Here is a 230,686-nt window from a genome sequence, read left to right as displayed (position 1 = left end):
CATCTGGTTGACGATATTTCCGGAATCCTGCGCAGGCGGATAATACAGGGCGCCGGTATTCTGGAGATTCTTCAAATATTGAAACACCTTGACGCCCACGCCATTGTCCATGAAACCAAGGGATGTATTGTCATCATTGAAAAATTGGCCTTCCGCCTGCGAAATAAGAGCGATCGGATACCAGGTGTCGTAGGGCATCGTCAGACCGTAGCGCTTATACTCGCCGTTCTCTTTGACGACCAGCGCATTGGCCGTCTTCTTCATTTCCTCCCAAGTTGCGGGAATGGGCAGCCCCAGCTCGTCGAGCAGCGTTTTGTTGACATGCAGAATGGGGGTCGAACGGTTAAAGGGCAGCGACACAAGCTTGTCGTTGAACACGGAATGTCCCATCAAGCCCGGCGTGAAGTCGTCGGCGCTCATATTCGACTTATCCAGGTAAGGGGTCAGATCCTCCAGCACATCCGAATCCGCGAAGAGCTCCACATAGGCACGCTCAAGCATGCTTACATCCGGAGCGGTATCGGCAGAAACCGCCTGCTGCAGTTTGGTAACGGTTTCATCATAACCCCCCTGAAAGGTACCGACCACTTCGATATTGTCATGGCTTGCGTTGAAGCGCTGAATCAATGAATCCAAATACTCGCCGTTCTTGCCGCCTACCGAATGCCAGAACTGCACGGTGGTCTTCTCCCCTGAAGCGGAATCATCGGGAACAGTCGCATTTGCCGCTGGCGCATTGGAATTCCCCGTGTCCGAGCCTGCTGCTTGATTCTCCGGATTCCCGCCGCTGCAAGCTGCCAGCAGGCTGGCAAATAAGGCAATGATGAGTGCAAGGCTTGCTGCTCTATTGCGCATTGCTAATCTCCTCCGTCATAAATGTTTTGGAAAAACGGATATCGAAACCGGCTATTTGATCCCCGAATAAACAAACGCTTTCACAATCTGTCTCGAGCAGACCAGATAAACAAGCAGGATGGGGACAACCAGCACGACGTTGCCGGCCATAATGATATGCCAGTTGCTGATGCCCTCGGTTTCCCGGAGCATTGAAATGCCGATGGTCAGCGGCCTGACAGCGGACGAATCCGTCATGACCAGCGGCCAGAAGTAATCGTTCCAATGGCTGACGAAGCTGAACAGCGCAACCGTCGCAAGCGCCGGCAATGACATCGGTGTCATAATGTTCCATATGATTCTGTACTCACTGGCATTATCCAGTCTTGCCGCTTCGATGATTTCCTCGGGAATCTGCATGAAGTATTGGCGCAGCAGGAAAATGCCAAAGGCGTTGGACATGAACGGTATGATTTGCGGCAGCAATGTCTTGATGATCCCCCAATCCGCCAGCATCAGATAGACGGGAATGAAGGTCACCTGGCCCGGGATCATGAAGGCCAGCAGCACCATGCCGAACAGCACATTTTTTCCTCTGAATCTGTATTTGGCGAAAGCGTATGCAGCCGGAATCATCACAAGCAGCTGCAGCACGATGACCGACGCCGTAATCACGAGCGAATTCCGCGCATAGGTCAGGAACGGCCCGGCCTGCATCGCCTCGACGAAATTGCCCCACTGCGGCGACGCCGGAATCCAGGTGGGCGGAAACGAAAGCGTTTCCCGAAATGTCTGGAGCGAGGTCGAAATCATCCACAGGAACGGGAAAATAAAAACCGCCAGCACGGCCGCCTTCAGCAGCGCGTTCAATGACATCCGCAAATGTCTGAATTCAAGCCTCAAGGCTTTGAACCCCCTTTCCCGAACTTGTCGGCTGTTTCATTGGTAATGGACCTTCCTGGACAGCAGCCGGAAATACAGCAGCGTCAGCAGGGCGATGATGGCCATCAGCACGACTCCCGTGGCGGACGCATAGCCGATATTCGTGGTCCTGAAGCCGTAAATATAGTAGACCAGCGTATTGGTGGCATCATTGGGGCCCCCGCCGGTCATGATCTTGACGGTGTCGAATACTTTGAAGGAACCGATCGTCATAATAATCAGTACGAAAAAGAGCTGAGGCGAAATAAGCGGCAATGTAATTCGGAAGAATACCTGGAGCTTGCCGGCGTTATCCAGCCTGGCCGCTTCGAAGAGCGGGGTTGGAATGCTTTGCAGCGCCGCCACCATGATCAGCGTGTAGTAGCCGATGCCCTGCCATACCGACACGATGATGACGGACAGCATCGCTGTCCGGGAGCTCTGCAGCCACGGGGAGGCCGGCAGCCCGACCCCCTTCAGCACGTAATTGAGAAAGCCCAGATTCGGCTCCATCAGCCAGAGCCACACGAGCGATACCGATACAATGGAAATAATATGCGGAGTGAAGATGCCGGCCTGCACGACGGCATTCAGCCGGCCTTTCTTGCCGATCCATACGGCGATAAGCAGCGAAATCGCCATCGTCAGAACAACGACTCCTGCCGTGTACACCGCCGTATTGCCCAGCGCCTTGTAGAAATCTCCGCGTGTGAAAATCTGGTCATAATTGTCGAAGCCGATAAATTTGCTCTTCGCTTTGTTCATCAGATTGTATTTGAAGAAGCTCAAATATATCAGATAAATGACGGGATACATGACGAACAGACAGATGCCCGCCATGGCCGGACCGATCATGACATAGGGACGCAGCCCTTCCCATACCCGTCTTCGACTCTTTCCGATACCCTCTCCTCTTTCCTGCCGCTGTTTCATTCTATCGGCAATCCCGATGGGCGCCATTCACTTACCTCCTTCAATCAATAGGTGCCAGCCTTATCCCATAATGTGCCTGCCGTTAAACCGAATACACCGTCATGCCGAAATCCCGAAAAGGCTTGAGCTCCTCCTCCGAGGCTTCCGTCCCGGTAATGAGCGTATGAATGGCGCTGTTCGGAGCTACGGTATGAAGGGACAGCTTGCCGATTTTGCTGTCGTCCGTAACGACGATAATTTCCCGGGCCGCCTTGATCATGCCCTGCTTGGCGGGCACAAGCTGCGCTTCCGGATGCATAAGCCCATGAACGGGATGAATGGCGGGAATTCCGATGAAAGCCTTCTCGACATGAAGCGATTCAAGCACATGATCGGTAAACATGCCGTTGAGCATGTAGCTTGACGGATACAGCTCTCCTCCGGTCAATATTACCTTGACGCCGGAGGCATCACGCAGCTCGGCGGCGATATTGATATCGTTCGTCACGACAATAATATTGGAGCGGTGAATCAGATTGCGGGCAATATGAAGCGTTGTCGTACCCGAATCGATAATAATATGTTCTCCATCCTCGACAAGCCCTGCCGCCATCTGGCCAATCCGCATCTTCTGCTCCAGCTGCTTGGACGAGCGTTCGCTGAACGGCGGCTCGTCATGCGTCCACTGCTCGGCGATCACGCCGCCATGCGTCCGTTTCAGCAGACCTTCCTGTTCGATCTCCATCAGGTCGCGCCTGATTGTCGCCTCATGGACATTGAACTGCTGCGCCAGCCCGGCAACCGTCGCAATCCGGCATTGTCTCACATGTTCCACTATTCGCATTTTTCGCTCTGCTGCTAACATATACATCCTCCACACCTGTTCATATTTACTCATATCTATTGTATGATTTTTGTATTTGTTTGCAAGTGTGCGCGTTTTGCTGATGCAAGCCGGGAACGATCCTGCAGCATGGAGATACATAGTAAGGCGGATATCGTTAAGGAAAATGAGGTCGTATCATACAGAAGACCTTCCTTGTGGGCAAACTGACCGGCTCGCACCGAGAAAGGACGGGCGGTTATCACCACCAGCCTCATGCTCGAAAATGTTCATTTACCAGCGGAAGTCGAGCAGAACCTTTGTCCAGCTCCGATGAGCATCGGCTTCTTTCATGACACTATCGAAATCGCCTGCGGAAGCGATAACAGAGTGCTTCTCCGGCAGCAGTCTGCCGAGCGTGCGTTGACAATCCTGATCCTTCATCGCCGCCAGCACAGGATGGAAATCAGCTCTCGAGCTTCTGCTGCTTCCTCTCATCGTAATTCCTTTCTCCAGCACATCCCTTGTGTTGATCGGCACCCGGTCTTCCGTCACGCCCATCAGGATCAGCTGCCCGCCCGGCCTCAATATATCGATGGCCTGATTGATTGCGCTTTCGGAAAACCGGCCGCCGGTGCATTCGACTGCGATATCGAAGGAGGGATCGGAAGAGAAATCATAATCCTGAACCAGACTTACCGTTGCAAAATCGAACTGGGCGAGCTTCTCTGGAATCGCCCCGAATACGAGCAGGCGGTCGCGGCCAACGCCATATACATGCCGCAGCACGGCTGCAGCCAGATAGCCGACCGGCCCGTCTCCGAAGACGGCGATCCTTGCGTTTGCCAGCCTATCCGCCACAGGGGAAAGCGCCTGATAGGAAACCGAGCACAGCTCGGCGAGGACGGCGATCTCGTCCGGCACCTCGTCCGGCACGGGAATCACGCATGGGGCGGGCATCACCAGCCGGTTTTGGGCCATTCCGTCCATGCCGCTTCCCAGAAACCGGCCGCGGTGGCAATAGTTCTCCCCGCTGCCAGTGCGGCATGCCGGGCAGCATTGCTCCGGCGGAATGCCGTCCGACAGATAGCCGGGAATATTCGGAACTACCACTACTCTCTGACCGGGCTTCAGCCCGGGCGCACCGCTGGCAACGATTGTGCCAATGCCTTCATGAATGAGCGCCATCGGCAGCTTGCGCTCCAAAGCCTCCGGTCTTCTGTTCCCGCTGTAATAGCGCAAATCGGCGTGGCAAATGCTGCCCATCGACGGCTCGACCACGACCTGCCGGTCGGAAACCTCGTGCTCAATCGTCGCTTCGATGATTTGATGCGGCTTGATCAGCCTGTAAGCCTTGGATTTAACCTTCGTTATGCTGTCACTTGGTTGAATCAATCTCTAACCCTCCGCTCGTTATTGCGTTTTTATGATCATAAATGTTCATTCGTGCACATGGAGATAATACCGCCAATATGGGCAATCGTCAATACTTTTCTGAGTAAATATGTTTATTTATATTTATATGCGCTCATATAAGGTGGGTTTTTAATTCCATAATGTTTATATATGCTCGTTTAGGTCGATCGATTAAACCTTAGAAGTAACTTATAAATGCTATAAGGATCAAAAAAACCGGACCGGCAGCCGGACTCTTTCGGGGCGGTCCATTCCGCCTCCGGTCCAGTCCTACTGCCTATCCGGCTCTACTGCCCTCCCCATTCAGAGGCGGGCGAATATTTCCTGCCCCGATCGCTACAGCGCTTCCTCGTTCTTCTCCTCTGCCGTATTTTTAGCGCGGTTAAATACTCGTATCTCCAGATAACTTCCGAATTTTGCGATCAGCGCCGAAATAAAGACCGTAAAAATGACCATGCCGTAAAATCCGGCGCCGATGCCGATCCCCACACCCCCGACAAACAGTATCATCGACGCCGAGGTCAGCCCGCTAATCTTGAGGCCATTCTTCAGTATGACGCCTGCGCCGAGAAAACCGAGTCCCGATACGATCTGCGCGGTCAGTCGCATCGGGTCCATCATTGTTCCGTCGCTGCCGGTGCTCAATTTTTCGACGCTGTATATGGAAATCAAGGTAATGAGCGTACTCGCCACGCAGACGTACATATAGGTTTTCAATCCGGCGGGCTTGCTCTTCGATTCGCGGTCCCAACCGATCAGGAATCCGAGAATAGCGCTCAGAGATACCCGCACATACATTTCATAATAGTCTTTCATATGCATCTTGGCGTCCATCAAAAGGCCATCCAGCATATGACCACCTCCTTTTTTATAGTATTTGGACAAAAAAGGCCGTCCGCCAAACAGCGGAACGGCCCATATATCCAAAAAACCAGAAAGTATAAAATTTGGCCTTGCCTTTTCTGATATTTCTGAGGGAAGAAACTTGCCGCGCAGCCAAAGGACGGCGACAGCCGTTTCTTCTTGGCCGCGAGGGTCTGCGGCAAGAGCTGGTGGATAATCTCGAAAGTTTTTTATGGATGAGTGCCGTACATCAAATGCTTGCCGGAACTGAAATCAAAAAATTCGTTTTATTATTTCTTCGATCGGCCCAGTCCCAATAATGAGCTCCAGTACGGCCAACAGCGCCAAATGGGCGGGGTAGAAGCTTCTCCACAGCCATTTTGGCATGCGCCGCCGCTCCATCTGCCTGAATATCTCGGGCCAGTAGGCGATAAACACCGTCGAGAAGATGCTGAAGAGCTCCAGCACCCAGCTCTTGAGAATAATAAACAGGATGTTCAGGCCAAAATGGCCGATCACCATAAAATGGCTTGTCGTATAGGTGTAAATGAGCACCAGCAGCAGCCCGTAAGCGCCATAATCGAAGTTGAGCGCCTCCATGACGACGGCCGCTGCGATTGCGGCGGGAATCCAGATGCTTTTCCTCCAGTTCTCGATTCCGTACAGCACGACGAGGCAGACAAGCAGCGTTCCTGCCGCATTCACCCCAACGGTACCGAGAGCAAAGGTGAAGGGCAGCTGGGAAATTAACGCAATCCAGAACAGACGCCGCATATACAGCTTCATATTGCTCGTCCGCCTGTATCCCAGTACAATGCAGTAGGCGTAAATAGGGAACGCGATCCGGCCAATCACCCGCAGAATGGTCAGATCCTTGAAGAAGGTTACGCCAAGATGGTCGATGAGCATCGTCACCATGGCAATCAGCTGCATATGCTTTCCTCTTTTCCTTGTAATTGTGCCGATCGGCTCCATTCCTCTATATAATGCCATAATGCCGCATATGTCCGCTACTTTCAAGGACAGGCTGGGCTGGCCCGCTTCCAGCACCTCTGCCCCGTCCCGCCGGCACAGTGACATAAAAAAATCCCGCCATCGCTTATTGTTTATAAGCGAAAGACGGGATTGCCGTGCTGCCGGCTGTCAGGATTGCTGCGATTTCGCTTCCATCCTGCCGGATAGCAGGACGCTGCCCTCGTAAAGTACGATCATCGGCACGTAAACGAGCAGCATCGATACGGCATCGGGCGGTGTGATAACGCCTGCGACGACAACAAGCACGAAATACGCGTAACGGCGAAACTTGCGGAGCATGCGCGGCTTTAACAGCCGCAGCTTCGTCAGAAACAGCACAACGATGGGCAGCTCGAACATGAGCGCTATCGGAATCGTGATGTTGAACAGGAAGGAGAAATACTGCATAATGCCGTAAGTTTCGGTCAACTCGAGCCGATGCGCGACACTAGAAGTGAACATAATCGCCATTCTGAAGACGATAAAGTAACCGAAGGCGAGACCCGCCAGAAACAGCAGCAGTGCGGCGGGAATAAACATAAACGAGACCTTCCGCTCCTCCTCCATGAGCCCAGGCTTCAGAAACAGCCACAGCTGGTACATGGAGAACGGGAGCGATACGACGGCTCCGCTGATGAATCCGACATTCAAGTACAAGCGCAGCGCATCACCCGGCGAAAAAATGTTCCAGGCCAGCCGGTCTGCAGGCGGCATGCTCTTCATCCATTCGATCAGCGTCTGCGCCGCAATCAGCCCTGCCGCCACGCTGACAAGAAGCGCGGCCAGCGCGAATACGATTCTTCTGCGCAAGTCGGTCAAATGCCCGACAAGCGTCATCTCACCTTTACGTTCCCGGGCTCCCTGCCTGCCCGGAGAAATTCCGATCATGAATTGCGCGGCTCGGCCGCCTTGCTCCCCGCCTCATCCAAAGGCAGCTCCTTATCCGGTTCTCTGGAAGCCGACAGCGCTCCGGTTGTAGCGTCTTTGAATTCGCGGAACATTTTTCCGAAGCCCCGTCCAAGCTCAGGCAGTTTATTCGGCCCGAACAACAGAAGAGCCACCAAAGCGATTAAAATAATATGCCACGGCGACAGCATACCCATGATTTATCCCTCCCGCTATGTTTTTTGCGAAGTCATTATCATAGAGAATCATAGAAACGAATTCTTGTAGAAGATAGTCGCTTTCCGGCTGCCGGCTGCTCCCGACGCGAAGCCGAAGCTTAGACGGCCTGTGCTCTCGTCGTTCGGATTCGTCAAGCGAATGGCCATGCCTTCCGGCTCCCGATAGGCCAGCGACACACCGGCCTGGGTATGGAAACGGTCCACCTGTGTGCCCGTATTGAGATCGACGGTGGTCAAATACGTATTGCCCGGCGACGGGTTCGAGGTGCTATAGGCGGTTCCATCCAGGAGGTACAAATATTTGCCGTATACGCAATAGCCTTGAAACACGCCCAATGTCGCGGGCTGATAGACGCTCGCGATTGCGGTACGGCCGCCGGCTTTGAAAGCCTGCAAATTGTATACGTCAAAACGGGGGTTGGTCGTCGCGTCCCGGTAGCGGACAATCAGATTGCCATGGTAATTATCGATATTGCAGGTGTAGCTGTAGTTGCCCGTGCCCGGCACCGTGTATTTGGTCAGAGAGGGATTGGTATTATAGAGCGTCGTTCCATTGGCAAACGGGAACCGGCATATTTTCGAGCCCCAGCTGTCCGCCCCATCGATGACGCCATCCGTCTCTGTCCACAGATAGGCCGAAGTGCCGGACGGCTCCACGCCGATCGATACGCCGTGGCCGAATCCCTTCAGTGCCATCTGGCCGAGAAGCGAGCCCGTCATGCTCAGCTTCGTCACGGTCAGATCGCCCGAGGACGAGGGCGAGCCGTACGTAATCTGCACCGTATAAATGGCATTGTTGATGCTGTCGAAACCGAAGGACTGCATGACCGTTGCGCTGCCAAGCGACACCTCGCGGAACATTTCGCCGCCCGAGCCGCTCAGCGAGAAGCGGGGACTGTCCGGAAGAGCCGCGGCAGCCGCTCTGCTTCTGCCGCCGCCAAGCGCGATGCCCGGGAACATTGCCGCTGCGGCGATCCCTCCGCTCAGCATCAGAAATTTCCGCCTGCTGAAGCTTTTGTCCGATAGTGAAGCCGACTCCTGCTCCGCCGAAATGTTTGCGTTTTCATCCCTGGCTCTTTCTTTCTTCTCCTTGCCGGTCTCCATCATGATTACACCTCCGATATGAATGTTTGTTCGCCTTACATCGTCAGTTTATTGAAAATCACGGCAGCGGAATAGAGTAAAAAAACCGATATCGGCGGTAAAATATCAACTTTTTCGCTTAACTGCCAAATTATGATAGAGCGATGTCGAATGAGCGTTTGCCCGAATGGACAGACGCAAGCAGCGCGCCGCGAATATCAGGGTATTATTTTGACAATACCAGCCAATCGTCAACTTGTTGCGATATATCCGTTGCGCCTGCCGGCAGGACATTTATAATGAACGGATAACGGGAAGGCGGAGCACGCAGACGCGGAGCTTGCAGGAATCGCCTGGCCTGCAGGTAATTCCTTCCCGTATTGGGGCGGACGCTGCCTCATATTCGAGAAAATCAAACGGGGAGAGGAACGGTGCAATGTACAATCTGTTGATAGTCGACGACGAGCCGAGAATCGTAAGCGGCCTCTACGAACAATTTCTGGATTGGAAACCGGAAGAGCTGAACGTATACCGCGCTTATTCGCCCCTCGAGGCGCTGGCGATCCTGACTGGCTCCAAGATGGATATCGTCCTGACCGACATTCATATGCCCGGGATGAGCGGGATCGAGCTCCAGCAGAAAATTCACGAGCGCTGGCCGCGCTGCAAAGTCATTTTTCTGACGGGCTACAGCGATTTCGATTATATCCAGTCGGCCATGCGAAACGGCGGAATGGACTATATTCTGAAGGTTGAGGGCGACGAGCCGATACTTGCCGCCGTCGGCAGGGCGATTGAACGGCTGAGGGATGAGCGGGTGTCCGACAATCTGCTGCAGAGGGCAAGAGAGCAAATGCAGGCGGCAGGACCGATGCTGCGCAAGGAATATATATCCGGGCTGCTGCAGGGGGAGCTGAGTGCCAAGACCGTCGACCGCGACCGCTTCGAGGAGCTGCAGATTCCGCTGTCGGCAGCGGAAAATGTATTGCTGGCGGTAGGCCGGATCGACCAGTGGCCGGACGATCTGCGTCCTTCGGATAAATCGCTGCTTATGTACGCTGTTCAAAATATTTCCGGAGAATACATGAACACGCTCCGGCTGCTTTCGATCCCGGCCAATCCCTCCCGCCTCGTATGGCTCATTCAGCCTGCAGCGGGAGACGACGGATCCGGGAGTGTTGCGGAAGTCACCGAGTGGGAGGCTTGCGCCGCCTTTGTTCATGGTACGATGTCCGATATTCAGGATGCGTGCCGGACGACGCTGAAGCTGCCGCTATCGATTGCCATTAGCTCGGTCTGCTGTCCGTGGTCCACCGCGGCTGCCCAATATATGCGGCTGGAGCAGCTGCTTCAGCGGGGGTTCGGTCAGGATACGGAGATGCTGCTGTCCGACGCGGTGCCGGCTACCTCTTCCCTGTCCCCCGAGTCGGCCTGTTTCACAAAGCAGGATATCGCCCTTCGGCTGAAGGCGGTCAAGCAGCTGGAAACCCTGCTGCTGGGCGGTCAGAAGGATGAATTTTTCGCTTTGTACGAGGACACTGCGGAAACCGCCCGGACGCTGCAGAAATTTACTGAGTTCCAGCCGTTCCTGGTCGAGCTTGAGTATGCCTTTGCTTCCCTTTTTCTGTCTTACATGAACCAGTGGGGGCTGCTGGAGACGGTAACGGCGTCCAGGGAGGCGGGAACGCTGCTTCACAGGGGGGCATTCGTATCGTGGGCGGAGACCGAGGAGTATTACCGGGAACTCTCCTGCCGGTTATTTGCCTTGAGGACGGGCGAGCAGCAGGACCGGACGCAGAAGATTTTGACGATGGTGAATCTATATATCGAGCAGCATCTCGCCGAGGACCTGTCGCTCGACAGGCTGGCCAACCATGTCTACCTGCATCCGACCTACCTGTCGCGCCTGTACAGGCAAATGACGGGTACCCGGCTGTCCGACCGGATCAAAGAGCTGAGACTGAATAAAGCCAAGGAGCTGCTGGCCGCTCCCCGGCTGAAAATTCATGAAGTATCGGCCAGCGTCGGATTCGAGTCAGCCCATTATTTCACCAAGGTGTTCAAGAAGGAGCTGCATATGACGCCGCAGGAATACAGGGACCGCTGCTGCACGGAACAGAATTAGCTGTGCCGTGTACGGCCCATCCTATCAGGCGTGAAAGGATTTCCAGAACTCGCCTTCCGTGTCGATGATATCCCTGATCTGCGCAAAAGGAATCGTAAAGGTCGGGAACCCCGCGACGTATGGAGCGATCTCATAGGGCTCGAAATATAAATGGAGTGCATCATCAGTCACATAAAACGGCTGGTCCGGCCGTATGCCGGTATAGCTATCCGGGAATACGTACGAATATTGCGGATCCTCCCTGATTTGTTTGCCGACTATATCGCTTAGTACCTTCACATAGTCGCTGCCTGGCTTAAACAGGTCCTTTAGCGCATACATACGGCCATTGGTCAAATTCAGGATCGCATATGTTTTGGTCGGCATGCCGTGGGCGGCGCCGAATGGAAAATTATATCCATTCAGCGCAAGCTGCAGCAGCTTCTGTTTGTAAAACGCGACCTCGAAATCGCCGGAGTACGAATAATCGAGCTTTTTGCTGGCGGGAACCGGCTTGACCTGGGACATTTCCTTCAGCTTGGCGTTAACGGTCCGCTGCGCGGCTTGATTCGCCATCCCTTCAACTTGGGGGTAATAGACGAGATAATCCGCATTTGGCTTATATTTCTCCTCTTTCACAAGGTAAGGAGGCTGGAGCGGGATAACCTTATTTTGCTGCCAGACGACGCGTCCGGCACGGGTCAAATAAGACAGCCGCTGATCGACGAATGCCTTGATCAGGCCATTCTCCTCCAGTGTAAGCGTGCCGCTGCCCTCCACGCGCGGATAACCCGGCGCAGGCTTGCCGCTGCGATCGATAAAGTACGTTTGCTTCGCGTCGTAAACCGAGGCAAGTCCGTCCTTGAAATTGGAAACGTCATTATACAGGAAGTCCGACAGCCGTTGGCCGTTCCAGTCGGCGATGGCGTAGACCGAGCCGACGAAGGGCTGCTCGGGGTCGACCGCCCGGCCGAGCGCCAGCCGCTCATCCCCCAGATCCCGGATGTCGTTGTACTCAGGCTTGACAATGAAGGCTCCCTGCTTGTCGATGACACCGTAGCTCGATTTGTAATCCTCGGCCGTATTGACAATGGCCCGGCCGTCACGGAACGCAAATGCCGACGAATAGGACGGCTCGATCACGAAAGTCCCGCGCTCGTCGATATAACCGTACTTGCCGGCGGATTCCCGTTGGAAGGCGAGCAGTCCGTCGCCAAGCGGTCCCACATAAGCATACGGATAGGTGGCGAGTCTGCTTCCGTCCGGCCCAATGAGCGCATATTCATTGTCCTTGATTTTTACAACTGCCTTACCAGCGGCAAAATCGTTCGCTTCCTCGAACTGTGCCGGAATCGCTTCGTTCCCCCGGGAATCCAGATAGCCGTAAAGACTGATGCTGCCATCGGCATCGCCGCTGCCGCCTTCTGTGACATAGAAGACCGCTCTTCCGTCCTGCATGTCCGCGATAAACGGGTACGCCCGCTTTGTCAGCACCGTTCCTGTCTCGTCGATCAGCCTGAACCCCTGGCTGTCGATTGCAGCCGCCCGCTCTTCCGAGAACGGGCTGATCGAATCATAAACAGGCTTCACCACGTAATTCGCTGATGTGTCGATAACGCCGTAGCTCCCATTCTCGCTGACGATTGCGAGGCCATTCTGCTGAAAATCCCGCGCATCGTCGTACAGGGGGAGAATCGCCATCCTGCCGCTGCTGTCAATATAGCCCCATTTCGTCCCGCCCACCGTTTTGAGCGATGCGGGGAACAATCCTGCCGCCCGCGGCATGTTCATCAGCTCCAGCATCTGCCTGATGTTCCGCTCAAGCGCAAGCAGCGCCTCGCGGGAAGGATAGGGCCGGGTGAAGCCGAGCGCCCTTCGGACCGACACCAGCGCCTCCTGCGGCATGCCGGCGCGGTACTGCGCATCGGCAAGGTAATACCAGTAGAACGGGTAATCCGGATGCTGCCGCGTCATCCGCTCATAGTAGCGGACGACCCCCGGGAAATAATAAAAATATACATCCGGCGCGGGCACGAACTTCCCGCTGTCCCACCTCAGCACCTCGACGCGGTATGCCTCCCCCGTGTCGTGGATCCAGAGCGCGATTTCCGCTTTGCCGTCACGCCCGTCAAGGCCCGGCATATCCATCACTTCCAGATAGCTGTAGGCCATATCGGCGGGAGCCGCATCCTTCAGCCCTTCCCGCGTCCACTCGTAGACCGACAGCTTCGACCAGATCGAGCCGATCTGCCAGCCGACGATCAGATTGTTCAGGCCCGGTCTCATGACGGGCGCCGCCGTCAGCAGCGTCACGCCGTAGCCCTGCCCTTTCACATTCGCGGCAATCTCCCACATGCGGTCCCGGTATTTCAGCACAAGCAGGTAAAGCTCCCCATTCAGACGGTAAACAGCTGCGATTTCCGGTACCCGATCCCCGGTTAAATCGGCGGCATATACCGCCGCATGCGCAGCAGGCCCGTTGGTCATCATCAGTTGCGCTCCCGCCGGTAAATGGGCCATGGCGATCTGCGTCAGCATCGGTTCGTTAACGGCCATGTCAGCATCCTCCCCTATTCCCGCATTCTTCGCCTAATGGTATGCAGTCTGCCGCAAGATATGCTTGCTTGCGGAGGAAACATGGTCAAATCCTTTTCGTTTCTGCGGCTGCTTGTAATCCCCCTCTTCTAATGAAGCTGAAAAAACGTATCCCCGCACCGGATTCGAATCCGGTGCGGGGATACGTGAAATCTCTTTCTACATTAAAAAATGGAATCGTTTGTCACTGCTTCTGAAACAAACGATTGATGATCACGGCTGCCTGCGCTCTTGTGGAAGGCTCCTTCGGAGCGAATCTTCCGCCGCCCATCCCTTCAATAATCCCGGATTGCTGCATGGCGTCTACAGCCTCTGCCGCATAAGCCGATATCTTGGACCGGTCGGCAAATGCAGCAGCCGCCGCTGAGCCGTGTAATTCGATTTGCTGCAATTCGGCTATTTTATAAACCATTACCGCCATATCCTGCCGCGAAACAGGGTCATTCACGCCAAAGCTGCCGTCTGTCCTGCCCTTGACGATCCCGAGCTTCTGCGCCGACGTGACTGAATCGGAGTACCAGTGCTTCTCCTTCACGTCCCGGAATGTGGACGGCTCGCCTGGCGCAGCAAGATCGAATGCGTTCATCAGCATGGTGATGAATTCCGCTCTTGTAACTGCCGCCCCCGGGTTGAAGTTTCCATTCCCGTCTCCGTTAATGATTCCTCTTGCCGCCAAAGTCTCAATAGCGTCGATTGCCCATTCGCTTTTCTTGAGGTCTCCGAATGAGATATCCGCATATCCGAGGGCGTATTTACTGAAATGCTCCGCTTTAAATTCAACACTGCCGGCTGCCGGATTATATTTGCCGTTTTTGATGATGGTCAAATCGCCCTCATCATTGATGTAATACACGATGATCTTGTTGGGATTTTCCCCGGTCATCAGCTTGTAGGCAATAGCAATCTGCATCTCGTTCCCGTTAAATCCGGTTATAGGCTGCCCGTCCAGGGTCAAGCTGAAATCGTAGACCGCATGGTCGCCAATCCGCTCTTGTGCCGCTGCAGGAAGACTGTCTTTGCCGACCTTGGCAACCGTGAGCTGCAGGCTCGAACCCGCCGTCCCTTCTTTGCCGGCAAACAGGCTGGTCAAGAAGGATAGAGTTGTGAACCCCATATCGACTTTAATCGTATCGATGGCATCATCTCCAGCCGCGAGTATGGGCTGATACGGGATATCCACCTTCACTTCCCTGGTATTATCCAAAGCGGCGATCTCGATGGTGAGCGTCTGGACAGAGGAGTCCAGCATTGCAGCCTCCATGTCCGCCGCTCTCAATTGTATGACCGCATCACCGTTCGCATCGATGACAGGCTGTACCTTGATCATTCCTATACCGACCGAATAGGCCGGCGCTGCCCATGGTGAGGGGAAACCGGATGGCTCCTGACCCCCGCTGACATCGTCGTTATTACCGTTATTGTCACCGTCACCGTCATTGTCATCATTGCCGTTGTTATCGTCACTGGCCTTTGCCGGTGTGCCGGTTATTGGAATACCGGCAGAGCTATTTCCAGTCAGATCGACCGTACTGATCTTAAACGAGTAGCCGGTGCCGTTCGTCAGACCGGAAATAACGGCATGTTCCGCTCCTTTGGCGGCATACACGGCATCAATGACGGTCCCGTCCACCGATTCTATTCTAATCTTCTCCAAATCGCTGTCGCCCGGATCCGTCCAGGATAACGCGAGCTGCCCGTCGCCTTCGGCGACAGCGGCGCCTGTTACCTCTCCCGGAGGCGTCGTATCCGGCAGATCTCCGGTTTTGACAAGGGTTATGTTATCCAGATAACCCCAATAATCCGCGCTGGCCGATGCCGTAAAAGCAACGGTCACCGTTCCGTCCGTCACGCGGATGCCCGGAATGCTGAAGCCGCGCCAGATATTATGCCAATCGGATCCGGCCTGGCCCTGATTGATAATGTTCGCTGAAGCGCGGCCGGATGGCGTTTCGGCACTGAGCTTCAATTCGGCAACGCCGGGATCGTTCGCCGCTCTGCCGGCATCGTCGATCACCATATTGCTTTTTCCTGCAGAATGCGCCGTCAAGGTATAAAACCCGTTTGGCAGCCCATTTACCTTCTGCGACAGCATAAAAGCATACGCGTCCTTCGACCAGTAATCGAAGTAGCCGGTTCCGGCATAAACCTTGCCGGCCCCTGTCTCGCGGATCGCGTCAAATACGCTGGAGTCTTGGGCGGAGCCTGCAGCGGCTCCCGTTAACGTCCACGCGCCGAACTGGCCTTCCCGTTCAAATCCGCCATCCGGTATCAAGCCTTCCGCGCTGCCGTCCGTCTTCAAACTGAATGTGCTTGCCGGACTGTTCGTATAACCGGGCTTGGATGCCATCGCTTTCAATACCGTGTTGGCGGCAATCGCAACCGGCCCCGTATAAACAAGCGTCGTACTGGTGTTGCTGGCATAACCAGGCTCGCTTCCGTCCGTCGTATAGTAGATCACGGCACCTTCCGTCCCGCTGGACAGCTTAACCTTCGAAGGAACAGGCAATGCCGCCTCCGCCGGGAGCGCCGCATCCCCGATAGAAGCCGTTACCGGCTGCGCCTGTGTCTGTGCATCCGTACTGGTCGGCAGGCCGAAATAAAAATCGTCGACATCTCCCCATGCTCCCGCAGCTCCATTGAGATTCACGCCGACCGTGACATGTCCGGAGGTAACCGGAACCTGCAGACTGTATGGTTTGAAATTGTTCCAGCCTGCCGGCACAGCGTCGATCTTCATCATCGCCGAAGGATCGCTTGCATCATATCCCACAGCGTACAGATAGGGAACCGCCGCGTCGCTCAGAGCATCCCCGTCCACCCATGCGGAGAAGGTATAGGTAGCATTAGCGACATTAAGGGTTTGCGACACCGTGGCGTCGTTAAAAGCGGAATCACTCCAGTAATGGATCGCATTGGTGCCGGAACGGGGCGTCGAGCCTGCTCCTTGAGGCGCTCCGATGGAAGGACTGGATACCGTCCAACCGGCGGACCCGCTCTCAAGTCCCGGATTCGTCAGCAGATTCGGCGGCTGCGCAGAATGCACCGTAATCACGGCCGAGGCTGCCTGCGTCTCGGAGCCTACCGTTCCATAAGCCGTGTAGACACCGGGTTCCGCCGTATTGACTGCTGATGTGTCCCATGCCGATACCGCAGCGGGTTTGTAGCGACCATCGCTGTACTGCCCCTGTACGGAAGAAGGCAAGCTCAGAACCCCGCCTGCCTCCATGGTTCCGTAATACGGGTCCGCAGCGATAAATACCGGCGCGGGGGCGGCAGCTGTCCCCCGAACGAGATTGAATACATCGATGGATGGCAGCGCTTTTCCCGTGTAATCGAACAATGCCTGATTTTCCCATCCGCTGCCCTGTCCGGCAATCCAGCCCGTGTCATTGCCCGGAAGCCAGTCTGCTCCCCAGTAGAACAGACCCAGCCCCTGATTGCCTGGCACATTTGCCAAATTGTTGATGACATCGCGGATGGCTGCCGCCTGACCCTGCGGCGTAGGGGTGTAGCCTGCCGTATAGGCGCTGCTTCGATCAAAGTTATTGATCGTCTCGTCTCCCGGCTCAAGCGTCCAGGCATAAGCCGTCTCCGCCACGATGACCGGTTTGCCGTACCGGCTAGCCAACGTATTCATAATAACAGCATTTTGCTCCGTCGTTCCGTGCCAGAACGGATAATCGGAGATGCCGATCAGGTCAAAATCGACCGCTGTACCGCCGGTCGTCCAGGTGTCCAGATTCCAGGTAAACGTGCCTGTGCTGCCGCTGGAATTCCCAGCGATGTGGATCATGATTTGAATGTCCGGATCAACCGCTCTCACCGCTGCGGATGCTTTCTGGAGAAAAGGCGCCGCTTTCTCTGCGGAATCGCCATCCGGCCAGAGCAGCCCTCCGTTGATCTCGTTGCCGATCTGTACCATTTCCGGGAGAACGCCTTCCGCTTCCATCGCGGTCAGCACATCGTATGTGTAGCGGTACACATCCTCCTGCAGCACGGTCCCGCTGTGATTGGCCCAGGCCTTTGGCTTATTTTGCTTGCCGGGATCAGCCCAGAAGTCGCTGTAATGAAAATCCAGCAAAAGCTTGATCCCGAGCGCCTTTGCCTGTTTGGCCGTGGCAATATCCCGGGCCAGATCATTGTTCCCGCCGCCGATCGGCTGACCGAACGCATCAGTCGGATCGTTCCAGATCCGCAGTCGGATATAGTTGACGCCATGCTTCTTCAGCACCTGCATGGCGCTCATTTCCGTACCATCGGTATCGTAAAACTTCCGGCCTGCTTTTTCAAGCTCATAGAGCTCGGAGACATCCGCCCCCATGATAAAATCGCTTCGCTGTCCGTTCTGCAGTCCCGGGACCGGATCCACCGAGACGGCGCCTGAAGCTGGCTGTGCCGCGAAGCCCGTCATCGTTCCCACCGGATAACAAGACAGAATAATGAAGAAGACGAGCCATTTTGCCGCCAGGGAACGATAAGACATCCTGCTTTTCATATACATTTTTCAGCTCCCGTCAGATTATTATTTATTCACTTTTCACTCATTCGCTAAGTGCGTTCATGGAGGAGAGCGCTGCTTCGTTTCAATACACGGGAAGCATACACAGGAAGCGTAAGCTTCATTAACACGGGCTCTCCCGTCTCAGCATCGGTATAGGCCTGATCCAATTCCAGCGTCCGCTCCTCTCCCGAGAAATTAAGCAGAAACACAAAATCATGCTCCCCGTCGGAACGAAGCTGTGCCGATACGCCTCCAGGCAGCTCGATATCCATCGCGCGTCTTACGCCTGCATCCGATACCAGCTTTCCATATAACCCGTCATAGAACGCCGGATCATTAACGCGCGCCGCCAGATAGTAAGCCTTGCCTTTGCCCGGTGCATTAACCGTTAATGCTGGCCGTCCGGCATAGAAATCTTCCTTATACTGGCCAAGAATATCTGCGCCTTCGGAATGGATCAGCTCGCAGATTTCATGAACTTCGAAGGAACCGGCCAATCCGAGTGCGTTCCCGGGCGTCATGACGATGCCATTGCGGTCGTGATCATGCAGTCCTTCAACCTCCTCCGCCCAGATGCCGAGCGTCTTGCGCAGCGGACCGGGAAAGCCGTTCAGGTGGCACAGGTCATTCTCGTTCACAATGCCGGACCAGTAAGTGACGAGCAGCGTGCCGCCATCCAGAACGAAACGCTCCAGCAGCTCCCCCGTCTCCTCGCGGAGCAGATAGGCCATAGGCAGGACAAGCAGTTTATAAGCGGAGAAATTATCACCAGAGCCGATAATGTCCACCGGAATGCCTTGTCGCCACAAAGCCCGATAGTGCTGCATCACCGTCTCTTCATAATGAATGCCCTGATTTCGCGGCCCCTGGGCATCGTTGACCGCCCAGCGGTTATCCCAGTCGAACAGGATGGCCGCTTCCGCCGGAACATCCGTGCCGATCAATTCCGATAAATGCGACAGCGATTCTCCCAGCGATGCAACGTCCTGGAACACGCGGGTATGCTCATGCCCGACATGATCCACGACCGCGCCGTGAAATTTTTCACTGGAGCCCCGGCTTTTGCGCCATTGAAAGTATTGAACCGTGTCCGCGCCGTGCGCAACAGCCTGCAGCGAAGACAGTCTGTGCATCCCGGGCCGCTTCAGCTTGCTGACTGGCTGCCAGTTCGTCTGGCTCGGCGTGCTTTCCATCAGCATGAACGGTTTTTGCTTCAAGGAACGGAATAAATCGTGATTGAAGGCAAACCATGAAGCAACATTGTCCTCTGCGGGCGACTCATGCCATGTCGGATATGCATCCCACGATATGACGTCCACAGCTTTGGCAAACTCGCGGTAATCCAGCCCGTCGAACAAATCCATCATGTTTGCCGTACAGGGCAGATCGGGATTGACCGCTTTCAGCGGATTGATTTCATGCAGGTAGAAATCGATTGTCTGATCGCTGACGAACCTTCGCCAATCGAGATTCTGCCCGTGCACCATGGTCTCGCCATGCGGTGCGGGCGATTCGATCTGCTGCCAGGATGTATACGTATGGCTCCAGAAGGTCGTCCACCACGCCTGGTTCAGCGCTTCGAGAGAGCCATACTTCCGCTTCAGCCAATTCCGGAAAGCATCCTGGCAATAATCGCAGTGGCATTCGCCGCCGTACTCATTGGAGATATGCCAGCCAATAACCGCCGGATGTGCCGAATACCGCTCCGCCAGCCTGGCATTCATGATGCTCACCTTCTCGCGGAAAACCGGTGACGTGTAACAATGGTTGTGCCGGCGCCCATGCAGATTTCTCCGGCGGTCCGCTCCGACGCGAAGCACCTCCGGATACTTCTCCGACATCCAGGCCGGCCTGGCGCCGCTTGGCGTCGCCAGCCAGGCGAATATGCCGTTATCGGCGAAAGCATCCAGCACGTTATCCAGCCAATCGAACCGGAATGTCCCCTCCTCCGGCTCCAGCATAGACCAGGAAAAAATGCCTACCGCCATGACATTGCATCGGGCCAGCTTCATTAGACGAATATCCTGCTCCAGAACATTCGGATCGTGCAGCCATTGGTCCGGGTTATAATCCGCGCCGTGCATGAAGACCGGCAGCTTGCTGCTGATCGGTGGAAATTTCTTGTTCATCCTGTTTCATCTCCCAAGTTCTAGAAGTCTGGTGAATGACAGGCGGAGCAGGCGGAAATAGTCTGGAGAAGCGTAAGCGTTCGCCTTTGTACCCCGAATTTACCAGGTAAAGGTGACAATGCTTCCCACTGTGTTGATTGTGGGCAGCATTGCACCAAAGGTATCAAAAATAAAAAAATTCAGGGGTACAACAGCGATCGGAAGACGTTTCCGCATGCGAAGCCAGATTTTTTCACCAGACTTCTATATTAGTCGTCAAAAAGAAGGAGAGGTCGGTTCCCACCTGCCTCTCCGTCTGCTTGCAAATATGATTACTGCTGCCCGGCAAGGAACGCGTCAATTTGACTTTGCAGCTCCTGCCGGATCTTGTCGATACCGGCTGCTTGCAGCTGCTTGATCAGGTCTGCCTGGCCTTTATCCAGATCCTTGATCAATCCGTATTCCAGCGGAATCGAGTAACGGAGCATAACGTTGCCTACGTTGGCCACTTCATTCTTCACCTTGGCATTATCGAACACGAAGGTCTCCAGCGGAAAGTGATACACTTTATCCTTCCAGCTGTTGGCGATATCCGTTGCTGCCTGAGGAAAGGTTGCACTTGTGCGGTTTAACGGCGAATTCCAGCCCCAGTTGGAGAAATTCGTATAATTGGCCGCATTCGGACCGGGCTGGAACTTGTCGTCGCCTACCGGATCGTAATGCTTGCCGGTAATGCCGTACATCGTCAGATCATGAATTTCCTTATCGTTCTGAAGGAGGTCGATCAGCATCAGAGCGCGCTCCGCGTTCTTGGATGTGGCATGGACAGCCATCCCGTTCTGAGTCGAGATCGAGCCGATTTTCTTCTTATCCGGCGTCAAATCGGCAATAGCTACCTTTACTCCCTGCTCGTCCTGGCCCGCTTCCTCCACGTTGGCAGCCACTGTGCCCAGATTCTGCGCATAGGACGCCGTCTTGCCTGCTTTCATATCCTGCCATACGTCATTCTTGTTGCTGACCACATTCTTCGACCAGGCCTGATTATCGGCCAAATCTTTATAGTACGTCAGAAGCTGCTTGAATTCCGGCGTATCGTATACATTGAATACCTGGCCTTTGGCGTCGTCCAGTTTATAAGCCAGCGGGATGTCGTAGTTGACCAGGTTCCAATCATTCTGCTGCTCCAGCAAAATTTGGTCGAGCTCATGCCATTTCCAGCCGTCAGCCGGTTTGGCGCCATAAGCGTTGATGCCCTTCTCATTAGCTGCAATCGCTTTCAAATAAGCGGCAAATGCCTCCGGGCTGTTCACCGGTTCGAGGTTATATTTCTGGCGAAGATCGTCGCGTATGAGAACGACCTTGTCGGTCACTTCCTCGTTATTGTTTGGCACCATGTAAAGCTTGCCGTTTACTTTCGCCTGATCCCAGGAAACCTTGGGCATCGCTTCCCATGTTTTCGGCGCATACTTGGAAAGCATGTCATCCGTCAATTCCAGGAAACCGCCTTTTAATGCCTGATCGTTGTAGAACGCCCAGTTTGCGGTAAAGGCAATGTCGAAATCCTCGCGTGCCGCAAATTTTAGCGGGTACTTCTGCTGCCAGTCTGCCCAGTCCAGAAACTCGGCTTCGACCGTTGCGTTGATCCTGGTCTTCAGCAGCGTATTGAGCTGGCCAAATACCTCGTCATAATCCGCTGGCTTGGCCCCGATGAGAAGCAGCTTCAGCTTGACCTCGGAGGTTGTATCCGGCTGCCCGTCAGCTGCATTGGCTTGACCCGCAGCATCCCCGGCTGCGCTGTTTTCCGTGGCGTTTTCCTTATTGTTTTCCGCACCGCTTTGTTCCGTATTGCCTGTATTGCCTGTATTCGCTGTTTTCTGGTTGTCGCCTCCGCATGCGCTTAACACCACCGCCATTACAAGCATAACGGCGAGCAGAAGCATGACATGTTGTCCCTTTCGTTTCACGATTGAAGTCCCCCTTATTCATTATTCATATATTGATAACCAGGTTTCCCTGAGGTCATCCTTTAACGGAGCCGACTGTAAGCCCTTGCACAAAATAACGCTGGATAAACGGATAGGCAAGTATAATGGGCCCTGTTGCCACAATGGTCATCGCCATCTTCAGGCTCTCCGTCGGCAGATTGATATTGATGGCAGCGCCGGATTCGAGCATGGCTCTGCGCATTCCGTCCATGTTTCCGAGCATCCGGTATAAATAGTACTGGAGCGGCATCAGGTCGGAATTGGAGATAAACAGAAGCGCGTTGTACCAATCGTTCCAGTAACCAAGCGCGATGAAAAGACCGATAGTGGCCAAAGCCGGCTTGGAGAGCGGAACGATGAGGCGCATGAAAATGAGGAAATCTCCCGCTCCATCGATTTTCGCGGATTCCGTGATGGCCTCCGGTATGCTGCTCATGAAGCTTTTCATGACAATGATATAAAAAACGTTAAGCAGCATCGGCAGAATGAGAACGATCAGCGTATCCTTCAACTGCAGGTAATTCACAATCATCAGATACCACGGAACGAGACCGCCGCTGAACAACGTTGTAAAGAAGAAGAAGAACGAGAATTGGGAACGCCACTTGAAATCCTTGCGGGAGAGCACATAGGACGTCATGGCGGTCAGGAACAAGCCAAGCAGCGTTCCAACCGCAGTAACAACGAGAGTTACACCATACGCCTTGAGCATTTCTGCCGGATACCGGAATAATATGCCGTATGCCTCAGTAGAAAAATCGCTGGGGAAAAACGAGTATCCGTTTTCAATAATTTTGCTTTCTTCGGTAAGTGACGAAGCAATGACCATGATAAATGGCAGAATGCAGAGCACCGCCAGCACAGCGAGCACAGAATAGCCGATGATCGAAAGAAGCATGCGGTCCGTACGCATGCCGCGCCTGACTCCTGCCGCAGGCTTCGGCTTCATGTTGTTCAGTAGGGTAGAACTCATCGCCTGACCTCCTTTATTTAGAATAGCGCGCGGTCTCCATCGTATTTGCGGACCGCATAGTTGGCCAGCATAATGGTCCCGAACCCGAGAACGGACTGATAAAACCCGGCGGCTGCCGACATGCCGATTTCATTCGAGGTTGTGAGCGACCGGAACACGAAGGTATCGATCACATCCGTCGAGGAGAACAGCAATCCGTTATTGCCGACCATGTTGTAGAACATTCCGAAGTCTCCGCGGAAAATATTCCCGATGGCCAGAAGCACGAGAATAATCAGAGTCGGATACAGGTTGGGAACGGTTATTTTCACGATTCGTTGAAAGATATTGGCGCCATCGATTTCCGCAGCTTCATACATTTCGGTATCGATGCTGGTGATGGCGGCCAAATACATCACGGATCCATATCCAAGCGTTTTCCAGGCGGATACGGCGACCAGAATTACCGGCCAGTAGGCGGAAGTGTTGTAAATGTCGACCGGCTCCATCCCGAGCCCCTTCAGCAGAACATTCACCGTGCCGACATCAAAGTTGAACAGGTTGTAGGCGATAGCTCCCACCACCACCCAGGAGATGAAGTAAGGCAGGAACAATGCGGTTTGCATCAGCTTCCGAAACCACTTGCCAACAGCCTCGAAGAGCAGGATGGCGGCGCATATTTGCAGGACATTGTTCACGAGAATGAATGCGATGTTGTAAAGCGCCGTGTTTCTCGTGACCCGCCAAGCATCGCCGGAATCGAAGAAGAATTTGAAATTATCGAGTCCATTCCACGGGCTTCCGAAGATACCGCCGTCGTAGTTGAATTGTTTGAAGGCAAGGACGATTCCCGCCATTGGCACGTAGGCGAACAGTATAAAGAACAATACAGCCGGCAACAGCATCAACAGCAGTGTCCTGTACTTGATGACATCGCCCCAGAAGGTCTGTCGGTTCATTCTTAATTCTCCTCTCGTTGTCTCTACTCTGTTCATTATAAAGGGACTGCGCCCGATGCAGGATTCAGCGGAGCAACTAAAGCTAATACAAAATCCACGATTGCATGGAATCTTATAATTCGACGTATAGTCATAAAAAATAGCCCGAATCCGCCAAAGACCCGAGCCACATCAAGCCAGTCCGTTATATCTTGTGTTTCTTCCGGTATTCTCCGGGAGTCATGCCCATGGATTGCTTGAACTGCCTGTTGAAGTAAATGATGTTCTTGTACCCCACCCGTTCCGCAATCTCGTAAATCTTGAGCGTCGGATCGGATAACAGCTCGCACACGCGGTTCGTCCGGCGTTCATTCAGATAATCGCTGAAATGGACGCCTGCCTCCAGCTTAAACAGATGTCCCAGGTAATTGGGCGTAAAATCAAAGTGTGCCGCCACCTCTTTCAGCGTAACCTTCTGCTCCAGCTTATCCTCGGCATACCGCATAATCTCGTCGATCAATTTCCGTTTTTGTCTTTGCTTCTTCACATACAGCAGCTCGGACAATTCGAAGAAGCGTCGCCGCAGCCAGGACAGAATATCATGGACCGTTTCGGATTGAAAAAGGATATCCGGCTGATGCGATTCCCATTTGAGGAGCTCGTACAGATTTTCGTTCATTTGCTGCATTTCGGCATGGAGCTTGGAGGTAATGCGGATGATCAGATCATAAACGTCGTTCTTGTCGGCGAATTGTTTCCCCCTGCTGAACAGGTTCAGCAGACAGTCATCGATGGCAACCAAATCGTAAATCATAATCGCCTGAAGCATCCGCTCGATCGTCTCATCCATACGCGAAGCCGGCTTGCCGTTGAATTCGGAAACCGTCACATCCCGGATCAGCCTGTTTTTGCCCAGAAGCCATTTGGCGCTCAGCGCAGCCTGGGCCTGCCTGTAGGATTCGTGCAGCTGCTCCTCGTCGTACGCATATGCGCCGACACCAATGGTTATCGTTACATCTGCAGCCTGACGGATGGTTTGCAGCAGCTCTCCGAGGTAGGTGAGAAATCGGTCCTCCTGACCGACAGCGAGCAGGACGAAACGGGTATTGTGGGAAACAATAAATAGGCCGAGCGCCTGCTCGCGGACCATATCCCGGATCAGACTGATTACCTGACCTGTCAGAAGACGCCTGTTCTCTTCCCCCATATCGCGCGTCTTCCTCTCCAGATCGTCGATTTCGATCAGGGCGACGGCAGATCCGGCCTTCAGCAGCGGACTTAAGACGCCCCGGATATGCGTCTGCGCCTGACCCGGGGCGAGATCGTTGAACCAACGCAGCAGCAGCTCTTCATTGACGAGTGAAAGCGTCTCCGTAAAAGAGCGGTTCCAATTCTGTTCCTGCTCCACCTTCTCGCATAGAGAAAGGAGCATCTCGTAAAGCTCTTTATCCTTCACGGGCTTTAGCAAATAACCCGAAACATTCATCGCTATCGCTTCCTTGGCGTAGCCGAAATCCTCATGACCGCTGATAAACACAATCTTGACCTGCGGATTGATCGCCTTGGCCTGCCTGGCAAATTCGATGCCCGACATAATCGGCATCCGGATATCCGAAAGAATGATATCCACCTGCTCCTGCTTCATCAATTTCAAGGCGCTGAAGCCATTATTGGCCGTACCTGCCACGTTCAGGTCCAATCCGCTGCCGAGCACTCTGCGCCGCAGCCACTCCAGATCAACCGATTCATCGTCTACCAACAAGATGTTTAGACCCATAAGCCAGATTCCTCCTGCTGCTCTCGCAAAGATTTAACAGAAACGGATATACGATATTCCATTTATCATACCTTACCGCGCCGCAGTGCGAACACTGCGTTTAGCAATGATATACTATACAAAATCACGGCTGGGCTGCCATGGCCGCCTCCTGCTCCGCTTCTTCGTCCATCACGATATGGGTCGGAATCAAAATGCGGACCGTCGTACCGGCCCCGTAGATGCTGGCCATCTGGATGCCATAGCCGCTGCCGTACCGCAGTTTGATCCGCTCGTTCACATTCTTGATGCCATAGCCGCCGGCCTGGCTTGGACCCATCAGCAGCCGCCGGAGCTGGGCCGGTTTGATGCCGATCCCGTTATCGATTATCTTCAATTCGAATTGCTCGCCAAGCCTTCTGCCTGTGATCCGGATCGCAATCGTATCCCCGAACCAAGCGTGCTTGAATATATTTTCCACGAATGGCTGTAAAATCAATTTGACAACCGGCACATCCCCAATAGCCGGATCTATATCAAAGTATACGTTAAAGGCGTTGGCATATTTGACTCTCTGAATATCCAGATAGGTGCTCACCTGCTCGATTTCATCGCGAAGCGGAATATAGACTTTCCCTTGATTCAGCGTAAGCCGGTAAAATCGGGAGAGGCCCTGGACCATATCCGTGACTTTCCCGACCTCTCCCAAATTAGCCAGGCTGCTGATGGTCGACAAGGTGTTATACAGGAAATGGGGATTAATCTGGGCCTGCAGCGCCTCAAGCTCCGCCTGCTTCTTCTGGATCCCTTGTTCATACACGCTGTGTATGAGTGTCTGGATATTGGTTCCCATAATATTAAAGGCATCGGCGATTTGAACGAATTCATCATTTCCGGAGAAGCGGATCCGCTTCTGAAAGTTCCCTTCCTGAAAGGAGCGTACGAGTGTAACGATCCGCGACATCTTGCGTCCTGACAGCAGGGCGACAAGCAGACCGATACAAGCCATTGCCAGGAAGCTGATCGCGCATACCGCAAAAATAATTTTCTGCATCCTGCCCGCATCTTTGGTCAAATAAGAGGATGGAACCAGTGTTTCGATGACGTAATCCGATTCCGGAATGCTCTCATGCAGCGTAAGAAACGATCCGTCGTTCTCGTGCTCGCCGGCGCTTCCCTGCTGGTATATATTGCCGCCCGATGGCTCGTCGATAAGCCGCAGCGTAATCCCTTGATTAACGGGGAAGGCCGTGAAATTGCCAAGCAGATCATCCAGCGAAACCGTAATCCGGACATAGCCGATCACCGTATTATAATCGTTGTAGGACACCAGCCGGCGGATATGGGAGATATTGCCCAGCTGCCTGTCCGTATCGATTTGAAGCCAGATATTGTCCCTTCCGGAATCCTTGAAGGTGTGATACCATTCACTGTCCTTGATATCGTCGAACGAGAGGATATAATAATCGCTGTCCTTGATGGGATCGGCCAGGTTGTCTCCTGAAACGATATTCAGATCGCTGTTCAGCGTGTACAGCATCAGGCGGATATGATTGCCGAATAATTGCAAAGGGGCTGTTATCTGGGGAACGATTTCATCCAGCATCGTGAGATAGATCTCAAGCGGCTCGCCCTTCTTCTGGAGCGCGCGCTGGAACGAGAGGCTTCCGAAGAGGGTGTCCGACATCCGCTGGATTTCGTCCATCTGATATCTGATGTTGTTCCTCGCCTGCTCCATGCCGGTCCGGATATTGGATTCCGCCATTTCCGTCCGTGACTGAATCAGCATGGAATACGAGATGTAACCGACAAGCACGTCCGTCAACAGAACGAGCAGAAGATAGGGAATCATAGTCTTGTAGGTGAACGGCATGTATCTTTTCATCAGGCATCCCCAAATTCCCATACAAGTAAAAAGGGGCAACCCGGAGTTGTCCCTTTCGTATGATTTAATCAACCAAATACAATTTTAATTTAACATAGAGAAAATTGTCTGTAAATCGTTTTCATTTCACCCTCATAATCCTGTACATCCTGACCATTCGTCCTGCTGCATGTATAACGCCAAACATGGATGCAAGCATCAGCAAAATGAAAAAACTTGGCATAACCAGGAAAATCCGCTCCACATTCAGCACCCGTCCCCCAGCGATGAAAAACAGTATTTTCGGCAAGCAGATGAACACTCCAAGCGGAACCAGGCGCAATAGGATATAAACCCAAGTTAACCATTTGGCGCGTTTTGTATATCTTTCCTCCCATTTTTTCAATCGAAAGAAGCTGTGAATTCCCAAACCAAGGGTCACGACCGTGAGCAGGCCAATCAGAATTTCAAGGTTCTGCCCGGAGAAGAAGGTTTCCTTGGGCTGCTGCCCGCCCAGAATATCGGATAACCCCGCTGTGAAGGAAGAATAATTAACAAGCATGTTGAGACCGCTATTGAATAAGACTACGATTCCATATCCGCTTTCGGGCATAAGCACTTGATCCGCATAGTAAGTCCATAATAACCCATTGTGATCGATTTTTGAGCCATCCTCGCTCCATCCCATTCCGTATGTACTGTCCGTTCCGGCCGGAGCGGAATGCATGGTTTCGATCCCTTCACTGCTGAGAAGCCGGATCCCTTCATACTTGCCCCCGTTAAGCTGCAGGATGAGCCAATGCGCCATATCCTCCACCGTAGAAATATTCCCCGCCGCCCCCTCTACAAACCAATCGGGTTCTTTCTTCACAACCGGTTTGCCATATAAGAAGATATGCCCGCTTGAGAACTGTCCGGCGGCCTCAGAGAACTGACTGGTGCCGGCGGAGTCGGCCGTATGATCCATTTGAAGAGGTTGGAAGATATGCTTCTGCAAATATCCGGAAAAGCTCTCGCGACTCGCCACCTCGACGATCCGGGCTAATATCTGGTAGTTGGGATTATGATAATGAAATTGCTGTCCGGGATTGCTCGCGAGCTTGACGTTTTTGAATCGGGCGATCGATTCTTCCAGAGTGCCCGGCTGCTTGCGGAATGCCATTTCGGGAAAAACGGAGTCGGCCAGTCCGCTTGTTTGATTCAACAGCTGGCGCACGGTAATTTCCGGTCCGCGAGGATCATCCACCTTGAATGAAGGGATATAGTCCGTAATGGGTGCATCCAGGCTGACTTTCCCTGCTTCCACCAGCTGCATCACGGCTAATGCGGTTACCGACTTGCTTAAAGAAGCAATGGCAAACGGGGTGTTGACTGTAACCGGCTTCCCATTCCCTGATTGTCCAAATCCCTTGGAATAGACAATCTGGTCATCGTGGACGATCGCCACAGCAAGTCCCGGAATATTGTTTTTATCCATCTGAGACTGAATAAAGCGATCTATCCGTGCTGTCTCGATATTCGTTTCGGCATATGCCGAACCAGGCTGGAAACCAAATCCTCCCAGTATGGCGATCATGGCGATCACTTTCATAAAAGCCGCAAGTCCCAGTTTGTTTATCATTGTCTCTGCGTACCTCCTTTATGTAATACCTTCATTATCAGAGGCAATCCATAAGAAATGATAAAGCGAAACTTAAGAAAGGCTTAAGCTGTTATTTAGCTGTTCTTCTACAGGTATATATCAAGAAAAAAACCTCCCGTTGGGAGGCTCAATGATCACGATTTGTTTGTTAATGCCTTCTTCACGACCTCGGCCAGACGATCCAGGTTTTCTTCATTCGCTTGGACAACAATATGTTTTAACTTGTTCAGCTCCTCCGCCGTCTCAAACCGCTGATTGAAGGTTATTCTTGTTTTGCCGTTCAGGCTCTCGAAATCTGCGATTATCTGAAACCTGGGAGCGATATGGCGCAAAATAATGCGTTCGGGGCTGCTGATCTCTAAAAAGATGCATTCATTGGGGTAGTTTTTTCCATCCGGGCCATGCATGATAAATTTCCAATAACCACCCGGCCGGAGATCGAATTCCTGAAATGTATTCGTAAAGCCTTTAGGGCCCCACCACTCAGCCAGAAGCTCCGGCGTGGTCCAGGCGCTGAAAACATTTTCGCGCGGTGCATCGATGATGCGCGTATGCACCGATTCGTTTGTGCCTGCGTCCTTTTCTGCGCTTGCGCTATTATGAATATCTGACATGTTTGAACTCCTCCGCTTCCATATTTATAATCGTTCCGGAATCCCCTACTCGCTTCGGAGCACGTCGCCAAGCTTGTCCAGTAAGTCATGCGTGCCCTGCTCCCGCTGAGCCGGTGAATCATGGCCATCCAGATAAACGCCTTGCTCGGTATAAATCAGCCGTGTGCCGGAACCGGCAGGTTCCACTTCGACAGTGACCACGGAGACTGATATTCTGGTCTCGTTCTGATCCAGAGAATAGGTATAGACAATTCGCTGCCCCGTTACGATTTCCTGATAACAGGCATCGTAGCTATAAACCGGACCGCCGGGCGGCCCTCCACGAGTGCTTTCCCGTCCTCCTACCCGAAAATCAAACTCGGCGGCGCTTTGAAACCACTGCGCTTTCGCCTCGGCATCTGCCCATGCGGCAAATACCCGCTCCGGCACAGCATCGTAAGTACGTTCAATAACGAAAGTCTCATGCTTGGCAGATCGTTCGTTCATCCGTTTATCCTCCTTTATTCGCGCTGACTATTGAGCGGTACCCTTACTATAAAACATGACGCTGCGTAAGGTGCAAGTGTTAATTGAAAGATATAAGCTACATTGTCTTTGATGTCTCCGTATGCACGATTATAAAGGATATTTATATCATGGACAATTTTGTCCACAGCATCGCTTACCACCAATTGCAGCGATGCGCTACTGGTCGGCATTTGGCCGTGCCGGAGAATATAGGTCGGAAGATCTTAATCAATAAATTTAACTATGCCGAAATTGCCGCTTCACCCCGAAAGCTTTCTAAATGTATCATAACGATTCATTTTCTTGAAAGCAGGCCATTTTCCCTTCTGATACCGCAGAATACAATTATAGTGAGAACATACAATTGCGTTTGGAGGAAAATGTCATGCAGTTGACCTACCGGCAAAAATTGCAGTTGATCGAGTGCGGCTACACTGTCATTCCCGGCGTTGTACCGAAAATAATGATTACGGAAGCAATGAAATCGATTAATCATTCCATCGGCAAGGGAATTCCGGCCAATCACACCGGAGCGAATTACTGCAGGGAGCTCGAGAAGCATCCCGCCATCACGGACTTGTATAATAAAAGTCCAGCCAGAACCTTGATTGACTCCCTTGTGGGACAAACCAATTATCCCCCGCTTCAAAGCGCGCAGATCGCCCTTCGCTTCCCCGATTATCAGGATCCGCCAAATCCGTACGCTGGTGCCCACCTTGACGGCATGCTGAAGCTGCGTGAAGGTATAGTAGAAAACTTCACCGCACTCGTCGGAATTATGCTGAGCGACCAACCGGAAATCAATATGGGTAATTTTGTTGTATATCCTGGCACTCACCGTGACTATGAGCAATATTTCCGGGAAAAAGGACCGGAGGTCCTGTTGACAGAGGAGTCCTTCAGCAAGACAGCCCGTTCCCAGAATTTGAAGCTGCCGGATCCCGTTCAAATAACGGGAAAGGCCGGCGATCTTGTCATTTCTCACTATCAATTGGTTCATGCCGGAGGAATCAATACCTCTCACCTGATCCGGTATTCGTGCTATTACCGGATCCTGCATACCGGTATCCGGGAAGACTGGCGCACGCCGCTCACGAACATGTGGATGCATTGGCCCGGACTGCAGGATGTACTGGTGAACCATCAGGAATCTAACTGATGGAATCGCACGCAAAAGCGTAAATATATGATGATAATCTCCATATTAGCTGCCTAAAAGTGAACGGACTCCCAGGAAACCTGGAATATAGAGGCCAAAAAGAGGCTCCCCGTTAGTCACAGTTGGTGACTTATGGAGAGCCTTCTTTTATGCTCAATGCAGGCTGATCGGCCGCTACTCTTTTACAGAGCCAAGGGTCATCCCCTTCACAAAGTACTTCTGCAGGAATGGATACGCCACAAGTACGGGGAGCGCTCCAATAAAAATCTGGGTAGCCCGCAGCGAGCGCTCCGATAATCTTTTGACTTCTGTCGGATCAATACCGATTCTGGTATAATCCAGGCTTTTCACGAGCGATTGGATCATGGTGGCCAGAGGTTGAATATCCGCTTCCATATAGATCATGCCGTCAAACCAGGAATTCCAGTGACTCACGATGGAAAATAGCGAAAGCGTCGCAATGGATGGCATGGAAATGGGCAAATAAACGGTAAACAATATCCGGGCGTGGCTTGCGCCGTCAATCTGCGCCGCTTCGTCCAATTCCTTCGGGATCCCCCGGAAGAAATTCATCATCAGCACAACGTTAAAAACCGCAACTGCCCCCGGCAGAACCAGTGCCCAGATCGTATTGCGCAGTCCTGTTTCATTTACAATAATATAAGTGGGGATCAAGCCCCCGTTGAACAAAATGGTGATGACAAAATACCACGCATAGACGGTTCTTCCTTTGAAAAAGCTGCCCTCTTTAGACATGGGATATGCCGCCAGAAGACATAGCAGCATGCTGAGCCCCGTTCCGAGAACCGTTCTATATACGCTGATCTGCAGAGCATGCAAAAAACTCGGACTGCCGAATGTTCTCTCGTAGGAATCCAAATTGAATCCGATCGGCCAGAACGTAACCAGATTCGCGGTCGCCGCCGCATTCGAGCTTAGCGAAACAGCAAACACATGCACTAACGGCATGACGCAGACCAAGGAGAGAATCGATAGAAATACAATATTGAAGCCGTTGAATATCCGGTATAGAGGATCTTTACTGTACACGCTGCTTCCCTCCTTTAAAAGATGCGGTAATTGGCATATTTGGTGGCCATACGGTACGTTACCGCAATCAGAATAAAGGAAACGACGGATTTGAACAGTCCCACCGCTGTCGCAAGACTGAACGCTCCCTGCTGCAATCCGACCGCGTATACATACGTATCGATGATTTCTCCCTTATCCGCAACCAGAGGATTAATCATGTTAAATACCTGGTCAAAGCCTGCGTTCATGATGTTTCCGAGTGACAATGTCGCAATGATTATTCCCACAGGCATGATCGAAGGCAGTGTAACGTGAACGGTTTGCTTCCATCGGCTCGCACCGTCGATTTCCGCCGCTTCATAAAGCGAAGGATTGACGCCCGCAAGTGCGGCCAGATAAATTATGGTGCCGAATCCGAACTCCTTCCAGACATCGCTGAAAATCATGGTAAAGCGGAACCAGTCGCCATCTCCGAGGAAAAACACGGCTGGCAGTCCGATGCCGGACATGAACTGATTGATGAGCCCGGATTGGGAAAGCATATCGGTCAGTATTCCGGCTAGAATGACCCATGACATAAAGTGAGGAAGATACACCAGCGACTGAATGGTTCTTTTGAAGAACATAATCTTGACTTCATTTAATAGCAAGGCAAACACCAGCGGCGTAATCCAGCCTAAAATCATTTTACCGATGGCGATAAATAGTGTATTCCAAATAATCGTAATGATTTCTTCATTGGCGAACATGCTTTGAAAGTGCTCCAATCCCACCCAATCCGAATGAAAGAAGCCTGTATACGCCTTGTAATCCTGAAAGGCAATTATAATTCCGCCCATCGGTATATAGCTGTACACAAAAAGCAGAATGACCGAGGGCAGCAGGAACAAATGAAGCTGCCAGGTGCGCGTCCAATTCATTCGCTGCGAAAGGGTTTGTCTTGCCGGGCTTTTCATCGTTGCAGGTACAACAGGCTCACTCATTGCGATCCGCTCCATCTTCGATTATCATTGTCCGCACGTAATTCGCCGGAATGCGGGCGGATTGGGACAGAAGCGCCCCACCCGCCGCATTCAAAGATCCGCAGCCTTGATTCATTTACGGCTGGTACCACTCATTTACCTCTTCCGTAATTTTATCTCCGCCCTGCGCCTTCCAGTCTTCCACGAATTCGTCGAATGCATTTGCGTCCGCTTTATTGTAAATAATTTTCAAAAACGTCTCTAATTCCATTTTTTTGAGCAGCGTCCACTTCTCACCCATCGTTTCCGTCGGAGCGCCGATGAATTGGTTTCGCCGGGCGATATTCGGCTGAGACAGAGCGGCTGTAAAGCCGTCCACCACCAATTTGCCCGTTCCGGCAGCCAATTTTTTCTCGTAGACGCTTTCGATCTGGCCTTTTGCCACACGTTCATAAATGCTCGGTCCTTGAATCATACCCGGCGGCGTATTCCCGGAACCCAACAATTGATAATTTCCGATCTCCGTAGTTGGTTTATCCGGAAAATCCCACTGCGGCTTCCCGTCGACCATAATGTAATCGTAGCCCTCGGCATAGCCATTGGCGAACGGGCTGTTCGGATCCTCCAGTTGAACTCCCAGGCTGATATCCCAATAATGGAACGCAGCATCCATATATTCAAACCCTTTGCGGAATACGTAGGTGCCATAAGAAAGAGCGGAACCAGTGCGCCCGATCGTTCCATCGACGCCCGAAGGCAGCGGATACGGTTTCACTACCGCGCCAGGCACATTCACTTCCGTATCGGATAGCGGCCAGCCTCCCATCCATCCAGGGCCGAAGAGCATACCGGCTTCACCTGATGTAAATAGAGAAGCAGCCTTCTGCTCGTCATGCGCTCCGAATTCCGGATGAATGTAGCCGCTTGCATAAAAGTCTTTTAATTTCAGCAGACCCTCTTTTACAGTCGGTTGAACGGCGCCGTAACGCAGTTTTCCGTCTTCCCCTTTATCCCAGATATAGGGCTGGGTCTGACCGAACATGAAGTGCACGTCCCCCATATAACCGGCGAGACCGTTCTTACCTGAGAAAGCCAGTGGCGTTTTGTCCGGATATTTCTGCTTGAACGCTGCGAGAGTCGCCTCCACTTCTTCCAGAGTCGTCGGCGCTTTCATGCCTACAGCATCCAGCCAGTCCTGCCGGACCCACATAATCGGGTCGCCGACGATGCCGTCGGAAATTTGCGGCAGGCCCCATTTCTTGCCGTCTTTTTCTACATAACGCCAAACCTCGGGGTTTTTCTCATAGGATTCTCTCATGCGGTCCGTAGCATATTTTTCATATGCCTCGTCAATCGGCTCCAGCCGTCCGGCATCGATCAACTCGTTCATCAATACCGTATCCGAAATATAAAGCACGTCGGGCAATTCTTCGCCGCTTGCAAGCGCCAGGCGGATCTTAGTCGCCAGGGCGTCATTCTGGTCCGTTAATAACCACTTGTATTTAAGCGTAACGCCCATATTGTCTCTCAACCAACGACTCATCGGATTATCCTCCGGCGTATCGCCTGGAAGGAGTGTATCGCTTTCGCGTAATGCTTGTGCCGATGTAATCGTCACCGGTGCTTCGTATTTTTTAAACATGTACGATTCCGTCCCGGTAGAATTCCCTTCAGCTGCGCCCTCGCCCTCAGAATTCCCCGTTGTCGTGTCGGCCCCGGATTGGGCAGGAGTCTCGCCGGTATTGATATCTTCTGCCTTGTTGTCCCCGCCGGTGCATCCTGCAAGCAACACGATGACCATTGTAAACATCATTGTTAATGACAACCACTTGCGAAAATCACTCATGCAAATCCTCCTTTTTTTTGAAATGGTGTACACATAAATTATGGAACAGTCCGTGGAGGAATAAAATGATGGGATGTTCAGAAAGATGAACGGCAATTCAGGAGATGATTTACGTTAGTCGGGCCGGCAGCGATAATTTTTGGGTGTAATGCCGTAATACTTTTTAAATTCCCTGATGAAATGCTGAACGCTTTGATAGCCGACTTTTTTGGTAATCTCGTAAATTTTCATATGACTTTCTTCCAATAATAGACGGGCCTTCTCCATTCGCTCCGCCAAGATAAAGTCGCTTATATTGATCCCCGTCGCTTCCTTGTATATTTTTGATAAGTAGCCCGGATGAAAGTAAACATGATCCGCAATTGCGGCAAGCGTAACATTATCTGCCAAGTGTTCTTTAATATACGAATGGATGCCCTCGATTATTTTGATATGGGATGCGGACTGCTCGGTCGGTTGAATATGTTCCTTCAACAGGGAATAGATCAGCATCGACCATTCCTTTAAATGCTGCAGGCTGCGGAACAGGGCCGCACGTCCGGAAATGTTATGATTGCCCGTAATTTCCTCCAGCATCACGCCATTCTTGTGCGCCAGATGGACGAATCCGCCGATGATGTGAAAATAAGCTTCCGTTAAATGGGTGCGGGAGCATGGCCATTTTGTATCTATCTCCTTGAAAATAGATTCCAGTTTGTCGCCCACTCCGCTCATATGATTGGATTCTATGAGCTGCATGAGCGTGGGGGGCTGAATGACCGTTTTTAATGAATCCAGCTTCTGGGGGAGTGGCGAATCTGCAGAACTGGAGCAGCTTCCGTTGTCCGCCTTACCCTCTATCGGCCCGCCCGGAAACCCGGATTTCAGCAGCGGTAGATTCTGCCGGATCCATCTGTTTTCCTTCATCGAAACACTCGATTCTTCCAGTTGCCCGGTAATTTTTCCGATAACTCTGCAAATTTCTTCATCCCGGACCGGCTTGATCAAATAGTCGACCGCCCTTAGCTCAACTGCTTTCCTGGCGTATTCGAACTGGGCATAGCCCGTAAGCAGAATACATTGAAGATGCGGCAGCAGCCGCTGCGCCCGTTCGATTAATTCCAGCCCGGACATTCCGGGCATGCGGATATCCGTCATCAGAATGTGAATCTGCGTTGTCTTAATGATTTCGAAGGCCTCTACAGCGGAATAAGCCTTATGAATGCTGAGAATGTTCATGGCCTCCCAGTGTATAGTGGCGCACATACTATCGACAATATGTTTGTGATCATCGACGATTAGTATCGTATACATCCACTCTCACCTTCCTTCTCCTTAATCTGGCAGCTTGGTTGGGTCCAGGACAATTGTACCTTCAGGCCTCCCAGAGAAGATGCGCCGATCTGCAGCCTGGATCCCTCGCCGAAATAATGAGATAGACGCTGCTGCACATTCCACATTCCCGTGCTCGTTCCCTGCTTCTCCGGCTGTATGACAGAATCGTTTAACCATGCAATTCCTTCTTCGTCAAGACCAACGCCGTCATCCTCCACGGTTATGATGTATTTGCCGTGAAGCCCGATTCCTGTGATCAGGATCGTCCCTTCTCCAAGCTTGGGTTCCAGACCGTGAACAATCGCATTTTCCACAATCGGCTGAATGAGCAATCTCGGTATTATTAATTCGTTCATGGAAGGTTGCAGATGAATATCGTATACAAACTTAGTTAACTGCAGGTTCATAATGTCAAGGTAAATGACAACGAACGCGATTTCCTCTCTGACACTGGTCACCAATTGTTCGTTATGGGTTACATACTTGTAATAATCCGCCAGACTGTGGCCCATCTCGACTACTGTTTCGGTTTTTTTAAGCTTAGCCATACTCACAATAAACGCGAAGCAGTTGTATAAAAAATGAGGATTGATCTGGGACTGAAGCTGCTTCATCATTGCTTCCCTGGATCGGATCTCCGCTACGTACACCTTCTCAATCAGACGCTGAATTTCAGACGCCATCCCGTTAAAGCTTTGAAACAACAGGCGAAAATCACTATTTGTTTCAATTGGCAAACGGGTGGAATATTTCCCGCTCTTGAATTGCTGAACGCCGTTTGTGAGCAGCCTGACGGGAACCTGAATGTGAAAATATAATAATAAAGCGGCTAATATACCCACCAGCATCAGAATCGCAACGGTGGAATAGAACAGATTCCTGCTCGTTGTTAAAGGTTCAATAATTTCCGCAAGCGGAATATAATCGATCAGAGTCCAGTCCATACGCGTGGATGCCATCATGTAAACGCGATATTTTTTACCTTCTACTTCCTGCACCACCGGTTCATTCGCAGGCGTGGCATTGTCTAACCTGCTCATGATTTCTTTGGTCACGTTCCGGTTTGAAGAGCTGTTAAGGACATACTGCTCGGGAGAATGATAGTAGAATGGATCATTGATGCCCTCGGTTTTAAACGTGTCCAGCAGCGCGGAGATATTCTCAAGAAACAAATTGATTTCAATTAAATATGGACTTGAAAATGCCTCATGCAATGAAGTATTGGGTTTTAAAAAAATACGGGTCAAAGAGCCTTTCTCGGCGCCGTTCACGGAAATTTTTTGATACGTCCATCCGTTGGCAAGCCTTTTTCCTATCTCATGCTCATCATACTTGACAACCGGTGAATACGAGGAAACGACCGTGCGGGAAGGAGGGAAATAGATGGTAATCCTGCTGTTCCACTTATTGGCGACCGCTCCGCTGAACAGTCCCAGCTTCTCTTCGATCGTTTTGAGGACGACATACCGGTCGTACCCGCTATCGGCGGGATAGCGGGTTGCGAAATAGATCATATCAGGATCATTCATGAGGAGGATGGAAAAAAAAGAAGCCTGGTCGACCGTGCTATCCAGCTGGTTCAGGTAATATGACAGCCTGTTTTTGTTGACAAGATCAATTTGTTCGCCGACGACGTTCGAGCTTTCCTGCTGCGAAAATGTATAAATCACAATAATCGGCAGCATCAGGACTAGAATGAAAAGGATCGCTTTCGTAATGAGATTCATCTTCTATATCGTGCCTCCAACCTATGCAAATAGCGCATGAAACGGCCCCCTGCCCCAGTCGTTCATGCGCTTTTTATATAGTAGAGCTTTACGTGCTTGCCCGTGTCCAGGATCAAGCAGGGAAGCGGTTTCAATGAGCTGTCTACCAGCCTGCGACCGCACCGTCGGAACGGGGATCGCATCCGCCGGCAAACACGCCCCCGGGCAGGCGCTGGATTATGTTGCCCCTGCCGAAGCCGCCGTTCAGTGGAAGTCCAACGGACAACTGATGTCCTTTTTCAAGCAGGGCGCTCACTGTTTCAGGCGGAAGCGCGCCTTCCATGTGAAAGGTTCGCTCGCTCATCCACTGCCAACGGCTGGCGTCGAGCGCCTGCTGCGGGTCCATGCCGAAATCAACCATATTCATCACCGTCTGAACATGTCCCTGCGGCTGCATAAAACCGCCAACGACGCCGAACGTTGCCAGCGGCTCGCCTCCCCGCGAAATGAATCCTGGAATGATGGTATGGAAGGTCCGTTTGCCAGGCCGCAGACAGTTGTCATGCGCCGGGTCCAGCGAGAAGTTATGGCCCCGGTTCTGCAGACTGATGCCCGTTCCGGGAATGACTACGCCAGATCCGAAGCCAATGTAATTGCTTTGGATGAGAGACACCATGCTGCCTTCCCTGTCCGCTGTGCAAAGATAAACCGTTCCACCTTTCGGCGGGCGGCCCGGGGAGGGCAGGAGCGCCTTATCGCCAATCAGCTTCCGCCGCTCGTCTGCATAAGCGTCGGAGAGCAGGTCGCTGACGTTGACCTTCATATCACGCGGATCCGTGATAAAGGCCTTGCCATCGGTATAAGCCAATTTGATGGCTTCGAACTGCTTGTGCAGCGTATCCACGGTATACGGCCGATCAAATTCGAAGCCTTTCAGCAGGTTGAGCGCCATTAACGCGACAAGCCCTTGGCCGTTGGGCGGAATCTCCCATACCTCGCAGCCGCGGTAAGAGACGGATATCGGTTCGACCCATTCCGGCGCATAAGCCTCCAAATCGCATTTGTGCAAATATCCGCCATGCTCCTTCATGAACCGGTCGATCCGGTCCGCATAGTCGCCTTGATAAAAGGACTTTGCGCCGGTTTCCGCAATACTGCGCAGAGTGGTTCCCATGTCTCGGTAGCGAAACAAGCTGCCGGCTCCGGGCGTCTCCCCCCCGATCGTAAACGTGTCAAACCAGGTCTGCACTTCGGGAATGCCGATTCTGCCGTACATTGCCGCAGCTTGCCGCCATGAAGCTGCCGTTAATGGAGAAACCGGAAAGCCGTTCTCGGCATAGGCGATTGCAGGTGCCATGCTCTCGGCAAGCGGCAAACGGCCGAATCTCCCCGAGAGCTCGGCCCATGCCGCAGGCGCTCCGGGGACCGTTACCGGAACGACACCGAAAGCAGGCATCGTATCGTGGCCCTTGTTCGTCAGCTCTTCAAGTGAAATGGCCGCCGGTGCGGGCCCGCTGGAGTTGAGACCATGAAGCTTGCCGCCGGTCCACAGGAGCGCAAAGGTATCGCTTCCGATACCATTATTGTTCGGTTCCACCGCCACAAGCGCGGTTGCCGCCGCAACCGCCGCATCCACCGCATTGCCGCCTTTCTTCAGCATCTCCAATCCCGCCTGCGCCGCAAGCGGGTTCGAGGTGGACACCATGCCTTCCGCTGCGTACATCGTACTGCGCCTTGACGGAAAATCGTATGGGGCATTTCGAGCTGTCACGTTAATCTCCCCTTTGTTCAAGGTAATCTACCCTTTAATGGAACCAATTAACAACCCTTTAGTGAAGAAACGCTGCAGCATCGGATAGACCAGCGCAATCGGCAGCACGGTAATTACCGTCACGGCCATCTTCAGCGTCTGAGGCGTCACCTGATTGGCGAATTCGTTCTGCATTTGCTGGTCGCTGCCCGATTGCGCCGAAACCGTCAGGTAAAGCAGGTACTGAAGGGTATGGTTTTCAGGCGACATGGCGTTATAGATCTCCGTATCGATAAACGAATTCCACTGCTGCACGGCTGCGAACAGGGTAACCGCCGCCATGACCGGCGCACATACCGGGAATATGATCCGCCAATACAGGTACAGATCGTTGGCCCCATCGATTAGAGCCGATTCCTCCAGTTCCACGGGCAGGCTTTCGATATAGGTTTTAATAAGAATCATATAGAAAATGACAACCGCTTCGGGAAGGATATATACCCAAAAGCTGCCGGTCAATTTCAGCGTTTGGGCCAAAATATACATCGGAATAAGTCCGCTGCTGAAATACATGGTAAGTACAAAAAACTTGCGGAAAAACCTCACGCCTACAAGGTCCTGACGGGTCAACGCATAAGCGACCATGGAGGTTACGGCAACCATTACAAGCGGACCGATAACCGTTCGCAAGGCGGAAACCAGGATGCCATGCAGCATATCGGGATTCTCCAGTGCCGCGCGGTACGAGTCGGCTGAGAAGCCCGCCGGCCAAAACAGCAGCCCTTCGGGAAGCCGGGAGGGCGTACTGAGCGAATAGCTGACAATATACAGAAAAGGGTAAAACATGATAAAAATAAGGGCGAGCATGAAGAGATAATTGGCCGCATCGAACAGGAGGCTGCTTTGCCATCGTTTCATGTTCATCCTCCTTTACATGATGGATTTGCCGGTCGTCTTTCTGGAAAGTATGTTGACACCCATGACAATGAGAATGCTGACCAATGTCTTGATGATGCCAACCGCTGTCGCGTAAGAATAGTTCGTTAACTGCAGGCCGTTTTTATAAATATACATATCCAGAACCTCCATCTTCGACCAGTTCGTCGGATTCGTAAATAAGAAGTAGAACTCGAAATTGGAATTCAGAATCCATCCGCTGTTAATGATGAGCAGAACGATCAGTGTGGGCAGCAGGTTGGGAATGGTAATATGCATGATTTTTTGAAACCGGGTCGCTCCGTCCATATCAGCGGCCTCGTATTGATCCGCATCAATCGACGCAATGGCTGCGATAAATATGACGCCGTTATAGCCGAGCGTCTTCCACAGCATGATGCCGATTGCCAGCAGCCAGGCATAGTGCGGGCTCCCAAGCAGATCCAGACCTTCATTCAACACGCCGAGATTCACAAGGCTAAGATTGACGGCTCCGGTCGAGACGGCGAACAGCGAGTGCATGATGGCGTACACGATCACCCATGAGACAAAAAAAGGAAAGAATGACAGGGTCTGAACGAGCCGTGAAAACCATCCCGACCGGATCTCGTTGATAAGAACCGCAAACAGAAAGGCGGCAATCAGATTTACCAGCAGCATGGATATATTCATCGCAAGCGTATTGCGCAGCAAATAGATATAATCGCTGCTCTGCATCAGAAATGACTTGAACTGATAGAATCCCGTCCATTCCGCATTCCACAAATTGAGACCGACCCGGTAATCTTTGAACGCCATAATCCATCCTGCAAGCGTGAGGTAACTGAATGTGAAGACGACGATCAGGCCGGGGATCAGCATTAGAAAAAGGTACTTCTGCCGTCGAAGCTTTATGACCAGCCGGCGCGAAGAAGCGTATTGCGTTCCTGATTCGAGCAAAGTCGCTTTGGCCATTGGCCCCTCCTTAATAGGTTCGACGGGTACCGGATTCGATACCCGCTGTCACCGTTATTCACTTTTACGTTACTGCTTGTACTTCTCCAGCTCCTTCATGCCGTCCGTGTACATCTGATTGTAAGAGTCGATAACCTCTTTCGGATTCAGTTTTTCATAGGCGGCTTTAATATTTTCAAGCATCTTATCGAATTCCGCATCGCTTTCGGTCATGATTAGCTGCGCCGTATTCTTAACCCGCTGATCGATCATTTTCTGCTCGGTCGCGCCAAGCGGGGTCGTAGGATCGATAACGATGCTTGGCGCCAGGCCGATCTTCACTTCCTTGCCGTTCTCGAACCACCAATCCTTCGACGTTTTCCAGCCCATCGCCCTGTAGGCGTCCATAACGCCCTTCGGCAGCAGGTCATCTTTGACCGACTGGATGCTCAGCAGGGAGAAATGCTGGCCATCGGTCGGCGACCCGGCGTTGACCAATCCCAGCAAGGGCAGCATGCCGATACCTTGCTTGGCCGTATAAAGCGGGTCCTCCCTGACGCCTTCTCTGAATGCTTCCGTCGGTACCCGTTTGCCATCCTCGATCGTGTAGTGAACACCTTCGATACCGCTTTGCAGCAGCAGCTGCCCTTCCGTCGAGCTCGCCCATTCAACCAGTTCAAAGATCCGTTCCGGATGCTTCGCGTTCTTGGTAATGCCCACCTGGTCGAAGGCTCTGGTCAAACCCGACAGATAAATGCGCTCGTCGCCCCGTTCGATCTGCTTCGGGGACTTGATCGGCATATTGATATATTCATATTGCGGTGTCCCGGCATTCTCAAACGCAAGGTTGACCGATGTTGCCAGACCGGCTGAATACCAGACAGCCAGCGCGCGCCCATCCTGCATCTTGGCTACGACCTGATCCACTTTGTCGGTAAAGCTTTCCTTGTCGAAGGCGCCTTCCCGGTACAATTGATTAAAGAAACGGTAGCCGTCGATGTTATACTCATTCAAGAACTGGTCGACGAACTTGTTGTCGATGGCATCCCACAACGCGGTCCGGCTGCCGACCTTGATATACCTGCCGCCCTTTTCGGTCATCGCCGTAGAGATGCCCAGAATGCCGTAAGACTCGCCGAACGCAGCAGCCAGGCCGATCGTTTTCTTGCTGTTCGTTTCGGGATGCTTCTTCATTGCGTCCGATATGAGCTTCACATAATCATCGGTGGACAGTATTTCCGGCCAGCCCGCTTCCTCGAGAATATCACGCCGGATCAAAATGTCATTATTCTCGGGATTAAGCGAAGCGTCAATGGGCAGCCCATAGTTCCAGTTGTATACCTTGCCGTTGCCGGCCATTCGCCAGAAAGGGAGCGCATCCTTGTACAAATTGCTGAAGTTCGGCGCATTCCTGATGTAATCGTCAAGCGGGAGGAGCGCTCCGGCAGCAATGTATTTCTCGACAGTAGTCTGCCCCTCTATCCGTAGCAATTCGGGATAATCGCCCCCGGCAAGCATAAGATTCAGCTTGTCGATGTAATTGCCGCTGAAAGGCACATACTCGAAGACGATATTAAACTTCTCCTTAATAATCTTGCCTACCGGCGTTTCATCACTGCGTTTTATGACCGATGCAGCCTGTGCGTTTCCGCTGTCGATGAAGATCTTGATGGTGTAGAGCTCTCGATCCGCTTCACCTCCAGCCGTCTGCGTTGTTCCTTCCCCGCCGCTCTCAGGCTGAGCGTTTGCTTCCGGCTCGTTCGGGCTCGACGTGCAGGCGGGGAGAAGCAGCACACAGAACGCGAGAAGCATGATCAGTCCGGGAATCTGCTTAAGTTTTTTTGTCATGTATAATCCTCCTTTCGAGTTTACATACCGATTAAGCGATTTCCAGTTCTGCGACCTGCCTTCCCGGATGTGTTTTAATACCGGATATTGTGTTCAGTATGTTAAAAATAGTTTAATATGCTGTTTCATCTGATGAAAGAGACCATTCTGAAGAATAGATGTCCGATCTAAAGATGCTCCGGAGGGTGCGCATGCTGCATCCGATATTGACCCGGAGCCACCCCTTCATGGCGCTTGAACACTTTGAAGAAATTGCGGGTGTTCTCAAACCCGACCATTCTACCGATTTCCGCTACTGTGAGCATTTCGCCGCATGTCAGAAGTTGAACTGCCATGTCCACCCGAATTCGCTGCAGATAGTGAAGAAAGGTTACTCCCCTTTCCTTTTTGAGCAGGTGGACCAGATAGTTGGGATGAACGCTGGCCGCTTCAGCCACCTGCTCCAGCGCAAGATCCTCCGTATAATGCTGGTTGATGTATGCCAGCGCTTTTTGCACGGCTCTGCCTGCCGGCATTTCTTCCCCTGCACGGACGGGCATCTCATCGGGACTTAGCCCGGATGGCGGTTTCGATTTCATTTCCCTTGCAGGATGAAGGTGATCATATACGTTCCAAAGAAGTCGGAAGAGTTCTTCCCTGTTTACGGGCTTGAGCAAATAATCTTCCACAGACAACCGAATAGCCTGCCGGGCGTATGCAAAATCGCTATAGCCTGTCAGAATGGCGAATCGCCCGCATTTGCCAAGACGCTTGGCCTTGTCGATCAGCTCAAGTCCCGTCATTTCCGGCATATGAATATCCGTAACGAGCAGATCCGGCGTAACGGTCCGCATTTTATCCAGCGCTTCGAAGCTATCCTCTGCTCCAATGACCGATGAGACTATTTCGATCTGACTGGCTATCATCCGCATCAGCGATTGCAGAATTTCCGGCTCATCCTCCACCACCATCACGATCATGAAGGTATCCCTCCTTTGCATATCCGAATCATGCAGACGGCGCCCTTATCTCCCCCGCTCTCGAGCAGGATGCCCGAGGAAAACCCGTAATAGCTTTGGATTCTCTGGTGTACATTCAGCAGGCCGATTCCATGGCCCGAGCTGTTGTAATCGGCCTCCATCATCCCGCTGTCCAACATTCGCCGCAGCTTGTCGAGCCTATCCGGAAGAATCCCCGCGCCGTTATCAGTGATCCTCACCCAATAACTGTCTTCGTCCTGTTGTATGGCGACAGTTACAATCCCCGGTCTCCTGCGGTTGGATATTCCGTGGCGGATGCTGTTTTCGACGAGAGGCTGCAGAATGTATTTCGGACAAGGAACAGACGGCACATCGGCAAAATCGGGCAGATTGTACGACAATCGGGGTCCAAACCTGATGCGCTGGATTTTCAGATAGTTCTCCACATTTCGGATTTCATCCGCAAGCGTGGCATCGGAGCGATTCGGAGAGATGCTGTAGCGAATGAGCTGCCCCAGCGTGCAGGACATATCTTCAATGTCAGCATCTCCATTGGCTTCGGCGCGCGATCTGATCGTCTCGAGCGTGTTGAAGATAAAGTGCGGCTGTATTTGAGCCTGCAAAGCGAGAAAAGCCGCTTCCTTTTGTTTGATTTCGGCATTGGCCACCGATTGAACGAGTTCGTGAATACGGCCGATCATTGAATTAAAAGAGACGGCGAGCAGGCCGATTTCATCCGTGTATAGCTTTCCGTCATATAGAGCGGGAATCCGGAAGGGGGTTATCCTCATGTGGCGTGCAAGCTTCAATATCCGGCGGCTTACGGACAATGAAAACAAATAATAGGCGAAGGAGAGAATCAGCAGGAGCAGAAAGACGATTCCCAGCATCCCATAACGATATCCGGACTTCAGCCCATACGCATTCTCAACGGGGGTGATAATAATCGCAGACAATTCAAACTCTCGAAGCGGAACTTTGGTGGCGAGCATATCCCTGCCTTCGGAACGAAAAAAGCTGTAACCGCCTTCCTTTCCAGACAAAACAGCGATCTCACCGCGGATGATGTCCTCGTGCGGACTATTTTGGCTCTGCCCATAAACGGCCTTGCCGGAGGAATCGACCAGGTACAGCCCTCCACCCGTTCCCGGTTTGATCCCTTCGAACGGCTCCAGAATCGAAGGGCCTTTCAGCTGAACCTCGATCAAACCGACTTTGCCGGAAAAATTGTTGTCATATAGTTTCCGGTAATAATACCAACTGATCTCGCTGCTGCTGTCAATCTGGTAATACCATTTACCACGGTCCAGCGGTAAATTGTCATTCGCTTGAAGAGCCGCACGGATATCCCGATCAGATTCCTTCATTGAGATAATCTCAGGCCGGAACGAGAGCAAGCTGTCGTTTTCCTTATAGACGGTAATCGAATTGACAATTGAATTTCCCAATGCCGCGTATGAAAGCAATGGACGAATATGGCGGATAAAATGATTGAGCTGCTCCTTCTCTGAACGGATGTCTCCCGACAGGAATTCGATCAGCTCGCGGTTGAATTGAAGCAGAAAGTACAAGGACTGCACCTGTGCCAGCTTCACATCCACATTCGCCGCCACCTGTGCGGCAACTTCCTGCTGATTCATCGCATAACTGTTCTTGATATTCCGGTACATCTGCTGATAGAAGATCCACCCGACGGACAACGTCGGAATGAGGATAACGATGACGTACCCGGTAATCATCTTGCGCAGCAGACTTTGTTTCATCGCCCAGCCTCCACATTTTGTTTGGCTTCTTCCTTCCAGATATCCGTAAGGAAAAGAACAGGACCTCCGTGAAGGTCCTGTTCCATGGTTTAATCAAAATCAACTGCTCACCCTCTCCCTACGATCGGGGGAACGAAAACAGCCTCTTCTTTTGTAAGCGGGCGCAGAAAGTCCAGATCGCAGCCTTCGTGCGCCTGCAGGACATGATCGGCGAACAGGCGCAGATATCCGCGTGCGTGGACTCGCGACGGCCTCCACTCAAGGAGCCGCTCGCGGATTTCCGCATCAGGAACGTCAAGATGCAGCGTTCCCCGCTCCAGATCGACTTCGATCCAATCGCCATTCCGGACGGCTGCCAGCGGACCCCCGACCTGCGATTCCGGGGACACGTGCAGGATAACCGTTCCATAACTCGTTCCGCTCATTCGGGCGTCGCTGATGCGAACCATATCCCTGATACCGGATTGCAGCAGCTTGCGGGGAATGGGCAGCGCTCCCCATTCCGGCATTCCGGCACCCGAAGGGCCGCAATTGCGCAGAACCAGCACGGAGTCCCGGTCGACCTCCAGATCCTCGTGGTCCATTTCATCCAGCATCCGTTCATAATCATCAAATACAATGGCTCTCCCTCTATGTCTGGCCTTGCAGAGAGAGCTCGCGGAGCGTTTGAGCACCGCTCCGTCCGGTGCCAGATTCCCTTTCAATATCTGCACACCCGCGTTGTCTTTGAACGGCTCATCCAATGCGGAAATAACATCCGGAAGCTCAGATCGAGCCGGGTATGCATCGCGGATCGGGGTCCCGAGCGCAGTCAGGCATGATGTATCGAGTAAGGGCAGCAAGCTGTGAATAACTGCGGCCAGACCGCCGGCATGAAAGAAGTCGTCCATCCCGTAAACGCCGCTTGGCTGCAGATTGACGATAAGCGGAATGTTCCGGGAGAGCTGTTCATAGCGCTCGAGAGGGATAGTGATGCCAAGCCGTCCGGCAATCGCTGTCAGGTGGAGCACCGCATTGGTGGAGCCTCCGATCGCCGCCATCAACCGGATGGCGTTGTCGAAGGCCGCTTCTGTCATCAGCCGGGACGGCGTCAGATTCTCGCGCACCATATCTACGATCCGCTTGCCCGTCTCCTCGGCAGCAGTCTTTCGCCTTGCATGTACGGCCGGTATGCCCGATGTGCCCGGAAGCATCATACCCAGCATCTCCGAGATGCTCTTCATCGTGGAGGCCGTCCCCATAACGGGGCACCCTCCCTGCGTGCAAGAAATACATTTCTCGAGCTGGTTCAATTCCTCCTCGCTCAGCAGTCCGGCTTTATAATCGTCCATATACTTCCAAAGGTCGGTTCCATAGTTGACTGTTTTACCCCTGAATACCCCTGCGGCGCGGTGTCCCGCCGCAAGCTGCAATGTCGGCAAATCGCAGCTGGCAGCACCCATCAGCTGGGCTGGGGTCGTCTTGTCGCATTCGCACAGCAGTACGACTCCGTCGAAAGGCTGCGAGCGGATCGTTTCCTCAACATCCATCGCCATCAAATTCCGGTACGGCAGATCGGAGGGCTTCATGAAATCGGAAGGTGTCGTAATGGTATGAACCTCGATCGGATAGCCTCCGTTCATGAGCACCCCCCGTTTTACGAATTCCACCAGCTCCTTATGGGGAGCGTTGCAGCTGTTCAGATCACTCCATGAATTAAATATCCCGATAATCGGTTTGCCCAGGAATGATTCGGGCGCATGCCCATTGGCGCGCATTGCCGACAAATGCTGGAATCGGGTTTCCACAGAATGATGGTTGAACCATTCCCCGCTGCGCAAATTCATAAGGGCATCCGCTCCTCGACCATAATTTTGGCTGCCGCTGTAACACTTTCCCCCGGATGCAGAACGCGAAAGCCCGTCAGCTCGGGAGGCAGAGACAGGTTTGGCGCATTGGTAATCCATGTATAGGGCTCAGGACAGAGATAGCCCTGATTGGCGTCGTCATTGTAAACAACCCAATGCTTGAAATAGCTGTCGCATCGGTATACGATGCGGATTCCCGAGCTGTCGTCGGTCAGCACCGCCTCGTTGTTTCCGGATCCGTCCGCCATGAATGCGTCGTCAAGCGCGTGACCGATCAGCGTTTTCCCACGTATCAGCTCGTCTGCATAAGGGATATTCTGCAGTTCTCCGGTAGGCAGAAAACGCCCGTCAAGCACCCACTGCTTGACGGCGTTCAGTGAGAACCGGCATTGCGCGATATCCCCATCCGGTGCAGCCGGAAAGTTGAAGGTCGTATGATACCCAAGCCCCCAGGGGAACGGACTGGCGTCACGGTTCGTAACGGTAGTCTCCATGGTCAATGCATTCCGTTCAACAATGTAGCGGACGCGAATCGTGAACAGATGGGGAAACTGCGACAGAATGACATCGTTCCCGTCTGAGCGGATTTCCGTTTCCAGTATGAGCCGTCCCTCATCCTCTTCGGCTCTAACCAGCTCCCACCGCTTGTCGAACACAAGCCCGTGGGAATGGTTGTGCTCTGCCGGCTCGTTAATTTCAAATTGATAGGTTCTTCCGTTGAACTCGAAGCAACCATCTGCGATCCGATTGGGAGGGAACAGGATCGGAATGCCGTAGAGAACGGGAACCGCTTCATACTCCCCGCGGCTCCCTGGAACCCTGAGCAGCTCAAGCTGCCTGCTTTTAAGCTGCAGGGAGACCAGATTGCTGCCCCATCCCGGCACCAGAACAACGGATATGTGCCCGTTTTGCGCTTTGACTGCCGGTTCTCCGTGGAACATGATAGATTCAATGGAATTCACGCAGGCGGAGCCTCCTTTTTACAGAACGCCGTACTTCTCGTAAACGTCCCTTAAATATTTCCCGGCAAGCAGCTCTTCCCGGGTATGATTCTCCCGCGTTGCCTTATCCAGAGCACCGGTCACCACCTCAAGCGCAATGTCTTTGGGAATAACGACCACGCCATCCCTGTCGGCAAATACGACATCGTTCGGATGGACAATGACTCCTCCGCAATCGACAGGGCAGTCATAATCGATGACCTGCCCCCGGCCCCTGGAGTCAACGGGCTTGGTTCCTGTACAGTAAACGGGAAAATCCAGCTCGACAATCATTTTCGAATCACGGATCAAGCCGTCGATGATGGCGCCAGTCGCTCCCCTTACCTTGGAGGCCGTAGACAGCAGCTCGCCCCACAGGCCGTTCTGCGTTGACCGGTTTGTGCAGGCGATGACGACCTCATCCGGCAAAATGCTGTCCACCGCGGCGATTTCCTTCTCATACGGATTGCCGCTGACATGGTAGACATCCACCGCCAGAATCGTTTTGGCCCGGCCGACAACGACCCATTCCTGGTTAAGCGGACGGATGGTTTCCCGCATCGCCTGATTGCGATAGCCCAGGTCATCAAGCGTGTCGCAAAGCACTCCGGTATACAGCGACTCGCGCATCCGGCGGAACATTTCCTGATCATTCATTTCGTAAGCCTCCATTCTCTTCTACAGCCCATAATGCTTTCTCATATTGTCCAGATACGGCAGCGACAGCATATCATCGATCAATTCTCTGGCCTGGGTTTCCGAGCGCGTCCACGGGTCCATCATTATGAGTGCGAGCAGGTCATCGATCTTCCCGCTCCGGTAGGCGCAGAGCTCCTGCTCCACCGGGGCGACGCGATCGCGGAGCGCATAATGGATCACCGGCTGCGGCAGCCCTTTCGTCTTGATGCCCTCGACTCCGATTGCGCTTACGTAGCAGGGAACCTCCACCTGGAAATCCAGGGGAATGCCGGGAACGAAATTCCCGTCGTTCAAAATATTAAGGATCATGATTCTCGGCACATCGCAGGCGATTGCCTCGATGAACGGAATCATCGGCTCCGTTGAATGCTTCGGCGGAAATGCGTCCGTTACTCTGCGGTCCAGATTATCCGACACATCCTTGATTAGCTTGACGTCGTCGATACCGTGGCGGAAATAGCCCTGATACCACTCTTCCGGATCTTCTCTATACTGCTTCTCCGTCTCATCGTCGGCATGATGCCAGAATGGCCACGCCCCTCCGCCCGGATTGCCCGTATCGCCGATCGGAAATACGCCGAACTTCTTGTATAAATCAATGGCCTTCGGCCCCATTCCGTCGCTGATTCGGCATGTCTTGAAATACGCCTCCGACTGCTCCTCGATCCACTTGTCGAGAATCGGGAATGCATCCTGCCCTTTATACCGGAACTCGGTCAGCCAGATGAAATGGTTAACGCCCGGCACTTCAAAGGTTATGTGCTGCGGATCGAGACCAAGCGTCCGCGCCACATATCTCACGCCGTTCGAGCCGTGACAGAAGCCGGCAATCCTGGCGTGCGGGTACTTGCGGCGTAGATAGGTTACGCCGGCCATGACCGGATTGGCGACCAGCATATACCAGGCATCCGGACTGATTTCCAGAATATCGTTCAGGATATCCTCCATCAGCTCCAGCTGGCAGTGGTTGATCCAGAACCCTTCATCATGCATTACATGCAGACTGCCGCCGAATCGGTAGCCGTGCTTGCGGGCGACTGCCCAGCCGTCCTTCAGCCGCTGATGCCCGCCCACGAGCGCAGCGTTGATAACGAAGTCCGCCCCCTGGATCGATTCCCGGCGGTCCAGCGTCTTTTCCAGCTTCAGCTTGATTCCCGCCTCCTCGGCATAACGCAGTGCCAAGGCATAGGCGCTGTCCAGACGTGACTCGTCAATGTCCATAAAGCTGATCGTACTTCCTTCAAGTTGGGGTGTCAGGCAAATATCGCGGATCAGACTTAACGAGAACATAGCCGTCCCGGCGCCGATGATACTTATTTTTGCCATGAAATAATCTCCTCCGGTTAATAATGAATTAATGGCTTGAAAGTTAAATCGAGGCGGAAGATGCCCCGTCGACGTAGAGACAGGAGCCGGTAACAGCGGATGCCTCATCCGAAGCGAGGAACAGCACCGCATATCCCACCTCGCGTGTCGTCGCCATGCGGCCAAGCGGCTGCTGCTGCTTGATGACCGGATACAGCTTATCCATGCCGCCCATGCTTTCCGCCAGCTTCACATTCATATCCGTCTCCACCCAGCCCGGACAGATTGCATTGCAGCGGATTCCGCGTTCGGCATAAGAGACGGCAATTTCCTTCGTAAGTCCGATAATTCCGGCTTTGGACGCCGTATAAGCACCATGGCCGGGCTCGGTCAGCGAGGCCATCACGGAGGACGTGTTAATAATCGAGCCCTTGCCCCGTTTCAGCAGCTCCGGAATCGCCTTCTTGCACATCAGAAACATCGACTTCAAATTAACACTCATCACATCGTCCCAGGTTTCCTCCGGATAATCGACAATATCTCCGATCGGCATGATGCCGGCATTGTTGAATACAATGTCAAGGCCTCCGAACGCGCTCACGGCAGCGCTCACAGCCCGTTCAGCCGTTTGTGCCGAAGATACGTCGCCGGCAATGGCAAGGCACTCCCCTCCCAGCGCTTTAATTTCCTCCGCGGTTTCCAGCAGCTTTTCTTCATTACGGTCAACCAATGCCAGGCGGCAGCCCTCTTCCGCAAAAAGCAGAGCTGTGCCTTTACCAATTCCGGATGCGGCTCCGGTTATGATTGCGGCCTTCCCTTCCAGTCTTCCTTGCCGGTTTGTCATTTTTCTTGCTAACCTCCTCTTACGAATTCACGCCAGTCATTTAATCGCACCGATAACGAGCCCTTTGCGGATGTAGCCCTGCAGCAGGATGTAGATCAGCACCGGCGGCAGCGCCGTCATCAGGAGCCCTGTCAGCAGCAGCGGATAATCGGAGCTGAATCTCCCCAGAATGGTGGCGACCGCAACTGTCATCGTCTTCATCTCATCGGACTGCAGATATACAAGCGGCGTGAGCAAATCATTCCACCAGGCCGTGGCGTTGAAGATGGACACCGTCGCAAGGCCCGGCAGGCTCAAAGGAACGACCACCCTTAGAAGGACCTGCAAATAGCCGGCTCCATCGATCCTGACCGCCTCCAGAATTTCATTGGGCAGGCTGTGCAGCAGCGCCCTGAGCAGGAATACATTTCCCGGGATGGAGGTAACTCCCCAGATCACAATGACAGAAGCAAAATGATTAACCCATCCGAGCCGCGACATGAGCAGGAAATTCGGCAAGATAAAGGTAATGCCCGGCACGGTCATCATTCCGATCATGGTCATGTAGAGCGAATTCTTGAGCCGGAAACGCAGCTTGGCGAACGCGAAGGCTGCTGGCACGGACAGCACAAGCGACAAGATCAATGCGCCCCCCACGCTGACGAGCGTATTGCCGAATAATCTTAACAATGAAAAACGGTAATACAGCGCCTGAAAATTATCAAAATAGAACGTTTTTGGCCAAGCGATCGGATTCCGGATGAATTCAATCGACGTTTTCATACTGCTCAGCAGCATATAGACGAGGGGATAAACGGCGACTACAGCAACCAGCGTCAGGATAACAACCAGGATGAAGCGGACGAAACGATTGGACGTACGGTTCATGTTAATCCCCCCTCAATTGCTCACCCTGTCAGAGATTTTAAGCTGCACCCAGGTGATCAGCACGACGATTACGAACAGAAACAGCGAAAGCGCGCTGGCATAGCCCATATTGCCGCTTTGGAAAGCCTGCAAATAAATCATAAATTCGATAGGAGTCGTTTCATAGCCTGGTCCGCCTCCCGTGATGGAATAGACAAGTCCGAACATTCCTACGGATACATAGATGACGTTAATGCATGTAAAATAAAACAAGGTGGGGTACAAGAGCGGGATCGTGATCTTGAACAGTCTCTGCCGGAAGCTCGCGCCGTCCATGATGACCGCTTCATATATCTCCCCGGATATGGTGGACATGCCGGACAGAAAAATCAGCGTTCCCTGTCCCAGCGTCTGCCAATAAAAGCAGAAAATCAATATCATGAACTCGGTCGGAACGTAATTCAGCCAGTCGACAACCAGATGACCGAGCCCGATATCTTCAAGCAGTGAATTGACAATACCTTTGCTGGCAAACATCGATTTGATCAGAAAACCGATAACGACAGACGATAGAATAGTCGGCAGATAATATACAGAGCGAAAGAACCTCCACCCTGGAACCTCTTCGAACAGCAGAAACGAAACGATGAGCGACAGAATCAGAATTCCCGGGACGGACAGCAGGAAGATAAGATTGTTCCGGAGCATCAGAAGCAAGTCGCCGCTGTGAATAATCCGGAGAAAATTATCCCACCCGACAAAGCGGGAGCTGACACCGTCCCATTCCGTGAAGCTGTGATAGAATGTGTTGAGAGTCGGGTAGCCGATAAATACGGCCAGCAGTATAAAAGCAGGCAGCAGGGACAAATAGCCATGCAGGCTTTCCCTTCTCAAGCCCATATTGTTCCTCCTTCCGCCGGGCAATGCTCCCTCCCTCCGGACAAGCGGAGGAAGCACTCCCTTCGATTACTTACCGGCTGCTTTTCAGCAGCTCATCGCGCTTTTGGTCGATCTTGCCCATGAACTCCTCGGCCGTCATTTTGCCTGTCAGCGCGAGCGACTGCAAGGAAGAGATTTCGCTGGTCAGCTCAGCGGGATATACATTGTCAGGCCAGAAAATGGTGCTCGGCTCATTGGCCCACTCCTGCTGCTCGAGAATCAGCGGCTCGGACGCCATCTGCGAAACATCGACATCCTTGACTACGGACAAGCCCGCTTCACCGCTCTCGATTTTGTTGACCTGCTCATCCTTGCTCATCAGAAACTTGATAAAGTCGACGGCCTCCTGCTTTTTCTTCGAATAATTGGTTACAACGAATGTAGCGCCGACTCCGCCGACCCCGCCGTCATGAATGAGGACCTGATCGTTGAAGTCGGGAACCTTCATCATACCCAGATCATCCCCCAGCGCTTTGCGGGCGTTGGCTATAGCACCGTTGCCGCCGGCTACCATGGCAACCTGCCCCTGGTAGAACAGCTGCAAGGACTGATCAGACTGGTCGGAAATAACCAGGTCCTTCGCATACATGTCGTTCCATGCTTTGATGATTGGAACGAGCTGCGGGTCGGTGAAATTTTTCTTGCCGCTGACCAGGTCCTCAAGACCGGCTGAGCCCACCGTCTGGGCAATCCAGTAATTAGGGATATGATAGAACGTATCCGGATCCTTCAGGCCGAGCGGAGTCACTCCCTTGCTCTTGATCTTGAGAAGCATCTCCTCGAAGTCATTAAAATTCTTCAATGGTTGTGCCTCGAGGTCGACGCCTGCATCGGCTAATATTTTCTTGTTGTACAAGAGCCCGAAGGTCCCGTCTGTCGAGAATGGCACGCCGTATACCTCGCCGCCCTCCTTGAAGCCTTCGGTTCCCGCGTCCCAGCCGACAATCCGGTCTTTCTCCTCCGGGGTAAAATAGCTGCTGAGCGGTTCAAGAAACTGCTTGAATCTCAGCATGTAGGTTCCCGACCAGATGACTGTCATATCGGGACCGTTCTTGGCAATGCCGGCAGTCTGAAACTTGGTGAACAGCTCATCTCCGGAGGGCACATCCTGCACTTCGATGGACACCTCCGGGTGCGCGGTCTCATAGCGCTTGATCGCCTGATAGATGTAGAAGTCCTCTTTCTTCTTGGACTTGTTATTCTCGTCCACGGTCGGATATCCCGTATTCCAGAAGACGATGTTTACCTTCTGCTTGGACGAATCGCCATTTGCGCCGGAGCCTTCCTTCGTACCGGAAGACCCTGAACAGGCAGCCAGCGCCAATACAATGACTGAGGAAACGGCTGCTGTCAGAATGGTTTTAAACCTCATGAAATGCTCCCCCTCCTTGAGCGAATATTCAAGATGCTGATGGCGCTTTCACCTGAGCAAGCGTAAGGCATCCTTCCACCTGCCACCGGCCACAGATCAACAGCCCCTTGAAGTTATCTTCATTGTATAGGGCTGCCGTCCGGATGAGAATGACAGCATCGGTGCCTGGGCTTATCACATTTCACAGGTTCTTCATGGTACTTGACCATTTTTGCGCGAAGCTTGACATTTTTTACAGCGATTGCGATCCCGTGTAATAAGACGGAGCCACGCCTCTTGCTTTCTTGAACATCCGGGTAAATGAACTGGGATTCAGATAACCGAGCTTATCGGCAATATCGGTCAAGGACATGCCGCTCTGCATCATTCTTTCGGCCTGCTCCACCTTGGCGGCCAGCACCGCTTCACTGAAGTTCAATCCCTTTTCTTCCTTATACAGACGGCTCAGCTGGGCGGGACTCATATTAAAGAGAGCGGCGACACCGTTCAGGCTGATTTCCTCGAAGCTGTGCTCGTCCAGGTACATCTCCACAGCTTCGATTACATATTTACGATGATTGCCCCTTCCACCCCACTCTCCGGCATTTCTGATGCTGCTGCGGATGGCTTCGACGCATGCCGATAACGTACAGCAGTCTGACAGGGCAGCACCGGCTCCCTCCCCTTCTTCCTGATCCGTTCGAATCCCCATCCTCTCACGGATGCGGTTCAGCTGAAACATCACATCGGCGAGCAGATTAAGCAGCAGCGCCGGTCTGGGATACGGCTGCAATTCAGGCAGCATATCCAGCATCCGTTCAGCATCCTCCCACTGAAAGCAGCTCAACTGCCGGACGATGTCCCTCTTCCAGGCAAGCAGTGACAAGGGGAGCGCCGGTTCCGGGAGCTTCTCCCGAAAGAGATTTTGTTCCTCGTTGTAAAAGGACAGACTGAGCATCTCGCGGGCATCTGCGTCGCACTTGCCCCAGTCCTGCCAGCTTGCGAAGGGTTCACTCGCGGCAATGGTCACGGATAACCCCAGATAACGCTGAACGGAATCGATCAGCATTCCGGCATCGGGCAGCTCCGATTGCCCGGAGGCATGAAGCAGCAGATGCCATCTTCGTTCATGGACATATTCGACGAGGCCGACCACATGGCCGCGGTAAAGCTCTCCCGCGATCGTTTCGACAGCACGGCCGATCTGGACCAGATCAGCCGGCAGCAACGGGCTCCCTTGACGGGCTGCCGTATTCAGCCGGATAACCCACGCTTGACATCTGCCTTCTGTCGGCATCAATCCGCATTCCTCCAGCTTTTCCCGGAAGCCGGTCCCGCTGTAAACGCCCTCAAGCCATTCCCTCAGCATCGCCAGCTTTCTGATCTGTCTCAGCTGCAGCAGCTCCGTCTCGTCTTCCCGGACGAGCGGCTGCTTGTTCCGGAGCAAGTCCGACAACCCCAGCAGCATCGTCTGCAGCTCCTCGATCTCCATCGTCGACTTGACAAAAAAATCGCGGACGCCAAGGCGCAGCGACCTTCTGACCAGCTCAAAATCCTGGTTGCAGGTCAAAATTATAAACTCGCCGTCCGGCCTCAATGGCTTGACCCGCTCGATAAATTCCAGGCCGTCCATCCTGGGCAGACCGATGTCTACCAAGGCAATATCCGGCAAATGCACGGAGAAAAGCTCCAGCGCCTCCGCACCATCCCTTGCCTCGCAAACAACCTCCATCCCGAGCTCCGCCCAGGCAATCATCGACTTGATGCCCAACCGGACCAGAAGATCATCTTCCACAATCATGACTTTCATGCGGATTCACCCCTTTCGCAGATTACATACGGTATAGTCAGCTCTACCGAAGTGCCTTGGCCCGGCTGGCTGTCAATCCGAATATCGAAACGCTCGTTGTATTCAAGCCGAAGCCGCTGCTGTATGTTCATGAGGCCGATACCCGATCCAGAGCTCTGCCCCTTGACGGGATCACCCCTGATCAGCTTCCTGACCGACACAGCATCCATTCCAATGCCGTTATCCTTGACTATTACAGTGACATACTCGTCATGTCTGACACATGTCAGCGATATCCGGAAGCTTCCGCTGCCGCCGAAACCGTGAAGGATGGCATTCTCCACGATAGGCTGCAGGGTCAGCTTGGGAATTATCGTATGCAGGACTTCGGATTCTGCACTAATATCGGTTTCGATGGGCTGAAGCATCCTGTTCTCCTGAAAGGCAATGTAGTTTCGTACGTAATCCAATTCCTCGCCAAGGGTGCTTCTCACCGACAATGCTTTGTCCAGACAATAGTGCAGCATGCCGGAGAGATTGACGAGCGCCTGGGCGATCGACTTCTCTCCTTTCATCACAGCCATCCAACGAATGGAATTAATCGCATTATGCATGAAATGAGGATTAATTTGAGATTGGAGCAGCGTTAATTTGAGGTTCATTTTCTCCTGTTCGTCGGTTTTTATTTTTTCCATCTGCTCGCCAATGCGGCCCAGCATGTGCTGGAAGCCGGAGAAGAGGATCTCGATTTCGTCAATGCCCCGGTAGCGAAAATTCTTCTGCTCCTCAGCCAGCTTCTCGGGATCGTTGAAGCGGAGCTTCCGGACTCTTTTCGACAGATTCAGAATGGGCAGCATGACCTTTCGTGTCAGCAGCTGCAATATCAGCAGAATCAGAATAATTGAGAAAGACGTTACCGCAAGTGTGTACATCCAGAGCGCTTTGGCTTGCCCGACAAGCATATTCATTGGAGTCATCGAAACCAGATACCATGAGAGGAAGGGGATGTTGTGGGTAGAGCAAAGATAAGTCCGGTGGTTCAAATCCATATGGAAGCTGCTGTACTCCCCGCCATTGGCCTGCGCCTGGACTATGGCCTGGCGGTAAACCTTTCTGGCCTCCGGACCGGTATCGGCGTTTTCGCCGGCTACCAGTACATCCCCCGACGAATTCCCGATAAAGACCAGCGTGGAATTATTGAGCTGCAGCTGATTCAGCAGGCCTTGAATGAGCGATTCTCTCATCGCCACAACAAGCAGACCCAGCGGCTTGGTGCCGCTGACTATATTTTTGGTGAAGTAAAGCGAGTGGTCGTTCGTCAAATCATGAAAGTCATCGGCAACATCGTTATACATTACATCATTATCGTAAGGAATATTGTCGCCATACCATGGAAAACTGCTCACAATCCGCTTGAGGCTTTCGCTTTCCGTATCATGCAGGGGCACGCTGCCGTATACACGGCCCGAGCTGCCGATAATCTGCACATCCAGGGGAACTCTCAGACGATACATTTTGGTAAATGAATTGACCCGGTCGCGGATCGCCCTGATCTGTTTGTCCGGGCTGGCATACTGCTTCTGCATGATCTGGTACAGCTGTTCGTCCTGTGAAAGAATGCGGATATAATCGTTGATGTGGTTGATATAAAAGTCCAAATTAAGAGAAAGCGATTCCATGTTCTTGGACAGAGACTGATCGTAGATCGATTCCGTCCGGTGCACGGCGTTCTTGCCGAGAACATATCCCTGCAGCAGCACAGGAATCAGTATGCAGAGCAGCAGTATGGTGAGAGCAGCCATATTCAATCTGCGCTTTTTTTTGAGCATGACGAATCTCTCCTTTTACGTTAACGTAATACCGACCGGACGATTAAGTGCTTCGGAGGAGATGATGTTCTGTATATTAGAATAAATCTTATATGCTGACTAACACTTGGACTAAATCGAAATCAAGTTAATTCGCACATACTATGTAAAACCCTTCACACGACAATTATACATACATGGAGGAATAGACGGTTGGGATATCCCTTCATATTTACAACTTTACTATACTGACTTTAATTCAGTATAATGAATAATAATCTGAATGGCAATTGAAAAAGGAGCTCAATTATGGAAAAAAGTAAAAAGGATTATTCCGTGCCCGCCCTGGACAAAGCGGTACTCATCCTGCACGCCTTGGCGGAGCAGGGCTGGTTGTCGGCGCTCGAGCTTCACGCTCAACTGAATATTCCCAAATCAACCGTTTTTGTATTGCTTAATTCGTTATCCAAGAGCCGGATGGTCGAACGGCATGCCGACGGAAGATACGGACTCGGGCATGCGACATTTTTACTGGGAATGAGCTATTTCCGTGATCTCGACATCCGCCGGATGGCGAGGCCCCATTTGGAAAGCCTTGTCAGCCAAACGCCTTATACGGCTCATCTAGCCGTTCTCGCCGGCCAGCAGCCTGTTTATATCGACAAGGTGGAAGGCAGCGGCTTCGTCCGCTTTGCCACCTTCATCGGACAGTCGCTGCCCCTGCATTTGTCGGGAGTGGGCAAAGCTCTGGCTGCCGGAATGAGCCGGGAACAGGTTGCCAAGGCTTTAGAGGAGTTTCCGGATATGCGGGAGGCGGAAAAATCCGCTCAGCAGCTCCTTGAGGACGTTCAATTTATCCGTCAGCACGGATTTTCCATTGAAGATGAGCAGATGGAAGAAGGCATCCGTTGTATCGGATCCCCCGTTTACGATTTATCAGGCAATATTGTTGCCTCCATCAGCATAACCTCGTTGTCGCAGGATTTGCCCGCCATCAAATTCAACTCGATGGGCCAAAAAGTACGCGAAGCGGCGATTCATATTTCTCAGGAATTGGGCTTCAAGGAATAGCTGCGGCTCCTTCGATCAATGACTTTCCGCTATTTCCTTAATTGAAGCGCTGGCAAAGTCCGGCCCGAACGCAAACAGGCTGCCGGTTTTAAACCGGCAGCCTGTTTGCGTTTATACTGTTTGCAGCTGATTACCATCGTTCTGATTAATTCTTCTTTGGCGGAAGATCATGCGGCTGCTCGCCCAGAAACTCGCCGAGCCGGTCGAAGCTGCGCTCCAGGTTCATTTTCCGCTCGGCAAAAAACTTCTCATGTCTTTTTTTCATGAGCTGCAGCAGTTTTGTAAATTCATCGACAGATATAGTTTCTTTCGTACGCATCAAGCCAAGCACGTATTCCAATTCTCCCAGAAGCTTTTGCTGAATGAGAATATTATCGTGAATACGCTTAATCTGCTGGGACACAACCTCGATGGGACTATAATGCTGTCCGAGCAGCACCGATTTTATTTCTTCCAACGACAAATCCAGTTCCTTGAGCGCCAGAATTTGATGCAAGCGGGATATATCCTCTTCGTTATAAAGCCTGTGTCCGGATTCAGAAAATCCCGATGGGGAAAACAGGTTTATCTGATCGTAATAACGCAACGTCCGGATCGTCAACCCGGTTAGCTTCGCAATTTCTCCGACCTTCCAAGTTTTGTTCATTATCCTCTCCTTTAGCGCTGGACATTTACCGGTATCTTTACTATAAAACATAACGCAGCGTAAGGCACAAGGATTATAATATTTTAGGTAACAGGAGCAGACAGCTTCATTTTTCTTTTTTTGCGATATCCATTTTTTCAATTAACAGCTTAGCCATTCCTGTACTGCGGGCGACTGTTGAGTTGTTGTGTTCACTGACACTTTAGTTGTTACCTGCAAAATCCAGTATTATCAAGCTATTTCGGGTTTTTGATAAACTTTACGGGCCACACTTAAAAGTCAAGTCAATAATTTCCTCTGTATCCTGGAATGCTAGTTCTTAGTCACCATTAATGATAAAATCTGGAAATCACAGGTTATTAATGGACACCCGACTAATCTCCAGACCATGGGCGATGCCTTTGCCAGCGCTTTCTGATTGCTAAAGTAACGTGATGCTCGAAACCTTCATTAGTGAAATCTAATCCCGCCTACTGATCATTGAAGAGTTCGACGAGCTTCTTTGCGCGGTGGCGGTTGATACAGTCATAGTCATGTAAGACAGCAAGATGCCTGTTTTTGGAAGCAACGAGGCATATTCGAGCGGTTTCACACCATGCCGATTTCACGTTCCACCTTACTGTGGGGGCATGTGCTGACCTCGCTGGTATCCAACGTCCTATCGTAGCGCTCGTTATGGGCTTCAGCTCCATACGGTCATCTCAAATGCTCAAGCTTTTATTGGTGGTACCTAGCTTATCCTGAGCCAGTTCGATAATCAAAATTTAATCAATATCGAGAAGTTCGAGAATGACACCCAAATCTTCTGTGCTTTCCACATAAGCATATTTATCGCCATTTTGAATAAGCGGGAAGCCGAATTCCTCCAGCTTAGCTGCCGTTTCAAGCATTCTGTTCTTCGCCTTAAATGCAATGTGATGGACTCCAGGGCCTTTTGTATCAAGAAATTCCTTCCATGTAGTAGGGTCCTCTGTTGGTTCAATGAACTCTACAACCAGATTCTCCATGTGAAAGAAAGATAGCCTTACCCTTCCTTTCGTGGGCTGCCCCATATAGGTAACCGTATCACTGCCATCTTCATTAGCCATTATAATAGAAGGGGCGGGAACGCCTAATAGCTCGGCAAATCGACCGGTAGCCTTTTCTACATCACGAACGATCATTGCAATCTGACAAACCAGGGTCGTGCCAAGAATAGTATTTTCCATTTTTCTTCTCCTATCTATTTTTTTAATCTAAACAATTATAAAGTTGCTCTAACTTCTCTTTACCAGACATGGTAAACGTCATGAACCTGTTCCCCTGCAAGAATTTTGCGTGCACGATCAATGTTCCACTGAATGTGATCTTTCAGATCTTCATCCCCTTCAAAGGATAATCCGAATACAATTTCCATCTTGCTTGCATTATAATAGGATCGTTTACGTTCGCCGTCGCGCAGATCACCCATTGCGGCAGTAGAACTGGTGTAAATAAATTTATGCAGGCCAGCTCTTTCGGCGGCGTCTGCCAGGAACAGCGTAACTTTGGTATCATGTTCAAGCATTTCAACCGGGTCGTTGCCCCAACCGAGCGCGACATGTATAACAGCGTCACAGCCCTGAAGCGCCTTTTCCATTACGTCCAGCTCAAGGATATTACCCTGTACAAGGGTTATGCTCGGAAGGGTTTGATAATAAGGAATCCGGTCCGGAGTACGGGTAAGCAGTACAATTTCATGACCTGCTGCAAGCAATGCTTTAGTAACGTTTTGTCCGATATTGCCGGTACCGCCAGTGACAAAAATTTTCATAAAAATTCCTCCGCTATATTTGATGTTATAGGGAATATAATCATCGGTGCGCAAGGAGGTCTCTCTATTCCTTCAGCTTGTAGCTGACAAAAGCCAGCTTCCTGCTGTCGGGTGACCAAGAATTGACGTTAATGGTGCCCTGTCCGCCAAAAAGCTTGACCACCGTACGGAACTCTCCGCCTGCGCTTCCTATTAAGCGAATTTCTACATTTTTGTTTGCGGGATGGGCGCCAGGAGCAACATCGCCCTTGTGATAACTAATATAAACCACCAATTCTCCGTCAGGGGATACATGCGGGAACCAGTTATTGCTCTCATCGAACGTGATCTGCGTTTGCTCGCTGGAATCGACATTCATGCGCCACACCTGCATAAGGCCAGTTCGTACCGAGTTGAACCATATGTGCTTGCCGTCCGGTGAATATTCGGGGCCGTCATTCAATCCGGATGAATCCGTTAACTGCGTTTCTATGCCACCGTTTATAGGGATGGTGTAGATGTCGTACTCGCCGTTTCGCTCTGCGCAGTATGCCAGCGTGTTTCCGTCCGGTGACCAACCGTGCAGATAGCTGGGGGCCATTGGCGTGATGAGTACCGGGTTGCCTCCCTGCAAGGGGAAAATATAAATACGGGACCGGCCATCCTCGCAGGTATGATGGCTAACCGCGACATGCGAGTTATCGGGCGAAAGCACATGGTCGTTATTGCACCGAATCGCATAACCGGATTCGATCGCTGTACTCTCCCCTGTAGCGAGGTCAAAAGTGTAAAGACGGCCAAAGCTGTTATATACGAGATGCTTGCCGTCGCGGGTCCAATTGGGTGCCTCAATCAGAAAATCGAATTCGGCCAGGACGCTGCGTTCGCCGCTATAAACATCCACCGTTTCCAGGATACTGATCACATTTTTTCCTTCTGTCTTGTGGGGTTCTTTCACTGTATTCATCATTTAATCTCCCTAGATAAGAAATAGGCTACGCCCGGGGCTTGATGTTCAAATTAACGCCCAAATCGTCCTCGCTGTCGACAATGGTCCAGCTGCTGCCGGGATAATAACCGATCGTTCGCATCTCATATCCCATCTCTTCCAGTTCACCGATAATTCCGTCACGCTTGTCGCCAACCTGGAAGCCCAGATGATGAACGCCGTTTCCATGCTTATCCAGGAACTCTCGGAATGTACTGTCGTGCTCGTCCGGTTCATGAAGTTCAATGACGAAATTGCCAACCCGTATATTCGCGAGCTTGAGTCCGTAAAAAGCGGGTTTTCCGCGATACGTCAAATCAGGGTTGCTGGCAGGAGGATTATTGCGGATTTCAGGCACGGGAATATTAAAAAATCTTGCCCAGGTCTCAGCAGCCTTTTGGATATCTTTAACTACGATTGCGATCTGAATAAAGCCGTCAAAGCTGATGTTGTTCTCCATGAAAATACCTTCCCCATTTCGTTAATTAAGTTATAACGCTTTCATGACGTTCCACATGCCGATCCAGGTAATGTGCGGGACTAAAGGTTCTTTTACAACTCCAATGTGCTCAAGTATCGGATATGCTTCTTCATATACTCATCAGCCTTGAAAGCAAACCCAAAGGTATTCTTGATTTGCGAGATATCTATGGGCATGCCCTCAGGCTCGGGACGGCCCTTGTCCTCAAGAAGGATTTGACTTTTGGAACCAAGGAGATTTACCGCCATTTGCGCAATCTGAGCCCATGTACGGAATTCAGTGCTCACAGCGGTAAAGCAGCCGCGGTCCAATTCATCGGAATGGAGCAAAGCTGAATATACTTTTGCAAGGTCGCCCGCCCAGATGAATTGCGTACCGTCATTCTTGATAAAGGACATGGGCTCGTTCGCAAGGGCGCTTTTGACCATATTTGCAATTTTTCGATCGGGATAGAGAGGCCCGCCCTCCACGCAGGGATTGCCAAAGGTATAACCCGGCCGCACGATATTTGCCTGAAGCTGATACTGAGAGGCAATAGCCAAGAGATAAGCCTCTGTCGCGGCCTTGGTGGCGCCGTAATAAGTCTTTGGCTTTATAAAGCCCCTATCATTGTTGGGCGCCGTGCCAAAGCTTGCGATGGAAGAGGTATAAATGATTTTGTTTACTCCCGCTTCCGCGGCTCTCTGGAACAGGCGAACAGAGGGCATCGTTTCGTTTACTAACATTTCCTCCGCTGACCCGCCCTGCTCCGGCCACGAAAGCGCGATATGGACGCATGCATCTTGTCCCGCAAGCCCTTTAGCGATGGCATTCGCATCGTCCATTTGTCCTGTAACGAAACGGATATGCTCATGACCCACAAAACCTGGGACCTTGTTCGCATTTCTGGCAAGGAGTGTGACCTCATGACCATGCAAAAGCAGTTCCTTGACGACATACGAACCGATAAACCCGGTACCGCCAGTAACAAATACTTTCAATTTTTCGCTCCTTTCTGCATCATTCCTTTACGCTGCCCATCACAAGCCCGGTTGTGAAATACTTTTGCAGGTACGGGTAGATACATAGAATTGGTATCATCGCTAAGAACATTTGCGCTGCACCTGTGGTGCGGGCGCTAACCATAGACAGATATTTGGATAAATTGCCGCTGAGATCGGTGTTGTTGCGCATAAATTCCTGCGGATTCACGACAACCGTTTGCAAGTATGTCTGCAACGGATAGTTTTCAATATGGTTCATGTAGATCATGCCGTCGAACCAACTGTTCCAATGATCTACAACCGAAAACAGAGTAACTGTCGCAATCGTGGGAATCGAGACCGGCAAAACAACTCTGATCAGCGTCTGCACATGACCCGCACCGTCGATGTACGCCGCTTCCAACAATTCCTTCGGCAGGCTGCGCATGTAGTTCATCACGACCAGCATGCTGAAAACGGGAAGCGCGCCAGGCAAAACAAGCGACCATATGGAATCGATCAATCCGGTATTCCTCACCACCATATACGTCGGAATCAAACCGGCGTTGAAGAGTATGGTCACAACAAAGAACCATGAGAACATACTCCGGGCCCTGAAATCCGCTGTTGATTTCGAGAGAGGATAAGCTGTCAGGATGATCAACAGCAGATTGATCGGCACGCCAATCGCCGTCCGCTGGAGTGAGACCAGAAGAGACATGAAAAACTTCGAGGTGTTCATAATAAATTGATACGAGATTGTAGTAAAGCCAACCGGAAAAAAAGTAACCTCTCCCGCATCGACTGCAACTTTGTCGGAGAAAGATACCGCCAGCAGGTTGATAAACGGCGCTATGCATACAAATGCAACAATTAGCAGGAAAACGGTATTGCAAACCAGGAATATTTTACGTGGTATGGAAGCTTTTATTCTCATAGTTCTACCCTCCACTAGAAGACTCTATATCCTGTGAATTTGTCAGCCAAGTAATAAGACATAATGATAAAAATCATAGATACACCTGACTTAAACAGGCCTGCAGCCGTGGAGAGCGAGTATTGAGCCTGCTCAATGCCCAGTCTGAACACGAATGTATCCAAAATATCGCCGGTGGAATAGACCACAGGGCTGTACATATTATAGATCTGATCGAAACCGCCGTTGAGGATATTGGCAAGACCGAGCACGGTCATCAGCACGATAATAGATGAAATGCCGGGCAGGGTAATGTGCAATGTCTGCCGCCAACGGTTTGCGCCGTCGATAACTGCGGCTTCATAAAGCGCAGGGTTTATGCCTGTAAGGGCAGCCAGGTAAATGACCGATCCGAATCCAAAAGCCTTCCACATATCGGTCACTACCATCGTGCCGGGAAACATGTTCGGATTGCCAAGGAAATAGATCGGTTCAATTCCGAGCTTGGATAGAAGTATATTTACAAAACCCGCGCTCGGCGACAAAAGATTAATAAGGATACCGGATAATATGACCCATGACAGGAAATGCGGTAAATAGACCAGCGTCTGGAAAACGCGCTTGGTAAAAATATTCCTGACTTCGTTGAGCAGCAGCGCAAACACGACCGGAACAATGATGCCTGCAATCATTTTACACAATGCAATAATGACCGTATTTCGTATGACCGGCCATATATTCGGCATTGAAAACAAGGTATTGAAATTTTGAAAACCTACCCACTGTTGGTGTCCGAACATACCTTTTGCCGGAATAAATTTCTGGAACGCGATCACAACGCCGGCCATGGAGCCATAGCTGAAGACAGCCACCAAAACGATCGCGGGGAGCAGCATCAAATACAAGGGAAGCTCTCTTAACAGCTTGTCTTTACGTTTCAGATTTACAAACATCTTTTGTCCACCACCTGTAAATGATTTGGGCCAAGGCCAGCTGCTTCCTGCGGTTCGGATAGACACAGCGCTGGATAGCGGCAAACCTTTTTTAATTAACTGAGGCGGGAATTATCCCGCCGCAGTCCTTAAATGAGAATGACTTATGTTGCCGGATACATTTTGTCAAGCTCGTCGAGAGTCTGCTGACCGCCCGCCTTCAGCCACTGCTGTACAAAGGTATCGAAATAATCGACAGGCTTAGCGCCAGTTATGATATTGGTAAAGGCTGTGATCGTGAGCGTATCCAGTGAAGCAACATTCGTCAACCACTCATCGGGCCTTTGAATTCCCAGGATGCTCTGGACGATCGCCTTATCGGGAATATACTTGTTCAATACAATCGGCAGAGAGCCTGACCTCGACATCTGGCCCCAGGTACCGAAGGCATTGTCGTCTTTTGCGAGAGATCCATTTTCAAAGCCAGCGATATAATCATATAAGGGCTTTGCGGCGGGTGGCAGGCCGTCTGAGGAGCCTTTGTCGAAGGCTTCCAGCAAATCAGCTGCGTAAACCTCGCCCGGTTGATCGATATAGACTGGGGAGAGCCTGTACTGCTCATCCGCCCAGTATTTGAGGTAGTCCTCCTTCGTTGAGTAATTGACAGTCTGATCGTACAAATTGAGTATATTGATGGCTGCTTCAGGATGCTTGAAGTCCGCGCTGACCATCGTCATCTGGCCGACAGCGTTGCTCTCGATACCAATCTTATAATCGTAACCGGACTCCGTGGGAATGGAATACGGATGTACGATAACGCCATCCTTTTTGTAAACATTATTGTAAGGATACCAGGTGCCCCAGTTGCTGCCGTAAGCCATACCGATTTTGCCGCTGGTAATATCTTCAACCAGCGCGGATTCATCTTTGCTGGTAAATTCCTTGTTGATCAGGCCTTTCTTATACATATCTGCCAACAAGGAAAGCGCTGCTTTCATGTTCGGCTGGATCCAGGCAAAAGTCATCTTGGCATTCTCGTCACGGTAGAACATACTTTCGTCGCGTCCGGGAACGCCAAACGCAGAGACCAAACCAAGTATACTGCCGTGGTTTTGTCTGATCAGATCCTTGTTGAGGGCAAGTCCATACGTGTCGCCATTTATGCCGTTACCGTCCGGATCTCCGGTAGCGAACTTCTCTGCAAGAGCGACCATTTCTTCGATGGTATTCGGAGGCTGAGAATTGGTGTTCTTCAGCCAGTCCTCACGAATCCATAGGAACGGCGCCTCGTGGAAGTTGTCGTTCATGCGCGGTATGGCGTACAGCTTGCCGTTTACCGTAGCGCCCTTAAACGAATCAGGAAATCTTTTCTGATATTCCTTGAGAGAATCAGAAGCGTATTTGTTATAGACATCGGTGAGATCGGCCAGTTGTCCATTCTGTGCCAACTGCAGAAAAACATTAGCATCCTGCGTTTTGAATATGTCCGGCAGGTCGCCGGAAGCAATGACGGCATTCAGCTTGTTTTTGTAGGCGTCGGTGCTGCTGTCGGCAGAGAAGGCAACCTGGAGATCGATATTGAGCTTGTCTTTGATTAAGCGGCTCCACCGGTTATCTTCCCAGGTTTCGTTATCAAGGAGCTTTGAAGCTGCCGCCGTTTGAACGGCCCATGTCATTGTCACTGGTTTCTGATATTTCCCGTTAGTGTCAATTTCGGGGGTATTGCTGGTACTGGCTGCATTTTCATTGGTGCTTGGATCGGATCCCGTGGATGCGCTTTCACAAGCTGAAAAGGTAAGCACCATGAGCGCGGCCACCAGAACGAGCGGTAGAACTCTTCTGGGTTTCATCTTTTTCACGTAAAATTCCTCCTTTAATTTGCACATAGAAATTACGTTAATGTAATCTAGATAATGTTAACTTATTGCCTTTTGACGGCTTAGAGTGATCTGTCTTGCGAGGCCAGATCAGCGTGAATCCCCCTTAAGTGCAGTCGTTGATTACACTCAGGTATCTTCGTAAACAGTAGACGCCAACTACTACGACATCACCCCTCTCATAAGCTGCATCCTCGTAAATGAGTGTTAATTTTTTGAGATAAGAAACCTGAAAACCCCTTAAAAAGATATATTTTGAACGCGTGTTTATTTCGGGATAAAAAATCTTAGATTTTTCTTTACAAGTTTCTGAAAACCAGATTGCCCGACCAATCGTGATCTCTTTAAAACCCGTTCGATGCTTTAGCATATCGTTGAAATCAGCGAGGCGGGGAATGTCCCCATGCCCTTTTTATTGCAGCCGTATTCTCGGTTTATCCGGGCTATCTCCTCGTTTTTGATCTTTGCGTTTTTCAATGATGTCAAAGATGTCAGCCTCTTTCGTGAACACGTGTTTATGTACTCATAATACATAGCCTATTAAAGCGCTGTCAATCCTTAATTTATAAAAAAAGGAAACAAACACTATTTATTGGTTCTGATATTTTTTTATAGCATTAACACGTGTTTATGATATAATTGCACAAAATAGAATATTCCGACAATTATAAGGCTGGTATCTGCGTTGGAAATGATATGCTCTTGTAACGTGTTAAGGGAGGAGAAGGAATTACAATTCGACTCAATGAAAGGGCACTATGTATCGGGATGATGATCGTTGACCGAGCTAAGATTGATGGTAAATAATACATACACTAGGAGGCATCATGTATAAAAACGACGCAGCGTTCTTCCAATCTTTGACGATAAAACACTCGCGGGTTGGCATTTTGTCCCTCGCTTGCCTATTCCCCGCGCCCCCGGCGAACCTGGACCGGATACGACGACCGAGGAATACCGACGCGCCGCACAAACATCGGGAAAATGGACTATTGAGGATGGTGCAATCACGGGACGGCAGGATCCGCCCGGATGCGGTTACGGTGGTTATCTCCTCAGCGATGGGGTATACGGCGATTTCGAGTTGGTCTTCGAGGCAAATCCCGACTGGCCGGCGGATACCGGCATTCTGGTGCGTGCATCTGCTCTCGGTTCTCAAGGGTTCCAAATCCTTCTGGATCACCGCCGTTCGGGAAATATAGGTGGTATTTACGGCAATGGCATCGGCGGCTTCCATGGCATCAATTTCACTCTCGATGCGAAATACGATGAGAAAGGTAATCCCGTGGGGCTGAGACTGGAAGACCCCGCGACCACCATCGAGCCCATGACACCAGACAAAACGGCACTTCTTGAATATGCGGCAACCGGTGAGCAGTTTCTGTCTATATGGAAGTGGAATAATTGGAATGAATTCAAGATTCGCGTCGAAGGGGCGTCTCCGCGGATCACCGTCCATATCAACGATACGAAGATTTCTGAAATCGATACGGCAACCTTGAAGCACCCTTTGTATAACGCCGCGGCGGTCCGGGATCTGCTCAGTCCGAAAGGACACATCGCCTTCGAAATCCATGATAACGATCCTGGCATGGGCGAAGCGCGCTGGGCGCCGAATGCGGCTTGCAGGTGGCGCAATATACGGATTTGCGAGTTTTAGACAACAGCAGAGCGTGATATATTTCTTGATGAGAGCGGCCGATCATATCGACGGTGCACGCTCCCTTCTGACGGGCACCGCGGCGAACAAGTCGATCCGTACAGGGCAGGCAGTTAAGGTGGATCAGTTGGTCAAATTTTATAAATAGAGTTACAATCGTTTGAATCATGAATAGAGAAGAATAAAGCTGCTTGCAGAATTTTCTGCAGCAGCCATATTTTTCGCCTGAATCCCCCTCGTCTAAGGAAGAGCTTATTCGATCCATGGTATTATTTGCCGATGATGATATTTATGCAGAACGAGAGGGCATATGGTGAATCTCTCTCCTAAAAGGCGTTAATTCGAAAGAGATGACAAGATGGCCATCATGGAGTCATTCATCCTCATCGAAACTCGTCCATCTTTATAAAGCCCTCCCCAATTCCAATAGGATTTTCATTTTTATCACTCAATCATATACGGGAAAATTATCATTGTGGGACTTCCAAATAATTGCCTTTAATAGGAGACAGAAATTCTTGCTGCATTTTGTTAGTTGCATACTTGTCCAAGAGCAACCATTTGACTTTCATACTCCTTCACACGCCGGTAAAACGTATTGGACTTCATTTCCAACAATTTCATGGCTGCTGTAGCCGTAATCACACCAAATTGAAGTGGGCGCCGCCGGAGATGCACTAAACTAAAAGTCACCTATTAAAGTGTGTGGTGTTATTGGCGGGCCACCCTTTTTTTCTTGATTTTATTTACGCGGAGGGATTGGTCAATGATACTTCCTACTTAAAATATAAGAAAGTCCCAATGTGTCTAAGCTCATCTAGTTATGTTAACTTTTTGATTTTACCTTGCCGCGATTTATGCGGCCGTTCAAGCGAAAATGAATACCCCGGAGAAGTCTCTCATACATTGGAACATATGAACTGCGGGGAGTTGAACGCCATGCCGGATCATGAAGCGCAATTCGAGCATCAATTTTGGCTGCAAATTTTGGGGGATCATTCGCGGTTTATTCATAACACCCTATACCCTGTCGAACACAAGGATATCGAAGCATCGGGACAATTCATTCGCCAGTTCGATTTGCTGCTTAAACGATCCCGGGGGCCGCTTGACGCTGCGCAGCTTTCGGAATTGAACCATTCTGCCCATCGTGCAGCAGTCAGCCTGCGCAGCTATAAATTGAATTTGCTGGAACGATCCCTGCTTGGCGCCGTTAAAATCAACATTACGCCTTCCTTTCTGAATCATATGGTAAACGAGATAGAAGAATACATTCGCATCCTTGACGAACTGCTTGCAGGCAAATCCGTGCCGCATTACCCTCCCCTTCATCATGATCTGTTATGGCTTTCGGATGCCGCTTTTCATTCTTCAGCCATCGCAAGCAACCTGGACCTGGTCGAGAGGCAGCTGTTTGCCAGGAGCAAAATGTTCGAACAGCATTTTAGCGACTTTTATTTGAAAGCCATTGAACTGGCCGGTTATTTGCGGACGATGAGAAAGCAATATCCGTCGTTTGTGCGGTTCCATCGGGACATTAATTTGGAAATGGCTATGTTTATGGCCTTTCTGAAGGAATTGGAGCAGCTTGATTTGAACGAGGAGCTGCTAGGCAGCTTGAATCCGCTTCTTCCGGATCATATGTACCGGGAAGAATGCTATTATTTGATAAAGCTCGCACAATCCGGGGAAATATCAGTGCCGGACTGCGATCCGACCACGCCCCGGGTAGAAGGCTGAAATCTTCGCTCTGTTCTTTTGTCCACAAACATGCTCCAAACAGGAATGGCAGTTCAAGCCCGGGCGGGTTTAGCTGCCGTTTTTATTTTGGTAAGGATCAACGATTCAAGCATGTCACTTCGAATAAAAGTCCGTCAATTGCATTGAAATAAAGGCTGTATCCATCCCTGATTTTTCTTGGCCCATGATCAGGCCCGATATTTGCCGCTGCAAGCCGGTCATAGAACCGGTCCACCTCTTCCGCAGTATCGACATAGAATCCAATATGAAAGTCTTTGGGATAGGTTGATGCTTCACCTCCGAATGCCTGTGAATGGCTCAGTACGAGGGTGAAGCTTTCTCCGTCACTCATGATGGCAACGGCATCTCCCTTCCGGTCCAGCAGATGAAAGTCAAAAATTTTCTGAAAAAAATCACTTGCCTCTGTAATGTCATGGACACATAAGTTCAAATGGTTAAGCTTCATGCAAATCTCTCCTTCAGTATTCTAATTATGTTAGATTAATCTATCACAATTAGAATAGAAAACATTGCAGCAGTTGTCAAATAGATTTTCCGACTAATCAGGCAGATGGACGTTGGCGAGCCTCCTTCTGTATAAATTCGTTTCAACGGCAAATAATACCAAGTATTCAACAGAATCGGATCATTGGAACGGGGGCCGGATGACATGAAACAAAACGAAATGATAAGCCCTTCTCAAATGGCCATGCTGCTGCTTGCATTTACACTAGGCTCTTCGATTGTCTTTATCCCGACTCCGGTCATCAGTGCAGCCGGCAATGGCGCCTGGATGTCCATAATCCTGGCTGCAGCCGCTGGAGTTCCCGGACTTCTTAGTGTCCTGTATCTGCATCGCGTCTTCCCGGACAAATCCTCCATTGAGTATCTTGGCGATGTATTCGGCAGATGGATCGGATCAGTCTTTACGATAATCATTTTGTTGGTAATGGTGTTAATGATCGCCAACATTACAGTTGGCGCAGGCACCTTCTTTACCACCACAATGATGCTTGACACCCCCTTGTATATATTTCATTCCCTGATTCTCTTCGTTTCCGCGCTTACGGCGCTGGCGGGCATCGAAGTGGCCGCACGGTTGTTCTCTCTGTCCCTTCTGATTATGCTGGCTACGATCATTATCATTTTGGTCTTTGATTTGGGGAAATACCATCCAACCCATTTACTGCCTCTGTTCAGAGGCGGCGCCTTACCTGTTCTGCATGGTGCGATTCTCAGCCACGGTTTTCCTTATTCGGAGATATTTGTATTTTCTCTGCTCCTTTTTTATGTGCGCCCCGCCAGGAATGAGCCGCTGGGCAGAATGCTTATCTCCGCATACGCTGTCAATATGATCATCTTTCTTGCTGTAGTCCTGTGCGGCAGCATGATCTTTGGCCAAGCGGCAGGCCAGCGTAATTTCGCCCTGTATGAGATGGCACGCGTGCTCGAGATACCCGGTTTTGCCATAAGGATCGAAGCGATTTCCGGTATTACGCTGATTGCAGGCTCTTATATCAAATCGACCATCGCGTTGATAGCGCTCAGTTCGGGAATCGCCCATATTCTGAAGCTGAAGGACAGCCGCTCCGTCATACTTCCGCTGACACTCCTGTTGTTGTTTATGTCGTTGACGATGTTCTCGACACAAATGGAATCCAGGATCTCCTGGTCCGTCATCGTGCCGGCAGTCAACGTCCTTGCTACCACCCCCATAGTCCTGGGGGCGGTTATAACCCTGATAAAGCGAAGCTTCGGCAAGAACGGGAAATCGAAAGCATAAAAAGCAATGCTCGCGGCATTGGTCCTATCATCTTCCTTCCCAGGCGTAGTGCCAATCTCCTGATTTTCTTTATGTTCAGTTTATGGACAGATAAATATAGTAAAATGGATGGTGTGTAAGAAAGAGATTCTTAAAATAGGAAAGGAAGATCAAGCTTTGAACAAAGACTCGACAGGCAGTGATTACCGTCCCAGAGCCACACGCACGAGGAAGAACAAAACCACCCTGATGATCCTGCTTGCAGCAGCGGCCCTGCTCATTATCATTTCCGGAATATTGTATAGCGTTTTTACAGCACCAACCGGATCCGGACAAAAGCAGACCGCAGCAGGGAATGATCCGGCTGCCAATGAATCGGCAGAAAATAATACTTCATCTCAAAATGAAACAACAGGGAATGAACCAGCCCAGAACGACAGCTCAGGCAACGATACGCTGACCGGGGATGTACCGGCTGACAATAATTCTTCCTCAAACAGCGAGCCGGGCGGCAATCAGGAATCCGGCAATTCGGACACATCCGGGACAACGCCCGATTCAGGCGAACTCCCTGCCGATAACGCCGGGACTGAGAAACCGGCCGAAGCAGGCCAAGAAGCACCAGCTGTCCCAGACGACAGTCAAGAGGAAATGCCCGCCGGGAAGCCGGTTAATGGCGGCAGCAAGGACACAGCACCCTCTGTTCCGGAGACGAAGCTTCCTGCTACATATGTCGTCAGAAAAGGGGATACGCTGTCCACGATATCCATGAAGTTCTATCATTCGAAGCAGCATGTCGATCTCTTGGCAGAGCACAACCATATCGTATTTATTAATGATATGAAGGTTGGAGACACCATCAAGATCCCGGCCCTATCTTCAGACGCCGGATCAACACCAGGTAAGGGGCAGGATATCGACTACACCAAGGTCACCTTGCCGGTAACCTATATGGTCCGCGCCGGAGATACCCTGTATAAAATCTCTATGCTATTCTATCAATCGAAGGATTACGTGGATCTGATTGCGAAGAATAACAAGCTGGAGAAGACCGAGGAATTGAAAGCGGGAAGCTCATTGATCATCCCCGCCCTTGCGGTAAAGACTCCGGCTGGCGCCGATAACAGCAAGGACGAGGCCGCAAAAGAACATATCGTTCAGAAAGGAGACACTCTTTCAAACATTGCCAGGAAATACTACGGTTCCGACAAATACATAAAGCTCATTGCGGAATACAATCATTTGGCGGATAACAATGACGTCAAGGTCGGCGATGTATTGAAAATCCCCCCTGCCCCCACTCCATAATAAGTGGGAGTACGGAACGCCATAGCGAGGCTTCGCCTATCATAAAAGCTCCAACCACGAATTTCTTCGCGGTTGGAGCTTTTGCCGTTCAGGCGTGCAAGAGGGTCATACTCAACAGATCACGCCCTCTACGGATTTGATCAGTCACCTTCAAATAAAACAGCAATTTTTGGTGGATATTCAGCAATCAAGCACCTTTTTTCTTCCTGCTGCTGAATATACAATAAAGGCAGAAGCGCAATAAATTTGGGGAGGAATTATTGATGGAACTGCACGGTCTGACAGTGGAACAAAAGCTGAGCTGGGAGCGGGACGGTTATTTGGTGCTTGAAGACTTCCTGGCTCCTGATGAGGTATCCTTTCATAACCAGCGGCTTGATCATGCATTCGAAGTCTGGGAATCCAGAGGAGGGCACAACCCCGCCTCCGGTCAATTGAATCACGTCCAGCAGGTATGCGGGATCATTGAGTATGATGACGCGTTTCTTGAACTGATGGAGCATCCCCGGATGATGTCGATCATGAGAGACCTTCTTGGCCATTCATTTGTCATGATCGATAACGACGGCTTGATCAAGCCGCCGCAAAAGGAAAGCCACACCGGTTGGCACCGGGATACCGGAAATCTTCTTTATATAAATGAGAAAAAGGTTCCCTTCATGGCGAAAGTGTTTTATTTTCTGTCAGACGTAAAATATGATGGCGGATGCCTCGCTTTTCTTCCTGGCAGTGTCCATATGCCAAACGAAATCCTGCCCAAAGTGGCAAAGCAGGAAGACATGCCCGGACATGTCCGGATGAGTGTCAAACGGGGTACAGCTGTCATTTTCAACGGTTACACGTACCATTCCGCGCTGAATAATTTCACAGAGGAGACCAGACGGTCGGTCATCTACAACTATGCGCCGTCGTTTCTGCGCACTTGGCCCGGATATGAGCCGTCTGATACGCTTAAGACCAAAGCCCATACGAACCTGCGAAAAATGCTGCTCGGCATGCTCCCGTGGACTGACGATCCCCAGGCTTTCCAGGAACCTGCAGCTGCACCTGCGGAAACAGGGAAATACTAACAGCTAACAGATGCCTTCAGGATTTATTCCTGTGGGCATTTGTGTTTTCATATGTTACATTTGCATGAATACGACTCTTATAAAGGATGCTGATCATGAAGTTTGAATGGCTTTCCACACCGAGCCCTTTTGCCAGGTCCACTCTCTACTATCCGATAATCGGGGGATTTGATCCTAATTCCCAAGACTTTTTCTTCGAGCGCGATTATTATCCGGCTTACGAAATATTACTGATTACACAAGGCAAGGGCTCGTTCCGTCACGGGGAAGCCTGGATCGGTCTCGGCGAAGGGGACTGTTTGCTGCATGATATGCGTCATCCCCATGCCTACCGCGCAGATCCGGCCGCTCCCTATCAAATGCGGTATCTTGTGTTTGACGGTTTGGACCTTGAATCGTTATGGACCCGGTTATTCCATGGTCCGATATTACTGATTTCATCACAGCCCGTCGACTGCCCGATTGATCTGACACTCCGGACCATTATCGACGGGATGCAGGATAACGATCCGCAGAACGAATGGAAGCAGTCCGCCTTGATTTATCAGCTGCTGATGCATTGTGCCCGCTTTTCAAATTACGACCGCTCGGTTTTTCAGAAACCGGACAACGTGGAACAGGCCAGACGGTACATCGACTTGCATTATTTGACTATCGCCAGCATGAAGGAAGCAGCTGAAGCAGCCAACCTTAGTTTATATCATTTTATCAGGCAGTTTAAAAAATATTACGGGTATACGCCCAAGGAATACGTTTTGCTGAAACAGATCAATCATGCCAAGCGGCTTCTTATGCAGACCGACGCATCCGTGGGCGAAGTGTCGGAACAAACCGGCTTTGAGAGCTATAATGCGTTTTTACATGCTTTTCAAAAATCGGAGCAGAGCTCGCCGTCGATGTTCCGCAAAAATTGGAAAAGGACCTGAAGATCCCGGTAAATCCCCGGCTCCTTCAGGTCCTGTTCATTACTTTTTCGAAATGATCTCGTTGACCTGCTCATCCAGCTGCTTCAATCCTTCTTCCACTGACAATTTGTTGTTGAATATCTGGTCCGTGATCGGGGATATCGCTTTATCCTGGGCTTCGCGCCAGTTGAGATGATAAATGTCTCCGATCATGCCGTAATTCATCCAGTCGAAACGGGCCTTCTCATAGCCTCCTGGTGCCCATTGCGGAAGTTCCGCGTTCTCCAGTGAGGGCTTGTGCACCGGAATCCAGGACTGCTGCCTGGCGAGAGTTTCCTGGTTTTCAGTCATTGTCCATTTGATAAACTCCCAGGCTTCTTCCGGATGCTTCGATTTTTCTGTCATGGCATAACCGCCTACCCAGTAAGGAACCACACGATTGCCATCCCACTTCGGAATCGGGGCCATATCAAAGTGAAGGTCCTTCGCCTCCTTCAGCGAGCCCAAATCCCAGTCTCCTCCGACATACATGGCAATTTTGCCCGTCAGGAAATCTCCTCCCAGAGCGCTCGCCTTCGCCGCATCCGGAGCAACGCCGTATTTAAAAATCAGATCCTGCAAGAACTGCAGCGCATTTCTCGTCTGCGGCGTGTTAAACGTCAATTTTTCCGGATCATGAATATTGTCCGTCAAGGCACCGCCCTGCTCCTGGCTGAGCGCCATCCATCCCCACCAGGCTCCTAAAGAATTGGTCGTACCGAATTGAACGGTTTTGTCGCCATCCTTGACGGTCAGCTTCTCCGCCGCATTCAGGAAATCCGTCCACTCCCAGTCCGCGGTCGGATATGGTACACTGCCCTTATCGAACAAATCTTTATTGTAATACAAGACCAGCGTCTGGTAGTTTTCCGGGGCAACATACATGCTGCTGCCGTCGAATTGAAAAGGCTTGAAGAGTTCCGCATCATAATCCTCCATGTTTAAATCCCGGTCAAAATAGGGCTGGAGGTTTTTCATGAGTCCCTTTTTATACCAGGCATAAGCGGGAACATCCCAGTAAAACAGGTCAACCGGCGAGTTGGAGGCCAGCGTCATTTCGATTTTCTTAAACGTTTCGTCCCATGGAAGAAGCGTCATATTGACGTGAATATTCGGATGAGAATCGTTAAACCGCTTGATTTTATCCTTTTCTTCTTCATCCAGTGCGGGTCCATTCGACCAGCGGATAAAATTCAGTTCGACTTTTTCCTTCGCCCCGTCCGAGGCGCCATTGTCCGTTCCTCCACCGGAACAGCCGTACAGGACAAACATAATCATGACCATAACCGAGACGAAAGCCACCCTGCTTTTTCGCTTCATACCCAATCCCTCTTTTCGCCAATTAGTGAACTACCCTTTGACACCCGTAAATACCATACCTTTCACAAAAACCTTCTGGCTCAGGAAGTACAGCACCACGCATGGGGTAATCGCATACAATGTCGCCGCCATCAATAGATGAAGATCCGGCGAAGAGCGGGCCGAGCCCTGAAAGTAGGATAGCCCGAGGGCAAGCGTCCTTTTATTTTCATCTGTCAAATAAATCAGAGGCCCCATGAAGTCGTTCCAGGTCCCCATGAACGTAAAAACAGCGACCGTTACCAGCACCGGCTTGCTCAGGGGAACCATGATTCTCAGCCAGATCCCGTAAGCGCTGCACCCGTCAATGCGCGCCGAATCCTCCAGCTCGAAGGGAATACCCATATAAAACTGCCGCATCATAAAGATGAAGAATGCACTGCCGAACCAGGCAGGTACGATCAAAGGCAGAAACGTGTCAATCCAGCCCAGGCTGTTGAAAAACAGATACAAAGGCACCATTGTAACTGCGCCGGGCAGCATCATGGTTGAGAGCAGCACAATGAAGATCAGGTTTCGCCCCGGCGCGGTCAGCCGCGAGAAGCCATAGGCGGAAAAGGAACAGGACAGAAGCGTCCCGAGGAGGACGAAAACAACGATGATGACGGAATTAAGCGTATACAATGGAAAAGGAAACGTGGTCAGGGCATCCTTATAATTGTGCCACTGTATGGGGGACGGAATCCATTTGGGCGGAAAGATATACACATCCGTTTTGAGCTTGAGCGAGGTGGAGATCATCCATGCGAACGGCACCAGAATAATCAGCGACCCAAGGCTCAGCAGCAAGTAGCTGAAGGCGTTCCGCCATTTTTCCGACTGCCGCCTGGAGATCATTCTACGAGCAGGGACGCCGGCAGCAGTCTTGTTCGTTAACGTCTTCATTTGCCCGACCTCCTGTTTCCTTCGTAAAAGACCCACATCGAGGATGATTTAAACACAAGCAAAGTGAAAACCAGAATGATGAGGAAGAGCACCCACGCAAGCGCGGAGGCATACCCCATTTGCAAATAATCGAATGCGTTCCGGTACAGGTAAAGCACGCTGAACAGCGTGGCATTATTCGGTCCTCCCGCGGTCATGATGAAGCCTTCGGTGAACACCTGAAGCGCGCCAATGATCCCTGTAATCAGATTGAAGAAAATGACAGGCGACAGCATCGGGATCGTAATATGAAAAAATTGTTTCCGCTTGTTTGCGCCGTCGATCTCAGCCGCTTCGTATAAATCCGTTGGAATACCCTGCAAGCCTGCCAGATATATCAGCATGCTCCCTCCAACTCCCCAAAGACTCATGATAATGATAGGCGGGAGCGCCCACTGCTCCTCAATGAACCACTTCGGTCCGTCAATGCCCACAAAACCGAGAACCCAGTTTGCCAATCCGAAGTCGGGGTTAAAGATCCATTTCCATAACAACGCCACAGCGACGCCGGACATGACCGCGGGCAAATAAAAGATCGTCCGGAAGATGAAAATTCCACGCAGGTTGCGGTTCAGCAATATCGCCAGGAATAAAGCAATAATGAGTCCTGAAGGCACACTTACAATCGAGTAGATCAACGTCACCTTGAGCGACTGCCAAAAAAGCGGATCCTGAAGCAGCTCCTTGTAATTGTCCAACCCGATCCACGCCGGAGATCCCAATATGTCATATTCCGTAAAACTGAAATAAGCGGATGCTGCAATCGGCCCAATCATAAAAATCAGAAGGCCGAGAATGGCCGGACTCATAAATACATAACAGTCTAACGCTTCTCTGCGTGTACGGGTCATCCATTTGCGCTGAGATCTCATATTTCGCCACTCACCTCCAAAATTGTATACGCTTCCATTTGTGAATGTCATAAAGATGTCGTTAAATGGTGACCAGATAACCTGATCCTTCACCCTTCATCACGGCGTCCTCCACTATTCAATCCCAATTCCGGCCAGATGGTCCGCTGTCGATGGCTTTTTGGTCCAATAAACACCTGCCTATGGTAGAATTTTCACAAAGTATACGATGGATTTGTAATATTGTCAACAATCTTATTGGTAACTGTATTTTTGACATGAAGGAGCTCCATATCTTATGATGAATGCATTAAAGACGAGGAAGGGAGAGATTTAATGGAATGAAGCCATTCAGCTTTAAAGAGCAGAAACCCGCTTCTCTTCGGCATCGGATTACCGATGATATCCGCGATGCCATTCTGAACGGGCAATTAAAACCGGGTGACCGGCTGCGGGAAATTACGATTTCCAAAGAAATGGGCGTAAGCCGCGGACCGATCCGGGAAGCAATACGTACGCTGGAACAAGAGGGCCTGCTCCTCTCCTCCCCTTATAAAGAAACGGTAGTTGCCGAATTCTCCAAAGCCGAGGTTATCGAGGTTCTTATTCCCATCCGGCTCAGTATTGAATTATTTGCGATCCGTTCTGGACTGTCCCTGATGAATGGGGATGATTTTCAGCGCTTGTCCGAATTTGTCGAGGGGATGAAGGAAGGTATCCTGAAGAAGGATTTACCCCGAATTGTAGAGTATGATATCGCCTTCCATGAATATATCATTCAGGCTTCCAATGCCAGCAACTTAATGAATATCTGGTCAAGCATCGTTAACCGGATCCGACTGCATTTCTTTATGCAGGGAACCATGTATGCCGATCAGAAGCAGATTTATGAAGAGCATGTTGTTCTTCTGCAGGCCATGAAGGCCAAGGACGTGGAGCAGGTCTGCCAACTGATGAAGAAACATATTTATGATGAAAATGTTTGCATACTGCAGCCGGATGAAAAATAGGCAATCTTTCAAGCCTTTGATTATGAGAAGGCGCAACCAAAATTAAGCTGGCGCCGATTGAGTTCCGGCGCCAGCTTGTTATCCAGGGCTTTTTCAATTATCCACTAATGCCTGTTCTCCACCATATATCATAGTGTTGTCCTGAGGAATTGGAACACCCAGACCGGCAGCGCCCAATTCGGATGTTTTCAATTCAGGGGCATACCGCTTCAGGAGCTCAAGCCCCAAATAAGCGCGTCTTACCCGCTCCCTGCTTAGCGAGATGTTAACCGGTTCCAGATGGGATCCGCTGGGGTAGACATCGGGATGATTGCGCAAACCGAACTTGATATAGATCGGGGACAGAATCCTGATCAGTTCGGGGATTTCGTAATGACGGATAAATCCGCCCAGACCATCCGGTACTTCCACATAAACATCCAACGGGATGTCGATGGCCGGCCGGACAGAGGCAAGCTTGGGCAAGGTTAATCCGGTAGGCACATTATACGTATCCGCTCCGAGATCCTGCATAAGCTTGATGGAGACCGGGTTAGCCGCCATCATCTGGACAGAGACCTTCACGACAAAGCCGGGATCCAGCATGGATCTCTTTTTCATTTCGCCGGTCAATAGGAGCAAGCCCTCATCCGCAACCAGCGCCCCCCTTACACCAAGCCGGTTCGCCCTTTGCAGGTCTTCCATCGCGTATACGAGCTGATCCACGCCTTCATGCCGGAGCGCGATCACCTTACCGGCAGGAGTCAGCGGCTGCGCGCTGATATCCCAAGTTCCCCGCGGACCTACGAATAGACTCAATTCAACCCCTCGCGAGGCGCATAGATTCACCATCTCGGTAATCTCTTCATCCGTGAGCAGCATAATTCCGCTTCCCTGTGAGACGCGGTGTATCGTTATGCCATAACGGTCTGCTTCTTGAAACACGGCCTTCAGCGACTCCGGACCTTCCACACTGGGAATCTCTACCCGATATTGGGCCCCATCAGGAAATCGCTTTTCTGAATCCGGCAGATCATAAGCTTCCCGGTCCAGGAAGCCCAGTTCTCTTAACAATGCTCTCGACTTCTCCATACTCATCGGCTCCTCCCCATTTTACGCTTCCCTCACCCAATCCCGGTCCGCTTCCAGAGCAATTCCCATGGGAACCACCCCTCGGGACGCATCTGTGCAGTCCCGCATGCGGTTAGAAGCGGCAACAAGCTTCTGTCTTCCCCGCATCCGGAGCAATCTCTCCTCTCCAAGATCACTGCGCCCGCTTCGTATATCGCCTTTATAGCCTTCGATCAAGCCTAGTTCAAATGCCTTCTGATCCAACAGATCGATCCTGCGCGCACGGAATTGCAGATGAAGCAGGTCGCCATGCTGAAGATACAGCAGACCTCCGCCATGAAAGGCTTCCGGAGTCATGTGACCCACAGCGGCGCCGAAGGTTACCCCGGAATACCGCCCGTCGCTGATTAATGTGGCCAGCCGCTTCAGCTTCCGATGTCCGTTGATGTACTGCATCGGTGTGAACATCTCCGGCATCCCGAACGCTTCCGGCCCTTGTCCTGCGATGATTACCGCAAGCCGCATCCACTCCCGGTCGATCATCAAGTCAAAGAGCTCCGGATATGCGATGTCTTCCAATTCCTTCACGCTGCATTCGGATGAGTTATAGATGGCCATACGCTTCATATGTTCCGCCGGAAATACTCTGTTTGCCTTCAGCTCCTGCATGAAATCCACGTCAAGGAGCTTCCGGTTCGCTTCTTCCTCGTTCTCGAAATAGAGAACGAATGCGGCTTTATCGTCGAAGTGGTTCAGTTGAGTGGTGGTCATTCCGCTTACCTTAACCACTGCATTATTAAAGAAATTCCCCCTAAGCACGTCTACGCCGCTGAACGAGCGCTTCGGCGAGCTGAGGATGATCGGATTATCCATGACGCCGTCTGCACTTAAACCGGTTGTATCCGATAACCGTTCCCGCCAGGTCTGCCCGGTTACGGTCGGGGCATCCAGATCCATCGGGACACCATTGCGGGTAAGCTCGTAGATCAGCGTCTCCATGCCGCGGATTTGTCCCGAGCAGCACTGCTGGGCCAGCGCATAGATATCCCGTCCCTCCGTCAGGCTGTAATCAAACAGATCGGGTATTTCACATTCTCGTGCAATCGCTTCCAAATGGTCAAGTGTAAAATTGTAGCCGGCATATACCATCGCACCGATGATATGCATCATGAGGTTGGAGGAGCCGCCTGATGAGCTGTGAATGCGGATGGCATTTGCGATGTTGGCCGCCAGCAGTTCGCTTACGCCGCATTCCTGCCTGTGCATGATGGCAAACAGCCCTTCAACCGCCTGCTCCACCTGATGCAATGCCGGGGGTTCTGTCAGAAGCTCCACGGCAGGGTGAACCAGACCCAGTCCTGCCGTAATGTCGCGCGAGCTGTTGCCCGTTCCATGAAACGCACAGATGCCGCCTTTGGCGTCGCAAGTACTGATGGCGAGACGCTTCTCAAAATCCTTGTGCTCCGCATCAGTCAGCAAACCATACTCCACCGCACGCTCCAGAACACCCTGAAATGTAGTGTTGGAAGAGCACTGGAGAATATAACTGACCGCATCCCGGATATCTGCCGCGATATCGGGGTGACCGGCGGATTCGGCCTTCGCGGCAAGCTCTGCAAGGCCTGCCTTAACGTCGTCGGGTATCGTCCCCCCCTTCAATACATGAGATGGGCTAAAGGTCGCAAACACATGATGTTCACCCCGGTAACGGCGAAGCCGGTCCAGCAGAGCCAGACCGCTCAGCACGCCAAGCGGCTGTTTGTCGCAGCCTTGAATGACGAACGCGGCATGATAAGAATGCGCTTCCATTTGATTGACTACGACTTCGGCTATAACATTACGGCTCTGCAGCGAATAGGACATGCCCATATTGTTCTGCGCAGTCCCGTCGCAAAGTACAGGAGTACTGAAATAAAAAGGAATGCCCCCTTTATTCCAGATGGTCATTGCGGCTTTATAAACGGTTTCGTGGTCCAGTATGTGGGCGGGATGGTCGGAGGATCCGCCTATGATGGCAATGCGGGGAGCATTGTGTTCCAGACGGTCATAAATCCTGTCGAGGCTCCAGTCCGGAACCGCCGCTCCATAATCGGAGCCCAAGCCTTTCTTGGCACGATCCAACAAGCCTGCCACGGTAATGGGCTCGTTGGCCTTCCCCTGCACATTGCCGCGGTAAGGATTAACCGGATTTGGAATTGCGATCATCGTCATCGTTTCCCTCACTCCTTCGATCTGCCGTTTGCTTTCGGTGATTCCTTGACCCGCTGCAAGTCTTCCCTCACGTCCCTGAGATGAAGCTTCATCGTATCTCTGGCAAGCGCGGGATTGCGCTGCTCGATCGCCAGGGCGATCAGCATATGAAAATGCGAAGCCCGCTGCGCGCTTCCCGGAATCCGCATCGTTTGTCTGCGGCTTTCCAGCATCAGATCAGAGATGCCCTGCATCACGCTTTGCATCACTTCGTTGGAGCTGGCCTCTGCAATATGCGCATGAAAGGCTAAGTCAGCTGTAAAATAATCCTCTCCATTGGCCAGGTTTTCGATCATCATTGCCGCTGCGGCTTTGATGTTGACGATCTGCCCCGGTGATCCGCGTTCCGCTGCCAGCGCAGCGAGTTCCGGTTCCAACAATTCACGAAACTCCAGCAATGACGCCAGACTGCCATCCAGCAAATTCCCGATGTCCGGCGAATCATCTCTGCGCCAATGCGAGGGGCTCCTGACAAACATCCCCCTCCCTTGCTCGATGAGAAGATAACCCCTGTTCTCCAGGATGCGCAATGCTTCGCGTATTGTCGATACGCCAGCACCGTACTCCCCGGCAAGTGAGGACAATGACGGCAGCTTATGCCCCGGCTTCCATTCCTCTCCCTCAATCCTTTGCTCCAGATTGGACAAAATGGCTGCGCTAAGCGGTTTTTTTGAAATGATCCTCACCCACTCATCTGATAGGTTAATATACTCATCGTATCACTTTATCCAGTGGAGAACAACCAGATATTTCCTCCCTGCTCTATAAAAAAAACCCGGCGCCGCGCAGCGGTACCGGATTTCCTCTATCATGAAACGGTTCACAATCCGGGTGATCCGATCTTTCTGCCGATCAGTTCACGATATGCTTCTCAACGGAATCCGGACCGTACCTGTAGGGACGCGCCGTGACCGGCAGAGGCTTCTCGACTGTAAAAGCGGGATCGTGTTTTTGCTTTCTCAGGGCAGCGGTCACTTCCTTTAATGCAGCGAAGAGACCCGGCCGGGCAGCCGGACAATCGCCCTTCATCTCTTCATGCAGCCTATGAAGCGCATGATACGGAACCATCGGGAACATATGGTGCTCGATGTGGTAATTCATGTTCCAGTACAGAAACCGCAGGACCGGATTCATATAGATGGTGCGGGTGTTAAGCCGGTGATCCAGTACATCTTCATGGAGGCCCAAATGCTGGGTGACGCCGAACAGAATAACGACAACTCCGCCGTAAAAGGAAGGCAGAAAGACGAACATGGCCGGCAGGATAGTGCCAAAATAAATACAAGCGGCGATAACCAACAAAATAATCAGCAAATAAATGCGGGCTTCGCGGTACGTTTTCCGGCGCTCCGTCTGAGGAATATATTCCTGCTCCGCAGAATCCAGCCTGCCGAAGCAGTGCATGATGAACCGCTTGATCTCGATCGGACCGCCGTAGAGGTGGAAGATCTGCATGAGCAGTATTCGCCATACCGGCGGACGTTCCGTAATGATCTCCGGGTCGCGGCCGACAATAATGGTGTCCGTATGATGGCGGGAATGGCTCCAGCGCCAGGGCGTCGCCGATCTTAATACCATGAACGAAGCGATTTGATAGACCGCCTCGTTCATCCACATGGTCTTGAACGCGGTGCCGTGTCCGCATTCATGCCATCTGGAGTCGCCCGGAGTGGCGTATAGAATCCCATAAGCGAGAAAAGCCGGAACGGCCCACCAGCTCCCCCAGGACAGATACGCGATATATCCGACAAGAATCAAGAGACCGAACCAAATCAGCGTATCGCGGATGGCCGGACCGTCCCTCCGCTTCATCAGCTCCTTCATCCGCTGGCGGGGAATGGGGCTCACATACCATTCCGCGGTCGCAAGTCCCCTCTCCTGCGCCCGCTGATTCTCTGGACCGCTAATACTGTAATCCCTTTTTGCGCGGGCTTCTGCCATGATTACAATTCCTCCTTCGCCTGCTGTTAGCCGCCAACAGCCTTTAACTTCCCGTCAAGAAACCGTTTGGCACGGGGGATGTCAGTCTCATCCAGATGCTCAATAATAATCGGAATATTCGGGTGAAGCCTGGATAAGCGCCGCAGATACAAGTCGTAATTCAGGATGCCAAGCCCGGGCGCTGGCAGTTCGACGGCACCTGCTCCACGGAACGTGTGCGACTCGCTGGCATCGATCGCGGCATGCTTCTCCGATTTATCCTGCGCGGGCATGCAGTCCTTGGCGTGGGCGATTTTGATTTTATCCCCGAGAATATTGAAGATCCGGTCGATCTCCTCGTCGACGCGGCCAATATTCGTATCTGTGAAATAGTTCGTCGGGTCCATCAGCAAGCCAAGGCCGGGATGGGATACATCCGCAAATAACCGGGTCAATTGATCCACGGAACCGATGACATTGTTGACATAATTTTCTACGAGAAACATCGAGCCGTGATCGTATGCGAACTTCGCCAGGTCCTCCAACTGTCTGCATACCTCCTCGTACGCTTCCTCGGTGCCGTTCTTTGGATCCCATACCCAGTCGCTCTCGGGGTTGAACGTGCCGGTTTCGCTAATCACATAAGGGGAGCCGAGATCGCGTGCGAACTCCAGAAGCTTCTTCAAATTGAAGATATTATCCGCCCGTTTGACCGGATCCGGGTGAATGATATTCGTGTAGCCGGAGATACAGACGATAGGCAGATTGGCATCCCGGAACGCATCCCGAATCCGATGGGCTTGCTCCCGGTTCAGCGTTCCCGGCGTTACGTCCATGTCCTTGAACGACAGATCAAGCTGGACGCAGGACATGCCGTCCTTCTGGATTCGGGCAATGCTCTCCGCCAGCGAATAAGGATAATAACCGTTAAAAATACCTACTGATATCATGGACGATTCCTCCTTGGAATTGGGTTTTCAAACAAATCAGGAAAGCGCTTCCGAAAATGTGACCGTACGCCCTTCGGCAATCGACTTGTAGCAGGCTTCAACCAGTGCCATCGTCCGCAGATTGTCCCTGCCGCCTATTTCCGGCTCCGAATCCGTCTCGACGGCGCGGAGCAGCTGTGCCATCGTCCCTTGGAATGCATCGGGAAACCATACGCCCTCCCATGTTGGCCGGAACCATTCGTTCGGCGACTGCTTGGTGGTGAACTCCATTGTGCTCTGCGTTCTCTTGGGATAATCCGGCCAGCCGATCGTACCTTGAGCCATGCCCTCCAGCCCTTCGACCCTCCATTTGATATAGATATCCTTCTCGGCTCCTTCACCAGGCCAAGCCCATGTGTCGTCAAGGCTTGTCGCCATCAGCTCGCTGCCATACTGGAATGAGTATTGAGAAATGCCGTCGATGTGCTTGAACTTTATCCGGGGATCCCGCCTTGTAACGGCTGTAATCTTCTCCGGGTCGCCGAATAGATAGCGAAAGGCATCGATATGGTGTATGCCCATATTAAGAATACCGATGGTATCATATTGGCTGAGGAAATCCTGCCAATGCGGAATCGCCCGCATTTCAATCGTCGCCAGAACAGGTTCGCCCAGGTAGCCGCGCTTAAGTACCGTCTTCAAAGCGCGAATCGACTGGTCGTATCTCATATTGGAATTCACCCCGAGCTTGATCCCGGCTTCCCCGCAGAGCTTCACGATCTCCCGCGCCTCTCCGATATTCATCGCGAGCGGCTTCTGGCATAAAATCCCTCTGATGTGAGGGTACTTGACCGCATACCGCACGATTTCCAGCTGACGGTCCGGCGGAACCGCGATATCCAGTATCTCCACCCGGTTGTCCTGGATCAGTTCTTCCCAGGTCCGGTACACATGAGGAATTCCTCTAAGCTCCGCAGCCGCCTTGGCATTCTCAAACGTTCTCGAGCTTATTGCAAAAGGGTGAAAGCCCGCATCGCGGTAAGCCACAAGATGGCAATCCCGCATGATAAAGCCGGAGCCGATGCAGCCAATCCGATAACCCTTTCGCTCAGGCATTTCCGGTTCGACATTCAGATTCAAATCGATCATTCCCACGATTCCTCCTACTGATTGATTTTAAACGGAATCAACCCAAATGCTGGCCGACAGCTTGATGACTTCCCCCGGCTCGATTCCTCGCGCTCCCGTCCGCTCCTCTCCATAGGGCAGGTTAAACGCGTCCGTCAGGCATGTGTAGGGTTCTATGGAGTAAGCTGCGCCCCAGTCAGGACGGAACAGGACAACATACGGAAAACCTTCGTCTATCCGGAAAGCGATGGAATAACCCTGCTCCCCGATTCCGATCCGGCATGTCCGCTCCCCTTCGCTTAAGGCGATTAATGAACAGGCGAGCGGCGGAATCTGTGCGAGCGCGGCTCCCTCATTCAGCGCAGCGGCGAATGGCGTCACGGAAGGCAGTCCCGTTACGAAAGCCTGATTCGTTACCGGCCATTCCTCCTTGGCGGGAACGTTCAGGGTCAGGCGTTCACCCGCATCGAAGGGGATGTTGAAATAGGGATGAAGTCCGAATGCGAAGGGAGCCGCTTCCTTCCCTTCGTTCACGATCGTGCCGTGAAAATGCAGCCTGCCTTCATAAAGGCGGTACTTGACAGTGAAGACGAGCTCATGCGGAAAGTACGCCAACAAATCCGGATGGTCCGCATATCGAAACCGGCTGATCAGATAAGCCCCTTCCTCCTGCGAGGCCCCGATCCCGACAACCTCCCACGCTCTTGAGCATAGCTCCCCATGGAGATGATGATCGGGAGGTTCGTTGATCGGCAGACGGTAGCTTCTGCCCCGGAAACGATATGTTCCATTCTTGATCCGGTTGGGCGGGAACAGAATCGGCGTACCGTATTTGAAGCTCGCCAAAGGCTCGCTTTTCAAGGCGGGCAGGCTGTCCGGAGACATCATAATCTGGCGGCCGTCACATTCGAAGCGGTAGAGATTATTGCCCGCCTCCGGTATGATTTCTACGGTTGAACGGCTTTGGGAATCGCTTAATTCATAAATCTGCAGGCCCATTTTTTCCAACGGTTTTGCTGAATACGTTTTCATTTCATGGCGCTCCACCTTTGCATGAAGTTAACTGCGTATCTGTATCCAAACCTTGCCGTCCTCGATCTTCACGGGGTAGGTGCGCAAATCAACGCAGACGGGAGCGCGCTTGGCCTGGCCCGTGGGAATATCGAATTTGCCGTTATGCTTCGGGCATTCGATGATTTGGCCGATGACGAGCCCGTTTGATAAATGAATTTGCTCGTGGGTGCAAAATCCGTCGGTCGCGTAGTAATCTCCCTTATCCGTACGATAAATCGCATACGTTCCCTCTCCATGGTCAAACCGGATGACGTCCTCAACCTCAATGTCGTTATCCGCGCATGCTTCAATCCAATTCTGCAGGCTCATCGTATTGGCTCCTTCTACTAAGTTGAAATGATGCTTTTTCTTTCCGTGCCCGGGCACGATTTGAGGTAAAAAAAATCACATACTCTCCGGGATAATAATATGTGTCTCTGTAAAATAGTATTCCTGCTCCGGAGGCTTGCCCAGGAAGCGGTGATCGAACAGAATTCGCAGCGCCCGGTAGCCCTGCATGGATGGATTCTGAACGATGGTAAAGTCGATGATGCCTTCCCTCATGCCCCGCTCCGTTTCCGGCAGCAGATCATTGCATACGACTCTCACCTTCCCCTCCCTTTTATGGCGTTTTATGGCATCTATACATGCGCCGACATCGCCGGTTGCCATATAAATTCCTGCAATCCCGGGTTCCTGCACGAAAGCCTGGTCGATCTGGGAAAAGGTAAGCTCGTATTGATCGAACCCTTCCGCTACTCGCACGATGTCGATGCCGCTCTTCTCCAGGTTGTTCTCAAAGCCCTCCACCCTGGAACGGTGAGCGTGGAAATTCAAGCTGCCGGTGACGACGAGAACCTTGGAATCCGCTTTCAAAACCCTGCTCATCAGACCCGCTGCTATCCGTCCGCTTCTGGAAAGATCCTGGCCGACAAAGCAAATTCGCCTTGAATGCTCCACGTCCGAATTGAACGTGACGACCGGTACTCCCTGGCTGGCCGCGCGATCGATGCTGGCTCTGGTAAGATCGTCATCCATCGCCGCAAACAAAATGCCGTCCGCCCCCATGTCTACCAGCTTGTCGATGGCGGAAGCGCCCTCTTCATGCTTGCGGTTGTCCACATATTCGTATTCCAGACGAATTCCCAAATCCTTCAATTCCTCGGCTGCTTGCTGAATTCCACGTCTGACTTCGTCAAAAAAGCTGATCTCCCGCGGCGGCATCACCACCCCGAATAAAATGGGCTTCTTGCTGTAAGCCAATGCTTTCGCGGCCACGTTCGGCGAATAATCCATCTCCTTGGCAATCGCCAGTATTCTCTCTCTTACGTCCGGCTTGACGCCTGCACGTCCGTTGAGCACCCGGTCTACCGTGCCCCTCGAAACTCCGGCCTTGTCGGCGATATGCCTGATCGTGATTGTCATTGTTTCTCTCCTTGGTTGTCTTCGTGCCCGCGCACATTTCCAATTATGAGGGAGACCCGGAAGGATTTCAAGCATTTTTTTCGTTCGCCGTTATTTCCTGCCCCGGCGCTGCCAATCGAGACCATACGTACTAAAGCAGACTGTATTCTATCGGCAGGGATAATAAAAGAAGAAGTCCGGGCGCATTCAAGGCGCAATCGGACTTCTTCGATTCGTGTTCAGCCGCGTTCAACGATGAGACCGTTGTCCTCCGTTTCCTTCCATTCATACGTCAGCAGCGAGGCAAGGAATACAAGCGCCAATCCCTGTCCCCAGCCTTGAACTCTTCGGCGGGGCACCTCTTTATAGCCGTCGGCGTTATTCATCACAGCTGTTCCCGCAGAAACATCCGCAACAGAACCGTTTTCCGTAATGCTGCCGAGAATGCCCGCAATCGACTTTTGAATATAGGTATTGTAGAGAGGGCTGCCAATTGCTTCGTTATAGCGCACCAGCGCAGCCGCTATTCCGGACGAACCAGACACCTCGGAGTAGGAGCTCTCATCCTGCAGAACCGTATGCCACAAGCCTTCGTCCGACTGCAGCCGGACAAGCGTGCTTAACTGGTCGCGAAGCGAGTCGTATATTCTCATATAGGACGGATGGGTGACTTCCACCTCCTTCAAAGCCATAGCCATCGTATAGGCCGCCCAGCTGTTGCCTCTCGCCCAGAAGACAGCCGACATATTGCTTTTGGCAAGATGATCCCAGCCGTGATAATACAAATTCGTATCGGCATCCTGCAGAAAGTCCTCATGTCCGTGATACTGCAGCAGGCCATCCTCCATATAATCGCTGCTCTTCAGCAGCGCTCCCATCCGCACCAGAAAATAACCGGCCATAAACATCGTATCCACCCAGGCTTGCTCCGGAAAGCTGTAATTCTGGGATACCGTATGCTGAAAAATGCCGCCCGCAAAACGCGGTGCTTCCGTCCGCAAATATTCCGCCATGCTGATTGCAGCATTCAAATATTTCTCCTGCTTCGTTTCTTTATACAAGTGAATCAATGTATGCCCGATGGAGACGGCATTCACCGTTAATCTCGGGATGCCTTCCTCCAGCTGCTCATCCGTCCAGCGTACCAGGGACTCCAGATAACGCTGCTGCCCGGTGGCCTCATGAGCCCTGGATACCCCATACAATGCAACTCCTGCAGGCCAATCCCATGTGAAATCCATACGGAACACACGCTCCGTCACCCGGTTAATCGCCTCTTTAACCGCTATCTCGTTGAGCTGCAGCTTTGGCAAACTCCAAACCTCCCTTTCGAAACCCGGTCATAAGCTTTCCCGGTTAATCAGACTATTTTTGGAAATCTGTAATTTTCGGGCAGCACAAGCTCTGGCAGCTGCGTGATATCCTCGGGAATATCCGCCAGATAGAGATTGCCGTAACCGTTCTTGTCGCTTGTGTACAGAAGCTTGTTGCCGTCAGGCGTAAACAAAGGATGCGCATGAACCTTCTGCACATGGAAGCTGCAGCGGTGATCGAGCAGGACGCGCGGCCCGGCGAAGCTGTCTCCCTCCCTCTGCCACAGGCACATGGAAGTGACCGTATCCCGGCTGTCGACAACGATGCGGGAGAAATCGCTGGAGTACGAGTGCCAGGTCGTAAACGGGAATTCCACTTCTTCCAGTCCTGTATTGTCCGGTCGGATTCTGCCGAAGAAATTAACGCCGCTTTCCCGCATGCCGTGGTAGCCTACATATTCTCCTCCAGCCAGCCAGTATTCATGGCCCACCATCTCCATCGGCTCGGTCCGGCTGCGGATTTTCCATTTCCGGCCCGTATCCAGATCCAGACCCCAGATCCGGTGATCGACGATATTCCAGGGGCCTTCATGGCAGAAGGTCAGCAGATTCGATGCGGTCGGGGAAGCGTTGATATGGCCGATGAAGCACTCATCCTCGAACACCGTCTCCACTTCTCCGGTTTGCAGCGATATGCGAAGAATGCGGCTCAGCGGGCGTGCCCGCATAACCTCTTCGAACCCGACATAGCCGTTCTTCAAATCCGACTCCACCCTGGAGGATATATCTTCGCCCAGCGCCAGCAGCAGGTGGCCGCCGTCCGCCGTACAATTGAAGCTGCCGATATTGAAGCCATCCGGCTTTTCATATAAGGTCCGCTGCTCCAATGTCTCCAGATCAAGGGCAACCAGGGAATGGTTATGGTGAAAATAGACCTCGCTTCCTTGCGGATGAAGACAAGCGCTCAGGTAGGAAGGTCCTTTCCCCAGATCGGTCAGCTGGAGAATTTGGCCGGTTTGCAAGTCGATGCTGAACAGGTTCGAGGTATTGTCCCGGTCAGACCGGAAGACCAGATTTCTTCCCTCGTTATACCACCCCTTCTCCGTAAAGTAGAGATGATAGCTGTGGCCCATATAATTCGTTAATTGGCAGATGTTCACGCCTGTCGTCCGGTCCTTGGCGAAGGACCATTCCGGCGCCCATATTTTACCTTTGCCCATATTCGTCAACCTCCTGTAATTGTAATCGGGATCATATCTTCTCCTTATTTCTGCTGGCTGGCGGCATAGGCTTCGTTCATTTCCTTCACGTACTCATCCCCGCCGCTCTTCCTCCATAAATCCATATCGGCTTGAAATCCCGCTTCGTCGATTTTGCCGACGATAAACTTGATTCTGGCATCGGCCGCGATCGTATCCAATTGTGCGCCCTTCTCCGTGTAGGTTGCCGAGTATAACGGCTCGCCGGGATTCGGCACGACGATGTCCAGGTTCGCTTCCTGCACCTCCTGCACTTTGCCGCGCAGCGGGGTAGCCGGTTTAAAGGCGGTTGTGAGCACATCCGGAACTCCGATCAACAATTGGTTAAAGCTCTTGATATTGATATCAGCGGGCTGCGGGTCTGTATTCAGCAGGATCGGAATCATTTTGCCGTCCTCTACCTTGTAATGCTTGCCTTCAATGCCGTATGAAATCAGAATCTGCATATCCTTGTCTTCGATTTTGTCGAAGAAGCCCAGCACCTTTTTCAGATCCGCTTCGGTCTTCACGGATGACTTGGATATAAGGAACACGCCGCCGTATCCGGTTGTCGGGAGGTTGTGTAGCCCTGTCGGTCCGCTCACGGCCCCGAACAGATCAATCGAGGCGGTCGTGTCGGGCTTAGCCGTCTTCATTGCTTCTTCGATTTGATAGGAGCGGTCGGCAACGTCAACGGCAACCCCGGCCTGGTCATTAATGATCGGGTCGTTCCACTTGGCGGAATCATAGACGGCAAAATCGGGATTGACCAGCTTCTCGTCATACAGCTTCTTGAAAAATTTAAGCGCTTCCATATACTCCGGCGTAAGTTCCGCTTTTACCAGCTTGCCGTCCCCGCCCACGCCCCATTGATTCGGAACGCCGAACCAGGTCTGCATAATATCCCACGGTCCCGCATATTTCGTGACGACCATGCCATACGTATCGTTCTTGCCGTCCTTATCCGGATCGTTGTTCGTGAAGGCCTTCAGCATGTTATAAAAGTCGTCTATCGTCTTTGGTTCCGTAAGCCCCACATTGTCGAGCCAATCCTTGCGGTAGGATACGCCCAGTCTGCCGAGCGCCCTGGAGGTATATAAGCCGTAAACCTTGCCCTCAGTGGAAATATTGTTGAGAATGGTCGGATTCATTTGACTGAGATTCGGATAATCCTCCAGGTAGGGGCCAACCTCCCAGAAGGCGCCTGATTTGATCGCGTTCGCTATGCTCGAAATTTTCACGTTGGGAGCGAACATTACCATCGGCATCGAACCCGAGGCCAGCGTAATATTCATCTTGTCCAGATAGCCGGCATCCGGCGTGAATGAAATAGACAGCTTGGTATTGGTATATTCCTCCGTCTGCTTCCAGATGGTACTCTGCGATGTAATCATGTCGTTATTAAAGCTTCTCATCATTACGCTTATGGGAAACGGAGCTTCTTCATTTGCCTGCGTTCCGCCCGCCGCCTGGTCCCCATCAGGCGTACCCGCCGTGTTGGCGGTCTTCCCCGAGCTGCATCCTGCCGCGGATACAGCAAGCGCCAGCACCAGGCTTGCGAGAACAATAAATGATCGTTTGGACTTCATCTTTTTTATCATTTTCATCGTTCCTCCCTTTATTATGGATCAAGCAGCTGCTGAGCCCTTCTAACCTTTCACGGCGCCAATCAGCACCCCTTTGGCAAAATGCTTCTGCAAAAACGGATATACCAGCAGAATGGGCAGGGTGCCCACGACAATGACCGCCATTTTGATCGATTGATCCGGTGGTTTGACGTAGTTCGGATCCATCGTCGAGATATCAAGCGCTCCGGAGGAAACAAGAATGATTTGCCGGAGCAGCACCTGAATCGGCCACATTTTCGGATCGTTCAGATAGAGCAGCGCATTGAAGAAATCATTCCAGTTCGTCACCGCGTAGAAAAGCGCGAACGTGGCGATTACCGGCTTGGATAACGGCAGCACAATGCGCCATAGAATGCCGATATCGGAGCAGCCGTCTATTTTTCCGGAATCAATCAGCTCTCCCGGAATCTCCTGAAAGAACGATTTCACAATAATCAGGTTAAAGGCGCTGATCGCAGCGGGCAGCAGCACGGCAAAATATGAATTCAAGAGACCCAGGCTCTTCACGACCAGAAAGGTTGGAATAATTCCGCCGCTGAATACCAGGGTGAAGATGATCATATTCATGAATACGGTTCTCCCCAGCATATCCCGGCGGGACAGCGCATAGGCCATCGTAAAAGTAAAAAAGAGATTGATCAGCGTACCCGTAACCGTGACGAATACCGATACAAGCAGGCTTCTGGGGAAGGTAGCGTCGTGAAAGACATACTTGTACGCATCAAACGAAATGGTCTCCGGGATGATGAAGAAAGCCCTCTTGATCATATCCGCTTCGGTTGCAAACGATCCCGCCGCGATGTACATAATCGGTATGATCATTACTGCCGCAATAACCGCAAGCAGCGCATAGTTGGCGGCATCGAATATTTTCCCGCCTATCGTGTTGTTTCTCATGATCCTCTCTCCCCCGATCAGTAGATGCCCGGATGGCCTGCCCGTTTGGCAAGATAATTAGACAGCAGGACAAGCATGATCCCGATCGCCGCTTTGAACAATCCGGCAGCCGTACTGTAGCTGAACGCGCCCTGCGTGATCCCGACCGTATAGACATACGTATCGAATACATTCGCGACCTCCCGGTTCAGCGCGTTGCCCATCAGCAGAACCTGCTCAAAGCCGCGGTCCAAAAAGTTCCCTGTGCGCAGGATCAGCAGCACAACAATCGTTCCCCGGATGGCGGGAAGCGTAATATGCCATAATTGGCGGAGTCTGCCTGCGCCATCCACGATGGAAGCCTCATACTGCTCCTGGTCGACTCCCGCAAGTGCGGCAAGAAATATAATCGTTCCCCAGCCGGCTTCTTTCCAAATCGTCTGGCCGATGATCATCGGACGAAACCAGGCTTCGCTCGTAAGAAAGTCAAAACGGTGACCCAGCAATTTGAAAAGCAGCTCGTTAATGACGCCTCCCTCCGTCGTCAGGAGGAGAAAAGAAATGCTGGCCACGATCACCATGGAAATAAAGTGGGGAACATAGATAAGCGTTTGAATGAACCGCTTGTAGCCGGAGATGCGGATTTCGTTCAACATCAAGGCCAGAACCAGCGGAGCAGGGAAGAAGAAAATCATGTCGTAGAGGCCAAGCAGGAATGTATTGCGCATTAAATTCAGAAAAATCGGGTCCTGTATAAACTGCCTGAAGTTGTCCAGTCCTACCCATTCGCTCTTGAAAAACCCGAGAAACGGCAGGTAATTCTTGAAGGCGACCAAGAGCCCCCACATCGGCAAATACTTGAATACGATAAAATAGATAAGTCCCGGCAGTACAAGCAGCAGCAGCCATTTATCCTTCTTCACCCGTGAAAGCAAGCGCCGCCGGTTTTTATGGGGATCGTCGGCTCTTTGGATCATGCTCCCCATGGGTTCGATACGCCCACTCATTGTTATCACTCCTTCGCATCTTATTTTGGGATCGCTCTGCCTTCGGTTTCACCATACGCACTGGCCGTTTTTCCCGCAACCGTACTTTTTTGATCAGGTCATTACAGGCCGGAACAGCCCGATAGGATTATTTTTCCGGACTTTGCCTTTCTTGCAAACGCCATTATATTTCCCTGCTGGACTCCCGGTACTGGCCGGGTGTTATGCCCTGCTGCTTCTTGAAGATGCGGTTAAAATAACTCTGCTGGTATCCCACGCCCTCGGCGACGTCGTTGATTTTCAGCTGCGTATCCCTCAGGAGCTCTCTGGCCTTGTCCATGCGCAGCTCCGTCAAATAATCGATGAAATTTTTGCCGGACACCTGTTTGAAAATCTTGCTTAGCGTGACCGGATTCGTCCCGATGTGCTCGGCGCAGCTGTCAAGCGAGATATCATTCATATAATGGTTCTGCAAATAAATCATGCCTGCCTCGACCATTTTCTTTACATGCACATCCGCTCTGGCTTCGAATTCGCGCACAAAGGTTTGCACCACGTTAAATTTGAACCAGTTGAACATTTTTTGCGGCTCGCGGATTTGCGACAGCTGCTCGTACATATTGACCGACTTGAAGATACGGCCCGGACTCATCCCCGCTTGGCGAATCGCATGCTGTATGCTGCCCAGCAGCTGCAGCATTCCCTGCTGCACTTCGATCTCATTCGAGCCTGTCAGTATAAGCGCGTCCATAAAGGCGGTAATGAACTCCTCCGCTTCCTCCCGCTTGCCTGTCCGGATCGCCTGGATAATTTCCCGTTCCAGCACAAAAGGATAACGGAGCTCGCCCGAATCCTCCCAGACATTCTGTGATTTTAAATCGATGAGTTGATTCTGGCTTCCGAATCTCCGGTAGCCCGAGGCCTGCTTCGCCTCTTCAAAAAGGGAAGGAATTGCAATAATCGAGTTGGAGGATTGTCCGATGGTGATGCAAACATGCAGTTTCAAAAGCTGATTAACCGCCTGCGTCAGTTCTTCGCTGAAAGCGCTGACCGCGTTATGGAAGGGCTGCTCATCCGGCAGCATCATGATCAAGCCGATCGTTAAGTCGTGAAAATTAATGACATCCGCCTGCTCCAGCATATTGGTTGCCACCTCAGCCGTAATATTGGCGGCCGCGAAGGTAACCAGACCTTCATCCCCTTGCGTGAACCGGTCCTCCAGATTCTCGAAGCCTGTCAATTGAATATGCAGCACGAGGAATTGGCGTCCATCTGTCGCCCAGCCGTAACTGCGCATCCTCTCCCGTATGTCCTCTTCGGAGTAGGAGTACAGAAACCCCTGGAGCAGCTGCAGCAGAAAACCCTCCTTCACGTGGGGCAGCTGCTGCGCAAGCTTATGCTGAAGCGTCGTGCTCTCCCGGGTCAGATGCTGCCACTGCTTTTCAATCATCAGAAACTCGTCCCGGTGCTCCAGCATTTCGCCGGCAAGCGGCTTGCCGCCTGTCAACAAATGAACCAGCCGGTTCACGGGAGAATATATTTTTCTGGAGGCCAGCCAGGACAGCAATGCCGCAAGAAGCAGCGAGGCCATGCTCAAGGAAATAATAAATTTGGAAATCAGCACAACCGGCTTGGTAATTACGCCGATCGGCGCTGCCGAAACGTATTTCCAGTTGACGCCGATTCTTGAGAAGGTTCCATACGATACGGTATAGGTATTGTGATTCCAGCTGTAGAGAAACGAACCTGCCTCGCTGTCCTGCAGGAATACCTGCTTTTTCAAAGCTTCATCGAAGGCGGTGGAATCGACAGTGCTCGAGTTGGAAATCAAGGTGCTCCCGTTTTCCTCCATCATGAAGGTGTCGCCGTCATTATACGGCGTTAACGTTTTCAAGAGGCCTGCCGCCTTGTCCTGATCCAGACGGACCATGATAAAGCCGATCGGATGCAGATCATAGCCCGGTATTTTATGAATGAGGGCCAGATCGGAGGTGCCGGGATTGTCCGGACTCGCCGCCTCCATCGACCAGAAGACCTGGTTTCCTTCCGTCAGCAGCGCATTATAGCTCTGCGCCAGCGGCTCATCGCGCATTACATCATATTCAGGCGTGAATCTTACCGGCTGATCCTTGTTAATATATAGCTCCACCTGCCTCGCCAGGGGGTTCGAGCCCTGCATAATCTGAAGCGTCTTGGTAATATCCCGGGCCACTTGAAAATCCCGGATAAAGTCAACATTTTTAATGCTGTTGGAGAACTTGGGATCGAAGGCCCAATGCGCCAGCGATAATTCCAAATACGAGAATTGATCGTCCATATTGGAGGCTCTTTGCCTGATCTGATTGGCATGCAGCTTCAACAGCTCGGTCTCCATCCGTCCGCCGGCCAGCCAATAAATAATTCCCCCGATAATGAGACCCGGTATGCTGGAAATAATCAGGATCAGGATCAAGCTTTTGCGATAATGCCTGCTCTTTAACAATTCATCTCACCTCCGGCTAAAATGACGGCATGATTTTCAGACGGATACATGTTGCGGGAACAGATTTACAGTAAGCGTTTACATTTATTCGCTTGACAAGCATCTAATCACCCTTTTTTGCAGCTTTATCCGGAGCCTCCTTTCTTCTCGCAGGCTGTCAGTCGCGTTTGTTAACTTCCAGTATGTAATGCAGCGCTTTTTCCTGCAAGTGGACTTTTTTGAAAACTCGCATTATCTTGTCCATTCCATCGCTGCGGGTTGATTCAGCGGGCATTCGGCCCCTTGGGAATACCGCCGCACCCAAGTTCCTGAATAGCGGTATCAAATAGTGAACATAAAAAGGCGCCCCCTTCAGCATGGGGAGCGCCTCCATCTTATTGCACCATTCTTCACAGAAATCCGGGCATACCGGTCAACTAAGTTCGCCGTCAAGGACAGCGGTAGCCGTTTCTTCTTGCCAAGGTTCAATCAGATTGTTGCAGGTGTGTAGACATCCGTTGGTTTCAATGCATTAAGCATGGGCGCTCCTCTGCGATACCGCCTTACGTTCTCGCAGATAATATCCAGTGACCGTCCAGTGCGGTCAGGAACCTGCGGCGTAGTATGAGGTGTAATAAGCGTACGCGGGGCATCCCACAAGGGGCTATCGGCCGGGAGCGGTTCCTGCGCAAAGGTATCCAGCCCGGCTCCGCCCAGCTTGCCGGCATTCAGGGCAGCAATCAGGGCAGCTTCGTCGACCACCGCTCCGCGGGCCATATTGATGAGGTATGATCCAGGCTTCATCAAAGCAAGCTCCCGCTCGCCGATGAGATGATGTGTGGCGTTCGTAAGCGGCAGGGCGAGCACAACAAAATCGCACTCCGGCAGCATATCCTCCAATCTCCCGCCCTGCTCCTGGCAGAACAGACGATCAACTCCCGGCGGAAGCTCGCCCGGGCTTCGGCGATAACCGAGGACCTCCATGCCCATCGCCTTCGCCCGGATGGCCAGTTCCGTGCCGGTATGACCCATGCCGACAATTCCGGTTACCCTGCCATACAATCCCCGCAGCTGATCCTGGCCCGGAATCCCCCATCGGCGGGCCCGCTGCGCATCCAGGAAATCCGGATACCGGTAAGCCAGTGCCAGCATGAAGAAGAGAGCATGCTCCGCCAATGCCGGCGCAGACCGTCCAGCAGAGCTGGTCACCAGGAGACCGCGCTCAAACAATTCGGGCCAGGCGCATTTGTTCAAGCCCGCATGATCGCAATGAATCCATTTCAGTTGCGGCGCATTCAAAAACCGCTCATCCAGATCGCCGCTCAGAACGGCCGCGTCCGCCCGTTCCAGGGCCGCTTCGATTCCTGAAGAATCGTCCGGACGAAGCCGGATGATTTCGGCTGGCGCGAATGCTTGGCAGAGTCTGTCCCAATGCTCATTCTCATACGGCACGGTTGTCAGGACAACATGAATAGGATTCATTTTTTCCCTCCATTAGTGAAAATTTATTTTCAGCCTCTTTATATACTATACTGGCTCCGCTATCTGGCATCATATAGTCATTTTATGATTTCGCCCGTCTCGTGCTGATTATATTACACGCCGGAAAGTATAAAATTTGGCCAATAATTGCCGCCGGCAGGTCATTGCGGGGCATATATTCCCTGCAATACAGGACATTTACCCGCTTCACCTCGCCTATCCTGGACCGTTTATGACCTTTCATCCCTGAAACCTGTTTATTTTGACAATGTCACAGGAAGTCCATTGAATGCCGAAGGGTTAAACCAATATGCTTATTATGCGGACTTGATCTACGACCAATAAAACGAATCAAGGAGGGATCCCGCCTGCTTTTGGACGATCGCAGGAACAAATGTCAGGAAATGATTCTTCGCATGATGGTGCAGCGGACCAAGAGTTTAGTCACTAAGGAACAACAATCCATGAATGTATCGGAGGTATTCGTTCAATGTCCAAATCAATAGAAGCGGAAAGCAGACCGGATTGGTGGGCCAAGCGCCCATGGAGACAAATTCAAACGAACTTGCGGGAAATCGATATGATGGATATCAATGCCGAACAGTTCGTCGCGGATCTCCAGGAATTTAAAGCAACCTCTGTATTGCTTAATGCAGCGGGCATTATCGCCAGTTATCCGACCAAGCTCCCCTTTCAGTTCCAAAGTCCGTTTCTGCAGGGAGACAGTCTGCAGGATATCATTGAAGCCTGCCATAAAGCGGATATAGTCGTGACGGCCAGAACCGACTTCTCCAAGGTCCGCAGACCGGTCTTTGAGCAGCATCCCGAATGGGCATACAAGAGCGTCCAGGGCAATATCGTCGATTACAATGGCGATGTCCATGTGTGCCTGAACAGTGACTACCAGCAGGACTATGCAATCGAGATCATCCGCGAATTGCTGACCACTCATGACTTTGACGGTATTTTCTTCAACATGGGCGGCTATCAGGTGAAGGATTACAGCTACAACTATCATGGAATCTGCCAATGCGACAACTGCCAACGAAAATTCAAAGCTATGTTTGACCTGCCGCTGCCCACTAAGGAGGACATGAAGGATCCGGTATTCCGCAAATACAAGGTATTCAAAAACATTACGCTGCAGGAACACTCCAAACGAATTTATGACGCGATCACAAGCATCAATCCCGACCTGCTCATCTCCAACAACCTTAACCAGCGCAGCGTGTACAGACAGGAATCCAACACGGCGATTGCCCGATCTCTGCCCCATTGGCAATATGATGCTTCCGATAACACCAAATTTGTACTCGGCTCCTATAAGCCCATGATTTCATTAAATACTACGGTTGATTTCATAGATTATCAATACCGTCATGTCGCCGTATCCTCGCATCAGCAGGAGCTCAGGCTGTACCAAAACCTGACCAACGGCGGCGGACTCGATTATTATCTGATTGGGCGGCTCGACAACCATGAGGATAAATCAGGCTATGAAAGGATCAAGAAGGCTTTTCATTACCATGCCGAGCATCAGGACGAATACAGGGATATTGCCTCCAGGTCGACCATTGCATTGCTTAGAGGTCCTGACGGCAGCACAAGCGAATATCAAGGCTGGTTCCGGTTCCTGGCGGAAAATCATTATATGTTCGACGCCATCATGGTGCCGGTGGCCGCCGAGGTGCCGTGGGACAAATTCAAAGCGGTCATTGTCCCGGATTACCAGCCGATCAGCGACGAACTTGCACGTAAGCTCGACGCCTTCGCTGAAGAAGGAGGCGTTGTCATCTCGGTATCGCGCGGCGGTTTTTCCGATGACGCCTACGAGAGACGATCTTCCCCCGCTCTCAAGTGTCTCGGTATTGAGAGAGTGAACGAGATTGTAGAGGATATGACCTCCTCCTGCTTCAAGCTGACCGACAAAACCGGATTCAGCCGTTTCCCTGCGACGGACCTGGCTTATATCGACGGAAGCTATATTTACGCTGACTATGAAGACAAGGTGGAGAAGCATCTGTCCCTGATTCCCCCTCATATGTTCGGACCTCCGGAACGCTGTTATTATACGCAGGTTACGGATCATCCCGGCTTTACAGTCAATCCGTACGGCAAAGGAAAAGGCATCTTCATTCCCTGGCGGCCAGGGTCTCTGTTTCACCGCCAAGGGCATACAAACACGATAGATCTGATCGCGGATTTGCTGGAGCATACCGCCGGGTTGAAGCGCATTGAGGGCAATCTTTCGCCGATGGTCGAAGCCGCCTTGTTTGCCAAGGAGGACGGTTCTTCGGAGCTGCTTCATCTGGTGAACGGGTCGGGGCATTTTGGCGTAACCTTCTATGCTCCGGTTCCGATGTACAATCTTGAAGTCACGATTCCATATGATAAGGAGCACCAACCGCAATCCGTCAAAAGCCTTGTCACCGGCAAAGATTACGAGTTTTCAGCTGGCAGCGGGTCTTTATCGGTTAAGGTCCCGAGTCTTGAGCTGTTCGAGGCAATAAAAATCAGCTGATGGAGAGGCTGGCCGCAAGCCGCTATTGAACGGACTCCCGGCCCGGAGATCTGCTGCAGAGTGGGCTCCTTCGGGTCGGGAAACAGGATCCGTCGTGGATCACACTAACTCAATCGAGGTGTTCCGAGATGACAAGGAAATGGGTCAAAATCAGCCTCCCGTTCATTCTCAGCCTGCTTGTTCTAAATGGCTGCAGCGGAGGCGCAGGCAAGGAGACTGAAGGGACAGCCGACGGAACGGGTACGGCGGCTGAAGCAGAAGCGGGTCCCTTGCCCATCGAAATCATGACCAATTTTACCAATACCATACCCAAGCTGGATAACGCGTATTATTCCGAATTGCAAAAGCTCACAAATACCAAGCTCAATATAACTTTCGTTCTGGATGGAAGCGATTACAATTCCAAGCTGGATCTTGTGCTTGCTTCCGGAGATATTCCCGAAGTATTGAAGGCGGATTTTACCCGGCCAACTTTGGTCAACGCGATCAAAGAAGGCGCCTTTTGGGATTTGACTCCTTTTCTCGGCGATTTCTCCAGCTATCCGAATTTACGTGACAATATGGTTCCAGGCTCCTGGAATTACGTCAAGTATGACGGCAAAATTATGGGAATTCCGAGAAGCAGGGCGCAGATCGACAATACGATCATGATCCGTAAGGATTGGCTGGATAAAGCCAATATTCCGATGCCCGCAACCGTCGACGAGTTTAAAGAGGCGCTGAAAGCCGTCGTGAAAAACAACCCGGCCGGCGGCAACGGTACGATCGGTTATGACATTGCCGATGCGGTGAGCTCCCCTTCCCTGAATGCGGCATTTGGCGTGCCTGAACCGACCTATGATGCGGATGGCGGTCTGATGTATTCGTACTTGACTCCGCAGTTCACCGAGCTGGTGGAGTGGTTCAGGGAGCTTTATGCGGAAGGGCTGATCGCGAAGGAATTCTCCGCACTCACGGTCACGCAGCAAAAAGATTTGTTCAGCTCGGGAAGAGCATTCGCATTCGATGCCAGCGCCTATTACAGCTTCGTATATACGGATAATGTGAAGAAAACCCAACCCGAAGGTAACGTAGTATCCCTGCAGCCTTTGAAAGGTCCCGGAGGCGACGGAGCGATGCTTGATATCGGAACCCGCGGCGGCCAGTACATCAGCAAGAAGGTACCCGAGGAAAAGGTATCGAAAATATTGGACTTCTTCGAAAAAACCGCATCCAAGGAGATCACTGATCTGGGTTACTACGGAAAGGAAGGCGTGCATTACAACAACGTCAATGGCGAGAAGGTCTTGACCGACCTGGGTAAACAGGAAATTACGGTCGACAGCATTGCTGCGCTGACTCCCGCGTACTCCAAATGGGGAAAAGTGGCTTATGCCGGAGCATCCAAGGCTGCAAACGAGGCGAAACAAAAGGATATGGAGATCTATGGCCAAATCGGCAGGACCGACGTGTTCGGGTATTTATATTCCCCAACCTGGGTCGATGTATGGCCAACCTACGAAGCGGAATTGAAAAGCACCCGAATCAAGGCCATTGTGGGCCAAATTACAATGGATCAATATAAGCAATATGTCGATAAGGTTAACGGCGATCCGAAAATCAAGAAAGCCTATCAGGAATTTGCCAAGGATCTTAAGTCGCGTACACAGCAATAGCCGAATCATGATCTCAATTTAAAGACTTCTGTAAGAAGGGTTGGATCTGTCAAGGTCTTTTAAAGTCTTTTAAAGTCTTTTAAAGACCCCAGCTTATCCAACTCTCCTTACCGTTTCGAATGGAGGCTTGTAATGGAGCGAATACTGCCAAATCATAAACGATGGGCCAGAATAAAAAGGAACCGCTACATTTATCTGATGATGTCGGCGGGAATCATCTATTTCTTCCTGTTTAAATTTATACCTGTCTGGGGCCTTCTTCTCTCGTTTCAGGATTATAGCCCCTTCAAGGGCTTCTTCGGCAGCAGTTGGGTTGGATTCAAGCATTTCTCCGATTTATTTCAAAGCGAGCAATTCTATATAATGGCCAGAAATACATTTGTTATCAGTATATTCAACCTTGTTTTCTTCTTTCCTTTGCCTATTCTGCTGGCGTTAATGCTGAATGAGGTGAGACATGAATTATTCAAGAAAGTGAATCAGTCGATTGTCTATCTCCCCCATTTTTTATCATGGGTCATATTGGTCAGTCTCACTTTCTTTGTGTTCTCTTCGGATATCGGCATCGTCAACAAGCTGATTGTCGCTTCAGGAAACCAGCCCGTTTTATTCCTCTCCGAGCCCAAGTTCTTCTGGGTTCTCCTGACGCTGCAAAATATATGGAAGGATGCCGGATGGGGCACGATTATTTTTCTCGCTGCCATCGCCGGGGTCGATCCTGCCCGCTATGAAGCTGCCGTTATTGACGGAGCCAGCCGCTTTCGGCAAATCTGGCATATTACACTCCCGGCGATCCGGCCCACCATTATCATTTTATTGATTCTCCGTTTTGGAAACATGGCGGATGTCGGGTTCGAGCAGGTTCTGTTAATGATGAATCCATTGGTCAGCTCCGTGGCGGATGTGTTTGATACGTATTCGTATACCCAGGGCATTGTGGGCGGAAAAATCAGCGTAGGCATAGCCGTCGGGATGTTTAAAGGAGTAGTCGGACTCGTTATGGTGGTAACCGCGAATAAAATTGTCAAAAAATTGGGATATGAAGGAATTTACTAGTTTTTCATGGATCAACCATTTAACGCGAAGAAGGTGGATTGGATGAGCTTCGTTTACAAAAAAAGGCTGACAGCAGCAGATTGGGTCAACTACAGTGTGCTGACTGCCCTCTCCTTGATATGCATCTTTCCGTTTATCTATATTTTCAGCGTTTCATTCACGGAACCTGCCGTTTATGTGCCTTTGAAATTTTATCTTTTTCCTCCCAGATGGTCACTTGATGCTTATCAATACATTTTGTCTACGCAAAGCTTTATAAATTCCATCAAGAGCACGGCTTTTATTACAGTGGTAGGCACCATTCTGCAGGTTGCCGTTACGTTTACAATGGCTTACGGACTGACGAGGAAAGATCTGGACGGAAGAAAAATCATACTTGGCTTCGTCATCTTTACACTTGTTTTTCACGCAGGCATCGTGCCGAACTATCTGGTTGTGAAAAGTCTCGGCCTGCTCAATTCGTACTGGTCGCTGATCTGGCCCAATCTGACCAATGCATGGACGCTGATTGTCGTTAAAAGCTTCTTGGATTCACTGCCTCCAGAGCTTGAGGAATCGGCAAAGATTGACGGAAGCAATGATGTCGGCATATTTTTCAAAATTGTTCTCCCCTTGTCCATGCCCGCCATTGCAGCCTTCACTCTGTTTTTTGCCGTTTCGCAGTGGAATATTTATTTTAATGCCCTGATCTATATATCCGACGCCAACAAGTGGACATTACAGGTCCTGATTAAAGCGCTTGTGCTGGATTCCACACCGCTCGGCGCTTCCGGGACAGCCGCAGACGGCATTCCCCCTTTGGAAACCGTCCGTATGGCCGCGGTAACCTTCGCGATGGCGCCGATTCTGATCGTTTACCCGTTCCTGCAAAAGTATTTCGCCAAAGGCGTTATGCTCGGCTCGGTCAAAGGATAAAGCCAGCCTAACGGTGATGGTTCCGGTAATCGCTGGGCGACATCTCGAATAACCGCTGGAAGACGCGATTGAAGGAACGGTGCGAAAACCCTGTTTTTGCGGCGATTTGACTGATGGCTTGGTCGCTGTCGAGCAGCAGCCTTGTGGCTTCCTTTAACTTGCATTGGGTCAGATAATCATGAAAGGAAACACCTGTTTCTTTTTTAAACAACCGGCTCAAATAGGAGACATTGATATGGAACAAGGAAGAGCATTCCGTCAGGGAAATATCTTTTTCCAGATTCTCGCCTATATATCTGCACACTTCCTTCACTGCTGCCTTGCCTGCCGTATTATTGCTCTCTCTCATGATCTTCAGATACAAAGGCAGCACCGAGTCGATAAACCATAAGCATATGTCTTCCGAGCTCTGATACGTTCTCAATTGATCAAACAGATCATATTCCAATATACCCAGCGCTGTGCCGCATTTTTTCTCCGCCGAAGACACAAGGGCAGCCAGCAGAACATGATAGCTTTGGTAAACGAAATAGTAGGACTCCGTTCTGATTACGGTTTCGTTGAATTCCCGTACTCCTTGCTCAAATTGGGCGGAGTCGCCGTTAAACAGCGCTTCCGTAATCATTGATTCAATCTCATGCGGATACTTGGGAAACGTCTGCTTGTCAGTCAAGCTGTCATCATAAGAGAGAATGGATTCCGAATCCTTCAGCAAACGAAATTGCAAGGCAAGCTGAGCTTCACGGTAGGACAATGCGATATCCGCTATATGCGGATAAGACCTCCCAATGCCTATGGATGCACGGATATTCAGGTAGGTTTGCAAAGCGGACTGAACCCTTCCGGCATACTTTCCGGCTTCTTGAAGCACAAAATCCGGCGCAGCGTCGCGATCGAAGCATAAAACAGCTATGCCATAGCCGCGGAAGTCATGCAGGACGTATCCCTTCTGAGACATCAGCTCATTCATCACATTCGTTAAAGCGTAGATCAGCAGCGGTTTATCCTTAGACTGAAAACGTCCGCTTTTCCCGAAATCCTCAACTCTGACGAGCAGCACAATATAGGTACAGTCGGCATGAATGCCGTATTCACTGCAGTCTTTGTGCAAGGTGCCCGGGGACAAATAATCTCCTTCCAACAGCTGCTGCATGAATTTTTCGATCAGGGAGAGCTCCGATCTGGCGATCCGCGCGCTCGATAATTGGAGCTGATTGTTAAAATATTCAAGGCATTCGCCAATAAACGATATTTCTTCCTTGTGAATGCCGATCTTGTTTTTGCTCAGCCGTTTGCCGAAGTCTACTAATTGGCCAATCGGATGGTAAGCCCGCCTGGAGTTGAAAATAGTCAGAATAATGCCCATCGCCAGAAATATCGTAACCGCAAAAATCGTTGTCCAGAATATCCAGCGCAGATCCTTTACAATCTCGGAGCGGGAAATAATGGACACGTACGTAATCCCAAGACTGGACTTTCGATAGGAATAAAAGTATTCGTTTCCATTGACATCCATAACCGAGGCATTGCTCGATTGCAGCCGGCTGGTGGCGATCGAACGCGTGACCTCCTCGCCCACCAGATTGTCAGCGCTGGTCTGCTTGTTGGATTGAAACAAGATCTGGTCTGACCTGTTCACAACAAATAGGGACTCGTTGCGGGTGAGCGACAAAATCGTGGAAAGATAGTTATTTATTTGTTCGACTTCCACTTGGGCCACAAGCATTCCCTGAGGATTCAGCGACGTTGTGGGCAATGTCATAATTAATGAGATATAACCGTCTCTTTGGCTTGCCGGAAGATATCGCCAATATGCGCTCTTATGAATATTGCCCAGAACAGCCAGATCATCTCTATACTTGAAATACGACTCATGCACATTAGCCTGCTCGCTGGATAGGATCAGCCTTGAATTCATGTTCATGTAGTATACGTTTTTGATGAACTTGTTGCGGTTAAGCAGCGCGGAGACCTCCGTCAATATGGAAATATTGTTCTGGACTCTCGATGGTTCATCCAGCGTTAAAAAGGATTCGTAAATGGCAGGCTCCAAAGCGCTCTTGGACAAATCCTCCACCACATCGAACATGGCATCATCGATAAACCGTTCAATGATGTCCAGCGAATCCTGGTTATTCGTCTGAATATGTGCAATTTCCCGCTTCATTGAAGTGTTGTAATAGACGATGCTGGCCAGCACAAGGGGCAGACAGACGGATAGACAGCCGAGCCAGATCAGACGATACAAGTAAGATTTCATACCGCACGTCCTCCTTTAGCACTTCATGCTACACAGCTTGATTCTATTCCCGTCAGTCGTCGGACTTCAATGGACAATTATTTACCTTATCCCTTAATAGTGCGATTTTGGCGGATTTATTGGTTTTTTCAAAGCCTGGCCAGCCTGTCTCCTTATATATATTAATCTTCACCTTTTAATAACACGCGGGTGACGCAGCCGGTAAGCGGCAATCGCGGCTCCCAGGCAAGCCAGAAAGCATAATCCGAACAAAATTCTCAAGCGCAGCTCGCCCTTTACGGAGGCCCCGGCCTCCAGATTCAATTGCCCCAGCAGCAAAGCGGCGAGGCCGATTCCGGCGATTTGCCCGAAATAACGGACCATGGCCAGCAGGCTGCCCGCCAGGCTGATCTTGCCGTCCGGCGCTGCGCTCATGATATCGGCGTTGTTCGCGGAATGGAACAGCCCTGTGCCGATGCCGAATAAAACCAGCTGCAAGGCAATCGTCCACACGGTTATTTGCGGCATGCATGCGATGAACAGCATGGACAAGGCACAGCAGGCCGCTCCGCCAGCGATCGGCATCAGGCTGCCGTGCCTGTCGCGGAATGAACCGGCAAAAGGAGCGACAATTCCCACCAGCAGCGGCTGCGCCATGAGCACTCCGCCCGCAGCGGCTACCGGCAAGCTTAACGGCCCCTGCAGATAAAAGGCGATCGGGATCAGCGAGGCGCTCAGCGCCATATTGATGAGAAACGAGCTGAGGTTGCCGAGCCTCACCGTCCGCACGCTCAGCAGGGCGCGGTCCAGAATGCCGGATTGGACGCGTCTGCCGTACAACGCCAGCACAATCAACACGGCGGCGCCCCCCGCAGCCTCGAGCGCAGCCATCGGGGATGAGCTGCCGCTGGCGGTGTCGGCGGCAAGCAGCAGCAGTATGGTGCCCAGCGCCAGAAGCAGCGTTCCGGCAATATCCAGGCGGGCGCCGGCGGATCTGACGCTCTCGCGGGGAAACAGGCGCAGACCGAGCAGGAACGCTGACAGACCGATCGGGACGTTGATCCAGAACAGCCACTGCCAACTGGTCCAGCTGAGCACGAGGCCGCCTGCAGCCGGACCCATTAATGTTCCCGCGGCAATGACAACGGCGTTAAGTCCGAGCGCGCGTCCCCGTTCATGCTCAGGGAACACCTGGCGTACCATCGCCTGGCTGTTGGCCATGATCATTGCCGCCCCGATGCCCTGCAGGCAGCGGGAAGCGATGATCGCGGCAAGACCGGAAGACAGAGCTGCGCATAAAGACCCTGCGGTAAACAACAGGAAGCCGAGGCTATATACCTTTCTCCGGCTCCAGATGTCTGACAATCTTCCGAAGAAAGGCAGCAGCGCGGCCATGACGAGCAGGTAGCTGGTCGCGATCCACTGGATTTGAGCCAGGGAAATTCCAAGCTGCAGTGACATTGTCGGCATGCTGATATTAACGATGCCGACATCCAGAGTGGACATGAATGTACCCATGTTGACGATCAGCAGCACGGTCCATTTGGAGGAGGCAGATGGAATGAGCGTTAACGTTTTCTCCTTGCCGGTCACATTGTATTGACCTTTCTCCAACAGTTATCACCCTCTCCATTACCTTGTTCACACCTTGCCTCAAGAGAATTCAAAACAACCCAGCACCGGATTGGCGCTGGGCATACAGCTTGCAGGCTTGTGCAGTTCTCCGTCTTATTTCTGGGCGCTCTGGGAACGGTCATAGGCCGTTTGATAAACACTGACGATTTTGTCGACGCCGATCTCTTTTAATTCCTCCACATAGCTGTCCCATTCGCTCAAATTCCGCTGGCCGGTAATAAATTTGGCCAGATTCTGGTCGCGGGTTTTCTGCAGCGTTTGGCCTACGGTCGAAATCGTCTCCAGCTCCTCCTGCGTCATCGCGGGCCGCGGCTGCTGCTCGCTGTCATATTTGGGCGCCTGCTCGTAGGCATCCTGAAGCTCTGGCGACGAAAGCGAGAGATGCGCGTCATAATCGAACCACGTATACGTTCCGTCCGTGGAGAGACCGGTTTTCTTGCGCATGTCGGACACATCCGTATAGCCGCCGGTAAATTGCTTCTCGCCGTTGTCGTCCTTGTACGTTTCGCCAGCCTTACCCCAGCTGACCAGCGTCTTGCCTTCCTCGGAATAGAAGAAATCCATATAATGCATGATTTCTTTAATTTTTTTCGAAGTCGTCGTCACCATTATGCCATTCTCCAGGAACTGCGTATAAGCATTTTTCTGCGGACCGCCCGGCCAGCCTGCCGGTGTCGGCATGAACAGCAGGTTGTACTGCGGATTCTGCTTGCGCATCGGCAGATTGAAGAAGTCGACGCGGCTGATATAGTCGGCGGTGACAAAAGCGCGGTCGGTGGACATGAGGTCCTGCCACTGCTTCGTGTCGATGGTCAGGAAATCGGGCGGTATCAACCCTTCTTTATAAAAGGTGTTCAAATACGTAATCATCGTCTTGAAGTTGTCTTCGATTGGTCCGTAGCGCCATTCCTTCTTGTCGAAATCAAAATACACATCATTGGTGCCGTCGTTGCTGTTGGTGCCGAATGCCGGAGCAAAGTTGCGCAAATACTGGAGCCCCTGCCGCCATGCCATGGGGAAGCTGTCCGGATACGCCTCTTTCAGCTTCTTCAGAGCGGCATGCAGCTCGTCCCAGTTCGCCGGCGCGGTCAGACCGTTAGCCTCGAAAATATCGGCGCGGTACATCCAGTTCATCCGGTTGGTTTCGCCGATGCCGTTATTCGGGAAAATATACATTTTGCCGTCGGCGGACATGGCGTTCTGCGAATCGATCGGGAACTGCTCCATCCAATTTTTCAGGTTGGGCATCTCGTCCAGGTAATCCAGGATGTTGACAAGCGCCCCCTGCTGCCCGAATTTATCGGCTGTCTGCTTGTTTTGCGTATACAGCATATCCGGCATATCGCCTGATGCCACGGTCAGATTAAGCGCGTTGTCCAGCTGCGCGTCGGGAGGAACCTGCACATCCAGCGTGACCCCGGTATGTTCCTTGATGTATTTCCATACCGGCCAATCCTTGTTGTACGGCCAGCTGGCATTGGAATAATCAAGGAACGTGAACGTTTGCTCCTTGGGGGCAGCTGCCGGGTTGTCATTGCCTGGCGCCGCCGCGTTGCCGGACGATGGTTCGTTGCTCCCGCTTTGATTGGCGCAGCCTGCCAGCATGGCCGTCGTGAGCGCGGCGGCCAGTACCCACATCTTCATCTTCTTCATCGCGATCAATCTCCTTTTTGGTTTCATCTGCACCTCTACCCCTTCACCGAACCGATTAAGGCTCCCTTGACAAAATACTTCTGGAGAAACGGATAAACCAGCAGGATGGGAACCGTTGAAACGATAATGGTCGCATACTTGAGCGGCTCGTCCAGAACCTGGTTGTCTCCCACATTGGTGCCGCCGCTTGTGACCATCTGCGAAGCCATGACGATATTGCGCAGCACCACCTGAAGCGGATACAGCTGGTCGTTGCGCAAATACAGCAGAGCCGAGTAAAAATTGTTCCAGATGCCGACGGCGTAGAATAGCCCGATCGTCGCGAGAGAAGCGGTGGACAACGGCAGCACGATGCGCACGAAGATGCCGATATCGTTCAGGCCGTCGATTTTTCCCGATTCCTCTACCTCCCTCGGCAGGCCGAGAAAGAAGGTGCGCATAATGATCAAATTCCACGTGCTGATCGCCGTCGGGACAATCATCGACCAGAACGTGTCTACCAGGCCCAGGCTCTTGACGACGAGAAAGGTGGGAATCATCCCCCCGTTGAAGAACATGGTGAAGACGACGAGCATGGTGAACGATTTGTGGAACACCATTTCCTTCTTGGCCAGCGCATACGCCCCCGCCGCCGTAACCAGCAGGGAGAGCGGCGTCCCGACTGCTGCATACAGGATCGTATTGCGGTATGACGACCACAGCCGGGGATCGGTCAGCACGGCATCATAGGCACGCAGGTTAAGCCCGCGCGGCAAAAAATTGATCTGGTTCTTGATCACATACACGTCGCTGCTTAGCGAAACCGAGATCATATAAAGAAAGGGATAGACCGTGGCAAGAATGACGCCAAGCAAGAAAATAACAACCAACACACGGGATACGGACCAGCTGCGATTCACAGGTTACTCCCCCTCTCTACCACAAGCTCGTTTCGCTGATTTTGCGGCTTATATAATTGACCGTATAGATGAAGAACAGGCTGATTATACCCGTAAACAAATCTACCGTCGTGCCGTAGCTGTAATTGCCCAGCGTCAAGCCCGTCCTGTACACGAACGTGCTGAAAATATCGGCGGTCTCATACGTGGCAGGGTTCATCAGCAGGAACACCTTCTCGAAGCCGATGTCGATAATATGGCCGACGTTCAGAATCAGCATAATGACGATGGCCGGGGTGATGCCCGGAATCGTCACATTCCAGAGCTGCTTCCAGCGGCCGGCCCCGTCAATCTCCGCCGCTTCATACAGCTGAGGGTCAATCGCGGTGAGCGCGGCAAGGAAAATAATGGACCCCCACCCGGCATGCTGCCAAATATCGGCCAGCACATAGATCGGGCGGAACCATTCCGGCTGCACCAGCAAATTCACTGGCTGCAGGCCGAACATTTTCACGAAGTGGGCGACGATGCCGGTTGTGGGGGACAGAAACATAACGACCATCCCGACGACCACAACATTAGAAATAAAATGAGGCACATAGCTTACGGTCTGCACGAACCGTTTGAACAGCACCTGCTTGACTTCGTTCAGGCACAGCGCCAGGATAATCGGCATCGGGAAGCCAAACACGACGTTGAAGACGCCAAGCAGGAACGTGTTGCGGAACAGCTGGAAGAATTCGGGGCTTTCGAAAAACATATGGTAATACTTCAGCCCCACCCAGTCGCTGGCCCAAACCCCTTTAAACAGATTGTAATCCTTAAAAGAGATAACGAGGCCGAACATCGGCAAATATTTAAACAGGATATAATACACAAGACAAGGCAGGAATAACAGCAGCAGGTATTTGCTCTGGTTCAGCCTCTTGAAGAATAGGCTCCTCCCGCCACGCTGCGAAGCGGGTACCGTCCATGATTGATCCGCCGGTTTGACCTGCTCCATATGCTTTCCTCCCTTTACGTTGATGAATGCTCCTCCTCGATTGCCAGGAACTCATTGTGCGGAGAAGACGCTGCGATAATCATCGAAGCTGCTCCTGCCGCCTGTGCCGCTGCAGCTGTGCCAAGCTTCTTGCTGCCGGTTAAGTAACCACTCCTGCAGCTGCCGCTCACTTTCACGGGAGCATATCCGAATTTGAGGCATTGGCTTATCGCTTGTCACCTTCCGGCTCGTTGTTCCATGCCGAGTTCGCCAAGCAGAGCAAGCAGGCTCTCAACACACTGCGCGGAGGCTTCCCTGCCGCCGTCCGAGAACGAATTGCCCATGGGGCGCTTCAGCTGTTCCTCGGTCAGCTTCGAGTGCAGGCGGTAGTGGGTCTCGACCATGACGCAGCCTTCATACCGGTCCTCGGCCAGCCTCCGGAACAATGCCCTGTAATCGACTTGCCCTGTCCCGATAGCTACCGCCTCCACGCCATTTGCTGTCTTCACCGCATCCTTGAGATGTATATGGCCAATTTTCCCCGCCAAATGATCATAACCGTCCGGGTAAGGGAGCTCGCCGTCCGGGTCCCACATGTCGTTGCCCGGATCATAGAGCGCCTTCACGGCAGGGGAGGCAACGGCGTCGACGAGCAGGCCGACCTTGCGCGCATTACAGGCGTGCACACCGGGATCGAACTCCAGCACGAATGTAATGCCCGCTTGTTCGAAGCTGGGCGCAATCCGCTTGATCTGTTCGGCGACCCTCGGCAGCGCCTCCTCGAATGGAGCGCTCGTCCAGAAGCTGAAGCCTCTCACCAGCTTCACCTCCAGTTGACTGGCAATGGCGATATACCGCTGCGCCAAGGCGATATGCCGCTCTACCTCGGCCGCGTCGTCCAATTCACATTTGAAAATCGGAGCCGACAGCGCGCAGACCGCAAGGCCGCTGTTATCCGCCAGAGCCTTGACAGCCCTGATCGCCTCATCATCCAGCTCGTGAACAGGCTTGTCGCTTACTGAGCGGAGCTCTATCGCTTCCAGTCCGTACTGTTTGGCGAAGGCTATCGCTTCGCCTGCGTCCTGGGACACCTCATCTGTCAATATGCCCAGACGAAACCGCCTCATAATGCCACCGTCAACCCGCTTGCGCGGCTTTCATTGGCGGCTTCGAGAAAACGGATGATTTCCAGCGTCTCCAGGACGCCGACGTCGGGGCTGCCTCCCTTGAACATCTCCATCACATGTTCAAGCAGACTGGCGTAATAGGGCTTGCTTGAAGCGTTGTAGTCGACGAAGGTTGTGCCCTTCTCGCGATGCACCAGCCCGCCGAACGTCTTGTTCCCTTTGCGGTTGCCGCGAATCGTCCCGACTCTGCCGTCCGCCCACACTCCGACCACCTGGTCGTGATCGTCGTTCGTCGTTACCGTCACCCGGGCGCATCCCGTTCCAAGCGTGCGGTACAGCATCTCTGCGGTATGAATGCCGTACCAGAAAAATCCCGGCTGAGTAGGCTGGATTTCCATCGGACCATAATAATCGGCGCCAATGATGCTTCCCTCCCCTTCAGCCAGAAGCGCCTGGCTGAGTGCTTCGGCATACCGCAGCGCCGAGCAGCTCATCAGGGGAAATCCGTATTCGGCGGCGAGTTCAGCCATCCTGCGGGCATCCTCCGAGCTCACGGCAAACGGTTTGTCGACGAAGACCGGCCGCCTTAAGGGGGCGATCCGCCGCAGCTGCTCCAGATGAACGCGGCCGTCCACGGACAGCAGCAGCACCGCGTCGCTCTGCTCGGCAGCCTGCTCGGGGGATTCCACAATATTGACGCCGTAAGCGTCAACAAGCTCTTTCTTAAAGCCCGGCAGCCGTGACCAGCTCATCTCAAAATCAGGCGAGCCTCCCGGGAAAGCAGCCGTCACACGTCCTCCAGGGACATGGTGCTGCTGGCCTGGATCGTTCAGAAGTCTGGCAAAAGCCGTTACATGCGACGTATCGAGGCCAATCATACCGATATTCAACAGCTTCTCCAAACGGCTCACTCCTTGTCTTTTTAGTTAAGTTTGATCTCTCTTCCTGTTCTTGCCGATTCGTAAATGGACAGAATGAGGTCAACCGATTTCCTGGCTTCCTCTCCGTTCACGAGCGGCTCGCGGTTATATTTCACCGCGCTTAGAATATCGTCGACAAAGATATAATGTCCGTCAGACGACATATCCTCCGGCTTCGTGCGTCCCATGGTTGCCAGTGATTCTACATGCGGAGCCTGCTCCGTATCCATCATTTTCCACTGCAGGATGCCGCTGTCGCCCACGATGATCGTCCCTTTCTCGCCGTGCAGCTCGAAGCGCGTTTCCTGATTCGGGTACACCGACGTTGTGCCCTGAATGACGCCGAACGCACCGTTGTTGTACTTCAATACGGCTACTGCCGTGTCCTCAACCTCGATATCACGCACGAGCGGTGCGGCATAGGCAAATACGGAAGCCGCGCCTCCCATCAAATACTGGATCACATCGATGCCGTGCACCCCTTGATTCATGAGCGCGCCTCCGCCGTCCCACTGCCATGTCCCACGCCAGCCTGCGCTTTTGTAGTATTCCGGACTCCGGTAATATTTGAGATAGGCATCGCCAAGCACCAGCTTGCCGAGCTTGCCCTCGACAATCGCCTGACGCGCCGCAGCTACCGATGGCATAATCCGGCGTTGAAAGACGCAGCCCAGCTTCACGTTATAGCGGCGGGCGGCGTCAATCATCTGCGACATCTTCTCCTTCGTAATGTCAAGCGGCTTCTCGCACAGGATATGCTTCCCCGCCTGCGCTGCTGCGATCGCAATCTCCGCATGCATGCCGCTTGGTACGCACACTGACACGATGTCGATATCGTCGCGCTTCAGCAGCTCTTCATAATCGGCATATACGTTCGGAATGCCGTATTCCCCGGCCATTTGCCGGGCTTTATCCGGTACGACGTCGGATATAGCCGCAAGCTCCGCTTCCGGATGGTGAGCAATCGCTCTGGCGTGAAAGGGAGAGATAACCCCTGCGCCTACTACAGCAAATCGAATTTTGGACATTGTGCTATCGTCACCTCATCTTTCAGACTAAAATCTCATTTTCCGTTACTGCCAATTGCGGGCGTCACTCCGCTGCGGCAGCGCTGACCGAAGCCCAGGAATGCTGCGTTACCTCCCCTTTCGCATGACCTTCATAACGCTGCGGACTGCAGCGTGCATGTACCTCGATTGTACGCACCAGGGAGCCTGGCGCCTATCGTCTCTATTTCGGAATATTCTCTCTATTGCGGAAAATCCGCAAAATAGTGAAGTTTTCGTAAAAGAGAGGATCCGCAAATTTTTCTTCCTATGGTATACTTTGTACTAAATTAAGTTGAAGGGTGGGTTTTGCGTGGAGCTGATAAAACCTTTCCTGAAATTAAAAGCGAATTCGTTATTTATCAGGCTGTTCACAAGCTTCTTAATCGTGATCGTCATGCTGGTGTCCTTCAACTTCTTCTCGATGACCTTCTCCAAGAACAAGATCCACGACGAAATTATCAACTACAATATGCTGAACCTGACGACGACAACTGACAGCTATGAGAAAGAATTCGAGCTGATCCGCAACCAGCTGCTCACCTTCTTCTTTAATGAGAACGTGCAGCAGATTTATTTTGATCAGCAGTCCGTTAATTACGACACGGCAGCCAAAACGGTGCAGGACATTCGCCAAATGACCCTGAATCCCCTCCTGTACGTAAACAACGTTATTCTCTATTACAAGAAAACCTCGCTGGTGCTGGACAAGAGCTCGGTATCGAAAGACAGCACGTTTTTCAGCAAATTTTACGCCAGCTTCGACTACCCGTCCGAATTTTGGAGCAGGCAGTTTGATAAAGACACACGCTTCGAGGTATACCCGCCCGCTTCCTTCTATGAAATCCCCTTCCAGGGCGAATACAACCCGCTTGGACAGCAAATCCCGGTCGTGGTGAAAGCAAGCCTGTATCAGGATTTCTATATGGCCGCCTTTCTGGATGTACAGAAAATGTTCCAGGCTTTTCACTTGTCCATCAACGACAACTTCTTCATCCTCGACGGCAGGGGCAGAAAGCTGTTCTCCTCCTCGTCAGCCTCCGATATCGGGTCCTTGCCGGCATTCGATAACACCAAGACCTACCTCAAGAAGGGGAATTACTATTTCTTCTATAAGAAAGGCTCCTTATCGGGGCTTACGTATGTAAACGTCGTTCCCGATGCCTATGTGGCGTCCCAGGTACGGCTCAACGTATCCCTTGTAACCCTGCTCATTTTCACAATCGGCATCAGTATCGTCACCTCGCTATTGTTCAGCATCAGCTTCAACAATCCAATCCAGCGCATAATCCAGTCGATTAAACAGCTTAACGCGCTCGTTCCGATACGCAGCCGGATCAGTGAATTCAATACGATCAGCAGTCAGATCAATAATATTCACAAAGACTTGAACCATAAAAATTCGCAGCTGAAGAGCTTCGCCTATATCAGCAGCCTGAAAAGAATCCACAATAACATCGAGATGGACTTTACGGACCAGCCGTTTGTATTCGTTGTTTTCGAATTAACGTATAAGGGGCGCAGCGGCGACTGGAGGCGGACGGAGCAAAATTGGGCGTATTATGTGAAGGAGTTTGTCGATTACAACTTCAAGCTGCATTTCCGGGAGCCGCTCACCTTCCAAATCGAAACCAATCAGGTGCTGTCGTTTGTTTTTATGGATGAAACGGACAAGCCGGCGCTGCAAGGCCTGCTTGAGAAGTTGAAGCAGGTGTTTGAAATCGACAAGGAGGAGGGCTTCATTACGATCGCGGTCAGCTCGCTGTATGCCCATGCGGCGCCAATGACCGAGGCGTACGAGGAAGCGCTCAGTCTGATCAGGCAGCGCAGCCTCAACGGAGATACCCAAATCATTACAAGCGGGCAAGCGGCGGAGCCTGCGCCCATGCTGCTGTCGCCGCAGCAGGAGCAGGAGTTTTACTTGAATTTACAAGCCGGCAACGAGAGCGAAACGCTTCAGATCGTACAGCGTCTGCTGCTGCAGCTGAATAAACGGTCGGCTTCGTCCGCCCAGTTTTACCACTTTGCAGAAGAAATTATCCAGAAAACGGTGAAGACGCTCACCAGCATGCACGTTGCCTTCCATCATCTGACGACGCCGGTCCCGCTGCAGGAACGGCTGAGCTGCTGCTACAGCTATGAACAGCTCTCTTCCTTTCTCGATGAATTTCTGAGAGCGGCGACAGATCTGGTTAACAAGAAGAAGGGGGAACGTGATCCGATCACGGCTTTCGTGGTGGAATATTTGGAGCAGCATTATGACGGAGATATTACGCTGGACCTGATCGCCGACAAGCTCGGCATCACGAGCGGTTACTTATCGACCTACTTCAAGGATAAAACGGGGGTTAACTTCATTGACTTCCTGAACGACCTGCGGATACGCAAAGCCAAAGAAATGCTTCTTTATTCCAATTGCAAAATCCAGGAAGTCGCCCGCAAGGCGGGCTACCAGAATATGAACTCATTCAACCGGATGTTCAAAAAATTTTCCGGCATTACGCCCGGAGAATTCCGCAAATCCCCGTCGTATGGACAGGGAATCAGAGATTCAATCGTCAAAAAAGAGGCGTAATCGCTCACGCCTCTTTTACTGAAAATAGTTTTCGCTATGCAAGAGCATAGTCCTTCAAGATGTCTTTCACCTTCACAGGGGCGCCAAGCTCCATGCTTCGTTCCATGGCCGCCATAATTGCCAGCGTATGACAGCCTTCTTGCAGATCAGGCTTCGGCACCTCGCCCTTATCCAGACACTCCGCAAAATATTCAATGTAATTCTGATACTCGCCCGCATGATGGCTCTCCCGCTCGAACCGGAAATAGTACGGATGCTTGTCTTCGAACGAATGCGTAACAGCCGGCTCCGGCGGAAAATGAGTATGGTACAGCAGCTTGGAATAGACCGCGCGGCTTGTTCCCTTCGTTCCCCGCAGCGTGCAGCTGATTCCCGGATCGACGTTGCGGAGCGCCGGCTTCGTATAGGAGCCGCTCACCTGGGCGATGCGTCCCGCTGTGTCCTTCAGGAGGAATCGCATCGTGTCGGGTACGGTCAAGCCGAACTCCCTGTTTGTCGTGCTGGAATGCCCATAGCCGAATACCTCCTCAATATCCGGCAAATACCAGACAGCCAGATCCACCGCGTGAATCATAAAGTTGTACATCCAGCTGAAGCCCTGTTGCCGGCTCCAGCCTTTCTTCAGAAACCATCGGGAGTCCGAGATATAATACGTCTCGACCGTATCGATTTCGCCGTGACGGCCGGCCAGAAAGTCGCTGCGCTGATGCAGCATCGGCTCGAAGAAGCGGCTGCTTTGCCCGACAAACAGATGTTTTCCGGACGCCTCCGCACTCTTGAGCAGCTCCCGGGCCTCATCCAGCGAAGTCAGCATCGGCTTGGTCACGATGACGTGCTTGCCTGCATCCAGTGCCTGCTTGATATGACTGCCATGCAGCTGGTCGGGCGTGTATATCGCGATGACATCAATATCCGGATCATTCAGCAATTCCGCGTAGTCAAGGGTGTAACGGTCCAGCCCGAATTCTCCGGCGCGGGTTTTGCAGGCTTCTTCATTAATATCGCACATGTTGACAAGCTCCCAACGGTCGCTTTGGATCGCCGCTGACAGAATGCTGCGCCCTTCCCCAAGTCCTATGACGCCCAAACGGTATTTTTTTAGCATCGTGTCCATTCACCTCCATTGCGTAATAGGTTCAGCCGTACAACCAATCCAGGGAACGGGTGCTCTCGCTTAGCGGGGATACGTCCCGCTCATTTACAGGCTGGTCGGCCGGGATGATGCCGAGAATCGTATAAGCGCCTTTGCCGAGATTAAGCGTATGCCGCCCGGCTTCATACAGGAATGCATGAACGTTGACGCTCGGGTAGAAGCCCGGCTTCACGCCCTTGCGCAGCAGCGGCGCGAGGCCTCCGCGGTCGTCGGCATGCGTATTCTCGTCAAGCGTCGGAACCTGCAGCCATTGCTGCTCTGCCGAGTTGAAGTACCCCACAAGCACGCGGGCCGGCACGTTTATTTCAAACTCGACGGCAATGCCCTTCTTTGCCGACTCTTCGCGGCTGAACCGGATTCCGGTCAGTCCGCCCAGCTCCTCTGCGCAGCTTTGCGCAAACACATCCCCGTCGGTAAACAGGCAGCTGTTTTTTTGGACTGTATACGTTTCGGCATGCGGAGACAGCAGCGTGAAGGCTGCCTGCCGGTACGGCTCGATTGTTTCCTCGCTTGTCACCTTCATCGGAAGCTTCCCGGCCTTCAAGTCATTCACGCGGGCGGTAAAATGGTTGAATTCGTTCTCATATACGGGGAGACAATCCGTCCAGTGCTTATACTTCTGCCCGTTCGGAACCGGAATTTTGCGGTGCGGCGTCTGCATGCTGTTTGCATACAGATAGGTTTTCCCGGTCAAGTCCGTCAGCTTCCGGTACCACTCCAGGCTCTCCTTCAAATAGACCGCAGCCTCTTCCAATATGTCCACCCGCTCCGTGTAACTGCCGTTGACCGTATTCTTGAACAGCAGCACCTTGACGGCGGCCCGCACCTTGGTTCCGTATGAGGAGACCATGTATCGGATCGCCTCAATATCATTCGCGATTCGTTCGAACTCCTCCGCGTTGCGGCTGACGTGAGGACGTGCCCGTACAATCGCCTTCCAGGCGATATCGGCAAACATCTCGGCCACCTCCACCACATCAAGCGGCGTCTCCCCGATATGCGGCTCTCCCTTGACCTCCCTCTCGGCGTATAGCTCCAGTCTCTCGCCCTGCGGCGCATGGTCCTCCCACAGCGCCTTGTAGGGCGAGTACCGGTCCGGATTGGTCAGCTGGCTCATTGTCATGCCGAGCGACAGCGTCTGCCGGTTGCCCTCCGTAATGCCGAACCGGCGCAGCAGCCGGGGCGCACATTCGCCAAACGCATCATAGGCTTCCAGCAGAGCGGCTCCCGCTTCCCGTGAACCAAACCTGTCGGCCAGCTCATCTGTCCAGTAATACTGTTCGGTTTCCGCATCGCGGTCCGGATTCCAGGCATATCGAGCCCAGGCGGCGTACCAGATCCAATCGCGGTCCGCCTGCTTGAGTCTTGGCGTTACCTTATCCGCGCTGTACGGCCAGTCCCAATAGAACAGCGGGTAAACATGCAGGCCGTTCGCCTGCTGCCGGTGCTTCGCCGCCTGCATGCTCTTCTGAATGAAGGACGGCGCACCATAGCGGAACGGCTCCAGATTCGCCAGAATGTGAATGTTGACGATATGGACCGACTGCATGGAGCTGAGATTATTATGCGTCTCCACCCACCCGCCTCTCGGCGTCCAGGTCGTCAAGGATTCCCCGTTGTATTTCGCTTCGGTATACAGATTCGAGTACAGCGGCAGCGCCTCCTCGATAATCGGCTCGGCTTTGACCGCATGCGCCCTGAGAATAATCGGAGGATTCTCCTTCACGCTCACATCCTTGAGCCCCTCCTTCATTCCGGCAATAATCGTATCCCTGAACCATTCGGAGCCGTATACGCCCCCATGAAGCGCTTCGCCCAGACAAAGCATGATGCCGACGTTCGGGAACGACCGGACGAATTCGGCGATGGATTTGCGCGTATAATCCGCGGTAATCGGGAGCGGTTTCGGCTGATGCAGATCGAGCCCGTGCTTCTCGGCAAAGGGGAGGGGAATATGAATATTATAGAAATTCAATACGACCCAAATACCGCGTTTGTCCGCCTCGGCCGTCAGCCAATGGAACATCGAAACATTGAGCCGGTACTCCTCCTCCGTAACCTCCAGCGCCTCCGGATAGTCCTTAAGCTTCACCAGCGAAGCGAACGGGTGTCCCGACCAGATATAGACGACGTTGCTCCGCTGCCCGCAAAGCATATCCAGATAGTCCAGCCACATGTCCTTATCATAAAACCACGGGAAGCGCTCCGGCGTAATCGGGTACTCATAGGTTCGGCGCGGCGGCTCGATCAGCGTCTTCTGCAGGCCCAGCACCGGCCCGCGAAGCTTGAATTTCGGCGTTTCGCCCTGCGCGAGAAGCTCCGGAATTCGCCCGGCCCTGCGGATTTGCCGCGCCAGCTCCTGTGCGCCGTACAAAGCCCCGGTATCTCCTCCTCCCGCCACGACAACAATATTCCCCGGGAGCGTCGCCAGGTAGAAGCCTTCCTTGCCCGGCGCTTCCGAATGATAAATGAGAACCTCCTGTTCCTCCAGCGCGCGGATGAACGCCGACTCTTCCCGGCTGCCGACATAAATCTTGATTCCCTGCTGCTCCCGGTATGAATAGGCCGTCCATGGCGCGTCCGCCCGCTCTGCCCGATAGCCGCAATCCTGCAGACCTTCCATCAACAGCTTCAAGCCGTGAATCAGTCGCGGCGAAGCATTGTCCTGTACGTTCAGATATACCTTCTGCATGCCTAACCTCCAGCGTTATAATTGAACTTCCGTACCGGCCAGGATCCAACATTTGGGCCGGTTTATTCGATTCCCCGCATCGGCTGCGTCTAGTTACGTCTTGATCTCAACAAAATCACTATTTGGCGGTATGCACTTCGGCGTGCAGCGTCCGCCCGGTCTCATCCGCTTTGCAGAAACGGATTTCGGTATCGCCAAACCGCTGGCGCCAGCAGTCTGCTGTCCCCAGATAGGGGGCGGCAAGCTCGCGCACGTCATCGCTCAGAAAATCCCTGGCGGCAAGCCATACGCCGCCGTTCGCGAAGCGCCGGCTTTCCTTCATGGAAGCGGGGAAAAGCCACTCGGCGGCGATGACGACGGCACCCTCCTCCGATCGGCGTCTGATTGCCGCAAGCGTACCGGCCGAGAGCCGGGAACCTGCCGCGATAATCAGCTTCGGGCTGCCAAGCTGCTCATCCCGGACATGCTCGTCGAAGACAAGGACATTGTTCACGGGATGGAACAGCGGATGCATGGAAGTCTGCGGCAGCTCCGCGCAGCCGCCGGGGAGCGGATAGTTCGCGGGCGGTATCCGCATCTTCAGCTCATGACGCGGAAACGAATAACCGGGGATATGCATGCAGCTGCCGTGCGGCGGGATCGTCCCGTGGCTGAGCAGATGCCATACCGCGAACAGGCTTGCCGACGTCTGCGGCGCGGCAAGCTCCCGGTTGCCGTACAAGCGGTCGTTCTGGCCGTAGTTGCTGTCCTCCGAGACAATGACGGCAATATCCGCATCGGCTTGGCTGTGCCGCCAGGCAAGCGGATGATTGGGTACATAATCCTTGACGAACCGCTCCCATACCTCGCCGAATTCCGTCAGGGCAAACCGGTTGTCCATGCGGTGCAGCAGCACGTCGACGTTCTCCGTGAAGAGATGCGTCGGGGCCATCAGGTATCCCATCCGCAGAGCCGATTCGAACTCCTCCGGCGAATGGCCGGGAAAGCCCGATATGCGGGTAAACCAATGACCGATGTCAGGCCCCCACAAATCGGCGCAGATCCACATCGGACAGCCGTATTGCTTCGCGGCCCCCAGTGCGGTTCCCAGCTGGAGCGGCTGAAACGATTCCTTCATGATTTTCGGACATACGGCCATGCCGGCCCGCGCCTTCGCATGAAACAGGACCGGAAACACATGCTCCGATACAAGCGGTGCCGCTCTGGCATCCAGACCCTGCTCCGCCAGCAGCTGCCGGACATGCTCTGTCCGGCGGCTGACCTCTTTCACCACATGGGTATACGACTCTTCAAGTCCCATCCCGTCGGTCGCTCCCCAATGCGGGAACCAGCCGTCCTTCCGGTACTGCCTTGCATTGATTTGCAGATGCTCAGGCTCATCGTAGAGGAGCCCGATCAGCCGTCCGCTCCGGGCCGCTTCCAATATGGCTTCATCCGGCACATCCCAGCGGTTCGTCCCTTCCGTCCATGGACCGTTGATATTGCCGTATTCGTTGCCGAGGCAGACGTCCATACCGAGCCGGACCATGTCGCGGAGCATATCCGTATGGCCCTCCAGCCCCGGCAGCATATGGTGCACATAGAAATCCGCGCCCAAACTCCGGAGAGCCCTGACAAACTCTTCCCCAGTCGGCGCCGGATCCTGTGACAGATAAATCCTTCCCGTTCCGGTGCGCATAATCCGGTCGGAAGCCTCCCCTGCCCACGGATCCTGCCACGCCACGACCGGACCCTGGATGCCAAGCTTTGGCTGCCGCTCCGGCTGAGACGGTAATTGCACCATAATTGTCCTCCTTCCTATTATTGGGCTGCTCCCTCGAATATCACGGTTTCGCCGGCACGAAGCGCAAGCACGATCCGCTTCTCCTCGGTCCCGGCCATAACGCCGTCCCGATGCCAATTCGCCCTGCCCTCGAACGGATTGACCAGCCGCAGCGTTTCGTCCCGTTCACTGAACACCGTGACGGAACGGACCCTGCCGCCTTCCTTCAAGCCCGACAGCAGGAACGCGCCTTCCGCGCGGATGCCGGAGAACGAAGCGTCCCCGAAGCGCTGGGCGAGCCCGCTGAACACGCGTACCTCCCCACGAACGCACTGCACATACATTTCGAGAACGGCAGCCGCTGCGGCGATCGATGCCTCGACCTGCATGGTATCGCCGCCGGTAAATTGGCAAAATCCGTTATAATTCGCATTGTGCCGCGTCGCGTACCCCGGCATCATGTAAACGTCCCTCAGCAAACGCAGCGACATAAGCGCCATATCGGAGCTGCCCAGACGGTTGTGCAGAATGGAAGCCCAGGGCATCGACCAGCCTGCCCAACGGCCCATCCCCCGATCGACCCACGACTTGTAGGAATTCGATATAAGCTCCCGCTGCTCCGGATCCGACGGATCCATCGTATCGAACGGGAATATCCCGGCAAGATGCGAATGATGGCGGTGGGATTCAGCCAGAGGCTGCCCTTCCCACAGATACAGCTCGAGGCCCGGCCTGCCCCCGAACTCCTGATACAGCCGCGGTCCTGCCGTGTATGGGGGCAGCTTCGTCCGAATGTCGGCGACGAACGCCGCATAATCCGCGTCCAGCCGGTATTTGTCCTCAAGCTCCAATAGCTTCTCGCACAGGAACCGCACATTTACGAGGAAGAAGGTGGAATTGCGTCCTAGCCCATTGGGCGATGATCCGCCGTATTCCGGGGAAACCGACACCGGTAGCGAATAAACCCCGTCTTCCTTGTCCATCATTGCATGAAACACATTGAGTGTTTTCCTCATGAACGGATACACCTCGCTGACGAGGTATTCCTCGTCGCCCGCATATCTGGCGTACTGCCACATCATCTGCGCGACCCACGAGGTGTTCGCCTGATCGATCGTGCCCGTCCACATCCCGCCGACCGGCCGCCCGCGGTCATCGACGGAATGCCCGAGCATATAGCCGTCGTCAATGCCGGCGAACTGCCTGGCATTCAACCCCAGCACGGGCTTCCAGCCGTCGATCATCCTGAAGAGCGGCTTCAGGCTGTCCAGCAAATTGGAGCCGTATGCCGGCCACAAGCATTCCTGGACATTGATATTAAAATGGTAATCGCAGCTCCAGGGAGGATTGCGGTACTCCTCGGCCCATGGACCCTGAAGCGTCGGGGCCAGCTTCCCGGGCATCGAGCATCCGAGCATCCGGTATATTCCCAAATAGTACATGTTCTCAATCTCGCGGTCCGGCAGCACGATGTCAGCCGCCTGATCCCACAAGGCGCGCCAATGCCGCTTCGTTTCGTATAAAGCTTCTTCATAGCCAGCCCGCTTGACGGCATCCAGATGAGACTGGGCCGCCTGGACGGCCTGTTCCGCTGTTTCTCCGTATTCGGCGGAAATTGCCAGCAGGTTTCCTGACAGCCCCGGCAATACCGCGCACGCCGGATCCTCCGGCAGCTCCTGTACCCATCCGTTCCCGTCCGGCAAATGCAGCACATTCGGAGCCGGAATGCCAAAATCGTCGAAATAGGCCTTGACCTTCGCGAATGAATAGGATGGCATCGCCTCAACGCACTCAACCATGCCCGCGTCAGCCGTCAGCAGCAGTACCGGCCGGTCGATTGGTATGCTGATGCGGATGGTTTCCGCCTTCCCGTCCAGGAGGCAGCGAATGACTGCCTCTCCTTCATCCAGAACGAGCGAGGCGGATTCAATCTTCACTCCCGGCCGCAATTTAATGTCGTACCGGCCCATCGCGAGCCTTGTCGGCCGTTTTTCTTTGCCGTTCATCTCCATCGTCGGATAGAGCCGGCGGGCACCCTCGAAGTCGCCGCTTTGCAGCAGCGTTTTCAAGCGGTCGTACGTACAATCATCAGCCCGGACGGTTCCTCCGCGGTGATCCCAGTAGTCGGCCCTGTTGACGGTGAGCCTGACGGTTTGCTCCTGAAACCAGACCAGGGCGCCGAACACGCCATTGGACAGCGGCATCCCTTCATGGCAGTGGCCAGTTGCGAGCGGCCATTGTATTTCATAAGCCGGTTTGATCGGTATGGCCTTCATACCGCTCCACTCCCTTCCAATCCTTTCTCTATAAGACAGACGGCAGATAAGCTCAAAACAACCCGGGCTTTAGAAACAGCTCGATCACCGGCACCGCAACATCAGGCTTCTTGACGGGAATACTCAGCGAGACGGTCCCGGCATCCCGGCCTTCGCTGAATGCTCCCGCTGTCATCGTGCTCTGTCTTGCGCCCTGCTTCATACGGATTTCCGAAGCGTCGTTAAGCAGCTGCGCATATTCGATTTTTCCCGCCAGGCCCTTCAGATGGATCGTCTTGAACGGCCAGCTTAATACGTGCAGGTAAAGCCGATTGGTCACGGGATTATATGTAAACCGGCAATCGTCTGGAGGTTCAATGCCTTCCGGCGCGGCCGTGCAGCCATAGATCGACCGGCTGTGACGTCTCATCCAGGCGCCTATTCCCTTCAACCGGTCCAGTGCCCGCTCGTCTATTTCGCCCCGTCCCGTGGGACCGATATTAAGCAGCAGATTGCCGCCCTTGCTCACGCTTTCGATCAGCATTTTGACCAGCATATCGACACTCTTCCACGACTCCTCGTCGCGGTAATATCCCCACGAGCCGCTGAACGTATGGCAAGCTTCCCAGACGACGGGACGGCCGTCCACCTTCACCCACTCCTTCGGCATGTACTGCTCAGGCGTGGTGATGTCGCCCTGCACTTCCAGCCGGTCGTTCAGCAGAATGTTCGGCTGCAGCCCGCGGACCATCTGCACGAACTTCTCGCTCTGCCACTCGTTCTTGCCCTTGCCGGGGAAGCCTTCCTCGGCGGCAATGGAGAAATCGAGAAACAGCAGATCGATTTGGCCGTAGTTGGTAAGCAGCTCCCGCGTCTGCCCGAACATATAATCCACATAGCGCTGAAATTGGCGCTCACGGTCCAGCGCGACATATTCGCTGTTATAGCGCAGCGGATGCTTGACATCGACGGTGTAATCCGGATGATGCCAGTCGAGCAAGGAGTAGTACAAGCCCGTCTTCATATTCCGGGCGCGAAAAGCGTCCACCATCGGCCTCAGCAGATCGCGCCCCGCCGGAGTGCGAGTCGCTTTGTACTCCGTCAGCTCCGAGTCCCAGAGGCAGAAGCCCTCGTGATGCTTGGTCGTCACGACGAAATAATTCATTCCCGCATCTGCCGCCGCCTGCGCCCATAGCTCGGGATCGTACAGGTCGGGGTCGAATCGCCGGAAATACTTGTCGTACTGCTCCGTGCTCATGAATTCACGCGACTTGAGCCATTCATGACGGGCGCCAAGCGTATACAAGCCCCAATGGATAAACAGGCCGAACCTGTCATGCGTGAACCAGTCGGAACGTCCGGCCGTTTCAATATTCGTACTCGCAGTCATCTTCTAATATCCTCCTTCATTGCCGCTTGTTCTGTCCTGCAGCTTCGCTTTCTTCTGATTTTCCCCAATTGATACTGCCAATACGCCGGATCCGCTTGGCCCTGCTGCCCCGTTGATGTCCGTTCCAAGCCCGGGCTTCGAGCTATTGGCACAAGCAGGATGCAGAACTTATTCCGCCTTCTGCAGCGCGGACCGGCCGCCGTCGACGACAAGCGTCGTCCCGGTAATGAACGCGGCCTCGTCCGACGCCAGGAATACGGCTGCCGCCGCTACGTCCTCCGGCTGTCCGAAGCGGCCGATGGGACACGTCGCAAGCATCGCCTTCGTCTTCTCCTCGCGGTTCGCAAACTGCCGCATATGCGCTTCCGAGAGCGGCGTCTCAATAAAGCCCGGGCATATGCTGTTTGCCCGGATGCCCTGACTGCCAAAATCGACGCATATTCCGTGGGCCATCGCAATCATGCCGGATTTCGAGGAATGGTACGGAAAATGATTCGCCTGCGTGCGGTAGGCATGCGTGGAGGAGATGTTCAAGATGCTCCCGCCGCCGCACTCAATCATGAACGGAATGGCGTATTTGCTGCAGTACCAGCTCCCCTTCAGATTGATATCCATAATCCTGTCCCAATCCTCATCCTCAGCCGAGACGACCGACTTCCCTCCGGATACTCCGGCGTTGTTGACGAGAATATGCAGAGCGCCGTAATGATCGTACGCCGCCTGCATCAACGAAGCCGCTTCGTTCTTCCGCCGCAGATCCGCCTTGAAGAACAGCGCGCTGCCGCCGGCTGCAGCTATTTCGCCGGCAACGTCCCGACCGGCATCGGCAATGTCGTTTACTACGACATTAGCCCCTTCCGCGGCAAAGCGGAGGGCGATCGCCACGCCGATACCGGAACCCGAACCGGTCACGACGGCCGTCTTGCGTTCCAGTCTCCCGCCGGACATAGTCTTCCACCTCTTTCTCCAGCCTTTATTTCGTCCCAAGGAGCAGGGCATCCCCCCGAATGGAGCGAATGCCCTGCTTCATCGATCGCTTCTGTTTATTTCATCGCTTTCTCATAGATGGCCATCGCCTTGTCAAGACCGACCTTGTTCAGATCGGCGAGATAATCCTTCCAGACATCATCATTGTTGATGTCCGCAACACCCATGATCGCCTTCGTCGCGAACTGGTCCGCTTCGCTCCAAACGCCGGTCATGACCGAATTCACCGTATTCGTCTCGTCCTCGGTCAGATTGGCGCTTTGCGCATACAGCGTCTCCATCGCTTTAAAGGCCGGTGCCGCCTCCTGGTCAAGCTGGAAGGCGGGGTCGCCCTTCTGCGCATCGTCGTTCTTCGTCAGGTAATAGTCAAATCCGTACTGCTCGAGCACCTTCTTGCGGTCCAGACCCTCCTTGTAGACGGGAATTCCGTCCTTCATCTCGTAAGTCAGGCCCTCTACGCCCATCTGATTGAAGAGCGTGCCTTCCGGCGTCGCGGACCAGTCGAGGTATTCGAGCAGACGGTTCAGCTTATCCGGCTGATCGGCCAGCTTGCTGCTGAAGATCGAGCCAAACAGCGCGAAGTCCGGTCCCTTGAACATGACGGGCGTCCTGCCGCTTGCCGGATCCTCGACGAAGTAAGACGAATATTCCCAGTCGGCGGCCGCATTGTCTTTCTCCAGGCTGATGATTTGGCTCACCCATTGGAAATCGATGACGTCCTTGCCGTTTTGCCGGTTCTGATTGAACTGGTCTTCGGTTGCTGTGGCGAAATCCTTCTGGATCAGGCCCGCCTTGTACAGCTTCGCCAGATAAGCGAGCAGCGCCCGCTGCTTGTCGGTTGCCGGGGCAAACACGAGCTGACCGTTAAAATCGGGATCATGCCAGAATCCGGTCCAGCCATTCGAGCCTCCGAAATCCGGCGGAATGCGGAACGTATTGCCGAACGCCATTTCCAGATTTTTGACGCCTCCGCGCACCCCGATTCCAATGAAGCCGGGATTTTGCTCCTTGATTTTCAGCAGCGCTTCGTACAGCTCATCCGTCGTTTTCGGGAAGGCCGTGATGCCTGCCTTGTCGAACACATCCTTGCGGTAAATCCAGGTCATCGGATCGAAGGTCGTCGTAATAAACGGCATCATATACACTTTTCCATTCACATTCGTGAATTCCTGGAGCATCTGCCACTGGTCGTCGGTGTACAGCTTGCGGTAGTTCGGCAGCTTGTCGATGTAGTCCCCGATCGGCAGCAGATAGCCGGCGGCAGCCCATTTTTTGACCGCATTCCATTGATTCATGTTCGGGATAAAATCGGGATAATCGCCTGATACGAACATGACATTGTACTTATCCATGCCGGCCGAAAGCGGGATCGCCTGATAATCCCATTTCATATTGAATTTCTGCCCGGTCTGTTTCGTATATTCGTTTGGAACCGAGTTTGGCGCGTATTTGGTTTGGCTGACGACCGTAAGATTGACCGTTTGGTCTGCGCTGTCCGCATTCGAGGCGGCGTTTGCAGGGCTGGTGGTTTCTCCCGTACCGCCGTTATTCGTATTCGAGCTGCATGCGGATACTGCGATCATTGCCGACAGGGCCAGCACTGTGGTGACCCATTTCCTTTTCCTCATTGTTCTTCGCCTCTCTTTGATTGGAATGAATGCCCGACTTCCCTTTGAATGGTCCTTCCCCGCCGCCGCACCGGAGTGCTGCACAATCCTGACACGGAATCGGCGGCTCCCGCTATAAGCGACGATCCCCCCTTTCTCCCCAAGCGTCCGGAATAAGCCGCGAAGACTTGCTCCGAATTTACACGGGCGGCCTAGCCCTTGAGCGAGCCGATCATGATCCCCTTGACGAAATATTTCTGGATGAAGGGATAGATGATCAGCATGGGAATAATGGAGATGACAAGCGTCGCATACTGCACGCTTTGCGGGGTAATCGCCGACTGAACATCCTGTGCCAGCGTCACGTTCCCCTGAGCGGCCAGCTGCTCGGCCAGCGAGTTCTCCAGCACGATGTCCCGCAATATAAGCTGGAGGGGGTATTTTTGGAAATCATTCAAAAACATCATCGCCGAGAAAAACGAGTTCCAGTGAGAGACGGCATAGAAAAGCGAAATGGTGGCTACCGGAGCGGCAGATAGCGGCAGCACGATGCGAATCAGCGCGCCGAAGTCGCTGCAGCCGTCGATCCTGGCCGCCTCCTCCAGCTCCACCGGGAACGACCGGAAGAAGGAAATCATGATGATCAGCCACCAAGGGCTCATCAGATAGGGAATAATGAGCGCCGAATAGGAGCCCACCATGCCGAGCGCCTTCACGACCAGGAACAAGGGGATGATTCCCCCGCCGAAAAACATCGGAATAACGACATAGGTCATGAAGAAGCCGCGAAGCACCAAATATTTTTTGGATAAGGAATAAGCGGTAATCGTCGTCAGAATCACGTTCAGGATCGTTCCGGCAACAGTGATGCCCACCGAATTGACGAATGACCTCGGAATGTGGACGTCTTCGAATAAAATGGTATGGTACGCGCTTAAATTGAATCCCTTCGGAAGCAGCGTGACTTCCCCGCCGGCCACGCTTTGCGGATCGCTCAGCGACACCGCCACGATATTCAATACGGGAAACAGCGTTGCGATAACGACAATAACCATCACGATATGGATAACAATATCAAGCACCCTGGAGCCCAGCGTCGTGTCTCTGACCAATGTCCTCACTCCTCTCCCGCATGCTTACCATAGACTTTCCTCCGTCACCTTCCGGGCCAAGAAATTGGCGCTGACCAGAAAAATGACATTGATGACGGAATTGAACAAATCAACGGCTGCGCCGAGGCTGAAGTCCATGCTGACCAATCCTTGGCGGTAGACATAGGTCGAGAATACATCGGCGGTATCGTAGGTAAGCGGCGAATACATCAGCAGCACCTTCTCCGCGCCGACGCTGAGCACGCCCGACAAGCTGAGAATCAAGGTAATGACAATAACGGGCTTGATGGCCGGCAGCGTAATATGACGCATCTGCTGGAGGCGGGTCGCCCCGTCGAGAACGGCCGACTCGTACTGCTCGGCGTCCACCTTCGACAAGGCGGCCAGATAGATGACAGCCCCCATGCCGAGATCCTTCCATATATGCGAGCCGATGAACAAGCTGCGGAACCACCCCGGAACGCCGAAGAAGTAGATTGGCTCAAGCCCCAGCTTGATGAGCAGAAGATTGACGATACCGGATTCGGGAGCGAGCATCAGCTTCATCATCCCGACGACGGCGACAATCGAAAGGAAATACGGCAGGTAGCTGACAGTCTGGACAAAGCTCTTGTAATACCGGCTGCGGAGCTCGTTCAGCAGCAGGGCAAACAGGATGGGAACCGGAAAGCCGAAAACAATGGAATAGACGCCAAGCAGAAACGTGTTGCGCAATAGCTGCCAAAAATACGGTCCGTTGATAAAGGTTTTGAAATTGTCCAATCCAAGCGTCCCCGCCCAGGGCGAAGAGAGAATGCTGCTGACAAAATTTTGTCCCGCCTGCAGCTGAAATTGTTTGAATGCGATCAGGACGCCGTACATCGGCACATACGAAAAGAGAAAGAAATAGACCAGTCCTGGGACGAGCAGCAAAAGCAGCACTTTCTGCTGTTTCATCCGTTTCCACATATTTACTTCGCGCCTTGCCTTACGGATCGTTCCGGCAGCAAGGGTATTCTGACCTGTACCCATGAACCTCTGGTCACCAGCCCTTCCAGTAGATTGAGCGTGAATGAAAACGCTTTATTGGCCCTAACTCTACCGGAACAAGGCTGAAATCGTAAAGGAACAGTTCATTTCGGGCATACTTTTTTTGCATAAATCGGGCAAAAACCCCGTAATGGCGCGGTTTGTTAGAGTTGTGCCGCATGTATGCCCTCACCTGCCGGAATTAGTCCATTAATGGGGGGAACAATTCATTTGCGGCATCCATTTCATTGTTAGCGCTCTCTTTTTTCCAGTAAAGCCTCAGGATTTGAGCGATTCCCGGTACGTGGTCGGCTGCAGCCCAACCGCACGCTTGAAGGCGCGCCGAAACGTCTTGTCGCTGTTATATCCGACCTCTGATGCGATATCATTGATGCTCTTCTCCGTTCCGTGGAGCAGCTGGCATGCCCGGTCCATCCGCAGCTTCTCCAGATAGTCGGAGAAGCTCTCTCCGGCATGCTCCTTGAACAGCACCGATATGAAGCTCTCGGACAGCTTGAATTGCATGGCAAGCTCGGTCAGGCAGAAGCCGGAATCTGTAAAGCGGTTATGAACGGTTTCCAGCATGGCATCCGCCATCCTGCCCTGCTTTTGTTTCTTGTTTGCGGCGACATGACCGCAAACAATGCGCAACGCCTTCTGCAGCGGCGGCCAGGCAGCTTCGGCCTCAAGCTCCTGCAGCCAGGGCGCAAGCTTCGCGCTCAGCTCTCCGAAGCTGTCGGAGCCGAACTCCATCTGCTCCAGCAGCTTCTGCAGCGTACCATGGACTTCATGGGAGAACTGCTTGGCCGTCGCAGCGTCCAGACGGCGTCCGGTAAAATTCTCTTCGCCCAGATGCCGGAGCAAATGCTCCAGCCCGTCCACATCCCCGTTCTTCGCGGTATGAAGCAGCTTCAGCTCCAGGTCGATCGGATAGTAATAATAGCCGGAGCGCTGCGCGCGGTCCCCGTACCAGATCGCACGTCCCTGGTCGCCCATAACATGATAATCCGCGGCTTGTCTCGCTTCATGATGGGAGCGCCATATTTCGATTAATTTGTCCGTCCATCTGCCGACTCCAAGAATGAGCCGCATGCCGCTATTGCCCTGCAGCAGACGGGACTCCTTCAGCCATCTCTCCTTCAATCGCTCCCGCTCGGAATCCGCGACCGGAGCGGGGAGCGAAACGATCAGATCGGCATTGTCCGCATTCATGTTCAACCCGTAATGAAAGCCCTCCATCAGACGTTCGATGCGGCTTAAGATAAGCGCCTGGGCTTCATCCTGATCGATGAAGCTGCCGTGATCCATCGTTTCCTTGTGGACGGACACCGTCACGGCAAAATAAGCGTCTTCCGGAAGCAGGATCCTCCCTTCTGCCAGATCAGCCCTTGCCTGCTCCTCCTCCTTGTAATAGCCCTTGAGCAGACGCTCAAGCACGGACGCCCGGAGCAGCGGCAGCTGCCGCTCCATTCTGCTGCTGAGCTCCCTCAGCGAGGCGGTCAACTCCGAAAGCGGCTTGCTGTTTCGGTAGGCCATCCAAAGCGCCGCGAGGATGCCGATCCCCAGAATGACGGATGTGATGGCCAGGATCATCCGCTTGATATATTCCGCTTTGGCCAGCACGACGCTTGCGGGCATAGCCGCTACAAAGGTCCAGCCATTCTGGTCGGATTCCATATGGGAAACGAGCATTTTAGTATCGTTCAGGGTTTCGAAGGAGGAGCCGGATTTCTCCGGGTAATTCCCCGGCAGCTCCGCCATATCCACGCTCATTCCCGAGGAGAAGGCCGGAGCGATCATATGTCCCTGGTTGTCCCGGATGTAGGCGAAGCCCCCGTTCTTGGCGACCAGCCGGTGAAACAGGCGCGCAATATCATTCTGATTGATAAAGACGATAATCGAGCCCTGCGCCTTGCTTTGAAAGCCGGCCGGAAGCGGATCCACGTAGGCGATGAGCTTCTCCGACGCATCTCCTCCGAAGGAGACGTCGTTCAGATTAAAAAACTGCTTCTGGTCAATATGCCTGACCGCGTTGTCGATCCAGGACTGGAAGGGCTGCCCGTCGATCCGCATATAGTTGTCAGCCAAATCGAATGTCGTCCGTGTCGTCACGACCCACCTGCTGTTGTCCATCACGATGTAAATATCCCGAAACAATTTGTTGGCGATCACATACCGGTTCAGACTGGTCCGCAGGAGCGAGAAATTGTACATCTGCTCAGGAGTTGGCGGAATGCCTGCGGTCTGGGTCAGGTTAATGATTTCGTTATCTACCGAGAGCGCAGACACGAGATCGTCCGTCTCCAGCAGCAGCCGGTCCACGATATCCTGGCTCATTCTCAGCACCTCAAGATTCAGATCCGTAGCGTCTTCAACCAGGACCTCCTGCGTCCGGTAGTATTGATAGGCTCCAATCGCGATGGGAATAAACAGGATGAGCAAGTACGACAGCGCAAATTTAACGAACACCGATTGTTTCGCTTCTCTCTTCGGCAAACCGGGCCAACCTCGCATACGGAACGACTCCCCTTTTCGAAACCCCTTTTAAACCGCTTACATAAACCCGTTCTAAAATATCCGATTCGGGTTTAGCGGGCGATTTTGAAAATCCAGGGTTGTTTCCTTCATTATCCATGCTATCATTGGATGATTTTGAGAGTCAATTTGTTTTAAGCTTAAATCCCTCCTGTTTTTAGTTTTCTGTTAACTAAATTAAACTAAACTATTCTAAACGTTTTATTCAACTCAAACGCACTGTCCGCAGTACACCCGGCTTGCTGCCGTCCTAATTGGGATGCCGACATGATCAGTGCGGCCTGTTACTCCGGCAGCTTCCGGGAAGCCGCTACCGTTATCGTGCGGAACTCCGGAAAAATATTGCATGTCCGGTCGCCTTCCTCCGGCCGTCTGCTGGCCGTATAGTAGTGATAGAGTATGCCATTATCCGTAATGACCGACGGCTTATGCGCAAAAATGGAATCAAGCTCCCCTTTCTCCCCGACTGTAATAATCGGCTCCGGATATTTACTCCAGCTCAGCAGATCGTCTGATAAGGCAATTCCCTCCTGTGCCTGCTTATAGTCGTAGCCGAAGAAGAACATAACCCAGCGGCTGCCGTCCCGCAGCACGCATGGATCGCTGACAAAGCCGCTGTCCCAGCGGTCCGGCGTCACCCTGATGACGGGATTGTGCCCATGCCGCTTCCAGTGGACAAGGTCGGTCGAGGTGGCAAGACCGGTCTGCTCAACCCAGCGTCCGTGATTCCGGTCCTTGGCATTATAGAACAGGTAGAAGCTCCCATCATGCTCAAGCAGGCATTCCTTGTACAATCCGCCCCGCTCCCACGACTCGCCGTCCTCCGGGACCAGAATTGGATCCTTGACCCGGGTCCAGTCAAGCAGACTTTCATCCTCTGTCCAGGCGAGGCCGATTTTGGCCGAGCCTTCCTCGTAGCCGTCTCCGGGATAGGAATGATAGGCGAGCCAATATTTGCCGTTCCATTTCTTGAGCGTGCCCGGCCCATGCATATCGTTGTCGCGCATGATCCAGGTTCCGGCGATATTTTTCGAATTCCATTCCGAGCCTTCGTCCCGGCGCAAAATCGTGGACAGATGCTCCCAATTCAGAAGATCGTCGCTTATGGCGAGCGCCGTTTGGTAGCCCGCCCCGTCAAAGCCGACGTACATCATATAAAAGCTGCCATTATGGCGGAATACGAACGGGCAGTCGACCGCGTGATAATCGAAGGCGCCCTGCACGCCGGAGCCGACCAGCACCGGCCTCTTCCATTTATAGGGCGTCAGGCAGCTGGCGATATCCATCATTATTACTCCCTCCTATACATTTCTTGCGCTGCTGTCAAGTGAGTGCAGGCTCCGTCCCGTAACGCAGCCGCAGCGCATTGGACAGAACAAGCGCGATAATCCAGGAGGGATTCCACACATTGCTGTGGCCGCGCTGATGGTAATGAGTCTGGTAGAATCCTTCTCCCTGCTCCCCGACAACCGTAAAACCCCATTCCCCCGGCTTCGTGCAGATGCCCTGTCCCATCGCTTCCATTACGGTTTTGGCGATTTCTGAATATGCCTTGTTCCCCGTCATCCGGCCGAACCACCACAATTCAAAGGTGGGAAAGAACACATCCAGATGATGATTCTGAACACTGACACCCGGCCAGCCGACGGCGTTGAATTGGTTCTCGCGGAGCGGCGCTCCCGGGTCGTACTCTGGACTCCAGACATAAACGAACGTAAGCAGCCAATCGGCAGCCACCTCCGCCCACTGACCGTAACGGGCATCTCCGGTAAGATCGAACAATTCAAATGCCGCCAGAAAATAATACATTCCGGCTTCCTTGTCCTCGCACCTTGCGTCCAGTGTCGACCGTGCGAACGGCCGTTCGAATGTGCGGGCATGCAGATCATAATAGCGCTCCAATACAGCCCCGGCATGGTCCAGATACTTCCGCTCACCGGTCGCCCTGTATGCTTTGGCCGACGCAATGACGCACGGAACGCCTGCCCCCGTCACCATTGCGTCGCATGGACTGCCGTCCTTCAGCCAGCCTGTCGGATAGATCCCGGAGGGCAGCGCAGCGCGGCAGAAGAAGTCTGCGGCCTCGCGCAGCTCTGTGATCCATTGCGGGGGCACGTCCCTGCCATGCTCGCGGTACAGCAGGATGATATCGGCCAGATCCGAAATCGTCTCCCCATAGGCCCGGCTGGCAACGACAGATTCACCGTTCAAGGTGAAATTCCCCCATGTCCGGCTCTCCAGCTCATACGAGCAGCTTCTCAATCCCGGCTCCCCGGTCCCGCTCCCCTGCAAATAAAAAGCGACCGCCTGCCCGCACCTTGCAATGCGCTCCTCGTCCCCTTGAACAAAGCCGAGCATCGCGTCGCACCAGGCCAGCTTCAGACATTGTCCCGTCCATCCGTACAGAAAATGAAGAGGATGCCGGTTCACTTTGCCGAAATCATTGGAATCGTTGAATTTGATATAACCGGCGGCTCCTTCGGAGCTGCGCCAGCGGTCATCCAGCGCATTCGTCTTCAGCCGGATGATCTCGTCCAGCGTCAGCGGGCTCGCTCCCTGCGGCTCGAACAGCTGCCAGCCCTTCCGCACGGCCTCGCGGAATCCCCAGCCCGTCTGCGGAAGCCTGCCCCAATCCAGCATATAATGCTTGGTTAAGGCGTAATCCGCAGGGAAGTCAAGGTAACCGCCGGAATAGGGCTCCGTCTTGCTTTTGCCCACGTAATAGATGTCCTTCCCGCCATTAAACATCAGAACGCCGCTCATGGCAGCAATCGCTGTACAGCCGTCATCCCGCAGGACGCCAAGCGAGCCGTAAAATCCTTCGCCATCCTCCGTGTACGCAAGGGAAGGCGCGGAAAATAACGAAATATAGCTTGATTCCTCCTTCTCCGTCCATTCCACGTTGACGCAGGGTATCGGCAGCCGGTGCTCCTCGCATACGAATCCCTCTTCCGCACCCAGCTTCGGGACAATTCTCCGGGGATCGGATGACGGATTATTGTTATAGATCATATGGGGAATCGTTATATTCTCCTTCTCCCGCTCCGGCAGCCCGAATACGATGCCGACGGCCGTATCGGCCAGCAGCTTCCCGCTCCTGTTCGTCCAATTTACAATCAGATGCAGCACCTGATGCAGGCCGAACGATAATTCGACCGTCACGTCAAGATCCCTGATCCGGCCGTTTATCAGAATCGATGCAGGAGTCGATGAAACGCGGGGCTGATCCAGAAGGACGGGCTCGGCATCCCACGGCTTACCGTATGAACAGATCAGCATCCGGCTCAGCATTCCCGCAAAATAAGGGGTTGTGAGCCCCACTCCGCGCAGGATGAACCGGATGCCGTCCGGACTTTCTATAATTTCCGCAATTTTGCCGTTATCTTCGCTTGTTAAGGCATGAATGGTCATAAAATCTCCTTTGGGGGTGTAGAATTTCCGCTTGCCTGGCAGAGCCGGATTTTCTACTATTATACGGTGCATGCGAGCGGGCTCTATAGGTGATAACGGCTTATTCTATAGGCGAAATGCACTCCCCGCCCCGCCGCAGTAACGTATTAGCCCTATTCTGTATGTAAAATGATCTATATCATTCCTTGCCTATCCTCAATAGAATAAAAGGGAGCTTAAGCCTTTATTACATTAGCGGGGTGAGATTTATGAATGGACGATTGCGGCATCTGAAGGGGGATCGTTTTTTCAAAGAGAAAACCGGCATTTATTTAAACCGGATCAGAGAAGCGTTTTTGACGCCCAAGCATACGCATGATTTCATCGAAATCTGTTATGTCGACGAAGGCTCCGGCTATCATCATGTCCATAACCAGGTATACCGGGTCAAACGCGGAGATTTGTTTGTCATTCCGGTCGGGACCTCTCACGTCTTCCGGCCGTCATCGCCGAATCAACGCGAGCCGCTCGTCGTGTACAACTGTATTTTCAGGCTGGACGTACTGGACAAATGGAGGCATCTGCTCCCCTGTGACTCCAGCGTTCACTGCGTTATTTTCCACCCTTCAGGGATGGAGATCCCGTATCTGCACATATGCGACAAGCATGATCAGATCCGGCCCCTGATTACCAGCATGCATATGGAATACCTGCGGAAATATGAAAGCTATGAAGCGATTTTGTCCAGTATGCTCATGCAGCTGCTGACCTTGGTCCACCGCATCGGGCATGAAGAAACCGCCACCCATCACGTTCCATGCCGAAAGACAGGCAAGCTGGACGATGCGATGCAGTTTATCCGGGAGCACTATTGCGAATTCCTTACCGTCAAGCAGCTGGCAGACTTTATGTATATGAGTCAGAGCCATTTTCAACGTTCGTTCAAGAGGTCGACAGGCCTCACCTTCACGCAATACCTGCAAAATTTACGCATTCAAAAATGCTGCGAGCTGCTGGAGACGAGCGATCAGCCCGTTCACCAAATCGCAAACATGATCGGGTATAAGGACATGAAATTCTTCCATGCGCTGTTTCTGAAAAAAATGGGAATGACCCCGCAGCAGCACCGCCGCCGGATCCATCAGGCGGAGGGTTACCGCGCTATTTGAGCACTGGAATGATGCTCCGGTCCAGGAAATCCGCAAGATATTCAGCCTGTCCTTGGCCAGGAAGACAGGACGAGCGTTTTGCCAAAGGATCATGCGTTTCCAGGCCGGTTTTTCCCGCTTACAGCATGCTTCCGCTGCTATTCTGCCGATCCAGCAAGGTAAAACCTTATTACAGCGGCTCCCTGGTTGTTTTCACCCGTCGAATCCCTCTCCAGGCCGGTTTTTCCCGCTTACAGCATGCCTTCGCTGCTATTCTGCCGATCCAGCAAGGTAAAGCCTTATTACAGCGGCTTCCTGGTTATTTTCACCTGTCGATTCCCTGTTTAGCCTCTGCTCACAACACCAGCAAAATTCAAATGAACGTTCTGGTAAGAAAACTGCAAAAACCTTATCATATATTTTTCGAGAAACATAAAAATACCATTTTATGAAACAAAATCTTGTTTACCCCTTAAAAATACTATAGAAATTTATAAGACAAAAGCAGGCTGCCCAAAACTTCTTGCAGGCAGCCTGCTTCCTTTATGATGCCTAAATATTCAATATGGCTGCCTGTCCGCTGGTCTCTATGCCCTACGGCTTAGAGGCCGGTAAAACTGAGCTTGCTGGCCCATTCCTCGCCGACGCGGACATATTTGATCGTTTTGCGCAAATAGGAAAAGGCGATATGCAGCTTCCCGTCGCCGGTGGAAATAATGCTGGGATAGGAATAGCCCACTTCCCTCTCCTTATATTCCAGATCGGCCGTCTGGACGTTTCGGATGTGGGGCCACGTCCTTCCCTCATCCTCCGATACGGCCAATGTGAGCGGCGTCCGAAGCGTCTTACGCCGGAAACCGTCCCCTTTCTTCACCCAGCGGAACTGGTCGCGCTCAATCGAGGAATTGTTGAAGATGAGCGCCCAGCGTCCGTCCGGCAGAGCAGTTGCCTGCATGGAGGAGTTATTGTTCGGCAGCATGCTCTTCTCGGGAACCGACCAGTTGCGTCCATCCGGAGAGACGCTTGTATAGATCCGGTCGGCATGGCGGCTGCGGAACATGGCGTAAAGACTTCCGTCACTACGCTCGATGACGTTCATCTGCACGCAGTGAAGGCTGTTCGGCACCTCATGCTCCTCCCAGGTGCCGCCCTGATCCGGGCTGATTTTGACGACGCTGTAATGCCCGCCTGATTTGCAATAATAAGCGGGAAGCAGCCAGGCTCCATCCCTCAGCACAACAACCGGATGCCGCAGGAAAATGCCCGGTCCGTCAAACAGTGTTTCCCCCGGTCCCCAGGTATGCCCGCGGTCCTCCGAAATGCGGCTCACAACTCTTGACGTCTTCTGATCATGGGGCTGATTGGACGTATGGAACAACCATACCTTCCCGCCACCGGGCTCCTGAAACAGGACGGGATTTTGCTCGGAGCGCACCGGGTCGCTGGCCAGCACCTCTGGTTCCGACCAGCAGCCCGTGCCAGAGGGCAGTCTCGACATGACGATGTTTGTATCCGGATTCCCTTCCCCGCTGCCTGAAAACCAGACGCACAGCAAGTCGCCGTTGTCGAGTGCCAGCAGATTGGCGGAATGGCTGTCCGCTTCATATTTTATCGGAAGGAAACCTTCCATCACTTCCGGATCGTTTTCCGATGGCGCAATGACTCCGTTAAACCGTTCCACTCCGCTCACACTCCTTAATGTTTCACCCTGCTGCCGAAAATCCGCAATCATTCCGCTTCCCGCTCCTCTCCTGTATAAATCCGAATTTGCGATGCGTCTGTTTCCGGTGCGCATGTCACCTTATATAGTTCCATTCCATCCCCGTGGATCTCCACATTGGAAGTTCCGGCGCCGCCAACCTCCATAAACGGCTGGTCCGCAGCCAGCGGCGATACCCTCTCCAGCCGGATTTCGCCGCATTCGCGAAGCGACAGCAGCGGACCCTGCCCAGTCGTGACCGTAACATCGGCAAAGCTTGCATTCCTTACAAATTCCATGGAAATCCCTTTCTTCGAAACGATATTCACATCGTGAAACCGGATATTTTCAATCGGCATTTCCGCAAGCCCCTTCATATGAACCGCCTGGTTGGCGCCCGTACAATTGATATGCTCGAACAGAAAATCGCGGAATACCGGGGTTCCCTCCGATACCGGCTCGACAACCGGGTGTTCCGAGCCTGCATGGCTGTAGAACATGCTGAATGTAATCGCTTCTTTGGGAATGCCGACCATCCTGATGTTTCGTATCCGGATGTTCTCCACTACACCTCCGCGTCCCCTTGCCGTCTTGAACCGCAGACCGTTGTCGGTGCCCATGAACAGACAATCCGTGATGGAGACGTTTCGCACACCGCCGGACATCTCGCTGCCGATGACGAAGCCTCCGTGTCCGTGATACACGGTGCAATCATGTATGCTGATATTCTCGCACGGCGCACCGAGCTCCCGTCCGTCCGTATCCTTGCCCGATTTGATGCAAATGGCATCGTCGCCAACGTCGAACTGCGAGTCGGCAATCTCCACATAACGGCATGAATCGAGATCCAGGCCGTCCCCGTTCTGGGAATACCACGGATTTTTGACGGTTATGCCGCGGATCGTGACATGCTCGCAAAGCCATGGATGCAGGCACCAGCTGGGGGAATTTTGAAACGTTGTCCCCTCCAGAAGTACACGGCGGCACCGGTCCAGCTGCAGCAGCGCCGGTCTCAGGAAGTCCCGCGCCGGCAGGTAAGCCTCCGGTTCAGCTGCGCCACCCTCAATCAATCGCTTGGCGATCGCTGCTCCCCGAATCGCCTGCTCCGTCGGCCACCACATCCGCCCATTGGCGTCCGTCACGCCGCCGGAGGAGGTGAGCGCCTTCCACTGGTGCTCGGTCATCTTCATCCGTTTGACCGGACGCCATGCATCCCCCGATCCGTCGAATACGCCTTTTCCCGTTATGGCAACGTCATGCAGATCGGCTCCGTAAAGCGGCGAGATGCAGCGCACCGTTCTCAAGCCCTCATAGCTTGTATGGATGAGCGGATAATCGTCGAAGCTCCTGCTGAACAGCACCAGCGCTCCCCCCTCCGCATGGAGGTTGATGCCGCTTTGCAGCCTGAGCGGACCGGTCAGCCATATGCCCGGCGGAATCCTCACCGTTCCGCCCCCAAGCGAGGAGCAGGCTTCAATCGCGCTGTTAATGGCAGCGGTATTCATCGTCGCTCCGTCCCCGACCGCGCCGAAGTCGGGGATGGAATACACCTTATTTGGAAATGACGGCAGCTCCGGGTGATTGTTTTGAATGCCGGGCTCCGACAGGGACCAATGTGTCAAGTGAAACTCCTCCTCATGTCTTGTCTGCCTGGCGGCACAGGGGTATCCGGCAGAAAGCGATTCTTTCTCTTTTCCATGTATACGTCACATACAGATGATCTCCGCGAGCCACAACGGCCGGATAGGAATACTGCTTCTCGCCCTGATCGAGCAGGAGCTCGGAGTGCCATCTTTGTCCGTTGTCTTCGGATAGCCGCAGGACAAGCGGGGTTCGGGGTCCTTTGGTGCTGCCCGCCTCTGGGCGCACGGGATTGTAGACTAGCGCGAGCAGCCCGTCATCCGCCTTCACCAGATCGATTCCGCTGTTGTTGTTGGGGAGGTCTGTAGGGTACGCCGGACTCCAGGTTTTGCCGCCGTCCCGGGAATCGCTCCGATAGATCGCGCCTTCCGTACTGCGGGTCAGCATATGTACAATGCCCGGATGAGATTCCCATATTGCCGGCTGGATGATGCCTTTGCCAAGCAGAACGCTGTGGTCAAGAGGAACCGTTTCGCTGCGGACCCAAGTCTCGCCTCCGTCCCGGGACAAATCCACAAAGGCGTCCCAGGCTGGCTCCAGCGATGCCGGTGCCGCAATCGTGCCGTCGGACAGGATAACCGGTTTATTTTTCACCGGCCCTCTTCCTCCGACATCCCCCTCGACGAGCTGCTTCGGAAGACTCCAGGTAATTCCGCCATCCGCTGAGCTCATGACCATCGTCGTCCATGACGATATGGTTTTTCCAATTTTATAATAGAGCAGGATCAATCCGTCGTCCCGGCGGAAAAGCACGGGATTCCAGTGCGGCATATCGTCTTGATCCGCCAGCTTCTCCGGGGACGACCAGATGCCATCCGTTCTCAGCGCTGCCCAGATGGCCACATCTCCGGCTCCCTCCCGCGAACCGCCGAACCAGGCCGCAATGACCGTTTCATCCGGCAGCACGACCAGCGTAGATGCGTGGCAGCTCCGGAACGGCCGCTCTTCTTCAAAAATAAACTCCCTCGTCAATTCTCCATATGGACTCATCGCATTTGCTCCTTTACCCGGTCCAGGGTACGCGTCGTGCGGCCCCTCGACCTTCTGGAGTTCATTATAACGCGGGGTAAAATCCTATTTTTAGGCGGAATCCGCTTCTTCTATAGGGATATCCTGCGCAAGACGGCTAGCCGGAGATGGCCGCCTGTCCAGGTCGTCATCCTTATGACATACCTACTACGCCGGATTGGCGATGCTGCACGGTTTTTCCCGCTTACAGCGCCTGAACCCGGCGGCAGCCGTCTGCAAGAAGGATTTTGCTTGCTGGAGATGGCGGCCGGCCCCTACTGACCCGGATTGGCGATGCTGCACGGTTTTTCCCGCTTACAGCACCTGATCCCGGCGGCAGCTGTCTGCAAGAAGGATTTTGCTTGCTGGAGATGGTAGCTGGCGCATACAGATGCCGGATTGGCGATGCTGCACGGTTTTTCCCGCTTACAGCACCTGATCCCGGCGGCAGCCGTCTGCAAGAAGGATTTTGCTTGCTGGAGATGGCGGCCGGCCCCTACTGACCCGGATTGGCGATGCTGCACGGTTTTTCCCGCTTACAGCGCCTGAACCTCTGGGCAGCCGACTGCAAGAAGGATTTTGCTTGCCGGAGATGGCGTCTTCACTGTGCCATACTTTCGCCTTCTGATATTGTAAGAAGAAACAGCATCGTCGCGGATTTATCGCAGCAATCGCAAGTTTCTTCGTCTTCTTCCAAATACTGTATGGGCAATAGACCTGATTTATAATTTTCACAGCGTTCAAAAAAAGATCGGCAAGGCCATTTTCTCTTCCAGGCACATGAGATACATTCTGTAAAATGGATCTTACTCACGTACCTCAGCAGATCCTCCGTCTCCCTGCTTGACTATCCGGTACGATTAACCACCTATGTTTCGGGATCCCGCTCTTTACAATCCGCTGTAATCCACCGTCATTGCATCGGGATCCCATCCATCGCTTCCGCCCAGCGCGGAGAACTTCAGCCCGTCGGCTTCCGGACCCGGCAGCCGTTTCGCCCAGGCTGCGCGGCTTTCCGGCCGGGCACCGGGACCGGTGCTGCCGAATTCGGCGAACGAGGCCGTCTTTTCCCGGCTCGGATCGCGCCAGTTGTCCCAGCCCGCCGGCCGGATGTGGCGGTCCATCCACGAGCGGACAAACGCGACCTTGGCGTGCGGCCGCCAAGGTCTGCCGAGACTGACGCTGTGCTCCGGCGCCGCGCCGGTCAGCTTGCAGTTGACAAAGACGTAGCCATAAGCCTGCTCCTCGGCTGTGGAGGCAGCGGTCACATATCCGCTATGTCTTCGGATGCTGTGAATTTCACATCGCTCGAATACCGCCGTCGCCGATCCGAATATAAAATCAACCGTTCCCTCGATGTAACTGTCTGCGTAATATTGTCTTCCCTGTCCGGGCGTGTACAAGGTATCCTGGTTGCCCCGGATGCAGACGTCGCGGAAGACGGCCCGGTCTCCGGCGACGGCCAGCGCCAGAGCCTGCCCTTTGTACAATCCGGCCTGATTGGAGAAGGTAAGTCTTTCCGCGTGGAAATCATCGGCGTAAATATAGGTGCTGGCGCTGTTGTCGTTGCCGATCTTCATGCCATCCTGTCCGATCATGTTCGCGTAATCCGAATAAACGAGCACGGTGCCCTCCCGGCTTTCCCCGATCAGACTAAGCCCCTTCTTGCTTGCCGGAACGATAACCTTCTCTTCATAAATGCCCTTGCGGATATAAATAACCGTCCTCCCGTCGGAATGCTCCGGTGCAGCCGCCACCGCCTCCTGGACGGTCCGGAAATCGCCTTCCCCGCGGCCATCCACCACTATTGTCGCCACTAATCCTGTCCCCTTTCCCGATCCCATCCTCTAAACCCCTAACCCGCTTACTCGCATTTTCCGGACAACGGAACATCCCCGGTTATCCGACTCGAATCTGAATATGAAGCTGTATCCTGTCTTCATTCATTTCATGACAATTCCTCGCGGATGCAGCCCAGCTCCCGGTAGTATCCGAGCACATGATCGAGCTCTGCGGAAGCATCCGGATTAAGCGGAGCGATCGGTGACCGGCAGGGACCTGCGTCAAGTCCCATACGGTTCATCGCTTCCTTGAATACCGACGGCAGCGTCGCCTTCTGGTACACTTGCGACAGTGGATCCAGCAGCGCCTGCGCCTTCTCGGCCGCCTCCTCATCACCGTTTTGCCAAAGGTTATAGATGGATACAAGCAGCTCCGGCAGCACGTTGGCCGACCCGCTGACGCCGCCTTTTCCCCCAGCTCTCAGCGTCTGCAGGAGCAGAGCGTCCGAACCGGAGAGGACGGCAAAATCAGGACCCCCAGCAGCAATGTACTGCTTGATCAAATCCAGACTGCCGCTGCTGTCCTTGATCGCGACGATATTGCCGACTTTCGCAAGCTCTCCGACCGTCCGCGGCTCGAGATTGACACCCGTCCGGGCGGGGAAATTGTACAGCACGATCGGCAGCGATACCGACGCGGCGACGCTCCGGTAATGGTCGATCAGCTCCTGCTGGGTGAAGGGAAGAAAGTACGGCGCGATGATCGACAGCGCATCCGCTCCGATCTCCTCCATCCGCTCGGACAGCGCCGCGACCTCTCTTGTGCTGATGCCGCCCGTTCCCGCATAAATCGGAACCTTTCCTTTCGCTTCTTCCACGACGATCTTCATGATCCGGATTTTCTCCTCTTGCGTAAGGGAGAAAAATTCCCCGTTCGTGCCCAGACCAAATAGCCCGTGAGCGCCGGCGTCCAGAAAACGGCGGACAAACCGGCGCAGCGCGCCCTCGTTTATTTCCTGGTCCTCCGTAAAGGGCGTCATAATTACAGGAATAACTCCTTGCAGCAGCTTCACTTGCTTCAACCTCCATCATTCGATTCTTGGAACAGATCAGTTGGCCCGGTTAAGATCAGCTTCGACTGCGGCAGGTTCCGCTTCCCGCTTCAAACGGCCTTCCGCCTCCAGCCACCGGTCCATGTCCGGCAGGTCGAAATACCGCAGCATGCCGGGAAGTATATAGCTGAGCGAGTCTTCAGGCTCGCCCCATGGACTGCGGATCCATTCCGCCAGGCTGCCGAAGGAGCGGTCCATCCTGACGCTTTTTACCTTCGGCTGGAGCATTGCGGCCCAGCCCGCATATACCGCATACCTGCCGCAGCCGTATAATTCGATATCCTCTTCGTCGATCACATCAGCCATTCCCGCTGCCAGATCCACGGCGCGCAGAACATCATAGACGCGCATGGCCGCCAGACTGTCACCAAGCCACATCAATTCATCCGTATGCTTGTCGAGAACACCGAACAGCTTATACGGATCTTCGTCCGGTTCGTCCAGATGCGGCAGAAGGGGGCCAACCGCTGTAGGATTGAGCACCATAACAATTCTGCCCGCCGAGCAGGCCTGCCGGATCCATGAAGCATGCGGCTCCAGGCAATGTGTCCCGCGGTCCCAAACTGCTATGGTTACGGGACGTTTGCCGCTTTCCGGACAATCTTCGCTGAACAGCATGGCGTGATTCAACAAGCCGCGCTGGCTCCACCATACGGCGCGGCTTACCAGCATCCCGTCATAAACGCCGCCTCCGGCATGGCGGGGATTCATGTCAACGGGGCACCGGCCCGCATAAACGGCAGATTTCAGCCATTCCACAGCCTTTTGCTTCAGCATGCCCCCCTGAAGCTGCCGTCTGTCCGACTCGATCTCCGCAAGCCGCTTCCCATTCTCATCATATATGCCCATTGCCCCGTCCAGCTCTCCGATCACCTGTCCGCTCCGGGTGCACCACAGCTGCTCCGGCGGCAGCAGCTCAATGCTTTTCTCAGCCGGAGAACCGGAAGTCTCCAGCAGATGCTTCGAGAAGAACCGGACGGCCGCGCGCACCAGCGGGACAGTGAAGCGGTGCGCGTTCTCGTCCTCGTACAATTCCAGACGGTCGCCCTGTCCGAACAGCTCCCAGAACCTTTTGTTCACTCCGACCGTATGACGCGGCCCCTCGATCGGGACGGAATCGTATGTTGTCGCAAGCACAAGAACCGGACGGGGCGCCATGGCAAGCACAATATCCTCGTGATCGAAGCCGGACGCCGAGAAGCCGGGCCATTTCTGCTCCGCGTCCTGCGTCTTGCCGGTAAGCAGGAAGTACGGGCGGTTCATGATGAATCCGCCGGGTGCGGCAGCCGCTAACCGGCGGTCGTACATCATCAGCAGCGAGGTCTGCATCCCCCCGCCGGAATGGCCGATTGCTCCGATCCGGCTCGGATCGACCTCCGGGCGGGTGCATAAATAGTCGATCGCCCGGACTGCGTCATGCAGCATGAAGCGCGCCAGGCTGTCGCCCATCGGCAGGAGCCTGCGGCCGGCATTCTCATGATCCCGCACGCTTGACATGAGGGCCTGCCTCGTGACCGGGTCAAACAAGTTCAACCGCTCTCCCTGGCCGATCGGGTCAATCGCCAGCACGACAAGTCCGGCATGAACGAGGTGATGGCAGGCGGTCTGATATTCGTCGCAATGCTTGGCCTTCTCGCGGTGGCCGCATAACAGCAGCACCGCGCCGCGCGGCCGTTCAATGCCCGCTGGAACGTATAAGTTCGCGGTTACATGCACATTGGGCCTCGATTCAAAAATCACTTTCTCGATACGGAAGCCGCTGCCCTCGACGATCCCGGAAATCCATGGATTCAGCGGAGTGTCCATCGGCGGCATGCCCCCGACGGACCGCTCGATGCCTTCGCGGACGGCCATCTGCCGGCGCTCCACGTCCGCAATCGTTTGAATCTTCGCCCGCTCCCGCTCGCCTTCCGCCGCCGCGCGCATCGCCGCTTCGTATACCAGCCGCGGCAGCTGGCTTCTCACATCGAAGCCTGCAACCCGCGAGTTCTCGAGTTTTTCCCACATCGCCGAATAGTCGCCTCCTCCTTGAAATCGCTGGAAACGCTTGAATCGCTGCACTGGAATTATGCCTGCCTTTCCTGACTGGGCACCGACTGCACCGCAGCGGCTTCATAACTGCGGCCGGAACTCCCCAGCAAGGAAATAAGGAACCGGTCAAGCACCGGATTGCAGCCGACCCGTCCGGCAAGCGGCAGAGCGATGAAATAGATGACGCCCTTCCCGAGAAGCTTGCTTGCAACGACAGGCAGCTTAACCTTCTCGCCGGCCGAGCGCCGGTACAGATAGGTGAACACAATGGTCTCCAGCCTTTCCCCCGCCAGCTGGCTGTCGGCCATTCCCTCGATCCGCCCGCAGCTCTTGTCATAGAAGTAAGAGAAATCGTCTTCTCTCATCCACTCCAGGCCGGGCGTTCCGCGTTCAATCGCCAGCGTGTATCTGGTTTTCATTCTTACCGCTTCCACATTGGCCCCTTCAATCTCCCAGGCATCCTGCTCGCCTCCGCTGCCGCTGCCGCGGATCAGCAGGAGTGAAGCGCCTTCCCTCACCCGCTTCAGCAGGGAAGCCTTGCGGACCGCAAATTCCTTGCCTGACGAGACGATAAGCGGAATATCGCCGCGCCAGTCCGCACCCTCATCCGCCCCGGTCTCCGCAACCGCCTCCGCGGACAGCCGCAATGAGGCGGCAAGCCGCTTGGCATCCTCCCCGATATAAGCAGCCTTAACCGGAAGACCCCCGGCTGCAATATCCGGAAATGCTTCGAATGCCAGGCGTTCCCGGTTCACGGCACTTCCGCTTTCGTCAAGCAGGGAAGCGTCCACATACAGACAACGCCTTTCCGTGACCCGAGGAACGGTGAACCGGATCGTGCCCGCATACTTCGAGGCCGTATGCGGGATGGACTCCGCAGGCAGCTCATAATGCCCATAATCGCCAGCTTCGTCCCGCAGCGTCGCGATAATGCGGCAGTTATGAAGCACATTTGCCGTGTCGTTCAGAAGCCACACCTCGATCTCCAGCTGCTCCCCCTCGTACGCCTTCAGCCTGTCGCAGCGCAGATGAACGCGGACCGGCTCCAGACAGGTGCGGTAAATGAAATAGGCCGGCTTCGGGACCCGGTCGACGCCGACCAGCGCCTTCATCCAGCCGGAAGGCCATGCGTCAATCAGCAGATGCACTGCGGTGGAAACGACATAATCGGCTCTTCTTCTCCATGCGTCCGTCATCCATTTCGTCGCCAGGCTTTGATGGCGCTGGCTGGCGCGAATCCATTCCCCGATCGTCCGCTGCTCCGTATACCAGTCGCCGTGCATGCCGTATGTCTGCGCACGGACGATTTTCTCGGGAGTCCAGGGCTCATTTTCGCTTTCGCCGGCTGGAAGCCATGCCTTGGGATAATAAGCCCTCATGACATCCAGATTATCGAGCCCTTCCGCTCCGTATTCGCCGCAGCCCGCCTTCCATCCCTCCCGGATGGGCGGCAGGAAGCCTTGGTGCATTTTGCCGAGAGGCATAATATTGTCGGTGTACCACATGGTGTAGCAATGAAAATCGGGAAGCCCCTCGCGGGTCGGCGGGTCGTAATCTCCGTCGGTGTTCTTGACGACGCGATCCGGATTCTCGATATAAATCGCCTGCCTGGCCGCGACGAAGAACGCTTCCAGTTCATCGCGGAACAGGAAGCGATGGCCTTTCCTTCTCTTCTCCGTCCGCGAAGGCTCATTGATCAGCGATACGATGACGGAGGACGGATGGCTCCTGATAAGCCGCTCCATCTCCGCCGCCTGCCGCACCGCTTCGACGAACTGATTGCGCCGGATATGGCCGAACGTCGGCAAATCGCTTTGGTGCAGCATGCCAAGACGGTCGAAATAATCGTAAATTTCTTCCTGCACGGGACGCTGCGTCATCCGGAAAAAATTCATATTTGCCAGCTTGGCGATCAGGATGTCGTCGATCAGCTGCCCGTCATCACCGCGCATCACACACTGCTGGAGATGGCCCATTTCATTGGCGCCGCGCAGTATAATCGGTCGGTTGTTGAAATAGAGAGACCCCTTCGGCAGCGACTGTTCATCCAGTTGAAATTTCCGCATCCCGAAATGTCGGTCCTGACAATCGGTCCACTGGCCGCCGCTCCTCAGCGAGACGCGGGCTATATACAAGCAGGGCGATTCCAGCTCCCACAGCCGGAAAGCAGGCAATTCGATCCTGTACCGGAAATAGTTCATGCCCGGGCCGGCATACGCTATAACGAACGGAAAAGGACCGTATGTCTCACCGGTGAAATTGTCCGGCAGGATTTCGATGCATATTTCCCTGTCCTCGATCAGTCCGTCCGTCGCGTTCTCCGCATCGACCCATATCTCCGCATACGCTTCGTCTATATTGGGCCTGACGAATATGTCCTTGATGAACAGCGGCGGCCTTTCCTCCACATACACCTTGTTATACAAGCCGGCCCCCGGAGGGCAGTGATGCCAGCCGCTGTCCGGATCATCCCACCCCGGACCGGTCGCCGCATATATTTTGTCCCCGTCCAGCAGCGTTCCGCCGACACCCATCATGGGATAATCGTTTTGCACTTCGATCACAAGCGTATTGTTCTCCTGCAGCAGCTCCGTCACGTCGAATTCGAAAGGGGCGAAGAAGCCCTCATGCGCGCCTACGCATTTGTCATTGAAATAGACAACCGCCTTGTAATCAACTCCCTTGAATGCGAGATAAACGCGATTGTCCGGCGAAGCCGGGCGGAAAGCGAATTCGGTGCGGTAATATCCCGTCCAACGCCCCTCTTCATCCGTCGGTCCCCGAAAATCGGGAATGCCCGCCGTCTCCCATTCGCCCGCGCCCTCCAGGATGCGCCGGAACCGGCTGTCCTCCTCCGCCTTGTAACGGAATTGAAATTCGGCGAGCTCTATCCGTAATCGCTCCAGGCTGGCCTCTGGTGCCAGCTTCCGCAGAAATGGCGCATATTGGACGCGAAGCTGCTCAAGCTGCTCCTGAAAAAGGGCAAGCTGCTGCTCATACGAGGCTTCCTCCGGCTTATCCGATGCTTGCCGGCCGGGCGCAAAATAGGTTTTCTGATAAGCTAACGGCGGAATTTCCTGAAAATGTTCCCCATTAGACGGATGCTCGCGGGAAGCGATTTCCGCAAACGGGTCGTGCTGACGATGTCGCTCCATTTCATGCCCCCTGGCGGAAAATTATAATTCCGGCAGCACTGCGCCGCCGGATTCTGTGTTAAAGAGCTTCACTCCTGTCCATCTCGCCTGCGTTCCCCATAAACGCCGAAGCGCGCAGCTCACGGCGCACCGGGGTCAGGAAATAAGTTTTTCCCGCTTCGGCTTCGAACTCCGTGATGAAACCGTCCGAGGTTCGAGCGACCTCTGCATGATCCGCAGCGATATGGAGCGGCAGAAGCGGATAAGCGCATACGACCCGGCATAACCCGCTCTTCGTCGCCATAATCCGGCAGTGAACAAGCTGTCCATCAGCCCATTCCAGATCGACTGTATAGCCGCCACGCGCCCGCAGTCCCTGAACGCTGCCCATCTTCCATGCTCCTGGCAGCGCAGGCAGCAGATTCAATTGTCCGCGGTGAGACTGCAGCAGCATTTCCGCGACGCCAGCCGTTCCGCCGAAGTTGCCGTCAATCTGGAACGGGGGGTGATTGTCGAACAGATTCGGCAGCGTGGAGTTGGCAATCAGCAGCTTCAAATGCTCGTAAGCCTTCTCCTGCTGTTCCAGCCGCGCCCAGAAATTCACAATCCATGCCCGGCTCCAACCTGTATGTCCCCCTCCGTTTTCCAGCCTGCGCTCCAGCGCCCGCGCCGCCGCCGCCGCCCATTCCGGCGTATCGCGGACATGGATCATTTCCCCGGGGTAGAGGGCAAAAAGATGGGAGATATGCCGATGTCCCGCTTTGGCCTCATCCCAGTCCTCCAGCCATTCCTGCAGCTGGCCGTATTTACCGATCTGCGGCTGAGGCAGACGGCGCAGCGTATCTTCCCATTTGCGGCAAAGCATCTCGTCCGTCGGCACCGTCTTTGCCGCCTCCAGGCACGCGCTTAGCAGCGTATACACAATTTGCGTATCCATAGATGGAGCCATACAGAGCGAACCCACTGCACCATTGGAGCGGATAAAGCGGTTCTCGGGTGAAGTGGAAGGTCCGGTTATGAGCCGTCCCTGCTCATCCTCCGTCAAGTAGTCCAGGAAAAAATCCGCCGCTTCGCGCATGACCGGGAACGCCTTCTCGCGCAGAAACGCCTCATCCATGCCGAACCGGAAATGCTCCCACAAATGCAGGGAAAGCCAGGCCGCGCCCATCGGCCATACCGATGCCGGCATATGATTGCCTTCGATTTGCGTCGATCCCCACATATCCGTATTATGATGGGCGACGAACCCGCCGCAGCCGTATATTTCGGAAGCCGTTCTTCTGCCATTGGGCCTCATCCGCTCGATCAGATCGAACAGCGGTTCATGACATTCGGACAGATTGCATGATTCGGCAGGCCAATAATTCATCTCCGTGTTGATGTTGATCGTATACTTCGACTCCCACGAAGGGGTATAGCTCTCGTTCCATATCCCCTGCAAATTCGCAGGATTGCTGCCCGGGCGCGAGCTGGACATGAGAAGATAGCGCCCATACTGGAAATAAAGCGAAATAAGCGGAAGATCCTCTTTTCCATCTTTGAAGCGTTCCAGCCTCACATTGGTCGGGACCTTCTGCGCAAGGGCGCCGCTGTCAGGGGACCCGAGCTCAAGCCGGACCCGCCGGAATTTGGCGGTGTGCTCCGCAGTATGGTCCCGCTTCACCTCCATGAAGCCTTTGCTTGCCGCCGCCTCCACCTGCCGGAGGCATTCCGCTTCGGGGTTGTCGAAACGGAAGGTCGTGGCTGCCGACAGATAGAGCGTGACCTCCTCGGCATGGCGGACCAGCAGAAAATCCCCGATCGTCTGCACCGTTCCTCCCTTGGCCGAAGCTTTGAGCGCGGTGCAGAAGGAGATGCCGTTCTTCCCGCATTCCCCCTTCATCAGCAGGCTGTCGCCGGTGGGCGTAGCCGTGCCTTCGTCGAAGGGGCGCCGGCTCAATTGAAACCGGAGGTTCAATTTGCCCGGCGTTTCGCTGGCGATCCGGATGACGATCACCTGATCAACCGAGCTGCTGAACATCTCGCGCTCATAGCGTACGCCGTTCAAGCGGTACCTTACATGCGCGATTCCCTGCTCGATATCAAGATCCCGGTAATAATCCGAGATCATCTCCTTCTCCCCATTATGGTAAATGTTCAAATCACCGAGCGGCTGATACGGATTCAGCGATTTTGGAATCGACATCATCCCCATCTGGGCCAGCTCCTCCGCCTCCTGCTGCCGCCCTTCCCTGAGCAGCCGCCTGACTTCGGGCAAATTCCGTTTCGCCTCGGGATTATCTCCGTTCTTCACGCCTCCGTACCACACGGAATCTTCATTCAACTGCAGCCTTTCCAGATAGACCTTGCCGAAAATCATCGCTCCCAGCCGTCCATTGCCGATCGGCAGCGCCTCATCCCAAATTTTGGCCGGTTTGTCGTACCAGAGCTTTGATGAATAGGGTGCGGATTCCATTGTTTTATCCAAGGCCGTGTCACTCTCCCGTTATAGCGTTACTATCCTCGTTGACCCTTTGAATCCGTAAAGCATAATAAAGCTCCGACGGCAGCTCGATACGCGATCTTCCTTCAAACCGTCCCTCTAAAGGGGTTACCGTCATGTTCCAGGTGTCGATCAAATCCGCTTTGTACGTTCCTTCGGGGAAGGCAAATTCCCGGAAAGCGAAGCGGTGCGGTCCGAAATACTGAAAATAAAAGTCGCCGGCGATTTCCAGCGTCGAGGCGTCGTAGCGAGCGGTGCAGTATTTGATCGAATCCGGCGCCTCCGCGAGCAGCCGCGCCAGAAATGCGATCCGCGGCACGCTTGCTCCATGGAGCTCTCCTCCATGCGACCACCAGAGAATATCGTCTGGATGGACGTAGGTTTCCCCGTGCGTCACGTAGCCGCCGCGGAACGTCCCTTCCCAAATCCGGCATACCATCTCTTCCGGCGTAAGACTGCCCCATCCGGTATGGATGTTGCCTTCATAACCGCATTCGTCGATCACGACCGGCTTGCCATAATTGCGCGTACACCCGGAAACGGCCTTGACATCATGGGTTTGAATGCTGGCATGGGTAACCCAGGGCTTCCCGTAATCGTACCGTTCGCGGCAGTTATGGATCGAACGCAGATGATTGCCGTAATCGCATTCCTGAACGATGCGGAAATACCGGTCCCAATCCTCCGGCTTTTTCTCTGTCATCAAATCATATTCATTGGCGAGCGACCACCATACATTCCGATATGCGGCCAGTCTGGCCAGCGTATAGCGCAGGTAGCGCTCATCCTGCTCCGCGTTCATCCGGTCGAAGCCCCAGCGCCCCTTGTCGTACGGGTGAAACAGGATCAGATCCGCCTGGATGCCGAGCTCCGACAGCGCCAGAACATTACGCTCCAGCTCCCCGAAATATGCGGGATTGAATCTTGCAAGATCGAATCCGTCCCTTGGCGATCCGTCGAACGGATAATGTTCCGGCTCATCGGGATTAAACAGGTACGACTTTGGAAACAGACACATGCGAAGCTTGTTGAAAGGCGAAGACTTCAGTGTCTGCAGCGTCTTCTCCCGCAGCTTCCCGTCTTGCAGATGCCAGACATAGCATGTTGTGCCCAGCGGAAAATAGCGGGTACCGTCCGCATATCCGAATAGTGTCTCGTCCTTGACCCGCACTGGGCCGTGATTGCCGGCCGAAGGCGGGGTGCAGTGAAATTCCCCGACAATTTTGTCCAGGTACCGGCAGCCGCTTACGGTCGTATATGTCCAGACGCCCTCCGTTTCAGGCATGAAACGGACCCGGTACACGCCGTCGCCGTCATAGAAGCCGTCGGCCTCGAACTCCTGTGTTCCTATTCTGAACCGGGCTCCAAACTGTATGTCGACAAACGGATTGCCATCGTCCGGCCCCGCCAGACTGAGCTCAAACACGCCCCAGCGCTCTACCTCTTTCGTAACCTTCAAGCGATTTCACTCCTTGCGAAGCCATGATTGTTTTTGCGGATGCGCAGAGCCATATATGGGCGGCCGGGAAGCTCGACTCGGAAGCGTCCCCGGATCGAACCGATAACCGGAGTTACAGTCATGTTCCAGGCATCGATCAGCTCGATGGAATACGACCCTTCCTCCGGCAGGGCTACTTCATAATAGACATGCTGATGCCGTCCGAAATAATACAGGAAATACTCGCCATTTTTTGCAGAGCCCAGCCAATCCTCAGGTCCTTCCTCCATAATCCGGCGCAGGAAAGCGATTCTGTCCATGCTCTCCCCGTATAGCGCGCCGCCCGACGATACCCAAGCCCGCGTTTCCTTATCGGTGAAGGCTTCACCGTGAGTGACATATCCCCCACGCGCCGCCGTTTCCCAGCAGCGGTGCGCCATCTCCTCGCCGGAGATGTTTCCCCATCTCCGGGAGCTGTTTCCCTCATAGCAGATTTCATCGATCACGACCGGTTTCGCGGCCATGCTTCGCCACTGCGTCGTCAACTCGGGGTCCCAGTGCTGAATGCTCTGGTGGGTAATCCAGGACTTCGTATAATCGTACAGCAGTGAGGATTCGTACATCTTGGTGCCGTTGTGGATGGAACGCAGATGCTGGTAAGGATCGATGCGCTGGACGAATTGAATAAGCCTGTCCCAATCCTCCACCGTCTTGAATTTATTGAAATCGTATTCATTGGATAAGGACCACCATACATTCCGGTAGGCCGCCAGGCGTGCAATGACATACCGCAAATAGAAGAAATCGGCTTCCCGGTCCATGCCGTCGAATCCCCACTCGCCTTTATCGTATGGGTGGAACAGTATCAGATCGGCCTCGATGCCAAGCCGCTGCAGATCTCCGAGCCTTTGCTCCAAATGGGCAAAGAATACCGGGTTAAACCGCGAGCGGTCCGCATCCTCCGGACAGGTTCCGGCAAAAGCGATATGCGGCGGTCTCATCCCCCGTGTCGGCAGTATGCACATCCGCACTTTATTGAAAGGGGAGTCCCGCAGCGTCAGCAGCGTCAGCTCCTCATTCTTGTCATCCCCATGGTGGGTCCAATGATAGCAGGTCGTGCCAAAAGGCATGTACGGGCTGCCGTCCTCATAGACAAACCGGTAATCGTCCTTCACCCGTACGGGGCCGTGATTGCCAGGTGACGGCTGGATGCAGAGAAACTCGCCGCGATGGCCATCCAGCCCGGTGAGGCTGCTTGATGTTTCGTATTTCCACCGCCCGGTTTCATCCGGCATGAAGCGGATGCGGTAAACGCCATCGCCGTCATAGAAGCCTTCCGGCTCAACCGTGCGGTTTCTGTATTGAAAACGTGCGGAGAACCGGACGTCCCGGTACGGATTTTCTTCCCCTTCGGACGGGACATTAAAGCTTAGCTCCAACATTGCCCATCGTTCCACTTCCTGCATAGTTTGCCGGACTTCCATCAATCGTTTCGCACTCCTTTCATCCCGATCGTTGCCCTCATTATACTGCGATCCTTTTCGCCGATTATAGGTGATGATCACTTAATCTATAGGTGATTTATGCTATCAGCCCGCAGCAGAGATATAAGCTTTCCCGCGGGCTAAAGGAAGACACGCTGTACGGATTCGGTTCCCGATGCCAAATTTCGATAAAACCCGAAAGACAACATAGGTGGAATCAGTCTCATATGGCTGCCTTACTGGTATTGGGTTCCATCGCCCCCTGCCTCCACGGCCGCCTTCGTTTCCGCAAGCTGCTTGTCGATCATTTCATTGACGACCCGAAGCGCCGTGGAGCTGTCCTTGGACTGGTCAAATATATTGGGCTGAAACACCTGCTGCACCGGAGGGTTAATAAACGTCAGACCCGGCTTGCGTGATGCGGGCATGGCGCTTTTCAGAGCAAAAATACCTGCGGTATGCTTATCCTTCATCTGCGGAATATTTTGCGCGAAGGCCTGCTGGACAGACTCGCTGTTCAGCGGGCTGATGAGCGCGTCCCTGGATCTGGCCTCCTGAACCTCATCCGACAGCAAATACTGGATCACCTGAAAAGCAAGATCCTTATGCTTCGACTCCTTCGTGATAAACAGACCGTTCGCGTTCGGCTGGTATTTGTACGCCGGCGCTTCCGGAAATACAGGAACTGATGCGATGTCGAAGTTCAAATCGGGATAATCGACGGACCAATTCAGCACATTCTCGATCACATCCACCGACATCGCCATCTGCCCTTTGGGGAAGTCGGTTGTCGTGGTGAACTGGTTGCCGGGGATTTCATAGAAGCGTCTGATGTTGTTGACGATTTTCAGCCATTCCGGCGAATCCAGATCCCCCTTGTCTTCATTCGGATCCAGCACGGGCTCGGACAGCTGATTGTAATACATATAATGGCTCGGGTGCTGCTGGTAGCCCTTGTAGGTGATATCGCCATCCTGGCGGGTCATCTTCTGGGCCAGCGCATAGATTTCGTCGTAGGTCATGCCGTCCTTCGGATAATCCACGCCGTATTTATCGAACAGGTCCTTGTTGTAGACGAGAACATAATCGTTTAATTCGAATGGCAGCGCGTACAGCTTGCCGTCCGATGCCGTTTTGGTCTTTTCCATGCTTCCCGGGTCCAGCTGGTTGATATCGAAATTATATTTTTTGACCAAATCCGACATGTCATATTCCAGGCCGAACTTCTCGATCATGCGATGGGTATTGCGGTACGTTTCCTCGAGTACGATGTCGGGTATGGTTCCTTTGGCCATCAAATCCTCATACCTCGTGCCATCGTTCCAATGGACATGCTTCAGCGTAATATCGGGAAACTTCTTCCTGATATATTGGCCGATCAGGCGGTCGAAGCTGGCTTCATCCTCATAGGTTTTATTCTGGGCCGTATAGAAGAACAGCACGTTATCACCCGAATCTGTCCCGTCTGCGGCATTGTTGCTTCCTGCGTTTCCCGGCGTCTGGCCGGCAGTGTCCGCGGGCTCGGTATTATTGAAGCAGCCGGCGGTTCCAACGAGCATAATAAGTGATGCAAGCAGCAGCATAATCTTTTTCATTTTATGTATCCTCCTGATTGTTGACAGATCGAATTTTATACTTTCTTATATGGATATAAAGACCTCCCCATTCAGGAGAGGCCTTCGCAAACTGTTATTGATAGGCGGTTCCGTCGCCTCCGGCTTCTATCGCCGCCTTGGTCTCGGCCAGCTGTTTGTTGATCATTTCATTGACGACCCTAAGCGCCGTCGCGCTGTCCTTGGACTGCTCGAATATATTCGGCTGGAACACCTGCTGCACCGGCGGGTTAATGAACGTCAGGCCCGGTTTGCGGGGCGCCGGCATCGCGCTTTTCAGAGCGAACAGCGCTTCGGTATGCTTGCTGCTCATCTGCGGAATGTTCTGGGCGAATGCCTGCTGGACCACATCGGAGCTCAGCGGCCCGATAATCGCCTCCTTCGCTCTTTCGGCCTGCACTTCATCGGAGAGCAGGTATTGAATAACCTCGAAGGCAAGCTCCTTGTGCTTGGACTGCTGGGTGATGAAGAGCCCGTTCAGGTTGGGCTGATATTTGGCGCCGGGCGCTTCCGGAAATACGGGCACCGACGCGATGTCGAAGTTCAAATCCGGATTTTCGACCGACCATCTCAGAACGTTCTCCAGCACATCGACGGACATGCCCATCTGCCCTTTCGGGAAGTCGCTTGTCGTGGTGAACTGGTTGCCGGGAATCTCATAGAAGCGTCTGATGTTGTTGACGATCTTCAGCCAATTGTCCGAATCCATCGCGCCTTTATCCTCATTGGGATCAAGCGAAGGCTCCGACAGCTGGTTGTACATCATATAATGGCTTGGATGCTGCTGAAGCCCTTTATAGGTGATATCCCCGTCCTGGCGGGTCAATTTCTTGGCCAGCTCATAGGCTTCATCATATGTCATGCCGTCCTTCGGATAGTCCAGACCGTATTTATCGAAAATATCCTTGTTATACGCCAGTACAAAATCGCTCAATTCAAAGGGCAGCGAATAAATTTTGCCGTCCGATGCCGTTTTAACAACCTCCATGCTTGCGGGGTCCAGCTTGCTGATGTCGAAGTTGTATTGCTTGATCAGATCCGACATATCGTATTCCATCTTGAATTTCTTGACCATTCTGGAGGTGTTGCGGCGGACCTGCTCGAACACGATATCCGGAATCGTGCCTTTGGCGATCAAATCCTCGTATCTCGTGCCGTCGTTCCAGTGGACATGCTTGAGCGTAATATCCGGGAACTTCTTCTTGATATACTGGCCGATCAGCCTGTCGAAATTCGCTTCGTCTTCATAAACCGGATTTTGTGCGGTATAGAAGAAAAGAGTGTTGTCGTCCGCCTCACCGCCCGTATCATCGGGGGTCGTCGGTGTATTCTCCGTTCCGGGGTTCTCCGCGGTATTGGACTGCTCCGGCGTCCCGCCGCCATTATTGCTGCCTGTGCAGCCGGCTATGCTTGTGAGCGTCAAAATAACCAACAGAGCCGAGATGAACAATTTTTTCATGAACATGGATTCCTCCCTTTTAGGATCAATCTGATTTAGAAGCGCTTTCATTACGAAGTGCGTGCCGCGCTCAACTTGGCCGCATCCCCCCTTTAAATATGGATTGAAAAGGCCAAACTCCATTCATAGCGAGCTCTTTACTAAAATTACCACGGAATAAAAGCATAATTATGGGCTTATATTTTCACCTTTATAGGCGGTTTGCTTCATCTGGGGGAGGCTTATTCAGCGCCCGCAGCCCAGTGAATGGCCGCATCGAAAAGCTTCCAGCCCTCGTCGGTATGATAGATAATATCCTCCGGCGACAGATAGAAAAACACGCGGCGTGCAGGCGCTGCATTCCCGATCATATTTTTCGCTCCCGTATCGTAAGCGCAGATGAGCGCTTTCTTGTCGTCATCCGGAGCCGTCGCGATCACCGATACCTCGCCGCCCGGCACCACGAACTGGAAGCTGCCGTCGGATTTGTAAACGTCCACGCTGCCGCTAAGCCCGGCTGCCATCGGATGCTTGCCGTCCTTAATCGTAACGGTCCTGCCGATAAATTTGCCGTAGTCGGTATTCTCCTGTGTGCCGGATACGTCGTTATAGCTCATCACCTTCGGAGAAGCGTAGATCACGGGAACAGGGGTATTATACAGCTTCGTGCCGATATTGCCGGCGCTGCTGATGGTGGAATTGATATAAACAAGCGAGTAGTCCTTCGCTTTCTCATCCGTAATCTCCCGGTCGGTCATCTCTGTCACTTCATAGCCAAGCTCCGTCAGATGACCCTTAGTCAGCGTATCTCCGATGGTATCGTTGCCGACATAGATAACCGTTTTCTTCTCCGGCTCATCCGAAGCGGAGTTTGAGCATGCTCCCAATGCCACCGTCATCAACACGGCAGCGAGCATCAGAATCATACGTTTCATTGATTCGATTCCCCCATCCCAATTCAAGATTGATTAGCTTATTCCAGCGTATTTCTGCCCTTGACGCCAGCTATTGCGGCGGCGACAGCACGATTCTTCCTTCCTCCAAGGTCACCCGGATCTTGTTCTTGTTCTTCATGCCGATCGCATCGAGATAGGCAGACGGAATTTGCAGACGGCACGCCCTGTCCAGTACCGCATATTCAATATGCGACTGCTCCGGCTGCTCCGCTCCGGCGCCGCTGCCCAGCTCCTCCAGCTCCTGCGCATAGGATTTGCGCCGGATCATTTCCGAAGACGTCTTGCCGTCGCGGATCGCGATGACGCGGTCCACCTTCCCAGCCAGCAGCGGGTCGTGGGTGACGATCACGATCGTCAGTCCGAGGCTGCGGCACAGATTCCGGAACAGATCGAGGATCTGATTGGCCATATTGGAATCGACCGACCCCGTCGGTTCGTCAGCAAGCAGCAGCTTCGGATGATTGGCCAGCGCAATGGCGATGGCCACACGCTGCTGTTCGCCGCCGGAAAGCTGGTTCAGCCGGTTTTTCCGCCGGTGGCTCAGACCGACTGCATCGAGCAGTTCAAGAGCGCGGATCTGCTTTCGCCGGCCCTTCAGCAGAATGGGCAGCTCGACATTCTCCTGCGCGGTCAGGTACGGAATCAAATTCCGGGCGTTGTTCTGCCAGACAAAACCCACGCTTTCCCGTTTATACAGGACAAGCTCATTCTCCGATATTTGCAGCAAATCCTTCCCGTCCACAGTCACCTGTCCGGCGGTGGGGCGGTCAAGCCCTCCAAGCACATTCAACAGGGTCGATTTCCCGCTTCCGCTGTTGCCGATAATCGCTGTCAGCTCGCCGGCCTCTACATGCAGATCAAGACCCTGCAGGGCCACCACTTCCAAATCGGCCCGCTTATAAATTTTCACCAGATTTTCACACCGGATCATCTTCAATCCTCCCCCAGTTTGACAGCCTGGTGAATCCGGATGCGGGACACGGTATATCCAAGGATGAATATGCCGATGATCACCATTCCTGTAACAATGGCATACAGCCGCAGCTGATCGCGCGCATCGAAGGTCACTTCAAACGGCAGCACCTGCGTCTTGGGATCGAAGGACATTTCGAACAGCCGCACGAACAAGCGGCTCGTCACATTGCCACTCAGCATCCCCATTCCGATAGCCGCACCCGAAATCAGCAGCTGTTCGACGATCAGCATGCCGATCAGCTGGAAATAAGAGATTCCCATCGCCCGCAAAATGCCGAATTGCAGCGTCCGCGATAGAAGCGAAAGCACCCAATAGAGCAGGAACCCAAGAAAGGTAATGACGATCGAAATCATAAAATCAAGCGTCATCACGCCGTTGATGGCAAGCTGGAACGGGTCGTTAAGCTCCTGGATCCGCTCCTGATTGGCATCCCGCAGCGAGAGGATATCATAGCCTTTATCCACAACGTCGTTGTACACGGTTTCGCTTGACGTCCCCGGCTTCAGCCTCAGCCAGACCTCATAGGGCTCAAGCCCAAGACTGTTCTGGATATAGGACAGATTCCCGATGACGAGATTGGGCCTGCCGGACTGGTTGGAATCACCGTCCTCCACAGCCGTCTGCGTCTGGGCGCCCGCTCCGGGATTCCAAGACGGCCAGTAATCGACGATGCCGTATACGATGAAATCAACGGCTTCCACGCCATACCAGCCAAGTTGAATGAGATCTCCCGGCTGCACGCCGTGCTGCTCCGCCATTGAGCGGGAAATAAGCACGGCAGACGGATCAGAGGCAATCAGATTCAGATATGAGCTGAAGGAATAGTCGAGCAGACCGTCTCTCATCCACCCGGTTTGACCGAATTCATAGGTGTCGATCCCCATCATTTCGACCTTATCCTGTTCCCTACGCTGCGGATTGGCGTCGCCTCGTCCCTTCTCCTGCGTATAATAAGAGACTTCCTTCTTGATAAACACCTTCGCCGCATGCTCCACGCCCGGTATTTGTGTGAAGGGGAGAAAAGAAGGCTCGCTGTACTGCGTCTTTTGCGGAGCCGCAGCCGATGCGGCGCTTTCGGGCGATCCCCCCTCTTCCCCCTCCTCGTTATCCGTCATCCCGGATAACAGAATGGGAGGCGCGTCGTTCTCCCAACGGATCTGCAGAGCCATATCGGCCCCGGTCCCGTAATTGATTTTATCCGCCACATTTTTGTTGATGGTGCGGTTTGCGCTCGCGCTGAAAATGCCGGTCGCGATTGTAATGATCAGAAATACCATAATAAACTTGAAGGAAGCGGACGTGCGGCCGATCTGGATCAGCGTGTAATACAGCGACGCCGGCCACCACCGCCGGCCGATCAGATAAATCAGCTTGATCAGCCATGGATAAAGCCGCAGCAGCGCAAGGCCCAGCCCCAGCACGAAAAACGCCGGAATGAGAAACAGCAGCGGATCGACGCTCAAATCAGAGGTGTTGATCCCGGATGCAAGCAGACGGCTCAGCCGCGTTTCGTAGCTCTGCAGACCATATAGCGAAATGCCGATCAGTATGATATCAATGAAGTATTTGTGCCAGAACGACGGCTTGTTGGCCTGCGACTGCTGCTGTTTATGCGCCACGATCGAGAAGCGGGTCGCGAGCAGTACCGGGAGCAGTGTCATCAGCAGGGAGGCGATCACGGCGAGCGAGGCGTATCCGAACGCCTCCCGGTTGACCGAGGCGTCCAGCCTGGCGCGCTGCACGAATTCCAGAAACCCGCTGGATGCGCCCAATACCCGGGTGATCAGGACGCCCAGATACGGTCCAATGAGAAAGGCAATCACCCCGAGCACCAGCCCTTCGGCCGTGTAGCTTAATATGATTTGCGTGCGGCTGGCTCCCCGGCTGCGCAGTACGGCGATCTCCGTCTTCTGCCGGTCCGTTATCAGGTTCGCCACCATGTACAGATAGAAGCCGAGCATCAGAAATACGGGCACATTCAGCGACCAAAGCAGTATCCTCAGCTTCGCCTGCTTCTCCTTGTACTGATTCAAGGTCGTCAACGCGGGAACATTCTTGGAATAGCTCTCATAATTCCCGGCCATATGGGCGCTTATCGACCGGTTGCCGGCAATGAAATCGTTCATGGACCGCAGCGTCATCTTCGTGTAGTCGAGAGCGAAATACCAGTAGCTCGCCTTGATCGCCAGCTTGCCTCCGGCCGTAAATTCCCGGTCGAACAAATCAAGACCGATCAGAAAGCTGCTCTTGTAGCTGCTCGATGTGTTGTACCAGAACAAATCCCCGGCATCCTTCGGTTCGATGACGCCGACCGGCTTCACGCGGATGCTCTGCTTGACCTTGTCATCCCTGATCGTAAAGACGTTGCCAAGAACAAGGTTCATCTCGGACAGCGCGTCGGGTACGACAAGCGCCTCGTATACGCCATCGACGGGCTCATCCTTCGGCATCCGTCCGTCCACAAGGCGGCTGTGGCTCCCGACATCGCTTATCGCGGTGAAATTCGCCCAGCGCAGCTTGTTGACATCCATTTTCGCGGTATCGGAGGGCAGGAAGCTGTACACCTCGGTCGACCGTTCGCGGACAAATTGCTGCACAGGTATGCCGAAGCTTGCACCAGCCTTGTCTTTCATATAATCGTCGGTAGCCCGGTAGCCGGAGCCCTGCTGTGCATCCGGGCCGCTCGCGGTCAGCCAGTAGGTGCCTGGATACTGCCCGCTGTCCGTCTGCAGATTCCGCAGCTGCTGGCTCAGCATCCGCTGCAGAATGGCGCTCGTATAGATCGGCATGCTGCTGGTCAAGGCGACGGATAAGACAAGGCCGAGCAGCAGGCTGAGCTCCAGCCATTTATTGCTGACCATTTTGCGCAGGATCATGATCAATAACGCCATTGCTTCAGCCCCCCAGAATCACCTTCTGCCCTTTCGTCAGGCCTTTTCTGATTTCCACCTGCGTATCGGTAACAATACCCTTCTCCACATCGATCTCTTTTCGGCTTTCCCCTTCCAGCACCTGCACATAATCGCGCTCCATGTAGGTACGGAGGCCCGATCTTGGAATAATCAATACCGCATCCCTGTTTTCCGTGACGATGGTGATGTCCGCCTGGTCGCCGATGTTCACGTCCGATGGCAGCCCGGCCACATCGATGAGAACCGATTTGGCATTGCGGGCTTCGATCGCTTCGTTATCGTTTTTTGGCGCCGTCGCCGGGATTTGCACCACTTTTCCCTGATAGGTTTTGTCCTTGATCTTGACGCTGACGTTCATATTGATCTGTACCCCCGCCAAATTGCCGCGGTCCGACGCCTCATACACGAGCTTCATCTTGCCCGGATCGGAAATCGTCACCAATTTCTTGTAGGCGGTAACCTGTTCCCCAAGCTCCATCGGTTCGATATACGTGACAAGACCGCTGACGGTAGATACGAGTCTTGTATTCTGAAGCTGCTTGCGAAGCAGATCCATCTGGATTTGGGCGCTCTCCAGATCAAGCGTAATGGTCCGGACCGACGGATCCTTCGCCCCGTTTGCTGCGGTCGCCTGCTCCAGTTCAATCTTGATTTTCTCAATGGCGATTTCCTGCAGTTGCACCTTCGCTTCCAGTTCGTCTGTTTCCGTGGACAGCAGAATATCGCCCGCCTTTACCGTTTTGCCCGAACTGACATTTATTTGCGATAATCTGCCGCCGGACTCCCTGAAGAACAGATAGTCCATTTTGTCCGAAACGAAGGTCGCCACTCCCGTAATTTGTTTGACGATATCGCCTTGCGTCACATCCGCCGTTTCGAGATTCTGCTTGACGGGCTTGGCAAGCGGCGGCTTGAGCACCGGTTCTTCGGCCGGAAGCAGGGAACAGCCCGACAGGCACAAGCTGACGACGAACACGCCGAGTACGGTTCGAAGCCGGTTTCCTCTAATCGACAATGCGACCATCCTCCAATGCATAGACATGATCGACGATCTCCATAATGGCGGCGTCATGCGTCGTCATTATAATCGTCATTCCCTCGTGCTTGACCAGATCCGTAAAAACCCTCATGACCTGAAGACCCATTCGGCTGTCGAGCTCAGCCGTCGGTTCATCCGACAGAATAAGCGACGGCTTATGGGCGATGGCCCTTGCAATGGCGACCCGCTGCTGCTCGCCTCCCGACATTTCGAACGGACGGTGCTTCATCCGGTCCTTGAGCCCCACCAGTTCAAGCGCTTTTACCGCATAACTCCGGTGGCTTGCGGCAGGAATTCCTGCAATGCGCAGGGCGAACTCCACATTCTCGTAGGCGGACATCATCGGCACAAGAGCGAACGATTGGAAAATCAGCCCGATTTTGCTGCGTCGCAGCTTGTTGCGTTTTTGCTCGGACAGCCCGCCGATTTCCGCATCCCCGTAATACACCGCTCCTTCCGTCGGCCGGTCAAGCGCTCCCAATATATTCAGGAGCGTCGTCTTGCCCGAGCCCGACCTTCCTTTGATCGCCACAAGACTCTGCGGCCGGATCGCCAGGCTCGCTCCCTGCAGAACGGTCACCGCACCGGTTCCGTGTCCGAACACCTTGGTAATTCCCTCCGCTCTTACCAGCGGGCCGTCATGAAGCGGCCCCGCAGCTGTTTTCATTTATCCTCCCCCTGACTGTAAATTTCGTGCCCGCTTGGAATTCCACTTCCTTCCACTGCCCTTCTAATTTATCGCGAAAGCGCTTCCTGCTTGTAGGCGGATTATTTCACCTTTATAGGCGATATTTCTCAACAATCGCTTATTCCACAAGCCCCGTTCTCTCAACGCCTTCAATGAACCAGCGCTGCGCGAACATATACAGCACGATCGGCGGCAGGATCATCAGGAACGTGGTCGCCATACTGATCGGTTCAGTGAAGATCGAAGGCCCGCTGAGCTCAGCCTGATCCCGGAGCATGGTGGCGATGCGCGATATCCCGAGGGACAGGGGCGGGGTTTCCACATTGGACAGATACATGCTGGGCAGGTAGAAATCATTCCACGTCCAGACGAAGGAGAACAGGAATACGACAAGAATGGCCGGCTTGGCCAAGGGCAGCATGACCCTGAGGAAGACCTTGTAGACGTTTGCCCCGTCGATTCTCGCCGCTTCCTCCAGCTCCTTGGGCTGGGTGGAGAAGAACTGCCGGTAGATGATGACAAACAGCGCTCCCTTAAGCCCCAGCCCGAAAATCGCGGGAACGATAATCGGAATGATCGTATCCAGTACCCCCGTCACTCTGGCAAAAACCAGATTGGGCAGGACCGTCAGCTGGAGAGGAACGACGAACGTCAGCAGCAGAAAGAAGAACAGGACCGATTTGAAAGGCACTTTAAGCCTGGCGAAGGCATAACCCGCGACCGCGCAGGAGCAGGTTTGCAGCAGCGCCACCGAGCAGGATAGCAGCATGCTCAAGCCCAGCGCCTGCGGATATTTCAGCCACGTCCACGCCTCCTGCAGATTGCCAAGGTAGATGGCATTCGGTATCCAGTTCACCGAGGGATCCAGCAGATCCGACCCGTTCTTGACCATCGTTGTCACCATGTGCAGGACGGGCTTCAAGTAGATATAGGCAGCGTCGATCAGAATGAGATAGATAAACGCTTTGTAAATCAGCCCTTTATCCGCTTCTCTGCCGAAAATCAAATAACGGATCCTGGTCAGCCGGTTCAGGAAGGAGGAAGCGTCCGGGCGTTTTGTTCGCAGAGCGATTTTGGCCAATATTTTCTCCATCTTGTCTCACCTCTTCAATTCGTTTTTTTGCAGGCATGTTTATACGGACCGCCGCTGCGACCTGGTTGCTCTGCTGAAGAACAGAAAAATAATAGCCAGAAAGAAGCTGATAATAATGAAGTAAATCCAGATCAGCGCACTGTACTGCCCGTATTCGCTGTCGCGGACCTGCATGATGATCGGGTTGGTGGGAAAAGTGAACAGGTCGACGACCGTATAGATCATGTTCAGGAAAATAAACGGCGTCATGGCCGGAAGCGTAATTTTCCAGAATGTCGCCCAGGGGCCGGCCCCGTCGATCCGTGCCGCTTCGTAGGCCGAATTGGAGATGGTCTGCCGGCCGCCCAGAAAAATCAGAATCTGGACCCCGGAATACCACAAAATCAGCACGAACGAGCTGAGTATCCACAAGAGCGGAGTCGACCAGGTGGAAGACAGGTTCCCGCTGATCAGGCCCGAAACATTGTATTTGGACATAAAGCCGAGACCGCCCTCGCCCTGCGTCAGGAGCTCGCTTACGACCTGCCCCGTAGACAGAATGACAGGAAGAAAGAAAATGGCCCGGAACAGCGAGCGTCCGGCGAATTTCTGGTTCAGCATAATCGCGATCAGCAGTGCAAAAATAACGATAATGGGCACCATGAACAAGGTTTTCTGCAGGAAAGGGATCAAATCGTTATACAGGAGACTGCCGTCCTCAAGCAGTATCGTTTTGTAATTTTTCAGGCCCACGCTGGAGCTAGTGATCCCTGTCGCCACCACCATCACCTTGCGGAAGCTCATATACAGGGAGAAGCCCAGGGGAAAGGCCATAAACAACAGAAACCCGATAAACCAGGGGGCTATAAATATCGTGCCGTCCACATATTCCATCAAAGTCGCCTTAAGCTTGATTCTCCGGTTCATCGGCCTGCCGCGCCTCCTTCCATGACAATGAAGTTTTGCGCCGGGACGTCCACATTTCCGCTGCGGAACGGCTCCGTATTATAATTGACGATTATCCGCTTGCCGTTCTCGTAGGTCGTCTCCTTCACGTTCGGCGCAAGCGATCTGTGGCCTACGATGAAGAGGTTCTGCACATCTCCCAGCGCTTCGTTGAACCGCTTGTATTCCTCCGCTGCGACCGATGCCCAGTCGGAAAACTTCGTGCTGTAGAAACGGATGCCGTACGCATTCAGAAAATCGCTTGTTTCCGCATGGGTAAACACATAAGAGGGAACGGAGCCGTATTCGATTTCGCGCAGAAAGCCGTTGATATTCTCGTCGCGGTTATTCGAATAATCGAATGAATAGGTGATCAGGCCATGCGTCGCAATTTGCGCGAAAGGAACCGCCTCATCGGAGAACAGATCATAGGAATAATCCGAGACCATGTTCTGAATATGATGCACGTAAGGCAATGCGTAGAAATTCGAGCTGACTCCCTCAACGCCGCCCAAATTGTCCTGAATGGACTTCAAAATATCAGTCTGCACGTCCCTCGCTTCGTCCCGGGATGAGCCATATTGGGTGTTGTAGTCGCTGTACAGCTCCCTTCCGATCCGGTTGACCACAAGGCCGTCCACACCCAGCTTCTTGTAATCCGCCAGATCATCGTTCATGGTTTTCATGGCGAATTTGTCGCTGACGGCAGATATGCTGTCGGTGTTGTAGAGCATTCGGACATCGATATTCTGGCCGGCAAGATTCGCCACGCCGGCGAATTTCTTCTTGAAGCCTCCCGCGCCGGTATTGTTCAAGCCGTATTCGGTGTCCAGGTATACCGGAGCCCCAAGGCTGTGGGCATAGTCGACAAACTTCTTCATCCCGTCGTCGCCGCCGATGGCCGGGTCGACCGGCAGCGTCCGTCCGAATTCGCTGTAGCCGCCCTTCTGCCAGCCCGAATACGTGACGGACATATTTCCGATCCCTTTGTCATGCAGAGACTTAAGCATCTGCTCCGCTTCGAGCGTGGTGGTTCCTTTAATATAGCGGTTGGTCAAGGTTCCCTTCTCCTGGTCCCCGCCGATAACGGTAACATGGAGCGGTACGCCTGACTTCCCGGCCTCGGTCTTCGCAAGTCCCTTCTCTTCCATTAAATACTGGCGGTATCTTGCGGCCATGCCGACATAATCCGTGCTGCCCTTGCCGAGGATGTAATACCGGACAACGCGGTCGCTTCCAAACAGCTCGTCCTTGTTGAAATCGACAAAGCCCGGATCCTCGGCATTGTTCCTCCTGGTATATTGCAGGAAGCTGGACCGGTAGTTCATCTGCGGGGCGATCCAGTTATAGCCGCTGAACACCCCGGCCGGCGACGCCACGATATTGGCATATTCTTCGCCCTCGTGAAGGACGGCGACGAACCCCTTGTCATCCGATTTCATTCCGAAGACGGGCATGGCGACCGGATTCCGGTTGTTGTCCAGTCCGTTATAGACCATATCTGCCCCGTACACGCTCTCGTCATAGACCTTATTGACGTTCAACGTATTGTCCTTGAATTTGATTAGAGCACCCGTTCCGTCGGGAATGAGCATATAGCCTTCCCGGCCGTCCGTATGAACTGCGCCGAAGAAGGGGAACAGCCGGATCCAGATGAGACCCAGGCGGTCTTCTTTAATGCCCTCCCTTACAATCTTCGTCTGGACGTAATCACCTTCAATCGTGACCTGCACCGGAATCGCAAACCCTGCCTCAGGCAGCACATACGTGAGCTGGAATCCTCCGGGAATCAATTCGAGATTATCAATCCGGTCGATTCCCGGCGAGAAGCTCATATCCTTCGGATTTACGATCGGCTCCGAGAAGTCCGCGTATTGAAGCATGAAAGGTGAAGACAAATGCTGCTTCCACGTGCTCGACACCGTCTCCTCCGACCAATATTCCGGATCGGGATACGAGTAGTACTCTTCATTGCTCCGCTTGTCCTCCACAATAAAATGTCCGGTAGCCCGGTTCATCTTAAGACGTAAAACATCCGTCTCCGCCGCCAGCTCGAACCCGTCCTGCTCCGGCAATACGGGCGGCTTGGCCTGAACGGTTCCCGCCGCCGTGTCCGTCGGCACCGCCACGGCTGGCGCAGCCAGCCCCCATTCGATCTTGACGCGGGCCGAAGCGTACAGGATGAAGGCCGCAATAAGGACGGCAATGAGGATGGCAAGCAAGCTCCGCTTGCCCGACAGCGCTTTAAGCCCCATCATCTTAGCGACACCTCCTGATAAATTTCATAAAGGAATGATATAAAGTCGCTTGTCAGACCAAGCGTAATGAAGAGCAGAATGCCGATTACAATCATCGTAACGAGCGTCAGGAAAATATTGATCAGCGTTTCCCCCACGCTGTAATTGTGGATCCACTGCGTGTTCCAGAACATGAGCAGACCGATCCAGATGACCAGACCCTGGGAGATGAAATGATAAATGGACGATTCGGATAGGGTCATCGCATTCGACAGGAAAGCAAGCGGAATGCCGATCAGAATGTAGGGGACGAGCGCATAAGCGCTGCCGATAAAAATATCTCTGAACCGGCCCTCGCCCCGGTAGATCGAGCTGACCAGATAATTGGCGATGACCCAGGTAATCCATACGATGAAGAATTGGGTGAACACCGTATAGACATTGACGAATGCCGTGAGTTGAAACGAGAAGCTGGTCACGTATTCGCGGATCAGCAGCGCCGAATAGGTGCCGGCAATGAGAATGGCGGCGCTCCAATAGGTGCCCTTGCCCTCATAGCGGATGGCGGTAAAGCCGTCGACCGGATGGCGCAGGATATAGAAGGCATGCTTGAAATGCGTAATAAGCGGATTGCGCGAGCGTTCCCGGCTGCGCCACTTCGCCCGCAGCCTTCTCGTTACCGGCCATTTCTCCAGCCCAACCATCAGCAGGAAGCCGATCAGGATGACGCTGGCAATCCACGAGAAGTTTTTCTGAAACCACTGCAGGCGCGTTTGCCAGAACGACTCGGAATATCCTTCCTGGTTGCCGACTGCCTTGAATAATTTTCCCGCTTCAGCATACTGCTCCTTCTTGAAGGCCGCTTGCGCCAGGCCTTCGATTGCCGGAGGAAATTCGGCATTCATCCGCAGTACTTCCCTCCACAGCTGCTCGCTCTCCGTATAGAAGCCGGACAAGGTCAGCTTGTTCGCTTGAATGACCTTGCCGCCAAATTCCGACATCCGGAATTTCTGAATAATATTTTCCTGGTCATCCAGCACATACAGCTCGTTTCTGGAGTTGAAATCGAGCGCTGCCGGACTCTTCATGAGCCCGATCTGGGAGGTTCCCGCCGATGACGGCCCGCCCCAGAAATAAAGCAGGTTCCCATTGCTGTCGTAGTGGCTGATATACTTGAATTGCTGATCGACCACGGCAATATTTCCGTCGCTGTCCACGGCCACGTCAATCAGCTGAGGCGTCTTCAGAGCGGTCGGCGCCAAATCCCGCGTATCGGCCGCACGGTATTCTCCGAACGAGCCCTGGGAGCTGCGAAGCAGATTATCCCCGCGCGAATTCAGCTTCTTCAATTGATTGCCCGAAATTGCGCCTCCGGTGACGGTATAGATGAATCCGCTGCCGTCGGTAGCCAGACTGTTGATCGTTTCCGGCCTTTTCTGCACTTCTCTCGCATACATTTCCTCGGTATACAGCCATCGCTTCAAGGCATCCAGGGCGGACAGCACGGTCTGGTTCGTTCCGAAATATCCCTGCAGATTGCCGTCCGGATCCAGCACCAGCAGCCCTTCGTAGCTGCCCTGCGAAGCGACGTACAGAAAGCCCCGTTCATCGACGATCAGCTTCACGGGAGTGAATACGAAGGTGTCGGAGATAAAGGGCGAAGAAGGCTTGGCTATCTCCTGGATCATCTTCCCGTGTTTGTCCAGCTTGACGATTCTGCGGTTGCCCGTATCGGCAATGAATATGTCGCCTGCCTCGGTCACAAACACCCCTTCGGGCTTGTTCAGCGGGCTCTCCGGAACCGTGATGTAGCGGATAAGCTTTCCGTCCCTGTCCAGATGAACGATCCGGTTGTTGCCCGTGTCGGCAATAAAGATTTGATCGTCTGAATCGATATAGATGTCCTTGGGATGCTGCATGGACGATACCGTTCTGACGGACGGGTCCTGCGGATCGGCAAGGTATAGATCTTCTCCGATCACATCGATCGGGATGTAGGCCGGCTGCAGCCAGACCAGGCTTCCTGCGCTGTTCTTCGTAAACGTGGCGTATTTCACATTTGCGTAAGCCGTTGCCGGCAATAATGCGGCGCTCAGCATGATCAGTATAAGGGCCGACCACAGCCTGCCGCGTTTGTTATTCATGCTTTAGACCTCCGTATACTTCTTGTCACTTGATGCCCGAATGAGCCATGGTGGCAATAACCTTGCTCTGGAAGAGCAGGAAAATAATCAAATTCGGCAGGAACATGATCAGCGCCGCCGCTGTCGCCGCTCCCTGTCTGGCCACATTGTTGGCCATGTTGGAGGTCAGCGTCGAAATAAAGAAAGGAAAGGTCTTCATCGTCTCGTCCTGCATGAAGAGGCTTGATGTCTCTGTATTTCCCCAGGCATCCTGGAAAGCGATGATGCTGATTGTCGCGACTGCCGGCATACAGATCGGAATGACGATTTTCAGGAAGATGGTAAACTCCCTGGCCCCGTCCATCTTGGCCGAATCGAGCAGCTCGTTCGGGAGCTGGTCGATGAACTGCTTCATGAGGAAAACGCCGACCGGCACCGCCACCATCGGCAGCAGATGGCCGAAATAAGTGTTCATGATACCCAGCTTGCTGACAACCAGATAGCGCGGAATGGCCACGGTTTCCGGTGCGAACAGGAGGGTGAGCAGAATGGCGCCGAAGACAATCTTATGTCCCGGAAATTTATGCTTGGAAATCGGATAAGCGCACATGGCGCTGACGCCTGTGACGAGAATAACCGTGAGCACGGCTACAAATACGCTGTTGAAGATGTATCGCGACATCGGGATAGCCGAATTTTTCGTAATCGCCCACAGCTCGATGAAGTTTTGAAAGGAAGGGTTGCGCACCCACAGCGTTGGCGGATAGATGAACAGCTCCTGATAGGGCTTTAGGGCATTATTGAAAATATAGACAAGCGGCATCAGCATAAAAATGCTGAGAAGGACAAGAAGGAACGCCGAAATTTTCTCCGTCGGACTCAGGCGAAAATGCTTCGGGCGTCTCTTCCACAGCCGCAAATTCCAGGCCGCAGCTTGTTTCATCATTCATCCTCCTTGGTGCCGAACAATCTCCAGCAAAATTTGTTGGCCAGGTACATCATGAACAGAAGGAAGACGGATAATGCCGTGGCGTACCCAAGCTCCATGCGGATGAACCCGTAATCGTTAATGTGGTTAACGATCAAATGCCCCGAGTACTCCGGCGTCGGATTCATGCCGGACAGCTGTGTGCCGATTCCGCCGGCCTTGAATGTGCCGACAATGGCCATAACCGCGCCGAACAGCATTTGCGGCTTCATGGAAGGAATCGTAATGTACCATATTTCCTCCAGACGGCTTTTAATTCCATCCAGCTTGCCTGCTTCGTACAGCTCGGCATTCACATTCAGGATCCCGGCCAGCATAGCGAGAAAACCGATCCCCATGCTGGACCACAGCGTCACGCCGATCATCGAGGTCATCAGATATTCCTTGCTCGTCACCCACAGCTGCGGCTCCCCGATCAGCCCGAGCTTGAGCAGGAAGCTGTTCAGGTATCCGATGCGGTCCCCGGTCAGCATCGGCTGCCAGACGATCGCCATGGCGACGCCCCCCGTCAGGGACGGGGAGTACATCGCCAGCGCGAACCATTTGCGGGACCTGCCCGGCAGGATCGAGATCAGCCAGGCAAGCATAAAGGCGGCTATATAGCCCCCCGGCCCGACGATCACGGAGAACTTGAACGTATTGGGCAGCGCGTATTTGATAAAGAGCAAATCCTGCGAAATCATATAGCGGAAATTGTCCCACCCGACAAACCGGGGAGGCTCCAGGGAGTTGAAATACGTAAAGCTGAGCCCGAAGGCTGCCGCGACCGGAATCATGATAAATACGGTGAAGCAGATCATGAACGGCGCAATGAACAAATAGGAGACGCGGTAGGACCATACGGTGGCGAAGAACGCCTTGTTCTTCCGCACCCTCTCATGAACGGCAGACTGAGAGAGCCCTGCCTTACTTGCTTCCGCCTTTAACATACGGCTCCACTCCTTTCCACGGCTCTGTCACTGCCGGCAGGTTCAAGGAATGGACGGCCTTGCCGCTGCCGTCGATGAACTTGAACTCCGCAAGCTTGCGCGTCATTTCCCGCTCGATTTCCTTGATCGCCGTCTCCAGCGAGCTGCGTGAATTGATTCCGTCCAGCACCGTCCGGTTCCATGCGTTCTGAAGCTCACGGGCCAAATAATAGGAACCGGGCACATTCGGCACCTCCTTGAACCATCTCCACTGCTCCAGAATGCTGTCGACATCCTCCGGCTTCCAGGGCAGCGACATAAAGGCTTCGATATTGGAAGTATTCCACCGGAAGGTCACGCCGTTAAGCGTCTCGATATCGTTCCCGAACCGCTCCTGAACGGCGGCAGAGGTCCACCATTTCAGGAATTCCCAGCCTTCCTCGGCCTTTTTCGAGTTTTTGAAAATAACGCCGCTCTGCACGCCACCGCTCATCCAGCGGGTGATCGTGCCGTCCTCCTGCTTGACGCCCGGAACCGGCGCTATTCCCCAGAGGCCATTCAATTCCGGTGCTGCCACCATCAATTGAATATAGGTGGTAATATCGGAAATCCCCATAGGCACCGTTCCGCTGCGGAAGCCCTGGAAGAAGCTGGCCAGCGACTGGTCCGCGGCATGGACATTGTACAAATCCGTCCATTCCTTGAAGCCCTGGAATCCCTTCTGCGACGATAAAGCCGTCTTCAATCCGTCCGGCGTGAAGAATTCGGCGCCGTTCTGGTAGAAGAACGGGGTATAAGGCACCGGAGGCATATTCATGTTGTTTTGCTGCAGCGTAGGCAGCATCTTGTAAACTTCCTCCCATGTGCCGGGAACCTTCAGGCCCAGCCGGTCCAGAATATCCTTGCGGTAATAGAGCATTTCGAAGGTTTGCGTTTCCGGGACGCCGTAATAACCTCCGTTGTAATAGAACGGTATCCACGTACCGGGAGCAAAGCGCTCATAAAGCTGATTGAAGTCCGGAAACTGGGCAAGATTGTACAATCCGCCCCGCAGGGCGTATTCGAACGGCAGATCCTGCGACAATCCGAGCGCCACGTCGGGCGCGATTCCGGCTGCGTTCATCAGGACAAGCAGATCGGAATCGGGAAGCAGGTTAACCTTTACCTTGATTCCGGTCTCCGCCGTAAACATTTCATCCGTCAGCTGCTGGATCAGATTGACGTAATCCCTTCCCCGCTGCACCCAGACGTTCAGCACCCCGTCGTCCACGCTGCTCAGCTCCGATTTGGGCTTGAACGTATACAGAAAATCGGAAATGGAACCTTTGAGCTCCTGGAAGAAGGTCGAGGTCATTCTCGGGATCTTCTTGCCTGACGGCACGACATAGATCCGGTCGAGCTGGAGCGGCTGAGCATTGAGCTGCTGCAGATAATCGGCAAGCTTGCCCTCCATATTCACCAGCTTATCCGCTTCGTATGGAACACGATTGATATTGTCCAGAAGCTCCTTCAAATCCTTCACCACCGTGACGATTCCCTGCGTTACCGCATCGGAGCGGCCGTTCACGGCCACAAGGCTCTGCTGGACTCGGGCAAGACGGTCGTACAGCTCCCCGAATTGGCCGACAAACCCCGGCAGGTCGCGTTCGACATTCCAGGTCCGGTTCGCGTCCACAGTGCCGCCGGTCAGCGCCTGGATATCCAATCCCCGTTCCTTCATATCGGATATGATGTTCTCCAACTCGACCAGAAGCGGCTTGAGCGGAGCCTGCGTCACGCGCATCGTCAGCGTATTCGTACCTTTGTTCAGCGCAAATTCAAACGGCGCTCCCTCCCCGTCCTCAAGCGTAATGCCCTGCCAGCCGGTCGCATAAGGAAACCGGTAAGCCGAAAGCTCCGAGAACGGCACCTGTCCGTTCACGGAAATGGTCCTGAACGTGGAGCGGTTCGACGAATAGGACTGCTGGGCGCGCATGGCGATTTTGTACATGCCGCTTTCCGGAACATCGAAGGTCCACGTGATCTCCTGATTGCCAGTCGACCAGCGCTCTCCGTTGATGACGTTATAGACCATCTTGCCTCTCTCGTAAGGAGTGGACGATATATTGTTGTCGTAGGCGAGCGGAATGGAGGAGTCGTTCTTCCAGGACGCCTGTTCCGCTTCAATGACAATGGGATCACCGGAGGGCGATGCCGCATTCTCCGGCTGTTTGCTTCTGACCGTCTTGTAATCGTCAATTTTGAGCGGCGCATGCAGCTCAATCTTCTCGATTGCCACCGGGTCGCTGCCCGAGAGCCGCATAATATGCTTCCCCGCGGTCAAATGCCACAGCAGCGGGCTTTCGTAGGAGCCTCCCGAATCTCTTAACGGCTCCGTCTTCCACCCGCTGACATCGATCGACGGCGGACGGATTTCATCGCCGTAGTCATCCTTTTTCGCTGGCATCTGGTCCTGCCATTGCCGGTAAAGCTGCACGGACCTTGACTCCAGATACGGGCTGACATGATCGAAGGTCAGACCAAGCGTAATCGGCTTGCGGTATTTTTCACCGATGAACGGATGGTAGGATACATCGATCGCATACAACCCCTCCTGCGCAATGTCTACCTCATATTCGATCCATTCGTCGGACACGGCGCTCCAGATAAGCACATCGTCCTTGTTCTCGAAGGAGCCTGCTGCAACCTTCGCCTGCTCCGATTGTCCCGAATAATCGGTACCCGGTATGGCAATCGTTCCGCTCTGCCCGGCAACGATTCCCTTCTGCTTCCACTGCTCCAGCAGTTCGATATAATAAGGCTCCGGGGCATCCGCCGCCGCAAGCGCTGAGCCGACATCCCCTGAAGCAGGGTTAGCTCCGGCATCGGACCGGGCAATGTCCGGTTCCGGAGACTCCGCATCCGGATCGCCGGAAGCGGCGGTGTTCTCGCCGGACAGATCCGGCGATCCGGCGTAACCGTCAATGGCTGTGCCGAATAACAGAAGCAGGCTCAGCATGATCACGATCCCTGCCCGAAAACGCAACAACGTTTTCAACTTGCATCCCTCCACATGCTAATCGTTACTGCATTAAATTTTCACCTGTATCAGTATCGAAATAAAGCGCTTTCCGCAGATCCAGAGTAAGCGTTACCTTCTCGTTATCATCGTAGGCCTGATCGAGATCAGCGCGTGCTATGAACAGATTGGATGCCCCGATATCCGCATACAAAAAGAGATCAGCTCCCATAAACTCGCTGATTTTATGGCTGCCCGGAATTTGCGAGCGCGGGTGCGCGTCGCGGTAGGCCGGGTCCAGATGCACATGCTCGCTGCGGATGCCGATCGTGACGACCCGGTTGACTTTTCTTTTCTCGATCAGCCTGTTCGACTGGCTTGCCGGGATGGCGAGCGCGTACTGCTTCGTATGAAATTCCAGCAGGCCTTCCGGACCCTCAAGCAGCTTCCCTTCGATGAAATTGATCGGAGGGCTGCCCATGAATCCGGCCACGAACATATTTGCCGGATTTAAGTAAATATTTTGCGGCGTATCGACCTGCTGAACGATGCCGTCCTTCATTACGACGATGCGGCTGCCCATTGTCATTGCTTCGACCTGATCATGCGTCACATATACCGTCGTGACGCCAAGCTGCTTATGCAGCTTGATCAGCTCGGTCCGCATCTGCACTCTCAGCTTCGCATCGAGATTGGAGAGCGGCTCATCCATCAGGAACACCTGCGGGCTGCGCACAATCGCCCGGCCAAGCGCGACGCGCTGGCGCTGGCCGCCGGACAGCTCCTTTGGCTTGCGCCCAAGAAAATTTTCGATTTCAAGCGTACGCGCCGCTTTCTTGACCGCCAGATCGATCTCATGCTTGGGCAGCTTGCGCATGCGCAGACTGAACGCGATATTCTCATAAACATTCATATTCGGATACAGCGCATAGTTCTGGAACACCATCGCAATATCGCGATCCTTCGACGGCAAATGATTGACCAGCCTGTCCCCGATAAAGATTTCGCCCGAGGATATGTCTTCAAGTCCCGCGATCATCCTTAATGTCGTCGACTTCCCGCATCCGGACGGACCGACCATAACGAGAAATTCCCCGTCCTCGATCTCCAGATTAAAATCCTTCACGGCATATAATTTGTCCTTGCCGTAGCGTTTCTCCACATGGTTCAGCACAATGCAGCCCACTGCTCGCACACCTCCGTTTTTTCTTGCTTCGTACCCATCCGCCCTATACGGGAATGCAGCCCGGTAATGAGAACGGTTTCAAAACATCCATTATGTGTTCTCATTATATATGGGCCGCCTGCGCGAATTATAGGCGATGCTTGCCCATTCTATAGGTGAATCGCGCTTTGCAGGGGATGTTAATCGATTTTCGGTTCCTGGTAGTTCTGCCGGTACTGCCTCGGCGTAACGCCGGTTTTTTTACGGAACAACGCATGGAAAAACTTCATATCCAGATACCCGACCAGATTGGCCGTTTCGTGTATGGAGATATCGGTGGATTCCAGCAGATCGCAGCATTTCTGAATCCGGATATTCTGCAAATACTGGATGAACGTCAGCTCCGTCGACTTTTTGAACAGCCGCTGAAAATGGCTTACGCTCATATAGAAATGGTCCGCAACATGCTGGGCCGTAATATTCTTGGAGTAATTATTCTTGATATAATGCAGGACATCCTCAAGCTTGTTGTTCGGCGAAGGCGTGAAATCCCGCTCCATCTCCAGACGCTGCAGCAGCATCAGCATCTGGATGAGCGAGGTGGTCAATATAATTTCGCAGCCCTGGTTCCGTTTCAAATACTCCCAGTGCATATTATGGAACATGGCCTGCAGCGTGTTGTGCTTGTCGTGGAACTGCAGCCATCTTCCCTTGCGCTCATGGGGGTAATAGATCATGCGGAGCATCTCTGAATCCTCGGCGAAATAATGCCTCCAGTTCTCAATCGCTCTATTGCGGAAAATACAGTTATACACGACGAGCACTTTGTCGCGCTCCGGAGAGGACGGGCGGAATACATGGGATGTGCCAATCGGGATCAGAAACAAATCCCCCTGCTTGACGGGCAGCACTTGATCCTCAATATAATGGAAGCCGCATCCTTCTCCGACGATGCAGATCTCGACAAAATCATGCGTGTGCTGGCAGAGGGAGAACGACTCCTGTTCACGGTTCACGAATATATCGATGTCGAGGTCAAAGAACCGTTCGCCCCTGAGCTCCTTCACTCTTCCATTCACCTTGCTCGCCCCTTTTCGCTTACGATCGGATTTCCCGTAAAGGCAGTTCGAACCGGCATAGCCGGCCGCTTGAGAAAACAAGCTTGCCGTTAACAAACAAACGGTATCCTTCTTCGATATCTGCCGCTTGCGGCGCGCTTCCGGGCTTACGGTACGTAATCCGGATTTCCGCCCCTGCGGCCCGGACCCGCTCCAGACAGAAATAATCCAGCCCCGTATCGATTGGATCCAGAACGAGCCGGTCGCTCTCTACGGACAATCCGGCCACATGCGTGATCAGCAGATCAATATAAAAGGAATGATTGTATTCCTGCTCGTCGCTGAGCGGCTCGCCGGTGGCGCTGTTGTAATGCTCGACAAGCCCGGGCTGGCTCAAGTCCCGGTTGAAGAAATGCAGGAATGAATATTCGCGCAAATAATGGGCGAACTGGCGGTCGTACAGGTGATCGCGCCGTTTGCTCTCCTTAGCCAGCGCATCAAGGACGATGGAATTGGTATACGGCCATGTCGGTCCGTCCCATACGCAGCCGTTGCGGCCTTTGACAAAATGGCCCATCCAGCCGCCGTCCTTCGAATAGGCCGGACAATCGGCGGATACGGACGGAAACGGGCAGCCCGTATCGAACTCGCCCCGCTGAAACAGATGACCGATCAGCGCGTCATGATCAGTGTCTATGATTTGCGCCCATGCCGGATAGAAGCCGACGATATTCTTAACCAGCGCCTTCTCGTCGGTTTCGTGATGAAGGTCGTAGAAGAAAGCGCTCTCTTCATCCCACATTTTTAACAGAATATCGCTTTTGATCGCCTCTGCCCGCCTATGGAATTCCTCCGCTTCGGAGTCCTCAAGCTCTTCGCACAGCCTGGCTACCGCAAGCGTATTCAAATAATGGTATACCGTCCGGTCCACTCTCTTCACATGCGTATAGGTTGCCGGATCCTTGGGGTTTCTCGGGAATTGGTGGAAGTACCAGTAGCTCGGCTGATATTCTTTTCCCGTCCTGGTGTGGCGGTATTCGATCATCAATTCGTCGCGGTCATTCCCGTGCGCCCGGCTCCAGGCCGGCAGCTGGGCCTTCAGGGACGGCAGCAGCGCCGCCATGGCCTCCCGGTTCCGGTGCACCAGATAGAGCTGATAGGCGGCCCAGCAGGAGAAATTGGCAAAGGCGTGCATGACGGTGTCGACGGTCATACAGCAGAACATCCCGTCCTCGTTCGGATTTTCCTTCATATTATTGAAGGGGCCTTCACTGTAAGCGGAGTCGTGGTACCAGCGGGCATCCATCACATGCAGGGGGACGGATAAATTGATCAGCTTGCAGAACTCCCAGCCCCCTTTGCTGAATGGGGATTTGCTTTTCTTGTGGGATCTGCCTTCATAGAACAAGGGGTATTGCAGATTCCCGTATTTGGGCTCGGCCAAATTATGACGGAGCAGAAACCAGCGGTAAGCCCAGGTTCTGTTCAGCAGCTCATCGCTGCAGCGGAAGGCCGGCGCCCGGTCGAACCACTGGCTGTAAGCCTGTATATAATCGGAGAAGGCCTGCTCGACTGGCCGGTCGTGGGCATAGGAGCCAGCCCTCCGCTTGAGCAGCTCGGGCTCATCCTGCCCATGAATGCCGAGCGCGGCCGCGATTGCGAACGTTCTCGTCTCTCCCGGCTTCAGGCGGAGCCCGGTTAACAGCCCGGCATCACTTAGTATCAACGCAGCGTCGATATCAAAGCTTAGGTGCGGTACCGTAAATGTGCCGTAAAGCCCGCCCTCCGGCGTTGTGCGAAAGAGATCTCCATAGGTGGAGAGGCGCAGAACAAGCTCCTCGGTATCCTTGTTGGTCCAGGTCTGAAAGGATACGGCACAGTCGTCCCATGAAATAAATTTCCGTTCCTGCAGCGAGAAGCGGGCACCTTCGTATTCCATCCGCATATGGCTCGGATACCAGCGGGCCCGGCAGGGCTCGTAATGGTCTGCAGCGTCTGCCAATACGGAGTACAGCAAAGGAATATTGATTTTGTGAATAAAATCGAACCGGCCGCTAAAGCCGGGCCGGGGCTCCAAATAATCGGCCCATAAACGGGCTCCCGTCGAACCGAGCAATAAAGACCCGGGAAGCGTGCGCAGCGATTTGCTGACGCCGCCCAATTGCTCGTCCAAGCCGCTTGCGTTCATGAAGAATCCCCCATTTCACATTTTACAATGTCGTACATATCTTCAAAATCAGTATATATCACTTGCTTCCCTCTTCATTGGTGGATTCTGCTCGAACTATGGGGGAATCCTGCTTTTCATGGCGGATATTCGCCCCGATTCAGTCCCTATTCGCCCTATATCACATGTGAAATACCCCTGCCGGATGCCGGCAAGGGTATGATGGCCTTTCCTTAACTTACTGGACGGATATGAAGGTCGAATACGTTTTGCCGTCAGGCGTAATGGCCGTCAGCGTGAAGTCTTCCACATTATTGTCAATCGGGTTGCCGCTGCCTGGCTGATAGACAATGCGGCCACCGCCGTCGATGTAGAGAATATCCTTCATGGCCGGAGCGGTATTCGGCCTGAAGTGGATGTCGCCAATCAGATAGACAATACCGAAAATATCGTTGTAGCGTGCCAGTTTGTCATTATCGAAGCTGTCTCCGAATTGATCCTTGACCGTGATCTTCTTCATCAAATTCGCGTCCCAGGGCAGCAGACCGTTCAGCTGCGCGCTGTCGACGACATTCGCCGACTTGTCCACCTTCACTTCCTGGATCGCCGGGCGTTCGTATTTGACTTCCACTTCCTTGCTCAGCGTCCTCGCCCCTGTCGGCGAATCGAAAATGACGGTGACTGTCGATTTGCCGGCATTCAGGCCGATGATCCGGTTCACATCGTCGTCTCCGATCATATCGGGATTGGCCGATCCGATGCTTCTGACGATATTGGACGGCAGAGTCACCTCGCGTCCCAGCTCATCCTTGGCGCTGATTTCAATTTCTCTGGCAAATACATCTTTATTTTCAAGCAGATAGGTAGCATCGGTAACGCTCCTGATCACCCCATGCTCGTAATAATATCTGCCTGCCGCAAACAATGCGTCATCCAGATCCATTTCATACGTTAACGCCTGGCTGCCGCCGAATACCTCGGCAACCGACGAAGCTGCAGCCAAGGTGCCGATAACCGCTCCGCCTGCGTCAACCCGCACCAATGAGGCCTTCAGCCGGTAGGTCCCCATCTTGAGCGGGTCTGCAACGAAGGTGACGCCTTTGCCCGAGCTGTCATTGATTTCACGGCGGATTGCCGGAGCAGCTTCGGTCAGAACGGCAGCGCCCTTGGTCGTAATCGCGCCGGATTCACCGCTGACCCGCTCCAGCTTGTAATCGACTTTGTAATCGGGGAGCGTCGTATTCAATTGGTCTCCGTACTGGTCGAGAATCTTGAATTTGATCTGGTGCTCGGTACCGGGAAAGAGCAGATTATTGCTGTCTCCGTCAAGCTCGACCGAAGCCGGCGTCCTCTCCCTCGCCTGCTCAATATTGAGGTTGAACGTCTCCATTTTGGAGGAATACGGCAATAGAATGGAAATAAAAGCAGGTCCATAGTTCATGACGCGGGCAATCCGGATTTTCCCCCTGTCGGAGCCGGTTGCCTGCACAGCCGTCTGGCGAACCGCATTGGGCGTCACGCTGTAATCGGTCCGCGTCGGCGGATCGGACTCCAGCACCAGCTGATTCGAACCGGTTACCTGGAGCCGGCCGGTTGTCTCGGCATTCACGATATCCTCGGGAGACAATTCCTTGCCTTCCGCATCCTTGACGATGATCGGGATATATTCGTCTTCGTCACCGATCGTCAGAGTGTCGGAATAATCGAATTCGACCGAAGCCGGTACTTTGGACAGCACGATTTTCAAGGTAACGGACGCGGGCTCGCCATATATCCGGGAGAGCAGCATCAGGTTTACTTGCTTGTCGACCTTCACGTCAGGTGAAACCTCAAGCGACAGATCGACATAACCGTCATCGTCATAATCGAAAAACTTGTCCAGCGACGGTTTGTCGTTGAAAATTCCCGGTTCCGAGAACACCGTATCGATGCCTCTCTCTCCGCCCAGAAGCTCGGGATCGGTAACTCGGAAGCCGTATTGATCATAGGCGGCAAATAACAGATAGGCCCGGCCGCCGGGCTTGAGCGCGGTATCCGCTCCAAAAAACTTAAGATCGCCTGCTTCCACCTTCGAAACGACAGGCAGGTCCCCGACGGTGAAGACTTTGGTGACAGGCTTCAGGGTGGTATCCGTTAACGGCTTCCGGAACAGAATAATCGAGATCCCTGCACCTTTGGGCAAGCGGCTTACATCCAGCTGAAAAGCCTGTTTGCCCGGCAGCTGAACCGCATTCACGTCCGCTCCGGCCGCCTTGATTTCAAAATCGCCTGCCGTCCAGTCGGATGTCTCGCCGTACTGGTTCGCCGCCTTGAAATCGACGATCACCTTGGAGCGCGGCAATATATCGGAAGGAGCGGCAAATGCCAGTGTTTCCAGCCGTTCGTCCTCCGCTTCGAATTCCGCTTCCGCCCGGTCAACGGTCCCTTCGTCCAGGCCTGACAGCTTAACCTGATATTTACCGTGAGCCAGCTTATCGTCCAGCGTAATGGTGGCGGACATTTTGTCTTCTGCCCACTCGGTTTTCCCGGAGACCTCATCTCCGCCGGCAGATGCGGTCAGCTTCGCCTTTTCGGTATCGACCTCCTGGCTGAGCTTGACGGCCACCTTCCTGGCACCGGAGGCCTTCGCTTCCAGAATGGATACTTTGCCCGCCTCCTGAATGCTTGCAAGGAACAAATTCCGCGCCTCGTAAGCGGCCAACACCAGTTCATAACGGGTAACGGGCGATGTGCCCCCGAATGTGCCGCTGTCACTGGCGGGAAGCAAATTCTTCTCCAGCGCAAATGTGGCATACGTTCGCGCCCATGGACTGACAGTAGCGTCATCGGACGGATCAGCCTCCTTGGCCTCGGCTTCCATGCCGAGTCCCCGGATCAGAAACGCCGCAAGTTCCTGCCGGCTGACCTTGCCGGACGGGTTGTAGCGTGTGGTATCCGAGCCGTAGCCGTTGGTCAGCTCCGCTATTTTGAGGGCTTCAATATAAGGCAGAGCGTACCCGTTGGCTTTATCGTCCGCTTTGACATCGGAGAAGCTGGAGATTGCCAGCTTATCGTCTACAGGCAATGCGAATATAAGGGCCGCCACTTTGGCGAATTGCGCGCGGGTCATGTTGAGGTCCAATCCGAACAGGCCGTCGGATATCCCTTTGAATACACCCGCTTCGATCAGCGTGCCGAACTTCTCCTTAACTTCCGCGGGAAGATCCTTTAAATCCGTAAAACGGTCTGCCGCGTTCTCCGCCGCACCCGTTTCCGGGCTTACGGCAGGCGCCTCTTCCTCTACCGCACTTGGTTCCGGGCTTACGGCAGATGCCTCTTCCTCTACCGCACTTGGTTCCGGGCTTACGGCAGGCGCCTCCTCCTCTGGCGTGTCCTCTTCCGCCGCTGCGGGCGAAGCAAATACGGATAACAAAAGCATGATAGCCAGAAGCCATTTGATACTTCTCATCGATTTCTACATCCTCTCAGGCAAAATATCTTCAGATAAGCGCTTACAAAAACCTTTTTTTAAGAATCCCCCCTCAGGTACTGCAGGCCTCTTGAATTCCGCGCTGCTGCAGAATCTCGCATTGTAATGAATATAGGATAAATTGTATATGTCCCGTTCCGCGGCATTATAGGCTGACTCCATCGTTATTATAGGCTTTTTCACTCTCCCGCCGCTGCTGGCATTCTCTCATTTTGCCGGCTGGCGGGAGGAACGGATACATGATGGGATACGCCTATAATTTGAACAAATAACCCATTGCCGGCATTTGCCATTGTAGATATGTTTAATAGACTTCCACTGCCGTCCTTCGCTTTTTCAGGATACCGCGCAGCTGGTTGAACATGAATTCATGTCAGGGGGTGATCGTGATGAAGCTTTATTTTTGTAAGCGCTGACATATCCCTCTCTCTCAATCTATGACTCCGCTGGCGGTTACCCGATGAGGAATCTTCCCGATGCATACAAACATTTTGGAGGTCTGAACGGATCATGAAAAAAATTATCAGTATCGCGCTCTTGACGGTAATGACGATAATGGGGGCGGCGGCTTGTACCGAAGAAAACGGCGCGGAAGTAAACAAAGCAAACATTGTAAACGAGGTGTCTCAAGAAACGGCGGAAACATCCGCTAATGAGCTGACTATCTTTACGGCATGGCCTGCATTCTATGTCAACGAAGACATATACGAGAAACAGGTCGGCCAATATATCAAAGCGAAATTCCCCGATGTTACGTTCAAGCATATTGCCTGGAACGATGGTACGCGGTATGAGGATTTGATCGCCAAGGGCACGATACCCGACATTGTATTCGACGAGGTCGGCCGCAATACGTACAGGCAAATCCGCAGATTCAAGATGGAATACGATATGACCGATCTGGTCAAAAAATACAACTTCGACACCGGCACATTGAACCCTGCGGATTTTCAGCATTCCGTCAATACGTCGGACGGCAAATTGTACTCGCTTCCGTTCAATTCGAACGACTGGGTGCTCGTATATAACAAGGATATTTTCGACCAGTTTGGCCTGGACTACCCCAAGGACGGGATGACATGGGATGAAGCCTATGAAATGACCAAAAAGCTTACCCGTCAGGTCGGTGATATCACCTATAAAGGCTTTCAGATGAACCCCGCCCACTATATGAGATTCAATCAGCTTTCAGAGCCTGCTCTCGATCCGAACGAAGACAAATCTTCCATGGTCTCGGACAATTGGCTGAAGATTGTAAGCAATATCAGGGCGTTCTATGAAATTCCCGGCAATCAGCTAGTGAAAACGAATGAATTTGTCACGGGGAAAATTGCGATGATTGTGGACTCGCTGGAGAACGTCAATAAATTGCTTGACGAGAACAAGGATTTGAACTTTGACATCTCATCGGTTCCGGTATTCCCCGAGGCGCCGGAGTCCAAATTCCAGCCCGATACGAACGGCATGTTTATTACGAATCAGTCCGCCGACAAGGATCTGGCGTTCCAGGTCGTCCAATACCTGCTGTCGCCGGAGTATCAAACCGAATTGTCCAGGCAGGGTGTCATCTCGCCGCTTGCCGATCCGGCTGTTCAGGAGGCATACGGAAAGGACGTGCCCGGTTGGGAAGGCAAGCATCTTCAATCGATTTTCTATTTGAGCGGTGCTATGCCGCCTGCCCGTAAGCCGAACCTGACCTATATCTATGCCAATACGGATATGGTTTGGAAGCTCATTTCAACGGAATCCAAGGACAATCAGACTGCGCTGAGGATGGCTGACGAGGCCATGAACAAAGCAATCGAGGAGACGATAGTGATCCATAAGGAAGGCGGGATCAGCCCGCATGAGTAATGGGTAAACAGGTTGGCATTCCCCGATAGGGAGCGTGCGAATAACGAGGTTAGCCGGCATCATCCGGTTAACCTCGTTTTGTTTGCTGCATAAATTTCATGCGGCGGCAAATAATACCAATGACGTCCAGACGATCACAATGATCGGGGGAACAATTAAACCATGATTTCACAAAAGCAGCTGGTGTCTCTGCTGGTATTAATCATTTGCTTCAACAACTTCGGTGTTTTCAAAATGATGACAATGATCCATGGACAGCGGGATGCCTGGATTGGCGTACTCCTGTCGTCAATACCCGCCTTGATTTGGGCTTTCGTACTGGCCTGGATAAGTCATCGCATGTCCTCCATCACGGTTCAAAAATGGCTGAAACAACGTGCGGGCACATTGATAGCCATGGTGATTACGGCGGTTTTGGCGGTCATCCTGATGTTAAATCTGTATGTCAATATGACAGATATCGTGCATTGGGTCAACATATGGTTTTTGCCCAATACGCCAAACTTCATTGTTGTGCTCATCATCAGTGTTTCGGTATTGCTCGGCAGTTTGCTTGGGCTGCGTACATTGGCAATTGCTGCGGGCGTCCTGCTCCCGATCGTGGTCATACTCTTTGCGCTCCTGTTCTTCGGAATATTCAAATTCCTTCACTTTTATGAATTGGTTCCACTCCTGGAACGGGGTTGGATCCCGGTAAGAGGGTCACTATTATCCTCACTTGCCGGCATGTCGGATTGGTTTATCCTTATCGTCCTTGCCCCCTTCGTGAATACCGGAGCCAAAATCAATTTCAAAACCATTTATGTTCTTCTTCTTGTTCATGTCATCACGCTTGTTGTGCCAATCATCATTTCTCTTGGCGCTTTCGGGACTATTGAGTCCATTCAGCAGCGTACCCCCGTTTTCGAGCAATGGAGACTGGCAACCTTGGGCATCAATTTCTCGCATATCGACTCCCTGTCCATCATTTATTTTTTTTCAGTCAGTCTCATCCGACAATCTCTGTTGTTGTTTGCCGTTTGCTCGCTGATGCCGAGAAAGACAATGAGCCCTTCTGTTGGCGTCATGGCAGCCATATGGTTGGCCATCTCGTGTGTGTGCTTGATGTCCACCAATGATTTGAAATTTATTCAGCTTTCCGTTCGCTGGCATGATCTTGCGCTGGGTCTGGGAATGGGCGTTGCCGCAATGGCGTTCTTCATTTTAAGTTTCCGGAGATTGAAGGTGAAACCAGGTGCCGAATAAACTTCAAATTACGGAAGAAGCAGCCCGTTCTTTTTTTGCGCACTGCGAGGACGTTACTGTAAAAAAAGCTGCGTTGACAGACCACCCCGCTGAGGATGGTCCGTTTATTATGTACTGTGACGGGATGACCGACGATAAACAGATCAATGAGGTGATTTTGCCGCTACTTCACACTTTGTCTGAAAATCGGGAAGGAAAAATCCCTGTATGGATGGATGCGGAGCTGCTGGATCATGCAATCTCCTTCACCCGGATAGCGGAAGATATTTTTGCGGGCCATCTTGTGATCGTATTCCCCGACTCCGATCCTTTGGCTCTATCCGTTAATATCGCCAAGCGACCGGAAAGATCAACCGAGGAATCGAATACGGAATCCTCTGTCAAGGGACCCCGGGACGGCTTTACGGAACAGCTCAGCACAAATGTCGCTTTGATCCGTAAACGGCTGCGCTCCCCCAAGCTGGCCTATAAACGCTATGTCATCGGTACGAGAAGCAAAACCGAAGTAGGGCTTTTGTATTTTCAGGACTTGGTATCACCGGAGATTATTGAAGAGGCGCAGCGAAGGCTGCTTTCGATACATGCTGAAGGCCTGATTGGCTGCAATCAACTGGAAGAAGCATTGTCAGATTCCCCCTACCATTTACTGCCGCTGGTCGATTATATCGGCAGACCTGACTTTGCGGCTGAGAGTTTGCTAAACGGAAGGTTCGTCGTATTGATGGATGGGTCGCCAATGGCGATTATAGCCCCAATCAATATAGCAACCTTGTTAAAGTCGCCAGAGGATGAAACCATATCGTTCTATTTCGCCGCATTCCAGCGCATTATCCGCTACAGCGGACTGGTAGTTTCGTTATTTTTACCAAGCTTGTTTATTGCATTAACGGACTATAACATCGAACAAATCCCCCTTTCCTTTCTGGCCACCATAGCCATTTCCCGGATCGGAATCCCGTTTTCCACGCCGTTCGAAGCTTTTCTGATGGTAGGCATGTTTCAACTGTTCAGAGAAGCCGGTGTTCGGCTGCCAAAGGCGGTAGGCGGTACTGTGACGGTGGTGGGCGGTCTTATCGTAGGGGATGCGGCGGTTCGCTCAGGATTAACTTCTCCGACCATGATCGTCGTGATTGCGACAACCACGATCGCTTCGTATACGTTGGTTAACCAAACATTGGCCGGTTTCATTGCCATTCTCCGGATACTGCTGATGATTCTTTCATCGCTATTTGGAATGGTGGGATTTTATCTGGGGTTTTATTTAATTATCATTTATGCATCCTGGTGCAAATCATACGGTATGCCGATTCTTTCCCCTGTCTCTCCTTTCAAATCCCGGGATATCCTCGCAGGGCTCCTTAAAAAACCATGGAGCAGGAAGAGGAAGCCGCAGGATGTGCAAACCTATGTACCTGAAGGAGGCGGCGAGACTTGAAGGGGAAATGTAAAATGGCTGTCTGCATCCTCGTACTGGTGTTATCGACAGGCTGCTGGGATTCGAAAATCATTCAAAATTACATGTATATCTCGGCGCTCGGAATTGATTACAAGGATAAGGAATATACCGTTTACTTTCAGTTCATGGATCTTGCCGGGATTTCCAAATCGGAAGGCGGCAGTTCAAGCCCACCCAAAAACACCACATGGACTGGAAAAGCAGCGGGTCCGACCCTCAACATGGCTTTTTATAATATGATTAAACTATCACAGCAGCCTATTCTCTGGAGCCACATCAAAATGATGGTTTTCACGCCAGCTGCCTTGGAAATTGGAATAATGCCTCTGTCTAAGGGAGTAACCGGCCAAAGAGATTTACGTTATACTTCCCAGCTTTACGGTACACAAAGCAATCTGGAGGAATTGTTTTCTGTTTCCACAAATTCCAATACAACCCTGATCAATTCCTTGCTCATGAGACCTGGAATGGTTTTGAAGCAGTATTCCTATTTCAAGCCTGTGAACCTGCAGGACTTCCTGTTGAATGCGAATAAAAATTACGCCACCTTTGCCATACCGGTTGTTGCTATCAAGGAAGGAGCCTGGTCCAAATCGGACTCCGGCAAGGATCAATCTACCCCCGTAATTGACGGCGTCATGATGCTGAGCGGAGAAAAATATAGAGGTTCTTTTGACGGTGCGACGGTATCCGGTATGCGCTGGTTGAACACAAAAGCAGTCTTCGATCCCCTGCTGCTAAAGAAGGGCGACCGAAATGTTGCCATCCTGCAAATAGAAAGGCCGAAAGTGAAAATACAATTTGCCAACCTGGATAAGAAGCCTGCCTTCAGTCTGCATCTAAGGTTTTCAGCTACAGTAGTCGAGATGTTAAGCAGTGAGAATGAAGCCGAATTAAAACGGCTCGCTGAGCAGCAAATCAAAGCAGATATTCTGGACACATTCAAGGCGACAATCGTAAAAGACGTGGATTTGTTTAACGTGGAAGAAATTTTTCATAGAAAACATCAGAAGGAATGGAAGGAATGGTTTCAGAACAACCATTTCAGATGGAACAAGGATTCCCTGACATCCATAAACGTGACAATCAAATTAAAGCATGCCGGCACGAATTATTTGGGAGAATAAGTACCTGCACCGCAATAAACAAAAAACAGGACGTAGCGGCGCCAATGCCCTGCATCGTCCTGTTTTTTGTTTGGTCAAGCCGTTCAATACTGAAACGATCCAGCTTCGCTGGCCACATAACGGATTCATGGTCCATAGGCCGTCTATTGCTTCCGGTCAGGCAGCTGGATGACGTAGCTGTCGGACATATTCAGCAGCTTAAGCGCCCGGTCAAATTGATCCCGGGTAGCTTTGGAGGCGGAATCTCCGAGCCCGGGAACCGGATAATTGGATCCATCCTCGAACCCTTCGCCCGGCAGGAAGATCGACTGGTCGTTGATCAGCGAGCCGGAGGGCAAGTAATAGCGCTGAGGCAGCAGATTGGAAGTCTGGTTCAGCAGATCCTGTCCAAAATGAATGTGATCCGCAAGCGGCGCGCCGGTCAGATTGGATACCGTCGGCAGAATATCCGATTGCGCCCCTGTCTGATTGAATACCTCCGGCTTTGTGACCCCAGGAGAGGCGATAATAAGCGGAATGTTCATCATATCGGCATAGCTGTACTCATGGCCGTAAATTTCCTGCATCAGCTCCTTGTCGTCATGATGGAGCGAGTACATGGGAAGGCCCATATGATCGCCGTAGACGACGAGAACGCTGTTGTCCCAGACGCCGCGTTTTTTCAGATCGTCAATGAACAGCCCCACCGCGTAGTCGGCATAATTCTGCGCGCGGATATAATCGCCGACGAGCGTGCCCTCATACCGTTCGGGCAGCGTCATTTTGTATTTCCGTTCCGGAATGGTGAAAGGATGATGCGCCGTCATCGAGATGACCTGCGAGTAAAACGGCTTGCCGCTGTCGTTCATCCGCTCCAGCTCCCCGGCTGTCTTCGAGTACAACACCTCGTCCGATGAGCCGAAGAAAATGGTATCGTCAGTCCCGAAAAAGCTCTGGTCGTAATAATGCTCGAAGCCAAGCGCTTTGTACAGGTTGTTGCGGTTCCAGAATTCGATGACATCCGTATGGAAGGTCGCCGTCTGGTAGCCCTGCGAGGCCATAAGCTTCGGCAGGCTCGGCAGCTCCTTATTCGCGTACATCATCGTAGCCGGCCCCTGCGGCGGGATGTAGAAGGAAGTATTCACGACGAACTCGGCGTCTGACGTGTTGCCCTCCCCCACCTGCTGGAAGAAATGCGGAAAGTAAAAGTTGTCATGAGCCAGCTTATTCAGATTCGGCGTTATTTCCTGCCCGTCGATCTTGAGATCGATCAGGAAGTTCTGGAACGATTCCAGCTGCAGAATAATAAGATTTTTACCTTTAGCGGCGTTCCAGTACTGCGGGACAGCTGGCTCCTGCACATTCTTGAGCTTGTCGATGCTTTCCTGCGTAATCTCCTGCGGATCGATGATTTCTTCATTGTTCTTGGCGAACAGCGAGTATACCTCATAATTCAGAATACCCATGTCCTCGGCTTTGACGATTTCGTTCATGCTGGCGCGGTTTGGGTAGATGCTGAAGAAGCAGAGAACCAGAGACACCACGAACAGAACCGTAGCCGCCTTCCGGTTCACGCCGCGCGTCGCAATCCGCTTCCATATTTGCGCTGTCTTTTTGCGGAACAAGACGAAGCCAAGGACGATAATATCCAGAAAGATAAGCAGATAATAAGGATCAAGAAGCGAGAAAGAGCTGTTCTTCACCGCCGTGACTTGATTAACCTGCTCCAGGGCATGATAGGTAACGATGACGCCATAATATTTGTAATACATAATAACCGCGAAAATAATCGCTGTCACGAACAGGTTGGCCGTCATATAAAGCCCGAGCTTGCGCTTGACGGCAAACATCTCGATCACGCAGAACAAGAGCCAGAAGAAGGGCAGCTCCGTCACCAGCATCTTCCACGAAAGCCCCCCGTCGAAAATCGAAAAATAGGCAATCGCGCTTTTTAACAGCAGAATAATTGTAAAAAAAATGAACGGTCTAACGCGCAGAAGGCGCGCAGGATTGAAAAAAGACACAGAATACTACCTTCCTTTCAGTCGCCCTATGATGGCAGCATAAAAAATAAATAGGACCTGAGCAGTCTATTAATAGAATCCATTATGATCCTTCTGATAGAGGATGTCAAAGTGAACAACCTCCACATTTGTCTGCATCTGCATAATATCCGCCTGCCGGCAAATAATATCAATATGCGAGAGAACAGATCCATAGAGGGGGCCAGATAAGCATGAATCATAAAGATTTTGTGAGCCCTTCTCAAATGGCATTGCTGCTGCTTGCCTTTACCCTTGGCTCCTCCATCGTCTTTATTCCAAATCCGGTCATCCACGCTGCCGGCAATAGTGCCTGGATCTCTGTCGTCATCTCCGGAGCAGCTGGCATTCCCGGACTTATCAGCGTTCTTTATCTGTACCGGATCTATCCGGACAAATCCTCCATCCAATATCTGGGAGATATCTTCGGCAAATGGATCGGTACGGTTTTTGCCGTCCTGATGCTGCTTGCAATCGTGCGAATGACCGCCAATATTGTCATAGGAGTGGGCGCTTTCTTTACTACCACCATGATGCTGGGTACTCCTATATATGAGTTTCATGTCCTCATTCTTCTTGTTTCCGCGCTCACGGCGCTGTCCGGAATTGAAGTGACTGTCCGGTTATTCAATCTGTTCCTCCTGGTAATGCTGGCTACGATCATCATCATTTTGCTTTTTGGTATGGGGAACTACCATCCGGCTAATTTGCTCCCTCAGTTCACGGGCAGCATATCGCCTATTTTGCATGGCGCGATCATCAATTTCGGTTTTCCCTATTCAGAGATTTTCACATTTTCCATACTGCTTTATTTTGTGCGTCCTGCCAAGAATGAGTCGCTTGGCAAATTTCTGTTTTCCGTATACGCCCTCAACATGTTGATTTTTATCCTGGTCGTCTTATGCGCCACTATGACGTTTGGAAGCGGAGCAGGCAATCGTAATTTCACCTTGTACGTGATGGCACGCGTGACTCATATTTCCGGTTTTGTCGAAAGGAGCGACGCGATTGCCGGTATTACGCTGATTGCAGGATCCTATATTAAAGCAACAATCGCTTTAGTTTCGCTCAGCTCGGGGATCGCTCATCTTTTGAAGCTGAAGGACAGCAGGTCCGTCATCCTTCCCCTGGTATTGCTGCTGCTATTTATGTCACTGACCACGTACTCGACGCAAATGGAATCCAGTATAACGTGGTATCTCATCGTGCCTGCTATCAATATGTGCGCTACAATCCCCATTATTCTGGCGGCGGTTACCGCCATGATCAAGCGCGTCTTCAGGAAGGAGGGCAAAAATGAATACCGCTGAGGAGTGACGTGACGGTGATGAAGACTGCGACGGATCCGGGGGCTGGATTCAGAAGCTGGCGATGTCCTAAGGGGCTTCGGCTTTCGGAGGGGCTGGCCGACGTGAAAACGGATCTGACCGCATCCAGCCGCAAAGCAAAAACAGGACAAAGCTGCGGCAATCGCCCTGCTCTGTCCTGTTTCTGGTCATATCTGATTCACAGTCAATTTCATAGTCATGCCCTGTTCCATATGAAAGACCGGTTTGATCCTTATTCATGTGGCTTTATCAGCCCCGTGTTGGGCTTTGCGGATGGGACTTGCCGCTTCAGGATCCTGCTTTGCCTTCAAAAACGACTTCGCTCAGCGGCTTGCGGCCATTAGGCACTTCCCTGAGCCGGACCGCTTCCGGCAATTCGTTTTTGTCTCCCTGATAGCCAATGGCTATCACGGCATGCAGCTCGTAGTTGTCCGGGATCTGTAATGCTTCCCGCGCCGCCTGACGGTCGAAACCGCCTATCGCATGAGTGGACAATCCCTTCAGGGTCGCCTGCAGCGCCAAATATCCCCAGGCGGTTCCGCTGTCGAAGGCATGAGCCCCATTGGGATCGCCGTTTTCACGCAGCTTATCGGAGGCAATGACAACAAGCACAGGCGCACTGGACGCCCAGGTTCTGTTGAAATCGTTAAGGAAGCCATGGAACACGCGCAGCTGCTCCTCCGTCTTCGCCACAATGAAGCGCCATGGCTGGTCATTATAGGAGGACGGCGCCCAATGGGCCGCTTCGAGCAGGGTGTTCAGATCCTGTTCGGACACTTGCCGGCCGGAAAAAGCACGAGGAGACCAGCGGTTCAAAAACAAAGGGGCAAGCTCATATTCCGATTTCCGATTTGCTTGGACCTCCTCGGTAAGCGAGTCGACGATTTGATAATTGCTCATTGCTTAAACACACCTTTCCAATGGGAATTTGTCTAATTACATTTGTATTTTATCACATATGGGAGCGGGAGAAGGCTTAAAGTTGGTACGAATAATAATCTTGCGCATGTACCGCCTTGAATCCCACAGATTCATACAATCCGAGAGCATGGTTGTTTTTCGTTTCAACCTCCAGGTGTACCGAATGACCGGTTGACCGTTGATCCTGTATGACCCGGCGCAGCACTGCTCTGCCTATTCCCCTGCCCCTCTGATCAGGCAAAATGGAAAATCCATAGATCCACGCCTGCCCATCTTTCCGGCTCACACGAATTTTCCCTACTGTCTTATCGTTCACCTCAATCATAAACATATCGGTTTCTTCGTCGCCCTCAACCCTGCTTTCCATAGCTTGGGCATCTGCTTCGTCAATTCCGAACCCTGTGACCGATAAATGCACGCGCATGTCAAAATCCTCTGCTGCCGCATGCCTGAGAGCAACCCCCTCAGCGGCATCCAGCGGCCTTTCCTGCCACTCCATCTGATGTTCGGAAAACGCATAAACAGCACCTTGTTTCTCTAGAAAGGCTTTTGCCGTATCCGACCCTGCAGGAGCATTCAACAATATTTTTCTGTATCCGTTATGCCTGGCTGTTTCCATTCCCTGCCGGAACAATTGCTGGAAATAGCCCTTCCGTCGTTCACCAGGCTTTACCATACCACATACTTCGACTGTGGAACCAAAAGGGTACATACCAAGAAACGCCGCAAGCTTGCCATTCTCATACTGAATAAAATCAAGCTGATCCCCTTCCCGATTTCTCAGCATTCCCCAATTAAGTTTAAGCTGCAACTGATCATGCGTTTCACATTCGTGCTGCAGTTGTTCAATCTCTTGCAATTGCTTTGTCGTTAACATTATATTCTCCTTGTTAATGGATTTTAAATAAGGACTGGTTAATGTACTCATTCCGCTGGCCTTCTAGCTAAATTAATACAAGTTACTTGAATTAGCAAGAGGAGCGAATGACAAATGCAACATGATTTATTATTCGATTTTTCCAGGATACAGAAGCAGTGAAAAATTCATAAGCTGCCGGGCAAGCCATGAAGTCAGATATACTCAACATCCATATCGGGTTCTGACCTCTCTATGCTGTTCAAGCAAGCCGGGGTGTCAAGCAGCATTAACCCAATTTATATAGGCTAGTGTCGCTGGTCATTCGCTGGGCATAAGATATCCCATTAGAAAATTCGATTACTGGAGGAAATGATATGGCTTTTAATTCATTTGATCATCCTGCGAACTTTTGGTGGAACCGCAGCATCCTTGGCGGCATTCTCGGCGGCGGCTTCCCTGGCGGCATTCTCGGTGGAGGGTTCCCCGGCGGCATTCTCGGCGGCGGCTTCCCGGGTGGATTTCCCGGCGGCGGCTTCCCCGGCGGCGGATTTCCTGGCGGCGGATTTCCCGGCGGCGGATTTCCCGGCGGCGGATTTCCTGGCGGCGGATTTCCCGGTGGTGGCTTTCCCGGCGGCGGATTTCCCGGTGGCGGATTTCCCGGTGGCGGATTTCCCGGCGGCGGATTTCCGGGGCATGGCTTCCCGGGTGGAGGCTTCCCCGGCGGCGGATTTCCCGGCGGGGGCTTCCCGGGGCATGGCTTCCCGGGTGGAGGCTTCCCCGGCGGCGGATTTCCCGGCGGCGGATTTCCCGGTGGCGGATTTCCCGGCGGCGGATTTCCCGGCGGCGGATTTCCCGGCGGCGGATTTCCCGGTGGAGGCTTCCCCGGCGGCGGATTTCCTGGCGGCGGATTTCCTGGCGGCGGATTTCCTGGCGGTGGCTTCCCCGGCGGATTTCCCGGTGGCGGAGGCCCTGGCAGGTATCTCCCCAGCGGAGAGGAATTAGATAAACAGGTTGAAGAACCTGTTCTTAGGGAGCAACAACCCGGCACTCGTTTAACTGCGCCCATCCTATAATAAAGACACCTGTTTCGAATGGTTGTGAAGGCTCGTCGCTCTCACATCGACCATGGAACAGGTGTTTTCCTTACATATGCTGAAGAAAAATAGATTTTAATTAATGTACATAATATTTAATATAATTAATTTTTAATCCAATTAACTATATCCTCTAAAAATGGAAGTCCTCACTTTCGTCTGATATGACTCATCTCGAAGCCGCTTCCAGGTATTGATGGCATCCGTCTCAAACTATACCTTAACTTCTGCTCAGGAACTTCAAATTCAATTTTGTTAACCAGGAAATCCAGGCTCGCCTTCATGATTTCGACTGTTACGCCTTCGCCCGGGCAGCGATGACCCTTATCAGGATCGCCTCCGCCCTGGGGAATAAATTCAAACCAGCCGCCTTTCCATTCCTTAAATCTCTCCGGCCGGAATTCTTCCGGGTTACTCCAGATTCTGGCGTCATGATTGATACCGTAAATATCAAGAATGGCAAGGGTTCCCTTCTTGAATTCACAATGATTCCATATAAAGTCCTCACGCACCCTTGCCCCAAGTATAGGGACAAACGGGTAGTAGCGACGAACTTCCTGTGTGAACATTTCCAGATCGTCCCCGCTGCCGGAGCGAAGCTTTTCTTTCCATTCCGGATGCTTATACAGCGCTAAAGCTGAAAATGTGATAAAGGTTGCTATCGCTACAATCGGCCGCAATACGTTTATGAGTTCTACTGCAGCTATTTGGGTGTCCAGCTGGCTTCCGTCAAGCGCCTTGTAGAACGATATCGAATAGAGGGCTGAGTCCTCCTCAGCCTTCAGCTTCCCTGCCCGGACATCTTCAATCAACGATCTGATCCAATCCTCAGTCCGGTTTCTTGCCAGCCTTCCTCTCAAGTGACGCAGGCCGACCGCTCCAAAAGCATCAACCATCGCACTGAAGTCGTTTGCCCTTCCTTTAACTTCTGATTCCTGCAGCGGAACACCTGCCCAAATGCAAGCTGTCCGGCATAGAATTTCCTTCGCTTCTTCAAAAAGCACCACTTTATCGGCGCTTTCCCACTTGCTGGAGGCAGTCTGCCACTCCTCCATGGCAAGCTCGGCAAGCCTTTTCTGATGCGGCGGTGTCAAGAGTGATAAAAAAAGCAGCCTGCGGTGGATATGCGCTTCGCCATCCATTGTCTGGACGCCATTCGCGCCAAACAACGATTCCTGCAGACGCTTGGGCAAGGCGCCTTTGCGCAGAAACCGTTCCGGATCGTAAAACACTTTCACCGCTTCTTCTCCGCTCATGCAGATAACCTTCTGTCCGAGCAAATGCGTTACAAATATATCGGACTTATATTTCTCCATCCGATTCGGAATGAACAAATAACCTTCCCGCATCAGCGCAATCGTGTGATCAAGACCATGCTCATGCGGAACCTGCTCTTTCGTTAACATAATCGGTTCATCTCCTGAATTTCGAGTAAGCGGCCCCAACGCTGCTGCACTCCATTGTTTTCCTTGATATTTTGTTATACCCCACCCCGCCCGGAAATTATTCATGATCGGAGCATCCGATCGTTATAAAGAAAGCTAAGAAAAAGCGGCTTCGCCGCCCCTTGTGGGCATCGATAGCATCTTCCTCGAAAATATCAGAAAGGGATAAGACGTCTATCTTCGGACATTCCAAAAAAAAACGATACCATAAACGGCATCGTCCTTGAATGTATCCCTTTGGCCTGCTGAATATCGGGCTGTCATCAAATGCGCTGAACCGCAACCGGGCTCTCCATGAAGGCTACCTGAAGCTCGGGGAATGCCTCGTGCAGTATTCCCACAACGGTCAGCATGCCAGCCTCCTCGCTCTTCTGATGCCCGGTAATGATCAGCGCTTTTGCAAGTCCCATATCGGCAGCGTCCCTTACATATTCATTCGTCTCCCATTCATTCGTCTCGCCAACGATCAGCAGATCGATATCCCGGCTTCCAAGAAATTCGATATGCCGGCGGCCTCCGGGCGCTCCGGGCATCAGCCCAAACCGCCTCACCGGCAAATCGGGATCTCCGGCTATGAGCATGCTGTCTATGCCAAGCCTGCTTTTCATATGCGAGGCGATGCTGCGGACTGTGTGCCGCTCGCTCGAAGGAGGCGTAAGCAGATTTATTTCTGCCGGATCCGAGTATGCTTCCCACTCCAGCTTCTTCAGCATTCCGGTGAGAATGCCGTCCGGTTTGTAGGAATGGACATAATCATGCAGCCGGAAGATTGCAACGCCCGATTCCTCGATAAGCGCACGTTTTCTCTCATAAACCGCATTCCCGCTAAGCCAGGCACCCTCATCCGTATGATTGTAATAGGTCGGTTCATGAGTAATGATCAGATCGGCGCCTGATTCAACGGCCTGCTTGATGATCGCATAAGTGGTCATGAACACAACAGCCACTTTCCGGACCTCGGCATCCATGCGCCCGCTCTTCAGCGTATCGACGGTCGGATCGAGACGGCCGACAGGGCCCTTGAGCCGATCCAGCACCATCTGTACAGTAATGGTCATAATGAATTCCTCCTTGGAATAATTGCTTATTTAAGTAGTTTACGTTTTTTGGCCCATGATAAGCAAGGGCAGGTCAGCTTAGCCCAACACGAAACGGCTGAAGCCGTTCTTAGGCGGCTTAGGCCAGTTCCTTCCCACGGAAATATAGCAAGTATGGAGGGATTTTATACCTGCTTATAATACAAAAAAAAGCCGCCCTTAGGGCAGCTTTTCAGATGACAATAATTTTCAGACATGATGGAAGCCCCCGTTCCGGAGACGGTTCCCTGTCCGCATCATGCCAAAGCAGCCGCTTCTTTGAATTCATCGCCCGTGAAAGCAACGAGGGAAAGAATGAACAACGCCGACAGAAGCACGAATACGGCCATGCAAATAAAAGAAGAGATCTTTTGCGCTCGCGGGGTAATCGTGATGCCCCAACTGATCAGAAAAGCCCATAAACCGTTGCTGAAATGGAATACCGCCGACAATACGCCGATAACGTAAATGACAAAGAACGCCGGATTCGTGGTGATTTGATGCATCGTCGAACCAAGTTCCTCATGCGTGATATTGCCCAGGTAAACTTGAAAACGGATATTATAAAAATGCCAGCACACGAAAATAAACGTAATTACACCGGTAATACGCTGCACCGTGAAAGCCCAATTTCGTCCGTACGGATATTGCCCCGAATTCAGATTGGACTGATAGGCCATGTACAAGCCATAAATGCCGTGAAACAAAATCGGAAGATAGATCACAATAAACTCAAGCACTGGCAAAAGCGGCAGGCTGTTGATGAAATGCACTGCGCCCGCGAATCCTTCAGGCCCGCGCTCAAACGCTTGATAATTAGCCAATGTGTGTACAAGAATGAAGCCCCCGAGCGGAATGACCCCAAGCAGCGAGTGCAGCTTGCGCCAATAGTACGAGTTTCCTTTCATTTTCCTATTTCTCCTTTATAGAGGCTGCTTCCCTTTTCGCAAGATTCAAAAGGGGTCTGAATAGAAGGATGACAACTTCATTGCTCTTTACTTCAGCATGCTTGCCGCGTCCCAGATATATTTTTTTATACGCCAGCCAAGCTTGCCTGTTATAACAAAGTCGATTCCCCATTTTTGTGCCCAGGTCAATCCTTTCCCAGGACCCAAACCAATGCAGAACGCATCCATATAACTGGTGTGCACAGGTGCGGAAAGTCCTTCAAGATCAGCCGCCAAAATCTTGCCGAGCCTTGCCGCTTGGGCGATCGCTTCCTTGCAGGTCATCCCGTCTGCCCGCCCGGTGTGCGGATCTACAACTTTGGCACAGTCGCCGATGCTGTATACCCCTTGCATGCCTTGGACCCGATAGCTTGAATCAATTACCACATACCCTTCCCCAGTGACCGGCAGGCCAATTTTACTCAGCATTGGGTTGGGCTGCAGCCCCAATGTCCATACGCATAAACCGACAGACTGCGTCTCACCGCTGGCCAGTGTTAGTTTCCCCCCCGTTTCCCGGAGCACCCGGCTCCCGTGGACGACCTTTACTCCACTATCCAGGAGCAAACGCTCCAATTTCACTCCAACCTTGGCAGGGCCCTCCGGAAAAAGCCTTTTATTCGTATTGTATAAGTTGATTTTCACCTTATAAAGATCAAGTCCGAGCTGCTCGGCATCTTTACGAACATAATAAGCCATCTCAGAGGCCGTCTCCATACCGCTTATGCCTGCTCCCGCGATGGCAACGGTCATCAATCGATCACGCTCTCCCGGATTGGCTTCCGTCGCAGCCAGTTTCAAATTTGCACGCCAAATGTCCCGGATTTTCAGCGCGCTGTCCATTGTCGCAAGCGGCAGCCCCCCTTGCTCGGGGTCGGGCTGCCGGACGACGCTGCCGGCAGCTACGACGAGCATGTCATAGTTCATTGCATGCTCTGTTCCGGCTGCATTACGGAGCAGCAGCTTTTTCTCTCCCGCTTCGATATTCACAACTGCAGCCTGTACAATTTCTACCCCTTCGGGAAACAGTTTTGCAAAAGGGATCTTGATGTCTTCATTCGTCACTGCTGGCCTGAACAGCAGTACCTTGCGCAGATGATAAGGATTCTTGTCGATCAGGACGAGCCGGAGCCGATGTTTTCCTGATTCATCCCTGAATGCTTTGCGAATCTCCTTCACCGCATGAATGCCCGCATGTCCGCCGCCAACGACGACGCATGTCAATTCTTTCATCTTAATCACTCCTTAAATGCGTTTGCAGATAAAACGATACAGGAGTAATTTTTGTGACATTTATGACGATAGGTTTTAAATAAAAAAAATATGGCGAAATATTTGGTATATAATGGGATTTTATATGTACAGGAGAAGAAAAGTGAGGGAGTCTGCTGACCGTTCGCTGCTGAGGAGGCAGGGATACGGCTAAAAGATTGGCGCCCTGCAATTTAGAGCTGCAGAGCACCAATCATTTGAATCTCGTCTACTTGCTGAAAACCCGTTTCATAAAAGCCAGGCTTGCTGCGAACTCTGTGTCGGGATCATTGACCTTGCATTCCGCCGAGATCATGCCGCTGTAACCGGCAGCCTGCAGGGAAGCTGCAAATTCGGCGTAAGGATATTGACCCGTCCCCGGAGAGAGACGCCCCGTATCGGCCAGATGGATATGGGCGAGCCAATCCTTGTTATGGATGAGCGTATCGAGAGGCTCATTCTCCTCATCCATATGATAAAAATCAGCCAACACCCGAATGGAAGGATGATTCACCTGTTTGGCGAACATGACCGCTTCGGATACGCTGCCCACAATGTTGGACTCCTTCGAATTCAGCGGTTCAATAGCAAGCGTGACGCCGGTTCCGGCAAATTCTGCGGCAATCCATTCCAGCAATTGCACAAACTGCTCCTCCGCTTGCTGGCGCTCCCAGCCGTCGGGGATATTGCGGGAGCGCCCGCTGCCGAGTACGGCGATTTCCGCGCCGACTCTGCTCATGGCAGATGCGGCTTTATGGATATAACGCTGAATGCGGTTTACATCCACTTCCGGACCTACGACTTTAATATCGCCTGGAAAAAAAACATTGAATGCCCGGACCGGAATCGGACTGTCCGCATAGACGGGAATCTTCTCGGCCGCTGCAGCCTCGTTTTCCAAATCAAGCGATACCAGCGCGCATTCGATATAATCGAAGCCCAGCCGCTTAAGTCTCTCTCCTTCCTCAATACCACTGCACCAACCAAATGTGTACATATTTTCCCTCCTATTATGAAAGCGTTTCAGTATAAGCTTACTTCGAAATGTCCAGGTTAACAATATTAATTATACTGCAACCGTTAGCTGCGGGTTTTCGCAGCTCGGTTGTCAGTAAAGCAACCGGGTAGCTGTGGGTTTTCGCAGCTCGGTTGTCAGTTATACTGCAACCGGTACCTGCGGGTTTTCGCAGCTCGGTTGTCAGTTATACTGCAACCGGTAGCTGCGGGTTTTCGCAGCTCGGTTGTCAGTTATACTGCAACCGGTAGCTGCGGGTTTTGCAGCTCGGTTGTCAGTAAATCCGCACCGGTAGCTCTACGGCAAAAAATAATTTGCACAAACTAATGTTAAATGTTAATATACTAACATCATTAGTTTTAGAGAAGGAAGTGTTGAGTCATGCGGATTCTTAAGTATGGTACAGTTTATCAATTAACATTTTTACCCCGTGCATTTCCTGTTAATTGTTATTTGGTGGAGGAAGAAACGGAGCTGACTTTAGTCGATGCCGGAATGCCTTTCAGCATCAAAGGCATTCTGGAAGCAGCGGCAGGGATCGGCAAGCCCCTCACCCGGATTGTTCTTACGCATGGGCACGGGGATCATGTCGGCGCTCTCGATGGCTTGAAACAGGCCTTGCCCGAAGCCAAGGTGTATATATCTGCACGCGATGCCCAGTTATTGGCCGGCAATAAATCCTTGCTTCCCGGTGAACCACAATCGCCGATTCGCGGAAGTGTTCCCAAATCCATCCGGACGAAACCCGATGTCCTGCTCGAAGAAGGCGACCGCATTGGGTCGCTTCAAGCCATCGCGACACCCGGACATACCCCCGGACATATGGTCTTCATCGATGTGAGGAATAATGCGCTCATTGCCGGCGATTCCATGCAGACCCGTGGCGGCGTCGCTGTCTCCGGCAAAGTAAAATGGCGGTTCCCCTTCCCGGCCATGGCAACCTGGAACAAGCAAGCTGCCCTGGTCAGCGCAAGAAAAATGCAGGCATTATCTCCATCTCTGCTGGCTGTAGGCCATGGCAATGTCATTGTGAATCCTGCTTCAGAACTGGATCAGGCGATCCAACAAGCCGAGAAAGCATGGAGGTGATACGATGGCTGCCCGCCCTGGCATCAATAAAATGGTTGTGCTGCAAGCTGCAATAGAGCTTGCAGATGAAATGAGTCTCGAACAAATTACATTGGCGCTTATCGCCCAAAAATTAAAAATAAAAACCCCCTCGCTTTATAACCACGTGGAGGGCATGCCCGGCCTTCGCCGGGAACTGGCGCACTGGAGTCTCGGCCAGATGAAGGAATATCTTGCGGACGCGGCTATCGGCGTATCCGGCGAGGATGCATTGATGGCGATGGGACTTGCTTATCTGGCTTTTGCCCGCAAGCATCCCAGCCTGTATGAGGCCTCCTTTTGGGCACCTGAGCGCAATGATGCTCATGCAGTCAAACTGGGCGAGGAGATCATCCATTTAATCCTTCGCGTTATGGAGGTGTATGAGCTGTCCGAGGATGAAGCACTTCATGCGGTTCGGGGACTGCGAAGCATTTTTCACGGATTTGTTTCCCTGGAGATCAATAAAGGTTTCGGTCTTGCCCTTGACCGTGATCAAAGCTTTCGCTATATCCTCCGAACCTTCCTTAGCGGATTAAAGTGTCAGAAGCCATAAATCGTCATGCCTCCATCGACGTATAGCGTCTGCCCTGTCATGTAGGCCGCTGCGTCGGAAACAAGAAAGACGGCTGGCCCAACCAAATCCGGCAGCTCACCGATCCGCTTCATCGGCGTACGGGACAGCACGTCCTGCAAGAAGACTTCATCGGACAGAATTTTTTCTGTAAGCGGCGTTTTAAAGTACCAGGGACCGATGGCGTTGATGCGAATACCGTATTTCCCCCACTCCAGCGCGAGGATTTTGGTCATTTGGATCAGGGCAGCCTTCGTTGAGCCGTAAACGACCCCCGTGCGCAGCGCAACATGGCCGGCGACGGATGAAATATTGACGATCGATCCGCCTCCGGCCGCTTTCATATGCTCCCCAACCATCTGCGAGAGAAAAAACGCCGATTTTAAATTGGTTTGCATGATCGTATCCCATTCATCCTCGGTAACTTCCAGCGCGGGGGTGCGGATATTCATACCGGCATTATTGATCAGAATATCGATTTTTCCTGCCCAGGCTTCCGCTTCCCTAACGGCTTCCCTCAGACCCGGCTGGTCCTTCAAATCAACCGGCAGCGTCAGCGCCCGGCGTCCAAGCGATTCAATGATTTTTGCCGTACGCTTCAAATCCTCCGGCGTACGCGCCATCAGCGCCACATCCGCTCCAGCCTCTGCCAGCCCGACGGCCAGGGCTCTTCCGATGCCGCGGCCCGCTCCCGTAACGATTGCTTTTTTTCCCTCTAATTGAAATGACGGCAAATACATTTGATTTCCTCCTATTCTCTCTCCAACAGGCGTTCCTTGATTAATGCGGATGCATGCTTAATTTCATCGATGGTCGTATAACGGCCAATCGAGAATCTTACCGTGCCGGCCGCGATATCCGGAGACACGTTCATCGCTTTTAGAACAGGAGATATATTCGCATCTCCCGTATGGCAGGCTGAACCCGTAGTAGAGGCAATTTCCGGTACCCGATCTAATAGCTCTTGACCTGTTTTCCCGATAAAACTGATATTCAACGTATTGGGCAGCCGTTCCTCCGGATGTCCATTCAGAACGACTTGATCATGAAATGCATCTGATAATTTCCTCCAGAGCAGGTCATTCAATTCTTTGATTCGAATCTGATCGTTAAGTGCCGCAGCAAGCTCTGCCGCTTTGCCCAAGCCGACAATATTGGGAACATTCTCGGTGCCGGCCCGTCTGCCGGATTCGTGATTCGCGCCGTGCATATGTGGTGTCAGTTCAGTGCCTTCTTTTACGAATAACGCACCGACTCCTTTTGGCGCATACATCTTATGACCAGCAATTGTGATGAGATCAGCCTGAAGTGCGTCCGCTTTGACAGCAATTTTCCCTGCAGATTGTGCAGCATCCGAATGGAGCAGAACGCCCCTGCTGCTAGTGATTTTGGCAATCTCAGGAATGGGTTGAATGGTTCCCGTTTCATTATTCGCATGCATCACGGAAACAAGAATCGTGTCTGCTGTTATGGCGGCAGCGATATCGTCCTGATGGACGCGCCCGTACTGATCCACGTCTACATAGGTAACGCGTGCCCCTAGGGATTCCAGGAAGGCGCACGGACTCAGCACCGAAGGATGTTCGATTTTCGTCGTGACAATATGATTTCCGCGGTGGCGGCTGGCAAAATAAGCACCTTTGACAGCAAAATTATTCGATTCGCTGCCGCCGCTCGTGAAAACGATCTCCTGCGGCTTGCATCCGAGCAGGCCCGCTACCCGGCTTCTGGCAAGATCGACGGCATCTTTGATTGTATGCGTTGCCCAATGAGAAGAAGAAGGGTTCCCGTAATGGTTCTGTAAATACGGGAGCATTTCATCCAGCACTTCCTGATCGATTGGCGTGCTTGCATTATAGTCGAAATAATAGCGGTTCTGTCCGGTCCCGTTTTGCACGACTGCCGTCATTCCTATCCCCCTCCTCAATCCGAAAAGCCCAGCCCGATTGCCCCGTTCTTAAGAATTCGGGCTAGGCTAAGTCCATGCTGCCTGCTACCTTCTTACTTTTCATTCAATTGTAATTGAACGCTCATAGCCTCGCTTATAATCTCTTCAATTTGGGTCATAGCGTCATCTACCGATGCAGCCTTCACGTAAGAAGTGACTTCTTCCTCATGAGTGCTCGAGGAATGGGAATACATAGGATCATAGTAATGAACAAGAAGCAGTTCCACTGCCGCTGCATACTGCTCATTCATCAGGCAGGATTCAATTTCCGCTGCGACAGGTGTATGGATTCTCGATTTTATTTGCTTGAAGGCCCTCATACATGCCTCAGCATTCTCCCAAGGCTTATAGTCTTCGATAATTTGCCGTACACGAGCTTCAAGCGGGAGCTCGACTTGAATGTGGTGCCCGCTTGCACGCCTGTCCATAATGAGATCCGGGAGGGTAATTTTCCCGATGCGTCTGCTCTCCGCTTCGAACAGCATATAAGCAGGCTCGCTGTATGCGCGCAAATCATCCATAAGCAGCGCATCAAATGTTTTTTGATTATGGGCTTTTAATCCGATTTCCCCGAATATGGAGCCTCTGTGGCCGGCTAAACCCTCGAGATCAAGAACCGGATAGCCTTTATCCTTTAATTTTCGCAATATAGAGGTTTTTCCGCTGCCTGTATTCCCATGAATAACAAAAGCCTGCTGATCCAGCTGCAGCGTATTTAATTGCTCTACGACCCACTGCCGATAGGCGCGATAACCGCCTGTCAACCGATAGGCATGTATCCCCATCAGAGACAGCAGCGTCGCCGTGGTTTTACTGCGCATCCCGCCCCGCCAGCAGAATACCGATTTATTCTGGGGAATTTCAGCAAATTGCTTAATGAAAGCAGGCAGTTTGGCAGATACGATTTCCAGACCTCTTTCCTTTGCTGCCTGTACGCTGACCTGCTTATAAAGCGTACCGATTTCTGCGCGTTCCTGGTCGTCGAACAAAGGAATGTTCAGGCTGCCGGGAATCGTCGCGTCGGCATATTCCGAGGGAGATCTCACATCAATCATGACGAGCTCCTTCCGGTCCCGATAGGCCGACCATTCCTCAATCGTGATGTCTTGAAACATGTTTTTAAGACCCCTTCATGCTGTTCGATTTGTACTTACTTAATAGCATTAAATAACGACAATGCGGCCAGCGCCTCCGGCCCCTGCCTCTCCGATAATGCCCGCTTCGACCCCCGCTGCCTTGAGCTCTTGCAGCATCTCCTCTGATTGTTCAGCCGCCACAGCGATCAGGAGACCCCCCGATGTTACAGCATCGCAAAGGATCCAACGGTCGATCTGATCCATTGCTTCGGGAAATGCAACATCATTTTCGATATAGGCAAAATTATTTTTAGTGCCGCCCGGAACAAATCCGGCTTCAGCCAGCTCTCTGACCCGGGGAAGCAGAGGAACCGCTTCTTTTTCGATGGTAATCCCGACTTCGCTGCCTTTTGCCATTTCCAGGGCGTGTCCGATCAGACCAAAACCCGTTACATCCGTACACGCACTCACGTCATATTTGCTCATAATCTCGGCTGAGGATTTATTCAGTGTGGCCATAACGCGGGTAACCCGCTCAACTTCTTCGGCACTCAACTGATCTTTCTTGATTGAAGTCGTCATGATGCCCACGCCAATCGGTTTGGTCAGAATCAGCTTGTTCCCAGGCTTTGCGCCTGTGTTCGTTTTGATCTGATCAGGATGGATGAGTCCGGTTACCGCAAGACCGAATTTAGGCTCTTTATCATCAATTGAATGTCCGCCAACAAGCGTAGCGCCGGCTTCTTTCACTTTATCTGCAGCTCCGCGGAGGATCTCCGCCAGAATTTGTTTATCCAGCGTAGCAATCGGGAATGCAACGATATTTAACACCGTTAATGGTTTCCCGCCCATGGCATAGATGTCGCTTATTGCATTTGCCGCGGCAATTTGTCCGAAGGAGTAAGGGTCATCCACAATAGGAGTAAAAAAATCCACCGTTTGAACCAATGCCAGTTCATCGCTTATTCGAAATACACCGGCGTCGTCGCTGGTCTCGATACCAACAAGCAGATCAGGGTTGCGCTCTGCCAGGGGGAGGCTCCCGATGACTTGCTTCAAGTCAGCCGGTCCTATTTTGCAGCCGCACCCGCCCTTACTCGATAAGGAGGTTAATTTTACGGTATGATTGGTATTCATTATATTCTTCCCTTCTCTAACATCTGTTTGTGATGATCTATATCATAAATGGTACCTGAATGGGCAAGAAAAACGCAAATGCAGATATCCTGCCCTCTCCTTATTATATGATATAATCCAGTGTAGTCATATGAACCTTATAGAATACTGGAGGATAACATGTCAACAATCAGGAATTCGAGTTTACGCACACCCGTCCACACCCGAAAAACATGGATGATGATTAGTTTCTTTATCGTGATTACCATCGCCGGATTAACCTATGTAAAATGGGCGCCGTATTATCATAAGGCGATTTCAGCGGCAGATACACATTCGATCGGCTCATCCATTCTGAATGGCTTTCATGCGGATGACACTGTTTCGATATGGCAATCTGCCGCAACATACGCGATGACTTATTTTAAAGCGGTCTGGAAGGCGGCCCTGCTGGGGATGATCGTCGGATCGATGATCCAGGTGCTGCTGCCGGCGAATTGGCTGCTTAAGCTGCTGGGCCGGGCTTCTTTTAAAAGCACCTTGATTGGCGGGGCCTCGTCTCTTCCCGGTATGATGTGCTCGTGCTGCGCGGCTCCTATTGCATCAGGGATGCGCAAGCAGCAAGTGTCCGTCGGAGCGAGTCTGGCTTTCTGGATGGGTAATCCCCTGCTTAACCCGGCTACACTTATTTTTATGACTTTCGTTTTATCCTGGAAATTTACTATTCTCCGTTTGGTTTTCGGTATTGTTATCACCTTCGGCATCAGCTATCTGGCAAACCGTTTCGCCAAACCTGATAACAGGACCGATGAATTGATTTCAACTCATCTGCCTTCAGTGGAAGCCGACAACCGCCCGCTTTGGTCGCGCTGGATTACAAGCTTTGGACGGATGCTCATTCAAGTTATTCCGGCCTATCTAATTTCAGTCTTTATTCTTGGCATTTTGCAAAGCTTTATGTTTCCCGAGTGGTTGAATGCAGGCTTCGCAGCGATAATCTTCTTTGCTATCGCCGGGACGTTTTTTGTTATCCCAACAGCTGCCGAAATTCCAATCATCCAATCCTTTCTTTCTTTTGGAATAAGCTCAGGCGCCTCAGCGGCGCTGCTGATTACCCTTCCGGCAATCAGTTTGCCTTCATTGCTGCTCGTCTCCAGAGCCTTTCCGCAAAAAGTGCTCATATTCGTAACGTCCTCGGTTATTGTTTTAGGGATAATATGCGGATGTGTCGGAGCTTTGTGGCTATAGCCGAGGCCGGTCAAGCAGCCGTATATCCGTTATCACAGTCCTTTGTCATACAAGGGGCAATCCGCTGATAGATTCATATCCGCCCCTGCCGGAACAGAGGAGGACCGCCGCCTTATCAGCGGCGGTCCTCCTCTGCACACCGGCAAGTCAAGTATGCAGCTCCAGCTTAAACTAAGCAATCAACATGGCCCCGTTCACCATACGCTCACGGCTCCATCAGTTCTTGGTTCCGTACCTCCCACCAAAATACCCTCCGGCGTTCTCCAAATAATCTGTCCACGGCCGAATCCCAGACTTGGGGCATATTGGATCCGATGACCCATTCGTCCCAAAGCACCCGCCATATGTTCGGGAAATGAATGCTCCAGATCCACCATATTGCCTTCCTTCCACTGCCATCTCGGAGCATCCAGGGCAGCCTGCGGATTCAGGTGGAAATCGATGGTGTTCATCACGACCTGCACATGCCCCTGCGGCTGCATGAACGCTCCCATGACCCCAAACGGCCCAACAGGCTGATTGCCTTTTGTCAGGAAGCCGGGAATGATCGTATGATAGGTTTTTTTCCCGGGTGCCAGGCTGTTGTCATGTGCCGGGTTCAGCGAAAAAGTATGACCGCGATTCTGCAAGGCGATTCCCGTTCCCGGAATGACAATCCCTGAGCCGAATCCCATGTAATTGCTTTGGATAAAAGAAACCATGTTCCCTTCCCCGTCTGCGGTGGACAAATAAACCGTCCCGCCTTTGGGTGGGCTGCCCGGCTCCGGAAGCAAGGCTTGTCCGCCAATCAGCTTCCTTCTCTCATCCGCATAAGCGTCCGATAACAAAGCCTCGACCGGCATTTTCATTTTGGTGGAATCGGTTATATATTTCAGCCCATCGGCAAAGGCAAGCTTGATGGCCTCGATCTGCTTGTGATACGTGTCCGGAGAATCTCTGGATGTGAATTCAAAGCCTTTTAATAAATTAAGAGCCATGAGTGCAACGATTCCCTGACCATTGGGCGGTATTTCCCATACATCGTATCCCCGGTAGTTTACTTTGACCGGTCGTACCCATTCAGGCTTGTAGCCCGCCAAATCTTCTTTCGTCAGATAACCGCCGTGCTTCTTAAAGAAGGCATCGATCTTCTCGGCCAATTCGCCGCGGTAAAATGCTTCGGCCTTCGTTTCGGCAATTAACTGCAGGGTAGCCGCATGATCTTCCGATTTCCAGACTTCACCGATCCTTGGGGCTCTGCCCTCCGGCGCGAATGTCTGAAACCAGTTTGCATATTCTTCTCCCTTCACATTTCTACTGTAATTATTGAACCCGTTGCTCCACCCTATCCCCAGAGTCGGGGTAACGGGGAAACCGTTTCGGGCATAATCAATGGCAGGCTGCATCACTTCGCTGAATGGAAGTTTTCCGAACCGCCCGGATAATTCCGCCCACGCGGCAGGCGCCCCGGGTACAGTTACCGGCACCACCCCATATGCAGGCATTTCCGAAAACCCTGCCTTGAGCAGGGCTTCGATGGATATGCTGTCCGGGGCAGGTCCGCTCGCATTTAATCCGTGCAATTCGCCATTCGTCCAGACCAGAGCAAATGCGTCAGAACCGATTCCATTCGAAGTAGGCTCAACCACCGTCAAACAAGCCGCGGTCGCTACAGCCGCATCGATGGCATTTCCCCCTTTTTTTAGAATGGCAAGCCCCGCCTCTGCCGCAAACGGCTGCGATGTAGCCACCATGCCATTCTTCGCGAACATGGCATTTCTTCGGGAAGGATACGGATAATAAGCTGAATCAAAATCCATCATAATAACAACTCCTTCTTTTCCCAATTTTGAGACCTATATAGGATCATACCATCTCAACCTTAAAACCGCGTAAAGAAAAAACCGGCTGCCCTTTGCAGGCAGCCAGGTTCGTGAAGAGGGTCATCTTTTAACCGAATCAATAAATTTCTCCAGAAATGCAACATCCGTAATGCAGGTATTGCAGTGATGATTGTTCAGGCACAAATAATTGCCGAACGCCTTGTAATAATCCGGAGATGATTTCGCCGGTCTTGTTTTGACTGAATAAAAGGCAAGTTCTTCATAATTGTTGCATAAGAAGCAGTAACTCTTCTTATTGGTGGGCGTGAATCTGCCTTCGACACCAATGAATTGTCCCTCTGCATGATAAACAATGAACAATTTATCCGTCGAAATGTCCGTCCAGCTCAGATAGGTCAAATACCTGAAATCAATCTGCGACAAATCAGGAAGCTTTAATTTTTTGTTCTTGGGAAACAGCTTCTGAATCTGCTTGCTCGTAATCTGCGGAAATTCGACTATATACGGTTCCAATGAACCCAGAAAATTCTGAAAATCCTCCGCTGTTGCTAGTGTCGGGAATTTCTCCAGCAGTTGTCGCTGGCTGTCGGTCAGGTCCGGAAACAGCTCGAATATTTTGGCTTCTGTACTGTCCCGTACCGATTCCAGCACTTTCAGATCAGAAACGGTTCGCAGAGCCTGCTTCAGCAGTCCGGCTTGCTTCTTGATCACATTATATTGATGGTTTCTAATAAATGGTACACGCATTGATGCTCAGCTCCTTATTTATAGTGAATGAAAATAAGGTAGCAAAGCCCATTATTAGAAACGATAGATGCTGGTTTGGGCGATGTTGTTATTCGTTATCGCGCCTCACGCAAAGTATCGCCCTGTAACAGGCTTTGCATGAGTGAAGCCAATCCGGCAATCTCTAATTGCCATCCATACCTACCCCCATCTTCCTAAAGTTGATACCAGTATAAAGGAAAATCCCCCTCGGCACAATTCATGGCGGTCACGCTGATCCGTTGGCAATTCCACTCTTCCTATAAGTAGCGCAGAAGGTCCAGTACCTCACCAGGCTCCATCCGTGACCGGTAATCCGGATTCACGCTCGCCAAACGGATTATGCCCTGCTGGTCGATCAAGTAGGTTGCGGGAACGGGAAGCTCCCAGGAATCGTCTCCGTTAAAGGCATCCGGAGAAAATCCGAGTGACCGATAAATGCCGCGCAGCCCATCCGCAAGCTTGAATTTAAGCTGGTACTTCTCTGCCGCCTGATTACGCAAATCACTCAATATGTGAAAGCTTAATTCGTTCTTTTCCTGCATGCTTAACGAATGATCCGGAGTTTGCGGACTGACCGCCAGCAGCCGGGCGCCGGCTTCACGAATGCTGTCCATGATTCGCTGGTATGCCCTGAGCTCCAGATTGCAGAACGGGCACCATGCTCCGCGGTAAAAGGTAAGAATAACAGGACCCTTCGCGATTTCATCAGATAAGGTGACGCCGATGCCTGTTTGATTGCCCAAGGTGAAGTCAGGGGCCTCCGCCCCCACCGCCAAGCCCTTGGCGATACCCGATTCCCGGAGCTCCCGGACCGATTGCTCGAAAGCCTCCACGACCTCCTTCGGAAGAACCTCCCTGCCATGTCTGGCCATGGCTTCCAGCTCATTTTGCAATTTCTGCTCCTGTCGGTTCGTCATTGTTCATCTCTCCAATCCGCTTATATGCTTTCAAGCGTACCAGTCCTCCTAATCAAGCCTCTACCGCTGGACGGAGCCCGGTGCTGGTTAGCGGGATTATCCGCAGCATATACGAAAAAAAACCACTCCGAAGAGTGGTTGGAGAAAAACGGTTTATGAACGCCGAACGAATTCGCCGGGGTTGACGCCATACTTTTCCCGAAATGCTTCCGCAAAATAGCTGGGATTCGAATACCCCACCTCGCAAGACACCTCGATCACGCTGGTGCTGCCACTGCGGAGCAGCCGGTACGCTTTCTCCAGTCGTTGCTCCCGCAGGTAACCGAACACCGTGCTGCCGTACATTTCTTTGAAGCCGGTTTTTAATTTATAATCATTCAGGCCGATCAGCCGCGACAGCTCCATAAGCGACGGAGGCTCCGCCATCCGCTCCAGAATGATCTCCCGGGCATCTTCGATCTTTGTCCTGTCGGTCTTGGACAGTTTGGTTGAAGGCGGTTTGCCGTCCAGTAAGAAAGAGCCGAACGCCGAAGAGATCAGCTCAAGCATTCTGCACTCCAGCTCAATATTGCGTACAGCCTGACCTCTGGCGGCTTGCAGCATATGCCTCAGGAGGATAATCGTCGCCGGATCTATGGTCTGCTGGAACATACGGTACGGCTTATCACCGATGATCCGGTCAAATTCGAATGATCGCGCACCGCCTGCCTCTTCCATAAAGTGATGAAAGGTTGAAACAGGGATGCCGATGCTTAACATTTGAAAAGCTTGATCCCCGCCAAAATGCATGCTGGCCTTCGCAGGATTGACAAACTGCAGAGTGTAGCTGCCGGGGGCTACCTCAAACTCCGCGCCGGAGACCCGGATTTCTCTGGCGCCCTGCAGGCAGTAGCTCAACTCCACCATTGCTGCTTCCGTGTGAAGATCCACGGTATGATTGCGGTTCAGCCTGAACTCCGCGATAGCCACTCCCAGGTCGTTGCGCGGCACCAAGCGATGAACGGAGCCCTCCCCCATCTGCGGATGGAGCTTCATCCGCTCCGTCCGGTTATCCGTCTGCCTGTACAATTCAAATCCGTCGAAGAAATGATTGAAATTTTGATGAAAGTCGGTACTGCCCATCGCTCTCCCACCCTCATGAAAATAATAATCAATTATACGCGCTTGCCAGCCGGATGACCACATAGGTTAAAGGATTGCAGTCCATCAGGAGGGTCATGGATTTTCCCGGTTCCCGTCGTCAGATCTGTATCCGTCCAGCAGCTTTTTCGGCGCACAGCTCCTCCATGCCTGTTCCAGAAGCTCTTGCAGCTCAGCCGGCTCTATAACCGGCAGGTTAACAAGGACGTATGGATAGTTCCGGTAATGATCCGTAATGTGAAAAACATCTGGATTTACCTGCATCAGAATATCCCTGGCTTCAAAGTCCGTTCTCAGAACCAGCGTTTCCCCGTCTTCAAGCAGCCGGGCAAGCAATTTTCCACGCACCCGGAATGCCGGAGTCCCGTAGGCTGAACCCTCCTCCACTCCAGGCAGTGCAAGAGAGAACGTGCGGACTGTCTTGAGATAAGCCGATTGATGAATAATGATCCCCTCCTAAAATAGAATTCATCAAGCCCTATGAAACTATTTCTTTCCAATCAGGATGGTCAAGTCAATCGTGATCTCAGTCATATTCATTTCAGGAATTTGCTGCAATCGTTCCAAGGCAGTTCCCCATGAGAGCGGGGTCATATGGAGCAGCGGCTCAATAAGAGTATTATCCATGGGGAACCGATACCGGACCCGCTCCATGTCCATACGCGTAAAATGCTCCCTGAAACGCTCAATCGTGCTGTTGTTTGAATACGGCAGTTTCTCCGGCTTATGGGACAGGAAGTCTCTCAATTCTTGAAGATATTCCCGTTCCGGGATTACCTTGATGACAACTCCGTCGTCCGACAGCATTCTCTTGAATTCGGCGTAATTGGATGGCGACAAGATGTTCAGGATAAAATCGAATTGTTCATTGGCAAACGGACATTTCGCGATATCCGCCACGCACCAGATCAGATCCGGATATTCTTTCGAGGCGCTGGAGATACCCTCTTTGGAAAGGTCCATGCCTACGCCCAATAGATCAACTGGGAGGTTTCGTGCCAGCTTCCCCTGAATGCTGTGCAGATGAGAGCCTTCTCCGCATCCGGCGTCCAATACACGAACCTGACTGATTGCCGTATTGAGCACGGTACCCATCCTGCTGCTTATCCGTTCATTCAATGGCTCGAAAAAGCCGCTTCTGCAAATCGTCCTTCTGGATTCAAACAGGCGCTTATTGTATTTTGTTTTGTAACCTTGGAGAGCCAAATTTATATATCCCTGCTTCGAAAGATCAAAACAATGCTGATTGGAGCATATCAAGCTCCTGGAATGTACCATTCTCATTGGACTGTGGCAAACCGGACATCTGAAAATGCCTTCATAGGCCGAAATAAGACCCGCATGTATACTGTTTTTGGACACAAAAAAGCACCCCGTTCATTCGTAGTCGGTGAATGAAAGAAGGTGCAGTCAAATAAACCCAACCCATTTTCCTTAAAAATGGCTGAGATTCACTGATCTGCACCTCACATTACCGGTAACGAATGAATTGGATGATCATAAAAGTTACTCTCCTGTCAAGTTATGTGGGAGACTTCCCCGCCACTTATTATAACAGATTTATGCCGCCGCCCGGAATGATTGTCCATCAAGCACTGCTTCTGCCGGAATTTCCCGGGGTACAAGCATTGACGGGAAAAATATTCAGTACTAGTATAAAAGAATTGAGAAAAAATTATGAAACGAAGGAGTCCGTATCTTGTCAGAGAACCTTGAATATCCAGGACCGCTGCAAGGCGGTAACCGTCTTCATCTGCAAGCGGACTGCGAGAACTGCTTTGGCTTATGCTGCGCGGCGCTGCCCTTCGCAGCTTCCGTAGATTTTGCGATAGACAAAGATGCCGGACAGCCCTGCCCGAATCTGCAAAGCGATTTCCGCTGCGGCGTCCACAAGAACCTCAGGCAGCTGGGCTTTCGCGGCTGCACGGTGTACGACTGCTTCGGCGCGGGGCAAAAGGTTTCCCAAGTCACCTACCGCGGACGTGACTGGCGGCAAGCACCGGAATCCGCGCAGCAAATGTTCGAAGTGCTGCCGATTATGCGGCATCTCCATGAGCTGCTCTGGTATCTGACCGAAGCGCTGGCGCTGCAGCCGGCCCGCCCGATCCGCGGCGAACTCAGCTCCGCGCTCCGCGAGACCGAACGCCTCACGCTTCTTAGTCCCGACTCGCTTCTGGAGCTGACTGTGGCGGCACACCGGGCAGATGTGAACGCTCTGCTCCTGCAGACCAGCGAGCTGGTGCGGACAGAAGCCCGCCGCCAGCAGAAGAACCCGCCAAAACGCCAGAAGGCTTATGGACGGGGCGCCGACCTGATCGGGGCGAAGCTTAGAGGAGCCGATCTCAGAGCAGCCAACCTGCGCGGCGCCTACCTGATTGCCGCTGATCTGCGAGAAGCTGACCTGAGGGCTGCCGACCTGATCGGCGCTGATTTCCGGGACGCTGACCTCCGGGGAGCCAACCTCACCGGGAGTATCTTTCTCACCCAAGCCCAGCTTAATGCGGCGAAGGGCGACGCCAATACCAAGCTGCCGCCGCTGCTCACACACCCCGCGCACTGGTAAGCTTGCGATGCATCAAGACGGGCGAAGGCAGCAGCAGTCCCCCGGACTGGACATGTCCGTCCCCGTCAACCAATGATTTAGAGATTCCCATCCCCGTCAAACAGCAGCCTGCATTGATCGACCGCAAATTCTACGAATTCCCGTGTTTGCAGCAGTGCTGCCCCCTCTTCCGCCTCAGGGGATTCCCGCCATACAAGCGCTTGCTGGACAAATGGTTTCCACTGCGGCCATTCCTCCTGCGCCCATAACGCCGCCTGTTTCTTGGAAGCGTGCTCTCCTGTTTGCAGCGTATAGCAGGAGCGGCACATGGTCAGGATTGCATAGGCTTGTGCCCCGCGGCGGGACTCCAGATCCTTGATCCTGCTCCGCCAAGCCATTGCGTTCATGTAGATGTTGGATAGAAATTCATCTCTGGAAACCGGACCGATGATGGTTTCTGCCGGAGGTCCGATGATAACACGGCCATATTCACGCACCAGGTACCAGTTTACAAGCCATGCCGCTCCCGCCTCTTTGAGGTGAAAAGGTTCACCCGGACTGATGATGCCAATCATGCTGGAGCGGGTGCGGAAGGTTTGCAGCGCGGCTAAACTAAGGTAAGCGACCTCAATCCGGTCATCCCAGTAGCCGTGGCTGCGGGCAAAGTCCTGATGCATCCGGCTTACTTTGTCCGCTTCAGCATTCTCGAGCCCTGTGGAAATAACGGCCAACAAATCAATATCGCTAACCTCGGCATCAAAATCCCCGCTGACCAGAGAGCCGTACAAATACAAACCGACGAGCTTACTGCCTAAGACGCGCTGCATTTCAGATAGAAGCTGTCCGATCACTTGATTAACCTCTGAATACGGTGTTGGAGCATGCACAGCCAGCCCTCCTTCATTTCCTCTGCTTCCAAAATAACGAGATAAATTATCTTTACGATAAGCGGCAACTGTAAGCAGCAGCGGCAATCCAGCTATTGTCCGCAAGCCGCCGGACCCATGCTGAATGCAAGACCCTGCCAATTGAAATCCCCACGATCTCTTCCGAGGCGGTTTGCGTGAGCAATATCCCGATAACGCCGAAGCGCGGCGCGGTCGTCCAATTGCCCGGTATCCTGGCCCAGATGCTCGGACTGAAGCTGGCAGCGCAGCTCGCGCACCATCGGCAGCTTGGCCGAACCAGATATTTGCGGTTTTTTTACCTGACTCGATTCTCTCCCTATCATCTTATCCTATGAAATTGCCATATTTCTACCCTTCTATATGAGGGATTCCGGGAGCAATCCCGGAGCATCCAAAGTCCTGAATATAGATATTATCTATAATTATATCTATAAAATTAGATTTCTTTTTACACAAACAACCAAAATATTTAACACCTCTCATATAATTCGGCGTTAATCTAGGAAATAGGAACTACATAAGCAGATGAAAGTGAGGCTGTTAGCTCTATGCAATCCCAAGTGCAATATAACGTATTCAGATCGGTTGGCGCCAAGCTGTTCCTTTTTCTGTTCTCCGGCATAATCATAAGCGTTCTGTCTGTAGGACTCGCGGCTTATGATATTTCCGAAGGGATCATTGAATCCCAGGTATACTCCGCCGGACAGCAGACCCTTGAACAAACCTCCGATAAACTGAATGTCGTCCTTGGCCAATTCGAGGCATTGGCACAGCAGCTCGCCATCGATCAGGTCGTCCAGCAGCAGATGGATGTCCTTCTTAAGGACAGGCAAAGCTCCTATGCCGTGTTCCAGGTCTTCACCTCGCTTATTGAACGCCTGCAAACCTATGCCATGAATAATACAGCCATTACGGACAGCTACCTGATTCCCGTCAACGATACGATTACCGGCAATCTGGCAGCAACCTCCTCTCCGATCATCGGTACTTCCTCTATCCTGCTGGATCACATCAAGGAGCAGCCCTGGTACCAATCTGTCATTGAGGCAAAAGGAAATCCGGTGTGGATTCCCGTTGCCCCAAGCGTACCCGAGAATATATCAAACTCCTCGCAAGCAGGGCGTACGATTGGCGTGGCCCTCCTGCTGCAAAGCTCGGCGAGCAAGAAGGACACCTTCATCCTGCTGATCGAGCTCAGACTCAGCGACATCGTAAAATGGTTTGAATCGGTTTCGATCGGCAGCGGCGGCAAAATGTTGATTGTCGATGCGGACAATCATTATGTGTACACTCCCGCTGACCAGTTAATTGGACAACCATCCGATATCGGAACCGGCAATAATCAAACAGGAGTAACGTTTCATACAGAAGATGGCCGGAAGCTGGTCACCTATTCCGGATTGATCAAGCTGAACAACTGGCATTTAATCGGAACCGTTCCCTATAAGGAGTTGATGAAAGGAGCCGATCAGATTGCCTGGTTAACCTGGGGGATTGCGGGATTGGCCGCTCTTCTGGCACTCGGAATGAGCTGGCTGGCCGTCAGGCTTATCGCGGCGCCTCTCGCAAAGCTTCGGGATCTGATGATTGAAGGGAAGAAAGGCAACTTAAGCGTGCACTCCACGATTCGCTCCCGTGATGAAATCGGTCAGCTTGCCCAAAGCTTCAACGATATGATGTCCCAAATCGGCGGCCTCGTCGGAGAAATGAAAGTCTCCGCACAGGAAGTATTCGATTCCTCCGCTTCTCTTGTGGAGGTGGCGGACAGAACATCCCACTCCGCTAATGAAATTGCGGTATTGACAGGAGAGATAGCCGCTGGAGCAGTCAACCTTGCCTCCGAAGCGGAATCCGGCAGCAATCTGGCCCAAAATCTTCAGAAGCAGATGACGCTTCTTCTCGAATCCAAAACTCAGATGGAAGCAGCCGCTTCGGATGTGTCGGCAAAAAGCGAGCAAGGCTCCTCCTTCATGATCGCATTGATGGCAAATACAGATATTTCGGAGAATAAAATCCGCATTATGGCTGACAAAGTGACTCAACTGGAAAAAAGCACTCTCACTATTCGCAGCATTCTCACATTTCTGAATCAGATCACGAGTCAAACCACGATATTGGCCCTTAATGCATCAATCGAGGCATCCCGTGCCGGAGCTTCAGGAAACGCGTTTCGGGTTGTAGCGGGCGAAGTGGGTAAGCTTGCGGAGAGCTCGAAGCGATTTATTGAGCAGGCGAACGAAACGACAGACGGGATCGAACAGGAAATACTTCAAACGGTCAGACTGTTCGCGGACATCTACCCCCTGTTCACCGAGCAGGTCGATTCAGTGAAAGAGGCCGCCCGCAGATTTCTGGAGGTTCGAACGCTGATCGGAGAGCTGTCCCGGCAGCTACACAAGGTAACCTCTTACATTGAATCCCTGGATCTGACCCAGTCTCAATTAACGGAAACTGTGGGTAATGTAAGCGCGGTGGCCGAACAATCATCAGCAGCAACGGAGCAGGTCGCATCTGCCAGTACGGGTCAGAGCGTTGTGAGCGAAAGCTTGTCGTCACAGTCCGTCAAGCTGCAGCAGGTGTCGCAGCGGCTGGAGAAGGCGCTGTCCCAATTTTACTAGAATTTACAGGCGGCTTTATTCGGACAACCGCTTCAACGCAAATAAGGGGCCCTGCTGACCCCTTATTTAATCCTATTGTTTTAACTTATCCTAGACGGCAGGAATGGCAAAACGATCAGGAAATGCGGATGACGATTTTACCGAAAGCTCCGCTGCTCAAATGCCTGTAAGCCTCAATCGCTTCCTCAAATGGATAAACGGTGTCAATCACCGGCTTGATTTTGTACTCATCGAATGCCAGATTCATCTTCTCCAGCGCTTGACGATGTCCGACCAGAATGCCCTGCACCTTGGCCTGCTTGGACAGCAGCGAGAACAGGTTGACCTCGGCCATCATGCTTTTCAGAAATCCGATAATATAGATATATCCCTGCGGAGTAAGAGCGTCGATCGAACGATTGATGCTGTCGCCGCCCACGACCTCTAGGATATGCTGAGCACCTTTACCATCTGTTAGCTTCAGCACTTCCTTTTCCCAATCCGGCGTCGTCACATAATTGATAATATCCGATGCGCCCAAAGCTTTTACCCGCTCACCCTTCGCATCGCTGCTGGTGGTGGCAATAACCCGCGCACCCAAAGCCGCGGCGATTTGCACGCCAAAAATCGATACGCCGCCCGTGCCTTGTATCAGCACGGTTTCGCCCGCCTGCAAATTGCCGTATTCCACCAAAGAAAACCAGGCCGTGAGCGCGGCAATCGGCAGCGTCGACGCTTCTTCGTCCGTCAGGTTGGAAGGCGTCAATACGGCCGCGTCCTCTTCCAAAATCATATATTCCGCGAGACCGCCGTCATTCGGTCCGCCAATCGCATAGGGGGCATCATTATCGTTCGGAGCCCCTTCGATCCATTTAGTGTACAGATGGGATATGACCCGGTCGCCTGCCTGAAACCGCGTCACCTCCGAGCCAATCTCCTCAATAACCCCGGCTGCGTCGGACACGGGCACAAATTTCTTGCTCATCATATCCGGCAAATAAATACCGTCGATAATGGCTTTATCCCGAAAATTGAGCGATACGGCCTTCACCCGCACCAGCAGCTGTTTTGGACCCGGCTTAGGGGTGCCGATATCCACCAGCTTAAGATTTTCCAAACCGATGCCTTGCTTTTGCCATGCTTTCATTTTATAATTCCTCATTTCATTTATTGAGTTAATATACTTATTATCGTACCATATTGCCGGAACGAAGCACAAAACAAATAAGCCCGCCGTATAGGCGGACTATCGCCGGCGGCATGATGATGATCGCTGCTTTCTATCCTATTGTCCGTCCTCTATAAGCTTGACCAGAGTATCATAATCAAACGGATTCTGCAGCTTCACATTATTCACGATAATGGTCGGAGTCTGCTCGATCTGAAAGTCTTGCACGAGCTCCTGGTCCCTGCCCACCTGCGGCAATGTCGCCTGCATGTCCAAATCTTGCTGCAGCCTGGCGACATCGATCGGCGGCTCAATCTTATTTGCGATCTCCAATATTTTGTCCGGCGTTATCCAGGGCGCGTCATGATTGTCGGTCGGCTGCGCCCGAAACAGGGCTTTGTGAAACGGCCAGAAGCTTTCCGGATTTTCAGACCATACCGACTCGCCTGCCATGGCTCCCAATTGCGATTCCGCTCCATGGAACAGGACATTGATATAGGAGAATTTCACGATTCCCGTATCGATATAGTCTTTTTTCAGCTTCGGATAGATTTGATCCGACCATGCTTTGCAGGATGGACATTTATAATCTCCAAATTCCATGATGGCAACCTTGGCATCCACGCTGCCTTCAACGGGTTGATTGGCTATATCCGGAGCGGAAGCCAGAGATTCCGTCACTTCAGCCTTCCTGGAGGCTTGATTCAACACAACCAGCAGAGCACATAGAACTACAATGACTAGTGTAAACAGAACCAGATTTTTTGGTCCTTTCTTGGCTTGAGCCATATGAACATTCCTCTCCTTGAATATAAAGTGCAATAACCTGATAGGTACCGGTTCCTTTCCTATTATTCTAGGAACTGTAGTTTAATTCGTGACGCTTTACCTTTTTCCTTTTGCCTATGAATAAAATCCAATAATCTGTCATTATTTAAATCAATGCGGTGAGCGGCCCCGGCTTGGGTGCCTTCAGATACATGGTCCGGCCCCTAGCAATGCCAGCATCAGCACCATGATTACGATGGAAATCGTTACTGCCCGTTTGGGGACGATGGGGATAACAAGATCTCCCTCCGGGTTGAGAATTTGTTGAATACGGTAGTTGACAGCCCCATCTGCAAAATGGACGCCGATCCGGGGCATTGGCTCGTGTTTGAGCTTCAACAAGAACATCAAGGCGCTTCCCAGAGGAGCGGTCCCGTTCAACCGGCTGATTGCGTACCGGTCTGCCATCAGCTCCATCCAGACGGTATAATAACGGGTCAGACCCTTAATCAGGGGCACATACGCAAAACCCCGGCTGGCCATCGTTAAAACCAGCAGTTGCAATGGGTGGCGCTGCTTGCAATGGTAAATCTCATGAAACAGGATGGCTTCCATTTCCGCCGTTGTGAGTTTTTCGATGGCGCCCGAGGACAGCAGAATTGCCGGCCTCAACACTCCGAAGGACATTGCCGCAAAAGCAGGCGAATGAATAACATAGATCCGCGCATTTTCCCGCTCATAGTTCCGGTTCCATGCAAGCGTCAAATCCCGATGGACATGCTTCGAGATATGTCTCCGCAGACGAACATAAACCGTCGCCTGGCTCATGCCAAGGTATAGGAGAACGGCCATCGAGTAAATGATGAAGCCGTTGTACAGCCTCTCATAGAACACATGATTATGAGGAACATCTCTTACCGCGTTTGCAATCCATTGCGACAAATCAGAGCTGTATGCGACACCCCGGAGCTGATGGATCAGACTGTAGCCCATCTGCAATATAAGCCAGCCCGCCGTGAGAAAAATCGCAGCTAACGCCATCTTGGGTTGCCTTGGCATCTTAATTCCCTTCATTTCGTTTCAATTCATCCAGTCTTTGTTGAAGTTTCTCAATCCATTCGGGGTCCGCTTTATCGAGCCGGTCAATAAAGTGATTGGCGACCAAGGAGCCGAAATCATCCAGCAGACCATCCGTAACATACTTCGTCTGCTCCATGATGAATTGTTCCCTGCTTTGCACAGGATAAAAAAAAGTAAGCCTGCTGCGGCCGCCGCCGCTCGTCTCCTTGCGCAGATGCCCTTTTTCAGACAAGCGGATCATAACGGTCATAACCGCGTTGAATGAAATCGGCTGCTCAACGCGGATCAGCTCATGTGCCTGCTTGATCGTCAGTTTTTCTTTTTCCCACATGGTATTCATGATTTTAGCCTCGAGGGAACCAAAAAACCGCAGCAGCCCTTCCTCGTTCAAATTCAGCCTGTTTATTCTCAATGATATGGATGCCTCCCGATCTTGCTATAACAATCTATCGATGTCTGACGTTCCTGACATATTCCTCCGGCGGCTGGCCGATCATCGTTTTGAAATCCTTGATGAAATGGGCCTGGTCGTAATACCCCAAATCCTGCGCCAGCCTGGTCCAGTCAGTGACGCCGCCTCTCTCCATAAGCTCCGCCGCTTCCTGAAGCCGGTAGCGCTGAATCACCCACTTCGGGCTGACGCCGACATAACGGCTGAACAGACGCTGCAGCGTTCGCTTGTTAATGCCGAATAAAGACACGATATCCTCGACCCGCACCATCTCACGAGCCCCTATGATGGCGTCGACAATCCGGTTCACAAGCTCAACATTACCGTCCGGTTCCGGGAGCCGTTCGCGCAGAAATTCCCAAGCGGTCCGGGCTTGCTCTTCCTCCTTCGCCTCGCTGAATAGCCGTTCCTCCAGCATCCCGGGATCGGACCCGAAAATTTCGCGGAAGGGTATGACCTGATTGGTAAGAGATGATACAGGCTTGTTCCAGAACGGATAAAATCCTCCTATCCGGAATTTGATGCCGAGCACCTGACCTTCTCCTTCCAGCTCTCTGGTAAAGGTAGTGTCCGGAACACCATATAAGAATGTTCCGATTCGTTGACCGGTCCTCTCGAACGCCAGCTGGATACTGGGGAATGATAAAACCGTCTGGCTGTGCGGGGCTTGTCCCCGCAAATCCCACCGAAGGATCCAGAGATGCTCAATGTAAGGAGCCAGGTCCTGCCCAGGCAGCAGCCGCGACAGCGAAAAGCTGCGCATGCCCGATTCCGCATTCAGAATGCCCTTGTTTGACGGCGCTGTATCCGGTTTCAACATTACCACTCACCCCTCTGGCCATTGTCGCGTTTTTACAATACAGTCTGATGCAGTCATCCTATTATAAAGTAGCAGTTAACCGTTGTTTCCGCAATGCGACAATATTGAAATGGAGAGTGTTATACCTATGGAACCGCTCAAATACGAATTCTATGTCGGGGCTAAGCCCGAGAACGTGTGGCAGATTTTCATTTCGCCGGAAGGAACCAAAGCCATATTTTTCGGCTGTATTCTTAACTCAACATTCGAAATCGGGGCTCCCTATGAATATGTTGGACCTGGCAACGACGGGGAGAATACGGTGCATGTGTACGGCAAGGTGCTGGAGTTCGAGCAGAACCGGATAATGAGCTATACCGAGCATCCCGGCCCGTCTTACCGCGAGAACCACGCCGAGCTTGAGACGAGGGTTACGCTGACGCTCGAGACAGTGGGCAATTGCACAAAGATGACGCTGATTAACGACCTGTGGCCGGACAACCATCCTTCCTATGAAAGCACGAAGGGCAGCTGGGCGATGATTCTCAGCAATATCAAGACGTACGCCGAAACGGGGAAGACCCTTGATTTTGGCTGGTAAATGGACAATTAACCCTCTCAAATGAGAGGGCACGAAGAGCAGCATCTCCGCTGCTCTTCTTTATGTTTAATCATTCAACTTCCGTTTCCGGTTAACATCCGCACCGCTGCGCATCGGAATAACCGGGATGGCGATAAGGCATAAATGAGGCCGATCACGGCGAACAGAAAAGCGCTGACCACGAAAGGAAGAGCGAGATGCCCCCCGCCTGCCAGCCAGCTTCCCAGCAGCGGTCCAAAGACGATCCCAAGTCCCTCCACGGACGAGAAAATCCCCCAACCCATCCCTTTGGAGTTCTCCGGCACGTAGCCCGCCAGCAATGAATTCCAGGCCGGAAGCAGCGCGGCATAGGCAATTCCAAGCCCGAGTGCAACCAATTCTGCGGCCAGGAATGTCTTCACTTGAGTCAAGCCATAGAGAGCAAGGGCGAAGGCTCCGAAGCTGCCCGACAGGAACCATTTGCCTCCGAGCTTGTCGTATACCCTGCCCAGCGGAATGAGCAAAACAATCACGCTTGCGCCGCCGGTCATTAACAGGATTGAAAATTGGGTATGGGAGAACGCCAGATGATCAACGGCAAAAGAAGATATAACGGGTACAAGCATGCCTCCGGCCAGCGTTTGGAGCAGCATTCCGGGCAGCAGGAACCCGCCCGTTCTCATTTTACGCCAAAGACCTGTCAATTGCTGACGGAGTGGAGCTTTGTCCTGAGCAGCTGCATTGATCTCTATCGCTGCTGTCCCGACCAGCGCCCAGCCCGCGATACAAAGACAGAATATAACTGCGAAGGCCGTGCCATAGCCGATATCCATCACATATCCGATCAGGACGGGTCCCAGCCCCAGCCCTGCCAGCCAATAGATATAGAGCTTTCCCATCTGCGCCGCGCGGTTCTCTTCCTCTATCTGGCCAAGACAGATGAGCCATAGAGGCGAGAAGCCTGCGCCGATCAAACACGCTCCGGCCAGGAACGCCCAGACGCCCGGAGCCGTCATCAGGAGTCCAATGCCCAACAAGGACATTAAGAACCCGGCATTCAGGACCATCCGCGGCGGCAGCTTATCGAGCAAATATCCGACGAAGCCTTTTAGCAGAGAATCAATTAAATACTGCAGAGATACGGCAGTTCCGATAACGGAAAGAGAGAAACCGAGGCGGGACGAGCCGTAAGACGGAAGCAATACGACAAGTAAAGCACCCCGGATGAGCTCCACGAGAAACAGCGCCAATACGAATCTGTGGAACAGGTTTTTCATGCCCGCGCCCAGTCTTGCCTGCCCGTTAACGATATCCATGGACCCGGACCGCCTTTCGGCTCGCCCGTACCGGAACAGCAGGAATAGGGAGATCAGTCTGCTGCGTTACCCGGATGACCTCGTCCGCAATCGTGCGGGCGGCCTCAGGGCGGTAGAGAGCTTGCATCGCTGCGCGGATCCGGTACCAATTCGGCAATTTCTGCATAAGCAGGAGTTCTTTTGTCAACTCGCCAGGGCTATTCGCAATCCGAACGGCTCCCCTTGCGGATAGCGTCTCCGCATTGCCCTGCTCCTGCCCGGGCAGCGGGCGGTAGACGATTGCGGGCAGGGACAGACTCAGGGCTTCAGACAACGTGAGTCCTCCGGCTTTGGTCAGCAGGCAGGTGGAAACGGCCATCAATTCTTCCATATAACTAACGTATCCCAGAATGATCACCCGGGAATCCTCTCCGAAGATGGCCATCAAATGGTCATGCAGCTTCTGGTTGCGCCCGCAAACGATGATTAATTGAAAGTCCGTGCTTCTGAGCGCCTCTTTGGTTACCCGCTCGACATCTGCCAAAACGCCAAAAGCCCCCGCACTGACTAACGCAAACTTCGAACGCGGATTCAGACCATGCTTTCGGAACAAATTTTCTTTGGACAGAGGCTTTTCGAAAGCCTCCCGGACAGGGATGCCGGAAACGATAATGCGGCTGCCTCCGATTCCGGCTGCGAGCAGCTCCTGCTTCAATGCTTCAGTCGCGACGAAATAACGGTCGGTATGCTCATGCAGCCATCTTGTATGGAGTACGAAATCGGTAATGACGGTAAACGTCGGAATGGTGAAATCTTCCTCATCCTTTAAAATCTCCGTCCCGAGGAATGGAAAAGTGTGGACAACCGCATCCGGCTTGATCCGCTTGATGATCTCCTTGAGCTTGCCCTTGCCGATCTGGTGAATCAGTTTGTTATGAGTCTCATCCGCCTTGACCCGGTTCGTCCTGCTGTACATATAGCCGTAAGCGCCGGGAAACCAGGACATGCTTTTTATATAACAGAACCGGGAGAAAGCGTTCCATACAGGGTGGGCCTCCGCGAGCGGATCAACCAGATGAACCTTGTGGACTCCCATGGATGCCAGCCGGTTCTTGATCGCCAGGGATGCCTGAATATGCCCTTCGCCGAAAGAAGAATAAAGAATTAAGATGCACGGATCTTTTTTCATGGGATCAG

Annotated in this window: 177 protein-coding genes and 1 pseudogene (1 of these 178 running past the window's edge); 31 read left to right on the top strand and 147 right to left on the bottom strand. The window is 52.6% G+C overall.

Annotated features, from left to right (window positions below):
• From AC0YOB_RS05385 to AC0YOB_RS05340, 10 genes are all read right to left on the bottom strand, one after another.
• Positions 1 to 855: the 5' portion of an ABC transporter substrate-binding protein gene (locus AC0YOB_RS05385; protein WP_475791890.1), read on the bottom strand. Its footprint begins 489 nt before the window's first position; 855 of the gene's 1,344 nt are visible here — the first part of the coding sequence; the start codon lies at positions 853 to 855; the stop codon falls past the left edge of the window.
• Between the two features lie 51 nt (positions 856 to 906).
• Positions 907 to 1,710: a carbohydrate ABC transporter permease gene (locus AC0YOB_RS05380; RefSeq protein WP_475792307.1), complete on the bottom strand. Its 804-nt coding sequence runs from the start codon at positions 1,708 to 1,710 to the stop codon at positions 907 to 909.
• Between the two features lie 63 nt (positions 1,711 to 1,773).
• Positions 1,774 to 2,610, bottom strand: coding sequence for a carbohydrate ABC transporter permease (locus AC0YOB_RS05375; protein ID WP_475792306.1), 837 nt, complete (start codon positions 2,608 to 2,610; stop codon positions 1,774 to 1,776).
• Between the two features lie 160 nt (positions 2,611 to 2,770).
• Entirely contained in the window at positions 2,771 to 3,532 is a 762-nt protein-coding gene (locus tag AC0YOB_RS05370) for a DeoR/GlpR family DNA-binding transcription regulator (RefSeq protein WP_475767003.1), read from the bottom strand.
• 252 nt (positions 3,533 to 3,784) lie between these two features.
• Positions 3,785 to 4,885, bottom strand: a complete 1,101-nt coding sequence (locus AC0YOB_RS05365) for an alcohol dehydrogenase catalytic domain-containing protein (protein WP_475791889.1) — start codon at positions 4,883 to 4,885, stop codon at positions 3,785 to 3,787.
• A 357-nt stretch (positions 4,886 to 5,242) separates the two neighbouring features.
• The gene (locus AC0YOB_RS05360) at positions 5,243 to 5,758 is read right to left on the bottom strand and encodes an MgtC/SapB family protein (protein WP_475791888.1); all 516 of its coding nucleotides are present in this window, start codon (positions 5,756 to 5,758) and stop codon (positions 5,243 to 5,245) included.
• Between the two features lie 264 nt (positions 5,759 to 6,022).
• Entirely contained in the window at positions 6,023 to 6,829 is an 807-nt protein-coding gene (locus AC0YOB_RS05355) for a TraX family protein (protein WP_475791887.1), read from the bottom strand.
• Between the two features lie 63 nt (positions 6,830 to 6,892).
• The gene (tatC, locus tag AC0YOB_RS05350) at positions 6,893 to 7,651 is read right to left on the bottom strand and encodes a twin-arginine translocase subunit TatC (RefSeq protein WP_475791886.1); all 759 of its coding nucleotides are present in this window, start codon (positions 7,649 to 7,651) and stop codon (positions 6,893 to 6,895) included.
• Positions 7,648 to 7,866, bottom strand: a complete 219-nt coding sequence (tatA, locus tag AC0YOB_RS05345) for a twin-arginine translocase TatA/TatE family subunit (protein WP_379113194.1) — start codon at positions 7,864 to 7,866, stop codon at positions 7,648 to 7,650. The genes tatC and tatA overlap by 4 nt, the downstream gene beginning before the upstream one ends.
• Before the next feature lie 48 nt (positions 7,867 to 7,914).
• Positions 7,915 to 8,994, bottom strand: coding sequence for a phage baseplate protein (locus AC0YOB_RS05340; RefSeq protein ID WP_475791885.1), 1,080 nt, complete (start codon positions 8,992 to 8,994; stop codon positions 7,915 to 7,917).
• Between the two features lie 412 nt (positions 8,995 to 9,406).
• Between AC0YOB_RS05340 and AC0YOB_RS05335 the strand changes: the two genes are divergently transcribed.
• The gene (locus tag AC0YOB_RS05335) at positions 9,407 to 11,095 is read left to right on the top strand and encodes a response regulator (protein ID WP_475791884.1); all 1,689 of its coding nucleotides are present in this window, start codon (positions 9,407 to 9,409) and stop codon (positions 11,093 to 11,095) included.
• Positions 11,096 to 11,119: 24 nt separating this feature from the next.
• Here AC0YOB_RS05335 and AC0YOB_RS05330 read toward each other — a convergent pair whose 3' ends face one another.
• The 11 genes from AC0YOB_RS05330 to AC0YOB_RS05280 form a co-directional block, all read right to left on the bottom strand.
• Positions 11,120 to 13,630 carry a WG repeat-containing protein gene (locus AC0YOB_RS05330; RefSeq protein WP_475791883.1) on the bottom strand — a complete coding sequence of 837 codons (2,511 nt, stop codon included), beginning with the start codon at positions 13,628 to 13,630 and terminating at the stop codon, positions 11,120 to 11,122.
• A 223-nt stretch (positions 13,631 to 13,853) separates the two neighbouring features.
• A complete protein-coding gene (locus AC0YOB_RS05325) occupies positions 13,854 to 18,164 on the bottom strand; it encodes a glycosyl hydrolase 53 family protein (protein WP_475791882.1) in 4,311 nt (1,436 codons plus the stop codon).
• Between the two features lie 53 nt (positions 18,165 to 18,217).
• Positions 18,218 to 20,299 (bottom strand): beta-galactosidase, encoded by a 2,082-nt coding sequence (locus tag AC0YOB_RS05320; protein ID WP_475791881.1) that lies wholly within the window; start codon positions 20,297 to 20,299, stop codon positions 18,218 to 18,220.
• A 311-nt stretch (positions 20,300 to 20,610) separates the two neighbouring features.
• On the bottom strand, positions 20,611 to 22,242 hold the full coding sequence (locus tag AC0YOB_RS05315) for an ABC transporter substrate-binding protein (RefSeq protein WP_475791880.1): 1,632 nt from the start codon (positions 22,240 to 22,242) through the stop codon (positions 20,611 to 20,613).
• A 55-nt stretch (positions 22,243 to 22,297) separates the two neighbouring features.
• Complete coding sequence (locus AC0YOB_RS05310; protein ID WP_475767323.1) at positions 22,298 to 23,212, bottom strand: carbohydrate ABC transporter permease; 915 nt, start codon at positions 23,210 to 23,212, stop codon at positions 22,298 to 22,300.
• Between the two features lie 41 nt (positions 23,213 to 23,253).
• Positions 23,254 to 24,174, bottom strand: coding sequence for an ABC transporter permease (locus AC0YOB_RS05305; protein WP_210040202.1), 921 nt, complete (start codon positions 24,172 to 24,174; stop codon positions 23,254 to 23,256).
• 184 nt (positions 24,175 to 24,358) lie between these two features.
• Positions 24,359 to 25,930 carry a response regulator gene (locus AC0YOB_RS05300; protein ID WP_475791879.1) on the bottom strand — a complete coding sequence of 524 codons (1,572 nt, stop codon included), beginning with the start codon at positions 25,928 to 25,930 and terminating at the stop codon, positions 24,359 to 24,361.
• 124 nt (positions 25,931 to 26,054) lie between these two features.
• On the bottom strand, positions 26,055 to 27,794 hold the full coding sequence (locus AC0YOB_RS05295) for a sensor histidine kinase (protein ID WP_475791878.1): 1,740 nt from the start codon (positions 27,792 to 27,794) through the stop codon (positions 26,055 to 26,057).
• Between the two features lie 121 nt (positions 27,795 to 27,915).
• Positions 27,916 to 29,394 carry a serine hydrolase domain-containing protein gene (locus AC0YOB_RS05290; protein ID WP_475791877.1) on the bottom strand — a complete coding sequence of 493 codons (1,479 nt, stop codon included), beginning with the start codon at positions 29,392 to 29,394 and terminating at the stop codon, positions 27,916 to 27,918.
• A gap of 155 nt (positions 29,395 to 29,549) precedes the next feature.
• A complete protein-coding gene (locus AC0YOB_RS05285) occupies positions 29,550 to 30,029 on the bottom strand; it encodes an SRPBCC family protein (protein WP_475791876.1) in 480 nt (159 codons plus the stop codon).
• Between the two features lie 45 nt (positions 30,030 to 30,074).
• Positions 30,075 to 30,515: an SRPBCC domain-containing protein gene (locus tag AC0YOB_RS05280; protein ID WP_475791875.1), complete on the bottom strand. Its 441-nt coding sequence runs from the start codon at positions 30,513 to 30,515 to the stop codon at positions 30,075 to 30,077.
• Positions 30,516 to 30,921: 406 nt separating this feature from the next.
• On the opposite strand from AC0YOB_RS05280, the gene AC0YOB_RS05275 reads away from it, so the two are divergent.
• Positions 30,922 to 31,695, top strand: a complete 774-nt coding sequence (locus AC0YOB_RS05275) for a phytanoyl-CoA dioxygenase family protein (protein WP_475791874.1) — start codon at positions 30,922 to 30,924, stop codon at positions 31,693 to 31,695.
• A gap of 174 nt (positions 31,696 to 31,869) precedes the next feature.
• Here AC0YOB_RS05275 and AC0YOB_RS05270 read toward each other — a convergent pair whose 3' ends face one another.
• From AC0YOB_RS05270 to AC0YOB_RS05170, 21 genes are all read right to left on the bottom strand, one after another.
• The gene (locus tag AC0YOB_RS05270; protein ID WP_475791873.1) at positions 31,870 to 32,745 is read right to left on the bottom strand and encodes a carbohydrate ABC transporter permease; all 876 of its coding nucleotides are present in this window, start codon (positions 32,743 to 32,745) and stop codon (positions 31,870 to 31,872) included.
• Positions 32,746 to 32,759: 14 nt separating this feature from the next.
• On the bottom strand, positions 32,760 to 33,710 hold the full coding sequence (locus tag AC0YOB_RS05265) for an ABC transporter permease (protein ID WP_475791872.1): 951 nt from the start codon (positions 33,708 to 33,710) through the stop codon (positions 32,760 to 32,762).
• Between the two features lie 115 nt (positions 33,711 to 33,825).
• Positions 33,826 to 35,535, bottom strand: a complete 1,710-nt coding sequence (locus AC0YOB_RS05260) for an extracellular solute-binding protein (RefSeq protein ID WP_475791871.1) — start codon at positions 35,533 to 35,535, stop codon at positions 33,826 to 33,828.
• 114 nt (positions 35,536 to 35,649) lie between these two features.
• A complete protein-coding gene (locus tag AC0YOB_RS05255) occupies positions 35,650 to 36,828 on the bottom strand; it encodes a response regulator (protein ID WP_475791870.1) in 1,179 nt (392 codons plus the stop codon).
• Positions 36,813 to 38,576: a sensor histidine kinase gene (locus AC0YOB_RS05250; RefSeq protein WP_475791869.1), complete on the bottom strand. Its 1,764-nt coding sequence runs from the start codon at positions 38,574 to 38,576 to the stop codon at positions 36,813 to 36,815. Before AC0YOB_RS05250 ends, AC0YOB_RS05255 begins: the two co-directional genes overlap by 16 nt.
• A 142-nt stretch (positions 38,577 to 38,718) precedes the next feature.
• Entirely contained in the window at positions 38,719 to 40,326 is a 1,608-nt protein-coding gene (locus AC0YOB_RS05245) for a gamma-glutamyltransferase family protein (protein ID WP_475791868.1), read from the bottom strand.
• A 27-nt stretch (positions 40,327 to 40,353) separates the two neighbouring features.
• On the bottom strand, positions 40,354 to 41,223 hold the full coding sequence (locus tag AC0YOB_RS05240) for a carbohydrate ABC transporter permease (RefSeq protein ID WP_475791867.1): 870 nt from the start codon (positions 41,221 to 41,223) through the stop codon (positions 40,354 to 40,356).
• 12 nt (positions 41,224 to 41,235) lie between these two features.
• Positions 41,236 to 42,195: an ABC transporter permease gene (locus AC0YOB_RS05235; RefSeq protein WP_475791866.1), complete on the bottom strand. Its 960-nt coding sequence runs from the start codon at positions 42,193 to 42,195 to the stop codon at positions 41,236 to 41,238.
• 69 nt (positions 42,196 to 42,264) lie between these two features.
• Positions 42,265 to 44,022 carry an extracellular solute-binding protein gene (locus AC0YOB_RS05230; protein WP_475791865.1) on the bottom strand — a complete coding sequence of 586 codons (1,758 nt, stop codon included), beginning with the start codon at positions 44,020 to 44,022 and terminating at the stop codon, positions 42,265 to 42,267.
• Between the two features lie 167 nt (positions 44,023 to 44,189).
• Positions 44,190 to 44,981: a response regulator transcription factor gene (locus tag AC0YOB_RS05225; RefSeq protein WP_475791864.1), complete on the bottom strand. Its 792-nt coding sequence runs from the start codon at positions 44,979 to 44,981 to the stop codon at positions 44,190 to 44,192.
• The gene (locus tag AC0YOB_RS05220; RefSeq protein WP_475791863.1) at positions 44,978 to 46,744 is read right to left on the bottom strand and encodes a sensor histidine kinase; all 1,767 of its coding nucleotides are present in this window, start codon (positions 46,742 to 46,744) and stop codon (positions 44,978 to 44,980) included. The genes AC0YOB_RS05225 and AC0YOB_RS05220 overlap by 4 nt, the downstream gene beginning before the upstream one ends.
• A gap of 107 nt (positions 46,745 to 46,851) precedes the next feature.
• Positions 46,852 to 48,570, bottom strand: coding sequence for a dihydroxy-acid dehydratase (locus AC0YOB_RS05215; protein ID WP_475791862.1), 1,719 nt, complete (start codon positions 48,568 to 48,570; stop codon positions 46,852 to 46,854).
• Complete coding sequence (locus AC0YOB_RS05210) at positions 48,567 to 49,553, bottom strand: aldose epimerase family protein (RefSeq protein ID WP_475791861.1); 987 nt, start codon at positions 49,551 to 49,553, stop codon at positions 48,567 to 48,569. Before AC0YOB_RS05210 ends, AC0YOB_RS05215 begins: the two co-directional genes overlap by 4 nt.
• Positions 49,554 to 49,571: 18 nt before the next feature.
• Entirely contained in the window at positions 49,572 to 50,228 is a 657-nt protein-coding gene (locus AC0YOB_RS05205; protein WP_475791860.1) for an RraA family protein, read from the bottom strand.
• A gap of 21 nt (positions 50,229 to 50,249) precedes the next feature.
• Entirely contained in the window at positions 50,250 to 51,596 is a 1,347-nt protein-coding gene (locus AC0YOB_RS05200; protein WP_475791859.1) for a family 4 glycosyl hydrolase, read from the bottom strand.
• A gap of 43 nt (positions 51,597 to 51,639) precedes the next feature.
• Entirely contained in the window at positions 51,640 to 52,419 is a 780-nt protein-coding gene (locus tag AC0YOB_RS05195) for an SDR family NAD(P)-dependent oxidoreductase (RefSeq protein WP_475791858.1), read from the bottom strand.
• 36 nt (positions 52,420 to 52,455) lie between these two features.
• A complete protein-coding gene (locus AC0YOB_RS05190) occupies positions 52,456 to 53,286 on the bottom strand; it encodes a carbohydrate ABC transporter permease (protein WP_475791857.1) in 831 nt (276 codons plus the stop codon).
• Between the two features lie 12 nt (positions 53,287 to 53,298).
• Positions 53,299 to 54,165: a carbohydrate ABC transporter permease gene (locus AC0YOB_RS05185; RefSeq protein WP_475791856.1), complete on the bottom strand. Its 867-nt coding sequence runs from the start codon at positions 54,163 to 54,165 to the stop codon at positions 53,299 to 53,301.
• 70 nt (positions 54,166 to 54,235) lie between these two features.
• On the bottom strand, positions 54,236 to 55,576 hold the full coding sequence (locus AC0YOB_RS05180) for an ABC transporter substrate-binding protein (RefSeq protein WP_475791855.1): 1,341 nt from the start codon (positions 55,574 to 55,576) through the stop codon (positions 54,236 to 54,238).
• A 232-nt stretch (positions 55,577 to 55,808) separates the two neighbouring features.
• Positions 55,809 to 57,365, bottom strand: coding sequence for a response regulator transcription factor (locus AC0YOB_RS05175; protein ID WP_475791854.1), 1,557 nt, complete (start codon positions 57,363 to 57,365; stop codon positions 55,809 to 55,811).
• On the bottom strand, positions 57,362 to 59,173 hold the full coding sequence (locus AC0YOB_RS05170) for a sensor histidine kinase (RefSeq protein WP_475791853.1): 1,812 nt from the start codon (positions 59,171 to 59,173) through the stop codon (positions 57,362 to 57,364). Before AC0YOB_RS05170 ends, AC0YOB_RS05175 begins: the two co-directional genes overlap by 4 nt.
• 288 nt (positions 59,174 to 59,461) lie before the next feature.
• On the opposite strand from AC0YOB_RS05170, the gene AC0YOB_RS05165 reads away from it, so the two are divergent.
• Positions 59,462 to 60,223, top strand: coding sequence for an IclR family transcriptional regulator (locus tag AC0YOB_RS05165; RefSeq protein WP_475791852.1), 762 nt, complete (start codon positions 59,462 to 59,464; stop codon positions 60,221 to 60,223).
• 145 nt (positions 60,224 to 60,368) lie between these two features.
• Here AC0YOB_RS05165 and AC0YOB_RS05160 read toward each other — a convergent pair whose 3' ends face one another.
• Complete coding sequence (locus AC0YOB_RS05160; RefSeq protein WP_475791851.1) at positions 60,369 to 60,869, bottom strand: MerR family transcriptional regulator; 501 nt, start codon at positions 60,867 to 60,869, stop codon at positions 60,369 to 60,371.
• A 565-nt stretch (positions 60,870 to 61,434) separates the two neighbouring features.
• Here AC0YOB_RS05160 and AC0YOB_RS05155 point away from each other — a divergent pair.
• Positions 61,435 to 61,533, top strand: a pseudogene (locus AC0YOB_RS05155) (ABC transporter permease); the annotation flags it as partial.
• 100 nt (positions 61,534 to 61,633) lie between these two features.
• On the opposite strand, the gene AC0YOB_RS05150 reads toward AC0YOB_RS05155, so the two are convergent.
• From AC0YOB_RS05150 to AC0YOB_RS05115, 8 genes are all read right to left on the bottom strand, one after another.
• Positions 61,634 to 62,077: a VOC family protein gene (locus tag AC0YOB_RS05150; RefSeq protein WP_475791850.1), complete on the bottom strand. Its 444-nt coding sequence runs from the start codon at positions 62,075 to 62,077 to the stop codon at positions 61,634 to 61,636.
• A gap of 59 nt (positions 62,078 to 62,136) precedes the next feature.
• The gene (locus AC0YOB_RS05145; RefSeq protein WP_475791849.1) at positions 62,137 to 62,661 is read right to left on the bottom strand and encodes an NAD-dependent epimerase/dehydratase family protein; all 525 of its coding nucleotides are present in this window, start codon (positions 62,659 to 62,661) and stop codon (positions 62,137 to 62,139) included.
• A gap of 64 nt (positions 62,662 to 62,725) precedes the next feature.
• Complete coding sequence (locus AC0YOB_RS05140) at positions 62,726 to 63,607, bottom strand: TolB family protein (protein WP_475791848.1); 882 nt, start codon at positions 63,605 to 63,607, stop codon at positions 62,726 to 62,728.
• Between the two features lie 28 nt (positions 63,608 to 63,635).
• Positions 63,636 to 64,088, bottom strand: a complete 453-nt coding sequence (locus AC0YOB_RS05135; protein WP_475791847.1) for a VOC family protein — start codon at positions 64,086 to 64,088, stop codon at positions 63,636 to 63,638.
• Between the two features lie 92 nt (positions 64,089 to 64,180).
• Positions 64,181 to 65,089 (bottom strand): NAD-dependent epimerase/dehydratase family protein, encoded by a 909-nt coding sequence (locus AC0YOB_RS05130; RefSeq protein WP_475791846.1) that lies wholly within the window; start codon positions 65,087 to 65,089, stop codon positions 64,181 to 64,183.
• A gap of 19 nt (positions 65,090 to 65,108) precedes the next feature.
• Complete coding sequence (locus AC0YOB_RS05125) at positions 65,109 to 66,008, bottom strand: carbohydrate ABC transporter permease (protein WP_210040245.1); 900 nt, start codon at positions 66,006 to 66,008, stop codon at positions 65,109 to 65,111.
• A gap of 14 nt (positions 66,009 to 66,022) precedes the next feature.
• Positions 66,023 to 66,940, bottom strand: coding sequence for an ABC transporter permease (locus AC0YOB_RS05120; RefSeq protein WP_210040246.1), 918 nt, complete (start codon positions 66,938 to 66,940; stop codon positions 66,023 to 66,025).
• Positions 66,941 to 67,083: 143 nt separating this feature from the next.
• Positions 67,084 to 68,769 carry an extracellular solute-binding protein gene (locus AC0YOB_RS05115; RefSeq protein WP_475792305.1) on the bottom strand — a complete coding sequence of 562 codons (1,686 nt, stop codon included), beginning with the start codon at positions 68,767 to 68,769 and terminating at the stop codon, positions 67,084 to 67,086.
• 883 nt (positions 68,770 to 69,652) lie between these two features.
• On the opposite strand from AC0YOB_RS05115, the gene AC0YOB_RS05110 reads away from it, so the two are divergent.
• Both AC0YOB_RS05110 and AC0YOB_RS05105 read left to right on the top strand, forming a co-directional pair.
• The gene (locus tag AC0YOB_RS05110; RefSeq protein WP_475792304.1) at positions 69,653 to 70,456 is read left to right on the top strand and encodes a 3-keto-disaccharide hydrolase; all 804 of its coding nucleotides are present in this window, start codon (positions 69,653 to 69,655) and stop codon (positions 70,454 to 70,456) included.
• A gap of 939 nt (positions 70,457 to 71,395) precedes the next feature.
• Positions 71,396 to 72,196 carry a DUF2935 domain-containing protein gene (locus AC0YOB_RS05105; protein ID WP_475791845.1) on the top strand — a complete coding sequence of 267 codons (801 nt, stop codon included), beginning with the start codon at positions 71,396 to 71,398 and terminating at the stop codon, positions 72,194 to 72,196.
• 97 nt (positions 72,197 to 72,293) lie between these two features.
• On the opposite strand, the gene AC0YOB_RS05100 is transcribed toward AC0YOB_RS05105, so the two are convergent.
• On the bottom strand, positions 72,294 to 72,662 hold the full coding sequence (locus AC0YOB_RS05100) for a VOC family protein (protein WP_475791844.1): 369 nt from the start codon (positions 72,660 to 72,662) through the stop codon (positions 72,294 to 72,296).
• A gap of 204 nt (positions 72,663 to 72,866) precedes the next feature.
• On the opposite strand from AC0YOB_RS05100, the gene AC0YOB_RS05095 reads away from it, so the two are divergent.
• The 4 genes from AC0YOB_RS05095 to AC0YOB_RS05080 all read left to right on the top strand — a co-directional run bounded on the left by AC0YOB_RS05095 (position 72,867) and on the right by AC0YOB_RS05080 (position 77,262).
• Positions 72,867 to 73,979, top strand: coding sequence for a GerAB/ArcD/ProY family transporter (locus AC0YOB_RS05095; protein ID WP_475791843.1), 1,113 nt, complete (start codon positions 72,867 to 72,869; stop codon positions 73,977 to 73,979).
• Between the two features lie 156 nt (positions 73,980 to 74,135).
• Positions 74,136 to 75,266, top strand: a complete 1,131-nt coding sequence (locus AC0YOB_RS05090) for a LysM peptidoglycan-binding domain-containing protein (RefSeq protein WP_475791842.1) — start codon at positions 74,136 to 74,138, stop codon at positions 75,264 to 75,266.
• 263 nt (positions 75,267 to 75,529) lie between these two features.
• Positions 75,530 to 76,336 carry a phytanoyl-CoA dioxygenase family protein gene (locus AC0YOB_RS05085; RefSeq protein WP_475791841.1) on the top strand — a complete coding sequence of 269 codons (807 nt, stop codon included), beginning with the start codon at positions 75,530 to 75,532 and terminating at the stop codon, positions 76,334 to 76,336.
• A 95-nt stretch (positions 76,337 to 76,431) separates the two neighbouring features.
• A complete protein-coding gene (locus tag AC0YOB_RS05080) occupies positions 76,432 to 77,262 on the top strand; it encodes a helix-turn-helix domain-containing protein (protein WP_475791840.1) in 831 nt (276 codons plus the stop codon).
• A 39-nt stretch (positions 77,263 to 77,301) separates the two neighbouring features.
• Here AC0YOB_RS05080 and AC0YOB_RS05075 read toward each other — a convergent pair whose 3' ends face one another.
• From AC0YOB_RS05075 to AC0YOB_RS05065, 3 genes are read right to left on the bottom strand one after another with little or no spacing between them, the layout of a single operon-like run.
• Entirely contained in the window at positions 77,302 to 78,600 is a 1,299-nt protein-coding gene (locus AC0YOB_RS05075; RefSeq protein ID WP_475791839.1) for an ABC transporter substrate-binding protein, read from the bottom strand.
• A 30-nt stretch (positions 78,601 to 78,630) separates the two neighbouring features.
• Positions 78,631 to 79,524 (bottom strand): carbohydrate ABC transporter permease, encoded by an 894-nt coding sequence (locus tag AC0YOB_RS05070; protein WP_475791838.1) that lies wholly within the window; start codon positions 79,522 to 79,524, stop codon positions 78,631 to 78,633.
• Positions 79,521 to 80,435, bottom strand: a complete 915-nt coding sequence (locus tag AC0YOB_RS05065) for a carbohydrate ABC transporter permease (RefSeq protein WP_475791837.1) — start codon at positions 80,433 to 80,435, stop codon at positions 79,521 to 79,523. Before AC0YOB_RS05065 ends, AC0YOB_RS05070 begins: the two co-directional genes overlap by 4 nt.
• Before the next feature lie 320 nt (positions 80,436 to 80,755).
• Here AC0YOB_RS05065 and AC0YOB_RS05060 point away from each other — a divergent pair, with 320 nt between their 5' ends.
• Entirely contained in the window at positions 80,756 to 81,424 is a 669-nt protein-coding gene (locus tag AC0YOB_RS05060; protein WP_475791836.1) for a GntR family transcriptional regulator, read from the top strand.
• A 93-nt stretch (positions 81,425 to 81,517) separates the two neighbouring features.
• On the opposite strand, the gene AC0YOB_RS05055 is transcribed toward AC0YOB_RS05060, so the two are convergent.
• The 16 genes from AC0YOB_RS05055 to AC0YOB_RS04980 form a co-directional block, all read right to left on the bottom strand.
• The gene (locus AC0YOB_RS05055) at positions 81,518 to 82,495 is read right to left on the bottom strand and encodes a U32 family peptidase (RefSeq protein WP_475791835.1); all 978 of its coding nucleotides are present in this window, start codon (positions 82,493 to 82,495) and stop codon (positions 81,518 to 81,520) included.
• 21 nt (positions 82,496 to 82,516) lie between these two features.
• A complete protein-coding gene (locus AC0YOB_RS05050) occupies positions 82,517 to 84,685 on the bottom strand; it encodes a dihydroxy-acid dehydratase domain-containing protein (RefSeq protein ID WP_475791834.1) in 2,169 nt (722 codons plus the stop codon).
• Between the two features lie 8 nt (positions 84,686 to 84,693).
• The gene (locus AC0YOB_RS05045) at positions 84,694 to 85,410 is read right to left on the bottom strand and encodes a FadR/GntR family transcriptional regulator (protein ID WP_475766904.1); all 717 of its coding nucleotides are present in this window, start codon (positions 85,408 to 85,410) and stop codon (positions 84,694 to 84,696) included.
• A gap of 166 nt (positions 85,411 to 85,576) precedes the next feature.
• Positions 85,577 to 86,665, bottom strand: a complete 1,089-nt coding sequence (locus AC0YOB_RS05040) for a fatty acid desaturase family protein (RefSeq protein WP_475791833.1) — start codon at positions 86,663 to 86,665, stop codon at positions 85,577 to 85,579.
• Positions 86,666 to 86,691: 26 nt separating this feature from the next.
• Complete coding sequence (locus AC0YOB_RS05035; protein WP_475791832.1) at positions 86,692 to 87,594, bottom strand: sugar phosphate isomerase/epimerase family protein; 903 nt, start codon at positions 87,592 to 87,594, stop codon at positions 86,692 to 86,694.
• Positions 87,595 to 87,630: 36 nt separating this feature from the next.
• Positions 87,631 to 88,722: a Gfo/Idh/MocA family protein gene (locus tag AC0YOB_RS05030; RefSeq protein WP_475791831.1), complete on the bottom strand. Its 1,092-nt coding sequence runs from the start codon at positions 88,720 to 88,722 to the stop codon at positions 87,631 to 87,633.
• Positions 88,723 to 88,749: 27 nt separating this feature from the next.
• Positions 88,750 to 89,733 carry an aldose epimerase family protein gene (locus AC0YOB_RS05025; protein WP_475791830.1) on the bottom strand — a complete coding sequence of 328 codons (984 nt, stop codon included), beginning with the start codon at positions 89,731 to 89,733 and terminating at the stop codon, positions 88,750 to 88,752.
• Between the two features lie 27 nt (positions 89,734 to 89,760).
• Positions 89,761 to 90,084, bottom strand: a complete 324-nt coding sequence (locus AC0YOB_RS05020) for a MocE family 2Fe-2S type ferredoxin (RefSeq protein WP_475791829.1) — start codon at positions 90,082 to 90,084, stop codon at positions 89,761 to 89,763.
• 75 nt (positions 90,085 to 90,159) lie between these two features.
• Positions 90,160 to 91,179: a LacI family DNA-binding transcriptional regulator gene (locus tag AC0YOB_RS05015; protein WP_475791828.1), complete on the bottom strand. Its 1,020-nt coding sequence runs from the start codon at positions 91,177 to 91,179 to the stop codon at positions 90,160 to 90,162.
• Between the two features lie 218 nt (positions 91,180 to 91,397).
• Positions 91,398 to 92,471: a glycoside hydrolase family 88/105 protein gene (locus tag AC0YOB_RS05010; protein ID WP_475791827.1), complete on the bottom strand. Its 1,074-nt coding sequence runs from the start codon at positions 92,469 to 92,471 to the stop codon at positions 91,398 to 91,400.
• Between the two features lie 47 nt (positions 92,472 to 92,518).
• Positions 92,519 to 93,691 carry an oligogalacturonate lyase family protein gene (locus AC0YOB_RS05005; protein WP_475791826.1) on the bottom strand — a complete coding sequence of 391 codons (1,173 nt, stop codon included), beginning with the start codon at positions 93,689 to 93,691 and terminating at the stop codon, positions 92,519 to 92,521.
• A 44-nt stretch (positions 93,692 to 93,735) separates the two neighbouring features.
• On the bottom strand, positions 93,736 to 95,310 hold the full coding sequence (locus AC0YOB_RS05000; RefSeq protein WP_475791825.1) for an extracellular solute-binding protein: 1,575 nt from the start codon (positions 95,308 to 95,310) through the stop codon (positions 93,736 to 93,738).
• 48 nt (positions 95,311 to 95,358) lie between these two features.
• Positions 95,359 to 96,234: a carbohydrate ABC transporter permease gene (locus AC0YOB_RS04995; RefSeq protein ID WP_210040269.1), complete on the bottom strand. Its 876-nt coding sequence runs from the start codon at positions 96,232 to 96,234 to the stop codon at positions 95,359 to 95,361.
• 17 nt (positions 96,235 to 96,251) lie between these two features.
• Positions 96,252 to 97,199, bottom strand: a complete 948-nt coding sequence (locus tag AC0YOB_RS04990) for an ABC transporter permease (RefSeq protein WP_475792303.1) — start codon at positions 97,197 to 97,199, stop codon at positions 96,252 to 96,254.
• A gap of 184 nt (positions 97,200 to 97,383) precedes the next feature.
• A complete protein-coding gene (locus AC0YOB_RS04985) occupies positions 97,384 to 99,681 on the bottom strand; it encodes a helix-turn-helix domain-containing protein (RefSeq protein WP_475791824.1) in 2,298 nt (765 codons plus the stop codon).
• Positions 99,682 to 100,149: 468 nt separating this feature from the next.
• A complete protein-coding gene (locus AC0YOB_RS04980) occupies positions 100,150 to 101,142 on the bottom strand; it encodes a D-2-hydroxyacid dehydrogenase (protein ID WP_475791823.1) in 993 nt (330 codons plus the stop codon).
• Between the two features lie 490 nt (positions 101,143 to 101,632).
• Between AC0YOB_RS04980 and AC0YOB_RS04975 the strand changes: the two genes are divergently transcribed.
• The 4 genes from AC0YOB_RS04975 (at position 101,633) to AC0YOB_RS04960 (ending at position 107,289) form a co-directional block, all read left to right on the top strand.
• Entirely contained in the window at positions 101,633 to 103,663 is a 2,031-nt protein-coding gene (locus AC0YOB_RS04975) for an alpha-amylase family protein (RefSeq protein WP_475791822.1), read from the top strand.
• A gap of 128 nt (positions 103,664 to 103,791) precedes the next feature.
• A complete protein-coding gene (locus AC0YOB_RS04970; protein ID WP_475791821.1) occupies positions 103,792 to 105,318 on the top strand; it encodes an extracellular solute-binding protein in 1,527 nt (508 codons plus the stop codon).
• A gap of 132 nt (positions 105,319 to 105,450) precedes the next feature.
• Entirely contained in the window at positions 105,451 to 106,374 is a 924-nt protein-coding gene (locus tag AC0YOB_RS04965) for an ABC transporter permease (RefSeq protein WP_475791820.1), read from the top strand.
• A 6-nt stretch (positions 106,375 to 106,380) separates the two neighbouring features.
• Positions 106,381 to 107,289, top strand: coding sequence for a carbohydrate ABC transporter permease (locus AC0YOB_RS04960; RefSeq protein WP_475791819.1), 909 nt, complete (start codon positions 106,381 to 106,383; stop codon positions 107,287 to 107,289).
• A 7-nt stretch (positions 107,290 to 107,296) separates the two neighbouring features.
• On the opposite strand, the gene AC0YOB_RS04955 is transcribed toward AC0YOB_RS04960, so the two are convergent.
• From AC0YOB_RS04955 to AC0YOB_RS04915, 9 genes are all read right to left on the bottom strand, one after another.
• Positions 107,297 to 109,549 carry a helix-turn-helix domain-containing protein gene (locus AC0YOB_RS04955; protein ID WP_475791818.1) on the bottom strand — a complete coding sequence of 751 codons (2,253 nt, stop codon included), beginning with the start codon at positions 109,547 to 109,549 and terminating at the stop codon, positions 107,297 to 107,299.
• 168 nt (positions 109,550 to 109,717) lie between these two features.
• The gene (locus AC0YOB_RS04950) at positions 109,718 to 111,142 is read right to left on the bottom strand and encodes an MFS transporter (RefSeq protein WP_475791817.1); all 1,425 of its coding nucleotides are present in this window, start codon (positions 111,140 to 111,142) and stop codon (positions 109,718 to 109,720) included.
• A gap of 114 nt (positions 111,143 to 111,256) precedes the next feature.
• Positions 111,257 to 112,816, bottom strand: coding sequence for an extracellular solute-binding protein (locus AC0YOB_RS04945; protein WP_475791816.1), 1,560 nt, complete (start codon positions 112,814 to 112,816; stop codon positions 111,257 to 111,259).
• 35 nt (positions 112,817 to 112,851) lie between these two features.
• The gene (locus AC0YOB_RS04940; protein WP_475791815.1) at positions 112,852 to 113,715 is read right to left on the bottom strand and encodes a carbohydrate ABC transporter permease; all 864 of its coding nucleotides are present in this window, start codon (positions 113,713 to 113,715) and stop codon (positions 112,852 to 112,854) included.
• A 16-nt stretch (positions 113,716 to 113,731) separates the two neighbouring features.
• Positions 113,732 to 114,697 (bottom strand): ABC transporter permease, encoded by a 966-nt coding sequence (locus AC0YOB_RS04935; protein WP_475791814.1) that lies wholly within the window; start codon positions 114,695 to 114,697, stop codon positions 113,732 to 113,734.
• Positions 114,698 to 114,711: 14 nt separating this feature from the next.
• Entirely contained in the window at positions 114,712 to 114,873 is a 162-nt protein-coding gene (locus AC0YOB_RS04930) for a hypothetical protein (protein ID WP_475791813.1), read from the bottom strand.
• A gap of 39 nt (positions 114,874 to 114,912) precedes the next feature.
• On the bottom strand, positions 114,913 to 115,803 hold the full coding sequence (locus tag AC0YOB_RS04925; RefSeq protein ID WP_475791812.1) for a sugar phosphate isomerase/epimerase family protein: 891 nt from the start codon (positions 115,801 to 115,803) through the stop codon (positions 114,913 to 114,915).
• Positions 115,800 to 116,714: a Gfo/Idh/MocA family protein gene (locus AC0YOB_RS04920; RefSeq protein WP_475791811.1), complete on the bottom strand. Its 915-nt coding sequence runs from the start codon at positions 116,712 to 116,714 to the stop codon at positions 115,800 to 115,802. The genes AC0YOB_RS04925 and AC0YOB_RS04920 overlap by 4 nt, the downstream gene beginning before the upstream one ends.
• An 11-nt stretch (positions 116,715 to 116,725) precedes the next feature.
• The gene (locus AC0YOB_RS04915) at positions 116,726 to 117,751 is read right to left on the bottom strand and encodes a Gfo/Idh/MocA family protein (protein WP_475791810.1); all 1,026 of its coding nucleotides are present in this window, start codon (positions 117,749 to 117,751) and stop codon (positions 116,726 to 116,728) included.
• Positions 117,752 to 118,082: 331 nt separating this feature from the next.
• Between AC0YOB_RS04915 and AC0YOB_RS04910 the strand changes: the two genes are divergently transcribed.
• Complete coding sequence (locus tag AC0YOB_RS04910; RefSeq protein ID WP_475791809.1) at positions 118,083 to 120,344, top strand: helix-turn-helix domain-containing protein; 2,262 nt, start codon at positions 118,083 to 118,085, stop codon at positions 120,342 to 120,344.
• A 34-nt stretch (positions 120,345 to 120,378) separates the two neighbouring features.
• On the opposite strand, the gene AC0YOB_RS04905 is transcribed toward AC0YOB_RS04910, so the two are convergent.
• From AC0YOB_RS04905 to AC0YOB_RS04850, 12 genes are all read right to left on the bottom strand, one after another.
• The gene (locus tag AC0YOB_RS04905; RefSeq protein ID WP_475791808.1) at positions 120,379 to 121,449 is read right to left on the bottom strand and encodes a Gfo/Idh/MocA family protein; all 1,071 of its coding nucleotides are present in this window, start codon (positions 121,447 to 121,449) and stop codon (positions 120,379 to 120,381) included.
• A gap of 31 nt (positions 121,450 to 121,480) precedes the next feature.
• The gene (locus tag AC0YOB_RS04900) at positions 121,481 to 124,189 is read right to left on the bottom strand and encodes a beta-N-acetylhexosaminidase family protein (RefSeq protein WP_475791807.1); all 2,709 of its coding nucleotides are present in this window, start codon (positions 124,187 to 124,189) and stop codon (positions 121,481 to 121,483) included.
• Positions 124,190 to 124,307: 118 nt separating this feature from the next.
• The gene (locus tag AC0YOB_RS04895) at positions 124,308 to 125,972 is read right to left on the bottom strand and encodes a hypothetical protein (protein ID WP_475791806.1); all 1,665 of its coding nucleotides are present in this window, start codon (positions 125,970 to 125,972) and stop codon (positions 124,308 to 124,310) included.
• Positions 125,973 to 125,989: 17 nt separating this feature from the next.
• Positions 125,990 to 128,227: a glycosyl hydrolase family 95 catalytic domain-containing protein gene (locus AC0YOB_RS04890; RefSeq protein ID WP_475791805.1), complete on the bottom strand. Its 2,238-nt coding sequence runs from the start codon at positions 128,225 to 128,227 to the stop codon at positions 125,990 to 125,992.
• A 52-nt stretch (positions 128,228 to 128,279) separates the two neighbouring features.
• Entirely contained in the window at positions 128,280 to 129,596 is a 1,317-nt protein-coding gene (locus AC0YOB_RS04885) for an alpha-L-fucosidase (RefSeq protein ID WP_475791804.1), read from the bottom strand.
• Between the two features lie 168 nt (positions 129,597 to 129,764).
• Positions 129,765 to 130,544 carry an SDR family NAD(P)-dependent oxidoreductase gene (locus AC0YOB_RS04880; RefSeq protein WP_475791803.1) on the bottom strand — a complete coding sequence of 260 codons (780 nt, stop codon included), beginning with the start codon at positions 130,542 to 130,544 and terminating at the stop codon, positions 129,765 to 129,767.
• 95 nt (positions 130,545 to 130,639) lie between these two features.
• Positions 130,640 to 132,211 (bottom strand): extracellular solute-binding protein, encoded by a 1,572-nt coding sequence (locus AC0YOB_RS04875; protein WP_475791802.1) that lies wholly within the window; start codon positions 132,209 to 132,211, stop codon positions 130,640 to 130,642.
• Positions 132,212 to 132,402: 191 nt separating this feature from the next.
• The gene (locus AC0YOB_RS04870) at positions 132,403 to 133,302 is read right to left on the bottom strand and encodes a carbohydrate ABC transporter permease (protein WP_475791801.1); all 900 of its coding nucleotides are present in this window, start codon (positions 133,300 to 133,302) and stop codon (positions 132,403 to 132,405) included.
• Between the two features lie 24 nt (positions 133,303 to 133,326).
• Entirely contained in the window at positions 133,327 to 134,313 is a 987-nt protein-coding gene (locus AC0YOB_RS04865) for an ABC transporter permease (RefSeq protein ID WP_475791800.1), read from the bottom strand.
• A 276-nt stretch (positions 134,314 to 134,589) separates the two neighbouring features.
• Positions 134,590 to 136,824 (bottom strand): helix-turn-helix domain-containing protein, encoded by a 2,235-nt coding sequence (locus AC0YOB_RS04860; protein WP_475791799.1) that lies wholly within the window; start codon positions 136,822 to 136,824, stop codon positions 134,590 to 134,592.
• Positions 136,825 to 137,129: 305 nt separating this feature from the next.
• Positions 137,130 to 138,134 carry a glycoside hydrolase family protein gene (locus AC0YOB_RS04855; RefSeq protein WP_475791798.1) on the bottom strand — a complete coding sequence of 335 codons (1,005 nt, stop codon included), beginning with the start codon at positions 138,132 to 138,134 and terminating at the stop codon, positions 137,130 to 137,132.
• 34 nt (positions 138,135 to 138,168) lie between these two features.
• Positions 138,169 to 140,328, bottom strand: coding sequence for a hypothetical protein (locus AC0YOB_RS04850; RefSeq protein ID WP_475791797.1), 2,160 nt, complete (start codon positions 140,326 to 140,328; stop codon positions 138,169 to 138,171).
• Between the two features lie 176 nt (positions 140,329 to 140,504).
• Between AC0YOB_RS04850 and AC0YOB_RS04845 the strand changes: the two genes are divergently transcribed.
• The gene (locus AC0YOB_RS04845) at positions 140,505 to 141,404 is read left to right on the top strand and encodes a helix-turn-helix domain-containing protein (RefSeq protein ID WP_475791796.1); all 900 of its coding nucleotides are present in this window, start codon (positions 140,505 to 140,507) and stop codon (positions 141,402 to 141,404) included.
• The gene (locus AC0YOB_RS04840; RefSeq protein WP_475791795.1) at positions 141,401 to 141,835 is read left to right on the top strand and encodes a hypothetical protein; all 435 of its coding nucleotides are present in this window, start codon (positions 141,401 to 141,403) and stop codon (positions 141,833 to 141,835) included. Before AC0YOB_RS04845 ends, AC0YOB_RS04840 begins: the two co-directional genes overlap by 4 nt.
• A gap of 149 nt (positions 141,836 to 141,984) precedes the next feature.
• Here the strand turns inward: AC0YOB_RS04840 and AC0YOB_RS04835 are convergent, their stop codons facing one another.
• Genes AC0YOB_RS04835 through AC0YOB_RS04825 form a run of 3 tightly spaced genes read right to left on the bottom strand, consistent with a single transcriptional unit; the run spans position 141,985 to position 145,713 of the window.
• Positions 141,985 to 143,115, bottom strand: a complete 1,131-nt coding sequence (locus AC0YOB_RS04835) for a sialidase family protein (RefSeq protein WP_475791794.1) — start codon at positions 143,113 to 143,115, stop codon at positions 141,985 to 141,987.
• A complete protein-coding gene (locus AC0YOB_RS04830; protein ID WP_475791793.1) occupies positions 143,112 to 144,704 on the bottom strand; it encodes a glycoside hydrolase family 28 protein in 1,593 nt (530 codons plus the stop codon). The genes AC0YOB_RS04835 and AC0YOB_RS04830 overlap by 4 nt, the downstream gene beginning before the upstream one ends.
• Positions 144,705 to 144,717: 13 nt before the next feature.
• Positions 144,718 to 145,713: a sialidase family protein gene (locus AC0YOB_RS04825; protein WP_475791792.1), complete on the bottom strand. Its 996-nt coding sequence runs from the start codon at positions 145,711 to 145,713 to the stop codon at positions 144,718 to 144,720.
• A gap of 380 nt (positions 145,714 to 146,093) precedes the next feature.
• Between AC0YOB_RS04825 and AC0YOB_RS04820 the strand changes: the two genes are divergently transcribed.
• Entirely contained in the window at positions 146,094 to 146,234 is a 141-nt protein-coding gene (locus AC0YOB_RS04820) for a hypothetical protein (protein WP_475791791.1), read from the top strand.
• Between the two features lie 387 nt (positions 146,235 to 146,621).
• Here AC0YOB_RS04820 and AC0YOB_RS04815 read toward each other — a convergent pair whose 3' ends face one another.
• The 25 genes from AC0YOB_RS04815 to AC0YOB_RS04695 form a co-directional block, all read right to left on the bottom strand.
• Positions 146,622 to 147,575 carry a pectinesterase family protein gene (locus tag AC0YOB_RS04815; protein ID WP_475791790.1) on the bottom strand — a complete coding sequence of 318 codons (954 nt, stop codon included), beginning with the start codon at positions 147,573 to 147,575 and terminating at the stop codon, positions 146,622 to 146,624.
• 104 nt (positions 147,576 to 147,679) lie between these two features.
• The gene (gene dapA, locus AC0YOB_RS04810) at positions 147,680 to 148,585 is read right to left on the bottom strand and encodes a 4-hydroxy-tetrahydrodipicolinate synthase (protein WP_475791789.1); all 906 of its coding nucleotides are present in this window, start codon (positions 148,583 to 148,585) and stop codon (positions 147,680 to 147,682) included.
• Between the two features lie 36 nt (positions 148,586 to 148,621).
• On the bottom strand, positions 148,622 to 150,631 hold the full coding sequence (locus AC0YOB_RS04805; RefSeq protein WP_475791788.1) for an alpha/beta hydrolase family protein: 2,010 nt from the start codon (positions 150,629 to 150,631) through the stop codon (positions 148,622 to 148,624).
• A gap of 59 nt (positions 150,632 to 150,690) precedes the next feature.
• The gene (locus AC0YOB_RS04800) at positions 150,691 to 153,810 is read right to left on the bottom strand and encodes a glycosyl hydrolase 2 galactose-binding domain-containing protein (protein ID WP_475791787.1); all 3,120 of its coding nucleotides are present in this window, start codon (positions 153,808 to 153,810) and stop codon (positions 150,691 to 150,693) included.
• Positions 153,811 to 153,868: 58 nt separating this feature from the next.
• Positions 153,869 to 156,256, bottom strand: coding sequence for a glycoside hydrolase family 95 protein (locus AC0YOB_RS04795; protein ID WP_475791786.1), 2,388 nt, complete (start codon positions 156,254 to 156,256; stop codon positions 153,869 to 153,871).
• A gap of 7 nt (positions 156,257 to 156,263) precedes the next feature.
• A complete protein-coding gene (locus AC0YOB_RS04790) occupies positions 156,264 to 157,730 on the bottom strand; it encodes a DUF5060 domain-containing protein (RefSeq protein ID WP_475791785.1) in 1,467 nt (488 codons plus the stop codon).
• Entirely contained in the window at positions 157,727 to 159,193 is a 1,467-nt protein-coding gene (locus AC0YOB_RS04785) for a DUF5060 domain-containing protein (protein ID WP_475791784.1), read from the bottom strand. The genes AC0YOB_RS04790 and AC0YOB_RS04785 overlap by 4 nt, the downstream gene beginning before the upstream one ends.
• Before the next feature lie 236 nt (positions 159,194 to 159,429).
• Positions 159,430 to 160,788, bottom strand: a complete 1,359-nt coding sequence (locus tag AC0YOB_RS04780; RefSeq protein WP_475791783.1) for an ABC transporter substrate-binding protein — start codon at positions 160,786 to 160,788, stop codon at positions 159,430 to 159,432.
• A 94-nt stretch (positions 160,789 to 160,882) separates the two neighbouring features.
• Positions 160,883 to 162,265, bottom strand: coding sequence for an ABC transporter substrate-binding protein (locus tag AC0YOB_RS04775; RefSeq protein WP_475791782.1), 1,383 nt, complete (start codon positions 162,263 to 162,265; stop codon positions 160,883 to 160,885).
• A gap of 221 nt (positions 162,266 to 162,486) precedes the next feature.
• The gene (locus tag AC0YOB_RS04770) at positions 162,487 to 163,179 is read right to left on the bottom strand and encodes a hypothetical protein (RefSeq protein WP_475791781.1); all 693 of its coding nucleotides are present in this window, start codon (positions 163,177 to 163,179) and stop codon (positions 162,487 to 162,489) included.
• Positions 163,180 to 163,249: 70 nt separating this feature from the next.
• Positions 163,250 to 164,131: an ABC transporter ATP-binding protein gene (locus AC0YOB_RS04765; RefSeq protein ID WP_475766812.1), complete on the bottom strand. Its 882-nt coding sequence runs from the start codon at positions 164,129 to 164,131 to the stop codon at positions 163,250 to 163,252.
• Positions 164,132 to 164,133: 2 nt separating this feature from the next.
• Positions 164,134 to 167,067 (bottom strand): ABC transporter permease, encoded by a 2,934-nt coding sequence (locus AC0YOB_RS04760; protein WP_475791780.1) that lies wholly within the window; start codon positions 167,065 to 167,067, stop codon positions 164,134 to 164,136.
• Between the two features lie 4 nt (positions 167,068 to 167,071).
• Positions 167,072 to 168,130: an efflux RND transporter periplasmic adaptor subunit gene (locus AC0YOB_RS04755; RefSeq protein ID WP_475791779.1), complete on the bottom strand. Its 1,059-nt coding sequence runs from the start codon at positions 168,128 to 168,130 to the stop codon at positions 167,072 to 167,074.
• Positions 168,093 to 168,794 (bottom strand): ABC transporter ATP-binding protein, encoded by a 702-nt coding sequence (locus AC0YOB_RS04750; RefSeq protein ID WP_475791778.1) that lies wholly within the window; start codon positions 168,792 to 168,794, stop codon positions 168,093 to 168,095. The genes AC0YOB_RS04755 and AC0YOB_RS04750 overlap by 38 nt, the downstream gene beginning before the upstream one ends.
• 139 nt (positions 168,795 to 168,933) lie before the next feature.
• A complete protein-coding gene (locus AC0YOB_RS04745) occupies positions 168,934 to 169,908 on the bottom strand; it encodes a carbohydrate ABC transporter permease (protein WP_475791777.1) in 975 nt (324 codons plus the stop codon).
• A gap of 39 nt (positions 169,909 to 169,947) precedes the next feature.
• Positions 169,948 to 170,814 (bottom strand): carbohydrate ABC transporter permease, encoded by an 867-nt coding sequence (locus tag AC0YOB_RS04740; RefSeq protein ID WP_210045962.1) that lies wholly within the window; start codon positions 170,812 to 170,814, stop codon positions 169,948 to 169,950.
• Complete coding sequence (locus AC0YOB_RS04735; RefSeq protein ID WP_475791776.1) at positions 170,811 to 173,090, bottom strand: DUF5696 domain-containing protein; 2,280 nt, start codon at positions 173,088 to 173,090, stop codon at positions 170,811 to 170,813. The genes AC0YOB_RS04740 and AC0YOB_RS04735 overlap by 4 nt, the downstream gene beginning before the upstream one ends.
• Positions 173,087 to 175,213, bottom strand: coding sequence for a YIP1 family protein (locus AC0YOB_RS04730; RefSeq protein WP_475791775.1), 2,127 nt, complete (start codon positions 175,211 to 175,213; stop codon positions 173,087 to 173,089). The genes AC0YOB_RS04735 and AC0YOB_RS04730 overlap by 4 nt, the downstream gene beginning before the upstream one ends.
• A gap of 25 nt (positions 175,214 to 175,238) precedes the next feature.
• Positions 175,239 to 176,138: a carbohydrate ABC transporter permease gene (locus AC0YOB_RS04725; protein WP_379113237.1), complete on the bottom strand. Its 900-nt coding sequence runs from the start codon at positions 176,136 to 176,138 to the stop codon at positions 175,239 to 175,241.
• Complete coding sequence (locus AC0YOB_RS04720) at positions 176,135 to 177,109, bottom strand: carbohydrate ABC transporter permease (protein ID WP_475791774.1); 975 nt, start codon at positions 177,107 to 177,109, stop codon at positions 176,135 to 176,137. The genes AC0YOB_RS04725 and AC0YOB_RS04720 overlap by 4 nt, the downstream gene beginning before the upstream one ends.
• Entirely contained in the window at positions 177,087 to 180,125 is a 3,039-nt protein-coding gene (locus tag AC0YOB_RS04715; protein WP_475791773.1) for an extracellular solute-binding protein, read from the bottom strand. The genes AC0YOB_RS04720 and AC0YOB_RS04715 overlap by 23 nt, the downstream gene beginning before the upstream one ends.
• A 25-nt stretch (positions 180,126 to 180,150) precedes the next feature.
• Positions 180,151 to 181,272 carry an ABC transporter ATP-binding protein gene (locus AC0YOB_RS04710; protein WP_475791772.1) on the bottom strand — a complete coding sequence of 374 codons (1,122 nt, stop codon included), beginning with the start codon at positions 181,270 to 181,272 and terminating at the stop codon, positions 180,151 to 180,153.
• A gap of 179 nt (positions 181,273 to 181,451) precedes the next feature.
• The gene (locus AC0YOB_RS04705; RefSeq protein ID WP_475766795.1) at positions 181,452 to 182,330 is read right to left on the bottom strand and encodes a helix-turn-helix domain-containing protein; all 879 of its coding nucleotides are present in this window, start codon (positions 182,328 to 182,330) and stop codon (positions 181,452 to 181,454) included.
• Positions 182,331 to 182,349: 19 nt separating this feature from the next.
• The gene (locus tag AC0YOB_RS04700; protein ID WP_475791771.1) at positions 182,350 to 184,497 is read right to left on the bottom strand and encodes an MGH1-like glycoside hydrolase domain-containing protein; all 2,148 of its coding nucleotides are present in this window, start codon (positions 184,495 to 184,497) and stop codon (positions 182,350 to 182,352) included.
• 217 nt (positions 184,498 to 184,714) lie between these two features.
• Positions 184,715 to 187,924, bottom strand: a complete 3,210-nt coding sequence (locus tag AC0YOB_RS04695; protein WP_475791770.1) for an S-layer homology domain-containing protein — start codon at positions 187,922 to 187,924, stop codon at positions 184,715 to 184,717.
• A 531-nt stretch (positions 187,925 to 188,455) separates the two neighbouring features.
• Between AC0YOB_RS04695 and AC0YOB_RS04690 the strand changes: the two genes are divergently transcribed.
• From AC0YOB_RS04690 to AC0YOB_RS04675, 4 genes are all read left to right on the top strand, one after another.
• Complete coding sequence (locus AC0YOB_RS04690) at positions 188,456 to 189,799, top strand: ABC transporter substrate-binding protein (protein WP_475791769.1); 1,344 nt, start codon at positions 188,456 to 188,458, stop codon at positions 189,797 to 189,799.
• A gap of 162 nt (positions 189,800 to 189,961) precedes the next feature.
• Positions 189,962 to 191,044 carry a GerAB/ArcD/ProY family transporter gene (locus tag AC0YOB_RS04685; protein ID WP_475791768.1) on the top strand — a complete coding sequence of 361 codons (1,083 nt, stop codon included), beginning with the start codon at positions 189,962 to 189,964 and terminating at the stop codon, positions 191,042 to 191,044.
• Positions 191,034 to 192,479, top strand: coding sequence for a spore germination protein (locus AC0YOB_RS04680; protein WP_475791767.1), 1,446 nt, complete (start codon positions 191,034 to 191,036; stop codon positions 192,477 to 192,479). Before AC0YOB_RS04685 ends, AC0YOB_RS04680 begins: the two co-directional genes overlap by 11 nt.
• Positions 192,480 to 192,493: 14 nt before the next feature.
• Positions 192,494 to 193,627 (top strand): Ger(x)C family spore germination protein, encoded by a 1,134-nt coding sequence (locus tag AC0YOB_RS04675; RefSeq protein WP_475791766.1) that lies wholly within the window; start codon positions 192,494 to 192,496, stop codon positions 193,625 to 193,627.
• 143 nt (positions 193,628 to 193,770) lie between these two features.
• On the opposite strand, the gene AC0YOB_RS04670 is transcribed toward AC0YOB_RS04675, so the two are convergent.
• The gene (locus AC0YOB_RS04670; RefSeq protein ID WP_475791765.1) at positions 193,771 to 195,630 is read right to left on the bottom strand and encodes an LTA synthase family protein; all 1,860 of its coding nucleotides are present in this window, start codon (positions 195,628 to 195,630) and stop codon (positions 193,771 to 193,773) included.
• Positions 195,631 to 195,842: 212 nt separating this feature from the next.
• On the opposite strand from AC0YOB_RS04670, the gene AC0YOB_RS04665 reads away from it, so the two are divergent.
• Positions 195,843 to 196,958 (top strand): GerAB/ArcD/ProY family transporter, encoded by a 1,116-nt coding sequence (locus tag AC0YOB_RS04665; protein ID WP_475791764.1) that lies wholly within the window; start codon positions 195,843 to 195,845, stop codon positions 196,956 to 196,958.
• A gap of 306 nt (positions 196,959 to 197,264) precedes the next feature.
• Here AC0YOB_RS04665 and AC0YOB_RS04660 read toward each other — a convergent pair whose 3' ends face one another.
• Entirely contained in the window at positions 197,265 to 197,876 is a 612-nt protein-coding gene (locus AC0YOB_RS04660) for a nitroreductase family protein (protein WP_475791763.1), read from the bottom strand.
• A 76-nt stretch (positions 197,877 to 197,952) separates the two neighbouring features.
• On the bottom strand, positions 197,953 to 198,825 hold the full coding sequence (locus tag AC0YOB_RS04655) for a GNAT family N-acetyltransferase (protein ID WP_475791762.1): 873 nt from the start codon (positions 198,823 to 198,825) through the stop codon (positions 197,953 to 197,955).
• Positions 198,826 to 199,130: 305 nt separating this feature from the next.
• On the opposite strand from AC0YOB_RS04655, the gene AC0YOB_RS04650 reads away from it, so the two are divergent.
• On the top strand, positions 199,131 to 199,829 hold the full coding sequence (locus AC0YOB_RS04650) for a hypothetical protein (protein WP_475791761.1): 699 nt from the start codon (positions 199,131 to 199,133) through the stop codon (positions 199,827 to 199,829).
• A gap of 170 nt (positions 199,830 to 199,999) precedes the next feature.
• On the opposite strand, the gene AC0YOB_RS04645 is transcribed toward AC0YOB_RS04650, so the two are convergent.
• The 5 genes from AC0YOB_RS04645 to AC0YOB_RS04625 all read right to left on the bottom strand — a co-directional run bounded on the left by AC0YOB_RS04645 (position 200,000) and on the right by AC0YOB_RS04625 (position 205,566).
• Positions 200,000 to 201,256: a cytochrome P450 gene (locus AC0YOB_RS04645; protein WP_475791760.1), complete on the bottom strand. Its 1,257-nt coding sequence runs from the start codon at positions 201,254 to 201,256 to the stop codon at positions 200,000 to 200,002.
• Between the two features lie 302 nt (positions 201,257 to 201,558).
• Positions 201,559 to 202,353, bottom strand: a complete 795-nt coding sequence (locus AC0YOB_RS04640; protein ID WP_475791759.1) for a Nif3-like dinuclear metal center hexameric protein — start codon at positions 202,351 to 202,353, stop codon at positions 201,559 to 201,561.
• Between the two features lie 275 nt (positions 202,354 to 202,628).
• Complete coding sequence (locus AC0YOB_RS04635; protein ID WP_475791758.1) at positions 202,629 to 203,279, bottom strand: succinate dehydrogenase cytochrome b558 subunit; 651 nt, start codon at positions 203,277 to 203,279, stop codon at positions 202,629 to 202,631.
• An 87-nt stretch (positions 203,280 to 203,366) separates the two neighbouring features.
• A complete protein-coding gene (locus AC0YOB_RS04630) occupies positions 203,367 to 204,551 on the bottom strand; it encodes an NAD(P)/FAD-dependent oxidoreductase (protein WP_475791757.1) in 1,185 nt (394 codons plus the stop codon).
• A 247-nt stretch (positions 204,552 to 204,798) separates the two neighbouring features.
• A complete protein-coding gene (locus AC0YOB_RS04625; protein ID WP_475791756.1) occupies positions 204,799 to 205,566 on the bottom strand; it encodes a sugar phosphate isomerase/epimerase family protein in 768 nt (255 codons plus the stop codon).
• Between the two features lie 399 nt (positions 205,567 to 205,965).
• Here AC0YOB_RS04625 and AC0YOB_RS04620 point away from each other — a divergent pair, with 399 nt between their 5' ends.
• Together AC0YOB_RS04620 and AC0YOB_RS04615 are read left to right on the top strand one after the other, a co-directional pair.
• A complete protein-coding gene (locus AC0YOB_RS04620) occupies positions 205,966 to 206,673 on the top strand; it encodes an MBL fold metallo-hydrolase (RefSeq protein WP_475791755.1) in 708 nt (235 codons plus the stop codon).
• Positions 206,674 to 206,677: 4 nt separating this feature from the next.
• A complete protein-coding gene (locus tag AC0YOB_RS04615; protein ID WP_475791754.1) occupies positions 206,678 to 207,247 on the top strand; it encodes a TetR/AcrR family transcriptional regulator in 570 nt (189 codons plus the stop codon).
• Here the strand turns inward: AC0YOB_RS04615 and AC0YOB_RS04610 are convergent.
• From AC0YOB_RS04610 to selD, 4 genes are all read right to left on the bottom strand, one after another.
• The gene (locus AC0YOB_RS04610) at positions 207,235 to 208,005 is read right to left on the bottom strand and encodes an SDR family NAD(P)-dependent oxidoreductase (protein ID WP_475791753.1); all 771 of its coding nucleotides are present in this window, start codon (positions 208,003 to 208,005) and stop codon (positions 207,235 to 207,237) included. The genes AC0YOB_RS04615 and AC0YOB_RS04610 overlap by 13 nt on opposite strands.
• 11 nt (positions 208,006 to 208,016) lie before the next feature.
• Entirely contained in the window at positions 208,017 to 209,174 is a 1,158-nt protein-coding gene (locus AC0YOB_RS04605) for a cysteine desulfurase family protein (RefSeq protein WP_475791752.1), read from the bottom strand.
• A gap of 92 nt (positions 209,175 to 209,266) precedes the next feature.
• Positions 209,267 to 210,328 (bottom strand): tRNA 2-selenouridine(34) synthase MnmH, encoded by a 1,062-nt coding sequence (gene mnmH / locus AC0YOB_RS04600; protein WP_475791751.1) that lies wholly within the window; start codon positions 210,326 to 210,328, stop codon positions 209,267 to 209,269.
• A 48-nt stretch (positions 210,329 to 210,376) separates the two neighbouring features.
• Positions 210,377 to 211,426, bottom strand: coding sequence for a selenide, water dikinase SelD (gene selD, locus AC0YOB_RS04595; RefSeq protein WP_475791750.1), 1,050 nt, complete (start codon positions 211,424 to 211,426; stop codon positions 210,377 to 210,379).
• Between the two features lie 159 nt (positions 211,427 to 211,585).
• Here selD and AC0YOB_RS04590 point away from each other — a divergent pair, with 159 nt between their 5' ends.
• Positions 211,586 to 212,653 (top strand): permease, encoded by a 1,068-nt coding sequence (locus AC0YOB_RS04590; RefSeq protein WP_475791749.1) that lies wholly within the window; start codon positions 211,586 to 211,588, stop codon positions 212,651 to 212,653.
• Between the two features lie 194 nt (positions 212,654 to 212,847).
• On the opposite strand, the gene AC0YOB_RS04585 is transcribed toward AC0YOB_RS04590, so the two are convergent.
• The 6 genes from AC0YOB_RS04585 to AC0YOB_RS04560 form a co-directional block, all read right to left on the bottom strand.
• Positions 212,848 to 214,455 carry a gamma-glutamyltransferase family protein gene (locus tag AC0YOB_RS04585; protein WP_475791748.1) on the bottom strand — a complete coding sequence of 536 codons (1,608 nt, stop codon included), beginning with the start codon at positions 214,453 to 214,455 and terminating at the stop codon, positions 212,848 to 212,850.
• 120 nt (positions 214,456 to 214,575) lie between these two features.
• Positions 214,576 to 215,223 carry a FusB/FusC family EF-G-binding protein gene (locus tag AC0YOB_RS04580; protein ID WP_475791747.1) on the bottom strand — a complete coding sequence of 216 codons (648 nt, stop codon included), beginning with the start codon at positions 215,221 to 215,223 and terminating at the stop codon, positions 214,576 to 214,578.
• A gap of 278 nt (positions 215,224 to 215,501) precedes the next feature.
• Positions 215,502 to 216,161 (bottom strand): peroxiredoxin-like family protein, encoded by a 660-nt coding sequence (locus AC0YOB_RS04575; protein WP_475791746.1) that lies wholly within the window; start codon positions 216,159 to 216,161, stop codon positions 215,502 to 215,504.
• A 153-nt stretch (positions 216,162 to 216,314) separates the two neighbouring features.
• The gene (locus tag AC0YOB_RS04570; protein ID WP_475791745.1) at positions 216,315 to 217,283 is read right to left on the bottom strand and encodes a helix-turn-helix domain-containing protein; all 969 of its coding nucleotides are present in this window, start codon (positions 217,281 to 217,283) and stop codon (positions 216,315 to 216,317) included.
• 93 nt (positions 217,284 to 217,376) lie between these two features.
• On the bottom strand, positions 217,377 to 217,697 hold the full coding sequence (locus tag AC0YOB_RS04565) for an MmcQ/YjbR family DNA-binding protein (protein ID WP_475792302.1): 321 nt from the start codon (positions 217,695 to 217,697) through the stop codon (positions 217,377 to 217,379).
• A 90-nt stretch (positions 217,698 to 217,787) separates the two neighbouring features.
• Entirely contained in the window at positions 217,788 to 218,663 is an 876-nt protein-coding gene (locus AC0YOB_RS04560; protein ID WP_475791744.1) for a putative RNA methyltransferase, read from the bottom strand.
• Between the two features lie 337 nt (positions 218,664 to 219,000).
• Here AC0YOB_RS04560 and AC0YOB_RS04555 point away from each other — a divergent pair, with 337 nt between their 5' ends.
• Positions 219,001 to 219,864 carry a pentapeptide repeat-containing protein gene (locus tag AC0YOB_RS04555; RefSeq protein WP_475791743.1) on the top strand — a complete coding sequence of 288 codons (864 nt, stop codon included), beginning with the start codon at positions 219,001 to 219,003 and terminating at the stop codon, positions 219,862 to 219,864.
• A gap of 77 nt (positions 219,865 to 219,941) precedes the next feature.
• Here AC0YOB_RS04555 and AC0YOB_RS04550 read toward each other — a convergent pair whose 3' ends face one another.
• Together AC0YOB_RS04550 and AC0YOB_RS04545 are read right to left on the bottom strand one after the other, a co-directional pair.
• Positions 219,942 to 220,730, bottom strand: coding sequence for an aminoglycoside adenylyltransferase domain-containing protein (locus AC0YOB_RS04550; protein ID WP_475791742.1), 789 nt, complete (start codon positions 220,728 to 220,730; stop codon positions 219,942 to 219,944).
• 92 nt (positions 220,731 to 220,822) lie between these two features.
• A complete protein-coding gene (locus AC0YOB_RS04545; RefSeq protein WP_475791741.1) occupies positions 220,823 to 221,074 on the bottom strand; it encodes a hypothetical protein in 252 nt (83 codons plus the stop codon).
• A gap of 225 nt (positions 221,075 to 221,299) precedes the next feature.
• Between AC0YOB_RS04545 and AC0YOB_RS04540 the strand changes: the two genes are divergently transcribed.
• Positions 221,300 to 223,369, top strand: coding sequence for a methyl-accepting chemotaxis protein (locus tag AC0YOB_RS04540; RefSeq protein WP_475791740.1), 2,070 nt, complete (start codon positions 221,300 to 221,302; stop codon positions 223,367 to 223,369).
• Between the two features lie 115 nt (positions 223,370 to 223,484).
• Here the strand turns inward: AC0YOB_RS04540 and AC0YOB_RS04535 are convergent, their stop codons facing one another.
• The 5 genes from AC0YOB_RS04535 to AC0YOB_RS04515 all read right to left on the bottom strand — a co-directional run bounded on the left by AC0YOB_RS04535 (position 223,485) and on the right by AC0YOB_RS04515 (position 227,635).
• Complete coding sequence (locus AC0YOB_RS04535) at positions 223,485 to 224,495, bottom strand: zinc-dependent alcohol dehydrogenase family protein (RefSeq protein WP_475791739.1); 1,011 nt, start codon at positions 224,493 to 224,495, stop codon at positions 223,485 to 223,487.
• Positions 224,496 to 224,633: 138 nt separating this feature from the next.
• The gene (locus AC0YOB_RS04530; protein ID WP_475791738.1) at positions 224,634 to 225,305 is read right to left on the bottom strand and encodes a thioredoxin domain-containing protein; all 672 of its coding nucleotides are present in this window, start codon (positions 225,303 to 225,305) and stop codon (positions 224,634 to 224,636) included.
• A gap of 183 nt (positions 225,306 to 225,488) precedes the next feature.
• Positions 225,489 to 226,343 (bottom strand): M56 family metallopeptidase, encoded by an 855-nt coding sequence (locus tag AC0YOB_RS04525; protein ID WP_475791737.1) that lies wholly within the window; start codon positions 226,341 to 226,343, stop codon positions 225,489 to 225,491.
• Between the two features lies 1 nt (position 226,344).
• Positions 226,345 to 226,776, bottom strand: coding sequence for a BlaI/MecI/CopY family transcriptional regulator (locus tag AC0YOB_RS04520; RefSeq protein ID WP_475766727.1), 432 nt, complete (start codon positions 226,774 to 226,776; stop codon positions 226,345 to 226,347).
• Positions 226,777 to 226,810: 34 nt separating this feature from the next.
• A complete protein-coding gene (locus tag AC0YOB_RS04515) occupies positions 226,811 to 227,635 on the bottom strand; it encodes a DUF6597 domain-containing transcriptional factor (RefSeq protein ID WP_475791736.1) in 825 nt (274 codons plus the stop codon).
• A 127-nt stretch (positions 227,636 to 227,762) separates the two neighbouring features.
• Between AC0YOB_RS04515 and AC0YOB_RS04510 the strand changes: the two genes are divergently transcribed.
• Positions 227,763 to 228,215, top strand: a complete 453-nt coding sequence (locus tag AC0YOB_RS04510; protein ID WP_475791735.1) for an SRPBCC family protein — start codon at positions 227,763 to 227,765, stop codon at positions 228,213 to 228,215.
• A gap of 74 nt (positions 228,216 to 228,289) precedes the next feature.
• Here AC0YOB_RS04510 and AC0YOB_RS04505 read toward each other — a convergent pair whose 3' ends face one another.
• On the bottom strand, positions 228,290 to 229,510 hold the full coding sequence (locus AC0YOB_RS04505; protein WP_475791734.1) for an MFS transporter: 1,221 nt from the start codon (positions 229,508 to 229,510) through the stop codon (positions 228,290 to 228,292).
• Positions 229,497 to 230,678, bottom strand: a complete 1,182-nt coding sequence (locus tag AC0YOB_RS04500; protein ID WP_475791733.1) for an MGDG synthase family glycosyltransferase — start codon at positions 230,676 to 230,678, stop codon at positions 229,497 to 229,499. Before AC0YOB_RS04500 ends, AC0YOB_RS04505 begins: the two co-directional genes overlap by 14 nt.
• Between the last annotated feature and the right edge of the window lie 8 nt (positions 230,679 to 230,686).

This window comes from Paenibacillus sp. JT31N17, from assembly GCF_056269255.1.
This window is presented reverse-complemented; position numbering and strand designations above follow the sequence as displayed.

Coding starts and splice junctions, on each gene's coding strand:
- AC0YOB_RS05380 (WP_475792307.1), bottom strand. CDS start 1,710: ATGTCATTGAACGCGCTGCTGAAGGCGGCCGTGCTGGCGGTTTTTATT.
- AC0YOB_RS05375 (WP_475792306.1), bottom strand. CDS start 2,610: ATGATCGGTCCGGCCATGGCGGGCATCTGTCTGTTCGTCATGTATCCC.
- AC0YOB_RS05370 (WP_475767003.1), bottom strand. CDS start 3,532: ATGTTAGCAGCAGAGCGAAAAATGCGAATAGTGGAACATGTGAGACAA.
- AC0YOB_RS05360 (WP_475791888.1), bottom strand. CDS start 5,758: ATGCTGGATGGCCTTTTGATGGACGCCAAGATGCATATGAAAGACTAT.
- AC0YOB_RS05355 (WP_475791887.1), bottom strand. CDS start 6,829: ATGTCACTGTGCCGGCGGGACGGGGCAGAGGTGCTGGAAGCGGGCCAG.
- tatC (WP_475791886.1), bottom strand. CDS start 7,651: ATGATCGGAATTTCTCCGGGCAGGCAGGGAGCCCGGGAACGTAAAGGT.
- tatA (WP_379113194.1), bottom strand. CDS start 7,866: ATGGGTATGCTGTCGCCGTGGCATATTATTTTAATCGCTTTGGTGGCT.
- AC0YOB_RS05340 (WP_475791885.1), bottom strand. CDS start 8,994: ATGATGGAGACCGGCAAGGAGAAGAAAGAAAGAGCCAGGGATGAAAAC.
- AC0YOB_RS05335 (WP_475791884.1), top strand. CDS start 9,407: ATGTACAATCTGTTGATAGTCGACGACGAGCCGAGAATCGTAAGCGGC.
- AC0YOB_RS05330 (WP_475791883.1), bottom strand. CDS start 13,630: ATGGCCGTTAACGAACCGATGCTGACGCAGATCGCCATGGCCCATTTA.
- AC0YOB_RS05325 (WP_475791882.1), bottom strand. CDS start 18,164: ATGAAAAGCAGGATGTCTTATCGTTCCCTGGCGGCAAAATGGCTCGTC.
- AC0YOB_RS05320 (WP_475791881.1), bottom strand. CDS start 20,299: ATGAACAAGAAATTTCCACCGATCAGCAGCAAGCTGCCGGTCTTCATG.
- AC0YOB_RS05310 (WP_475767323.1), bottom strand. CDS start 23,212: ATGAAGCCGAAGCCTGCGGCAGGAGTCAGGCGCGGCATGCGTACGGAC.
- AC0YOB_RS05305 (WP_210040202.1), bottom strand. CDS start 24,174: ATGAACCGACAGACCTTCTGGGGCGATGTCATCAAGTACAGGACACTG.
- AC0YOB_RS05300 (WP_475791879.1), bottom strand. CDS start 25,930: ATGGGTCTAAACATCTTGTTGGTAGACGATGAATCGGTTGATCTGGAG.
- AC0YOB_RS05295 (WP_475791878.1), bottom strand. CDS start 27,794: ATGAAAAGATACATGCCGTTCACCTACAAGACTATGATTCCCTATCTT.
- AC0YOB_RS05290 (WP_475791877.1), bottom strand. CDS start 29,394: ATGATAAACAAACTGGGACTTGCGGCTTTTATGAAAGTGATCGCCATG.
- AC0YOB_RS05285 (WP_475791876.1), bottom strand. CDS start 30,029: ATGTCAGATATTCATAATAGCGCAAGCGCAGAAAAGGACGCAGGCACA.
- AC0YOB_RS05280 (WP_475791875.1), bottom strand. CDS start 30,515: ATGAACGAACGATCTGCCAAGCATGAGACTTTCGTTATTGAACGTACT.
- AC0YOB_RS05275 (WP_475791874.1), top strand. CDS start 30,922: ATGCAGTTGACCTACCGGCAAAAATTGCAGTTGATCGAGTGCGGCTAC.
- AC0YOB_RS05265 (WP_475791872.1), bottom strand. CDS start 33,710: ATGAGTGAGCCTGTTGTACCTGCAACGATGAAAAGCCCGGCAAGACAA.
- AC0YOB_RS05260 (WP_475791871.1), bottom strand. CDS start 35,535: ATGAGTGATTTTCGCAAGTGGTTGTCATTAACAATGATGTTTACAATG.
- AC0YOB_RS05255 (WP_475791870.1), bottom strand. CDS start 36,828: ATGTATACGATACTAATCGTCGATGATCACAAACATATTGTCGATAGT.
- AC0YOB_RS05250 (WP_475791869.1), bottom strand. CDS start 38,576: ATGAATCTCATTACGAAAGCGATCCTTTTCATTCTAGTCCTGATGCTG.
- AC0YOB_RS05240 (WP_475791867.1), bottom strand. CDS start 41,223: ATGAAACGATGGCAAAGCAGCCTCCTGTTCGATGCGGCCAATTATCTC.
- AC0YOB_RS05235 (WP_475791866.1), bottom strand. CDS start 42,195: ATGGCCAAAGCGACTTTGCTCGAATCAGGAACGCAATACGCTTCTTCG.
- AC0YOB_RS05230 (WP_475791865.1), bottom strand. CDS start 44,022: ATGACAAAAAAACTTAAGCAGATTCCCGGACTGATCATGCTTCTCGCG.
- AC0YOB_RS05225 (WP_475791864.1), bottom strand. CDS start 44,981: ATGATCGTGATGGTGGTGGAGGATGAGCCGGAAATTCTGCAATCGCTG.
- AC0YOB_RS05220 (WP_475791863.1), bottom strand. CDS start 46,744: ATGAAACAAAGTCTGCTGCGCAAGATGATTACCGGGTACGTCATCGTT.
- AC0YOB_RS05215 (WP_475791862.1), bottom strand. CDS start 48,570: ATGAATTTGCGCAGCGGGGAATGGTTCAACCATCATTCTGTGGAAACC.
- AC0YOB_RS05205 (WP_475791860.1), bottom strand. CDS start 50,228: ATGAATGATCAGGAAATGTTCCGCCGGATGCGCGAGTCGCTGTATACC.
- AC0YOB_RS05200 (WP_475791859.1), bottom strand. CDS start 51,596: ATGGCAAAAATAAGTATCATCGGCGCCGGGACGGCTATGTTCTCGTTA.
- AC0YOB_RS05195 (WP_475791858.1), bottom strand. CDS start 52,419: ATGACAAACCGGCAAGGAAGACTGGAAGGGAAGGCCGCAATCATAACC.
- AC0YOB_RS05190 (WP_475791857.1), bottom strand. CDS start 53,286: ATGAACCGTACGTCCAATCGTTTCGTCCGCTTCATCCTGGTTGTTATC.
- AC0YOB_RS05185 (WP_475791856.1), bottom strand. CDS start 54,165: ATGGGCTTGAGAAGGGAAAGCCTGCATGGCTATTTGTCCCTGCTGCCT.
- AC0YOB_RS05180 (WP_475791855.1), bottom strand. CDS start 55,576: ATGAGGTTTAAAACCATTCTGACAGCAGCCGTTTCCTCAGTCATTGTA.
- AC0YOB_RS05175 (WP_475791854.1), bottom strand. CDS start 57,365: ATGAAAGTCATGATTGTGGAAGATGATCTTCTGGTCCGGTTGGGCATC.
- AC0YOB_RS05170 (WP_475791853.1), bottom strand. CDS start 59,173: ATGCTCAAAAAAAAGCGCAGATTGAATATGGCTGCTCTCACCATACTG.
- AC0YOB_RS05165 (WP_475791852.1), top strand. CDS start 59,462: ATGGAAAAAAGTAAAAAGGATTATTCCGTGCCCGCCCTGGACAAAGCG.
- AC0YOB_RS05160 (WP_475791851.1), bottom strand. CDS start 60,869: ATGAACAAAACTTGGAAGGTCGGAGAAATTGCGAAGCTAACCGGGTTG.
- AC0YOB_RS05150 (WP_475791850.1), bottom strand. CDS start 62,077: ATGGAAAATACTATTCTTGGCACGACCCTGGTTTGTCAGATTGCAATG.
- AC0YOB_RS05145 (WP_475791849.1), bottom strand. CDS start 62,661: ATGAAAATTTTTGTCACTGGCGGTACCGGCAATATCGGACAAAACGTT.
- AC0YOB_RS05140 (WP_475791848.1), bottom strand. CDS start 63,607: ATGAATACAGTGAAAGAACCCCACAAGACAGAAGGAAAAAATGTGATC.
- AC0YOB_RS05135 (WP_475791847.1), bottom strand. CDS start 64,088: ATGGAGAACAACATCAGCTTTGACGGCTTTATTCAGATCGCAATCGTA.
- AC0YOB_RS05125 (WP_210040245.1), bottom strand. CDS start 66,008: ATGAGAATAAAAGCTTCCATACCACGTAAAATATTCCTGGTTTGCAAT.
- AC0YOB_RS05120 (WP_210040246.1), bottom strand. CDS start 66,940: ATGTTTGTAAATCTGAAACGTAAAGACAAGCTGTTAAGAGAGCTTCCC.
- AC0YOB_RS05115 (WP_475792305.1), bottom strand. CDS start 68,769: ATGAAACCCAGAAGAGTTCTACCGCTCGTTCTGGTGGCCGCGCTCATG.
- AC0YOB_RS05105 (WP_475791845.1), top strand. CDS start 71,396: ATGCCGGATCATGAAGCGCAATTCGAGCATCAATTTTGGCTGCAAATT.
- AC0YOB_RS05100 (WP_475791844.1), bottom strand. CDS start 72,662: ATGAAGCTTAACCATTTGAACTTATGTGTCCATGACATTACAGAGGCA.
- AC0YOB_RS05095 (WP_475791843.1), top strand. CDS start 72,867: ATGAAACAAAACGAAATGATAAGCCCTTCTCAAATGGCCATGCTGCTG.
- AC0YOB_RS05085 (WP_475791841.1), top strand. CDS start 75,530: ATGGAACTGCACGGTCTGACAGTGGAACAAAAGCTGAGCTGGGAGCGG.
- AC0YOB_RS05080 (WP_475791840.1), top strand. CDS start 76,432: ATGAAGTTTGAATGGCTTTCCACACCGAGCCCTTTTGCCAGGTCCACT.
- AC0YOB_RS05075 (WP_475791839.1), bottom strand. CDS start 78,600: ATGAAGCGAAAAAGCAGGGTGGCTTTCGTCTCGGTTATGGTCATGATT.
- AC0YOB_RS05070 (WP_475791838.1), bottom strand. CDS start 79,524: ATGAAGACGTTAACGAACAAGACTGCTGCCGGCGTCCCTGCTCGTAGA.
- AC0YOB_RS05065 (WP_475791837.1), bottom strand. CDS start 80,435: ATGAGATCTCAGCGCAAATGGATGACCCGTACACGCAGAGAAGCGTTA.
- AC0YOB_RS05060 (WP_475791836.1), top strand. CDS start 80,756: ATGAAGCCATTCAGCTTTAAAGAGCAGAAACCCGCTTCTCTTCGGCAT.
- AC0YOB_RS05055 (WP_475791835.1), bottom strand. CDS start 82,495: ATGGAGAAGTCGAGAGCATTGTTAAGAGAACTGGGCTTCCTGGACCGG.
- AC0YOB_RS05050 (WP_475791834.1), bottom strand. CDS start 84,685: ATGACGATGATCGCAATTCCAAATCCGGTTAATCCTTACCGCGGCAAT.
- AC0YOB_RS05040 (WP_475791833.1), bottom strand. CDS start 86,665: ATGGCAGAAGCCCGCGCAAAAAGGGATTACAGTATTAGCGGTCCAGAG.
- AC0YOB_RS05035 (WP_475791832.1), bottom strand. CDS start 87,594: ATGATATCAGTAGGTATTTTTAACGGTTATTATCCTTATTCGCTGGCG.
- AC0YOB_RS05030 (WP_475791831.1), bottom strand. CDS start 88,722: ATGATCGATTTGAATCTGAATGTCGAACCGGAAATGCCTGAGCGAAAG.
- AC0YOB_RS05025 (WP_475791830.1), bottom strand. CDS start 89,733: ATGAAAACGTATTCAGCAAAACCGTTGGAAAAAATGGGCCTGCAGATT.
- AC0YOB_RS05020 (WP_475791829.1), bottom strand. CDS start 90,084: ATGAGCCTGCAGAATTGGATTGAAGCATGCGCGGATAACGACATTGAG.
- AC0YOB_RS05015 (WP_475791828.1), bottom strand. CDS start 91,179: ATGACAATCACGATCAGGCATATCGCCGACAAGGCCGGAGTTTCGAGG.
- AC0YOB_RS05005 (WP_475791826.1), bottom strand. CDS start 93,691: ATGGGCAAAGGTAAAATATGGGCGCCGGAATGGTCCTTCGCCAAGGAC.
- AC0YOB_RS05000 (WP_475791825.1), bottom strand. CDS start 95,310: ATGATAAAAAAGATGAAGTCCAAACGATCATTTATTGTTCTCGCAAGC.
- AC0YOB_RS04995 (WP_210040269.1), bottom strand. CDS start 96,234: ATGAGAAACAACACGATAGGCGGGAAAATATTCGATGCCGCCAACTAT.
- AC0YOB_RS04990 (WP_475792303.1), bottom strand. CDS start 97,199: ATGGGGAGCATGATCCAAAGAGCCGACGATCCCCATAAAAACCGGCGG.
- AC0YOB_RS04980 (WP_475791823.1), bottom strand. CDS start 101,142: ATGAATCCTATTCATGTTGTCCTGACAACCGTGCCGTATGAGAATGAG.
- AC0YOB_RS04975 (WP_475791822.1), top strand. CDS start 101,633: ATGTCCAAATCAATAGAAGCGGAAAGCAGACCGGATTGGTGGGCCAAG.
- AC0YOB_RS04970 (WP_475791821.1), top strand. CDS start 103,792: ATGACAAGGAAATGGGTCAAAATCAGCCTCCCGTTCATTCTCAGCCTG.
- AC0YOB_RS04965 (WP_475791820.1), top strand. CDS start 105,451: ATGGAGCGAATACTGCCAAATCATAAACGATGGGCCAGAATAAAAAGG.
- AC0YOB_RS04960 (WP_475791819.1), top strand. CDS start 106,381: ATGGATCAACCATTTAACGCGAAGAAGGTGGATTGGATGAGCTTCGTT.
- AC0YOB_RS04955 (WP_475791818.1), bottom strand. CDS start 109,549: ATGAAATCTTACTTGTATCGTCTGATCTGGCTCGGCTGTCTATCCGTC.
- AC0YOB_RS04945 (WP_475791816.1), bottom strand. CDS start 112,816: ATGAAGAAGATGAAGATGTGGGTACTGGCCGCCGCGCTCACGACGGCC.
- AC0YOB_RS04935 (WP_475791814.1), bottom strand. CDS start 114,697: ATGGAGCAGGTCAAACCGGCGGATCAATCATGGACGGTACCCGCTTCG.
- AC0YOB_RS04925 (WP_475791812.1), bottom strand. CDS start 115,803: ATGAGGCGGTTTCGTCTGGGCATATTGACAGATGAGGTGTCCCAGGAC.
- AC0YOB_RS04915 (WP_475791810.1), bottom strand. CDS start 117,751: ATGTCCAAAATTCGATTTGCTGTAGTAGGCGCAGGGGTTATCTCTCCC.
- AC0YOB_RS04905 (WP_475791808.1), bottom strand. CDS start 121,449: ATGCTAAAAAAATACCGTTTGGGCGTCATAGGACTTGGGGAAGGGCGC.
- AC0YOB_RS04900 (WP_475791807.1), bottom strand. CDS start 124,189: ATGCAGAAGGTATATCTGAACGTACAGGACAATGCTTCGCCGCGACTG.
- AC0YOB_RS04895 (WP_475791806.1), bottom strand. CDS start 125,972: ATGGTGCAATTACCGTCTCAGCCGGAGCGGCAGCCAAAGCTTGGCATC.
- AC0YOB_RS04890 (WP_475791805.1), bottom strand. CDS start 128,227: ATGAAGGCCATACCGATCAAACCGGCTTATGAAATACAATGGCCGCTC.
- AC0YOB_RS04885 (WP_475791804.1), bottom strand. CDS start 129,596: ATGACTGCGAGTACGAATATTGAAACGGCCGGACGTTCCGACTGGTTC.
- AC0YOB_RS04880 (WP_475791803.1), bottom strand. CDS start 130,544: ATGTCCGGCGGGAGACTGGAACGCAAGACGGCCGTCGTGACCGGTTCG.
- AC0YOB_RS04875 (WP_475791802.1), bottom strand. CDS start 132,211: ATGAGGAAAAGGAAATGGGTCACCACAGTGCTGGCCCTGTCGGCAATG.
- AC0YOB_RS04865 (WP_475791800.1), bottom strand. CDS start 134,313: ATGGGTACAGGTCAGAATACCCTTGCTGCCGGAACGATCCGTAAGGCA.
- AC0YOB_RS04860 (WP_475791799.1), bottom strand. CDS start 136,824: ATGCGAGGTTGGCCCGGTTTGCCGAAGAGAGAAGCGAAACAATCGGTG.
- AC0YOB_RS04855 (WP_475791798.1), bottom strand. CDS start 138,134: ATGATGGATATCGCCAGCTGCCTGACGCCCTATAAATGGAAGAGGCCG.
- AC0YOB_RS04850 (WP_475791797.1), bottom strand. CDS start 140,328: ATGCACCGTATAATAGTAGAAAATCCGGCTCTGCCAGGCAAGCGGAAA.
- AC0YOB_RS04845 (WP_475791796.1), top strand. CDS start 140,505: ATGAATGGACGATTGCGGCATCTGAAGGGGGATCGTTTTTTCAAAGAG.
- AC0YOB_RS04835 (WP_475791794.1), bottom strand. CDS start 143,115: ATGATTGCGGATTTTCGGCAGCAGGGTGAAACATTAAGGAGTGTGAGC.
- AC0YOB_RS04825 (WP_475791792.1), bottom strand. CDS start 145,713: ATGAGTCCATATGGAGAATTGACGAGGGAGTTTATTTTTGAAGAAGAG.
- AC0YOB_RS04815 (WP_475791790.1), bottom strand. CDS start 147,575: ATGGGATCGGGAAAGGGGACAGGATTAGTGGCGACAATAGTGGTGGAT.
- AC0YOB_RS04805 (WP_475791788.1), bottom strand. CDS start 150,631: ATGTGGGAAAAACTCGAGAACTCGCGGGTTGCAGGCTTCGATGTGAGA.
- AC0YOB_RS04800 (WP_475791787.1), bottom strand. CDS start 153,810: ATGGAGCGACATCGTCAGCACGACCCGTTTGCGGAAATCGCTTCCCGC.
- AC0YOB_RS04785 (WP_475791784.1), bottom strand. CDS start 159,193: ATGGAAGTCCGGCAAACTATGCAGGAAGTGGAACGATGGGCAATGTTG.
- AC0YOB_RS04780 (WP_475791783.1), bottom strand. CDS start 160,788: ATGAAAAAGATTATGCTGCTGCTTGCATCACTTATTATGCTCGTTGGA.
- AC0YOB_RS04775 (WP_475791782.1), bottom strand. CDS start 162,265: ATGAAAAAATTGTTCATCTCGGCTCTGTTGGTTATTTTGACGCTCACA.
- AC0YOB_RS04770 (WP_475791781.1), bottom strand. CDS start 163,179: ATGAAACGTATGATTCTGATGCTCGCTGCCGTGTTGATGACGGTGGCA.
- AC0YOB_RS04765 (WP_475766812.1), bottom strand. CDS start 164,131: ATGATCCGGTGTGAAAATCTGGTGAAAATTTATAAGCGGGCCGATTTG.
- AC0YOB_RS04760 (WP_475791780.1), bottom strand. CDS start 167,067: ATGGCGTTATTGATCATGATCCTGCGCAAAATGGTCAGCAATAAATGG.
- AC0YOB_RS04755 (WP_475791779.1), bottom strand. CDS start 168,130: ATGTCTATGCATTGGAGGATGGTCGCATTGTCGATTAGAGGAAACCGG.
- AC0YOB_RS04750 (WP_475791778.1), bottom strand. CDS start 168,794: ATGAAAACAGCTGCGGGGCCGCTTCATGACGGCCCGCTGGTAAGAGCG.
- AC0YOB_RS04745 (WP_475791777.1), bottom strand. CDS start 169,908: ATGGAGAAAATATTGGCCAAAATCGCTCTGCGAACAAAACGCCCGGAC.
- AC0YOB_RS04740 (WP_210045962.1), bottom strand. CDS start 170,814: ATGAACCGGAGAATCAAGCTTAAGGCGACTTTGATGGAATATGTGGAC.
- AC0YOB_RS04735 (WP_475791776.1), bottom strand. CDS start 173,090: ATGATGGGGCTTAAAGCGCTGTCGGGCAAGCGGAGCTTGCTTGCCATC.
- AC0YOB_RS04730 (WP_475791775.1), bottom strand. CDS start 175,213: ATGAATAACAAACGCGGCAGGCTGTGGTCGGCCCTTATACTGATCATG.
- AC0YOB_RS04725 (WP_379113237.1), bottom strand. CDS start 176,138: ATGATGAAACAAGCTGCGGCCTGGAATTTGCGGCTGTGGAAGAGACGC.
- AC0YOB_RS04720 (WP_475791774.1), bottom strand. CDS start 177,109: ATGTTAAAGGCGGAAGCAAGTAAGGCAGGGCTCTCTCAGTCTGCCGTT.
- AC0YOB_RS04700 (WP_475791771.1), bottom strand. CDS start 184,497: ATGAACGCAAGCGGCTTGGACGAGCAATTGGGCGGCGTCAGCAAATCG.
- AC0YOB_RS04695 (WP_475791770.1), bottom strand. CDS start 187,924: ATGAGAAGTATCAAATGGCTTCTGGCTATCATGCTTTTGTTATCCGTA.
- AC0YOB_RS04690 (WP_475791769.1), top strand. CDS start 188,456: ATGAAAAAAATTATCAGTATCGCGCTCTTGACGGTAATGACGATAATG.
- AC0YOB_RS04685 (WP_475791768.1), top strand. CDS start 189,962: ATGATTTCACAAAAGCAGCTGGTGTCTCTGCTGGTATTAATCATTTGC.
- AC0YOB_RS04675 (WP_475791766.1), top strand. CDS start 192,494: ATGGCTGTCTGCATCCTCGTACTGGTGTTATCGACAGGCTGCTGGGAT.
- AC0YOB_RS04665 (WP_475791764.1), top strand. CDS start 195,843: ATGAATCATAAAGATTTTGTGAGCCCTTCTCAAATGGCATTGCTGCTG.
- AC0YOB_RS04660 (WP_475791763.1), bottom strand. CDS start 197,876: ATGAGCAATTATCAAATCGTCGACTCGCTTACCGAGGAGGTCCAAGCA.
- AC0YOB_RS04655 (WP_475791762.1), bottom strand. CDS start 198,825: ATGAGTACATTAACCAGTCCTTATTTAAAATCCATTAACAAGGAGAAT.
- AC0YOB_RS04650 (WP_475791761.1), top strand. CDS start 199,131: ATGGCTTTTAATTCATTTGATCATCCTGCGAACTTTTGGTGGAACCGC.
- AC0YOB_RS04645 (WP_475791760.1), bottom strand. CDS start 201,256: ATGTTAACGAAAGAGCAGGTTCCGCATGAGCATGGTCTTGATCACACG.
- AC0YOB_RS04640 (WP_475791759.1), bottom strand. CDS start 202,353: ATGACCATTACTGTACAGATGGTGCTGGATCGGCTCAAGGGCCCTGTC.
- AC0YOB_RS04635 (WP_475791758.1), bottom strand. CDS start 203,279: ATGAAAGGAAACTCGTACTATTGGCGCAAGCTGCACTCGCTGCTTGGG.
- AC0YOB_RS04630 (WP_475791757.1), bottom strand. CDS start 204,551: ATGAAAGAATTGACATGCGTCGTCGTTGGCGGCGGACATGCGGGCATT.
- AC0YOB_RS04625 (WP_475791756.1), bottom strand. CDS start 205,566: ATGTACACATTTGGTTGGTGCAGTGGTATTGAGGAAGGAGAGAGACTT.
- AC0YOB_RS04620 (WP_475791755.1), top strand. CDS start 205,966: ATGCGGATTCTTAAGTATGGTACAGTTTATCAATTAACATTTTTACCC.
- AC0YOB_RS04615 (WP_475791754.1), top strand. CDS start 206,678: ATGGCTGCCCGCCCTGGCATCAATAAAATGGTTGTGCTGCAAGCTGCA.
- AC0YOB_RS04610 (WP_475791753.1), bottom strand. CDS start 208,005: ATGTATTTGCCGTCATTTCAATTAGAGGGAAAAAAAGCAATCGTTACG.
- AC0YOB_RS04605 (WP_475791752.1), bottom strand. CDS start 209,174: ATGACGGCAGTCGTGCAAAACGGGACCGGACAGAACCGCTATTATTTC.
- mnmH (WP_475791751.1), bottom strand. CDS start 210,328: ATGTTTCAAGACATCACGATTGAGGAATGGTCGGCCTATCGGGACCGG.
- selD (WP_475791750.1), bottom strand. CDS start 211,426: ATGAATACCAATCATACCGTAAAATTAACCTCCTTATCGAGTAAGGGC.
- AC0YOB_RS04590 (WP_475791749.1), top strand. CDS start 211,586: ATGTCAACAATCAGGAATTCGAGTTTACGCACACCCGTCCACACCCGA.
- AC0YOB_RS04585 (WP_475791748.1), bottom strand. CDS start 214,455: ATGATGGATTTTGATTCAGCTTATTATCCGTATCCTTCCCGAAGAAAT.
- AC0YOB_RS04580 (WP_475791747.1), bottom strand. CDS start 215,223: ATGCGTGTACCATTTATTAGAAACCATCAATATAATGTGATCAAGAAG.
- AC0YOB_RS04575 (WP_475791746.1), bottom strand. CDS start 216,161: ATGACGAACCGACAGGAGCAGAAATTGCAAAATGAGCTGGAAGCCATG.
- AC0YOB_RS04570 (WP_475791745.1), bottom strand. CDS start 217,283: ATGGGCAGTACCGACTTTCATCAAAATTTCAATCATTTCTTCGACGGA.
- AC0YOB_RS04545 (WP_475791741.1), bottom strand. CDS start 221,074: ATGATAGGGAGAGAATCGAGTCAGGTAAAAAAACCGCAAATATCTGGT.
- AC0YOB_RS04540 (WP_475791740.1), top strand. CDS start 221,300: ATGCAATCCCAAGTGCAATATAACGTATTCAGATCGGTTGGCGCCAAG.
- AC0YOB_RS04535 (WP_475791739.1), bottom strand. CDS start 224,495: ATGAAAGCATGGCAAAAGCAAGGCATCGGTTTGGAAAATCTTAAGCTG.
- AC0YOB_RS04530 (WP_475791738.1), bottom strand. CDS start 225,305: ATGGCTCAAGCCAAGAAAGGACCAAAAAATCTGGTTCTGTTTACACTA.
- AC0YOB_RS04525 (WP_475791737.1), bottom strand. CDS start 226,343: ATGCCAAGGCAACCCAAGATGGCGTTAGCTGCGATTTTTCTCACGGCG.
- AC0YOB_RS04515 (WP_475791736.1), bottom strand. CDS start 227,635: ATGTTGAAACCGGATACAGCGCCGTCAAACAAGGGCATTCTGAATGCG.
- AC0YOB_RS04510 (WP_475791735.1), top strand. CDS start 227,763: ATGGAACCGCTCAAATACGAATTCTATGTCGGGGCTAAGCCCGAGAAC.
- AC0YOB_RS04505 (WP_475791734.1), bottom strand. CDS start 229,510: ATGGATATCGTTAACGGGCAGGCAAGACTGGGCGCGGGCATGAAAAAC.
- AC0YOB_RS04500 (WP_475791733.1), bottom strand. CDS start 230,678: ATGAAAAAAGATCCGTGCATCTTAATTCTTTATTCTTCTTTCGGCGAA.